The sequence below is a fragment of the Kineosporia mesophila genome, assembly GCF_021129235.1.
GTDB classification, from domain to species: domain Bacteria; phylum Actinomycetota; class Actinomycetes; order Actinomycetales; family Kineosporiaceae; genus Kineosporia; species Kineosporia mesophila.
Genome location: NZ_JAJOMA010000005.1, coordinates 56,776 through 287,461, shown reverse-complemented (window position 1 = coordinate 287,461; position 230,686 = coordinate 56,776). Strand labels below are relative to the sequence as shown.

General features: G+C 69.0%; 201 protein-coding genes, 3 tRNA genes and 3 pseudogenes (1 of these 207 cut by a window edge). 111 read left to right on the top strand and 96 right to left on the bottom strand.

All coding sequences use genetic code 11. The features are described 5' to 3' along the window. Positions 1–207: 207 nt before the first annotated feature. Entirely contained in the window at positions 208–753 is a 546-nt protein-coding gene (locus LR393_RS09665; protein ID WP_231483238.1) for a type 1 glutamine amidotransferase domain-containing protein, read from the bottom strand. 117 nt (positions 754–870) lie between these two features. Between LR393_RS09665 and LR393_RS09660 the strand changes: the two genes are divergently transcribed. Next, positions 871–2,034 (top strand): NAD(P)/FAD-dependent oxidoreductase, encoded by a 1,164-nt coding sequence (locus LR393_RS09660; protein WP_231483237.1) that lies wholly within the window; start codon positions 871–873, stop codon positions 2,032–2,034. Positions 2,035–2,094: 60 nt separating this feature from the next. Here LR393_RS09660 and LR393_RS09655 read toward each other — a convergent pair whose 3' ends face one another. Beyond that, positions 2,095–3,459, bottom strand: a complete 1,365-nt coding sequence (locus LR393_RS09655) for an FAD-dependent oxidoreductase (protein ID WP_231483236.1) — start codon at positions 3,457–3,459, stop codon at positions 2,095–2,097. A gap of 365 nt (positions 3,460–3,824) precedes the next feature. Here LR393_RS09655 and LR393_RS09650 point away from each other — a divergent pair, with 365 nt between their 5' ends. From LR393_RS09650 to LR393_RS09625, 6 genes are all read left to right on the top strand, one after another. Next, the gene (locus tag LR393_RS09650; protein ID WP_231483235.1) at positions 3,825–4,874 is read left to right on the top strand and encodes an ABC transporter substrate-binding protein; all 1,050 of its coding nucleotides are present in this window, start codon (positions 3,825–3,827) and stop codon (positions 4,872–4,874) included. A gap of 282 nt (positions 4,875–5,156) precedes the next feature. After that, the gene (locus tag LR393_RS09645; RefSeq protein ID WP_231483234.1) at positions 5,157–5,927 is read left to right on the top strand and encodes an aspartate/glutamate racemase family protein; all 771 of its coding nucleotides are present in this window, start codon (positions 5,157–5,159) and stop codon (positions 5,925–5,927) included. A gap of 145 nt (positions 5,928–6,072) precedes the next feature. Next, the gene (locus LR393_RS09640; protein ID WP_231483233.1) at positions 6,073–6,840 is read left to right on the top strand and encodes an SDR family oxidoreductase; all 768 of its coding nucleotides are present in this window, start codon (positions 6,073–6,075) and stop codon (positions 6,838–6,840) included. Positions 6,841–6,910: 70 nt separating this feature from the next. Next, positions 6,911–7,660, top strand: a complete 750-nt coding sequence (locus LR393_RS09635) for an alpha/beta fold hydrolase (RefSeq protein ID WP_231483232.1) — start codon at positions 6,911–6,913, stop codon at positions 7,658–7,660. A 116-nt stretch (positions 7,661–7,776) separates the two neighbouring features. Beyond that, positions 7,777–8,397 (top strand): DUF47 domain-containing protein, encoded by a 621-nt coding sequence (locus tag LR393_RS09630; protein WP_231483231.1) that lies wholly within the window; start codon positions 7,777–7,779, stop codon positions 8,395–8,397. A 9-nt stretch (positions 8,398–8,406) separates the two neighbouring features. After that, positions 8,407–9,402 (top strand): inorganic phosphate transporter, encoded by a 996-nt coding sequence (locus LR393_RS09625; RefSeq protein ID WP_269326975.1) that lies wholly within the window; start codon positions 8,407–8,409, stop codon positions 9,400–9,402. On the opposite strand, the gene LR393_RS09620 is transcribed toward LR393_RS09625, so the two are convergent. Both LR393_RS09620 and LR393_RS09615 read right to left on the bottom strand, forming a co-directional pair. Next, positions 9,374–9,838: a DUF1810 domain-containing protein gene (locus LR393_RS09620; protein ID WP_231483229.1), complete on the bottom strand. Its 465-nt coding sequence runs from the start codon at positions 9,836–9,838 to the stop codon at positions 9,374–9,376. The two genes, LR393_RS09625 and LR393_RS09620, sit on opposite strands and share 29 nt — an antisense overlap. A gap of 8 nt (positions 9,839–9,846) precedes the next feature. After that, positions 9,847–10,416, bottom strand: coding sequence for a helix-turn-helix domain-containing protein (locus tag LR393_RS09615; protein WP_231483228.1), 570 nt, complete (start codon positions 10,414–10,416; stop codon positions 9,847–9,849). 68 nt (positions 10,417–10,484) lie between these two features. On the opposite strand from LR393_RS09615, the gene LR393_RS09610 reads away from it, so the two are divergent. Both LR393_RS09610 and LR393_RS09605 read left to right on the top strand, forming a co-directional pair. Further along, positions 10,485–11,528, top strand: coding sequence for an AzlC family ABC transporter permease (locus tag LR393_RS09610; protein ID WP_231483227.1), 1,044 nt, complete (start codon positions 10,485–10,487; stop codon positions 11,526–11,528). A 1,063-nt stretch (positions 11,529–12,591) separates the two neighbouring features. Beyond that, on the top strand, positions 12,592–14,202 hold the full coding sequence (locus tag LR393_RS09605; RefSeq protein ID WP_231483226.1) for an acyltransferase family protein: 1,611 nt from the start codon (positions 12,592–12,594) through the stop codon (positions 14,200–14,202). Positions 14,203–14,250: 48 nt separating this feature from the next. Here the strand turns inward: LR393_RS09605 and LR393_RS09600 are convergent, their stop codons facing one another. Continuing rightward, positions 14,251–14,892, bottom strand: coding sequence for a response regulator (locus LR393_RS09600; RefSeq protein ID WP_231483225.1), 642 nt, complete (start codon positions 14,890–14,892; stop codon positions 14,251–14,253). Positions 14,893–15,120: 228 nt separating this feature from the next. Between LR393_RS09600 and LR393_RS09595 the strand changes: the two genes are divergently transcribed. Then, the gene (locus tag LR393_RS09595) at positions 15,121–15,963 is read left to right on the top strand and encodes a universal stress protein (RefSeq protein ID WP_231483224.1); all 843 of its coding nucleotides are present in this window, start codon (positions 15,121–15,123) and stop codon (positions 15,961–15,963) included. A 68-nt stretch (positions 15,964–16,031) separates the two neighbouring features. Here the strand turns inward: LR393_RS09595 and LR393_RS09590 are convergent, their stop codons facing one another. Both LR393_RS09590 and LR393_RS09585 read right to left on the bottom strand, forming a co-directional pair. After that, entirely contained in the window at positions 16,032–16,244 is a 213-nt protein-coding gene (locus tag LR393_RS09590) for an EAL domain-containing protein (protein ID WP_231483223.1), read from the bottom strand. Continuing rightward, on the bottom strand, positions 16,205–16,876 hold the full coding sequence (locus tag LR393_RS09585) for a hypothetical protein (RefSeq protein WP_231483222.1): 672 nt from the start codon (positions 16,874–16,876) through the stop codon (positions 16,205–16,207). The genes LR393_RS09590 and LR393_RS09585 overlap by 40 nt, the downstream gene beginning before the upstream one ends. Before the next feature lie 60 nt (positions 16,877–16,936). On the opposite strand from LR393_RS09585, the gene LR393_RS09580 reads away from it, so the two are divergent. Beyond that, the gene (locus LR393_RS09580; protein WP_231483221.1) at positions 16,937–18,844 is read left to right on the top strand and encodes a metallophosphoesterase; all 1,908 of its coding nucleotides are present in this window, start codon (positions 16,937–16,939) and stop codon (positions 18,842–18,844) included. Between the two features lie 104 nt (positions 18,845–18,948). Beyond that, entirely contained in the window at positions 18,949–19,437 is a 489-nt protein-coding gene (locus LR393_RS09575; RefSeq protein ID WP_231483220.1) for a GNAT family N-acetyltransferase, read from the top strand. Here LR393_RS09575 and LR393_RS09570 read toward each other — a convergent pair. The 6 genes from LR393_RS09570 to kdgD all read right to left on the bottom strand — a co-directional run bounded on the left by LR393_RS09570 (position 19,434) and on the right by kdgD (position 25,555). Then, positions 19,434–20,117: a phosphate-starvation-inducible PsiE family protein gene (locus tag LR393_RS09570; RefSeq protein WP_231483219.1), complete on the bottom strand. Its 684-nt coding sequence runs from the start codon at positions 20,115–20,117 to the stop codon at positions 19,434–19,436. The genes LR393_RS09575 and LR393_RS09570 overlap by 4 nt on opposite strands. A 43-nt stretch (positions 20,118–20,160) precedes the next feature. Next, entirely contained in the window at positions 20,161–20,535 is a 375-nt protein-coding gene (locus LR393_RS09565; RefSeq protein ID WP_231483218.1) for a universal stress protein, read from the bottom strand. 23 nt (positions 20,536–20,558) lie between these two features. Further along, on the bottom strand, positions 20,559–21,491 hold the full coding sequence (locus LR393_RS09560; protein WP_231483217.1) for a 2-hydroxyacid dehydrogenase: 933 nt from the start codon (positions 21,489–21,491) through the stop codon (positions 20,559–20,561). 19 nt (positions 21,492–21,510) lie between these two features. Continuing rightward, a complete protein-coding gene (locus tag LR393_RS09555; protein WP_231483216.1) occupies positions 21,511–22,878 on the bottom strand; it encodes an enolase C-terminal domain-like protein in 1,368 nt (455 codons plus the stop codon). 171 nt (positions 22,879–23,049) lie between these two features. Next, the gene (locus LR393_RS09550; RefSeq protein WP_231483215.1) at positions 23,050–24,642 is read right to left on the bottom strand and encodes an aldehyde dehydrogenase (NADP(+)); all 1,593 of its coding nucleotides are present in this window, start codon (positions 24,640–24,642) and stop codon (positions 23,050–23,052) included. Between the two features lies 1 nt (position 24,643). Beyond that, on the bottom strand, positions 24,644–25,555 hold the full coding sequence (kdgD, locus tag LR393_RS09545) for a 5-dehydro-4-deoxyglucarate dehydratase (protein ID WP_231483214.1): 912 nt from the start codon (positions 25,553–25,555) through the stop codon (positions 24,644–24,646). Between the two features lie 193 nt (positions 25,556–25,748). On the opposite strand from kdgD, the gene LR393_RS09540 reads away from it, so the two are divergent. Genes LR393_RS09540 through LR393_RS09520 form a run of 5 tightly spaced genes read left to right on the top strand, consistent with a single transcriptional unit; the run spans position 25,749 to position 31,164 of the window. Then, on the top strand, positions 25,749–27,299 hold the full coding sequence (locus tag LR393_RS09540; RefSeq protein WP_231483213.1) for an ABC transporter substrate-binding protein: 1,551 nt from the start codon (positions 25,749–25,751) through the stop codon (positions 27,297–27,299). Further along, a complete protein-coding gene (locus tag LR393_RS09535; RefSeq protein ID WP_231483212.1) occupies positions 27,296–28,225 on the top strand; it encodes an ABC transporter permease in 930 nt (309 codons plus the stop codon). Before LR393_RS09540 ends, LR393_RS09535 begins: the two co-directional genes overlap by 4 nt. Continuing rightward, complete coding sequence (locus tag LR393_RS09530; RefSeq protein ID WP_231483211.1) at positions 28,222–29,193, top strand: ABC transporter permease; 972 nt, start codon at positions 28,222–28,224, stop codon at positions 29,191–29,193. Before LR393_RS09535 ends, LR393_RS09530 begins: the two co-directional genes overlap by 4 nt. A gap of 1 nt (position 29,194) precedes the next feature. Further along, positions 29,195–30,172, top strand: coding sequence for an ABC transporter ATP-binding protein (locus LR393_RS09525; RefSeq protein ID WP_231483210.1), 978 nt, complete (start codon positions 29,195–29,197; stop codon positions 30,170–30,172). Next, positions 30,169–31,164: an ABC transporter ATP-binding protein gene (locus LR393_RS09520; RefSeq protein ID WP_231483209.1), complete on the top strand. Its 996-nt coding sequence runs from the start codon at positions 30,169–30,171 to the stop codon at positions 31,162–31,164. The genes LR393_RS09525 and LR393_RS09520 overlap by 4 nt, the downstream gene beginning before the upstream one ends. A 46-nt stretch (positions 31,165–31,210) precedes the next feature. Here the strand turns inward: LR393_RS09520 and LR393_RS09515 are convergent, their stop codons facing one another. The 10 genes from LR393_RS09515 to LR393_RS09470 form a co-directional block, all read right to left on the bottom strand. Beyond that, positions 31,211–32,032: a hypothetical protein gene (locus LR393_RS09515; protein WP_231483208.1), complete on the bottom strand. Its 822-nt coding sequence runs from the start codon at positions 32,030–32,032 to the stop codon at positions 31,211–31,213. Positions 32,033–32,056: 24 nt separating this feature from the next. After that, positions 32,057–33,025, bottom strand: coding sequence for a 2-hydroxyacid dehydrogenase (locus LR393_RS09510; RefSeq protein WP_231483207.1), 969 nt, complete (start codon positions 33,023–33,025; stop codon positions 32,057–32,059). Further along, the gene (locus LR393_RS09505) at positions 33,022–34,284 is read right to left on the bottom strand and encodes a glucarate dehydratase family protein (RefSeq protein WP_231483206.1); all 1,263 of its coding nucleotides are present in this window, start codon (positions 34,282–34,284) and stop codon (positions 33,022–33,024) included. The genes LR393_RS09510 and LR393_RS09505 overlap by 4 nt, the downstream gene beginning before the upstream one ends. A gap of 79 nt (positions 34,285–34,363) precedes the next feature. After that, complete coding sequence (locus LR393_RS09500) at positions 34,364–34,768, bottom strand: allophanate hydrolase-related protein (protein WP_231483205.1); 405 nt, start codon at positions 34,766–34,768, stop codon at positions 34,364–34,366. A 40-nt stretch (positions 34,769–34,808) separates the two neighbouring features. Next, the gene (locus LR393_RS09495; RefSeq protein WP_231483204.1) at positions 34,809–35,600 is read right to left on the bottom strand and encodes an IclR family transcriptional regulator; all 792 of its coding nucleotides are present in this window, start codon (positions 35,598–35,600) and stop codon (positions 34,809–34,811) included. A gap of 364 nt (positions 35,601–35,964) precedes the next feature. Further along, a complete protein-coding gene (locus LR393_RS09490) occupies positions 35,965–37,005 on the bottom strand; it encodes a TerC/Alx family metal homeostasis membrane protein (protein WP_231483203.1) in 1,041 nt (346 codons plus the stop codon). A gap of 371 nt (positions 37,006–37,376) precedes the next feature. Further along, positions 37,377–38,897 carry a nitronate monooxygenase gene (locus LR393_RS36280; RefSeq protein WP_231483202.1) on the bottom strand — a complete coding sequence of 507 codons (1,521 nt, stop codon included), beginning with the start codon at positions 38,895–38,897 and terminating at the stop codon, positions 37,377–37,379. Positions 38,898–39,188: 291 nt separating this feature from the next. Next, positions 39,189–39,872 (bottom strand): MadR family response regulator transcription factor, encoded by a 684-nt coding sequence (locus LR393_RS09480; protein WP_231483201.1) that lies wholly within the window; start codon positions 39,870–39,872, stop codon positions 39,189–39,191. A 383-nt stretch (positions 39,873–40,255) separates the two neighbouring features. Next, positions 40,256–41,851 (bottom strand): phytoene desaturase family protein, encoded by a 1,596-nt coding sequence (locus LR393_RS09475; protein ID WP_231483200.1) that lies wholly within the window; start codon positions 41,849–41,851, stop codon positions 40,256–40,258. 495 nt (positions 41,852–42,346) lie between these two features. Further along, positions 42,347–43,240, bottom strand: a complete 894-nt coding sequence (locus tag LR393_RS09470) for an SDR family oxidoreductase (protein ID WP_231483199.1) — start codon at positions 43,238–43,240, stop codon at positions 42,347–42,349. Between the two features lie 149 nt (positions 43,241–43,389). Between LR393_RS09470 and LR393_RS09465 the strand changes: the two genes are divergently transcribed. Then, positions 43,390–43,980: a TetR/AcrR family transcriptional regulator gene (locus LR393_RS09465; protein WP_231483198.1), complete on the top strand. Its 591-nt coding sequence runs from the start codon at positions 43,390–43,392 to the stop codon at positions 43,978–43,980. Here the strand turns inward: LR393_RS09465 and LR393_RS09460 are convergent. Then, entirely contained in the window at positions 43,977–45,131 is a 1,155-nt protein-coding gene (locus LR393_RS09460) for a LysR family transcriptional regulator (RefSeq protein ID WP_231483197.1), read from the bottom strand. The genes LR393_RS09465 and LR393_RS09460 overlap by 4 nt on opposite strands. Positions 45,132–45,271: 140 nt before the next feature. Here LR393_RS09460 and LR393_RS09455 point away from each other — a divergent pair, with 140 nt between their 5' ends. From LR393_RS09455 to LR393_RS09445, 3 genes are all read left to right on the top strand, one after another. Next, complete coding sequence (locus tag LR393_RS09455) at positions 45,272–45,979, top strand: aspartate/glutamate racemase family protein (RefSeq protein WP_231483196.1); 708 nt, start codon at positions 45,272–45,274, stop codon at positions 45,977–45,979. A gap of 54 nt (positions 45,980–46,033) precedes the next feature. Continuing rightward, positions 46,034–46,744 carry an ArsR/SmtB family transcription factor gene (locus tag LR393_RS09450; protein ID WP_231483195.1) on the top strand — a complete coding sequence of 237 codons (711 nt, stop codon included), beginning with the start codon at positions 46,034–46,036 and terminating at the stop codon, positions 46,742–46,744. A 144-nt stretch (positions 46,745–46,888) separates the two neighbouring features. Further along, positions 46,889–47,266: a MerR family transcriptional regulator gene (locus tag LR393_RS09445; protein WP_231483194.1), complete on the top strand. Its 378-nt coding sequence runs from the start codon at positions 46,889–46,891 to the stop codon at positions 47,264–47,266. Here LR393_RS09445 and LR393_RS09440 read toward each other — a convergent pair. Continuing rightward, complete coding sequence (locus tag LR393_RS09440; RefSeq protein ID WP_231483193.1) at positions 47,249–48,082, bottom strand: alpha/beta hydrolase family esterase; 834 nt, start codon at positions 48,080–48,082, stop codon at positions 47,249–47,251. The two genes, LR393_RS09445 and LR393_RS09440, sit on opposite strands and share 18 nt — an antisense overlap. A 47-nt stretch (positions 48,083–48,129) precedes the next feature. Here LR393_RS09440 and LR393_RS09435 point away from each other — a divergent pair, with 47 nt between their 5' ends. Beyond that, positions 48,130–48,513: a MerR family transcriptional regulator gene (locus LR393_RS09435; RefSeq protein ID WP_231483192.1), complete on the top strand. Its 384-nt coding sequence runs from the start codon at positions 48,130–48,132 to the stop codon at positions 48,511–48,513. Positions 48,514–48,563: 50 nt separating this feature from the next. Here LR393_RS09435 and LR393_RS09430 read toward each other — a convergent pair whose 3' ends face one another. The 5 genes from LR393_RS09430 to LR393_RS09410 all read right to left on the bottom strand — a co-directional run bounded on the left by LR393_RS09430 (position 48,564) and on the right by LR393_RS09410 (position 52,456). Beyond that, positions 48,564–48,755: a hypothetical protein gene (locus LR393_RS09430; protein WP_231483191.1), complete on the bottom strand. Its 192-nt coding sequence runs from the start codon at positions 48,753–48,755 to the stop codon at positions 48,564–48,566. Between the two features lie 47 nt (positions 48,756–48,802). Then, positions 48,803–50,557 (bottom strand): GAF domain-containing sensor histidine kinase, encoded by a 1,755-nt coding sequence (locus LR393_RS09425; RefSeq protein ID WP_231483190.1) that lies wholly within the window; start codon positions 50,555–50,557, stop codon positions 48,803–48,805. 43 nt (positions 50,558–50,600) lie between these two features. Next, positions 50,601–51,074, bottom strand: a complete 474-nt coding sequence (locus tag LR393_RS09420; protein ID WP_231483189.1) for a pyridoxamine 5'-phosphate oxidase family protein — start codon at positions 51,072–51,074, stop codon at positions 50,601–50,603. Positions 51,075–51,287: 213 nt separating this feature from the next. Then, on the bottom strand, positions 51,288–51,764 hold the full coding sequence (locus LR393_RS09415) for a universal stress protein (RefSeq protein WP_231483188.1): 477 nt from the start codon (positions 51,762–51,764) through the stop codon (positions 51,288–51,290). 95 nt (positions 51,765–51,859) lie between these two features. Beyond that, positions 51,860–52,456, bottom strand: a complete 597-nt coding sequence (locus LR393_RS09410) for a hypothetical protein (protein WP_231483187.1) — start codon at positions 52,454–52,456, stop codon at positions 51,860–51,862. Positions 52,457–52,735: 279 nt separating this feature from the next. Here LR393_RS09410 and LR393_RS09405 point away from each other — a divergent pair, with 279 nt between their 5' ends. Continuing rightward, a complete protein-coding gene (locus LR393_RS09405; RefSeq protein WP_231483186.1) occupies positions 52,736–52,933 on the top strand; it encodes a DUF4926 domain-containing protein in 198 nt (65 codons plus the stop codon). A 53-nt stretch (positions 52,934–52,986) separates the two neighbouring features. On the opposite strand, the gene LR393_RS09400 is transcribed toward LR393_RS09405, so the two are convergent. Beyond that, complete coding sequence (locus LR393_RS09400; RefSeq protein ID WP_231483185.1) at positions 52,987–53,853, bottom strand: aldo/keto reductase; 867 nt, start codon at positions 53,851–53,853, stop codon at positions 52,987–52,989. A gap of 310 nt (positions 53,854–54,163) precedes the next feature. Between LR393_RS09400 and LR393_RS09395 the strand changes: the two genes are divergently transcribed. The 5 genes from LR393_RS09395 (at position 54,164) to LR393_RS09375 (ending at position 55,918) form a co-directional block, all read left to right on the top strand. After that, positions 54,164–54,236 (top strand) — tRNA-Glu (locus tag LR393_RS09395). Between the two features lie 40 nt (positions 54,237–54,276). After that, positions 54,277–54,350, top strand: a tRNA-Asp gene (locus LR393_RS09390). Between the two features lie 33 nt (positions 54,351–54,383). Further along, positions 54,384–54,457: transfer RNA gene (locus LR393_RS09385), tRNA-Phe, on the top strand. A gap of 330 nt (positions 54,458–54,787) precedes the next feature. Further along, entirely contained in the window at positions 54,788–55,012 is a 225-nt protein-coding gene (locus LR393_RS09380; protein ID WP_231483184.1) for a hypothetical protein, read from the top strand. Positions 55,013–55,357: 345 nt separating this feature from the next. Then, positions 55,358–55,918 (top strand): hypothetical protein, encoded by a 561-nt coding sequence (locus tag LR393_RS09375; RefSeq protein WP_231483183.1) that lies wholly within the window; start codon positions 55,358–55,360, stop codon positions 55,916–55,918. Between the two features lie 8 nt (positions 55,919–55,926). Here the strand turns inward: LR393_RS09375 and LR393_RS09370 are convergent, their stop codons facing one another. Next, the gene (locus LR393_RS09370) at positions 55,927–56,310 is read right to left on the bottom strand and encodes a hypothetical protein (RefSeq protein ID WP_231483182.1); all 384 of its coding nucleotides are present in this window, start codon (positions 56,308–56,310) and stop codon (positions 55,927–55,929) included. A gap of 157 nt (positions 56,311–56,467) precedes the next feature. Between LR393_RS09370 and LR393_RS09365 the strand changes: the two genes are divergently transcribed. Together LR393_RS09365 and LR393_RS09360 are read left to right on the top strand one after the other, a co-directional pair. After that, complete coding sequence (locus LR393_RS09365; RefSeq protein WP_231483181.1) at positions 56,468–57,991, top strand: molybdopterin-dependent oxidoreductase; 1,524 nt, start codon at positions 56,468–56,470, stop codon at positions 57,989–57,991. A gap of 107 nt (positions 57,992–58,098) precedes the next feature. After that, on the top strand, positions 58,099–58,764 hold the full coding sequence (locus tag LR393_RS09360) for a fasciclin domain-containing protein (RefSeq protein ID WP_231483180.1): 666 nt from the start codon (positions 58,099–58,101) through the stop codon (positions 58,762–58,764). A 67-nt stretch (positions 58,765–58,831) separates the two neighbouring features. Here the strand turns inward: LR393_RS09360 and LR393_RS09355 are convergent, their stop codons facing one another. The 6 genes from LR393_RS09355 to LR393_RS09330 form a co-directional block, all read right to left on the bottom strand. Next, a complete protein-coding gene (locus LR393_RS09355; RefSeq protein ID WP_231483179.1) occupies positions 58,832–59,836 on the bottom strand; it encodes a hypothetical protein in 1,005 nt (334 codons plus the stop codon). A 544-nt stretch (positions 59,837–60,380) separates the two neighbouring features. Further along, complete coding sequence (locus tag LR393_RS09350) at positions 60,381–61,103, bottom strand: hypothetical protein (RefSeq protein WP_231483178.1); 723 nt, start codon at positions 61,101–61,103, stop codon at positions 60,381–60,383. Between the two features lie 295 nt (positions 61,104–61,398). Beyond that, the gene (locus LR393_RS09345) at positions 61,399–62,031 is read right to left on the bottom strand and encodes a hypothetical protein (RefSeq protein ID WP_231483177.1); all 633 of its coding nucleotides are present in this window, start codon (positions 62,029–62,031) and stop codon (positions 61,399–61,401) included. A gap of 104 nt (positions 62,032–62,135) precedes the next feature. Next, entirely contained in the window at positions 62,136–62,600 is a 465-nt protein-coding gene (locus tag LR393_RS09340; RefSeq protein WP_231483176.1) for a hypothetical protein, read from the bottom strand. A gap of 67 nt (positions 62,601–62,667) precedes the next feature. Continuing rightward, positions 62,668–63,051, bottom strand: a complete 384-nt coding sequence (locus LR393_RS09335; RefSeq protein WP_231483175.1) for a hypothetical protein — start codon at positions 63,049–63,051, stop codon at positions 62,668–62,670. Between the two features lie 119 nt (positions 63,052–63,170). Further along, positions 63,171–64,079 (bottom strand): LysR family transcriptional regulator, encoded by a 909-nt coding sequence (locus LR393_RS09330; RefSeq protein WP_231483174.1) that lies wholly within the window; start codon positions 64,077–64,079, stop codon positions 63,171–63,173. Positions 64,080–64,153: 74 nt separating this feature from the next. Between LR393_RS09330 and dapA the strand changes: the two genes are divergently transcribed. Then, a complete protein-coding gene (dapA, locus tag LR393_RS09325) occupies positions 64,154–65,065 on the top strand; it encodes a 4-hydroxy-tetrahydrodipicolinate synthase (protein WP_231483173.1) in 912 nt (303 codons plus the stop codon). A 20-nt stretch (positions 65,066–65,085) separates the two neighbouring features. On the opposite strand, the gene LR393_RS09320 is transcribed toward dapA, so the two are convergent. The 3 genes from LR393_RS09320 to LR393_RS09310 form a co-directional block, all read right to left on the bottom strand. After that, positions 65,086–65,463, bottom strand: a complete 378-nt coding sequence (locus LR393_RS09320; protein WP_231483172.1) for a PH domain-containing protein — start codon at positions 65,461–65,463, stop codon at positions 65,086–65,088. 9 nt (positions 65,464–65,472) lie between these two features. Then, positions 65,473–66,768 carry a family 43 glycosylhydrolase gene (locus tag LR393_RS09315; RefSeq protein WP_231483171.1) on the bottom strand — a complete coding sequence of 432 codons (1,296 nt, stop codon included), beginning with the start codon at positions 66,766–66,768 and terminating at the stop codon, positions 65,473–65,475. Between the two features lie 142 nt (positions 66,769–66,910). After that, a complete protein-coding gene (locus LR393_RS09310) occupies positions 66,911–67,777 on the bottom strand; it encodes a DODA-type extradiol aromatic ring-opening family dioxygenase (RefSeq protein ID WP_231483170.1) in 867 nt (288 codons plus the stop codon). A gap of 173 nt (positions 67,778–67,950) precedes the next feature. Between LR393_RS09310 and LR393_RS09305 the strand changes: the two genes are divergently transcribed. Further along, entirely contained in the window at positions 67,951–68,145 is a 195-nt protein-coding gene (locus LR393_RS09305) for a hypothetical protein (RefSeq protein ID WP_231483169.1), read from the top strand. An 8-nt stretch (positions 68,146–68,153) separates the two neighbouring features. Here LR393_RS09305 and LR393_RS09300 read toward each other — a convergent pair whose 3' ends face one another. From LR393_RS09300 to LR393_RS09290, 3 genes are all read right to left on the bottom strand, one after another. Beyond that, positions 68,154–68,345: a hypothetical protein gene (locus LR393_RS09300; protein ID WP_231483168.1), complete on the bottom strand. Its 192-nt coding sequence runs from the start codon at positions 68,343–68,345 to the stop codon at positions 68,154–68,156. 394 nt (positions 68,346–68,739) lie between these two features. After that, positions 68,740–69,723 carry a hypothetical protein gene (locus LR393_RS09295; RefSeq protein ID WP_231483167.1) on the bottom strand — a complete coding sequence of 328 codons (984 nt, stop codon included), beginning with the start codon at positions 69,721–69,723 and terminating at the stop codon, positions 68,740–68,742. Between the two features lie 3 nt (positions 69,724–69,726). Then, entirely contained in the window at positions 69,727–70,317 is a 591-nt protein-coding gene (locus LR393_RS09290) for a SigE family RNA polymerase sigma factor (protein ID WP_231483166.1), read from the bottom strand. 217 nt (positions 70,318–70,534) lie between these two features. Here LR393_RS09290 and LR393_RS09285 point away from each other — a divergent pair, with 217 nt between their 5' ends. Further along, positions 70,535–72,304, top strand: a complete 1,770-nt coding sequence (locus tag LR393_RS09285) for a tetratricopeptide repeat protein (RefSeq protein WP_231483165.1) — start codon at positions 70,535–70,537, stop codon at positions 72,302–72,304. Positions 72,305–72,366: 62 nt separating this feature from the next. On the opposite strand, the gene LR393_RS09280 is transcribed toward LR393_RS09285, so the two are convergent. The 5 genes and pseudogenes from LR393_RS09280 to LR393_RS36960 form a co-directional block, all read right to left on the bottom strand. Further along, positions 72,367–73,269, bottom strand: a complete 903-nt coding sequence (locus LR393_RS09280) for a hypothetical protein (RefSeq protein WP_231483164.1) — start codon at positions 73,267–73,269, stop codon at positions 72,367–72,369. A gap of 236 nt (positions 73,270–73,505) precedes the next feature. After that, positions 73,506–74,708: a Dyp-type peroxidase gene (locus LR393_RS09275; RefSeq protein ID WP_231483163.1), complete on the bottom strand. Its 1,203-nt coding sequence runs from the start codon at positions 74,706–74,708 to the stop codon at positions 73,506–73,508. An 11-nt stretch (positions 74,709–74,719) separates the two neighbouring features. Beyond that, the gene (locus tag LR393_RS09270) at positions 74,720–75,292 is read right to left on the bottom strand and encodes a copper chaperone PCu(A)C (RefSeq protein ID WP_231483162.1); all 573 of its coding nucleotides are present in this window, start codon (positions 75,290–75,292) and stop codon (positions 74,720–74,722) included. A gap of 105 nt (positions 75,293–75,397) precedes the next feature. Next, a complete protein-coding gene (locus LR393_RS09265; protein WP_231483161.1) occupies positions 75,398–76,030 on the bottom strand; it encodes a hypothetical protein in 633 nt (210 codons plus the stop codon). A 22-nt stretch (positions 76,031–76,052) separates the two neighbouring features. Continuing rightward, a pseudogene (locus tag LR393_RS36960) lies at positions 76,053–76,399 on the bottom strand (DUF1330 domain-containing protein). Positions 76,400–76,775: 376 nt separating this feature from the next. Here LR393_RS36960 and LR393_RS09250 point away from each other — a divergent pair. The 7 genes from LR393_RS09250 to LR393_RS09220 all read left to right on the top strand — a co-directional run bounded on the left by LR393_RS09250 (position 76,776) and on the right by LR393_RS09220 (position 88,846). After that, positions 76,776–77,075 (top strand): DUF1540 domain-containing protein, encoded by a 300-nt coding sequence (locus tag LR393_RS09250; protein WP_345718672.1) that lies wholly within the window; start codon positions 76,776–76,778, stop codon positions 77,073–77,075. 176 nt (positions 77,076–77,251) lie between these two features. Next, a complete protein-coding gene (locus LR393_RS09245; protein ID WP_231483157.1) occupies positions 77,252–77,773 on the top strand; it encodes a hypothetical protein in 522 nt (173 codons plus the stop codon). Between the two features lie 71 nt (positions 77,774–77,844). Then, complete coding sequence (locus LR393_RS09240; RefSeq protein WP_231483156.1) at positions 77,845–78,699, top strand: DUF4097 family beta strand repeat-containing protein; 855 nt, start codon at positions 77,845–77,847, stop codon at positions 78,697–78,699. A gap of 34 nt (positions 78,700–78,733) precedes the next feature. Next, on the top strand, positions 78,734–79,729 hold the full coding sequence (locus LR393_RS09235) for an ATP-binding cassette domain-containing protein (RefSeq protein WP_231483155.1): 996 nt from the start codon (positions 78,734–78,736) through the stop codon (positions 79,727–79,729). After that, the gene (locus LR393_RS09230; RefSeq protein WP_231483154.1) at positions 79,726–80,514 is read left to right on the top strand and encodes an ABC transporter permease; all 789 of its coding nucleotides are present in this window, start codon (positions 79,726–79,728) and stop codon (positions 80,512–80,514) included. The genes LR393_RS09235 and LR393_RS09230 overlap by 4 nt, the downstream gene beginning before the upstream one ends. 1,845 nt (positions 80,515–82,359) lie before the next feature. Continuing rightward, positions 82,360–86,583 carry an EAL domain-containing protein gene (locus tag LR393_RS09225; RefSeq protein WP_231483153.1) on the top strand — a complete coding sequence of 1,408 codons (4,224 nt, stop codon included), beginning with the start codon at positions 82,360–82,362 and terminating at the stop codon, positions 86,581–86,583. 142 nt (positions 86,584–86,725) lie between these two features. Continuing rightward, complete coding sequence (locus LR393_RS09220; protein ID WP_231483152.1) at positions 86,726–88,846, top strand: histidine kinase N-terminal 7TM domain-containing protein; 2,121 nt, start codon at positions 86,726–86,728, stop codon at positions 88,844–88,846. Here the strand turns inward: LR393_RS09220 and LR393_RS09215 are convergent. Continuing rightward, positions 88,843–90,507 (bottom strand): sensor histidine kinase, encoded by a 1,665-nt coding sequence (locus LR393_RS09215; protein WP_231483151.1) that lies wholly within the window; start codon positions 90,505–90,507, stop codon positions 88,843–88,845. The two genes, LR393_RS09220 and LR393_RS09215, sit on opposite strands and share 4 nt — an antisense overlap. A gap of 15 nt (positions 90,508–90,522) precedes the next feature. After that, positions 90,523–91,245 (bottom strand): response regulator transcription factor, encoded by a 723-nt coding sequence (locus LR393_RS09210; RefSeq protein ID WP_231483150.1) that lies wholly within the window; start codon positions 91,243–91,245, stop codon positions 90,523–90,525. A gap of 288 nt (positions 91,246–91,533) precedes the next feature. On the opposite strand from LR393_RS09210, the gene LR393_RS09205 reads away from it, so the two are divergent. The 5 genes from LR393_RS09205 to LR393_RS09185 are packed head-to-tail and all read left to right on the top strand — an operon-like array spanning position 91,534 to position 96,244. After that, positions 91,534–92,994, top strand: coding sequence for an efflux RND transporter periplasmic adaptor subunit (locus LR393_RS09205; protein WP_231483149.1), 1,461 nt, complete (start codon positions 91,534–91,536; stop codon positions 92,992–92,994). A 20-nt stretch (positions 92,995–93,014) separates the two neighbouring features. Further along, positions 93,015–93,752 carry an ABC transporter ATP-binding protein gene (locus LR393_RS09200; protein WP_231483148.1) on the top strand — a complete coding sequence of 246 codons (738 nt, stop codon included), beginning with the start codon at positions 93,015–93,017 and terminating at the stop codon, positions 93,750–93,752. Then, positions 93,749–95,035, top strand: a complete 1,287-nt coding sequence (locus tag LR393_RS09195; protein ID WP_231483147.1) for an ABC transporter permease — start codon at positions 93,749–93,751, stop codon at positions 95,033–95,035. Before LR393_RS09200 ends, LR393_RS09195 begins: the two co-directional genes overlap by 4 nt. Positions 95,036–95,088: 53 nt before the next feature. Continuing rightward, positions 95,089–95,739, top strand: a complete 651-nt coding sequence (locus LR393_RS09190) for a hypothetical protein (RefSeq protein ID WP_231483146.1) — start codon at positions 95,089–95,091, stop codon at positions 95,737–95,739. A 40-nt stretch (positions 95,740–95,779) separates the two neighbouring features. After that, entirely contained in the window at positions 95,780–96,244 is a 465-nt protein-coding gene (locus tag LR393_RS09185; protein WP_231483145.1) for a hypothetical protein, read from the top strand. Between the two features lie 121 nt (positions 96,245–96,365). On the opposite strand, the gene LR393_RS09180 is transcribed toward LR393_RS09185, so the two are convergent. Continuing rightward, positions 96,366–96,950: a hypothetical protein gene (locus LR393_RS09180; RefSeq protein WP_231483144.1), complete on the bottom strand. Its 585-nt coding sequence runs from the start codon at positions 96,948–96,950 to the stop codon at positions 96,366–96,368. A gap of 247 nt (positions 96,951–97,197) precedes the next feature. Between LR393_RS09180 and serA the strand changes: the two genes are divergently transcribed. Continuing rightward, on the top strand, positions 97,198–98,427 hold the full coding sequence (gene serA / locus LR393_RS09175; protein WP_231483143.1) for a phosphoglycerate dehydrogenase: 1,230 nt from the start codon (positions 97,198–97,200) through the stop codon (positions 98,425–98,427). A gap of 72 nt (positions 98,428–98,499) precedes the next feature. Here serA and LR393_RS09170 read toward each other — a convergent pair whose 3' ends face one another. After that, entirely contained in the window at positions 98,500–99,870 is a 1,371-nt protein-coding gene (locus LR393_RS09170) for a cryptochrome/photolyase family protein (protein ID WP_231483142.1), read from the bottom strand. Positions 99,871–100,119: 249 nt separating this feature from the next. Between LR393_RS09170 and LR393_RS09165 the strand changes: the two genes are divergently transcribed. Next, positions 100,120–101,427, top strand: a complete 1,308-nt coding sequence (locus tag LR393_RS09165; protein WP_231483141.1) for a mechanosensitive ion channel family protein — start codon at positions 100,120–100,122, stop codon at positions 101,425–101,427. Here the strand turns inward: LR393_RS09165 and LR393_RS09160 are convergent. Then, positions 101,395–103,023, bottom strand: coding sequence for an MFS transporter (locus LR393_RS09160; RefSeq protein WP_231483140.1), 1,629 nt, complete (start codon positions 103,021–103,023; stop codon positions 101,395–101,397). The genes LR393_RS09165 and LR393_RS09160 overlap by 33 nt on opposite strands. 517 nt (positions 103,024–103,540) lie before the next feature. Here LR393_RS09160 and LR393_RS36955 point away from each other — a divergent pair. Further along, a pseudogene (locus LR393_RS36955) lies at positions 103,541–104,287 on the top strand (AfsR/SARP family transcriptional regulator); the annotation flags it as partial. Between the two features lie 810 nt (positions 104,288–105,097). Further along, on the top strand, positions 105,098–107,635 hold the full coding sequence (locus LR393_RS09155; protein ID WP_231483139.1) for an ATP-binding protein: 2,538 nt from the start codon (positions 105,098–105,100) through the stop codon (positions 107,633–107,635). On the opposite strand, the gene LR393_RS09150 is transcribed toward LR393_RS09155, so the two are convergent. Next, positions 107,636–109,117 (bottom strand): ATP-binding protein, encoded by a 1,482-nt coding sequence (locus LR393_RS09150; RefSeq protein WP_231483138.1) that lies wholly within the window; start codon positions 109,115–109,117, stop codon positions 107,636–107,638. It abuts the gene before it with no gap. A 93-nt stretch (positions 109,118–109,210) separates the two neighbouring features. Continuing rightward, the gene (locus LR393_RS09145; RefSeq protein WP_231483137.1) at positions 109,211–110,869 is read right to left on the bottom strand and encodes an FAD-dependent oxidoreductase; all 1,659 of its coding nucleotides are present in this window, start codon (positions 110,867–110,869) and stop codon (positions 109,211–109,213) included. Between the two features lie 262 nt (positions 110,870–111,131). Between LR393_RS09145 and LR393_RS09140 the strand changes: the two genes are divergently transcribed. Next, positions 111,132–113,003 (top strand): hypothetical protein, encoded by a 1,872-nt coding sequence (locus LR393_RS09140; protein ID WP_231483136.1) that lies wholly within the window; start codon positions 111,132–111,134, stop codon positions 113,001–113,003. Between the two features lie 181 nt (positions 113,004–113,184). On the opposite strand, the gene LR393_RS35125 is transcribed toward LR393_RS09140, so the two are convergent. Continuing rightward, positions 113,185–115,368 carry an acyltransferase family protein gene (locus LR393_RS35125; protein ID WP_331282930.1) on the bottom strand — a complete coding sequence of 728 codons (2,184 nt, stop codon included), beginning with the start codon at positions 115,366–115,368 and terminating at the stop codon, positions 113,185–113,187. A 139-nt stretch (positions 115,369–115,507) separates the two neighbouring features. On the opposite strand from LR393_RS35125, the gene LR393_RS09125 reads away from it, so the two are divergent. The 5 genes from LR393_RS09125 to LR393_RS09105 are packed head-to-tail and all read left to right on the top strand — an operon-like array spanning position 115,508 to position 118,818. Next, positions 115,508–115,774, top strand: coding sequence for a hypothetical protein (locus LR393_RS09125; RefSeq protein ID WP_231483135.1), 267 nt, complete (start codon positions 115,508–115,510; stop codon positions 115,772–115,774). Next, a complete protein-coding gene (locus tag LR393_RS09120) occupies positions 115,774–116,790 on the top strand; it encodes an FAD:protein FMN transferase (protein ID WP_231483134.1) in 1,017 nt (338 codons plus the stop codon). The genes LR393_RS09125 and LR393_RS09120 overlap by 1 nt, the downstream gene beginning before the upstream one ends. Then, a complete protein-coding gene (locus LR393_RS09115; protein ID WP_231483133.1) occupies positions 116,787–117,356 on the top strand; it encodes a ferric reductase-like transmembrane domain-containing protein in 570 nt (189 codons plus the stop codon). Before LR393_RS09120 ends, LR393_RS09115 begins: the two co-directional genes overlap by 4 nt. Positions 117,357–117,358: 2 nt before the next feature. Then, the gene (locus LR393_RS09110) at positions 117,359–118,612 is read left to right on the top strand and encodes an NADH-ubiquinone oxidoreductase-F iron-sulfur binding region domain-containing protein (RefSeq protein WP_231483132.1); all 1,254 of its coding nucleotides are present in this window, start codon (positions 117,359–117,361) and stop codon (positions 118,610–118,612) included. After that, a complete protein-coding gene (locus tag LR393_RS09105) occupies positions 118,609–118,818 on the top strand; it encodes a ferredoxin (RefSeq protein ID WP_231483131.1) in 210 nt (69 codons plus the stop codon). The genes LR393_RS09110 and LR393_RS09105 overlap by 4 nt, the downstream gene beginning before the upstream one ends. A gap of 48 nt (positions 118,819–118,866) precedes the next feature. On the opposite strand, the gene LR393_RS09100 is transcribed toward LR393_RS09105, so the two are convergent. Continuing rightward, complete coding sequence (locus LR393_RS09100) at positions 118,867–119,949, bottom strand: hypothetical protein (protein WP_231483130.1); 1,083 nt, start codon at positions 119,947–119,949, stop codon at positions 118,867–118,869. 251 nt (positions 119,950–120,200) lie between these two features. Between LR393_RS09100 and LR393_RS09095 the strand changes: the two genes are divergently transcribed. The 4 genes from LR393_RS09095 (at position 120,201) to LR393_RS09080 (ending at position 124,127) form a co-directional block, all read left to right on the top strand. Beyond that, a complete protein-coding gene (locus LR393_RS09095) occupies positions 120,201–121,094 on the top strand; it encodes a sulfurtransferase (RefSeq protein ID WP_231483303.1) in 894 nt (297 codons plus the stop codon). 78 nt (positions 121,095–121,172) lie between these two features. Further along, positions 121,173–122,156, top strand: coding sequence for an ADP-ribosylglycohydrolase family protein (locus LR393_RS09090; RefSeq protein WP_331282932.1), 984 nt, complete (start codon positions 121,173–121,175; stop codon positions 122,154–122,156). Positions 122,157–122,252: 96 nt separating this feature from the next. Beyond that, positions 122,253–123,599 carry a DUF6745 domain-containing protein gene (locus LR393_RS09085; protein WP_231483128.1) on the top strand — a complete coding sequence of 449 codons (1,347 nt, stop codon included), beginning with the start codon at positions 122,253–122,255 and terminating at the stop codon, positions 123,597–123,599. A 39-nt stretch (positions 123,600–123,638) separates the two neighbouring features. Next, positions 123,639–124,127, top strand: a complete 489-nt coding sequence (locus tag LR393_RS09080; RefSeq protein ID WP_231483127.1) for a hypothetical protein — start codon at positions 123,639–123,641, stop codon at positions 124,125–124,127. A gap of 67 nt (positions 124,128–124,194) precedes the next feature. Here LR393_RS09080 and LR393_RS09075 read toward each other — a convergent pair whose 3' ends face one another. From LR393_RS09075 to LR393_RS09045, 7 genes are all read right to left on the bottom strand, one after another. After that, entirely contained in the window at positions 124,195–126,723 is a 2,529-nt protein-coding gene (locus LR393_RS09075; protein WP_231483126.1) for a DEAD/DEAH box helicase, read from the bottom strand. 21 nt (positions 126,724–126,744) lie between these two features. Then, a complete protein-coding gene (locus LR393_RS09070; RefSeq protein WP_231483125.1) occupies positions 126,745–127,533 on the bottom strand; it encodes an SDR family NAD(P)-dependent oxidoreductase in 789 nt (262 codons plus the stop codon). 120 nt (positions 127,534–127,653) lie between these two features. Then, complete coding sequence (locus tag LR393_RS09065; protein ID WP_231483124.1) at positions 127,654–130,197, bottom strand: ABC transporter permease; 2,544 nt, start codon at positions 130,195–130,197, stop codon at positions 127,654–127,656. A gap of 2 nt (positions 130,198–130,199) precedes the next feature. Next, positions 130,200–130,976: an ABC transporter ATP-binding protein gene (locus tag LR393_RS09060; protein WP_231483123.1), complete on the bottom strand. Its 777-nt coding sequence runs from the start codon at positions 130,974–130,976 to the stop codon at positions 130,200–130,202. 133 nt (positions 130,977–131,109) lie between these two features. Then, entirely contained in the window at positions 131,110–131,844 is a 735-nt protein-coding gene (locus LR393_RS09055; RefSeq protein WP_407937303.1) for a response regulator, read from the bottom strand. 65 nt (positions 131,845–131,909) lie between these two features. Beyond that, positions 131,910–133,085 carry a sensor histidine kinase gene (locus LR393_RS36275; protein WP_231483121.1) on the bottom strand — a complete coding sequence of 392 codons (1,176 nt, stop codon included), beginning with the start codon at positions 133,083–133,085 and terminating at the stop codon, positions 131,910–131,912. A gap of 151 nt (positions 133,086–133,236) precedes the next feature. After that, positions 133,237–134,031 carry a class I SAM-dependent methyltransferase gene (locus tag LR393_RS09045; protein WP_231483120.1) on the bottom strand — a complete coding sequence of 265 codons (795 nt, stop codon included), beginning with the start codon at positions 134,029–134,031 and terminating at the stop codon, positions 133,237–133,239. Positions 134,032–134,034: 3 nt separating this feature from the next. On the opposite strand from LR393_RS09045, the gene LR393_RS09040 reads away from it, so the two are divergent. From LR393_RS09040 to LR393_RS08985, 13 genes are all read left to right on the top strand, one after another. Then, entirely contained in the window at positions 134,035–135,474 is a 1,440-nt protein-coding gene (locus LR393_RS09040) for a DUF6716 putative glycosyltransferase (protein ID WP_331282929.1), read from the top strand. A 184-nt stretch (positions 135,475–135,658) separates the two neighbouring features. Then, entirely contained in the window at positions 135,659–136,555 is an 897-nt protein-coding gene (locus LR393_RS09035; protein WP_231483118.1) for an N-acetylneuraminate synthase family protein, read from the top strand. 28 nt (positions 136,556–136,583) lie between these two features. Continuing rightward, positions 136,584–137,594, top strand: coding sequence for a hypothetical protein (locus tag LR393_RS09030; protein ID WP_231483117.1), 1,011 nt, complete (start codon positions 136,584–136,586; stop codon positions 137,592–137,594). 128 nt (positions 137,595–137,722) lie between these two features. Next, the gene (locus tag LR393_RS36270; protein ID WP_231483116.1) at positions 137,723–138,940 is read left to right on the top strand and encodes an acylneuraminate cytidylyltransferase; all 1,218 of its coding nucleotides are present in this window, start codon (positions 137,723–137,725) and stop codon (positions 138,938–138,940) included. 419 nt (positions 138,941–139,359) lie between these two features. Next, positions 139,360–141,096, top strand: coding sequence for an ABC transporter ATP-binding protein (locus tag LR393_RS09020; RefSeq protein ID WP_345718670.1), 1,737 nt, complete (start codon positions 139,360–139,362; stop codon positions 141,094–141,096). A gap of 104 nt (positions 141,097–141,200) precedes the next feature. Then, on the top strand, positions 141,201–142,997 hold the full coding sequence (locus LR393_RS09015; RefSeq protein ID WP_231483302.1) for an ABC transporter ATP-binding protein: 1,797 nt from the start codon (positions 141,201–141,203) through the stop codon (positions 142,995–142,997). Between the two features lie 98 nt (positions 142,998–143,095). Next, positions 143,096–144,229 (top strand): aldose epimerase family protein, encoded by a 1,134-nt coding sequence (locus LR393_RS09010; protein WP_231483114.1) that lies wholly within the window; start codon positions 143,096–143,098, stop codon positions 144,227–144,229. A 67-nt stretch (positions 144,230–144,296) separates the two neighbouring features. Next, on the top strand, positions 144,297–144,425 hold the full coding sequence (locus tag LR393_RS35105; protein WP_269326916.1) for a hypothetical protein: 129 nt from the start codon (positions 144,297–144,299) through the stop codon (positions 144,423–144,425). 193 nt (positions 144,426–144,618) lie between these two features. Then, positions 144,619–145,620 carry a Gfo/Idh/MocA family protein gene (locus LR393_RS09005; RefSeq protein WP_231483113.1) on the top strand — a complete coding sequence of 334 codons (1,002 nt, stop codon included), beginning with the start codon at positions 144,619–144,621 and terminating at the stop codon, positions 145,618–145,620. Between the two features lie 63 nt (positions 145,621–145,683). Further along, on the top strand, positions 145,684–146,484 hold the full coding sequence (gene pgeF, locus LR393_RS09000; RefSeq protein WP_231483112.1) for a peptidoglycan editing factor PgeF: 801 nt from the start codon (positions 145,684–145,686) through the stop codon (positions 146,482–146,484). Beyond that, the gene (locus tag LR393_RS08995; protein ID WP_231483111.1) at positions 146,481–147,869 is read left to right on the top strand and encodes a hypothetical protein; all 1,389 of its coding nucleotides are present in this window, start codon (positions 146,481–146,483) and stop codon (positions 147,867–147,869) included. Before pgeF ends, LR393_RS08995 begins: the two co-directional genes overlap by 4 nt. Beyond that, the gene (gene murD / locus LR393_RS08990) at positions 147,862–149,205 is read left to right on the top strand and encodes a UDP-N-acetylmuramoyl-L-alanine--D-glutamate ligase (protein WP_231483110.1); all 1,344 of its coding nucleotides are present in this window, start codon (positions 147,862–147,864) and stop codon (positions 149,203–149,205) included. The genes LR393_RS08995 and murD overlap by 8 nt, the downstream gene beginning before the upstream one ends. Positions 149,206–149,316: 111 nt before the next feature. Then, a complete protein-coding gene (locus LR393_RS08985; RefSeq protein ID WP_231483109.1) occupies positions 149,317–150,258 on the top strand; it encodes an exopolyphosphatase in 942 nt (313 codons plus the stop codon). Between the two features lie 55 nt (positions 150,259–150,313). On the opposite strand, the gene LR393_RS08980 is transcribed toward LR393_RS08985, so the two are convergent. Beyond that, positions 150,314–151,225: an alpha/beta fold hydrolase gene (locus LR393_RS08980; RefSeq protein WP_231483108.1), complete on the bottom strand. Its 912-nt coding sequence runs from the start codon at positions 151,223–151,225 to the stop codon at positions 150,314–150,316. A 73-nt stretch (positions 151,226–151,298) separates the two neighbouring features. Here LR393_RS08980 and LR393_RS08975 point away from each other — a divergent pair, with 73 nt between their 5' ends. After that, positions 151,299–153,371 (top strand): M3 family metallopeptidase, encoded by a 2,073-nt coding sequence (locus LR393_RS08975; RefSeq protein ID WP_231483107.1) that lies wholly within the window; start codon positions 151,299–151,301, stop codon positions 153,369–153,371. Between the two features lie 105 nt (positions 153,372–153,476). Here the strand turns inward: LR393_RS08975 and LR393_RS08970 are convergent, their stop codons facing one another. Beyond that, entirely contained in the window at positions 153,477–153,911 is a 435-nt protein-coding gene (locus LR393_RS08970) for an organic hydroperoxide resistance protein (protein ID WP_231483106.1), read from the bottom strand. Positions 153,912–154,134: 223 nt separating this feature from the next. Here LR393_RS08970 and LR393_RS08965 point away from each other — a divergent pair, with 223 nt between their 5' ends. From LR393_RS08965 to LR393_RS08955, 3 genes are all read left to right on the top strand, one after another. Then, positions 154,135–156,588, top strand: coding sequence for a LuxR C-terminal-related transcriptional regulator (locus LR393_RS08965; RefSeq protein WP_231483105.1), 2,454 nt, complete (start codon positions 154,135–154,137; stop codon positions 156,586–156,588). Between the two features lie 90 nt (positions 156,589–156,678). Then, complete coding sequence (locus tag LR393_RS08960) at positions 156,679–157,242, top strand: response regulator (protein WP_231483104.1); 564 nt, start codon at positions 156,679–156,681, stop codon at positions 157,240–157,242. Beyond that, a complete protein-coding gene (locus tag LR393_RS08955; RefSeq protein ID WP_231483103.1) occupies positions 157,211–158,695 on the top strand; it encodes an ATP-binding response regulator in 1,485 nt (494 codons plus the stop codon). Before LR393_RS08960 ends, LR393_RS08955 begins: the two co-directional genes overlap by 32 nt. Before the next feature lie 49 nt (positions 158,696–158,744). Here LR393_RS08955 and LR393_RS08950 read toward each other — a convergent pair whose 3' ends face one another. From LR393_RS08950 to LR393_RS08930, 5 genes are all read right to left on the bottom strand, one after another. Further along, on the bottom strand, positions 158,745–160,181 hold the full coding sequence (locus LR393_RS08950) for a glycosyltransferase family 2 protein (RefSeq protein ID WP_231483102.1): 1,437 nt from the start codon (positions 160,179–160,181) through the stop codon (positions 158,745–158,747). Positions 160,182–160,192: 11 nt separating this feature from the next. Further along, positions 160,193–161,290 carry a HEAT repeat domain-containing protein gene (locus LR393_RS08945; RefSeq protein WP_231483101.1) on the bottom strand — a complete coding sequence of 366 codons (1,098 nt, stop codon included), beginning with the start codon at positions 161,288–161,290 and terminating at the stop codon, positions 160,193–160,195. Then, entirely contained in the window at positions 161,287–161,661 is a 375-nt protein-coding gene (locus tag LR393_RS08940) for a response regulator transcription factor (protein WP_231483100.1), read from the bottom strand. Before LR393_RS08940 ends, LR393_RS08945 begins: the two co-directional genes overlap by 4 nt. Positions 161,662–161,897: 236 nt before the next feature. Next, positions 161,898–162,935 (bottom strand): S-adenosylmethionine:tRNA ribosyltransferase-isomerase, encoded by a 1,038-nt coding sequence (locus LR393_RS08935; protein WP_231483099.1) that lies wholly within the window; start codon positions 162,933–162,935, stop codon positions 161,898–161,900. Then, positions 162,932–163,627 (bottom strand): SDR family NAD(P)-dependent oxidoreductase, encoded by a 696-nt coding sequence (locus LR393_RS08930; protein WP_231483098.1) that lies wholly within the window; start codon positions 163,625–163,627, stop codon positions 162,932–162,934. The genes LR393_RS08935 and LR393_RS08930 overlap by 4 nt, the downstream gene beginning before the upstream one ends. 82 nt (positions 163,628–163,709) lie before the next feature. Here LR393_RS08930 and soxR point away from each other — a divergent pair, with 82 nt between their 5' ends. Then, complete coding sequence (gene soxR, locus LR393_RS08925) at positions 163,710–164,189, top strand: redox-sensitive transcriptional activator SoxR (RefSeq protein ID WP_231483097.1); 480 nt, start codon at positions 163,710–163,712, stop codon at positions 164,187–164,189. A gap of 209 nt (positions 164,190–164,398) precedes the next feature. Next, the gene (locus LR393_RS08920; RefSeq protein WP_231483096.1) at positions 164,399–165,976 is read left to right on the top strand and encodes a sensor histidine kinase; all 1,578 of its coding nucleotides are present in this window, start codon (positions 164,399–164,401) and stop codon (positions 165,974–165,976) included. A 4-nt stretch (positions 165,977–165,980) separates the two neighbouring features. Here the strand turns inward: LR393_RS08920 and LR393_RS08915 are convergent, their stop codons facing one another. After that, positions 165,981–167,675 carry a Na+/H+ antiporter gene (locus LR393_RS08915; RefSeq protein ID WP_231483095.1) on the bottom strand — a complete coding sequence of 565 codons (1,695 nt, stop codon included), beginning with the start codon at positions 167,673–167,675 and terminating at the stop codon, positions 165,981–165,983. Between the two features lie 189 nt (positions 167,676–167,864). Then, positions 167,865–168,554, bottom strand: a complete 690-nt coding sequence (locus tag LR393_RS08910) for a TetR/AcrR family transcriptional regulator (protein WP_231483094.1) — start codon at positions 168,552–168,554, stop codon at positions 167,865–167,867. Between the two features lie 106 nt (positions 168,555–168,660). Here LR393_RS08910 and LR393_RS08905 point away from each other — a divergent pair, with 106 nt between their 5' ends. After that, on the top strand, positions 168,661–170,106 hold the full coding sequence (locus tag LR393_RS08905; protein WP_231483093.1) for an MDR family MFS transporter: 1,446 nt from the start codon (positions 168,661–168,663) through the stop codon (positions 170,104–170,106). A gap of 9 nt (positions 170,107–170,115) precedes the next feature. On the opposite strand, the gene LR393_RS08900 is transcribed toward LR393_RS08905, so the two are convergent. Next, positions 170,116–170,739, bottom strand: coding sequence for a TetR/AcrR family transcriptional regulator (locus LR393_RS08900; protein WP_231483092.1), 624 nt, complete (start codon positions 170,737–170,739; stop codon positions 170,116–170,118). 383 nt (positions 170,740–171,122) lie between these two features. Between LR393_RS08900 and LR393_RS08895 the strand changes: the two genes are divergently transcribed. Beyond that, positions 171,123–171,446, top strand: a complete 324-nt coding sequence (locus tag LR393_RS08895; RefSeq protein WP_231483091.1) for a histone-like nucleoid-structuring protein Lsr2 — start codon at positions 171,123–171,125, stop codon at positions 171,444–171,446. A 227-nt stretch (positions 171,447–171,673) separates the two neighbouring features. Then, a complete protein-coding gene (locus LR393_RS08890; protein WP_231483090.1) occupies positions 171,674–172,927 on the top strand; it encodes a serine/threonine-protein kinase in 1,254 nt (417 codons plus the stop codon). A 51-nt stretch (positions 172,928–172,978) separates the two neighbouring features. Here LR393_RS08890 and LR393_RS08885 read toward each other — a convergent pair whose 3' ends face one another. After that, a complete protein-coding gene (locus LR393_RS08885; RefSeq protein WP_231483089.1) occupies positions 172,979–173,626 on the bottom strand; it encodes an FMN-dependent NADH-azoreductase in 648 nt (215 codons plus the stop codon). A gap of 264 nt (positions 173,627–173,890) precedes the next feature. Here LR393_RS08885 and LR393_RS08880 point away from each other — a divergent pair, with 264 nt between their 5' ends. From LR393_RS08880 to LR393_RS08860, 5 genes are all read left to right on the top strand, one after another. After that, the gene (locus LR393_RS08880) at positions 173,891–179,077 is read left to right on the top strand and encodes a hypothetical protein (protein ID WP_231483088.1); all 5,187 of its coding nucleotides are present in this window, start codon (positions 173,891–173,893) and stop codon (positions 179,075–179,077) included. Positions 179,078–179,314: 237 nt separating this feature from the next. Beyond that, positions 179,315–180,232, top strand: a complete 918-nt coding sequence (locus LR393_RS08875) for a glycoside hydrolase family 16 protein (RefSeq protein WP_231483087.1) — start codon at positions 179,315–179,317, stop codon at positions 180,230–180,232. Positions 180,233–180,430: 198 nt separating this feature from the next. After that, positions 180,431–183,664 carry a fused isobutyryl-CoA mutase/GTPase IcmF gene (gene icmF / locus LR393_RS08870; RefSeq protein WP_345718695.1) on the top strand — a complete coding sequence of 1,078 codons (3,234 nt, stop codon included), beginning with the start codon at positions 180,431–180,433 and terminating at the stop codon, positions 183,662–183,664. A gap of 7 nt (positions 183,665–183,671) precedes the next feature. Next, positions 183,672–184,172 (top strand): MarR family winged helix-turn-helix transcriptional regulator, encoded by a 501-nt coding sequence (locus tag LR393_RS08865; RefSeq protein ID WP_231483085.1) that lies wholly within the window; start codon positions 183,672–183,674, stop codon positions 184,170–184,172. Between the two features lie 13 nt (positions 184,173–184,185). Continuing rightward, positions 184,186–184,935, top strand: a complete 750-nt coding sequence (locus LR393_RS08860; RefSeq protein WP_269326936.1) for a helical backbone metal receptor — start codon at positions 184,186–184,188, stop codon at positions 184,933–184,935. A 48-nt stretch (positions 184,936–184,983) separates the two neighbouring features. Here LR393_RS08860 and LR393_RS08855 read toward each other — a convergent pair whose 3' ends face one another. From LR393_RS08855 to LR393_RS08845, 3 genes are read right to left on the bottom strand one after another with little or no spacing between them, the layout of a single operon-like run. Continuing rightward, positions 184,984–185,397, bottom strand: a complete 414-nt coding sequence (locus LR393_RS08855) for a PPOX class F420-dependent oxidoreductase (protein ID WP_231483083.1) — start codon at positions 185,395–185,397, stop codon at positions 184,984–184,986. 42 nt (positions 185,398–185,439) lie between these two features. After that, positions 185,440–185,718 (bottom strand): hypothetical protein, encoded by a 279-nt coding sequence (locus LR393_RS08850; RefSeq protein ID WP_231483082.1) that lies wholly within the window; start codon positions 185,716–185,718, stop codon positions 185,440–185,442. A gap of 12 nt (positions 185,719–185,730) precedes the next feature. Beyond that, on the bottom strand, positions 185,731–187,410 hold the full coding sequence (locus LR393_RS08845) for a sodium:solute symporter family protein (protein WP_231483081.1): 1,680 nt from the start codon (positions 187,408–187,410) through the stop codon (positions 185,731–185,733). 499 nt (positions 187,411–187,909) lie between these two features. Here LR393_RS08845 and LR393_RS08840 point away from each other — a divergent pair, with 499 nt between their 5' ends. The 3 genes from LR393_RS08840 to LR393_RS36950 all read left to right on the top strand — a co-directional run bounded on the left by LR393_RS08840 (position 187,910) and on the right by LR393_RS36950 (position 189,985). Then, positions 187,910–188,842, top strand: coding sequence for a helix-turn-helix domain-containing protein (locus LR393_RS08840; protein WP_331282927.1), 933 nt, complete (start codon positions 187,910–187,912; stop codon positions 188,840–188,842). A gap of 93 nt (positions 188,843–188,935) precedes the next feature. Beyond that, positions 188,936–189,265 (top strand): hypothetical protein, encoded by a 330-nt coding sequence (locus LR393_RS08835; protein WP_231483079.1) that lies wholly within the window; start codon positions 188,936–188,938, stop codon positions 189,263–189,265. Positions 189,266–189,748: 483 nt separating this feature from the next. Then, on the top strand, positions 189,749–189,985 hold the full coding sequence (locus LR393_RS36950; RefSeq protein WP_345718668.1) for a DUF397 domain-containing protein: 237 nt from the start codon (positions 189,749–189,751) through the stop codon (positions 189,983–189,985). Between the two features lie 4 nt (positions 189,986–189,989). Here LR393_RS36950 and LR393_RS08830 read toward each other — a convergent pair whose 3' ends face one another. From LR393_RS08830 to LR393_RS08800, 7 genes are all read right to left on the bottom strand, one after another. Further along, positions 189,990–190,784: a putative protein N(5)-glutamine methyltransferase gene (locus LR393_RS08830; protein ID WP_231483078.1), complete on the bottom strand. Its 795-nt coding sequence runs from the start codon at positions 190,782–190,784 to the stop codon at positions 189,990–189,992. After that, positions 190,781–191,329 carry a GNAT family N-acetyltransferase gene (locus LR393_RS08825; protein WP_231483077.1) on the bottom strand — a complete coding sequence of 183 codons (549 nt, stop codon included), beginning with the start codon at positions 191,327–191,329 and terminating at the stop codon, positions 190,781–190,783. The genes LR393_RS08830 and LR393_RS08825 overlap by 4 nt, the downstream gene beginning before the upstream one ends. A gap of 41 nt (positions 191,330–191,370) precedes the next feature. Continuing rightward, positions 191,371–192,501 carry an SLC13 family permease gene (locus LR393_RS08820; RefSeq protein WP_231483076.1) on the bottom strand — a complete coding sequence of 377 codons (1,131 nt, stop codon included), beginning with the start codon at positions 192,499–192,501 and terminating at the stop codon, positions 191,371–191,373. Positions 192,502–192,664: 163 nt separating this feature from the next. After that, positions 192,665–193,774, bottom strand: a complete 1,110-nt coding sequence (locus tag LR393_RS08815) for a CapA family protein (RefSeq protein ID WP_231483075.1) — start codon at positions 193,772–193,774, stop codon at positions 192,665–192,667. 141 nt (positions 193,775–193,915) lie between these two features. Then, a complete protein-coding gene (locus LR393_RS08810) occupies positions 193,916–195,433 on the bottom strand; it encodes a sialidase family protein (protein ID WP_231483074.1) in 1,518 nt (505 codons plus the stop codon). A 312-nt stretch (positions 195,434–195,745) separates the two neighbouring features. After that, entirely contained in the window at positions 195,746–197,299 is a 1,554-nt protein-coding gene (locus LR393_RS08805; RefSeq protein WP_231483073.1) for a glycosyltransferase family 2 protein, read from the bottom strand. After that, complete coding sequence (locus LR393_RS08800; protein ID WP_231483072.1) at positions 197,296–197,922, bottom strand: hypothetical protein; 627 nt, start codon at positions 197,920–197,922, stop codon at positions 197,296–197,298. Before LR393_RS08800 ends, LR393_RS08805 begins: the two co-directional genes overlap by 4 nt. Before the next feature lie 472 nt (positions 197,923–198,394). Between LR393_RS08800 and LR393_RS08795 the strand changes: the two genes are divergently transcribed. Further along, the gene (locus LR393_RS08795) at positions 198,395–199,420 is read left to right on the top strand and encodes an NAD(P)-dependent alcohol dehydrogenase (RefSeq protein WP_231483071.1); all 1,026 of its coding nucleotides are present in this window, start codon (positions 198,395–198,397) and stop codon (positions 199,418–199,420) included. 117 nt (positions 199,421–199,537) lie between these two features. On the opposite strand, the gene pta is transcribed toward LR393_RS08795, so the two are convergent. Both pta and recQ read right to left on the bottom strand, forming a co-directional pair. Continuing rightward, positions 199,538–201,616 carry a phosphate acetyltransferase gene (gene pta / locus LR393_RS08790; RefSeq protein WP_231483070.1) on the bottom strand — a complete coding sequence of 693 codons (2,079 nt, stop codon included), beginning with the start codon at positions 201,614–201,616 and terminating at the stop codon, positions 199,538–199,540. A gap of 220 nt (positions 201,617–201,836) precedes the next feature. Beyond that, positions 201,837–203,687 carry a DNA helicase RecQ gene (gene recQ, locus LR393_RS08785; protein ID WP_345718694.1) on the bottom strand — a complete coding sequence of 617 codons (1,851 nt, stop codon included), beginning with the start codon at positions 203,685–203,687 and terminating at the stop codon, positions 201,837–201,839. 183 nt (positions 203,688–203,870) lie between these two features. On the opposite strand from recQ, the gene LR393_RS08780 reads away from it, so the two are divergent. The 11 genes from LR393_RS08780 to LR393_RS08730 all read left to right on the top strand — a co-directional run bounded on the left by LR393_RS08780 (position 203,871) and on the right by LR393_RS08730 (position 217,274). Beyond that, on the top strand, positions 203,871–204,368 hold the full coding sequence (locus LR393_RS08780; RefSeq protein ID WP_231483068.1) for a DnaJ family domain-containing protein: 498 nt from the start codon (positions 203,871–203,873) through the stop codon (positions 204,366–204,368). A gap of 506 nt (positions 204,369–204,874) precedes the next feature. After that, positions 204,875–205,969 carry an ABC transporter substrate-binding protein gene (locus LR393_RS08775; protein ID WP_231483067.1) on the top strand — a complete coding sequence of 365 codons (1,095 nt, stop codon included), beginning with the start codon at positions 204,875–204,877 and terminating at the stop codon, positions 205,967–205,969. After that, the gene (locus LR393_RS08770; protein ID WP_231483066.1) at positions 205,969–207,018 is read left to right on the top strand and encodes an ABC transporter ATP-binding protein; all 1,050 of its coding nucleotides are present in this window, start codon (positions 205,969–205,971) and stop codon (positions 207,016–207,018) included. Before LR393_RS08775 ends, LR393_RS08770 begins: the two co-directional genes overlap by 1 nt. Before the next feature lie 26 nt (positions 207,019–207,044). Beyond that, positions 207,045–207,869 (top strand): ABC transporter permease, encoded by an 825-nt coding sequence (locus tag LR393_RS08765; protein WP_231483065.1) that lies wholly within the window; start codon positions 207,045–207,047, stop codon positions 207,867–207,869. Next, positions 207,866–208,696: an ABC transporter permease gene (locus tag LR393_RS08760; RefSeq protein WP_231483064.1), complete on the top strand. Its 831-nt coding sequence runs from the start codon at positions 207,866–207,868 to the stop codon at positions 208,694–208,696. The genes LR393_RS08765 and LR393_RS08760 overlap by 4 nt, the downstream gene beginning before the upstream one ends. Beyond that, a complete protein-coding gene (locus LR393_RS08755; RefSeq protein WP_231483063.1) occupies positions 208,693–210,741 on the top strand; it encodes a hydantoinase/oxoprolinase family protein in 2,049 nt (682 codons plus the stop codon). The genes LR393_RS08760 and LR393_RS08755 overlap by 4 nt, the downstream gene beginning before the upstream one ends. Continuing rightward, positions 210,734–212,713: a hydantoinase B/oxoprolinase family protein gene (locus tag LR393_RS08750; RefSeq protein ID WP_231483062.1), complete on the top strand. Its 1,980-nt coding sequence runs from the start codon at positions 210,734–210,736 to the stop codon at positions 212,711–212,713. Before LR393_RS08755 ends, LR393_RS08750 begins: the two co-directional genes overlap by 8 nt. Further along, positions 212,710–213,627: an LLM class flavin-dependent oxidoreductase gene (locus tag LR393_RS08745; RefSeq protein ID WP_231483061.1), complete on the top strand. Its 918-nt coding sequence runs from the start codon at positions 212,710–212,712 to the stop codon at positions 213,625–213,627. Before LR393_RS08750 ends, LR393_RS08745 begins: the two co-directional genes overlap by 4 nt. Before the next feature lie 73 nt (positions 213,628–213,700). Continuing rightward, entirely contained in the window at positions 213,701–214,891 is a 1,191-nt protein-coding gene (locus LR393_RS08740) for a M20 metallopeptidase family protein (RefSeq protein ID WP_231483060.1), read from the top strand. A 9-nt stretch (positions 214,892–214,900) separates the two neighbouring features. Further along, entirely contained in the window at positions 214,901–216,619 is a 1,719-nt protein-coding gene (locus tag LR393_RS08735; protein ID WP_231483059.1) for a thiamine pyrophosphate-binding protein, read from the top strand. Positions 216,620–216,623: 4 nt separating this feature from the next. Next, entirely contained in the window at positions 216,624–217,274 is a 651-nt protein-coding gene (locus LR393_RS08730; protein WP_231483058.1) for a GntR family transcriptional regulator, read from the top strand. A 15-nt stretch (positions 217,275–217,289) separates the two neighbouring features. Here the strand turns inward: LR393_RS08730 and LR393_RS08725 are convergent, their stop codons facing one another. After that, positions 217,290–217,451, bottom strand: a complete 162-nt coding sequence (locus tag LR393_RS08725; protein WP_231483057.1) for a hypothetical protein — start codon at positions 217,449–217,451, stop codon at positions 217,290–217,292. 163 nt (positions 217,452–217,614) lie between these two features. On the opposite strand from LR393_RS08725, the gene LR393_RS08720 reads away from it, so the two are divergent. Both LR393_RS08720 and LR393_RS36945 read left to right on the top strand, forming a co-directional pair. Continuing rightward, positions 217,615–218,571 carry an ATP-binding cassette domain-containing protein gene (locus LR393_RS08720; RefSeq protein WP_231483056.1) on the top strand — a complete coding sequence of 319 codons (957 nt, stop codon included), beginning with the start codon at positions 217,615–217,617 and terminating at the stop codon, positions 218,569–218,571. Next, positions 218,568–219,391 (top strand): annotated as a pseudogene (locus tag LR393_RS36945) (ABC transporter permease). The gene LR393_RS08720 and the pseudogene LR393_RS36945 overlap by 4 nt, the downstream one beginning before the upstream one ends. 3 nt (positions 219,392–219,394) lie before the next feature. Here the strand turns inward: LR393_RS36945 and LR393_RS08710 are convergent. Beyond that, a complete protein-coding gene (locus LR393_RS08710; RefSeq protein ID WP_231483055.1) occupies positions 219,395–219,628 on the bottom strand; it encodes a hypothetical protein in 234 nt (77 codons plus the stop codon). Between the two features lie 24 nt (positions 219,629–219,652). Between LR393_RS08710 and LR393_RS08705 the strand changes: the two genes are divergently transcribed. Further along, entirely contained in the window at positions 219,653–220,093 is a 441-nt protein-coding gene (locus tag LR393_RS08705; RefSeq protein ID WP_231483054.1) for a DUF3817 domain-containing protein, read from the top strand. 8 nt (positions 220,094–220,101) lie between these two features. Here LR393_RS08705 and LR393_RS08700 read toward each other — a convergent pair whose 3' ends face one another. Beyond that, positions 220,102–220,824, bottom strand: a complete 723-nt coding sequence (locus LR393_RS08700) for an SDR family oxidoreductase (protein WP_231483045.1) — start codon at positions 220,822–220,824, stop codon at positions 220,102–220,104. A 99-nt stretch (positions 220,825–220,923) separates the two neighbouring features. On the opposite strand from LR393_RS08700, the gene LR393_RS08695 reads away from it, so the two are divergent. Genes LR393_RS08695 through LR393_RS08685 form a run of 3 tightly spaced genes read left to right on the top strand, consistent with a single transcriptional unit; the run spans position 220,924 to position 222,342 of the window. Further along, positions 220,924–221,304, top strand: a complete 381-nt coding sequence (locus LR393_RS08695) for a MerR family transcriptional regulator (protein ID WP_231483043.1) — start codon at positions 220,924–220,926, stop codon at positions 221,302–221,304. Positions 221,305–221,335: 31 nt separating this feature from the next. After that, a complete protein-coding gene (gene gvpU / locus LR393_RS08690) occupies positions 221,336–221,803 on the top strand; it encodes a gas vesicle accessory protein GvpU (RefSeq protein WP_231483041.1) in 468 nt (155 codons plus the stop codon). A gap of 53 nt (positions 221,804–221,856) precedes the next feature. Further along, a complete protein-coding gene (locus tag LR393_RS08685) occupies positions 221,857–222,342 on the top strand; it encodes a MarR family winged helix-turn-helix transcriptional regulator (protein WP_231483040.1) in 486 nt (161 codons plus the stop codon). A gap of 62 nt (positions 222,343–222,404) precedes the next feature. Here the strand turns inward: LR393_RS08685 and LR393_RS08680 are convergent, their stop codons facing one another. The 3 genes from LR393_RS08680 to LR393_RS08670 all read right to left on the bottom strand — a co-directional run bounded on the left by LR393_RS08680 (position 222,405) and on the right by LR393_RS08670 (position 224,397). Then, positions 222,405–223,067, bottom strand: a complete 663-nt coding sequence (locus LR393_RS08680; protein ID WP_231483038.1) for a calcium-binding protein — start codon at positions 223,065–223,067, stop codon at positions 222,405–222,407. 168 nt (positions 223,068–223,235) lie between these two features. Further along, positions 223,236–223,844: a calcium-binding protein gene (locus LR393_RS08675; RefSeq protein ID WP_231483036.1), complete on the bottom strand. Its 609-nt coding sequence runs from the start codon at positions 223,842–223,844 to the stop codon at positions 223,236–223,238. A 43-nt stretch (positions 223,845–223,887) separates the two neighbouring features. Then, a complete protein-coding gene (locus LR393_RS08670; protein WP_231483035.1) occupies positions 223,888–224,397 on the bottom strand; it encodes an RrF2 family transcriptional regulator in 510 nt (169 codons plus the stop codon). Between the two features lie 90 nt (positions 224,398–224,487). Here LR393_RS08670 and LR393_RS08665 point away from each other — a divergent pair, with 90 nt between their 5' ends. From LR393_RS08665 to LR393_RS08650, 4 genes are all read left to right on the top strand, one after another. Beyond that, on the top strand, positions 224,488–225,219 hold the full coding sequence (locus LR393_RS08665) for an SDR family oxidoreductase (RefSeq protein WP_231483029.1): 732 nt from the start codon (positions 224,488–224,490) through the stop codon (positions 225,217–225,219). Further along, positions 225,216–225,968 carry an SDR family oxidoreductase gene (locus LR393_RS08660; protein WP_231483024.1) on the top strand — a complete coding sequence of 251 codons (753 nt, stop codon included), beginning with the start codon at positions 225,216–225,218 and terminating at the stop codon, positions 225,966–225,968. Before LR393_RS08665 ends, LR393_RS08660 begins: the two co-directional genes overlap by 4 nt. Before the next feature lie 97 nt (positions 225,969–226,065). Continuing rightward, positions 226,066–227,022 (top strand): zinc-dependent alcohol dehydrogenase, encoded by a 957-nt coding sequence (locus LR393_RS08655; protein ID WP_269326909.1) that lies wholly within the window; start codon positions 226,066–226,068, stop codon positions 227,020–227,022. A 341-nt stretch (positions 227,023–227,363) separates the two neighbouring features. Next, positions 227,364–228,602, top strand: coding sequence for a glycosyl hydrolase family 18 protein (locus LR393_RS08650; RefSeq protein ID WP_231483018.1), 1,239 nt, complete (start codon positions 227,364–227,366; stop codon positions 228,600–228,602). A gap of 181 nt (positions 228,603–228,783) precedes the next feature. On the opposite strand, the gene LR393_RS08645 is transcribed toward LR393_RS08650, so the two are convergent. Both LR393_RS08645 and LR393_RS08640 read right to left on the bottom strand, forming a co-directional pair. Beyond that, positions 228,784–229,986 (bottom strand): glycoside hydrolase family 16 protein, encoded by a 1,203-nt coding sequence (locus tag LR393_RS08645; RefSeq protein ID WP_231483016.1) that lies wholly within the window; start codon positions 229,984–229,986, stop codon positions 228,784–228,786. Positions 229,987–230,166: 180 nt separating this feature from the next. Further along, positions 230,167–230,686, bottom strand: the 3' portion of a protein-coding gene (locus tag LR393_RS08640; RefSeq protein WP_231483014.1) for a formylglycine-generating enzyme family protein. The gene runs 446 nt beyond the window's last position; only the last 520 of its 966 coding nucleotides appear in the window; its start codon lies beyond the right edge, outside the window; it ends in the stop codon at positions 230,167–230,169.

The window sequence follows — 230,686 nt, the reverse complement described above, 5'->3', positions numbered from 1 at the left end:
GGGCCATTCTGCCCTATACGGGTCAGAACGATGCCGCGAAACCACGCATCGTGCAGGCTGGGCGGCGGACCGTCGCGGCCGGAACGGAAAGATTTCTGAAGTTACTCAAGGTAGTTCTGGTCTCGGAGGGTGAGCGAAACCCGATATGTCGTGATCATGCAAAACCTCCCCGGGAAGGTTCGCATGATCACGACGTCAAGGGTGGGGTCAGAAGGCCGAGGCCAGCGCTTTCGCGAAGGCCGGGAGGTCGTCCGGCTTGCGGCTCGTGATCAGGGGTCCGGGGCCCTTCAGGTCCACCACGACCTCCTGGTCGACCCACTCCGCACCGGCGTTGCGCAGGTCGGTCTTCAGGCTCGGCCACGACGTGAGCGTGCGACCGCTCACCGCCCCGGTCTCCACGAGCGTCCACGGGGCGTGGCAGATGGCGGCGACCGGCTTACCGGCGTCGAGGAAGGACTTCACGAAGGCCACGGCCTCCGGAACGGTCCGGAGGGCGTCGGGGTTCGCCACGCCGCCGGGCAGGACCAGACCGTCGTAGTCCTGCGCGACGGCCTCGCTGACCGGGAGGTCGGCGTCGAAGGTGTCGCCCTTGTCGAGGTGGTTGAAGCCCTGAACGGTCTTGCTGTCACTTCCGACGATGAGGACGGGCTGCCCGCCCGCCTTCTTCACCGCCTCCCAGGGGTCGGTGAGCTCGACCTGCTCGACCCCCTCGTCCGCAACCAGGAAGGCAATCTTCTTTCCGCTGAGGGGCACGGTGAAACTCCTTACGTCGTTCGGTACAACGGGGGCCCGCGGATGTCGGGCCACCTCTGAGGAGCCTGGTCCGGGAGCGAGGGTTGCGCAGGCCGAGATGCGCGCGAGGATGGCCGCATGACTGACGAGGTGGTGGATCTGCTCGTGATCGGTGGCGGCCCGGCGGGCCTGTCGGCGGTGCGTGCCTACCGGGAGGAAGGCGGCAAGGGCCGGGTGGTCGTGGTCTCCGCCGATCCGGACGCGCCCTACGACCGGCCGCCCCTGTCCAAAGACTTCCTGCGCGGCGACTCCGCCGAAGCGGACCTGGGTCTGCTCGAGTCCGGCGAACTGTCGCGGCTGGAGGTGACCTGGGCCCGCGACCGGGTGACGGGCGTCGATGTCGGGGCCCGGCGCGCCGACACCCGCGACGGAGCCGGTTTCACCTACCGGTCGTGCATTTTCGCCACCGGATCGAATCCGGCCGACCTGCCGGTACCCGGAGGGGACGACAGCTCGGTCCTGCGGCTGCGCACCCTGGAGGACTCACGTCGGCTGAAGCGGGCCGCGAACGGGGCCAGGACGGCCGCGGTGATCGGCTCGGGGTTCATCGGCTGCGAGGCGGCGGCGTCGCTGCGCCGGCTCGGCCTCGATGTCGTCCTGATCACCGACGAGAGTTCGCCCCAGGCACAGCGTCTCGGTGACGAGGCCGGTGCCCGCATCACCGGCTGGCTGCGGGACGCAGGTATTCGGCTGATGGTGGACGCGGGTGTCACGGCGATCGAGCCGGCCGGCCCGGGCGTCCGGGTCGTCCTGGAAGGCCAGGACGACGTCACCGCCGACCTGGTGCTCACCGCCGTCGGTGTGCGCCCGGCGTCCGACCTGGCCGCCGCGGCGGGGCTCGACCTGCACGAGGGACGCATCGTCGTCGACTCCCACATGCGCACATCGGCGCCGGGCGTGCTGGCCGCCGGCGACGTGGCCTACGCGTTCAACACCGCGGCCGGGCGTGCGCTCGCGGTCGAGCACTGGTTCGACGCCGAGACGATGGGCAAGGTCGCGGGGAAGACCGCAGCGGGCTCACCGGACGCGCAATGGTCCGACCCGCCGGGCTTCTGGAGCCAGATCGGCGACCACTGGCTGAAGTACGCGGCCTGGGGCGACGGATACCAGGAGGCGCTGTTCGAGGACGGCGGCGACGGTGCCTTCACCGTCTGGTACCAGGACGAGAACGGCACGTGCGTGGGCGTTCTCACCCACCAGGCCGACGCGAACTATGAGAAGGCGTTCGGCCTTCTGAGCTAGCGGGCAAAGCAGAGGCCCCGGCGATGGTCCGCCGGGGCCTCTGCGTGGTTCCGGGGCCGATCAGCCCAGCAGCTCGCGGCTGATCCGGACCATGTCGTCGCGCTCGACGACCTTGACCCGGGCGCGGCTCTCGGGCTCGCCGAGGCTGACCTCGTGCGCGTCCAGAAGGTCCCAGCCCGCCCAGGTGGTGTAGTTGACACCCTTCAGCTCGAGCTGGGTCGTGATGTCCACGGCGCTCGGTGCCGGGTGGTCGGGCGAGACTTCCTTCAGGATGTGCGAGACCGTCTCGCTGGCGTCGCTCTTGGTGTGGCCGATCAGGCCGATCGGGCCGCGCTTGATCCAGCCCGTGCAGTAGAGGCCCTCGACCTGGTTGCCGTCGGCGTCGAGCACCCGGCCGCCGTCGTTGCTGACCACGTGGCGGGTGGAGTCGAACGGGATGCCGGGCAGTGACGAGCTGCGGTAACCGACGGCGCGGTAGACGGCCTGCACCGGCCAGTCGGTGAACTCGCCCGTGCCGCGGACGCTTCCGTCGCCGGTGAGCTCCATGTGCTCGGTGCGCAGGTTCTCCACCTGGCCGTCGCCGCTGATCTCCACCGGCGCTTCCAGGAAGTGGATGTGCAGGCGGTGCGGCTTGCCCGTCGGGTCTTTACCCACCCAGGCGTTGAGCGTCTTCATGACCTGCTTGACGTGCTTGTCCTCGTTGGCCGCGCGCATGCTGGCCTCGTCGAACTCGAAGCCCTCGGGGTGCACGACCACGTCGACGTTGGGGGAGTGGGCCAGCTCGCGCAGCTCCAGCGGCGAGAACTTGACCTGCACCGGGCCGCGGCGGGCGAACACATGCACGTCGGTGGCCTGGTTGAGCTTCAGACCGGCGTAGACGTTCGGCGGGATCTCGGTGACCAGCATCTCGTCGGCGGTCTTCGAGAGCACCCGGGCCACGTCGAGCGCCACGTTGCCGGCGCCGAGCACGGCCACGCTCGTGGCGGTCAGCGGCCAGTCGCGCGGCACGTCGGGGTGACCGTCGTACCAGGAGACGAAGTCCGCGGCGCCGAAGCTGCCGGGCAGGTCGGCACCCGGGATTGCGAGGTCCCGGTCGGCGATGGCACCGGTGGCGAAGATGACGGCGTCGTAGTGGGCGCGCAGGTCTTCGAGGGTGAGGTCGGTGCCGTAGTTGACGTTGCCGATGAAGCGGATGTTCTCGTGGTCGAGCACCCGGCGCAGGGCCTTGATGATCTCCTTGATCCGCGGGTGGTCGGGCGCCACCCCGTACCGGACCAGACCGTACGGAGCGGGGAGCCGCTCGATGACGTCGATCTCGACCGGGACCTCGGACTTGGTCAGGATGTCTGCGGCATAGATGCCAGCGGGGCCCGCGCCGATCACCCCGATGCGCAGAGGACGGGGGGCGGTAGTCGATTCAGTCATGGTTAGGTCAGCCTAACCTTGATCCTATATGAAATGGCAACATGAATCTGGTCACGTCTTCCCGGTCGGGCGCGTAATGCCCTCTCCTGGTTGCGTTTTGTTGCCGTTCAAATACGGAGCGCCCGGATCGCCGATTCGTATATCCGACAGGTGACGGAAAGTTATCGAACTGGAACAGCTTGCCGACAACACGGGCGAATCGTCCGCTATTCTCGGGTGCCCCAGGAGCCCCAGGGCCCTCTTGAGCGCGGTCGTCCCCTGCCCGGGCCGGACCGCTCCCGAGCTCCGTCAGCGCGGCGCCCCTCTGCGCGCCGATGCTGTGCGCCCGGACTCCGCCCTCCGCCGAACAGCTGGAGAACACGGACATGACAAAGACCGTCCTCGTCCGCCGGACCATCCGGGTGACCCTCACCGCGACCGTCGCCGTCGGCGTCCTCACCTCCGCGGCCGCCTGTGGCGGGGGTGGCGCGGATGCGGCCGGCTCCGCGCAGGTGGCCGGGGTGACCAAGGTGCGCTGGATCTACGACTGGACCCCCACGTCCGCTGATCTGCCCGTTCTGAAGGGTCTGGAGGAGGGCTGGTTCAAGCAGGCCGAGCTGGACGTCGTGACCACCCCCGGCGGTGAGATCAGTCAGTTGCAGTCGGTCGGCGCGGGAGAGCACGACATGACGGTCGGCGGTGGGGTGGAGCTGCTGATCAACCAGGCGCAGGGGCTACCGGTGCAGGCGGTCGGGGTGGTGCAGCCGCTGGCGCTGACCGGCCTGATCTGCAACCCGAACTCGAACATCACGGCCGACGACCCGAACACGCTGCTGGGCAAGAAGCTCGCCACGGCGAGCACCGACGCGGACGATGTGGTCTGGCAGGCCTGGCGTAACCACAAGGGGCTGAACGGCAAGGTCACCGAGGTGTCGCAGGACGCCGGACTGCCGCTGCTGTTCCAGGGGGTCGTCGACTGTTACCCCGAGTTCCTCACCCGGGCTCCGCTGGAGGCCGAGCAGGAGTTCGGCCGCAAGCCGGTGAAGATCTGGTACTCCAAGGACGAGAACGTGATCGGCCAGGTGCTCGACGTCAACACCGACTTCGCCGAGAAGAACCCGGCCGCGGTCAAGGGTTTCGTCGACGTCTACGCGCGGGGCATGCAATGGGCCGCGCGGAACCAGGCCGAGGCGGTGGAACTGATGACGAAGGTCTACCCGGACTCCGACCCGGCGGTCACGGCGCAGGAGCTGAAGACCCTCGCCACGTTCTGGGCCGGCTCCTACCAGGACAAGCACGGCTACCTGGCGATGAACGACGCCTCCTGGAAGCCGACCGCGCAGATGCTGAAGCAGGCCGGGCAGATCAGGGAACTGCCGGAGATGGCGAGCATTTACACCACGAAGTACCTGCCGGGCACCCCCTACCTGCCCTGAGGATGGGACGGTGGCGTAACGAAATGCGGATCTGGCGCGGTTCTCGGCGGGGCGGCAACCCTGAGTCTCGAGTTTGTTGTGAGTTTCCACCGAAGACGGCCGATCTGCCGGATTGACGGTTTCGGAAGCCCGTCGACTCCTGGTATCAGTCCTGGTTGTGTCGTAAGAGCAACTGGCGGCATGAGTGCCCACTGAGACTTTTGCGTGCTTTGACCCGCTCACGCGTACCGTGTGAGCAGGCGCAGGAGGCGCGTCGTGCCGAGTCAGGGAACGGACTTCCGTATGCCACATGTCGTCGTCATCAACCCGACCAGCTCGGCCGAGATCACCGCGGGCATCCAGGAGACGCTGGACCAGGCGGCCCGGCGCTGGGGTGTCACCGCTACCGCCGTCACGTCCTACGGTGGCCCGAGAACGATCGAGTCGGACGACGACGGCCGGGCCGCGGTCAGTCCGTTGCTGGCCACGGCGGGGCAGCACCGGGCCGACGCCTACGTGCTGGCCACCTTCTCGGAGGCCGGTCTTGACGAGCTGCGCGCGGCCGCGCCGGTACCGGTGATCGGGATCGCCGAGGCCGCGCTCACCTCGGCGATGGCCCACAGCCGCCGCCTCGGGGTGATCAGCACCGTGCCGATGGCCACGTTCCGGCACGAGCTCTACTGGGCCAAGCTCGGTGTGAGTGGCCGGGTGGTGGCCGATCTGGCCATCGGGCGCAGCGAGTTCGACCTGGGCTCGCGCGACGCGGCGAACGCCGTGCTGGTCGCCGGCCGGGAACTGGTCGACCGCCGGGGGGCCGAGGCGGTGATCCTGGGCTGTGTCGGTCTGGGGCACCTGCGGGGTCCACTGGCCGACGAGCTGGGTGTGCCGGTGATCGAGCCGTGCGCGGCCGGGGTGGCGATGGCCGCGATGGCTCTGGCCGACTTCCCGCCGGACGTGATGCCCCCACGCACCCAGCCCGCGCCGCCCCCCGCCTCCTACACACCGGAACCGGCCTACGACCCGGGTCCCGGCCGGGGATATGCACCCGAACCGCAGTACGGCCGGTACTCCTAGGGCAGCGGCGAGAACGTTCGCCACATCGGGGCCGCTCTTCGCCACGGCGGTGATTCCGGGACGGGCCCTGACGGCCGGGGTCGGGGTACTACCGTCAGGGGTCGGACCTCGGCCACCGCCCGGTCGGGCGGGTTAAGGAGAACTGATGAGTGGGTACCTGGTGGCCGCGGCGACGTCCGGCCTGGGCCACGCGATCGCCCGGCAGCTCGTGCTGGCCGGTCATGACGTCTCGATCTGCGGGCGCACCGCCGACCGGGTCCAGACCGCGGTGACCGCGCTGAACGAGGGCGCCGTCAACGGCACCGCGACCGGCCGTCCCGTCGACCTGACCGACGGGGACGCGCTGAACGCCTGGGTGCAGGACGCGGCCACCCGCTTCGGCGGCCTGAACGGTGTCGTGGTGAACACCGGGGGCCCACCCGCCAAGGGCTTCGACGACACGGTGGACGAGGACTGGCAGCTCGGGTTCGAGCTGCTGCTGCGCCCGGCCGTGCGCCTGGTGCGCGCCGCCCGGCCGCATCTGGTGAAGGGCGACAGCAGCGTCCTGTTCTGTACCTCGAGCCAGGTGCGGGAGCCCTCCGACGACCTGATCCTCTCCAGCGTGTTCCGGTCGGGTGTGGCCGCCCTGGCCAAGTCGCTGAGCCGCAGCTGGGCTCCGGACATCCGGGTCAACCAGCTGATTCCCGGCCGGATCGCCACCGATCGGGTCGCCCAGCTCGACGAGGGCCGTTCTCTGCGGTCGGGTCTCAGTGTGGACGAGATCCAGGAGCAGTGGAGCGGGAAGATCCCGGCGGGCCGCTACGGCGACCCGGACGAGTTCGCCGCCGCCGCGGTGTTCCTGCTCTCACCCGCAGCCTCGTACGTCACAGGCGTCAGCCTTCAGGTGGACGGCGGTCTGATGACGGGAATCTGAACACCGCCGGGTTGCCGGGTTCGCGACGTATGGTGGACGCGGGTTCTCTGACGGAACGAGCAGGGTGGCGATGATCAACTACGTGGTGGACGGCGATCCACAGGCACCCGTGCTCGTGCTCGGTTCCTCGATCGGCACCTCGCACCACCTCTGGGACCCGCAGTTGCCCGGGCTGGTGCAGGACTTTCGGGTTGTCCGCTTCGACCTGCCCGGTCACGACGGCAAACCCGCTCCGGTGGGCCCGTACACCGTCCGGGCCCTGGCCGAGGAGGTGCTCCGGGTCGCCGACGCGGTGGGTGTCGAAACCTTCGTCTACTGCGGCCTTTCGATGAGCGGGGCGATCGGGCAGCAACTCGCGCTCGATCACCCCGACCGGGTCACGAAACTCGTCCTGGTCTGCACCTCGGCGACCTTCGGCGACGACCCGGCGCCCTGGCTCGACCGGGCCGCGCGGGTGCGGGCCGAGGGCACCGGTTTTCTGGTCGACCTCGCCCGGGGCCGCTGGTTCGTGACGGACGCGCCGGTGCCGCCGCACGGCCGGGAACTGCTCGAGGCCCAGACCGGCATCGACGCGGAGGGCTACGCCGCCTGCTGCGAGGCCCTGGCGACCTTCGACTCCCGCGACGCGCTGGGCGGGTTGCGGGTACCGACCCGGGTGATCGCCGGTGCCCGTGACATCGCCACGCCGCCGGCCATGGCGCAGGAGCTGACCGACTCGATCCCCGGCGCCGACCTCGTGGTGGTGCCGCAGGCGGCGCACCTGGCCAACGTCGAGCAGCCCGCGGCGGTGCTGCAGGCCATGCGGGGGCATCTGCGGTGACTGTGTGAACACCGCCTGAACCGCACCTGAACCACGGGGGATCCGAACGTGTACCCCAATTGGGAGTGCGGGCCGGTCCTGGCTACAGTCGGGCGCCGACACACGGAGGTGCACGGATGCGGCTCAGACTGACGCCGAGGGACACGACCATCATCGACCTGATCGTCCAGGCGGGAAACGCGCTGGTCGAGGGGGCCGATCTGCTGCAGGCCGTGATCCGGGCCCAGGCCGGTGACCGCCCCGACCTGCTGCTGAAGGTCCGCGACGCCGAGCACGCCAGCGACGAGATCGTGCACGCCACGATGCGGAAGCTGAACACCACCTTCGTCACGCCTTTCGACCGTGAGGACATCTACGCCCTGTCCTCGGCGCTGGACGACTGCATGGACAACATGGAGGCGGCGGCCGACATGGTCGTGCTCGCCAATCCGGCGAAGCTGCCCGACGGGGTCGAGATTCAGCTGTCCGTGCTCCAGCAGCAGGCCGCCGTCACCGCCGCCGCCCTGCCGGGCCTGCACACGATGAAGGGCCTGGAGGAGTACTGGGTCGAGATCAACCGGCTGGAGAACGACGCGGACGAGGCCTACCGCGACATGCTCGCGGAGCTCTTCTCCGGTGCCTACCAGCCGCTCGAGCTGCTCAAGGTGCGCGAGGTCATCGACGCCCTGGAAGACGCCGCCGACGCCTTCGAACTGGTGTCGCACCATGTCGAGACCATCGCGGTCAAGGAGTCCTGACCCGTGTCCCTGACCCTGACCCTCGTGGTCCTGGTCGTGGCCGTCGCGCTGGTCTTCGACTACACCAACGGTTTTCACGACGCGGCCAACGCCATCGCGACAGCGGTCTCGACGCGCGCCCTGTCCCCGCGGGCCGCCCTGGCCATGGCCGCCGTCTTCAACGTGATCGGTGCCCTGCTGGGCCACGGCGTGGCCGAGACCGTGGGCAGCGGCATCATCAGCCCACCGAGCGGGCACGAGGGTCTGCTCATCGTGTTCTCCGGCCTGGCCGGTGCCATCACCTGGAACCTGGTGACCTGGGCGCTCGGACTGCCCTCCTCCTCGTCCCACGCCCTGATCGGTGGCCTGGCCGGCGCCGCGGTCGTGGTCTCATCGCCCGTGCACTGGTCGGTGATCCTGGACAAGGTGGTGATCCCGATGGTGCTCTCACCGCTGGTCGGGTTCGGTCTCGCCTTCCTGGCCATGGTGGGTGTGCTCTGGCTCTTCCGCCGGGCCCGGCCCGGGCCGGTGACCCGCGGGTTCCGCACCGCCCAGATCGTCTCCGCCGCGGCGATGTCGCTCGGGCACGGTCTGCAGGACGCCCAGAAGACGATGGGTGTCATGACCCTCGCCCTGATCGCCGGCGGCTATCACAGCAGTGGCGCCGGGATTCCCCTCTGGGTGACGCTTTCCGCCGCGGCGGCGATCAGCCTGGGCACCGCCTCCGGCGGCTGGCGGATCATGCGCACCCTGGGCCGGGGCGTCATCGAGCTGGACCCGGCGCGGGGTTTCGTGGCCGAGACGGTCGCCTCGTCCGTGCTCTACACGACCGCCTACGCCTTCCACGCCCCGATCTCGACCACCCACACCATCACTGCGGCGATCATGGGAGTGGGCGCGACCAAGCGCCGCACCGCCGTTCGCTGGGGCGTCGCCGGTGACATCCTCACCGCGTGGGTGCTGACGCTGCCGGCCGCGGCGCTGGTCGCCGGGCTGCTCAGTCTTCTTCTTCACCCGCTGGCGTAGGTTCCTCGCCGAGACGGGCCGTGGTGGCGTCGTCTTCCTGCCCGTCGAAGTACTTCTCCAGCACCTCGCGGAACACCGGGCGTTCCGGCGCGGCGTAGGCGAAAAGCGTCATCGAGGAGCGCAGCTTCGCGGCGTCCACCGAGCCCAGCACGGCGGGCGCGGTGGTGTCGCGCAGGCCCAGCAGGATCGACGCGCACTCCTGAAGGCGCGGTCCGAGGACGGGGTGGGCCAGGTAGGCCCGGGCCTCGGGCAGGCCGTTGATCGCGTACCGCACCGAGGTCGCGCTCAGGCCCAGGCCGGCGACCTGCGGCAGGACGAACCACATCCAGTGGGTGGTCTTGGCCCCGGCGCGGAGCTCGGCCACGGCCCGCTCGTAGGTACCGCCGGAGTTCTGGGCCTCGACGAAACGCCCGAGGCCGAAAGGGTCGTCATTCATGTCGGCCATCATCGGTTCTCACTGATCAGTGTGGCCAGTACGCCGGGCGTCAGGGCCTGGAACATGTGCTCCACGTCGCCCGGATAGACCATGTAGTCGCCCGGCCCCAGCTCGATCGGGTTGCTCGTCGGCCCGACCAGGGCCCGCCCCGAACCGAGCACCACGTGCTCGATCGTGCCCACCCGGTGCGGCTCGGAGATCCGGCCCGGCCCGATCTCGACGTTCAGCCGGTACAGGTCGCGCGTGACACCGGCCGGGCCGGCCGACATCAGATACGCCGCATAGTCACCCTGTCCCGACACCAGCGGCGTGCCCTGACCGTTGCGCACCACACCGATCTTCGGCCGGGGCGGGTCGATCAGCCGGCTCACCGGCAGGTCGAGCGCTGTGGCCAGGGCCCACAGGGTCTCGACGTTCGGGTTGCCGGCCCCCGACTCCAGCTGGGAAAGCGTCGACTTGGCCAGCCGGGCCTGCTTGGCCAGCTCGCTCAGCGACATGCCGCTGCGCTCGCGCTCGCTGCGCAGGGCGGCGGCCAGCACGGCCTTGGGGTCGAGCGGGGAATCATCATCGGGAAGCATGGGCGTTCGCCGTACCGATCACTCGTTTCGTTTGACGAACGCAGGATGCCACGTTCATCCTTACGGGCATGCGGTCAGTATGGCGAACGGTGGGTCCGGAACGGGCCCGGGCCATTGCTCTTGTCTGTGCGGCCGACACCCTGGTGGCCGTGTCGTTCGGCGCGATCGCCGTCGGCGGAGGCCTGGACCGCTGGGTGCCGGTGGTGCTCAGCCTTCTGGTGTTCGCCGGTGGGGCGCAGTTCGCCGCGGTCGGCACGGTGCTCGCCGGTGGGTCCGCGACCGCCGCCGTCGTCACCGGCCTGCTGCTCAACGCCCGGCTCCTGCCCTTCAGCTTCAGCGTCTCCGACATGATCCGGGGTGGCCCCCTGCGCCGGGCGCTCGGCGCGCAGATCGTCACCGACGAGACGGTGGCCCTGGCCCTGGCCGAACGTGATCCGGCACGTCGCGCCGCCGTGTTCTGGGCCTGCGGGGTGGCGCTGTTCGTCTGCTGGAACATCGGCGTGGTGGCCGGGGCGGTGGCCGGCACCTGGATCGGCGACACCGACGCGCTCGGCCTGGACGCCGCGTTCCCCGCCGTGCTGGTCGCGATCGTGCTGCCGGCCCTGAACACCCGCCGCATCCGGGCCAGTGCCGGAATCGGTAGCCTGGTAGCGGTTGTCAGTACACCCCTGCTGCCCGCGGGGCTGCCGGTGCTGGCCTCGCTGGCGGGCCTGGTCGCGCTCGTCCGGCGCCCGGACCGAGCCCACCCGGACCGAGCACCCGGACCGAGCCCGCTCCGCCGAGCGCGCCGATGGGCGTCCCTGATGCCCATTCTGGCCGTCCTCGTCCTTGCCGCAGGCACTTTCGCCTTCCGGATCGCAGGCCCGGCACTGGCCGGCCGCTACGAGTTCTCGGAAAGGGCACAGGCCTGGATGGCCTCGGCCGCCACCACCCTCCTGGCCGCCCTGATCGCCACGAGCACCCTGATCCAGGACGGCTCCTTCGCCGGCTGGGCCCGGTTCACCGGGGTGTCGCTGGCCGTGGTGCTGGTGCTGTTCCGGGCCCCGTTCCCACTGGTGGTGATCGCAGCCGCGGTGACGACGGCAGCCCTGCGCCAACTAGGCGTGGCCTGACCCCTCCCAAAAAAACCTTTCCGTGATCATGCAAAACCTCCCCAGAGTTCTAGAACTCTGCATGATCGCAAACAAGGGTCAGGGGATCTTGTATCTATCTGCAGATGGCGGGGCCGATCCGCGAGCGCGACGTCGACGGGCACGAATCCGCCCTGCGGGCACATTTTCCGCCACCCATCGGGGGGCGGGCAGTGGCTGGCGGGGCCGCGCTGACGCGCACCGGCCGGCCGTCGCCGCCCTGGTGGCCACGATCGGCGGGGGCGGCAACGAATTCACGCCTCTGGTGGTCATGTACCGGGCTCACGGCTACTCCACCGTGGGGGTGGACACGTTGCCGGTCGCCTACGTGGCCGGTCTGGTTCCGGGGCTCCTGGTGGCCTCGGCGCTTTCCGACCGGCACGGGCGCCGTCCGGTGACGATCGTCGGGGGATCGCCTCGGTGGTGGGTAGCCTGCTTATCGCGCTGGGGCCGTGGGGTGCCGGATGGGTCGCGGCGGGGCGGCTGGACCGGTGCCTACTACGCGCTGGCCTATGTCAGGTTCACCCGGCCCTTGATCCTCGCCGGCCTGGCGCGCTGGTTCGGATATCCCCGGATGCGGCTGGCGGTCTGTGGACTGGCTGCGCTCCGTACTGCACGGATTACCTTGGCCTGGGCCCGGCATTTGCCGGAACCCAGGGTAGGAAAGTCATTCCGGAGAGTTCCGGTACTGAATACGGCTTAACCGGGAAATGTGAGCATGCTCGCGGCAACCCTGGATGCGACCTGTACGTAGCGAATCCCTAGCCCGGGTTCTGACCTGCGGATCACCGCTCTGTGCAGCACAGATGCAACTGGCGGTCATGGTTCACCGGGTACCGAATCGGGTTTTTCGGGTTGGGCGCCTGTTTATGACCCCTTGATTTCCTCCTATCTCCCGGCGCAGCACCATTCCGGCGGGTCGCCCGTACCGGGTGCCCAGGATTTTTTCGGGACAGGCGTGTGATTCGCCGGGGGAATGACGGATTTCTCCCGGTCGGCGCGCCCGCATGTGTACGGCCTCAGGCAGGCCGGAGGGAGAGGAACTTTGGTTTCCCAGGAGCCAACCCCGCTCCCCGTACGTCCCCGGCGGGACTTCGACGCCGGTCCCGTCACGGGAGCGTCCCTGGCGACCGGGCAGATCCCGGTGATCAAGGAGGCCGTCAAGACGGCCCGGCCCGCGCCCGGCGACTCCGGTGCGGTCATGGTGGACGAGGCGGTCGAGGGCACCACCGACGACCCGGACACCGAGAAACGCCCGGCCGGGAATCTGCAGGAGGCCGGCTGGGGCTACCCGCAGATTTTCGGCCCGGCCGACCCACCGTCCCCGATCACCGGTATCGGCTCCCTGCCGAGCCCTCTGCCGAGCCCTCTGCCGAGCCCTCTGCCGAGCTCACCTCGGAAGGGTCCGGTCCTGGGCCCGCCCACGGCGCCCACCACCCAGCTCCCGCTGCGCCGCGAACTGCGCGAGCAGCACTCCGAGCCGGCGCCGCGCCGGTCCCGCCGCGCCGCCGCCCTGCACCTGACCCGAGGGGCCCTGCGTCGTCGTGACCCGCGTCCTCACCGCCGCGGTGCCGACCCCAAGACCCTCGGGACCCGCTTCAGCCCGCGCCACAACCACCTCGGCCTGCTGCGCCTGGTCCTGGCCCTGACGGTCGGCGTCACCCACGCCACCGAGATCGGCTACGGCTGGCAGCCGCAGTTCGCCGGCACGCAGCTCGGCGAGCTGTGCGTGGACGCGTTCTTCGTGCTGAGCGGCTTCCTGCTGGTCGGCAGCTACCTGCGGCTGGACTCGGTGCGCCGTTACACCTGGCACCGGTTCCTGCGGATCATGCCCGGTTTCTGGGTCTGCCTCGTGGTCACCGCCACGCTGATCGCCCCGTTGATCGCCTGGCTGCAGGGCGTGCCGATGAGAACGCTGATCAACGGCCAGGACTCGGCGTTCGACTACGTGATCCGCAACGCCGCGCTGCTGATGCGGCAGTGGGGCGTCTCCGGGCTGCCGAGCGACGTCGAGATGACCGGTGTGCTTAACGGTTCGCTCTGGACGTTGTTCTACGAGGCCACCTGCTACGCGTCGATCATCGCGCTGGGCGTGTTCGGTGGGCTGCGGCGCCGGCCGGTCATGACTCTCGGCGCCGTGGGGGCCCTGTGGGTGGTCACGGTGCTGAACGACTACCAGATCGTGTATCTCGGCCAGGAGCGCATCCTGCGGCTGTCGTTCATGTTCCTGATCGGCTCGGTGCTGTACCTGTACGCCCATCAGGTGCCGATGAGCCGCCGGCTCACCCTGGCCAGTGTCGGCGTGGTCGTCGCCGGGGTCGCGTTCTTCGACGACTACCGCGTGCTGGCCGGCCCGGCGTTCGGCTATCTCTGCCTGGCGCTGGCCGTTTCGCGGCTGAGGATTCCGGACCCGCGCACCGACATCTCGTACGGGCTGTATGTGTACCACTGGCCCCTGCTGCAGGTGTTCAACCTGCTGGGCCTGGCCACCTACGGCGTCTGGGTCTTCGTCCCGGCCGGTCTGGCCGCGGCCGCCGTGGTCGCCCTGCTGAGCTGGAAACTCGTGGAGAAACCAGCCCTGGGATTCAAGGACGCCGGTTGGGTCACCTTCCGGCTGCCGATGGCCCGGCCCGCGTCGGCTCCTTCGAAGGCATAGGAAAGGGCCCGGAAACCAAGCGGTTTCCGGGCCCTTGCAGAAGATCGGTCAGTTGCCCTTGATCAGCTTGGTGGCCAGGATGGCGGCCTGGGTGCGGCGCTCCACACCGAGCTTGGCCAGCAGCGACGACACGTAGTTCTTCACCGTCTTCTCGGCCAGGAACAGCGTTTCGCCGATCTGCCGGTTGGTCATGCCCTGGGCGATCAGCTCGAGGATGCGGCGTTCCTGCGCGGTGAGGGCGGCCAGCTGGTCGGGCTCGGAAGGCTTCTCGCCGTTGCGGATCCGTTCGAGCACCTTCAGGGTGACGGCCGGGTCGAGCAGGCTCTGGCCCGCGGCCACGGTGCGCACCGCGTCGAGGAGATCGGTGCCGCGCACCTGCTTGAGCACGTACCCCGCGGCACCCGCCATGATCGCGCTGAACAGGGCCTCGTCGTCCTGGTAGGACGTGAGGATCAAGGCCTTGATGTTGGGGTCGGCCGAGCGCACCTCGCGGCAGACGTCGATGCCGCTGCCGTCGGGAAGCCGCGCGTCGAGGATGGCGACATCGGGGCGGAGCGCGGGAATCCGTCGCTGCGCCTCCTGGGCGGAGCCGGACTCACCGACCACCTCGATGTCCCCGGCCGCCTCCAGAAGGGCGACCAGCCCGCGCCGGACGACCTCGTGATCGTCGAGCAGGAAGACCCTGATCACAGCCCTCTCCTTGCCTTCGTGGTGATGCCTTCCGCCGGTTGCGGAAACCTCATGGCTCCACCGTATCCGCGTGCCCCGGGATGGTCGAAAGTCATTCGGCCCCCAAATACGCCGAGTGACGGGACCTTGGTCCTGAACCCCCGATGCCCAGCGCCTCTGATCAGCTGTGGTAGTGCGGCGGATTCTGGAATCGCGGTTCATATCGGTTCGACACGACGGGAGAGGGCCATGAACGGTGAACACACGCCACGGATCGTTGCCGGGTTCGACGGCCGCTGGCAGCACACCCGGCTGCTCGACCGCGCCGCCCAGGAAGCCGAACGACGTCATCTGCCGCTGACGCTCATCACCGACCTGCGCCGGCGCTCGTCCACCGGGCACGATCCGCGGGGACCCCACCAGGACGATGCTCCCGGAGTGGTCGCGGCCTGGCGCCAGCTGACGGACGCGGTCGAGGCCCTGCGCCTGCGGTACCCCCTGCCCAGTATCAGCGGGTACTGCCTGGACGACGAGGACATCAAGCCCGACGCCTTCCCGATCAGCGCGGCCCGGCTGCTGGTCATCGGGTCGGCGGGGCGGTACCAGGCCCCGGCCTGCGAACCCGGTTCGGTCAGCGCCGGGCTGGTGCGGGCGGCGAAGTGCCCGGTACTGGTGGTTCCGGAAGACGCCTCGCCCCGCCCGGTCGGCGCCCACCCCTTCATCCTGGCGGCGGTGGGCTCGCACGAGTCCGACGCCCAGGTGGTGAAGGCGGCCGCCGAGGAGGCCCGGCGTCGCGGTTACGAACTCCAGGTGCTGCACGTCGAGCCCAGCCACAGCAACGCCGGCTGGGGTGTCCACGACGCTGTGGGCAGCCTGCGTGACGTGCAGTTCAACGTGGTCCGCACCACCGGCGACCCGGGTGCGGCACTGGCCGAACTCGGGCGCGGCGCGGAACTTCTGGTGGTCGGCAGCCGGCCGGGCGAGCTCTACCGGCCGATCCGGGAGTCGGTCAGCCGCGACGTACTGATGCAGCCGCCCTGCCCGGTGCTCGCCGTGCCCCGCGAACTGCCGGTCTCGTCCGCCATGTCCTGAAAGACATGTCCTGAAAGCTGATGTCCTGAAAGCTCATGTCCGGCGACAGCAAATAAGGTGCCAGGGGGCTAATCCGGGAGGAAGAACGTGCGGGGCAGGGGCCCTGCCCCCACCCCGAACTGCTGGGCGGTCAGCACCGCCTCGACGACCGGGGCGGGAGCCGGTGGGGCCACGAAATACCCCTGCACGTGGTCGACCCCGAGCTCCCGCAGCTGCTCTGCGGCCTCTACCCCTTCGGCAGTCACCGTGATGGACAGACCCCGCGCCAGGCCGGCCAGCATCTCCGCCACCGTCCGGGCCCGGGCAGCCCCCGGCTGAGCTCGTGCAGGTGCTCGAAGAACGCGCCCCGGTTCAGCAGCCCGGTCAGCTCGTCCGGGCTCGCCCGCCGGGCCATGCTCGCGGCCAGCGCCTCCAGCACCGCCCCGGCCGGCAGCAGACGCCAGGCCCCGGTCCCACCCTGCGGGCCGTGCAGCAGCAGGTCGTCGTAGCGGTTCTCCTCCCGCCGCGACAGCACCGCCTCCACCGCGGCCGCGAGGGTCACGGACGAGGGCAGCACCGGTATCGACCAGTCGGAGATCCGCCCCACCGGCGTCCGGGCCCGCACCCGCCCGAGCAGGCCGTGGGGGCGCTGCTCCAGGCGGCGGCGCGACAGGAAACCGGCCCGCTGCGCCTCCTCGTCCACGACCGCCAGGCCGGGCGCCGCACCCAGCAGGTCGTCGGCCTCCGCACAGCGGTGGTGCGCCCGGACGGCCTGCACCGGCGCGGCGAGCTCCCACATCGGCCGTTCCTCGGCGAGTGCCAGCGCGAACAACCGCACGCTGCCGGGACCGTTCACGCTCGGGTGATCGGCGATACACGCTCCGGAGCTGAGGAACTGGGCCTGCATCACCCGTACGGTCCGCAGCGTCCCCACGAACGGTGACCCCGGGTTTTCGGCGCGACGATCTTCGCGACCCCGGCTAGCCTCGAGTCGATGTCCGAGCCCGACGCGCCTGCCGAGTCCACCCAGCCCACCAACTCCACCGAACCGGCCCGGCCGATCTCCGCCCCGGCCCGGGCCCGCCGGTATGCCTCCACCGTGCGCCGGTGGACCGTGCGGCAGATGTTCCGCCGCACGGAGCATCCGGTTCGCGCCGCGTCGCGCTTCACCGCGTCCCTGCTGGCCGCGCTCGCCGTGGCCGCCATCGCCGTCTCGGTCTACCCCTACCGCTCCACGGTCGCGAACGTCGACGTGGTGGTGAGCGGCTCGGTCACCCCGGCCCACCGCGGCATCACCGTCGACTCCAGCCTCGGATCGCTGCAGTTCCGCGACGTCACCGCCGTGCCGATCGGTCTGCACGTGACCCCCCGGATCGACCTGGACGCGGTGCGCGAGGCCACCAGCGGGGGTGCCGCCTTCACCGCCGAGTTCCGGTCCCAGCTGGAGGACGAGGTGCCGGCGATGCTGCTGCACTTCGTCCTTGCCGCGATCGTGGGCCTGATCGTGGGGGCGCTGATCGGCGACCTGATCGTGGACGGCGCGATCTCGGTGCTGGCGAACAACGACCCGGTGCGGGCCGGTACGCGCCGTCATCGCCTGGCCGCCACCGGCACGCTGGTCGGCACCTCGACCCTGGTGGCGGTGGTGGCCCTGAGCGGGACCATCGGTGCCACCTACCGCTCGGACTGGTGGCAGCGGTATGCCGTGACCGGTCTGCTGGCCGACATTGCCGCCACGCCGGACAAACTCGCCGCCCTGGACGCCCGGGACGCCGGCGCCGCCGACAAGGTGCGCGCGGTGCTGCGCCTGCAGGACGCGCTGACTCAGCCGCCGGCCACCTCGCAGGAGAGCCCGGCCACCGCCTACAACGTCATGTTCATCTCCGACGTGCACCGCCGCGACATCTACAACTACCTCCAGGAGTACATCGACGCGAACGACGTGAAGCTGCTGGTCAACAACGGGGACGAGACGCTCGTCGGCAATACCCGGGAACTGACCGACAGTTATGTCGCCTCGATCCGGCGGATCACCGAGAAGACCCCGATGATCTGGATCAAGGGCAACCACGACTCGGGCCCGGTGGCCCGGAGGATGGCCGAGATCCCCGGTGTCACGGTGCTCGACCAGGAGGTCGTCAACGCGATGGGCCTGCAGGTCTACGGGGTCGGTGACCCCCGCACCTACGGCGCGAGCGGTGACGCGGGCTCCGACAATGTGGACATCGTCACCAAGCTGGAGACCGCGGCCGCCACCACGGCGGTGCAGAACCTCAACCGGGACACGTATTTCGACCTGCTGCTGGCCCACGAGCCGGTGATGGCCGACGCCATGGCCACCACCCTCGGGCAGTCGGTGCGGGCCACCTCCTCGGGCCACGTGCATCACCAGAACGACACCGACGACCTGCAGCGCAGCGACCGGGGCCACATCCGGCTGGTCGAGGGCACCACCGGCCTGGGCGGTCTGCTGGCCGATGCCGGTGACCCGATGGAGTTCTCGATCCTCTCGGTGGGCACGAACTGCCAGTACACCCGGATCATCCGCTACCAGCTGGCCGACCCGGCCCTGCCCGACCAGACCCGGGCCGACACCTACGGCAACAACTCGGCTTTCGACGTCCACTACTTCGAGCCGCAGCCGATCAAAGACGACCGCACCTGCTCCGCCGACGCCGGCGTGGGCGACCCGGTCCCGGCCGGCGCCACGAATTTCGCCACGGTGCAGGACTGGTCGACCGCCAAGCTGACCCAGGAATCGCTGGCCACGCCGGACGAGATCACCCCTGATCCGGTGAGCACGGCCGACGAGGCGGGTGACGCGTCGATCGCGGCCACGGCCGGGGGTACGACCCCGAGCGAGGCGACCAATCCCACCCCCAGCGAGTCGGCCACCCCCTGAGTAGCCGAAATTGAGGACGCGGGCGGGCACCATGGGTGCCCACCCGCTCGGGGCGCCTCCCGGCCCGCTAGGGCTGGGGGACCTCCATTTTGTAGTTTGGGCCGATGAGGATCCGCGCTTTCGAGGACGCCGACTGGCCGGCTGTGTACACGATCATCCGTGAGGTGATCGACGGCGGTGAGACCTACGCCTACGACCCGGACTGGACCGAGCAGGAATGCCGCCAGGTGTGGGTCGGGCCCGCGCCGTCGATCACTGTGGTGGCGGTCGGCGACGACGGCACGATCCTCGGTACGGCCCATTCCGGGCCGAACCGCCCGGCCCGCGGATCACACGTATCCACGGCCAGTTTCATGGTCTCGTCGAAGGCCCGGGGTCAGGGGGTGGGCCGGGCCCTGGGGTTGTACGTGCTCGACTGGGCCCGTTCGGCCGGCTACCACGGCATGCAGTTCAACGCCGTGGTCGACACCAACACCGTGGCCGTGAAGCTCTGGCACTCACTCGGGTTCGAGACGATCGGCATCGTGCCGGAGGCCTTCGACAGCTTGGCGCACGGTCTGGTCGGCCTGCACGTCATGTACCAGAAGTTCTAGCGGGACCCGGCGTTCTCGCCGGCCTCGTGGGTCTTGCCGTCGCGGTTCTCGTCGCGAGCGTTCTCCGGCACCGGGCCGACGCCTGCCGACTGCTGGTCGAACTGCTGGTTGCGCTCGCCCTCGACCGGCTCGCGCTCTTTCATGCGCAGCAGCAGCACGCTGACGGCCAGCACGATCACGAGCAGCCCGAGCAGAGCGATCTGCAGGGCGAACGCGGTCGGGTCCTTGGTGCCCTCGGTGGTCGGTTTGCCCTCCAGCACGTTCGCCACCTCGACCGAGAGCAGGATGATCTCCTTGATCGAGACGATCATGCCGACGATCAGGAACGGCTCGGCCACGATCTCCCGGCGCGACAGCGTCATCCGCACCGCGAAGATCAGCTCGACCAGGATGAAGACCAGCAGCAGGCGGTCGAGCAGCGACAGCACCGCGGTGTCGGCCCCGTCGCCGATAGTGCCGAGTGCGGTGGCGGCATCGAAGAGCAGCACCACCGCCCCGACCACGAGCAGTCCGGCCACCGCCACGTAGACCGCGTCCTCGGCCAGGCGCAGGGTACGCTCACCGATGTTCGCGATCCGGTGGCTGGAGCCGTCGACGCCGTTCATGGCGCCGTTCACGGCCTTGTCCACCTGCTGCGTGGCGTTGCGGTCGTGCCGTCCTGGCTGTCCTGTGCTGGGCATGTCCTGAGTGTCGGCGGTGGAGTCGATCTTCGCTACCTGACAGTCACCCAACTGCGCTGACGTGTGGTTTGACGGCCACGACCGGGCACTGGGCGTCGAGGAGGACCTGCTGGGAGATGCTGCCGAGCAGCAGCTTGCCCACCGGCGAGCGGCGGCGCAGCCCCATCACCAGCAGGGTCACACCCTCCACGTACGAGGCGTCGATGAGCTCGGCGGCCATCCCCGCGTCCGAGGCGTTCCGCGTGGTCACGGTGACCCCGGACACCTCGGCGGCCTTCGCGTCCCGGTCGCGCTCCGGCGCATCACCCGGGTCGCTGATGACCAGAAGGTCGGTCTGGTGGTGCAGGGCCTCGTCCACGCCGTGCCGCAGCGCGGCGCGTCCTTCGGCGGTGGGCCAGTACCCGACGACGATGCTCATCGACGACTTCCTTTCGGGAGACTTCAGGGGACGGGATTCAGCACGGTTCCGGAGTGCAGGAAGCTGTCCAGGTTGGCGAGGGTGAGGTCTTCCATGGCCCCGCGGGTCTCGACCGTGCCGCTGCCCAGGTGCGGCAGCAGCACCACGTTGTCGAGACCGAACAGGGCCGGCGGCACCTTCGGCTCGTGCTCGAACACGTCGAGCCCGGCGCCGGCCAGCTTCCCCTCCAGCAGCAGCTCGACCAGGGCCTCCTCGTCGATGACGCTGCCGCGGGCGATGTTGACCAGATATCCCTGGGGGCCCAGCGCGGTGAGTACCTCGCGGCTGACCAGACCGGACGTGCTCTGGCCACCGGCCGCCGCGACCACCAGAACGTCCACCTCGCGGGCCATCTCGACCAGGTCGGCGCGGTAGGTGTGTGGGCTGCCCTCCACCGGGCGGCGGTTGTGATAGCTGATCGTGCAGCCGAAAGCGGTCAGCCGGTGGGCGATCGCGCTGCCGATGCGGCCCAGCCCGAGAATGCCGACCCGGCGGTTGCCGGCCTGGTGGGTGAGCGGGAAGTTACCCTCGGCGGGCCAGCTCCCGGCGCGCACGAACCGGTCGGCGGCGGAGAATCCCCGTATCACGTCCAGGAACAGGCCCACGGCGGTGTCGGCCACGCAGTCGGTGAGCACGTCGGGCGTGTTGCTGACCAGGATGCCCCGCTCCCGGGCGGCGTCGACGTCGGTGGTGTCGTACCCGACGCCGAAGTTCACGATCGCGCCCAGGTTCGGCAGCTTCGCCATCAGGTCGGCCGACACCCCGAACCGGCCGGAGGTGACGATCGCGGTGACAGCCTCACCGTGTTCGGCCAGGAAGTCGTCACGGTCGGTGTCGGGCAGCCCGATCGCCCGGTGGCGACGCTCCAGGGTCTGCGTGAGTGACGGCTTGAGTGTTCCGACCTGCAACACGGTCATTCTGAAACTCCTTATCGGTTCAACGGTCCAGCGCCGGTCGCTTCGGATCGAACGACCAGCCCGGGATCAGATACTGCATGGCAATCGCATCGTCGCGCGCGCCGAGACCGTTGCGCCGGTACAGCTCGTGGGCCTCCGCCAGCCGGTCCTCGTCCAGCTCCAGACCCAGTCCGGGTGCGGCGGGGACCTTGACCAGGCCGTTCTCGATCACCGGGGGCTGCCGGGTGAGACGCTGACCGTCCTGCCAGATCCAGTGCGTGTCGAGTGCAGTGATCTCACCCGGTGCCGCCGCCCCGACCTGGGTGAACATGGCCAGCGAGATGTCGAAGTGGTTGTTCGAGTGCGAGCCCCAGGTCAGTCCCCAGGCCTCGCAGAGCTGAGCCACCCGCACCGAGCCGGCCATCGTCCAGAAGTGTGGATCAGCCAGTGGGATGTCGACGGCACCCGCGCTGATCGCGTGACCGAGCTGACGCCAGTCGGTGGCGATCATGTTCGTGGCGGTGGGAAGCCCGGTGGCCCGGCGGAACTCGGCCATCACCTCGCGCCCGGAGTACTCCGCCTCGGCACCGCACGGATCCTCGGCGTACGCGATCGCCCCCCGCATCCGGCGGCCGTACCCGATCGCGTCGCGCAGCGGCCAGACGCCGTTCGGGTCGAGCGTGATGCGGGCGTCGGGAAACCGCTCGTGCAGGGCGATGACGGCGTCGACCTCGTCCGGGCCCGGCAGCACACCGCCCTTGAGCTTGAAGTCGGAGAACCCGTAGCGCTGCTGGGCGGCCTCGGCCAGGGCCACCACGGCTTCGGGGGTCAGGGCCTCCCGGTCGCGCAGCCGTTCCCAGTCGTCGCCCCGGTCGGCCTTCCGGTACGGCAGATCGGTCTTGGCGCTGTCGCCGACGAAGAACAGGTACCCGAGCATGAGCACGGCGTCGCGCTGCTGCCCCTCTCCGAGCAGGTCGGCCACCGGCACCCCGAGGTGCTGGCCGAACAGGTCGAGCATCGCCGACTCCAGGGCTGTCAGCACGTGCACGGTGGTGCGCAGGTCGAAGGTCTGCCGGCCCCGCCCACCGGAGTCCCGGCCGGCGAACGCCGCGCGCACCTGCCGCAGCACCGCGTGGTACCGGCTGATCGGCTGCCCGACCACGAACGGGGTGCTGTCGGCGAGCGTGGCCCGGATCGCCTCACCCCCCGGCACCTCCCCGAGCCCGGTGTTCCCCGCCGAGTCGGTCAGGATCACCACGTTGCGCGTGAAATACGGCCCGTGCGCGCCACTGAGGTTCAGCAACATGCTGTCCCGCCCGGCCACCGGCACCACCCGCATCCCGGTGACCACGGGAACCCCCGCGGTAGAACCCTTCCCGGAATGCCGGACGCCCTCGTCCACACTCATCTCCACCCTTTTCGCCGATGCTGGAATCCGTCGATACCGCGCCCTGCATCTCGTTCATGCCCCCTCACTTCGTCCGTGATCATGCAAAACCTCCCCGGAGTTCTAGAACTCTCACGGCCACAGTTCTAGAACGCTGGGGAGGTTCTGCATGATCACGGCAGGGGGTGTTCTTCAGGCGCGGCCGTACGTGCCGTCGAGCTGGCGGAAGATGCCCAGCTCGTTGGCGTCGTCCAGGCCCGCCGGGCACAGGGGCTCGGGGAGGTCCTGGTAGGCGACCGGCCGCAGGAACCGCTCGATCGCCAGCGTGCCGACCGAGGTGCTGCGCCCGTCGTACGTGCTCGGGTAGGGGCCGCCGTGCACCATCGCCTGGCCCACGTCCACACCCGTCGGCCAGCCGTTGAAGATGATCCGCCCGACCTTGAGCTCGAGTTCGGGCAGCAACTGCCCGGCCAGGTGCAGGTCGGCGGCGCCCGCATGGATCGTGGCGGTGAGCTGCCCCTCCAGCGCCTCTACGATCAACGGGAGCGCAGAGGCGTCCTCAATTCTGACCACCAGTGAGGCTGCCCCGAAAACCTCTTCGTGCAGGGATTTGTCGGCCAGGAAGGCCGAACCGGTGGTGGTGAAGAGATGAGTGACGCCCGCGGCGTCGATGCTCTCGCCGGGACCACCGGCAGCGACCGGCTGCACCGCGGGATGTGCGGCGTACCGTTGTACACCTTCCGAGAAGGCCGAGCAGATGCTCTGACTCAGCATCGGGGCGGCCGGGGTGGCGCTGACCGAAGCTGCGGCCGACTCCAGAAAGATCTCCAGTGCGGGGGAATCGACGGCGAACACCAGCCCGGGGTTGGTGCACAGCTGCCCGGTGCCGGTGGTCAGGGAGGTGACGAAGGCGGCGCCGAGGTCTTCCGGTGCGTCCGAAAGAGCACCCGGCAGAAGAAATACCGGGTTGACGCTCGACATCTCCGCGTAGACGGGAATGGGTACTGGACGCGCGGCGGCGGTGGCGGCGAGGGCGAGGCCCCCGCCGCGGGAACCGGTGAAACCGACCGCCCGGACGCGGGGGTCGGCCACCAGCGCGGTGCCCAGTTTCGAGCCGCGGCCGTAGAGAAGGGAGAAGACGCCCTCCGGCAGGCCGGACTCGGCGACGGCGGCCCGGATCGCCCGGCCGACGATCTCCGAGGTGCCCGGGTGCGAGCTGTGCGCCTTGACGATGACCGGGCAGCCGGCGGCCAGGGCGGACGCGGTGTCGCCACCGGCCACCGAGAACGCCAGCGGGAAGTTCGAGGCCCCGAAGACGGCGACCGGGCCCAGCGGGATCTTGCGCTGCCGGAGATCCGGACGGGGCAACGGTTTGCGGTCGGGCAGCGGCGGCTCGATCCGGGCGCCGATCCAGCTGCCCTCCCGCAGGACCCGGCCGAACAGCCGCAGCTGGCTGACGGTTCGCGCCAGCTCACCGCGCACCCGGGGTTCGGCGATGCCGGTCTCGGTGACCACCCGTGTCACCAGTTCCCCGGTCACGGCCTCGAGATTCGCCGCAATGCGATCGAGGAAGGCGGCCCGGGTCTCGCCGTCGGTCTGGCGGTAGCTACGGAAGGCGTCCCAGGCAAGCCCGGCCGCCTGCTCCACCTCGGTCCGGTCGCCGAGACCGTAGACCGGCTTGAGATCTTCGCCCGTGCGGGGGTCGCGGCCGGTGAAGGTGCCGGAGCTGCCGAAGACGTCCGAGGCGCCGATCAGCATCTCGCCGGTGAGTTCCACGGGGGACATCTCAGACCACCTTCTTGACCAGGTCGGTGAGTTCGGACAGTTCCTCGGCGGTGAGGTCGACCAACGGGGGACGAACCGAGCCGGCCGGGCGGCCGACCGCCTGCAGACCCGCCTTCACGATGGAGACCGCGTAACCGGCTTGGCGATTGCGGATCTCCAGGTAGGGGAAGACGAACTCGCGCAGACGGCGGTACACGTCGTCGCGGTCGCGGGCCCGCACGGACCGGTAGAACTCACCGGCCCACTGCGGGGCGAAGTTGTAGATGGCCGAGGAGTACGTGGTGGCGCCCAGCTCGAGGTAGGGCAGCGCGTAGGTCTCGGCCGTGGGCAGCCCGCCGACGTAGACCAGCCGTTCGCCGTGGGTGGCGTACAGGTTGGCCATCAGGTCGATGTCGCCGATGCCGTCCTTGAAGCCGATGAAGTTGGGGAACTGCGCGACGAGCCGGTTCACCGTGCTCGCGACGAACTTGGCGTTGGCGCGGTGGTAGACCACGACCCCGAGATCGGTCGCCGAGCAGACCCGGGCCACGTGCTGGTACAGGCCCTCCTGCGTCATCTCGGTCAGGTAGGGCGGCAGCAGGAAGATGCCGTCGGCGCCGGAGCGGTCGGCGGCCTGCACCATCTCGACGGCGATTCCCGTGCCGTAGCCGGCCGGACCCACCACCGGCACCTCGGTCACCTCCTCGGTGCTGATCTTCACCACCCGCTCGACCTCGGCCGGGGTGAGGGCGAAGAACTCACCCGTGCCGCCCGCCGCGAACAGACCCGTGGCGTCGTACTCCCGCAGGTAGCGCAGGTGTTCCCGCAACCCCTTCTCGTCCAGGGCCAGGTCGGCGTCGGTGTGCGTGACCGGGAACGACAGCAGGCCCGACCCGAGGGCATCACGCAGTTCGGTGGGCGAATAACGAGACATCGACGGCTCCAGAAAGTCGTGGGTTCCGTCCACGCTAGGCAGCCTTTTCGATACCTGTCCAAGCCACGTTGGGCATGGGTCGATACCCGAAGGGTATTGCTGATCAGTGGTTGACGTCACAAAGGAGCACACCTACGGTACGTCTACGAATCCAGATCGTGTTCACATCCGTGGACGGCTGGGAAGGAACTCAATGTTGAGCCCACCATCTCCCCGAAAGCCCCTGCTGATCGCCGCTGTTCTGGGGGCGGCCCTGATCGTCAGCGGCTGCACCGTCGCCAACTCCGAGTACGTCACCGGCGGGGGTGCGGGTGGCCTGCGGATCGTGTTGCCGGAGGAGCCCCCGACGCTGGAGGCCTGTCAGAGCTCGCTGACCTCGACCGGGGTCGTGCTCCGGTCGAACATCACCGAGCCGCTCGTCGAACGGGACGCCGATACCGGTGAACTGGCGCCGAAACTCGCCACCGCGTGGGAGCAGACCAGCGACGACACCTGGACGTTCACCTTGCGCAAGGGCGTCACGTTCACCGACGGAACCCCTTTCGACGCGGATGCGGCCGCCTTCACGATCGACCGGGCGGTCAACTCCGACCTCGGGTGTGAGGTCGAGGGTTACGTTTTCGGTGACACCGACCTCGACGTGAAGGCCGTGGACGCCACCACGCTGACCGTCACCACCCCCGAGCCCGACCCGATCCTCCCGCTGCGCCTCTCGTTCGTCGAGATGGTCTCCACGAAGACCAGTACGACCGAGAAGGTGCGCGTCCCGATCGGGACCGGCCCCTACGAGGTGGCCGACTGGCAGAGCGGGCAGAGGCTTTCGCTGGAGGCCAACCCGAACTACTGGGGCGGCCGGCCGGGGTACCAGAGCGTCAACTACGTCTGGCGGGCCGAGGGCAGTGTGCGGGCGGCCATGGTGACCAACGGTGAGGCGGACATCGCCACCAGTCTGGCGCCCGAGGACGGCGCCGGCGAACTCGCCGTGGCCTACCGCAACAACGAGACCACCGCCCTGCGCATCCAGGCCGACCAGCCGCCACTCGACGACATCCGCGTTCGCCAGGCGATCAACTACGTAGTCGACCGGAACACCCTGGTGAAGACCCTTTTCGAGAATCTCGCCACACCCGCCGGTGAGCTGATTCCCGAGGGCATCGTCGGCTACAACCCGGACGAGAAGGTCTGGCCCTACGATCCCGCCAAGGCCAGGGAGCTGGTTGCCCAGGCGAAGGCGGACGGGGTCCCGGTCGACACCCAGATCCGGCTGATCGCCCGCACCGGGCAGTTCCCGCGCATCGCGGAGACCATCGAGGTGATCCAGAGCGAGCTGGCCAAGGCCGGTCTCAACGTCAAGATCCAGATGATGGACACGAACACCCAGCTGACCTATCAGATCCGGCCCTTCCCCGAGGACACCGGGCCGTACCTGCTGATGATCATGCACGGTAACCAGGCCGGTGACGCGGCCTTCACGCTGGACCAGTACATGCTTCGGGAGGGTTACCAGAGTTCCTGGGGCACGGAGGAGTTCGACGCGTCGATCCGGGACGCCGAGGAGCTGAAGGGTGACGAACGGCAGGCGGCCTTCGAGAAACTCTGGCCGTACGAACAGGAGAAGGTCGTCCAGTACGCCTACATCGCGCACATGAGCGCGATCCTGGCCCGGTCCGCGAGCGTCTCGTACCAGCCGGACTCGGCAACCGGTGACGAGATGCGGCTCGCAGAGATGAGTCCCGTGTCATGACCGGATTCCTGCGCCGCCGGGCGATCACCAGTCTGCTGCCGCTCGTCGCCGTTCTGCTCGGCGTGTTCTTCCTGGCCCGGCTGACCGGTGACCCGGCCAACCTCTACCTGCCGGTCTCCGCCACTCCCGAGCAACGGCAGCAGTTCATCGAGCAGAACGGCCTGGACGACTCGGTCTGGGCCCAGATGGGCGACTACCTCTGGGGCATCCTGCATCTGGACTTCGGCGAGTCGCTGCGCACCGGGGAGTCGGCGGCCACCATGGCCCTGCGGGCCTTCCCGGCCACGCTCCAGCTGGCCTTCTCGACCATGCTGATCGCGGTGGTCGGGGCCGTGATCATCGGCAGCTGGGCCGCCTACCGGCCGAACTCGATCGCCGACCGGATCTCCAGCTTCCTGTCCATGACCGCGGCCAGCGTGCCGGACTTCTGGTTCGCCATCATCGGCGTCTGGATCTTCGCCGTCGGGCTGGGCTGGCTGCCCACCTCGGGGGTGACCGGGGGAATGGCCTCGTGGGTGCTGCCGGTGGCGACACTGGTGATCCGTCCGCTGGGCGTGCTCACGCAGGTGGTGCGGGGCGCGATGGTGAGTGCATTGTCGGCGCCCTACGTGCGGTTGGCCCGCTCGAAGGGGGCAGGCGATCTGCGCGTCGTCACTCACCACGCACTGCGCAACGCCGCGGCACCCGCCCTGACCGTGGCCGGTGACCTGATGGTGGGCCTCGTCAACGGTGCCGTGGTGGTCGAGACCATTTTCGGCTGGCCGGGTATCGGCAAGCTGATGATCGACTCGATCCTCGGTCGCGACTTTGCCGTGCTGCAGGCGTGCGTCCTGCTGACCGCGGTGTCCATCTTCGTTCTCAACATCCTCATCGACATCGGCTACGCACTGCTCGATGCCCGGGTCCGGGAGAAGGTGTCGGCATGACCGCAGTTCTGGAAGCACCCAGTGAATCCAGGGTTTCCAGCCAGGTCGCGCTCTGGCGGCTGCTGCTGCGAGACTGGGTGGCGACGGGCGCCGCGCTCGTCCTGGCCTTCGTCGCCCTGGTGGCCGCCTTCGGCCCGATGTTCGTGGGGGACGAGGCGGCGCAGCAGAACCTGCTCGACGCCAACGCCGAACCGTTCCGCCTCTCCGACGGCTGGCTGAACGTGCTCGGCACCGACGCCCTCGGGCGCAGCGTGCTGGCCCGGCTGATCGTGGCCAGCCGCACCACGCTCTCGGTGGCCGTGCCGGCGGTACTGCTCTCGCTGGTGATCGGCTCGCTGATCGGGATGTGGGCCGGCTACCACCGGGGCCGGCGGGAGACCGTGGTGATGCGGATCGCCGACATCATCCTGAGCTTCCCGTCGCTGCTCATGGCCGTCGTGGTGCTCTACATCTTCTCGCCCAGCTCCGCGAACCTGATTCTGGTGCTGGCCATCACCCGGATCCCGATCTATCTGCGCACCGCCCGGGCCGAGTCCGCCGAGCTGCAGAGCCGGCTTTTCGTGGACGCCGCCCGCACGTTCGGCACCCGCAGTTCCGCGATCATCTTCCGGCACGTGCTGCCGATCGTCCTGCCCACACTGCTGACCGTGGCCACGCTCGACTTCTGCTTCGTGATGCTGTCGGAGTCGTCGCTGAGCTTCCTCGGGATCGGCATCCAGCCGCCGTCGGTGAGCTGGGGCCTGATGGTGGCGCAGGGTCGCACCTATCTCCAGACCGCCTGGTGGCTCTCGTTCTTCCCCGGCCTGGCGATCGTGGTCACCACCGTCTCGGCGACGATCCTGGCCTCCTGGGCCCGGCTGGCCACCGACCCGGCCCAGCGCTGGCGCCTGACCCTGCCCCGGGGCCGGCGCGGTCGCCGAGCGATCAGAAGGGCCGCCGAGAAGGCTCTCACCCCGGAGGTGCAGTGAGATGTCCACCGCTGTCATGAGTGTCCATGACCTGACCGTCGACATCGAGACCCCCAACGGTCGGCTCCGGGCCGTGGACGGGGTCGGTTTCGACGCCGTGCAGGGCGAGACCCTGGCGCTGCTGGGCGAATCCGGCTGCGGGAAGTCGATGACGGCCCAGGCCATCGTCGGTCTGCTGGACCCGGTCGCGTCGGTGAGCAGCGGCTCGGTGGTGCTCAACGGCACCGACCTGGTCACGGCCTCGCGACGCAAGCGCCGGGCGATGGCGGGGCCCGAGCTGGCGATCGTGTTCCAGGACGCGCTGACCGCTCTCAACCCGGTCTACACGGTGGGAACCCAGCTGGCCGAACCGTTCCGGATCCATCGCCGGATGTCTTCGAGAGCGGCCCGGGCCGAGGCCGTCGAACTGATGCGCCGCGTCGGCATACCCCACCCCGAATCACGGGTGGACGCCTATCCGCACCAGTTCTCGGGGGGTATGCGGCAACGTCTGCTCATCGCCATGGCCGTGGCGCTCAACCCCACGGTGCTGCTGGCCGACGAGCCCACCACCGCGCTCGACGTCACCGTGCAGGCGCAGATCATGGCTCTGCTCAAAGAGCTTCGGAACGAGCGGGAGATGGCCGTGGTGCTCATCACCCATGACCTGGCCCTGGTCGCCGAGGAGGCCGACAAGGTGGCGGTGATGTACGCCGGGCACGTGGTCGAGACCGGTGCCGTCGCCGAGGTCTTCTCCGACCCGCAACATCCTTACACCAAGGGCCTTCTCGAATCGGTGCCGGTACACGTGGCCCGGGGGTCGGACCTGGCCTCGATCGGGGGTACGCCGCCCGACCTGGCCTCGATCCCCTCCGGCTGTGTCTATCAGGCCCGGTGCCCGCTGGCGCGGGACCGGTGCGTCGCCGAGCGACCGGTGCTGCACCAGGTGGCGAAGGGCCGGGCTGCTGCCTGTCACTACTCCGAGGAGGTGTCCCGATGAGCAACCTGCTCGAGGTGGACGGCCTGACCAAGACCTTCGACGTGAAGGACGGTGTCCGCCGGGGCCGGCTGAAGGCCCTGGACGGTATCTCGTTACAGCTCGGCAAGGGCGAGACCCTCGGTCTGGTGGGGGAGTCCGGGTGCGGCAAGTCGACTCTGGCCCGCACACTGCTCATGCTGGAGAAGCCGGACGGCGGCACCGTGCGGTTCGACGGTACCGATCCGTTCGGGCTGCGGGGCAAGGAACTGCTGGCCTGGCGGCGCCGGGTGCAGATGGTGTTCCAGGACCCGTACGGCTCACTGAACTCCCGGATGACGGCCGGTCACATCATCGCCGAGCCGTGGAAGACCCACCGGCACATGTACGCCAACGCCCGCGACCGGGCCGCCCGGGCGCGGGAGTTGCTGCACCTGGTGGGACTTCGTCCCTCCGACGCCGACCGGTACCCGCAGGAGTTCTCCGGTGGCCAGCGGCAGCGGCTCGGCATCGCCCGGGCCCTGGCCCTGCAGCCCGACGTGATCATCTGTGACGAGCCGGTCTCCGCGCTCGACCTGTCGGTGCAGGCCCAGGTGCTGAACCTGCTCAACGACCTGCAACGTCAGCTCGGCGTGGCCTACGTGTTCATCTCGCACGACCTCTCGGTGGTGCGGCACGTCGCCGACCGGGTGGCCGTGATGTACCTCGGGCGCATCGTCGAGCAGGGGCCGACGGAGGCGGTGTTCGACCGGCCCCGGCACCCGTACACGGCTGCCCTGATGTCGGCCGCGCCGAAACTGCACGAGGCCGACCGCGGGGAGCGGATCCTGCTCCAGGGCGAGATTCCCTCGCCGCTGAACCCGCCATCGGGCTGCCGGTTCCGCACCCGCTGCTGGAAGGCGACCGAGATCTGCGCCTCGACGGCTCCGCCCCTGGTCAAGGATCCGGAATCGGCCGATCACGGGGCCGAGTGTCACCACCCGATGCAGACACCGCAGCAGTTGGCTCTGGCGTGAAAATGGTGGACGACGACACTGGCGGTCTCGTTGTCGTCCACCACTCTCAATAGGCCTCGCTCCTGAGGTCAGGGTCCTCCACGATCAGGACATCCACGGGTACGTAGCCGGTGGGAGCGGCTTTCGCCCCGGCTCTCAGGGCCTTCTTCCTCAGCCGGGAAGCATCCACGTGGGCACCCGGTTCGAGCCGGTAGCTGACTTCGATACGGCTGTCCGGGTTGATGAAGCTGGCGGCTTCCGCGACGCCCGGGTAATCAGCCACCGCGCCGAAGATCACCTGGGACACCGTCTCCAGCGCCTTACCGGTCAGCGGCGCGCCCCATTGCACCTCGACCCGCATGGAGAGCTCGTTCTCGATCCGCCGTAGCAGGGTCTCATCGGGTCGGCCGGTGAACCGGATCCAGGGGTCGGTGGTAGGGCTCATTCGCCAGGCGGCCTGGGAGTATCCGGATCCGGGATCGGCCTCGATCTCGTTGACCAGCTCTGCGAACTTGTCCTGACCACGGAATCTCTGGATCACGCTGTCCAGCGACTCGCCGTGCTGCTCGGCGTACGTGCCGAGGTCGTGCAGCACCGCCTCATCCATGGTGGGAACCGGTGCCCGGCCCCGAATCAGGACGGACTGCCACGGGGAAGAACCCGCCGACGTGGGGCCGACCGCGGTCACCGTGGCGACAGCAGTGGTGGCTGCCTCAGGTGTGGTGACCGCAGCGGGTGTGGCGGACAAGACAGGGGTGGTGGGCACGGTAGAGCCCGCCGAGGTGTCCTGCGTCTCGGCGTTCCGGCCGTTCACGGAAGACACCGCGGCCACCGCGACAACGACCGCAGCTACGGCTGCCGCCGACAGCAGACCCACCCTTCCGACCATGTGCTTACTGTGACTGCTTATTGCTCACTGTGACAAGCGTGACCCGATCACGATGTTCCGCAAAGGTCGTCCCGCCGCCAGCGCCTCGACATTCGCCACCACATCCAGAACCCGGCCGCGGAAGGTCTCCTCGGTGTGCCCGGACTGGTGCGGGGTCAGCACCACGTTGTCGAAATGGGTGAAATCCAGGTGGGAGGGAGGGGGAGCGTCCGGATCGCGGGGATTGCGCCACCAGACGTCAATGGCCGCCCCGCCGATCGTGCCCTGCGCGAGCGCGTCGTGCAGGGCCTGCTCATCCACCACCGCCCCTCGCGCGACGTTCACGAGGATGGCGTCCTGCTTCATGTTCTTGAGGGCGGGGGCGCCGATCAGGCCTCGTGTGGCCTCGCTCAGGGGCACCGTCACCACGACGATGTCGGAAGAACTCAGCAACTCGGGCAACTGACCGGAGGTGCCCATCCAGTCGACGGCTGGTGACGGGCGTCCCGAATGTCGCACCGCCCTCACGTGCATACCCAGGGCCCGCGCAAGAACTGCCACCTGCGAGCCGATCTCGCCGAACCCCACGATGCCCATGGTGCGGCCGGCCAGAACACCCCCGAACGGCACCGCGGGATCGGTCATCACCGTGCGCCACCGGCCCTCGGCGAGTTCCTGGCCGGCTCTCGGCACGTGGCGCAGCAGCATCATCGAGACCATGACCACATGCTCGGCGATCGACCGGCCATGATGGAAAGTGTTGGCCAGGAGAACGTGCGGGGGTAGTGCGGCGATCTTGTCGATACCGGCCCCGGTGACCTGGACCAGCCGCAGTTCCGGACCACAGGCCCGGATCAGCTCGGCGGATGCGGAGGCCCCGACGAGTACGCCGGTCCCGGGGGCAGACTTCAGGCCCTGCGGTTGACCCTGGACGAACACCCAATCGTGGGAAGAGTTCCGGGTCAGTACCTCGCGGAACCGTTGCAGGATCGGCTCGGTCACCAGAACCTTCACCAGAGCGGAGCCTTCCACTCCGGATTCACGCTGCGCATGTAGCCGGTGTCGTCACGGTTACGGATTCCGGAGTCCAGGTACTGCTGATGCATGCGGGCCAGTGCGTCGCGGTCGAGTTCGACGCCCAGACCGGGTTCTGTCGGTACTTTCACCGCACCGTTCTCGAAACCCAGTGCACCGGGCACCACCACATCGTCTTCTGGCCTCTTCCACGGCCAGTGCGTGTCGCAGGTGTAGTCGAGATTCGGTGTGGCGGAGGCCAGATGCACCATCGCGGCGAGGCTGATGCCCAGATGCGAGTTCGAGTGCATCGACAGGCCGAGGTCGAAGGTGTCGCAGATGGCGGCGAGCGACTGCGACCGTCGCAGCCCGCCCCAGAAGTGGTGGTCCGACAGCACCACGCCCACGGCGCCCTGCTGAACAGCCGGTTTCAGGTGGTCGAACGCCACCACGCACATGTTCGTGGCCAACGGCATCGGCACCTCGCGGGCCACCTCGCCCATCCCCGGGATGCCCGCGGTCGGGTCTTCGAGATACTCCAGGACGCCCTCGAGGTCCTGCCCGACCTTGATCGAGGTGGGCACGGTCCAGACGGCATTCGGGTCCAGGCGCAGCGGAGTGCTGGGAAAAGCCTTCCGCAGCTCCCTGATCGCAGCCACCTCCTGGTCCGGAGGGAACACGCCGCCCTTCAGCTTGATCGACGAGAAACCGTACTCGTCGATCATTTTCCGGGCCTGCCGGACCAGTCCGTCGGGGTCGAGTGCGGCACCCCACGCGTCGTCCTCCTGGCCCGGATGCCCGGCCCACTTGTAGAAGAGATAACCCGTGAAACTCACCCGGTCGCGAACCGCGCCGCCGAGCAGATCGCTCACCGGGCGTCCCGTAATTTTGCCCTGAAGATCGAGTGCCGCGACCTCGAACGGCGACAGCACCCGGTCACCGGTGGACGACGTGGTCACCATGCCGGCCATGCCGTGCCCGCCGACCTGGCGGTCGTCGGCCAGGGAAACGATCACCCGGCGCTGCATTTCGTGAAGGTCGAACACGTCGGTACCGACCAGCGCGGCGGCGGCCTTCTCGATGCGCCGCAGATGGGGCTCGTCACCGTAGGTCTCACCGAGCCCGTACTGCCCTCCCGCCGTGACCACCTCGACGATCGTGCGCAGTGCGAACGGCTCGTGCACCCCAACGCTGTTGAGCAGCGGAAGGTCTCGGAAGGCCACCGGCGTCACACGGACGGCACAGATCAGCTCGGACATGGCAACCCTTCATTGGGAGACGTCCCGAGCATCCTGACACGGTTCACATGTGTGGACAAGGGTCACGCTGGTAGACGGCTCAGGGCTGGCCGAAGGGAAGGTTCTGGCTCTTCAGATAGGCGCGCCAGCCACCGGCATCGCTGATGTCCACCACACCCGGTGCTTCGAGGGCGGTTTCACGCATCCGCATCGACAGTGAGCCGGTTCCGTCGGCCAGCTCGATGATGCCGAGCTCGAGCTCTTCCGGTTCCCGCGGCAGGAGCTCGTGGGCGAGCATCAGGTAGGGCAGCTCGTAGAGCTCGCCCGGAACCGCCCGGCCACCCTCGGCGACGGGGTGCAGGCCGGGAAAGACGTCACGGACCGAGAAGAACCGGTACTGCGGGGCGGTGTCGACCTCGCCCAGGAAGGTGGCGCCGGCAAACGCGTCGTTGAACTCCCCGCCCTGCATGCCCTGCCCGTTCACGAACATTCTGACCAGGTTCATCGTCATCCCTACGCTCGGCTGAAAAGCTGAGCGTAGGGGTTCATACCCAGGCGTTGTTGACGGAGACCGGGGTGACGACGCGGCTGATCCGGTCGCCGGCGTTGCGCAGGGCCTGGATCACCTCGGCCTCACGCTGCGGGTTCAGCCGGGCGATCGGGACGGAGGCGCTGATGGCGTCCACCGCGGGTTCGGCATAGCGCAGGGGTACGGCGAAACACTTGAGCCCGAGGCTGTTCTCCTGGTTGTCCACGGCGTAGCCGCGCTGCCGGGTCTCCTCGAGGTCTTTCTCCAGCGCCGAACGGTCGGCGATGGTGTGTGGGGTCAGGGCTTCCAGGGACGCCGGAAGGTGCTCGTCCAGCTCGGAACCGGTGCGGGCACTCAGCAGCGACTTGCCCAGGGACGTGCTGTAGGCCGGGAGCCGGCGCCCGACCCGGCTGTACGGGCGCAGGTACTGACTGGACTCGCGGGTGGCCAGATACACCACGTCGGGCCCGTCCAGACGTCCGAAATGGAAGGTCTCGTCGAGCTGTTCGCGCAGTTCGTCGAGCACCGGAAGCACCAGCGGCAGATACGGATCGGTGTCCAGATAGCTGGTACCGGCCAGCAGGGCCCGGATGCCGATGCCGTACAGCGTCCCGGTCGAGTCCGCGCGAACCCATCCGTGCTTGGCCAAGGTTCGCAGCAGGGCATGCAAACTGCTGCGCGGCACCCCGAGCGCCTCGCTGAGTTCCCTCAGCCGGGCGGGCCGGTTCTGCCGCGCGGCCAGATGCTCGAGCAGCTCGACGGTGCGCGCGGCCGACTTGACCTCACGAACACCCGCGGGCTCGGACATCTCTTCAGGGCTTCCCGAGCTCGACAACGCTGTTGACACGGGCGCTCCTCTCGATGAGAGGCGAAACGATAACAGAGCGCTGTCCACATATGCGGACGCAGATCCATGAGGCTGACGCGGTCAGAGTTCCGGGCCGCTGAACCGAGTCAGGCGGGGGAACCGAAGAGGGCGCAAGGGATGTGTGCCGGCCATATCGGTCTAAGCCTCCCCTCTCTCGTCCAGCTGCAGGGAGAAAGTCAGCCACATCTGTCCGTGACCGTCCGATGATCCGGGGTGCAGTACCGGGGCCGGTCAGCCCTTCCGGCACACCTGGGCAAAGGAAACTCCCCCGGCTCGGTGAGCGAGGGGAGTTCCGCAGTGGTGGTCAGGCGGCCCGGGTGGGCTCGTCCTTCGTGGCGAACTGGTTCTCCGCGATCGCGGCGTTGCGGGCGTCGCGGCGGTTGGCCATCGTGCTGGTGACCGTGACGACCGCCAGCACGGCGACGATGAAGCCCAGCGACATCCAGGTCGGCACCACGGGTACCGAGTGGATCGGCTCGCCGTCGTTCAGGAACGGCAGGTTGTTGTCGTGGAACGCCTCCATCACGAGCTTCACCCCGATGAACGCCAGGATGATCGAGAGGCCGGTGTCCAGGTGGCGCAGACGGTCGAGCAGGTCGCGCACCACGAAGAAGAGCTGGCGCAGGCCCATCAGGGCGAAGGCGTTGGCGGTGACGACGAGGAAGGGTTCCTTCGTCAGGCCGAAGATGGCCGGGATCGAGTCGAGGGCGAAGAGCACGTCGGTGACGCCGATGGCGATCATCGTGACGAGCATCGGCGTGGCGATCCAGCGGTGGCTCTGCTTCACGAACGGGCGTCCGCCGTGCCAGACCGGCGTGCTGGGGATGACCCGGCCGATGAAACCGGCCACCGCGGGCGGGGCTTCTTCCTCCACGTCGGAGTCCTCGCCCCCGTGACCGGAACGCAGCAGGTTCCAGGCGGTGTAGAGCAGGAAGGCGGCGAAGATGAAGAAGACCCAGGAGAACTGGTGGATGGCGGCCGCGCCAACGGCGATCAGGCCGGCCCGGAGCACCAGGGCGATCAGGATGCCGATGGTCAGTACCCGCAGTTGCAGGTACTCGGGCACCGAGAACCTGGTCATGAGCACCAGGAAGACGAAGAGATTGTCGGCGCTCAGGCTGTATTCGGTGAGCCAGCCGGCGATGAACTGCCCGCCGTAGCCGGGACCGAACCCGACGATGATCGCGCCGCCGAACCCGAGGGCCACGACGACGTAGAACAGCACCCACCGAACGGCGTGCTGAATGGTGATGTGCGTCTGACCCCGGTTGAGGAAGAGGTCGATGGCCGTGATCCCGAGGACCAGGGCGATGGTGGCGATCCACCAAGCCGCGCTGACGTGCATTAAAAGGCCTCCGGTCTCTTCCCATGCGAAAGAACCGGAGGTCTCCTCCGCCCGGCAGACCGTGAGGCGCGTGTACGGGTGCGCCTGATCTGGTGGTCCGAGCCGATGACGCCGGGCATGATCGGTCTTCGCTGACCGACCTGGTATCGAGATGCCGTGCTGACGACGTCACCGTTCTAGGGAGTACTCCCCTCCACTGGTGCTCAGTGTGCTCCGCCCTACGGGCCGAGTCCACTTACGGTGAACTACGACACATGCAGTGAGCGAACCTTTACAGTTCGCTTACTTTCGTGCGTCATTTCCACCGTTTGAAGGGTTTTGTCGCGGAGCCGGCACGAGCACGAGGTTCGTGCTCATGCCGGATCTATCGGTCAGCGGACGGCGAGCGCCAGTTCCTCGGCCCGGGTGGCGTGGGTGGTGCGAGCGGCCGGGACCTCGCCGAGCAGGTAGCCCAGGGCCTGCTGGGCGTCCCAGCCGTCCGGGTGAAGGGCCAGCAGCTGCTTGGCGGCGGTGAGGTCGGAGCCGAGGGTGAGCAGCGGGCCCTCCTCGACACCGGAACGCACCTGGGGCATGCCCACGGTGGCCATCAGGCCGTTGCACAGGCACTTGCGGCCGACGGTGTTGCTCAGCTCGCCGCCCTTGCGCAGGTAGTCGTCCTCGGGCTCGGACGGGCAGCGGTAGCCCAGCTGGCCGGGCTTCTTCTCGTAGGCCGTGCGCAGGTAGGCCAGGTCGCAGATGCGGGTGCGCTCGGCGTAGACCTCTTCGGCGCCCAGGGTGCCGGCCATCGGCACTACCTTGAACGGGAAGCCGGTGGGGGAGGCCAGGGCGTCGGTGCGAACCTCGAGGCGGTCGCCGGCCAGGGCGTCGAGCAACTGGCCACGCATCTGCGGGGTGGTGCCGGAGTCGCTGCACAGCGCGAAGATCGTGCCGACCTGCACACCGACGGCGCCGAGGGCCTTGGCCTCCTGCACCAGCTCGGGAGTGGCGTAGGCGCCGGCCAGCCAGAACGGCAGGCCGAACTTGGCGATCTTGGCCACGTCGGCCTCGTCCCGGGTGCCGTAGACCGGCTCGCCGTTCTCGATCGTCATGCGGCCCCGCGGCGGGGCGTTGTGCCCACCGGCGATGTGCCCCTCGACGACGAAACCGTCGGGTGTGGTGGCCTCTTCCTTGGTCAGGTAGGCGGCCAGGGGGTGCGAGGCGATGATGGCGAGGAACTTGGGACGCTTCAGAGGGGGGAAGTCCTCGGGCACCACGTCGCGGGGGTTGAGTTCGGTGGCGTACGTCTGGGTCCCGCCGTCGACGTGGATGTCCATCGCCGCGAGCTCGTGGCGGGCCAGCTTGTCGAGCAGGCGCGGGATCTTCGAGGGAATGCCCGCACCGACGAGCACGTAGTCGACGCCGGCCAGCATCGCGCCGTAGGCGGCGGGGACGATCGCCAGCTGGATCTTCTCCAGCAGGTTGATGCCGACGGGGCCGGAGTGGCCCTCCTTGGCCAGCCAGACCTCGACGAAGGCACTGGCGACCATCAGGTCACGGCTGCGGCTGACCGGCTTCAGGGTCAGGTTGGGCACCGGCAGGTAGGCCTGGCCCTCCTCGCGCCCCTCGGGACGGAAGTAGCGCTCCAGGATGCGGTCGGCCACGGCCGGCACCGGGAAGTGAGCCAGCGCGCGGCGCATGTGGCCGCCCGGGTCGCCGTCCTGAAGACGTCGGGCCACCACGGTGTCGAGCGCGGTGCCGGACACCACGCCCAGGTTGCCGGTCTGGGCGACCTGGTTGGCCAGGTTCCAGTCGGAGACCGCGGCCCCCATCCCACCCTGGATGACGACGGGCAGAGCCGGCTCACTGCCGGGCTGCGCCAGGTCGAGACCGGGCGCTGACTCTTCGTTCCTCACAGCAGCAGGCCTTCCCGTCGAAGATGATCAACTTACGATTTCGTAAGTTACGCCTACGGAAACGTAAGTTACGCCCTCGAAGGTTCCCGACGCCAGACGGCATGCAGGTAAAAGCCGGAGGTCACAGCCGGGGCGGGCTCAACGGCCCAGGTCAGAGCGATTCACCGAGCGGGGCCCCGAAGCCCAAGATTTTGTTGGTGATCATGCAAGGTGCCGCCGGGCGCTCCAGAACTGTCAGGACGAGAGTTCCAGAACGCCGGGGACGCTTCGCCTGATCACGGAAGGGGTTGGTCAGAGGTAGCCGAGCTTGCTCGCCGCGTAGACGGCCTCCGCGCGCCGGGACGCGTCGAGCTTGCGCATCAGGTTGCTGACGTGGAACTTCACCGTGGTCTCGGAGATGAAGAGACGGTTGCCGATCGCCCGGTTGGAGCAGCCCCGGGCCAGCAGGCGCAGTACCTCGGTCTCGCGCTCGGTCAGGCGGGGGCGGCCCTGGTCGGCTCCCGGGCTGAGGCTGCGCACCATGGCGGCTGCGCTGCGGGCGTCCAGGGCGCTGTCGCCCCGTCCGACGGCCCGGACGGCGCGCATCAGCTCGGAGGTGTCCACGTCCTTCACCACGTAGCCGCGGGCGCCGTGCTGAATGGCAGCCAGCACCAGCCGGTCGTCGAGGAGGGTGGTGAGCACGAGCACCCCGAGTCCGGGGAAACGGGTGGTGAGCGCCGCGCAGACGGCCAGGCCTTCGGTGTCGGAGGAGGCGGAGAGCTTGAGGTCCAGCAGCACCACGTCGGGTCGCGACTGCTCCACCACCGCGAGAACCCCGGCCGCCGAGGCCGACTCACCCACGACGCGCAGATCGTCCTCACGCTCGAGAACCGCACGCAGCCCCTGGCGCACGCTCGCGTGGCCATCGACCAGCACGATGCCGATCCCCCTCGTCCGCGGTGAGGGGGCGATCATGGGCGCTGACGTCGTTGTCATCGGAGTCCCTCCAGATGCTCGATCGGTACCTTCGCCTGAGAGCGCACGCCGCTGCGACATGCCCTCCCGTGCGACGGTCGACCCCGGCCCGCATCTCCCCAGGACGGTAAGCGGGCCGGGCCCCTACGTAAAGGGCTTGCCGCAGAGGGTGAGATCGTGCCCGATCCGGTTCTCGGGGGTCCCCGGTGACCTACTCCCCGAGCTGAACGTGTTGTGGGACTTCGAGGCCGAGCGCGGGTTCGAGTCCTGTGCGCAGGGGCGTCCGTGCTTTCGTGCCCAGGGACGAGGTCGCCCCGCTCGTCAAGGCCGCTCAGGAACGGCACGGCCAGGCGTTCGGCACCTGGCTCGGGCAGTTCCAGCTCGGCGACCAGCGGTCTGGGGGGCTAGCGGTACAGCACCTTCATCGCCTGACGCCGCACGGCCTTCACCGGCCGGCCCAGGCGACCCTCGGCCGCCAGCGCCGACCGGGCCGCGATCCAGCCGCAGGCCCCGTGCACGCCACCACCGGGATGGGTCGCGGCGCCGGCCAGGTAGAGGCCGTCGACCACGGTCTCGGGGCGGCCCAGGCCGGTGGCCGGGCGGAACACCAGCTGCTGGTGCAACTGGGCCGTTCCGCCGTTGATCGCACCGTGATGCAGGTTCCCGTCGGCCGCCTCCAGATCGGAGGGACGCTGGAGCGTGCGGTGCCGCACCCGGTCACGGAATCCCGGCGCGGCGAGCTCCAGGGTCTCCTCCATCGTGTCGGCCACCCGGTCCGCGTGCGCGTTGCTGTGCTGGTCACGCGGTAGATGCGTGTAGGCCCAGACGCTTTCGGTGCCGGAGGGGGAGCGCGTGGGGTCGGCGGTGGTCATCTGGCCGAGCAGGGCGAACACCTCGTCCGGCGCCCGGCCCGCCGCCAGGTCGGACGACCAGCGCGACAGCCCGGGCATCCCCGTTCCGTAGTGCACGGTCCCGGCCGATCGCGCGGCCTCCGCCTTCCACGGAATACCGCCTTCCACCAGCCAGTTCATCTTCACCGTGGGCAGGTCCCACTCGAACCGGCGCAGGTCGTCCTGCAGCTTCTGGGGAAGGTGCTGCAGCCCGACGATGTCGGTGAACAGGCGCGGCGCGTCGACGTCCGCGAGCACCGCTTTCCGGACCCGGACCTCACGCCCGCTCGCCGTACGCACCGCAACCGCTCGTCCGTCATTGACCACGACCTGGGTGACGTTCTCGCCGGTGTCGATGCGTGCACCGGCCGCCCGCGCCCGCCGGGCCATGGCCTGCGAGAGCATGCCCGCACCGCCCTGCGGCACCGGAAAACCCACGTCCTGGGCCAGCATCACCAGCAGCCAGCCGAACAGGCCGCTGCCGGTCGCGTCCATCGGGACGTCGGCGTGCATGGCGTTCCCGGCGACCAGCAGCCGGCCGTGCTCACCCCGGAACCATTCCTGGCCCAGGCGGGTCACCGGCGATGCGGCGATCCGGGCCAGTTCGAGCGTGTCGCGGGCTCCGGCCTTCCACAGCAATTTTCCCCCCGAACGCACCGGCGGGAAGGGCGTGAACAAGGCCTCCAGCAGCGGCTCACGCAGGCGCTTCCACTGCTCGAACAGCTTCAGCCAGGCCTCGCCGTCACCGGGGGCGTCGCGGTCGAGCGCGGCGGCGGTCTGGTCCGGGTCGCGGTGGATGACGGCGCACTCCTCCTCGTCCGGCCCGGAGACGTGGGCGATCACGTTCGGCGCCTGGACCCAGGTCAGGCCGTGCTGCTCCAGGCCCAGCCGCCGGATCACCGGGGAGGCGGCCGCGAGCGGGTAGAAGGCGCTGAACAGGTCGGACGTGGCCTCGGGCGTCTGCGGCCAGAGCGATGCCGAGCGCACCGCCCCACCGACGTCGTCCTGTGCCTCCAGCACCAGCACGTCCCAGCCGGCATCGGCCAGGGCGCAGGCCCCGACCAGCCCGTTCGGTCCTGCGCCGATGACCACGGCGTCGACGGTCTCCACCCTTACCCTCCGTTTCGCGGGCATGCGCCCGTCGGCCCCATCCCAGCAGCCGGGGCCCTGGATCGCCAGCCGGAGGGGCCGCCGCCGTCACTCATGGTGGACGCGGGTACGCACGGGGGTGCGGGCGGTCCCGGGCGTCGTGGTTGCCCGGTTCTGACCGATCGTCGACTACGTCTTGCAGTCGGGCGTATCCGCAGGGAAAGCTTAGGGGCACCCAACGACGGGCGAGCACGGAGGACCGATGGCCTACCGCCGGAGAGCCGGGCACCGACCCCTGGTCGGCCCCAGAGCCCCCAGAGTCCAGCACCAGTTCCAGGTTTCGCTCGTTCCCCCGGGCAGACCGTTCGCCGCCGCCTGACGCAACTGAGCCGCCTGACGCAGCCGAGCCGCCTGACGGCCGCAGGGCCCTCGACCAGGACCGATACCGTTCCGGATTCCGCGACAGTCGCCTGATCCGAACCGGCCGATCCTCGACCCGTAGGGCCCGACCGGCTCTCAGTCGGCCAGATATGCGCCAATACCCATGTCGTCCGCCACGATTCGCGCTGCCTTCAGGGCCTGCGGGTTCAGTTCCCGCAGGGCCTCGTACTGGACCGCGGGAGCGACCACCGTCTGCACCGGCCGTTTTCCTTGCGGCGTCTCGACCAGGGCCACCACGGCGTCACTGACCTGATCGGCCGAGCCGATGTTCTCGGCGTTCTCGGTAGTACGCCGGGTCAGGTCACCGATGAAGCTGGTGAGCCTCTCGCCGTAGAGGCCCATCCGGGCCTGGTCCTGGGGCAGGGACGCGTTGGGGCCGATGTTCGTGGGGTACGCCGCCGCGTCGACGACCACGGATTCGATGCCATAGGGCGCCAGTTCGTGCTGCCAGGCCTCGGTCAGGCTGCGCTGGGCGGCCTTGCTGGCGGCGTACAGACCGTTGAACGGCGGGGTCAGCCAGCTCGACAGGGAGCCGATCTGGATCAGGGCGCCGTGTCCCTGCTCGCGCATGGAGGGGATGACGGCATTGTTGACCCGCAGCGCGCCGAGCGTGTTCACGTCGAACTGCCGGTGGGCCTCCTGCGCGGTGTAGGCCTCGAGCGGTCCGGCGAAGTTCATCCCGGCGTTGTTCACCACCACGTCGATCCGGCCTGCCGTCTGCAGGACGGTGCCGACGGCCCGCTCGACCGAGGCCTCGTCGGTCACGTCGATCTCGACCACGTGCAGGTCGAGGCGTTCGGCGGAGGCGAGGGCGGTCAGCTCGGCGGAGGCCTGGGCGTTGCGGCCGGCCACGTCGCGCAGACCGGCGAAGACCTGGTGCCCGCGCCGGGCCAGAGCCTCGACGGTGAGTCGGCCGAAGCCGCTGCTGGTGCCGGTGACCAGCACGATCCGGGGGTCAGGGGTGCTCATCGATACTCTCCTCGGCCAGTGAAGTGGGGCGAGCCCCCGCTTCTGTGGACGACGATATGGAGGGCCACCCCACTTGTCAACGGTAAGTGGGGTGACGCCCCGGTTATGGCTCAGTACGATGGTCGGCAGACCAGGACGATGGAGGTGCCGTGCCCGAGGGTGCTACTGCGCAGACCCGGTCCGGCCGTCCCCGCCGGGCCGATGCGCGCCGTAACTACGACCAGATCCTGCGGGCGGCCGAGGCCGAGATCGCCCGGGCCGGGGCGGATGCCTCCCTGGAAGAGATCGCCCGCCGGGCCGGCGTCGGATCAGCCACCCTGCACCGGCACTTTCCGTCCCGATACACCTTGCTGGAAGCCGTCTTCCACGACCGGGTGGCGAGTTTCTGCGAGCAGGCGCGCCAACTCGCGCAGGTGAGCGACCCGGGGCCGGCGCTGATCGACTGGTTGCGCGCCGTCGCGGTCTTCAGCGCCAGTACCCGGGGGCTGGCCGCCTCCCTGCTGGCCGCGGCCCAGGAGCAGGAACGGATGATCGACCGCTCCTGCGAGGGCATGCTGCTCGCGGCCGGCGACGAACTGCTGACGGCCGCCCAGGCCGCCGGCTCGGTGCGGGCCGAGGTGGCCGCCATCGACCTGCTCACCCTGGTCAACGCGGTGGCGCTGGCCACCGAAGGGGCCCCGGACCCGGCCGGTCAGGCCGGCCGTCTGCTCTCCCTGGCCCTGGCGGGCATCAAACCCTAAGCGGGCATCCGGGCAACCAGGCGCAACTGCTCCAGCACCGCCTCGACCGCCGGCACGCCATGACTGCTGGGCGCCAGCACGGCCGACACCGTACGTGACGGGTACCCCTCCAGCGGAAGCACCTTCACCGCCGGATTGAGGCTGGCCCGGAGCGTCATACCGGGCAGGGCCGCCACCGCGATCCCGGCCGCCACCAGCGCCTGCACCACCACGTAGTCGTCGGTGCTGTGCCGGATGTCCGGGGTGAAGCCGCTCTTCACCGCCTCGCGCACCAGATGCTTGCGGCAGGAGACGCATCCGGCGATCCAGCGCTGCCCGGCCAGATCTTTCAGCGTCACCGATTCACGGTCGGCCAGCGGATGGTTGTGGCCCATCACCGCGCGCAGCGGATCGCGCAGCAGCTTCACGGCCTCCAGCGGCCCGCGCTCGAAATCCTCACCTGGGTAGTCGAACACGATGGCCAGGTCGCACTGCCCCTCGGCCAGCAGCACCAGCGCCTCGGGCGGTTCCACCTGGGTCAGGCGGACGTCCAGGCCCGGGTGCTCGGCGCTCAGATTCATCAGCGCGGTCGCGACCAGGGTGGCGCTCGCCGAGGGGAAGGCTGCGATCCGGACCCGCCCGGTACGCCGCCGGGCCAGGTCGGCGAGGGCCTCACCGGCGGCCTCGAGCCGGGCGTCGATGGCGTCGGCGTGGCGCAGCAGCAGCTGGCCGGGATCGGTCAGCGCGATACCGCGCCCGACCCGGGTGATCAGGGCCAGGCCGAGATCCTTCTCCAGCTTGCGGATGTGCTGGCTGACCGCCGGCTGCGTCCAGCCCAGCGTGCGGGCGGCGGCCGCCATCGAACCGGAGTGGGCGACCTCACGGAACACCAGCAGGCGCCGCGGGTCGAGGCGGGCGGTCGCCGAGCTCTCGGCCAGCACCGGCCGGTCGGGATCGTTCAGTCCATCGGAAACGGGACTGTTACGAACGGTTCCGCTCACGTCCGGCTGGACCCGGCTCGTCACCGATGGTGAGGTCGCCTCCTGGGCCGCCAGGGCGTGACCGGTGTGGCGCCGTACCTGGTCCGGCGGGTCGAGGACCTCTTCCGCCAGCAGATCCGGCACGGCGTGGGTGTGAACTACGGGCTGTTCGTCGTCGCCGATCGGTGCCATGGGCCTATTCAGCCACACAATCCGGCGAAACCAAAGCAGAGCTTGGGTATCACTCAGACCAAGTCGTTCTTGCGGCACCTTCCAACGTTGCGGGACGGTGAAAGCGGGTAGAGGCGGACAGCGGGAAGATGGAGAAGACAATGCTGACGATCGGTTTGCTCGGTGGAATGAGCTGGCAGTCCACGGCGGAGTACTACCGGATCGCGAACGAGATGGTCGCGATGCGTCTCGGCGGCCTGCACTCGGCGCGGGTCGTGATGGCCTCGGTCGACTTCGCGGAGATCGGCAAGCTGCAGCGGGCCGGGCAGTGGGACGAGGCCGGCCGGGTGCTGGCGCAGGAGGCCCGCGGGCTCGTGGCGGCCGGGGCCGACATGGTGCTGATCTGCACGAACACCATGCACAAGGTCGCCGACGAGGTGGCGGCCGCGATCACCGTGCCGCTGGTGCACCTGGCCGACACCTCCGCCGAGGCGGTGAGGGCGGCCGGTGTGCGCAAGGTTGCCCTGCTCGGCACCGCCTTCACGATGGAGCAGGATTTCTACCGCGACCGTCTGGCCTCGCACGGCCTGGAGGTGCTCGTGCCGACCGGGCCCGAGCGCGCCCTCGTGCACCGGGTGATCTTCGAGGAGCTGTGCGTCGGGATCATCCGCGAGGAGTCCCGTCAGGCCTACCGCGACATCATCGCCGGGTTGGTGGCCCAGGGGGCCGAAGGCGTGATTCTTGGTTGCACCGAGATCGAGCTGCTGATTTCCCAGGCGGACAGCTCGATTCCGGTCTTCCCGACCACCCGCCTGCACATCGAGGCAGCGGTGAACCGGGCGATGGCGTCCGAAATGACGGCCGTCTGAGGCGGGCACGGTTCGCTACCGGGCGAACCGTGCCCGCGCGTTACGGTCGACGACATGCGGATCGCCGATGTGGACGTGGCGGCGGCCGCCCGATTGCCGGCCGACCCGTCGCGCTCGGCGATGCTGGCGTTGCTGCTGGACGGCCGGGCGCACCCGGCCGGGGCGCTGGCGCAGGCCGCGGGCATCGGTCGCCCGGCGGCCAGTGCCCACCTGAAGCAGCTGGTCGGGGCCGGGTACCTCGAAGTGGTGCGGCAGGGCCGGCCCCGCTACTGCCGCATCGCCCGGCCGGAGGTCGCAACCGCGCTGGAGTCGCTGGCCGCGATCGCGCCCTCCCTTCCGGTGCGCAGCCTGCGGCAGAGCTCCGCCGCGCGTCTCCGGGCCACGGCCCGCACCTGCTACGACCATCTCGCCGGGCCGGCCGGGGTGCTCCTGCACGACGCCCTGCGTGATCACGGCCAGGTGGCCGAGGATGCCGTGACCCCTACCGGTGTTTCGTGCTTCGACGCTCTGGGAATCGACGTGGACCGGCTGCGCCGGGGACGTCGTCCATTGCTCAAAACCTGTCTGGACTGGACCGAACGCCGCCCCCACCTCGCCGGGGCCCTCCCGGCCGCGTTGCTCGTCGCCTTCACCGACCGGGGCTGGACGGTGCGCCGAACGGGGCTGGATGGTGCGCCGAACGGGCGTCAGGTCGAGATCGACCCGGCCGGGTGGGAGCAACTGCGGGACTGGCTGGGTTGTTCCGCGGGCTGTCACCGGCGATAGGGCCTCTCGGCCCTGCTCCAGGTCAAAGGTCAGGCCACAACTGGGTATTTCGATGTCGAGATCGCTCAGGCCCTCGTTCGCGGGGCGCCGCCCCGGTATCTTGGGAGTCGTCTCGATGTAGAGCGCGCGTGGAAGGCGGCCCCGGTGAGAATCAGCCAGCTGAGCGAAAAAACCGGAGTCAGCGCGCGCTCCTTGCGTTATTACGAGCAGCAGGGCCTGATCTCCGCCGTGCGTCGTCCGAACGGATATCGCGACTACGACGACGAGGCGGTGACGACCGTCCTGATGATCCGCTCACTGATCGATCGCGGTTGCCCGACCGAACTGATCCGCAGTCTGCTGCCCAGTAATACGACCGCCGACCTCGACCGGGCCGTCGGGCAGAGTGTGATCGAGTGCGTCACCAGCGTTCGTGACGAGGTGGCCGAGAAGGTCACACACCTGTCGCGGACGAGAGACTCCCTGACGCACTTTCTTGAGCAGACCCACAGTCTCGAGGCGCCGTCACTCGTGGCCCAGTAGGAGTTCCGCGACCAGATCGGCCACCCGGATGTCCCGGTTGGTCTTCCCGAGGATGCCCGGCGCCCGTTTCGGCCCGGGAACGGTGTGCCCGCCGCCGTGAATCGTGAAGAGCACTACGGGTGGACGTCCTTCGGCGCGGAAGTCGGTGCGCTCGACGGACGATGTGGTCTCGCTGGCGGGAAGCGTCGTGGTCGTGGGTGGTTGCGTGATCCCGTTGCGCGCGGCGTAGTACCCGGCCGAGCGCGGCATCGACAGCGCCTGCCCGCCCACCTTGAAAGCCTTGCGTGCCCACCACTTCAGACCGCCACCCGAATAAGCCACGATCGGGTCCTTGGTGCCGGCGATCAGTACCACCGGCATCGGGACCGGTGCCGGGGCGGGGTCGGGCATCAGGAAGCTCTCCGGTGTGGGCATGGTCGCCCCGATCACCACCGCCCCCGAGATCAGGTCGGGGGCATCGTGCATCAGGCGCATCACCATCTGCCCACCGTTGGAGTAACCCACGGCGAATACCTTCTTCGCTCCGAGTCGGTCCGCCACGGCCCGGGCGAAGGCGACGTCGTCGATGTTCTCCGTGCGGGCCGGGAAGAAGCTCTCGCGCCGGGCATCGTTCCAATTGCCCCGGTATCCGTCCAGGTAGGCCACCGTGGCGCCTTGGGCCGTCAGGGTGTCGTACTGCCGGCCGGTGAATTCTCGGTGCTTGCGGCCGTTCTGCTTGGAGCCGTGAAAGACCAGCACCAATACGGAAGAGGGCTGCGCCGGCGATACCACGGTGAAGGTCCGCGTGCGGCTGTTCACTTCGACGTTGTCCAGCATGAGGCTGACGCTAAACTCTGACATCGTGTCAAGGTCAAGCATGGGCGGTGGCAGAAGTGAAGATCAGTGATCTCAGCACGAAGACCGGTGTGAGCGCCCGTTCGCTGCGTTACTACGAGCAGCAGGGTCTGATCACGGCCGGGCGCCGGGCGAACGGCTACCGCGACTACGACGACGAGGCCGTGGCGACGGTGCTGACCATCCGCTCGCTGCTCGACCTGGGCTTTCCCAGCGAGCTGATCCGCACGGTCATGCCCTGTACGAAGGGCGACACCGACCAGGCCGTCTGTGAGGGAGTGGTCGAGCGGGTCACCGCCATCCGCGACGAGATGGCGCAGCGGGTGGTGCAGATGGAACAGACCCGCGACACCCTGACCCGTTACCTGGGCGAGCAGGCTGCCGGTCTACGGCCTGTCACTCCCGCAAAATGATGAAGCCGGAGGGCATGACCTCCGGCTTCTGTGCGGTGTTCGATGCGGTGTCAGTCGTCATGGCGGTCCACCCTCCGGCGGGCGGCCCGGCGGCTGTCTTCGGCCCGGCGGTTGCGGCGTGAACCGTCACCGTTCGTGGCCGAGGCGATCTGGTTGAGCATCAGCCGGTGCTGGAGTTCGGCGGGACTGAGGGCGCGCCGGGCGATGAGCTGCTCGTCCGTCCAGGTCTTCACGAGTTTCATGGCTCTACTGAATACGGCTTGCGGGCACCCGGTGTCACCTGGTTTTCTCAGCCCTCGTCGATCGGGACCTGCCAGGCCATCACCGTGCCGCTCGCGCCGCCGGTGCGGGGTTTGAGGGTGCAGGTGCCCTCGTGCCGCTCGGCACGGGTGCGCATGGTCGTGGTTCCCGTCCCGATCTTGGCGTCTGCGGAGATGCCGCTGCCGTTGTCCTCGACCTCGAGCGTCACCTGACCGTCGCCGACGCCGAGCCGCACCTCGACGTGGGTGGCGCGGGCGTGGCGGGCGGCGTTGGAGAGGGCCTCGCGGAGCACGGCGAGCAGATCGTTGTAGACCGACGCCGGAACCAGGGTGTCGACCGGCCCGCGGAAGGTGAGGACAGGCTCGAAACCCAGGGCGCCGGTGGATTCCGAGACCACGCCGAGGGCCTCGGAACGCAGGCTGGTGGGCTCGTCGTCGGGCTGCTGCAGGCTGAAGATCGACGTACGGATGGCATGGATCGTCGTGTCCAGGTCGTCGATCAGGCCGGACAGCTTGCCGGCCTGGGCCTGGTTCCCGATGTTCATGCTGATGCTCTGCAGGCCCAGGCCCACGGCGAAGATCCGCTGGATCACCAGGTCGTGCAGGTCGCGGGCGATGCGGTCGCGGTCCTCGAGCACGGCGAGCCGCTGCCGGTCGGAGGCCTGGCGGCTGAACTGCACGGCGAGAGCGGCCTGACCGGCGAAGCTTTCGACCATATGCATGTCGGCCTCGGAGTACGGCTCGTCACCGGGGCCGCGGGCGACCGACAGTACCCCGATCACGCTGTCGCCCACCACGAGCGGTACCAGCACGGCCGGGCCGCTGTAGCAGTCGGAAATGCCCGTCCCGGTCACGAATCCCTCGGTCAGGAATGCGCGAGCTTGTGAAAGACGGGATTCGGAAAGGTGATAGCTGGTGCCGAGGGTGTCGCCGGTGTTCTCGCCGTAGGCGGCGCGCACGCTGAGGCCACCGTCGGAATCGTTCAGCAGCAGGAAGCTCGCCCCGCCGCCGGCCACGGTGGAGGCCCGCTCGACCACGAGCCGCATGGTCTCCTCGGTCTCGGCGCCGGCCAGCAGCGACTTGGTGACATCGCCGGCGGCGGTCAGCCAGGCCTCGCGCCGGCGGGTGACGTCGAACAGGCGGGAGTTCTCGATCGCGATCCCGGCGGCCGCGGCCAGGGCCACGATGAGCTGCTCGTCGCGTTCGGTGAAGGCTCCGCCGCCGCGCTTCTCGGTCAGATAGAGGTTTCCGAAGACCTCGCCGCGCACCCGCAGGGGTACCCCGAGGAAGCTGCCCATCGGCGGGTGGTTCGGCGGGAAACCGGTGGACGCGGGATGGTCGGCCAGGTTGTCCAGGCGCAGCGGTACCGGCAGGTCGATGAGGACCCCGAGAATGCCCTTGCCGCGAGGCGGTTCGCCGATCCGCAGGCGCTCGTGGGTGGGGATACCGACAGTGATGAAATCGATCAGGTCGACACCGTCGGGGCCGAGTAGACCCAGGGCGGCGTACTTGGCCTCGGCCAGGTCGGCGGCGAGCTCGGTGATCCGCCGCAGGGTGTCGGGCAGACTGAGATCACTGGCAACCGCGACCACCGCGTCGAGCAACCGGTGAAGCTGTTTCTCGGTGTCGATGATTTCGTGGGAGCGGCCGATCAGCTCCTGCAGAAGCCGCTCCAGGCCCAGCTTGGGCAGGGGCGTAGGCTGACCGGCGCTCCAGAACCGGTGGGCCTCCATAGCGTTCCGGTTGTGGCCGTAGCGCTCGATGTCGTCAGTATTGTCGTTCACCACTGCTGGATCCTCGTTGCCGCCGATAGGTGCCAGGCGGGAATCATTTCACAACAGGGTCTAGGTAACGTCCCGTCACCCGTTCCAGGGCCACCGCGAGGGTGCGGTCATGGCGGCCGGGCATCCAGGCCCGGGGCCGGTTCACCTGGCGCCCGGCCAGGGAGTCGCCTTCGTGCAGTTCGAAGGAGCGGCCGACCACGTTGACGCTCCACCCCAGGTGGGTGACCTCATCAATCTTGTCGACATGGAAGGCGACCACGGTGTTGCGGGCGGCGCGCTCGATGATGGAGCCGTCGGCGAAAGGGATGAGGAGGACGTCGTCGGCCAGCGTGACATTGACCGGAAGGACATCGGGCATCGCCCGGTAGGTGAAGACAAGCTGCCCGATCTGTGCGGTGGCCAGGAGGGCCAGGCATTCCGCGCGGTCGAGAACACGCACGTTCAGCTCCGGAAGCCCCTCGTCGTCACCGGACGTCGAGGGCGTGGCGACATCGGGCTGCTGGTCGGTGGTGGGCACGAGAGGTCTGGGCCTTCCGGGTTCCGGCGGACGTGCGGATCTCGTGAGTCTGCGTTGTGCGGTCCGTCGGTCGGCAGGGTCGAAGGTCCTGAGGCTGGACACCGGTGGGTCCTCCTGGGTGGTCGGCGGAGGGGGTGCTCGTCCCCGGGACAGGCACCGAGGCCAGGGAGGGAGATCCTGGCCTCGGGAGGGTGGAGCGAGATTTTCGGGGATTCAGCCGGCGATGAGGTTTTCCTCCTTCCCGTCGGGGGCTTCGGGAACTTCGGGGGGAAGTGTGTCGCCGTGAACGACCAGGACGGGGCAGGAGGCGTACTCGGCGACCCTGGCGCTGATCGAGCCGAGCAGGACTCCGGCGACTCCCCCGTGGCCGCGGCTTCCGACGACGACCAGGGTGGCGAACCGGGCTTCTTCGATGAGGATCTTCGCCGCGTTGCCCTCGCGGACCACCAGGTCGATCTCGACCGGTTCCTCGAAGGTTTCGGCGATGGTTTCGGTGAGCAGGCGGCGCGAGTCCCGCGGCGGGTCCCAGTCGCTGGGCCAGGTGGCCCATCCGTAGGTGGCGGGAAACTCCCAGGCGGTGACGGCGCGGAGGGTGGCTCCGGTGGTCGTCGCGAGCCGGGAGGCCCAGCGCAGGGCTTGCCGGGACTGGATCGAGCCGTCCACCCCTACGACGATTCGGTTGGTGGTCATGGCCAGATCTCCTTCCCTTTCAGAGTGTTTCGGTAACGGTGAGCCGGGCCGCCCGCCGATGGAGGGGGCCCGGCGGCTTTCAGCTGATCAGTTGATCAGTGCATCCACTTCTGGTCCTTGACGATCGGGAGCTTCTCCCAGACGTTGCCCAGGCCCCAGGTCTTGCCGGCTGCGACGGCGACCAGGACGAACAGGACCAGGGCGTAGATGACGTGGTAGTCGATCAGGGGGTTGGTGCTCCCGGTGGGCTCGCCGACTCCGGTGGTCTGGGCCAGCGGCCATTCGGCCAGCCACATCATGGCCATGATGATCGCGCCGCTGACGGCCGAGATCTTCATCGCCACACCGGCGATCACGGCGATCCCGACGGCGAGCATGCCCAGGATGAAGAGCACATCGACCACGACGTTGCCCGCCATGTTGTTGAACATCGAGGCGAACGGGCCCTGGTCGATGCTTCCCAGGAATCCCTTGGCGGGGGAACCGCCGTTGACCCAGGCCTTCTCACTCACGGTCGAGTAGTGAAGGCCGAACGTCTTGTCGATTGCCGCCCAGAGGAAGATGAAGCCGGTCACCACCCGAAGGACTGCGAACAGCTTTGCGGTGCTGCCCTTTACGACGGTTGGAGTGGCTTCCACGTCACCGGTGGCGACGTTTTCGGTGAGGCCGCTTGCCGACGACTCGATCGACATGACCAGTTCCTCTCTGAGGTTCTTTCATCTTCGGTTGATGACTTGAGTCTGCTCCGTCGCGCACGCAGTGGGAGCGGCCAAAAGCACGTCGTCATCACGTCAAAGGTCCCGCCAAAGGTCCTGCGCGTCAGGAATGTCGATCAAGGTCGGCCATCAGGGCTCTGACCTGGCCATTCGCCTTTTTGCGCGGCTTGTTGCAAGCTTGCGCGCACCAAGGGCGGCGAGGCTCCTATCGGCGTCCTTTTTAACGGCGGATGCTGATCGGTGTGAGGTGCGCTCGTGCTGCACAATTTCGACCTCGTTGCCCTGGCTGTGACACTGCCCGAGTACGACCTGCTCCCGGGTGCCCTGGGAACGGTCCTCGAGGTCTACACAGAGCCGAGAATCGCGTACAACGTGGAATTCGGTGCCTCTGACGGCGGCACCATGCCGCTGGTGGTGCTTGATCCCGAACAGGTGCACAAGCTCGGGCGATGAGTTCTTGCGGGTCCGGCCGGCAGGGGCCCTGTCCAGAGCCCCTGCCGGGTACGTCAGAAGACGCTGTCGAGCTTCTTCACCTCGTCGTCGGTCAGGGTGAGGCCGGCGGCCTGGGCCGAGGCCGTGGCCGTCTCGGGCCGTGAGGAACCCGGGATCGGGATGACGACCGGGGACGTCTGCAGCATCCAGGCCAGGCAGATCTGCTGAGGGCTCACACCCCGGGCGTCGGCCACCTCCTGGAACGGCGTGTGTCCCGAACCCAGGCCGCTCGCGTTCTTGATCCCGCCCAGCGGGCTCCAGGGCAGGAAGGCGATGCCCAGCTCGGAGCAGAGGTCGAGCTCGGGCCGGGAGGACAGGTAGGCCGGCGAGTACTGGTTCTGCACGCCGGCCAGTCGTCCGCCGAGTACCTCCTGCGCCTCACGGATCTGGGCCGGGTTCGCGTTCGAGATCCCGGCGAGGCGGATCTTGCCCTCGTCGAGGAGTTCGCCCAGGGTGCCCACGGACTCCGCGTAGGGCACGCCGTGGGGGTCGGGGCGGTGAAGTTGGTACAACCCGATGGCTTCGACGCCCAGGCGGCTCAGGGAGCCCTCAACGGCTTCCCGGAGGTGGGCCGGGCTGCTGTCGATGGTCCAGGAGCCGTCACCGGGGCGCAGGTGCCCGCCCTTGGTGGCGACAAGGACGTCATCGGTGTTCTGCCCGTAACTGCTGAGGGCCTCCGCGATCAGCGACTCGTTGTGGCCGACCTCGTCGGCGTGCAGGTGATAGGCGTCCGCCGTGTCGATCAGGGTGACGCCCGCGTCCAGGGATGCGTGGATCGTCGCGATCGACCGCGCCCGGTCGGGCCGGCCTTCGATGGACATCGGCATACCGCCGAGCCCGATGGCCGAGACCTGGACGCTGCCGATGGTGCGCTGCTGCATGTGGCTCCTTCGTCTTCGCCGGTGCGGTGAGCTGGCCGATGCGGCGATCCTCTCCCCGCTCCTGGCGCGGCGCCCGTCGGCGCGGCTCCTCGTGTGTCATGGGTCTCCCCAAAACACTGATCGAGGATGTCGCCCCGCCTGCGCGCCTCGGCCCCCGGTTTCCTGGGTGGCTGGCGTCGATGCAGGTCAGAAGGGGTTTGACGAGATGCCTGGAGGGTCGCCGGTAAGTCGCTTTGGAGATTCGGCCACAACCCCCTAAGCTTCTACATGTCCGCAACGGAGACAAAGAAAGTCCGTCGTGAGTCTTAAGGCCCCCATCGTCTAGTGGCCTAGGACGCTGCCCTTTCAAGGCGGTAGCACGGGTTCGAATCCCGTTGGGGGTACGCTTCACCAGCAGTACGGTAGGTTGGTAAACACAAGCAAGGCCCTGTAGCGCAGTTGGTTAGCGCGCCGCCCTGTCAAGGCGGAGGTCGCGGGTTCAAGTCCCGTCAGGGTCGCTTCCCTGGGTCAGCAAGTTCGACTCAGGTTCGGGCCAGGTAGCTCAGTTGGTACGAGCGTCCGACTGAAAATCGGAAGGTCGACGGTTCGACCCCGTCCCTGGCCACTTTCTTAAGAGCTACGCCGCTGGTCGGAAGCCCTTTCGGGATCATCCCGAGATAGCTTCCAGGCTGGCGGCGTCTCTCGTTTGTTGCTGCGTATCGCACGTGGATCGCACGCCGGCTCGGTCCCCGCGAGCCGCAGAAGGCAGATGGGCGGTATCAGCCGTTCGTGTCGGTGGCCGCTGCGGGCCCCGGGCACCGCCCCCCAGCGTCCCCTCCGGTGGGCTTCCTCAAGGAGGACGGGGATTCGGTCGACGGGGCCGTGCACGGCCCGAGGCGCGACCGGGTGAGTCATCGGTACGAGGCAAGCCAACCCGATGCTGGTCATGGAGTTCATGGCTGATCTGGGCGGCGACCCGGAAGCGTACGGGGACCGCGATGTCCTGGGCTGGGCCCCGGCCCCGGACGAAGAACTGGGCGGGGCGTTCGTCGAGCCGCTGCGACAGCTCAGTCCGGAGCTACTTCCTGAACTGGCCGATGTGGATCTCGGTGGCCTTGATTTCGGGGCGATCGGTCGGGAGGTCAGGCGATCGGCGGCGGACCCGAAGTCTTGGGTGTAGTGGGCCGCCCTGAATGGGCAGTGAAGATCGGCCGATGACCGTTCGGGAAGATGACCGGGGTTCCCGAACGACCGGCCGGGCGGGGGTCCAGCCCTTCTGGGCGAACCGTCTGATAATTGAAACCTTTGCAGTGGAGCGGTATAGCTTCTGGCGGAGGCGCTTGTCGGCGCTGCCGCACCCGGTCATGTCGCGGCCGTGCGACGTCTGGTGATCGGCGATCAGGTCAGGACCCTGCGGCAGGTCGGCCACCAGATGGCGGACCTCGTCGACGCCCCTGACGGCAAGGCCTGAGAGCGGTGCGGGCCTCGAACGGCGATGCGCCGGGAATGCCCTATCGTCGCCGTCGTGGATCAGGATGACGGCGTCACTCAGTGGACGCCCGCGGCGCGGGACCGGTACGCGGCTGCCACGGCAGCGCTCCTGGAGACGCTGAACGCTCACACCGCCCTGGTGGCGGCCCGGGTCGGGCGACAGGTGGAGATACCGGACTACATCGACTCGGCGCAGCGGTTGCAGCAGGCCCTGGATGCGTTGACCGAGGCGGAGTTCGATGTCTGCGGCTCGTTCCCGTTCTCCCTCCGGGAAGATGACGAGGACGATTTCGAGCCAGAGGACGATGTGGCTGCCGGTGCGATCCTGACGGTCGAACACCGGGCCGACTTCGAGATTCTCGACGAGGCCGCGCTGGTCGAGGCCGGCCGGGCGGCCTACCTCACCTCGTGGCCCGACGACGTGGAGGAAGATGCCCGCCTGACGGTCAGCAGTCCCGCCCAGGCCGTTGGTCAGCTCATCCACACACACGGCTGGCAGTTCTTCGAGAACGGCACCGATGCTCTGGCACCCCGCAGCAGCGAGACTGTGATCGAACAGGATCCCGCCGAGCCGGAACTCGACGGGAATCGCTGACCCTCCGGTCAGAGATTCCCGAAAGTCTTGATCCCGGCCTTCTTCAGAGCCTGTGCGAGCACGTCGGGGCAACCCCGGGTGAGCGCCTCGTCGAGCACGTAACCGTCGGCGTGCTCCAGGCCGCCGTGCTCCTCGAAAAAGGTGGACAGGCCGAGGGTCAGCTGGGTCATGGCGCCGATCTCGGTGTCCGGGAGATCGCCCAGGTTCTGCTTCAGCCAGGCACAGGCCTCGGCATCCGTGTAGCCCGCCGTGGCCTCGGCCGGTGTGGTGGCCGCAGAAGTGGCCGCCGTGGCTGCTGAGGGTGTGCCGGCTGAAGAGGAACTGCCACACCCCGCCAAGCTGAGTGCGCCAAGGGCTGCGCCGGCTGCCCAGAAAGTCACTTTTCGCTGCATGCCAGGACTATGGCAGGCGGTGAACCGGGCGAGTCGGCCAAGACCTGATCGCTGCACCAAGGGGACCTGCCGGCCTTGAGGAAGCCCGGACCAATCCAGTGACACCACTCGCGCCGAACCTCCGCCGATTCCAATCATCGGCAGGAGGCGACAGACCATGACGGCGACCGGTACGTCGCGAAAGAGCGGTCTGGTGCGGGGTGCTGTGTCCGGACTCGTCGCGGCCGGGCTCGCGCTCGGGGTCGCAGAGCTGGTCGCGGGAGCGATCGGCCGGTCCGTAGCACCCGCCATCGTTGTCGGTGGCGCCGCGATCGACCGAACTCCTCGATGGCTCAAGGAGTTCGCCATCGAGCAGTTCGGGGAGAACGACAAGAGGGTGCTGCTGGCGGGCATCTTCGTCACTGTTGCCCTGCTCGCGGCCGTGGTCGGTGCCGTGGCGACGCGTTTTCGGCGGATCGGTCTCGCCGGTGCCGCCCTGCTCGGGCTGGTCGCGGCGGCGGCTGCCCTCACCCGGCCGCAGGCTCGACCGATCGACGTCGTGCCCTCGCTGGTGGCGGCCCTCGTCGCGGTCGCCGGACTGGCATTTCTACTGAAGGACCCGACGGGTCAACCGGATCGGTCCCGACGGGCCGTACTGGTGACAGCGGTTCTGGCGGCTGCGGCCGTGGCCTCCGGGGTGGCCGGCCGGTCTCTGCAGAATCTGCGCACCAACGTCGCGGCCTCCCGCAAGGCCCTGAAACTGCCGGTCCCCGTCCGCCCGGCCGAGGCACTCCCGGACGGGGCGATGCTGAAGGTCGAGGGCGTCAGCAGTTTCTACACCGCGCCCGCCGACTTCTACCGGGTCGACACCGCTCTCTCGGTGCCGCGGCTGACCACCGACGACTGGCAGCTGAAGATCCACGGAATGGTCGGTAAGGAGATCACTCTCGACTTCGGCGACCTGCTCGCGCGGCCGATCGTGGAGCACGACATCACGATGACCTGCGTGTCCAACGAGGTCGGGGGCAATCTGCTCGGCACCGCTCGCTGGCTCGGCGTCGAACTGGCTCCGCTGCTGCGGGAGGCGGGCGTGGATCCGCAGTCCGATCAGCTGGTGGGTACCTCGGTGGACGGGATGACGATCGGGACCCCGGTCTCGGCCGTCATGGACGGCCGGGCGGCCATGCTGGCGATCGCGATGAACGGTGAGCCGTTGCTGCCCGAGCACGGATTTCCGTGCCGGATGGTTGTCCCCGGCCTGTACGGCTACGTCAGCGCCACCAAATGGCTCGTCGATCTGGAGCTCTCGCGGTTCGACGCGTTCGACCCGTACTGGGTCCGGCGGGGCTGGGACCAGCAGGCGCCGATCAAGACCAGTTCGCGCATCGACACGCCGCGTCCGCTGGCTCGGGTCAAGCCCGGCAAGGTGGCCGTCGCCGGGGTGGCCTGGGCTCAGCAGCGGGGTATTTCGCAGGTCGAGGTGCGTGTCGACGGCGGTTCCTGGCAGAAGACCAGGCTCTCTACGGCCGTGAACGACGACCTGTGGCGGCAGTGGGTCTGGGAGTGGGATGCGCCGTCCGGTTCGCACACGCTTCAGGTGCGGGCGGTGGACGGTGAGGGCGACATCCAGATCGAGGACCGGGCGGAGCCCTTCCCCAATGGTTCGTCGGGCTGGCAGTCGATTGTCGTCACGGTGGCCTGAGCCGTCGCCGGCTCCAGGAAAAAGATTTTCAGAAAAACCAATCCGTCCGCGGTAGGGCCCCGAACCACCCGCAGACAGTTGAACATCCTCTGCTGGAAGGCAATATCATGAACGCTTCGATGCGCAAGTTCTTCATCGCCGGGATCGCTCTCACCGCCACCGCGGGCCTGGCGGCCTGTGGCAGCGACAGTGACGGCAGCACCGACGCCGGGTCGACCGGTATGAGCTCGACGAGCGCCTCGAGCCCGTCGATGACCACCGGTTCAGCCATGGACACCGAGATGGTCGGCTCCGGTTGCGCGGCCTACGCCGAGCAGGTCCCGGACGGTGCCGGCTCCGTGTCCGGCATGGCAGCCGACCCGGTGGCCACGGCCGCCAGCAACAACCCGCTGCTCAAGACCCTGACCGCGGCGGTCTCGGGCAAGCTGAACCCGGACGTCGACCTGGTGGACACCCTGAATGGTGGCGAGTTCACAGTTTTCGCACCGGTTGACGATGCCTTCGCGAAGGTGCCGGCCAAGACGCTGGACTCTTTGAAGACCGACAGCAAGACCCTGACCGACATTCTGACGTACCACGTCGTGGCGGGGCAGCTCTCGCCGAGCGACGTGGCGGGTGAGCAGAAGACCGTCGAGGGCAAGAACGTCGACGTCACCGGATCCGGCGACGACCTCAAGGTGAACGGGGCCAGCGTGATCTGCGGCGGCGTGAAGACCGCCAACGCCACCGTCTACCTGATCGACCAGGTGCTCAGCCCGGCTGACGCCAAGTAACGCGCACCAAGGCCGGGGCCCCGAGCAGCACGCTGCTCGGGGCCCCGGCCTTTTTTCGGGTGGACGATCAGGAGCAGGTCCAGGTGGCCGGCGCCGGGTCGTATCCGATGTCGTCCACCGAGGACTGGCTGTACCCGATCACCGTGCCGTTCTCGGTCACGTCGCTGACGCTGCTGTAGCCGCCCTCGACGTAGTTCGGCAGCCGGGTGACCGTTCCGGCGTTCCACACCGCGGCCTGCCCGAGGTAGCCGCCCGTGGGGGAGCCGGCCACCAGCCCGCTCCCATTGACCACGTGCCCACTGAAGGTGGCCGGCAGAACGGTGCTCGACGCGTCTTTCATCAGCACCGTGACCTGATCGGTCGCACCCGACGGGGTGCTCCCGGCCAGGACGTACGTGTCGGCGGCGCTGCGGGCGGAGGAGTCCTGGAACGCCTTCAGCCCGTCGACCGCCGAAAGACCGCCCTTGATCGTGCCCTTCACCGCACGGGGGACGCCGTACTCCGGGTCGTCGGTCGTGGTGCCGATGAGCGTGCCCGAGTCGGTGATGTCGGTCAGAACCAGGCTGCCGTCACCGGCACCGAGGTCGTGGTACTTCTTCGGGGAGTCGGCCGACCAGACGACGGCGTGGTTGTTCCCGTCGAAGTCGGCATAGCCCGCGATGACCCCCTTGTCGTTGATCGACCGCGCGGTGGTGGAGGACGCCCCCTTCGGCACGGCGAGTTCGACGACCTTGCCCTTCATCACGAGGTACGGGCGATCATCGGTCAGATCGTTGGCGAGGATCACGCCGTCGGCATTGATATCTACACTCTGAGCGCGCTTTCCGCTCGGTGAGTCGAGCACGGTGACCTTGTCGTCCTGCCAGAGCAGGGCGCGGGTGCCGTGGCCGTTGTCGCCGGAGCCGACGAAGGCGTCGTCGTTGCCCGCGCTCGGCCAGACGTCGGTGAAGCCCTTGGGCGTCTCGTGGATCTTGACGCTCCAGGTGCAGTCGGCGGTAGGGCTGCCGGCTTCGGGAGTGGTCGCGAAGGCGGATGCGGTGGCAGAGGCGGCGATCAGGCCGGCCGCCGCCAAAACGACTGCAATACGGGTGGGAACGCGAGAGAAGGCAAAACGCATGGTGATCCCCAGGGAAGTGCTGGAAGCAAGTGCCCGACCGGGCATTGCCCACCCTAACCGGGTGGTTCGCGACTTTCCCGGATTTTGCCGTTCCGTGACCTGGCGGCGTGTCATGTGCCGAAGACGATGAACGGAAGCGGTTTTTCGAGCTCACCGGAACTATCGGCCGCCCACCGAACCGCGATGAACGTCCTTCCTGATTCGGCGACCGACAGTGCTCCGGCACCCACAATGCACGGATGACCTGGGGATCCGAACGGATGCGGAAGCGCTTGCAGTGGAGCGGCGTCGCTGCCGGTCTGGTCCCGGCCATCAGCGGGTGCGGCGTACCCGACGGCGGTGGGCACGGGCGAGAACGGGAATCCGGTCGCCTAAGTCGTCCTGTGCGAGGGGCACATCGACAGCCTGATTCTTCACTTCGACGAGGGTGAAAGGGCCGTCGATGCGGCCAGGACGTCGGCGGGCCGGCCGGTGGCGGCGAACGCAGCATAGGACCGGATCAGCAGGGCCGACCGGTGACGATCGCGGGAATGGGCGACCGGTCGGCCACCCAGGCCGAGCAGGCCGGGGAGATCCAGGAGGTCACTCTCACGGCGGCATCGTGGTCGTCCATGAGGTTCCGGCGGTGGATCGGCTCGTGGTGGGCGGCGCGATTGCGCAGGTACTGCAGTTTTTGAAGAGAACGGTCAACCTCGATCCGACGGACGGTCAGGTTGCTGGGGCTGAGCGGGAAAGCATGGCCGATGGCGGGTGTCCACAGGGCCGTGAGGTAGCGCGAAGCGGAAAGGTAACGCCAGAATCCGAGGGTGAGTTCGGCGATGACCTTGCCGTGAAGTTCACGGTCACGGCGGTAGCGGGTGGCGCGTGCTCTGGCCTGGGCGATGTCGTTCCGGCCCTGCTGGTCCAGTGGCGCCACGTCGAACCAGGACTGTCCGTGATGCCGCTGATCGGCCCATCTACGCAATTGCTGGTCCATCGCATTCCGCACGATGACCTCCACCATCGCCGCTGTCGTCATTGCGGCTGCCGAGGCCCGGATGTTCCATTCGTAGAGGGCGAAGGCAAGTTCCGGATCGCCGTGAGCGGCCAGCTCGTAGGACTCCATGCGCTCCGTGGTCAGGTGCTGGCGAATGATCCGGTGATCCCACTGCGCCGCCGCCGTACCGATTGACATCGTCTTGCCCTTCTGCGAATCTTCTTGGGAAGACCCCGGAACGATCACTGGCCTCGGCTATATCGCCGGGGTTACGCCTTTTGCGGGTTGTTCTGGGCATCGGCCCGGTAGAACGATCGCGTACGGCCAACCACGTCCATGACCACGATGTGTAGACCCTAGGATCCGGACCGAGTCCGCCTCGGTCATCCCACCTTCAGCCTGAACAGGCGATTCGCGTCTTAGGGGAGAGCTCTTCATCCCGGCGCGTCGGTGAGGTCGATGCACTCTCGGTGCAGTCGTTCGGGGCGGGTAGGCCTACGCCTGCCGCAGGAGGTCGAGGGCTCCTGCGGCAGTTCGGGAATCAGCCGGCCGTGACCGCGGAGGTGCGCGTGGCGGTGGTCGAAGTGCCGCCGAACACCGCCCGCCACTGCCGCTTGGCGCTCTTCTTCGTCAGCTTGAACGTGCCGTTTTTCGCCGTCGTGACGGTGCCGGCGCCGGCCCACTTGCCGGTGGCCGTCTTGTACTCGATGCGGACCTTCTGGCCGGAGACGGCCGAGTAGGTGCCGTAGCCGAAGTCGGCCCGCTTCAGCGTGCCGGTCACGGTGCGCTTGCCGCTGCCGATGTTCGTCGCCTTGGCGCTGATCACCGAGCCCCGCAGAAGCCGGAAACTGGTGCTGCACTCGCTGGTTGCGCGGGTCACCTTGACGGCGTGCAGGCCGGCGTCGGAGTTCAGGTAGAACTTGGGGCTCATCTGGACGATGGTCGAGCTGAAATCGGGGTCCTTGACCGCGAAGACGAAGAGGTCGCTGATCTCGACCGTCCACTCGGTGCTACCCGCGACGCCGAACTTCACGTTCTTGGCCTTGGTGAACAGCGTGGCCGACGTCGGGGTGATGGTGCAGGAGGAGGCCGCCTGGGCCGGGGCGATGGGACCCAGCAGGGCCAGGGCGGCGCCGGCGACGACAGTGCCGGCAAGGAAACGAAGGCTTTTCACAGAAAGCAGCGTAGGGACTGGTAGTTCAAGTTTCAGGCTTCTTGTCGCGAACGTGATCTTGGACCCTGAAAGCTTAGGGATAAGTGCGGTTCAGTCCCGGGCCCTCATTCTTCCCCGAGTGCCGTCTCCAGCACCTGGAGCACCTCGTCGAGGTAGTCGGTCCAGTCCTTGTCGTCGGGCAGGAAGGCGGACAGCAGCCAGCCGCCCAGGGCGAAGCCGGTGATCGCGACGTCGCCGGGACTCATCACGTCGAGCACGGCCTGCTCGCCCAGCGCCGCGCTCATATAGGTGCGCACCAGCTCGGCCGAGACCAGTGACCAGTCCTCCTGAGTCTCCGCGAAGTCGTCGGCGAGGTCATCGATCTGCTCCGGATCGGGCACGTCACCGTCGTGCATGTCCTGCAGGATCACGGCGGTGACATTGATGGCGAGCTGGAACGCGCCGATGGTGAAGTCGTCCCCACGATCCAGAATGGCCTCGATCGCCGCGTCGAAGTCGTCCGGCTCTTCCGCCACCGAGGCTGCGAAGCCCTCGCGGACGGCGGCCTCCAGGGTGCTGTCGATCGTCACGGGAGGTCTCCTGCGTTCGTCTGGACTACTGGACCTGAGCGCGGCCCACGGTAGTACCCGTCCGTTCTCAGGGCGCCGGGGAGGTGACGGAGAGCGTCTCGACCGCCTGGGCGTGCCGGCCCCACCGCACCTCGATGTCGGTGGAGACGTCCGGCCGGGGGAGTTTCGTCAGGCCGCCGTAGGTCTTCTGTCCGGCGTCGAAGGCGCTCGCCCCGACGTCGCGGTAGAGGTTCTCGCTGTAGAACCGCCAGGTCGCGTCCGGATGGCCACCCAGGCAGTACTCGTCGGTGAGGATGGTCAGGGTCGTCGGGTCCTGGCAGACGGCGACGAAGTCCAGGCTGAGTGTCGCCGCGGGGTCGGGCGGTGCCCCCTGAGCGGTCGCGCAGCCGAACAGCACCATGGTGGACGCGGTGGCCAGCAGCGCGTACAGGCTGCGTCGAGCGGCGGTCATGGAAATCCTCCGGGCCCTGCCGGGTGATCCCTGCGTCCCGGTCCGGACCACGTTCGCACAGGGACATTAGGTACGTCTCGGGCCAGGAGTGAATTATGTGACCGGTTGAGTGGTGTCGGTCACAGACCGGCTCCGGCCGAGGTGCCCAGCTCGGCCAGCACCGCCCGGATCGCCGGGCTGGCGTTCGCGCTGCGCCGCCAGGCCGCGAAGACCTCGCGCTTGGGAACGCGTTTCAGCGGCAGGGCGACCAGGTCCGCGCGCAACGGCGGGCGGCCCAGCCGCGGGATCAGCGCGATCACCGAACCGGAGGCCACCAGCGACAACTGCGTACTGAAGTCGTCGATCAGGTGCCGCACGTCCGGATCCCCGTCGGCCCCGGCGAACAGCCGCCGGAACCACTGGTGGCACACCGTCCCGGGTGGGCTCGTCACCCAGGGGTGCCCGGACAGGTCCGCGACCGTCAGCGGACGGTCGAGAGCGACGAGCGGATGAGAACGATGAAGGACGACGTCACCGACGTCGGTGTGGATGTGCCGCTGGATCACGGACGGGGGAAGAGCGACCGGCACTCCATCGGCGTCGTGGATCAGCGCCAGGTCGGCGGTCCCGGCCTCCACGCTGTGCAGGGCCTGGTCCGGGTCCTGCTCGCTGATGTGCAGGAAAAGCTCCGGACAGCGGACGGCCAGGTCGGCGACCGCAGGGGCGAGCAGGCCGCGCACACCCGTCGAGAAGGCGACCACGCGCAGGGTGCCCTGCGGGGCGCCGTCGGCCACCGACCGGGCCGCCTCGGCACAGTGCTCCAGCGCCTGGAAGACCTCGGGGGCCGAATCGACCACCGCCTGACCGGCCGGAGTGAGCACGACACCGCGCCCCGCCGGGGCCAGAACCGGCACGCCGACCTCCCGCTCCAGGCGCTTGATCTGCTGCGACACCGCCGAGGCGGTGAAACCCAGCTCCTCCGCGGCCTTCGCCAGGGTGCCCAGGGTGGCCACCGAACGCAGCGCCCGCAGGGCGCTCACATCGATCATCAAGTCAGATTACGCAATAGTGCCAAGAAACCTTCGCTGGACCGCAAGCATGACGGAAAGCGAGGATCGACACCATGGCAACCGACCGCGTTCCCGCTGATCTGCTCTTCGGCTCCAACATCGTCGCCATGGTGACCCCGATGAAGCCGGACAACTCCATCGACGACGCCGCGGTCGCGAACCTGGTCGACCACCTGCTCAGCACCGGCTGCGACGGCATCGTGGTCGGCGGCACCACCGGCGAGGCCCCCACCCTGAGCGACTACGAGGCCAACGAACTCGTGCGCCTGGTGAAGTCCCTGGTGCAGGGGCAGGCCCCGGTCATCGCCGGCGTCGGCACCTACGACACCGCCGCCACCGTGCGCCGCGCCCAGGAGGCCGAGGCCGCCGGCGCCGACGCCCTGCTGCTCGTGACGCCGTACTACAACCGTCCCACCCAGGCCGGCGTGGTGGCCCACTGCACGACGGTGGCCGACGCCACCGCCCTCCCCGTGATGCTCTACGACATCCCCGGCCGGACCGGCCTGGCGCTCACCTCGTCCACCATTGTCGAACTGGCCGCCCACCCGCGGATCCAGGCGATCAAGGACGCGAAGGGCGACCTCTTCGAGGCCATGACGATCATGACGCAGACCGGCCTGGCCTACTACTGCGGCATCGACGAACTGAACCTGCCCTACCTCGCCAGCGGCGCCACCGGAGTGGTCAGCGTCGTCGGCAACGTGGCGGCCGGCCGCAACGCGGAACTGATCCGCGCCGTGCGCAAGAGCGACCTCGACCGGGCCCAGGACGTCATGCGCGACCTGATCCCCCTGACCGACGCCCTGATGCGCACCTCGTCGGGAGCCATCATGGCCAAGGCCGCACTCGCCGAACAGGGCGTGATCCCCCACGCCACCGTGCGTCTCCCGCTGATGGAGTCCCCGGCGGAAGACCTGACGAAGCTGCGCAACGCCCTGCGCACGGTGGTCGTGCCGGTCGCCTGATCCGGCGATCGGAAGGAAGATCAGCCCAGCACGTAGGTGGCGATCAGCTGGCTGATCGCGCGGATGTCGACGCGGCCCTTGAACTCGAACCGGATGTTGCCGACCGTGCTGAACCACAGGTCGAGCTCGGCGTCGAGGTCGAAGGTGCCGGCGGTCTCGATCGAGAACACCTGAATCTTGTTGTAGGGCAGCGTGGTGAAGTCTTTCTTCTTGCCGCTCAGGCCCTGCACGTTCACCGCGACGATGCGCTTGTCGGTGAACGCGACGAAGTCACGCACGGTCTTGAAGGTCCACAGCAGCTGCTCGCCCGGAATCAGGATGGGCCCGACGTGCTTCTCCACGTCGCCGGGCGAGCACTCGCTGAGCCGAAACACCGAATCTGTCGCGAAATCGATCATTCGGGCATTTTAGGGCCGTTTCACGTAGAGCCGGTCACCGGTGTACTCCAGCTTGACCACGCCGGACACGGCCGCGTCGTCCACCCGGGCCGCGTTCGAGTAGTACCCACCGGCCGGGTTCAGGAAGAACGTGCCCCACAGCTGCCCGGTGTGGTCGACGAAGAAGTTGTTGTGCCCGATACCCACGCCGGCGGTGTAGCGCTCGGAGTACGGGCCCTCGAGCTTGTCCGAGACGGCCACCACCGTGTCGTACTGGTACTGCTTGCGGCCGTCCTGGTCGGGCTCGTAGGAGTAGCGCGGGCTGCCGTCGGCGTCGAGCGAGGTCCAGTCCCAGGCGGCCAGCAACAGGTGGTACTTCTTGCCGTACTTGAAGACGTACGCGCCCTCCAGGTAAGGCTCCACGCCCCAGGGGGTTTCCTTGAACTCCGCGATGGTCTCGATGTTCTCCAGGTCGTCCGTGTACCGCGCGTAGAGATGGTTGTGCAGGATCAGCCAGGCCTTCTTGCCCTCGGTGTACATGCCGCCGTCGATGTGGAAGTAGACGGCCGGGTCGATCCAGTCCGGGCCGCCGACGTTCTCACCGTAGGGCTTCTCCAGGTTGCCCTGGGCCACCCGGTACGGGCCCTCGACGCCACCCTCGCTGATCAGCGTGAAGGTGCCGACCTTCTTCGAATGATCGCCCATGCACGCCACGATGTACCACTTTCCCTGGAAGTAATGCACTTCCGGGGCCCAGACGTTGCCGCGCCGGCCGAACTGGCCGTCGTCCTCCCACCACTCCTGCCAGGGGGCGACCACCGTGCGGCCGGCGGTGTTCTCGGTGACGAACTCCGGTGACCAGACCTTCCCCTTATCTGCCTTGGGGCGAATCTTTTTGGTGTCGGCCAGCTTCCAGGGTCCTTTGAGCGACCGGGCGGTCCAGACGAAGATGCCGTCGTTGTAAGGACCCGGGCCGGGCAGGCCTTCGGCGTTCGTGGTGCCGGTGGCGACGTAGAGCGGCCGGCCGTCGACGACGAAACAGTTGACGTACGTGTCCCGCATCCAGACCCGTCCGAGTTCCTCGTCGCGGGGCCGGAGTTCGAGATCGAGGACGAAGGAGTTGTCTTTCCGGGGCCACAACTGCGGTCTCGGGTCGGCCCGGCCGTACGGCTGCGGGTCCGGCCAGTTCGCGGAGCCTCGCGCGGCCGTGGTAGGGACCGCTGCTGATGCTGAAGTTGCTGGTAGAGCGGCAATTCCCAGGGCTCCGGTGGCTCCGGCGAGAAGGGAGCGCCGCCCCAGGGGCAGCTGGTCACCGAGTCGGGTCATAGGTCCACGGCCTCCTTCGTGAGTGCCGACGACGTTGCCGGGCACGATGAAGACGCTATGTCAGACCAAAGCGTTTTGCAACGATGGAAAACGAAAAGTGCCGACCCGCTCGAGACGAGCGGGCCGGCGTCCTCAATGAAAGTCAGGCCATCTGGACCGACCGGATCGAGTTGCCCATCACCATTCTGCCGAAGGCACTTTCAATGCTCTGACCAGGGTCAGAGGCCGCGCCGAGGGTGAGCAGGAGGGGGACGAAGTGGTCGGCTGTGGGGTGGGCCACGCGAACACCAGGGGCTTTGGTCCGGTAGTCGACCAGTGAGTCCACGTCACCGCGGGCCATCGCGTCGACCGCCCACTCGTCGAAGGCCTGGGTGTGGCCGACCAGCGCGGGGTCCCGGAACACCGCGAAGCTGTGGGTCATGAAGCCCGAGCCGATGACCAGGTAGCCTTCCTCGCGCAGGGAGCGCAGCCGCACGCCCAGGTCGAGCAGGGCCGAGGGGTTGAGACTCGGCATGCTGAGCTGGATCACGGGAACATCGGCGGCCGGATACATGGCCATCATCGGGATGAACGCGCCGTGGTCGAGGCCCCGGTTGACGAACTGGTGCAGCGGCGTGGTGTCGGCCAGGCTGCCCGCGACCTGGTGGGCGAGCGCGGTGGCGTCGGGGGAGCGGTACTTCAGCGTGTAGTAGCGCGGGTGGAAACCGCCGAAGTCGTAGTAGAGCTCGGTGCCCTCGGCCGATCCGGAGATGGCCAGCGGGGCGTTCTCCCAGTGCGCCGACACGATCACGATGCCGCGCGGCTTGGGCATCTTCTGGCCCCAGTCGAACAGGTCACGCAGCCAGGCCGGGTCGTCGAGGGTGGGCGGTGCGCCGTGGCTGACGAAGAGGGAGGGGAGGGGACCGTCGGAGGGCTGCCAGGTGCGCTGGGCCCGGGCCTGGGGGAGCACGTCGGCCAGCAGCTGGTCGTACGCGCCGGCCGGGACGGCGGGGTTGAACGGATCGGACACGGCGGCTACTCCAGCGACGCGGGGGCAGGGACCCGTCCAGCATAACTTTAATATTCAACTATATGCGAGGGGCCAGACGGTGCCCACGCAAAGTCACCTACGGTCACGCTTCCAGGACCCGTGCACCCCTGCCTCCGGGCAGCATTCAGCTGACTGCTCTACGCTTTCCGGGCATGAGCGAGTCGTCACCGAGCACAGAGCAGATCGAGCAGGCCATGGAGGTTCTGGCGGCCGCGAAGCCGGAGGACCTGCCGTTCGACTTCGTGTACCGCCTTCGCGCGTGGCACGAACAAGAGGTGCTGAGACTCGACGTGAAACAGGATCCCGCCAAGGGTTACGACTGGTTCGCCGGGATGAACCAGGGTTAGAACCAGGGCTAGAAGCGCACGTCCTCGGGTACCAGCGGGACGGCGATGGGCCAGTAGCCGTCCCAGTCCCAGCTCCGGTGCCCGCATCTCCAGCCGTATTCGAGCCGTCGCGGCCAGAGATACTCGGCACAGATCGCGAAGCCGCAGATCGCGAAGGTGCCTGTCGCCAGGAGAACGCACGTCAGAAATGCTGCCGCCACGGTGTCCGCTCCCTTCGGAAAGCGGTGGAGGCGGACATGGAAACAGCGGGCCGGGCATCCTCGGGGGATGTCCGGCCCGCTGCGTGTCTCCCGAACTGCGTGCTTGAGGACGACTCGTCCCCGGCCTCAGCTGGGGTCGGTCGGGGGCAAAAGAGGCTCGCCCCGGCTCCGACCAGCCGGGGCGAGCGAACAGGGCGGCCCCGCCCTGGGAGGGGTCACGGCGGGACCGGCTGCTCAGGGCATCGTCATGGAGGTAGCGACACCCTGAGCAGGAAGCGATGCGGCTTCGTGGCCGACGGAACTGCATCTCCTCAGGGCCACAGTCGTTCCGGACCGGTCAAAGGTTGCCCGCAATCTTGAGAAAGATTTTGCGGACGACGCGGAGACCTTCGGATCAGCTCGAGGAAGCGGTTGCGGCGAGGAAATGCACCGGTCCACGTCCACTGGACAGGTTGATCGTCGTCTCCCCGGAGTGCGACGGGATCGTGATGTTGACGACGTACCCAGCGTCCGAGCCCAGCTCGACGCGCTGCTGCTTGAGGTTCTGCCCGGTCACCGCCACGTTCATCAGGTTGCCGGTGTAGAGCGTCACCGTGCGGGCCGCCTCGGAGGCCGTGACCGTCACCACCGCGCCGTCGGTCTGCAGCCAGCGGGTGGTGCCGTCGCGATCCTGCTCCGGTACGCCACCGGTCCACGACAGCTTGAACGGACCGTCCACGCTCGCGGCCGAGGCCGGCGCGGTGAAGTTCAGCAGAGGGCTGGACACCGCGGACTTCTTCCGGATCGTTCGCAGGTCGTTGCGGGTGCCGATGGCCAGCCAGTCCTCGTCGGCGGCGCTCAGCATCAGTTGCTGCCCGTTCGCCATCGTGGTGACCTCGATCGTCGCCTGAGTCAGGCCCGAGGCGTTGCCGCTGGTGCCGCCCGTCGAGGAGCTGGTCGAGGAACGGGGTGAACTGGAGGACGGGGTGCCCTGGCCGGTCTTGCCACCCGAGTCCGGGGTACCGGCGTCCTTCGAGGTCGAGACGCCGTCCGGCGTCTGCTTCTTCCCGGACTCCTGCGTCACGGTCGGGCTCGGGGCCGACGACGTCGCCGGGTCGCTCGGTGACTGGAAGGTCGGCACGTTCACCGGAATGGTGGACGGGGTCTGGTTGGACGCCGGCGCCATCTGCGAGACCGCAGCGGTGACACCCCCGCCGACCAGCAGGGCGGCCGCCGCGGACAGCAGCACGGGCCGCTTGCGGGGGGCTTCCTCCACGCGCCGGCGCAGAGGCACGACCTTGGGACGGCGGTCTTCCATCCGGCGCCGGATCGCCACCACGTCCGGCTCGTGATCCGCACCTAGTCCCCTGAGAGCTTCGAGCAGTTCATCCTCGGGCACGGATCACGCCTCCTTCCTGGTAGTCCTGGTCGAGGTCGCCGAAGTGGCCACTCGACCTGGATCCAGCTGACTACGCAGCTGGGCAAGACCTTTCGATGTCTGGCTCTTGACCGTACCCAGACTGATACCGAGTGTTCGGGCGACCTCTTCCTCCGGCAGGTCGAGCACGTGGCGCATCACCACGCAGGCTCGCCGCCCAGGGGGCAGCGCGAGCACAGCGGCCTGCAGATCCACCGCTCCACCGATGTCCGGCGGGTGGTAGAACCATTTGGTCAGCGGGGTCATCAGGCGATGTCGCTGACGGTCCCGCACAGCTGTACGCACACGTTCCACTGAAAGGTTCACCACGATCTTGCGTACGTAGGCGAGCGGACTGTCCGCCCCCTGCACGCGATCCCAGTGTTCCCATGCCGAAGCCAGGGCCTCCCCGACCACGTCGTCCGACTCGGCCCGGTTGCCGGTCATGCTGTAGGCCAGCCGGGCCAGCTCACGGTGATGACGACGGAAGAAGTCCTCGAACTCGGCTTTGGCACTGGCGTTACCAGCCACGTTGCCGAGCCGGGTCGGACTTCCGGCCGCCCAGGGTTTGCTCATCCGTGGAGCCGTCTCCTTGTCCTGGTCAGAGCCGTGCGAGAGGCTCCCGAATGCCCGCGGGCGCCTCCCGTACGTGCTGTCAGTCGGGCTGGGGCAACCAAAGGTTGCCCTGTCTGCAGCGAAATTATGTTTTGCCGGTGATAAGCCCGTGTGACGGGGGTGCCGGGGGAGCGGAACGGCCCCGCCCGGAGGGGGTGGCTCTGGCAGGATCGGGCCCGTGGGGGATTCGGGGGCGATGACACCGGGTGACGGGTTCGCAGAGGGATTCGTGCTCGCCCGTCAGGCGGCGCGGGAGCGGGCGGGCAGTGAGCCGGTCGATGCCTTCCTCGGGGTGCTCTCCTACCTCCATCCCATCGGCCTGGGCCCGGAGCTGCTCGTCCACCTCCCGGACCTGGGTGCGGCGGCCGAGGCGCTCATCGCCTCCGGGGCCCTGCTCCGGGACGGGACCACGGGAGCGGTGCGCATACCCCCGGCCGCGGCCCGGGTGCTGCGTGACCTCGACCTGATGTCGAACACCGCCCACGGACGCCTCGACGGGCTCGCCGGGGTGGTCTCCACCCTGGTGGCGAAGGCGCCGGGCGATCCCGAAACGGCGCTGGAACTGATGCGGCACGCACTGACGCTGTGGAAGAGGTCACTCGAGGCCGTCGCCGCCGGGCACGACGGTGCTGTCGAGCGGGTCAGCCGGGCCACCACCCAGGCGGTCACCCACCTGCAGTCGGCCGGCGAACCGGCCCGGGCCGTCGAGGCCGGCCGTGAGGTGCTCACCGGGTGCCGGTCGGTGCTGGGCGACGACCATCCGGTCACCCTGGCTGCCGCCAGTCGCCTCGGCAGTCTGTTGCTGTCCATGGGGGACGCGGGTCAGGCCGCTGACCTCCTGGCTCCCGTTCTCGCGGCGCGGCCCGACTCTCAGGACATCGCGCAGCCCGAGCTCATCACCATGACCCACAACCTGGCCTTCGCCCGGGGCGCGGCCGGTCGCACGGACGAGGCCATCCCGCTGTACGAGAAGGCCTTCGCCGCCAGCAGCGCGGTGTACGGCGGCGAGCACCCGATCAGCCTGACCATTCTCGGCAACCTGGCCGAGAGCTACCGGGCGATCGGCGACTACGGCCGGGCGATCCCGCTGCTGCGACAGGTGCTGGAAGAGCGGCAGGCGGCGCTCGGCGGGGACCACCCGGACACCCTCACCGCGGCGAACAACCTGGTCGGGGCGTACAGCGATCTGGACGGGACGGCCGTGCCGGTCAGCGTGTTCCAGAAGATCTACACCGACCGGGCCCGGGTACTCGGGGAGGACCATCCGAACACGCTGATCTCGCAGAGCAACCTGGCCAGTGCCCATCAGCGGGCCGGTGACCTGCCCACGGCGATCACGCTGATGAAACAGGTGCTCCGGATCCGCCGCACGAAACTCGGCCCGGCCCATCCGGACACGCTCACGGTGATGAGCAACCTCAGCGCGGCCTACGCCGACTCCGGGAAGGTCTTCCGCGGGTACCGGCTCTGCCGCCGGGTGGTGGCCGGGCGCAGTGCCGCGCTGGGCGAGAAACATCCGGACACCCTGCTCGCCATGAACAACCTGGCGCAGGCCCACCTGGCCGTGGGCCGGACGAAGGCCGCGCTCAACCTGCACGCCAGCGTGCTCAGCGACCGGCACGCCCTGCTCGGCGGTGACCACCTCGACACCCTGGCCTCGATGAACAACCTGGCCTCGGCCCTGAACCGGGCCGGTCACCCGGCCGACGCGCGTCCCCTGCACGAACGTGCCCTGAAGGGCCGACGGCGCGTGCTCGGACCTACCCACGTGGACACGCTGGCGTCGCTGAACAACCTGGCGTTCTCCCATCAGGGTCTGGGCGAGATGCCACGGGCACTAGAACTTTTCGAGGAAGCACTGACGGGGGCCCGGCAGACGCTGGGTGAGCAGCACCCGGTGACGAAGAAGTTCGAGGCGAACCTGCGCCGGGCCCGGACCACGGCCTGAGCCGGGCCGGGACGGACGACGGGAGAGCCGCTCTCCCGCCGTCCGCCGGTCTGTCCGGGAGGTCAGCGGGTCACGGTGACCCTGGCGGAGTTCGAGGTGCTCGGTGCGCTCTTACCGTCGCCGGGGTAGAAGAACCGGAAACTGCCCGAGCGTCTGGCGTTGATCGTGACGGAGATCTGCTCCGCCCCCGGCACTATGGTGCGCACCGAGCGGAACTTCGTCTCGCTTTTTGCCTTGAACTGGAGTTTCACCGTGGGGGAGTAGTTTTCGTACGCCCCGGTGTCCCAGTCGGCCCGGCTCAGATCGCCGGCCAGCGTGAGCTCCCCACCCTGCTCGACCTCGGTTGCCGAGGCCGTGAAGGTCGAGTTCCAGTCGGTCTCGCGCAGCAGGGCGAAGCCGGTGGTGACGTTGTCACGGCCGCTCGACGTCGACGTGCAGTTGCCGTCGTCGTCACAGTCGAACGAGGTGTCGTCGTCGCGGTCGTTGCCGTTGGCGTCGTCGAACGCGTACACGTAGGCGTTCTGCGTGCCGGCCATCTGGTTGCCCTGGAACTGCCCGGTGCCGACCAGGTCGAACGAGGTCGAGCCGTCGGGGCAGGTGAGCGAGGCCGGGCCGGTGTACTTGTAGGTGCAGGCGCCGAACCAGCCGACGTGACTGCCCCGGTACAACTCACCGGTCACGGCCCACTTCATGGCGTGAGCGGAGTCGTCGCAGTCGGTGGCGACGTCGAACTGTACGGTCGCGGGTTTCACGCCGGCCGTCACCGTGGTCGGGGCGACGTCGGTGATCGAGCAGTCATCACCGGTCGCAACCGCCTGGTGCATTGATTTAGCGATTTCTTCCAAGGGTTTCGGCGATCTCGGCGTCTGTTCCACCGGTGCGGCCTGGGCCGTGGCCGGCGCGATCAGGCCGATCGTGAGCGCTGTGGCAGCGCCGAGCGTGATGAGTAACGGACGAGTCTGCATGCGTAGTCCCAGTCGGAAGACGACGTCTGGCTGGCCCATCATGGCTCACATCGACTGCATGATGCGCGCACGCGGCGCGTTCGGTGCGGACTTGATGAAACTTAAGTTTTCTTTGGGGAATTGGTTAACTGTTGAGGTGGCCGGATCTGGCCGACATGGATCGCTGCAAAACTGGTGGGGGACGCCGCTGAGCTGCTGCCGACAGCGGCGGTCTCAACGGCGTCCTCCATTTTCGGTCAGCCGACCAGGGCCTCGCCGATGTACTCGCCCTCGGTGCAGCCTGGGGGCACCGCGAATGCGGCCGAGCCCACGTGCGTGGTCCAGGTGTTCATCGCGTCGGACTCGGCCAGCCGCTTCTGGACCGGTACGAACGAGGCCACCGCGTCTTTCTGGTAGGCGGCAAAAAGCAGACCGCAGTCGGGCTTTCCGTCGGGGTCGGGGCCGTCGTCGTAACTGAACCCGCGCCGCAGCATGCGCTCGGTGGGAGTGCGGGCGGTGGCCCGCACCACGTGGGCCTCGGCCGCGACGACGGGAAATCCCTGGCCGTCGACGGCAGCGGTGTCCGGATCATCCTTCTCCGCACCGCCGGTCACCGGGCTACCATCGGAAAGCTTTCGGGCAGTTGCCATTTCCTTGGCCGGACGACCGAGATCGTCCCAGGTGTCGACATCCATGCGGATACGCCGGAACACCAGCATACTGCCGCCCCTCAGCCAGCCCGGCTCGTCCGACCACACCGTGGCGCCGAAATCTTCGGTGTCGGAGGCCGGATTGGCCGTACCGTCGCGCTGCCCCATCAGGTTCCGGGGCGTGGTGCCGGCCGGTTCGCTGTCCCGCGCGGGATTGAAGCCCGTCTGGCACCAGCGCACCGAGGCCAGGTCACGAGAATCACGCACCAGGCGGCGCAGGGCGTACGACAGGGGAACGGCATCGTCACTGCACACCTGGAGCAGCACGTCGCCGCCCGACCAGCGGTCCTCGAGCCGGTCGGTGGCGAACGCCGGCAGGTTGCGGATGACATCGGGGCAGTGGTCGCCCCGCCCGATCGCGTCGAACAGGCCGGGGCCGAATCCGAACGTCACGGTCAGCCGGGAGGGCAACGCCGGGATCTCCGGGTCGTTCCCGGCCAGGGGTGCCCGCCCGGCCGTGAGTTTCGCGGCGTCGTCGGTGAGAAGCCGCAGCAGACGCTGCACATGTGAACGGTCGGCGCCGGGCTTCAGGTCCAGCGCCAGAAATCGCGCATGGGCCTGGGCCCCGGTGGCGATCCCGGCCTGGTGGTTTCCGTAAAAGGGGACGACCTGCGCACCTTTTGCTTCCGCCGTCACCACCGATGCGGTGTCGGGCCCGGGTTCGGACAGGGCCAGGGTGGCCGCGGCGCCGGCCAGACTCCCGCCCGCCAGCGTGGCGCCGCCCCCGAGCAGGAGGCGGCGCCGGCTCATAGAAGGCCGGATCACTCCATGCCGTCCGTGTCGTCGTACTTCTCCTCGCCGGCCGAGGTGGTCTTGGCCAGTGCGGTGAAGTCCTCGGTCGAGCCGTCGTCCAGGGTCAGGCGCACCGTGACCTGGTCGCCGGCCTCGATCGGTTTCGTCAGGTCGAGCACCATCACGTGGTCGCCACCGGGCGCGAGCTCGTGCTTCTCCCCGGCCTTGACCACGAAACCGCCCTCCTTCTTCTGCATCACCATCGAGCCGTCGACCATGACCATCTCGTGCAGTTCGGTGGTGCTGGAGGCGGAGGTCTTCGCGGACTGCACCGTGACGTCGGTGGTGCCGGTGTTCTCGAGCGCGCCGAAGACCGCGGTCATCCCGGCCTTCGTGTCGGCCGCCTTCACCCACGGGTCGACGACGGTCAGGCTGTCCGCGCCGGTGCTGGTGATCTCGCCTCCGACCGCCTTCACATCGGAGGCGGCGGAGGTGGCGGCGGTGGACGAGCCACCGGCACAGGCGGACAGGGCGGTCACCATGGCCAGGGCGGACAGGGTGGTGGCTGCGAGGACAAGGCGCTTGCTCTGGTACTGGGGCATGACGAAGGAACTCCTCGGGTGCTGAAGGAACGCCGATGCCGCGCCCTGGGCAGGGGGCATCGGCGAGCGGTGAACGTTCCGGCTGTGGGCAGCCGGCCCTGTGGATCAGGCGAAAATCGCCGAAGGGCAGGGTGGTCCACGGCGCCCGACAGCACCGATGAGGGGTTCGGGCCGCAGCGGCACGGTACGGCGCGAGGCAGTACGGCGTAGCCGGGTCGGCACCGGGAGGGGCCGGAAGCGGCCGGGCAGCTTCGGGAAGATCCACGAAAGCATGCGCCACAGAGCGGTTTCACCCTTGCTGAGCAGCAGGCCGAGCAGGGCGGCGGCGCTCAGGTGGGCGAGAAGCATCAGGGGTGAGGAGGTGCCCATGGTCATCGCCGGGTGGTCCTGGCAGACCATCGATCCGGCCTGGGTCATACCGGGATGGCCCAGATGGGACGACATCTGCACGCAGTCGGCCGCCGGGCCGAACTGCCCGAACAGCCAGTGCAGCCCGGTCTGGACCGCGATCATCGCCGTGCCGACAGTGGTCGGTCGGCGCAGCTTTCCGGCGCTGAGCACGGCTATCGGGGCGAGGATCAGGGCCAGCGCGGCCAGCAGGACGGGGGAGGGTGCGATGCCGCCGGCGAGGAGGTGGGCCACGGCGGCGAGGGAGACGGCGCACGCCGAGAAGGCCCCGGCCCGCAGCACGCGGAGCTTGCCCTCGACGAGCTGTCGCTCGGCAGCCCGCGTACTCACGCGTTCAGGATAGCCAGAGTCTTCAGGCCCCGGCGGCCGGGCGGGTGGCCGGGCTCAGGATGTCGGTGGCGGCGTGGGGCCGGGTGACGCCGTCGACCAGGATCACCGAGCCCGAGCTGTTCCGGGTGCGCAACGGCAGGATGGATCGGTAGGCGGGCGAGTCGTACCGGTCCTGGGCCGCCGGCAGACTCGGGAACGAGATCACCACGACGTCTCCCGGCCGGGTCTCTTCCAGTTCGTGCACCTGTGCGCCGTGCACCAGGAACTGGCCCCGAACGGTTCGAGCGTGCTGTCGATGCGGCGCAGATATTCGATCACCTCGTCGTTCACGATGACGTGGGTGAGATGGGCGATGGCGTAAGCGGTCATGCGGACGACGCCAGGTGTCCGCAGGGCCGCCCGGCGATGACCTCACAGGTCATGTGACCGGTGCCAATGATCAGGTAAGGCTGGCCTTTCTCTTTCACCGGGAGGTTGTCGGATCGCCGCGCCGAAGGATACGAATTTCCGGTTCTTTCGGCCCGGCAATGGTCGGTAATGCCCGGATTGAATAATGGACGTGGGTGCTTGTGTATATCTTTTAGGCCAGCTGACCTGCGGTGATGGATTTATCTGGAATGTAGGCGAACCTTGCCTAACTCGACTGAGGCAAGGTTTGCCTGGGTAATTCCTGGATTGCGGGGCGGAGAATTATCTGGTCATCTTCGGTTAAGCAGTGTCCGGGAGAACGCCTGAACGAAAGAAGTTGGTCATGACCACCATGCCCGCAGTGAGTGAGTGCTCGGTCGACGGTTGCGGCTACAACCACGACGGTTGTCACGCCTTCGCCATCACGGTGGCCGGGAGCGACGGCAGTGCCGACTGCGGCACGTTCATCCCGCTGGCGCGCAAGGGTGGCCTCGACAAGGTGGTCGCTCAGGTGGGGGCCTGCCAGCGCGCCGACTGCTCGTTCAACAACAACCTGGAGTGCTCGGCCACCGGCGTGCGCATCGGCGCGGGTACCGGCAGCGCCGGCGCCAACTGCCTCACCTATCAGCCCGCCTGACGTCACTGCCGCGCCTCCGGGCGCGCTCGTATTGGGGTGACCCCGGCGCCGTCTCGGCGCCCACGGGGTTACCCCAATTGCGTTTTGCCTGGTCAAGTGCAGTGACGCCAAGATGTTGCCACCCATGGCGCCAATTCGCTGGACAGTGACGTCATTGTGGCGTCATCATGATGCACATGGACGTCACCGCATACACCGCTCGCCTCCACCGGGATCTGTACGCCGCCGGAGAGGTGGGCGGCGAAGAGGCCCTGGCCGTCGCCGAGCACATGGCCAATGCGCTCGACTCCTCGATCCGGCTCGTGTTGCTCGACGCGCTGGTCGAGGCGGCCGGGGAGATCACCGAGAACCTGAGCCCCGGCTCGGTCGAGGTTCGCCTGCTCGGCCGGGAGGTGCAGTTCGCCGTCACACCCCCGGCCGTTCAGCCGGCGGCTCAGCCGATCGCGCCGGCTCCGCAGAACGTGACGGACGAGCCGGAGGACGACGGTGGTACCGCCCGGCTCAGCCTGCGCCTGCCCGAACGTCTGAAGTCCCGCGTCGAGGAGGCCGCCTCGGCGTCCGGGCTCTCCGTGAACGCCTGGCTGGTGCGCTCGATCGCGTCGCTGGTCGATGCCCCACCGGTCCCGCCGGCCGCCCCGCCGGCTGCGACCCCGCCCGTGGCCGTCCTGGGTCAGCGGCGCTCCGGCTGGGTCCGCTGACCTCTTCTTCACGGCCGTAACGGCCGTCCCGCACCACTTTTACTCCCGCACCGCCCTCACCTGGAGTTGTCATGCCCGCATTCAGCACTCCCGAGCCCATTCACGCCCTGATCGACATCGGCGGCATCTCCCTCAGGGTGCACGCCGTCGAGGGCGGGACCAGCACCACGGTCGAGGTGAGCCCGCACAACCCCAGCCGTTCGGTCGACGTCGAGCATGCCCGCAACACCAGCGTCGCGCTGGTCGGGGGCCGGCTCACCCTCCGCTCCCCGCGCAGCACCAAGGCCCGTCTGAAGAACCTTTTCGGCTCTTCGGAACGGGTCGACGTGGTGCTCACCCTGCCGGCCGGATCGAAGCTGGAGATGCGGGGATGGGGTGACGTCAACTCGGAAGGACTGCTCGGCGACGTCGACCTCAGCACCGGGATGGGTGACGTCGACCTGGAGGCCGTCGCCGACATCCGGGCGAAGACCGGGATGGGCGATGTCCGGGTGACCTCGGTGCGGGGAACCGCCGACCTGCGGACCTCGGCCGGATCGGTCGCGGTCGGCCAGGTTCAGGGCGAGTTGACGGCCAAGACCTCGGCCGGTGACGTCAAGGTCGAGGAAAGCCAGGGATTGGCCAGGCTTTCCACCTCGGCCGGGGATGTCAGGGTGCAGCGGGCCCGGGCCGGTGTCGAGGCCCGGACCTCGGCCGGCGACGTGCGGCTGGGCTCGGTGAGCAGCGGCCGGATCACCGCCAGCACCTCGTACGGGCAGCTGGAGATCGGCATCGCCCACGGTACGGCCGCCTGGCTCGACGTCAACGCCCGTCAGGGAGTGGTACGTAGCACTCTTGAAGACGCCGACGGACCGGGCGATTCCGAGCTCACCGTCGAGATCCACGCGAGCACCGGGTACGGCGACATCGTGTTGCGCCGGGCCTGAACACCCACTGGAACCAGCGAACGAGGAGCGCACCATGACCGTTCCACCCGTTCCCTCCGCCCCGAGAACCGGACGTCCCGGCGAACTCGCGATCGACGTCCGCAATCTGTGCAAGAAGTTCGGCGATCACACGGTGCTCGACGGCATCGACCTCGCCGTGCCGAGGGGCACCGTCTTCGCCCTGCTCGGCCCGAACGGCGCCGGCAAGACCACCACCGTGAACATCCTTTCCACCCTGCTGGCCCCCGACTCCGGTACCGTCCGGATCGCCGGGCACGATCTGGCCGCCGAACCGGCGCGGGTGCGTGCGGCGATCGGCGTCACCGGTCAGTTCGCCGCGATCGACGACCTGCTCACCGGCTCCGAGAACCTCGTGCTGATGGGGCGTCTGCATCATCTGGACCGGGCCGAGACCCGGCGCCGCAGCGAGACCCTGCTGGCGCAGTTCGGTCTCACCGAGGTCGGCGGCAAACTTCCCACCACCTACTCCGGTGGCATGCGGCGCCGGCTCGACCTGGCGATGGGTCTCATGGGCCGGCCCGACGTGGTCTTCCTCGACGAACCCACCACCGGGCTGGATCCCCGCAGCCGACGGGAGATGTGGGACGTCGTCCGCGAGTTGGTCGCGGGCGGGGTCACGGTGCTGCTCACCACCCAGTACCTGGAGGAGGCCGATCAGCTCGCCGACCGGATCGCCCTGCTCGACGGCGGGCGGATCGTGGCGCAGGGTACCGAGGCCGAGCTCAAGCGGCTCATCCCGGGCGGGCGCATCACCCTGCGGTTCGCCGACGCCCAGGCGCTGGGGCGGGCCGAGCTCCTCCTGGACCACACGGCCGCCCGGCCCGAAGAGCTGAGCCTCGACGTGGTCGGGCCCGCGGACGTCCCCCAGGTTCGGAGTCTCCTGAATCTTCTCGACTCCGAACGGATTCCGGTGGACGACATCGTGCTGCACACCCCCGATCTGGATGACGTGTTCCTCGCCCTCACCGGGCGTCCACAGAACGACCGGAAGCAGGAGGCATCGAGATGAGTACCGCGATCACCGACTCCGTCACCATGTTCACCCGGCAGACCCGGCGTCTGTCGCGATACCCCGAGCTGACGGTGATCGTGCTCGCGGTTCCGCTCGTCTTCCTGCTGCTGTTCGTGTTCGTCTTCGGTGGCACGCTCGGCGCAGGGCTGAGTGCGGGGGCCACCGGCGATCGGAGCGACTACACCAACTACGTCATGCCCGGGATCCTGCTCATGACCATCAGCCTGGTCGCGGCCGGCACCTCGACCGGCGTCACCCAGGACATGACCACCGGCATCATGGCCCGGTTCCGCACCCTGTCGATCTCGCCCGGTTCCGTGCTCACCGGTCACGCCCTGGCCTCCGTCCTGCAGAGCCTGATCTCGCTGGCCGTCGTGATCGTGGTCGGCCTGATCATCGGGTTCCGGCCGGAGGCAGGTCTTCTCGGCTGGCTCGGCACGCTGGCCCTGCTGCTCGGCCTGTCGCTGGCCATTGCCTGGCTGGCTGTCGCCGGTGGCCTGATCGCACGCTCGGTGGAGACCGCGAGCAACTTCTCCGCCCCGTTGACCGTTCTTCCCTTCCTGGGCAGCGGTTTCGTGCCCACCGACTCGATGCCCGGCCCGCTGGCCGGGTTCGCCGAGAATCAGCCGTTCACGCCGATCATGGACACTCTGCGCGCTCTGATGCTCGGCACCGACCTCGGGGCGGGGACCGCCGCGGTCGCGGCGGGTTGGTGCGTCGTGCTGACAGCGATCGGATACGCCTGGTCCCGGCGTGTCTACGCCCGTCCTCGTCGTGCCTGACGCATCCTTGTCAGGTCTTTCGGCGCACGGATCCGATGTGCGCAAGGTCCGAACCGGCGGTGTGCCTGCCGCCGAGTGCCCGATGGCTTGAGTGAGACGTTCGGCCGACCCACCTCGCATTACCCCTTCAGCAACGTTCCGTAAACAGCATCGCCCCGTGTTCCCGTCCCGGCCGGTAGTGCCGGACGGCCGGAACGCGGGGTTCGGTGCGTTTTGCCCAGGGTGCTATCCGCTGGCCTGCCGGATTTGTCGCCCAACGGAAACTGTTGTGCTCGAACCTCTTACCGGTCGTCCCAGAGGAGGGGGACAAGTGGTCGTTGGGTCGTGTGGGGCGGTCGCGGGGTGCTTGCACAGGGTCCTGATCAGGTGCGCCGAGAAGGGGATACCGACTACTCTCCACACTTGAAAGAACACGATCCGTGTTTGAGGTCGGATCGCGGGATGCGGGAAGGAGGGGGCATGACGCTCCTGCATGGCGGTGGTGCCAAGGGCGCCGGAAGGCAACGCGGCAACCGGCAACGTTCTGTCGATGCCGATCCTGGCCCTGCCCTGCGCTCTCTCCTTCCGAGGACCGTCGAGCCGGACGGGTCTGCCGATGAAGGCGTGACGACCGAGGCCGATCTCGTCACCCGGGCCGCACGGACCGCAGGGGAAGCCGAGGTGGAGGCTGGACGTGAGCACACCGAACAGCCCGCTGAGGGCTCGTCCGGTGCCGGTCGTGACGCTGCTCCGGGTTCCGGTGATCTGTCCTGGGCCGAGATGGTGAGCGGACGGTCCGGGGGCCGGCGGAGCGCTCGGTCTGCTCCACGTCTGGAGATGGGAAGCAAGTATCGCCTCCAGTTCGGCCCCTCGGGGCAGGCCCGGTCCGAGGCCGACCCGGCTGTCGGAGCTCCTGCGAATGTGCTTGCTGACGAGGGTGATCGGGATGGTTCAGCCATCACATCCGATCCGGCGGAGAGCTATGTCGATTCGCCCGGGGGCTCTGCTGCTGACGTGATGGATGTGGCTGGTGAGTTCGACCATCGCGCGGGGGTCCGGGGCGGTTCTCGGGGTGGGGATCCGGCGCGCGGGGGATCGGGGCAGGTGGGGCAGTCGTTGGCTGGGTCATCGGCTGGAGGCCCGTCCGACGCCGAAGTCGGTACGGAGGGGAACGATCACCTCAGGACGACCGGCTCGGCGGCGGAGGTCGGTCGCCCTGGGCGGGGTGCTGGGGACGTGGATGGTCGGGGCGCCGCTGATGCGGGCCCGGAGACGGTCGGCAACGGCGTCATCGGTGGCAGTGGCAGCGGTGGCAGCGCGACCGGGGCCGGTGCGGCTGGAACTTCCTCGTTCGGGCTTTCTTCCGTCCCCATCGAGGATCGGATGACGTCCGCGCGCCCTGACCCCGCACCAGTTGTCCAGTCCGGGCTCGGAGCATTCCCGGCGAACGGAGAGGGCCACCGCCCCGGCGAACTGTCTGCTGCTGCGCGGTCAGGTGCGACCGGCGCGATGACTGCGAATCTTGACCAGATTCTCGATCGTGATCAGGCAGAAGTCCCCCGGGAGGCCGGGGGGCCGTCTGATCACGAACAGGGGGACGGGGCGCCGTCGCCGAGCGGAGGTGGTCGCCGCAGCCGAGGGTCGGAGATGGGTGACGAGCCGCTCGCCGGCCCCGGAGCTGATCTCCCCGGACTGGGCTCCGGGCTGCCGGGTGTGGACCGGCCACACGCCACGACTGGATCGGGTCCGGCCGGCCGGACCTTCCCTGCTGCTGAATGGTCTTCTGACATCGAAGCTTCCAGAGTCGACGGGTTCGCTGACCCGGAGCCGTCCAGTGCTGACGAGCTGCCCGTGGTGGAAGACGCGGTGACCCTGGACGCTGCGCTCCACCGGATCGCGGATGCCGGGCCGACCTCGGCCGAGGTGCTCGAGGAACTGGTGCGTGACGCCGGTCTGCTGATGGACGCCCCGACGCGGATCGCGAGCGTGGTGGACGACCGGCTGATCTGGACGGCGGCCTACGGTGACGACTCGGTCGAGCTGGGGTCTGAGGTTCTGCTGGAGAACACCGCTTGCGGGGCGGCGTGGGGGACGGCGCTGATCCAGCACGTGGCCGCCATCGATCCGGAGAGTGATTCTGCGACCGGTGGTTCCGAGCTGAACACCGGGTGCTGCGGTTCGGCGGCGGCGGTGCTGGCGGTTCCATTGCTACGTGCGGCGCCGGCGGGATCGGGGCGGCACGCGAGCGTCACCCGCGAGGTGCTGGCCGTGCTGGCCTTCACCGCGGACCGGCCGGGCTGGTTCACCGACGAGGATATCGAGGCCACGGCCGACCTGGCCGAGGTGGCCGGCGAGCGGATCGCCACGCTCGAGGAAGAAGACGAGAGCCCGGTTGCCCGCAGGGCGGCCGAGTCGGAGACGGCGGGGCCACGGACGCGGCTGGAATCATGGCTGGCCGACCGGCAGCAGGCCGGTGCTGCCGTGGGGAGGCCGTCTGGTGCGGCGGTGCCCGAGCCGGCCGACGAGGGTTTTGACCGATGGTTCACGCCGAACGTGCCGGTAGCCTCCTACGAAACGGAAAACCCAGCAGCATCAGCGGTTTTTGTTGCTCTGGCGGCGGCCGAGGAACCCGCTCCGGAGCGGCCTGTCCCGTCGCCCGACGGCCGGCCGGAGTATCAGCACGATCCGTTCGGCCTGTTCACCCCGCAACCGCGGGAGTACCAGGCCGAGTTCACCAGTGATCCGGTCGCGGATCAGAACGCTGAGCGGGACCAGGTCTCCGCACTCGACCAGTTCTTCGGCCCGACCGCTTTCGAGAGGGAAGACGCCCCCGGCCGGTCGGTTCCGACCGCGGGCACCTTCGACTGGAGCGACGGTCAGTCGCTCGACGAGGCACTGAACCCGGAGGACGAGGACGAGGCCCCGGCCGGTTCGACGCTCGGTGAGTCGGCCGGGAGCGCGACGGAGATAACACCTTCCGGGGCGCTCGAGGTGATGTCCGGGCCGATGGGTGAGCGTCGCGCCCGCCGGGAGCGCGATCGTGCCGCCCGGGTGGACGATGAGGAGTTCATCGGACAGTCCGAGGCGGGGTGCCCGGTCGGAGCGGCTTGGCCGGCGGAAGGCGCAGACCGTCGGGTGGCCGAATCCGTTCAGCCGGTGGACGTGGGTCGGCACGACGCACCAGAAGCAGAGCGGCCGGTCGTGTCCGAGTCGCAGAGCGAGTCCCAGGAGCAGAGTTCGATAGGCCAATGGGTCGAGGCCCCGCGTCGTTCCATGGCGAGGCGCGCGGCCGAAGGCCGACAGCAGCGAGAGTCCCAGCAGTCGTCCGGGACCGGACAGCAGTCGGACACCGGTTCGTGGATGAGTGCCGACGGGCAGTCGGAGGCCGGGCAGCAGGTCGAGCCGGACGCAGCGGCAACGGGTTCGGTGTCCCGGGTCGGGCAGACCGGGTCGTTCTCGCCGGTGGCTCAGGCATCGTCGTCCGACTACCTGACGTCGACCGGGACGGGCCAGTTCGAGGCGGTCGGGATCGACACCGGAAGCCTTGTCGCCGAAACCACCGAAACCACCGAATTCACCGAAACCGGCACGGAGGCGCTGGAGGCCGAGGACGACGAGGCCCCGGACGAGATCTGGGTGCGGGACCAGGCGCTCGACCTGGACACCGGGACCGCGGGAAACGGGGAACCAGGCTGGGCCGGCCAGAACACCGGCCGGAACATCGCCCCCACCGCCATGCACGCGCGTCTGGCCGAGATGCGCGGAACCCCGCGAGTCGTCAACCGGGTCAACGGTTCACCGGAACTGCGCCAGGACCTCGGTCTTGAGCTGCTCACACCTCCCCACGGAAGCCAGATCCCCGCAACCACGGGAGGCCGGGCGAACGGCCCGGCGTTCTTCGGGGGCTCCCTTCCCGTCGACGACCGGCGGGTGCCGGGCGCGCGCAACCGTGGTGAACGTCCACCATCCGGTTCTGCTCTGTCGATCTCGATGCCCTCGGCCGACAGCATGGGGTTGTGGCAGTGGGATGCCGTGACCAACGCCGTGGCCTGGTCGTCACCGGTGGCCCGTCTGCTGGGGATGCCCGCCGATGTGGAGCTGGATCTGGGCACGATCCGGTCGGTGCTGGCGGGTGCCGATCGCGGCCGGTTCGATGTGGCCGTGCAGGCGATCGTCAGTGGTCGCGGGGTGGCCGGGGCGCTGCGCCTGCGCACCCGGGACGGGCAGGCCAAGCACGCCTACGCCTGGAGCGAGGTGCGGCGCGACGACGAGGGCAACCTGCTGGGGGCCTGGGGCGGCGTCGTCGACATCACCGCGTTCGAGCGGGATGCCGATGTGCTGCGGTCGGGTCTGGCCGGGTTGCGGGCGGCGCAGGAACTGGCGGGTCTGGCCACCTGGGAATGGCGGCCGGAGACGGCGGAGCTCATCTGGTCGGACGAGATGTACCGGCTGGTCGGTGTTCCCGCGGAGAACTTCGATCCCGACCTGGATCGCTGGCAGGCCTTCGTACATCCGGACGACCTGGACCGGGCCCGCCGGGTGGACGTGGACCTCGACCCGCAGGGCTCCGAGGACGAGTGCGTCGAGACGTTCCGGCTGATCGGGACCGGCGGCGAGATCCGGCACGTGCAGTCGTGGGCGACGCCGGGGCGGGCGCCCGACGGCACGATCACCGCGGTCTACGGCGCCACGATCGACGTGACCCGTCAGGTGCGCGACCGGATCGAGCTGGAGCGGGTCGCGGCCACCGACCCGGTGACGGGCCTGGGTAACCGGGCCTCCTACGAGCGGCGTCTGCAACTGCTGCTGCGGGCCACCGGACCGACTCCGGGTGCCGCCGAGAATGCGCTCAGTGTGGTTCTTCTCGACCTCGACCGGTTCAAGGTGGTGAACGACAGCCTGGGCCACGAGACCGGTGACCGACTGCTGATCGAGGTGGCCCGCCGCCTGGTCGCGGTGGTGCCGGACGGTTCGCTGATCGCCCGGATGAGCGGCGACGAGTTCGTGGTCGTGGTCCCGGCGGGCTGGTCACAGGCCCGGGTGGTGGGTCTGGCCCAGACGATGCTGGAGGCCCTGCGGGCTCCCTACGTGCTGCCGGGATCGGGCGAGGTGCTGATCTGCCCGGGCAGCGCGGGAATCGCGAGCAACCGGGGGCGTCCGGGCTCGACCGGGGCCGACCTGCTGCGGGAGGCCGACATCGCCCTGCACCAGGCGAAGGACGCGGGTCGCGACGGTTACGCGGTGTTCGACGAAGCCCTGCGGGAAGGTGTGCGCGAGCGCCGCCGCACCGAGCAGCGGTTGCGGATGGCGCTGGCCGACCGGGGTCTGATGCTGGAGTACCAGCCGATCATCAACCTGAGCACGAACCGGATCATCGGGGCCGAGGCCCTGGTGCGGCTCCAGGACCCGCAGGGTGGTGAGCAGCTGCTGGAACCCGGCAAGTTCCTCGACATCGCCGAGAAGACCGGCTTGATCGTGGATGTCGACACCTGGGTGATCAACGAGGTGATCGCGCAACTCCGGTCGTGGTCGGAGAACGCGGAGGATCTGCGGGCGGCCGATGCCCGGATCGGCGACCAGACGGGTCGTGGGCAGGTCACGCCGCCGTGGCTGGCGATCAACCTGTCGGCCCGTTCCACCGAGCACCCGGGCCTGGCGTTCCACCTGATCGACGCGGTGCGCCGGGGCGACTTCGGCCCCGAGAAGCTGAAGGTCGAGCTGACCGAGCAGGCGTTCGCCAACGTCGACCCGGCCGTGGACAGCGCGCTGAAGGAGCTGATCTCGGCGGGGATCGGGGTCGGGATCGACGACTTCGGTTCCGGCCGGTCGGGTCTGGCCGGGTTGCAGCGCTACAGCTTCGACTTCATGAAGATCGACCGCTCGTTCGTCACCCCGGTCGGCGAGGACTCCCGCGCCGACGCGGTGGTGACGGCCATCGTCGACCTCGCCCACGCGCACGGGATGCGGGTGATCGCCGAGGGCGTGGAGTCGGGCCGGCAGGCGCGGCGTCTGCGGGAGATTGGCTGTGACTACGCGCAGGGCTATCACTTCGGCCGACCCGGTGACGTTTCACGCATCATCCGCGGATAACCTCATCACCCTGCGCCCCGGGTTCACTCCGCATACCCTGTTCACCTGGGCAATCAAGGAGCAGCCGGGCGGTGCTCGCACTGTGGGCTTCCGTCGGTGCTGAACTGACGGGTGACGTGGTCGCGGGGAGGTATCAAGCGCGGTGTCGTGGTCGGCCTGGTTGGTCTGCGCTCTGGTGGCCGGTGGTGTCGGTTACCTGTCGCTGGCCGGGTTCGTCTGGGCCAATCGCCAGGGCATCGGCAGCCGCCCGCTGGTGGTCATGCTGCTCGCGGTCAAGGTCTGGTCGATCTGTTATGCCCTGGAGCTGAGCAGTACCTCTCCCGAGGTCGCCCAGTGGTGGTCGGCGCTGAAGTATTTCGGCGTGGTGGCCCTGCCCCCGGCGCTGTGGAGTTTCGTCTTCGCCTACACCGGTCGCGGGCGGATGACGCGAAGATCCACGATCCTGCTCACGATCCACCCGGTCGTGATGATGACCCTCATCCTGGTGCCCGCGACGCGTCCTCTGATCCAGGACTATTCGCACACCAGCCAGGTGCTCGGTGCCCAGGTGCCCGGAGCCGGACCGCTCTTCTGGCCGCACGCCGTCTACGTCTACGTGCTGATGCTGGGCGCCGACTTCGTCCTGATGGCCCGCCTGACCAAGATCGCCCCGCCCTACCGCCGCCAGGGCGCCCTGCTGATCGCCGCGTCCCTGCTGCCCTGCTTCGGCAACGTGCTCTGGAACGCCGGTCTGTTCCGCGCCGGGATGATCGACCCCACGCCGTTCCTCTTCGGCATCACCGCGGTGGTGCTGGTCTGGGGCTTCTTCCGGCTGCGCCTGCTCGACCTCACGCCGGTCGCCCGCGGCATCGTGATCGAGCAGATGAACGACGGCGTGCTGGTGCTCGACGTGTACGGCCGGGTGGTCGACGCGAACGCCGCCGGGGCCTCGATCATCAGCTTCCCGCGCCGGGCCATGATCGGCCGCTACGTGGTGGACGTGGTGCCCGGCCTGGCCACGGTGCTGGAGAAGCAGGAGGTCGGCTCGGCCGTCGACGCGGTCGAGGACGAGGTGCTGATCTACCCGGTTCCCGGCGCCGACACCGCCGACGAGATGCTGCCCGGCTTCTGGGGCGGGCTCTTCGCCCGGCCCGATCTGACCGGCCCGGAGAAACCGCTGCGCCTCACCGGGCGTCCGCTGAGTGTCGCGGCTCTCGAGATCGACCACCGCACGGACCCTTCGGGGCTCCCGGGGCCCACCGGAAAGGACCGGCCCCGGGAGCGCACAGGGGAGCAACTCGTCCTCGGGCCGCCACGCGACGTAGCCGTCTCGATGACCTGGGTGACCGATCCGGTCGGCCGGCAGATCGCGCGGCTCGTGGTCCTGCGCGACGTGACCGAGCGCAACCGCACCGAGAGGCAGCTGCGAGAGCTGCTGAACGAGCAGACCCGCCTGTCCGAGACCCTGCGCCAGAGCCTGCGTCCCGCCTCGTTACCGCAGTTGCCCGCCCTGCGGTTCGCCGCCCGGTCGGTGCCCTCGGCGCGCGGTGAGGGCGTGGGCGGCGACTTCTACGACGTGCACCCGGCGGGCGGTGGTGAGTCCGCGTTCGTGCTCGGGGACGTCTCCGGCAAGGGGGTTCACGCGGCCGTGGTCACCTCGATGGCCCGCTACACCGTTCGCACCCTGAGCGCCCAGGGCTGGACCCCGAGCGAGGTGCTGCGGCAGCTCAACCGGGCCCTGCAGACTCCGGACGACCTGGAGCGGTTCTGCACGGTGGTCTACGGGCTGGTCAGCGATCCCGGGCCGGACGAGCGGCGGATCCGCGTGACGCTGAGCCTGGGTGGTCACCCGCCGCCGCTGCTGCGCCGGCACCGCGACGGGTCGGTGCACACGGTCGGGCGGCCCGGTACGGCCCTGGGCCTGCTGCCGTCGGTGGACGTTCACGAGGTGGTGGTCGATCTCGAAGCAGGGGACGTCCTGCTCGCCTACACGGACGGGGTCACCGAGGCACGGGTCGGCGACGAGCAGTTCGGCGAGAAACGTCTGGCCGAGGTGCTGGCGGCCGTGCCCCGCGGTATCGGCCCGGCCTGGCCGTCACCGGCCTGGAGGCTGGAACACCCCGAGTACGAGCGCAATCCGTGGACCGACCAGAGCGAGCAGAGTGGGCCCGGCCATCCGGCGACCCAGCTGGCCGACGCGGTGGCGGATTCCGTGCTGGCGGCGGTGCGGTCGTTCGCACCGGAACGGGACGACGTGGCGCTCCTGGTCCTGGCCGCTACCTAGGGCCGGATGACCGGGATTCCCTGGGGCTGGGTGACCGCGTCCACCGGGATGTCCCTCGGGGGCAGCGCCGTCGGGGGCAGCGCCGCGTCGGGCTCCTCGACCTCGTCCATCGGCTCGTAGAGGTCTTCGGGCGGCTCGGCCGGCAACCGCACCGAGAAACAGGTGCGACCGGGCTGACTGGTCACGTCGACCTGACCCTCGTGGGCGAGCACCACGGCCGACACGATGGACAGCCCCAGACCGGTGCTGCCCGCCGTCCGCGATCGTGAATTGTCGCCGCGGGCGAACCGGTTGAACACCTCAGGCAGGAGATCGGGAGCGATGCCCGGGCCATTGTCGGTGATCGTGAGCAGGGCCTCGGGAGTGCCCTGTTCGCTGATCACCAGCCGCAGCGCGGCCTCCACGACGGTGCCGGGCGGGGTGTGCACCCGGGCGTTGGCCATCAGGTTCACCACCACCTGGTGCAGCTGCGGCTCGTCACCGGTCACCACGACCGGGACGTTCGGCAGATTCAGCTGCCAGCGGTGGGTGGGACCGGCCGCGTGCGCGTCGCTGACGGTGTTGACCAGCAGATCGGTGAGGTCGACCGGGTCCTTGGCGGTGGGCCGGCCCTCGTCCAGCCGGGCCAGCAGCAGCAGTTCCTCCACCAGCCCGCTCATCCGGATCGCCTCGGACTCCACCCGGCTCAGCGAATGCGCGACCTCGGGCGGCACGTGCTGCCCGGTGCGGCGGGTGAGTTCGGCGTAACCGCGGATCGAGGCCAGTGGGGTGCGCAGCTCGTGACTGGCGTCGGCCACGAACCGGCGCATCCGGGCCTCGCTGGCGTTGCGGGCCTGAAGTGCGTTGTCGACGTGGCCCAGCAGCGTGTTCAGGGCCGACCCGACCTGTCCGACCTCGGTGGCCGGATCGGTGTCCTGCTCCGGAACCCGGGTGGGCAGTGCGGTCTTGCCCTCGTGCAGGGGCAGTTCCTTGACGCCGGTGGCCACTTCGGCCAGCCGGTTGAGTGGTCGCAGGGTGCGTCGCACGATCAGCCCACCGACGAAGGCCACCGTGAGCAGCCCGAAGATGCTCACCGCGAGGACCGCGGCGGTCAGGCGCCACACCGCGGCCTGCACCGAGCTCAACGGCAGACCGGTGACCAGGGTGAGGTCGGTGCCGTCGCGCTGGATGACCAGAGCGATCACCCGGTACCGGCCCAGGTCGCCGCCCAGGTCCACGGTGTGCGGCTCCCGGTCGACGGGAACCTCGGCGACCGTCTTCTTCTGGTCGGTGGTCAGGGCCACCGTCTCCCCGGCCGGGCTTAGTACCGCTGCGGTGCTGACCGTTCCGTCGGCCTCGATCTCCACGCCGAGGGTGTCCTCGCCCTGGCCCGGGGCGTTCAGGAAGTTCGGGCCCGGTCCGTTCTGGTTGCCCGGCCGGTTCTCGGACGGAGGCCGGCCGGCGAAGTCCCGCGAACGCCGCACCGCCGAGGTGAGCTGATTGTCCAGGCGCTCCTCCAGGAACACCTGGAGCGAGAACACGGCTACCAGCCCGATGACGATGCTGATCGTCGCGGTGAGGGCGATCGACAGCAGGACCAGACGCCGGCGCAGCGTGGTGCGCCCCCTGCGCAGCGGCTTCACGCCGGCGTGCCGGGACCTGCGGGAGCTGATCGACCTCATCCGTAGGGCATCGGGTCAGGCGGCGGCGGGTTTGAGCACGTAGCCCGCGCCCCGCACCGTGTGGATCATCGGGGTACGACCCGCGTCGATCTTCTTGCGCAGGTAGGAGATGTACAGCTCGACCACATTGGCCTGGCCGCCGAAGTCGTAGTTCCACACCCGGTCGAGGATCTGGGCCTTGCTCAGCACCCGCCGCGGGTTGCGCATCAGGTACCGCAGCAGCTCGAACTCGGTGGCCGTCAGCTTCACCGTGGCCCCGTCGCGGGAGACCTCGTGGCTGTCCTCGTCGAGGATCAGGTCACCGACCGTCAGCTGCGCGTCCGGCGGCTGGGCGGCCAGGCTGGTGCGGCGGATCAGCCCACGCAGCCGGGCCACCACCTCTTCCAGACTGAAGGGCTTGGTCACGTAGTCATCGCCACCGGCGGTGATACCGGCGATGCGGTCCTCCACCGAGTCGCGGGCGGTGAGGAAAAGAACCGGGATGTCCCGGTCGTCCTCGCGGAGACGACGAAGCACGTTCAGACCGTCGATGTCGGGCAGCATCACATCGAGCACGACGGCGTCGGGGCGCCAGTCGCGAGCCTCCTTGACGGCGGTGTTGCCGTCCGGAGCGGAACGGACCTGCCAGCCCTCGTAACGCAGGGCCATGGTCAGCAGGTCGGTGAGGGTGCGTTCGTCGTCCACCACAAGCACGCGAACGGGCGCGCCGTTGGGGTGGCGTAGGGGGGCGGTCGTCACAGGAATCAAGCTGGTCGTCAAAGCTGAACGACAGCCGCCGTATATCTGTGAAAAGCCTGTGAGCGTGTCCGGAGCGCGGACGTATGTCCAGGTCAAGGGCATTTGCCCAGTGGTCATGGCTGATTCATAGCGTCACCACAGCCCTGGTGCAGCGGTCTCCGCGACGGTGTGGCGTCCGCTGAACCGCCAGTGCGCCCAAAAGGCCACCGGATAAGGAGATACGAGCTTGAATCTGGGTTTTGGGCTGTACGTCCCACGGGCCGTACGGACAACGGGGACGGCAGCGCGGTGAGTGAAGCTACCTCACCCTCCCCCGGTCGCAAGGGCAAGGCTCTTCTGCGCAACCACTGGCTGAACCTCGGTCTCCTCGTCGTGCTGGTAGCGATCGTCGTGATCGCCTACCTCACCGTCGGCACCTCCGATGCCAGCACCGCCACCACCAGCCGCACGGCGACCGTCTCCACGGGTAACGTCACGGCCTCCGTCAGTGGTTCCGGCAACCTGGCGAGCTCGCGCAGCTCCTCCCTCTCCTTCGGTGCCTCCGGCACCGTCACCGCCGTCAAGGTCAAGGTCGGTGACAAGGTCAGGAAGAACCAGATCCTGGCCACCGTCGACACGGCCGCAGCACAGCGGGAACTCGCCTCCGCCAAGGCCTCCCTGGCCTCCGCGCAGGCCTCCTACGACGACCTCACCGAAGGTCAGACCACCGCCGAGAAGGAGGTGGACTCGCTGGCCCTGGAGACCGCCCAGGACTCGGTCGACTCCGCCCAGGACTCGGTGGACTCCGCGACCACCGGGCTGGCCTCGGACAAGGCGGCCGGCGCCCCCTCCGCCACCCTCAAGAAGGACAAGGAGACGCTCGCCCAGGCGCGCTCGCAGCTCACCTCGGCCAGGTCGCAGCTGGCGCAGAAGAAGGTGGACATCGAGAAGAACCAGGAAGGTGCCACCGACGCCCAGCTCGCCGAGGCGAAGGTCAATATCGCCTCCGCGCAGGTCAGCGTGGAGGACGCCAAGGACGCCCTGGCCGACACCCGGCTGCGGGCACCGTTCGCCGGCACCATCCTCACGGTCGGCGGTGAGGTCGGCGACAGCGTGAGCTCCGGGTCGTCCTCTTCCTCGTCCTCCTCCGGGAGCGGATCGAGCAGCGAGACGGGCACCGACTCGTCCTCCAGCACCAGCAGCTCTTCCGGCAGCGCCTTCATCAGTCTGGCGGCCACCAGCAAGATGACGGTCACGGCGAGCATCGCCGAGGCCGACATCGGCTCGGTGAAGACCGGCCAGGACGCCGAGATCACGCTCTCCGCCAGTGACGAGACGATGAGCGGCACCGTCAGCCAGATCTCGCCGGAGGGCGCCACCAGCAGCAACGTGGTGCAGTACGAGGTGACGATCACGGTCACCGACCCGGTCTCCACCGCCCGGCTCGGCGCCTCGGTCAGCGTGGTCATCACCACCGGTTCCGCACAAGACGTTCTGGTGCTGCAGACCTCGGCGATCACCACGACCGGCGACACCAGCACGGTCAGCCTGCTGAAGAACGGCGTGGCCACCACCACCGAGGTCGAGATCGGCCTGGAGGGTTCCAGCACCACCGAGATCAAGAGCGGTCTTTCCGCCGGCGACGAGGTGCAGATCCCCACCACGACCGACGACTCCTCCTCCAGCAGTGGCGTTCCCGGCTTCGGGAGCAGCGGCGGGTTCGGTGGCGGCGGTGGCGGGATGCCCGGTGGAGGCGGTGGCCGGCAGTGACCGAGACGGTACCTCCGCCGGTGGCTTCAAAGACCGCGAGCCGTCCGGTCATCGAGGTGCGTTCGCTGCGTAAGACCTACGGCCTGGGCGACACCGAGGTGCACGCCCTGGCCGGGGTCGACCTGGTGGTCCAGACCGGTGACTACGTGGCGATCATGGGAGCCTCCGGCTCGGGAAAGTCCACGCTGATGAACATCATCGGCTGCCTGGACATCCCCACCCAGGGCCGATACCTGCTCGACGGCGTCGACACCCGGCGGCTCAACGAGCGCAGCCAGGCCCTGGTGCGTAACCGCAAGATCGGCTTCATCTTCCAGTCGTTCAACCTGATCGCCCGGACCTCGGCGACGGCCAATGTCGAACTGCCGATGGCCTACGGCGGGGTGAAGGCCGCCGAGCGCCGCTTGCGCGCCCGGGCGGCCCTGGAACGGGTCGGTCTGGGAGACCGGCTGGATCACATCCCCTCCCAGCTCTCCGGTGGTCAGCAGCAGCGGGTGGCGGTGGCCCGGGCCCTCGTGACCAACCCGGTGCTGCTGCTCGCCGACGAGCCCACCGGCGCGCTCGACAGTCGTAGCACGGCCGACATTCTCGACCTGTTCGACGATCTCAGCAGGGCCGGGCGCACCCTCTGCGTGATCACCCACGAGGACGAGGTGGCCGCCCGGGCCAAGCGCGTGATCCGGTTGCGGGACGGGCAGATCGTGATGGACGAGAGGGTCGCGGGCATCACCGACCCACCTCCGGGGGTCTCCCGATGAGCCGGTTCGCCGAGGCCGCACGGTTCGCCGTCCGCGGTGTGCTGGGCAACAAGATGCGTTCCGCACTGACCACTCTCGGCATCCTCATCGGGGTCGCCTCGGTGATCATCCTGGTCTCGGTGGGTACCGGGTCCAGCGCCGCGGTGGCCGACCAGATCTCGTCCCTGGGCAGCAACACCCTGACGGTCTCGAGCAGTCAGGGCGGCACGGGTGGACGAGGTGGCGGCGGAGGCGGTGGTTTCCCCGGCGGTGGTGGCGGCGGTGGCAGTTCGGTCGACTCCGGCACCCAGACCCGGATCGCGGAACTGACCGAGGACGACGCCGGTTCGCTGCTCGACGACGAGCTGGCGCCCGATGTGAAGGCGGTCGCCCCGACCGTCGCGGCCAGCTCGGTGACGGCCACCTACACCGGTGCCAGCCACGACGTCACCACTTTCACCGGGACCACCCCGAGCTACCTGGCCATCAGCGACTGGACGGTGTCGAAGGGATCGGCGTTCACCGACTCCGACTACACCGACCGCAAGCGGGTGGCCCTGGTCGGGGTCAGCGTGGCCGAGGACCTGGCCGGCGGTGACGGCAGCGGCGTGCTCGACCGGACCGTGCAGTTCAACGGGGTCGAGTTCAGCGTGGTCGGGATCCTGGCCGAGAAGGGCACCAGCGGCAACACCGACCAGGACGACGTGGTGATCGCACCGCTCACGGCGGTGCAGGACACCCTGACCGGTTACGGCTCGGTGGACTCGATCACCGTGCAGGCCACCTCGGCCGAGACGGTGGAGGTGGCGCAGTCGGAGGTCGAGGACATCCTCAACTCCCGGCACAAGACCACTTCGGACGACGCCGATTTCAGCGTCTCGAACGCCTCGAGCTTCCTCGAGGCGGCGACCAGCACCACCGACACCCTGACCGTGCTGCTCGCCGCGGTGGCCGCGATCTCGTTGCTGGTCGGCGGGATCGGCGTCATGAACATCATGCTGGTCACGGTGACCGAGCGGACCCGGGAGATCGGTATCCGCAAGGCCATCGGGGCGCAGAAGTTCGACATCGTCAGTCAGTTCCTGGTCGAGGCCGTGCTGCTGTCGGTCTTCGGCGGTCTGATGGGCGTGCTGATCGGGGTCGTCGGCAGCCAGTTCACGATCGTCGGCGTGAAGCCGGTGATCGAGCCGTACTCGGTCGTGCTGTCGTTCGGTGTCTCCGTGCTCATCGGGCTGTTCTTCGGCCTCTACCCGGCGAACAGGGCGGCGTCGCTGCGCCCGATCGACGCCCTCCGATACGAGTGAACCGCCACCAGCCGGTCCGCGGGATCGGCCGAGCCCAACAGGAGCAGACCGCTGTGACCGCTGATTCGACGTCACCCACCGGGATCGACCGGACCGCTCTGCAGCCCGGAGTTCCCTCGTACGAACCGGTTCCGCAGGGCCGGAACGGGGACCAGGCCCCGATCCAGCCGGCCGACGACGACCTGGACCTGCTGGCCGAGAGCAACCGCCGGATGGGAAAGGTGACGATCGCCCTGATGGCCGCCGTGCTCGCGGGCCTGGCCTTCATCGGCGGCGTGGCGGTGCAGAAGCAGTTCGGCAACTCCTCGGGCGGGGCGCCCGGCGGTGGGATGTCGGCGATGGGTGGTGGCCAGTCGCGGGGCGGCTACGGCCAGTCCGGCGCACTGCCCGGTGGTGGGGGTGGTTACGGTGGCGGCGGTTTCGGTGGCCAGAGCGGTTCCGCCGGTGGTTCGGCGGGCGCCTCGGGTAACCAGGCGTCCACCAGTCCGGTGGTCGTGGGCACCGTGACCAAGGTGTCGGGCCGCACGCTCATCGTGAAGAACTTCTCGGGTACGGCCGTGACCGTGAAGGTGCCCCAGGGAACCACGGTCACCGACTCGTCCGCCACGGCGCTCTCCGGCCTGGTCAAGGGCGTCTCGGTGTCGGTGGTGGGTACGAAGGCGGGCGACGGTGTCGTCACAGCGACGAGTATCTCAGCGTCATAAAAGTTTTCGTTCTCGGATGACAGAAGAAGGAGCACTACTGATGGTTCGCAACCGCAGAACCCTGACCGCGGTGGCAATCGCCCCGATGATCGCGCTGACACTGGCCGCCTGCGGGGGAGGCTCGTCGTCGGGTTCCACCTCGGCCGCGGCGTCCACGACGGCCGCCGGACCCGGCGGAGGTGGTGGGAACAACGGCCAGTTCCAGCAGATTCAGGAGTGCCTGACGGCGGCCGGCATCGACCTGCCGACCCCGGGCGGCACGCAGAACGGCACGCCCGGCGCCATGCCGACCGACCGGCCGACGGACCTGCCCAGCGCGGGCTCGTCCGGCCGCCCGACCGACATGCCCAGCGCCGGTGCGAGCGGCGGCCCGGGCGGGGGTGGCGGCGGTATGGGTGGCGGCATGGGCGAGATCCTGCAGGACGCGGACGCCCAGGCCGCGCTCAAGGCCTGCGGTATCGAGCTCTCCACCGCAGCCCCGGCGGCGACCGCCTCCGCGAGCTGAACTCCGCTCCAGACCCTTGGGTGATCAGGCAAAACCTTCCCGGCGTTCCAGAGCTCTCGGAGTCAGAGTTCTAGAACGCCGGGGAGGTTTTGCATGATCACGGCAATTTTTGTGGGGGTGTTCAGGCCCGGGTGTCGAACAGCAGGCCGTCCTGCAGCACCGAGGCCAGGGTTGAAGTGTTGATACCGGCGTTGCTGATCAGGTCGGAGAGGCTGGTGCCACTCTGGAGGCTGCTGAGCAGCGAGTCGGAGTCGGTGTCCAGCAGCGAGCTCAGGGTGTCCAGGGTGCTCTGCTGATCACTGGTCAGGGTGCCACTGAGCAGACCGGTCGTGCTGTTGGAGGAGGTCGGCGGCGGAGGGGGCGGGGGTCCCTGAGGGGCGCTGCCGCCGCTGGGGCCACTGATTCCGCCGACCTTGTCGATGATCGAGTCGACGATGCTGTCGGCGTCCGACCGCGAGGCCGCGTCGGAGGGCAGCCCGGCCTTCAGGGCCGCGGCGAGATCGTCGCGGGAGACGCCCTGGGTCTTCGCGACGTCGGCGAGGGTCTTGCCCTCCTGCAACTGACCGGACAGGTCGCTGGTGCTCAGGCCCAGGGCCTGGGCGGCCACGCCGAGCGCACCGCCGCTCTGGTTCGAGGCGCTGCGCTGGCTCACCAGCAACTGGGCGGCCCGGGTCGAGGAGGAACTACTGATCGAGCTGATGGACATGGCGGTGCAGCTCCCTTCGCGACGACCGAGTCTCGGTGCGTACCGATGCAGTCGTCGGGGCAAGGTGATTCTTCAGGGATTACGGGTGGCTCACAGCGCCTTCACACCTCGGAAGCGGCGATTTACTCAGAGGTGGGACGGAATCGCCGCGGGGTAGAGTTCTAGATCTCACGTAACACGCCGGAAGCATGAGCCGCCGGCTCAGAGCCCACATCGTGCCGACCTACAGCTTGTGAGTGTGACTGCAGTGAGCAACAAGAAGCTTCCCGCCGCCGGCGTCAAGGTCCTGCTGCTGGAGAACATCCACCCGGACGCCGTCGCGTCCTTCGAAGCGGTCGGCGCCGAGGTGGTCTCGATCGATCGGGCGCTGGACGCGGACGAGCTGATCGAGCAGGCAGCGGGCGTGCACCTGCTCGGCATCCGCTCCAAGACCAATGTCACCGACCGGGTGCTGGCGGAGCTTCCCGACCTGCTCGCGATCGGCGCGTTCTGCATCGGCACCAACCAGATCGACGTGGCGGCGGCCCAGGGCCGGGGCGTGGCCGTGTTCAACGCGCCGTTCTCCAACACCCGCAGCGTGGTCGAGCTGGCTCTGGCCGAGATCATCGCGATGACGCGGCGCCTGACCGAGAAAGACCGCGGCATGCACGCGGGCGTCTGGGACAAGAGCGCCACCGGTCTGCACGAGGTGCGGGGCCGCAAGCTCGGCATCGTCGGTTACGGCAACATCGGCACCCAGCTCTCCGTGCTCGCCGAGAACCTAGGTATGGAGGTGCTGTTCTACGACACCGCCGACCGCCTGCCGCTGGGCAACGCCCGGCAGATCCACACCCTCGAAGAGCTGCTGGCCAAGGTCGACGTGGTCACGCTGCACGTCGACGGCCGCAAGGGCAACGCCGACTTCTTCGGTGACGAGCAGTTCGCCCTGATGAAGCCCGGCGCGATCTTCCTGAACCTGAGCCGTGGCTTCGTGGTCGACCAGGAGGCGCTGCGCCGCCGCCTGGAGTCGGGCCAGCTGTCCGGTGCCGCGATCGACGTGTTCCCCGAAGAGCCCAAGGGCCGCGGCGACAAGTTCGTCTCCCCGTTGCAGGGCATGCCGAACGTGATCCTCACGCCGCACATCGGTGGCTCCACCGAAGAGGCGCAGCAGGACATCGGCCGGTTCGTCGCGGGCAAGCTGCGTGACTACACCATTCACGGCAGCACGGCCCTGAGCATCAACTTCCCGCCGCTGGCCACCCCGGAGCACGAGGCCACGCGCCTGGTGCACATCCACCGCAACACCCCGGGCGTGCTGGCCGCGATCAACGGCGTGCTGGCCGAGGAGAAGGTCAACATCGACGGCCAGGCCCTGGGCACCCGCGGTGACATCGGCTACGTGATCACCGACATCGGCGCCGAGCCCACCGAGCAGGCCGTTGAGGCCCTGCGGCGCCTGCCCGACACGATCCGGGTGCGTCAGCTCCGCCTCGGCTGAACCCGTCTTTCAGTTCGTGATCATGCTGAGGTTCCCCGGGGAACCTCAGCATGATCACGAACAGGGCTGGTTCTACTTCTTCCCCCGGGCGGCGAGGAAACGATCGTTGCCCTCCCGCACGTCCACCATCGGCTCGGGGTAGTCGAGATGCTTGCGGACGTCGGCGGGCAGCTTCCAGGGGGTGTGCACCTTGGGTCCACCCACCTCGGAGAGCTCCGGCACGTACCGCCGCACGTAGTTGCCCTGGGAGTCGTAGCGCAGGGCCTGCGTGGTCACGTCGAGCACCCGGTTGAACCGGGAGTCGGTGCCGGTGCCGGCCACCCACTGCCAGTTCATGGTGTTGTTCGCGGTGTCGCCGTCGAGCAGGTGGTCGATGAAGTGCTGGGCACCCCATCGCCAGTCCAGGTACAGCGTCTTGGTGAGGAAGTGCCCGACCACCAGGCGGGCCCGGTTGTGCATCCACCCCTCGTCGAGCAGCTGACGCATGGCGGCGTCCACCAGAGGCCACCCCGTGCGTCCGTCCTTCCACTTCTCGAACTCGCGCTGCGCGTCCGCCCCCGTGCGCCAGCGGTCGTGCCGGGTGCGGAAGTCCTGCCGCGTCGACGACGGGTGCGCCGCCAGCACCTGATGGTGGAAGTCGCGCCAGGCCACCTGCCGCACGAAGCCCTCGGCGGGCGCGGCCTGCGTCACCACCTCGAGCGGTGAGAGACAACCGAAGTGCAGGTAGGGGGAGATGCGACTGGTGCGGTCACCGGCCAGGTCGTCATGGCCGTCCTCGTAGTCCTCGGCGTGCCGGTCGAGCCAGTCCGAGAACAGTTTCCGGCCCGCGCTCTCCCCGCCCCGGGCGAGCGAGGGGGCGGTCGGTCCCTGGCTGATGGAGGACGAGGTGGGCACCTTTCCCATCGGCAGTTCCGGCATCGACAGCTTGCGTGGGGGAGCCAGGGGAGCGCGCCGCGGCTCCTTCGACCACTTGCGGTGGTACGGCGTGAACACGGCCATGTGGTTCTTGCCGACCGCCGTCACCTGTCCCGGCGGCACCACGAACAGCGAGTCGTCGTGCACGTGGAGATCGCAGTCCAGCGGTTCGAGGGCCTCGCGCAGGGCGTCCTCGCGGCGATGGGCGAAGGCGCTCGCGTCGCCGGCCATGTGCACGGCCCGCGCCTTCACCGACTTCGCCACCTTCGCGACCTCGGAGGCCACCTCACCCCGGCGGATCACCAGTCCGGCACCCCGCTTCTCCAGCGAGGAGGCCAGGTCGGCCAGGCTCTCGGCGAGGAACCGGCCGCGGTTGGGACGGTTGTAGGAACCGTCGAGGATCTTGGGGTCGAGCACGAAGAGCGGCACCACGGGGCCGTCCCCGGCCGCCGCGTGCAGGGCCGGGTTGTCGTGCACCCGCAGGTCCCGGGTGAACAGGACGATGGACGGCGCAGTCTGATCACTCACGGCGCCTTTCTATCGCTCCCCGGAGTGACTCGCCTCTCAGAACTGGCGCACGACCTGGGATTTTGTGCCCAAAGGCGACGAGGTGCGTGAATGTCGAGCAGCAGGGTGCGGGAGTGCTGGATACCGTCGTCGTTCGATGTGTTCAGCCTGGGATCCGCCGTGACGAAGACGCCGGCGGTCGGCTGACGAGCACCTGACACCTACCCGACCCGCTGCGGTTCTCCGTGGGCGGAAACGGGAAGGAGATACGTGGACCTCGATTTCTGGACCCAACTGCTCCTGGTCGCGGTGGCGGCCGTCGCGGCCGGTGTGATCGCCTGGGGTCTCACCTGGGTCGCCGCCCGGATCGGCCGTCGGCGGAACGCCGGTGGCCTGATCGCCATCCACCGGCTTTGCCGCCACCCGTTCGTGCTGGCCGTGGTGGCGATCGCGGTCGAGGTCGCCCTGCAGGCCATCAACGGCATCCACCCCGGCTGGACCCGCACGGCCGGGATCGCGGTGATCCTGGCCGCCTGCTGGCTCATCGTCCGGTCGCTACAGGTGGGTGAGGAGATTCTCTTCTGGCGGCTGCGGATGGACGTGGCCGACAACCGCCGGATCCGCCGGCTGCGGACCCAGATCACCCTGGTCCGCCGGGTGCTCGGGGTCGTGGTGGTTCTGGTCGGGATCGCCGCCGTGCTGATGTCGATCCCGCAGATGCGCACGTTCGGGGCCTCGCTGCTGGCCTCGGCCGGTATCGCGGGAATCCTGGCCGGTCTCGCCGCGCAGACCACGCTGGGCAACATGTTCGCCGGGCTCCAGCTGGCCTTCACCGACGCCGTGCGGATCGACGACGTGGTGGTGATCGAGGACGAGTGGGGCTGGATCGAGGAGATCACCCTCACCTACGTGGTGGTGCACCTCTGGGACGAACGTCGCCTGGTGCTGCCGACCAGCTGGTTCACCACGAACCCGTTCCAGAACTGGACCCGTAACGAGGCCCGGGTGCTGGGGTCGGTGATCCTTCACCTGGACTACGCCACCCCGCTGACCGAGCTGCGGCACTACGCGCAGTCCGTCATCGACGCCAACCCGCTGTGGGACCGCCAGGCCTGGGTGCTACAGGTCGCCGACACCACCGAGACCACGATGGTGGTGCGGGTACTGGCCTCCGCCCACGACGGCCCGGCCGCCTGGGACCTGCGGTGCGACATCCGTGAGGCCCTGCTGACCTGGCTGCAGAAGAACCACCCGCAGTCGCTGCCGGTGCAGCGCAACATCGGTGGTGCCGAGCAGACCTACGCGGACGGCGTGGTCACGTCGAAGGCAGCCGGTCCGGACGGAGCCCGCCGCCGGCGGCGTGAAGAGCCGCACCTGCCCGATCCGCAGACTGCCCACCTCGATCTCCAGACACCCGATCACTCGGGCGAGGACGAGCGGGACGAGCGCCTGCGGGACGACCGGCCGTTGGGTGAGGCCACCTTCGGCGCACCGGCTTCGGAGCGGCCCGCGGAGACGGTGAGCCCGGACAGCTCTCTGGAGGACTCACTGGTGGGAGTGCCGTCCGCGCGGTCGTAGGACGCTGGGGCGAAGTCGCGGCAGCAGGAGTAGCCCGGCCGCCCCGATCAGGCCGGAGGCGGCGATCACGGTGCTGGGTGCCAGCCACTGGGCCGCCGCCCCGGCCAGCAGGATGGCCAGGCTCTGCCCGCCGTAGAGCCCGGCGATCGCGATGCCGAAGGCCCGGGTGCGCACGGCGGGCGGGATGCTCGAGGCGAACTGGGTGTTGGCCACCACCTGGAACGCCTGCCCCAGCCCGCAGAGCACGAACATGGCCAGGCTCACCGTCAGACCCGGGCGCAGCGCGATGACCAGCAACGGAACCGTTCCGACGAGGGCCAGCGGGTACATCAGGCGGGAGGCGGTGCGGGGCGCCGCGAACCGGCCGATCGCCAGGCCGCCCACCACGCTGCCCGCCGCCGCGGCGGCCATGATCAGCCCGACCACGCTGGAGCCGTGGCCCAGCTCGGCGGCGTAGGCGGTCGCGATGGCCTCCGGCACGATCGCGTAGGCCGCGCCGACGATCCCCAGCATCAGGGGGAACCAGATCTGCGCGTCACCGCGCACCACTTTCAGCCCCGCGATCATGTCGCCCCACACCGAGTTCGAGGACACGCTCGAGCTCGCCCGGCGCTGGACGCGGCGGGCCTGCGCGGCCCGCCGGCCCCGGAGCCGGGAACGGGTCCCGTTCGTGGACGAGCGGTCCTGGGTGCGGCTGCGGGGGCCCGGTACCTGGGTGGAGACGCTGGTGCGGGCGACGCGCTGCATGACCGGCACGGTCTGCCGGCCGCGCTGGTGCGGAACACCGGGGGCCCGGGCCGGTGGCGGGGGTTGTTCCCCCGCGAGGGGTGCCGGTGCCTCGTCCTCTGCTGGTGCTTCTGGCTCTGCCCCTGGTGTCTCGGCCGTTTCGGATGCGGGGGCGGGCCGGGCGACCAGGCCCGCGCGCAGCAGGGCCGCCGAGGCCAGGAAGGTGAGGCAGTTCAGCGCGAGCACGCCGGGCGCGCTGAGGGCGAGCACCAGGGCCCCGCCCAGCGCGAAGCCGGCGAGCTGGGCGATCTGGTGCACGGCCTGACGCAGGGACATACCGACCGGGTACTTGTTGCCGGTCAGGATCTGCGCGAGCAGGGCCGAGCGGGCCGCGTCGAACGGGGGCGCGAACATCGCGGCCAGGAACACCAGCCCGGCGACCCCCAGCGACGGCATGCCCGGTAGCGCGGCGATCGCGATGAGCAAGGCCCGGCCCAGGTCGCAGGCCACCATCACCGACCGGCCCGCGAAGCGCTCGGCCCAGGCCGCCAGCAGCGGACCCCCGAGCAGCCAGGGCACGTAGGCGGTGGCGTAGCCGGCGGCGGCGAGCAGGGGCGAGCCGCTGTCCTGGTAGAGCAGTACGGCCACCGCGACGGCGGCGATCTGGTCGCCGATCAGGGAGAACAGGTCCGCGGCGAAGACCGCGCGGAACTCCCGGACCCCGAACACGTCCCGGTAACCGGCCGGTCGCCCGTCATCCGCCGAAGCCGATTCGGTTGCGGCCGCCTCGGCCGCCTCGGCCGAGGCGAGGGCCTGCGCGGCGGGCCCTTCCAGCGTGTCCGGGTGGTTCCCCGGCTCTGCGGGGCTCACCGGACTTGCGTCACGGTCGTCTTCCCTGCCTCCAGGGCCCAGCCGGCCCTCGATCTCGATCGGTGGATCTGCCACTTTCGTCGACACGCCTTGTCGTCTCCCCCGTCATGCCCGCCGTTCTTGCCCGTGACACCGCCCTCACAGCGTCCAGGCCCTCTCGTCATGTTTCTGGTGTTACTGGTGAAACTATTGGTACGAGTGCCAAAACCGCGACCGGCCCCCATGCCGTGAGGCTGGGGGCAGTGCGCGTTATTCGTTGCCGTATCTACTGGCACGCTGTCGGTGCCGAGTTCGACACGGAACGGCTTGCTCGTGGGCTCAGCCCCAGGTCTGACCGCGCATCGTGGTGCACCTCCCCTGAAATCATCCGGCCCCGGTGCTGTCCCGGTGCCTCGATGACGACAAATCTGCTGGGAAGGTCCGACAAGCCACTTAATGACTACTGAACGCCCTGGTAGAACGCATGAACACTGTGAATGACCAGGCATTGACCCCAGGTAGCGAATAGGTTCTTTCCGTGGCGCACGCATCGCGATCGGACTCCTCCGACCGGATCCGGGTCCTGGGACCCGTGGAGATCGTGCGGGCAGGTCGCCCGGTATCGGCCGGCAGCCCCCGCCAGCGTGCCCTGCTCGCATTACTCGCCCTCTCGGTGGGAGTGGCCGTTCCGGCCTCGCGGCTGATCGACCTGCTCTGGGGTGACGCCCCGCCCCCCTCGGCGGGTAATACCGTGCAGGTGTACGTTTCGCGGCTGCGACGCCTGCTCGCCGCTCCTGGCGAAGTGCCTCCATTACGTACGGTATCCGGAATGTATCTCCTTGACCTCCCTCCGGAGGCGATCGACTCGCGTCGGTTCGAGGAGGCCAGCGAGTCGGGCCGATCCCGTCTCGCCGCAGGTGATCCGGTGGGTGCGGCCCACGAATTACGTTCTGCGTTGCAGTTGTGGCGGGGGACCACTCTGCCCGATCTGGCGGGGGTGCCGGGCGCAGTGGCGTCGGTGGCCCGGCTGGAGTCCCTGCGGCAATCCACCATCGCCGACCGCATCGACGCGGAATCCCTTCTGGGGCGCCATTCCCGGCTCATCCCGGAACTTCAGGACCTGGTCCGGCGACACGCCCTGAACGAGCGTTTCGTCGGCCAGCTGATGACCTCGCTGTACTGGGAGGGCCGGCAGGCCGAGGCGCTCGCGGCCTATGCTGCCGCGGCCGGGCGGCTGGGCGACGAACTGGGCATCGACCCAGGTCCAGCGCTTCGGGAGTTGCACGGGCGGTTATTGCGACAGGAGCTCGGTCCGGTCACTCCCGCGCGCGAGACCGATTCTGAATCGCCCAGTTTTGTCGACGGCTGGCCCCTGCGCCCGGCCCCGGTGTCGCGGGCCGTCCAGGCCTCCTTGCTGACCCAGGGCAGTGACTCCGTGCGACTGGAAACAGAGTTCAATTCGCGGATGGTGAACCGGCTTTTCCCGGGCCGGATCCCGGGACCACGCTCGGGCGGTGCACCGATGCCGATGAGCACGATCCCGCTCCAGCCCCGGGTCGCGCCGGCGGCGTTCCGGCCCGACCCGGCGGACGCCGCTCCCGAGTTCTCGGTGGATCAGTCCGGGTTTTCGGCGGATTCGCCCGTTTCTTCGGTGGATTCGCCGGGGTTTCGCTTGGCGTCTTCGGCGAATCCGGTCGGGCCTCCGGTGGTTCCGGGCGGTCTTGGTGCAGCCGGTGCGGGTGAGTTTCGTGCCCGGGTCGAATCGCGTTTCACCCCGGAAAGCCGTGGGGCCGGGGGCGGAAGGGGAGAAGAGGGTTCTGGTTCCGCAACCGGAGAGGCGTCAGCATCTGGAAGTGAAGTCAGGACCGGAAGTTCATTCGGAACCGGGATTTCGCTCGCGAACGGGGCGGGCGTCAGGAACCGGCCCGGGGTCGGGAGCGGCACCGGGGCCGGGGGTTCGTCCGGGGTTGGACGGGCGTTCGGGGCGGGTAACACGCCTAGCGCCGGCGCGCACCGTCCTGGCCGTGATCATGCGCGGTTCGGCCAGCTAGTTCCGGGACGGCCGGAGGCTGAACCCGTCGGTCCGGTAAACCTGGTGTCCCGTCCACCGACACTTTCGACCGGGCCGGGCGCTCCGGTGCTGCCGGGTATGCCCGGGGTACCGGACGGGGACGGCCTGGCCGACACCGGCGGAATCCCCGTGATCGGGACCAAGCGCACCGCCTTCGGGACCGCGTTCGGCGCCGGGACCATCGGCCGCAGCGTCGAACTCGGCACGGCGCTGGAGTTACTTCGGCGTCCGGACGTCCGGCTGGTCACCATCGCCGGACCCGGCGGGGCGGGCAAGACCCGGCTGGCGGCGCAGGTGGTGGCCCGGCGCCTGGCCGACCGGGCTCGCGACGTGATGTCCGGGCCCCGGGTGCTCGTGGTGCCCCTGGGCGGACTCGGAAACGGCGTCAGCAACAGGGGTGTCAGAAATACGGGTGTCAGCGGCACTGGTGAGAGCGGCACTGGTGAGAGCGGCGCAGGTGACGGCAACACCGGCAGCAACAGCGCCGGGCTGGCCGAACGCCTGCGGCGGGTGCTGGGCGTGGTGCCGGACTTCCCCGGCGAGGCACCGCTGGACACGGTCTGCCGCGCACTCGCCGCCACCCCCTGCCTGCTGGTGCTGGACGACCTGGATCTCGTCGGAGCAGTCGAGGCCGGCCGGACCTCCCACCCACCGAGGGCAACACGCGGGACCCCCCTTCCGGTTGGGTCCCTGGTCGACACCGTCACCGCACTCATCACCCGGGTCGGGGGCCTGCGCGTGCTCGCCACCTCCCGGCGCCCGCTCGGCGTGCCGGGCGAGCAGGTGGTCGGCCTGGGTCCGCTGTCGCTGCCGTGGGCCTGGTCCGGGGCCGACGACGTGGACACGGTGCGCTCGTCCGACGCCGTGCGGCTGTTCCGCGACCGGGCCCGGGCGGTACTGCCGGCTTTCGAGGTGACCGCTGAGAACGCCGCCCCGGTCAGCGAACTCTGCCGCGCCCTGGACGGTCTGCCGCTGGCCCTGGAACTGGCCGCCGCGCGCTCGCGGGGCCGGTCCCCGGACGTGATCAGCGCCGAACTGGACCAGGCCCGCCGGCAGCCGGGCGGGATGCTCGGCTCGGTCCTGAGCTGGACCGTGAACCTGCTCGACGACACCGAGCGCCTGGTGCTGAGTCAGCTCTCGGTGTTCGTCGGGGGCGCCACGCTGGACGCCGCCGAGTGGGTCTGCGGGCCGGTGCCCGGTCCGGGCCAGGTGATCGACGTGATCGGCCGGCTGGCCGACAAGAATCTGCTGCTGATCGACGAGACCGGCCGGCTGGGCATGCTCTCGCCGGTGCGGGAGTACGCCCGCGGTCTGCTGGCGGCCGACCCCGGGCAGGAGGCCGCCTGCTCCGACCGGCACGCCGCCTGGTTCGCCGAGTTCGCCGACACCCTGCCGCCGGTCACCGACCGCTGGCTCGACCCGGCCCAGGCACCCGCCGGGGCCGGTCCGGGCCGGGCGATCGAGTTCGACAACCTGACCTCGGCCGCCGCCCACGCGCAGGGTCGCGACGGCGAGGTCTTCGCCCGGCTCGTGGTGGCGCTGCTCGATCAGGGAGCGGGCACCGGACGCTGGGACCTCGGTGACGCGTCCGGGTGGCTCGACCGGGCCCGGGCCGGGAAACCGCACGACCGCACCACGTCCCGGCTGCTGATCGCCGGGGGAGGTCTGGCCCTGTTCGGCGGGAGTCCACGCCGGGCCCTGGAGATCCTGACGGACGTGCCGACCTCCGGTGACCCGGTGAACGCGGTCCGGGTGGCACTCATGCGGGCCGTGACCGCGCGCAGCCTGGGCCGGAACGAAGAGGCCCTGACCGAGCTGGAGGGGGCCCTGGAGCAGATGCGGGCCGTGCGGCGTCTGCCGGGCACGCTCTGGCACGCGGTCGTCAACACCCTCGCCGACGTGCTCGACGAACTGGGCCGCACCGCCGCGGCGATCGGTCACTGGCAGCGCAGCCGGCACCGGGCCGCGGCGGAGGGCGACCCCGCGCGCCTGGCCTACCCGCTGGCCATGCTGGCGCAGGCCGCGCAGGAGCGCGGCGAGGATCGGCTCTCGCAGGTCCTCATCACCCAGGCCCGCACCGCGGCCGAGAGCGGTGGGCCGGCCGTCCGGGCCGCGGTGGCCGTGACCGGTGGCGTGCTGGAGCTACGCGGTGGCGACGCCCGGCAGGCCGTGCGGTCGTTGCGCACAGGGCTCCGCGAGGCTCATCGCGGCGGTCGGTTCTTCACCCTGCCGCGCATCGCCGGGCTGCTCGGGGCGGCCCGTGCGGAGAGCGATCCGGAGCGCGCCGCAACGCTTCTCGGGGCCAGTGCGGCCTGGTGCGCCGAGCGCTCGCTGGTGGTCACCGGCCGCCGCGAACGCGAGATCATCGAGCGGGCCGAGAGCGGCCTGACCCGGGCGGCGCGGCCCTCGGACACGGTGCGGCGGGCCGCCGCCCGCGGGGCGGCCGTACCCTTCGGGTCGCTGACCGGACTGCTGCGGCTGGACCCGGCCGAGCGGCCCGACGAGGCCACCGCTCCCCGGTTCATCGACCTGACCGGGGAGGCCCCCCGCGTCCGTACGTGATCAGCCGGCCCGAGGTGCCGTCAGGGGCAGGCGTACCTCGAAAGTCGTTCCCACGCCGGGAACGCTCGTCACCTTGATGTCGCCGCCGTGCCGGTTCACCACGATGCGCCAGACGATGTCGAGGCCCAGGCCGGTGCCCTCACCGATCGGCTTGGTGGTGAAGAACGGCTCGAAGATGCGCCGCTGGATCTCCGGGCTCATGCCGGGGCCGGTGTCGGAGATCGTGACCAGGGCGAAGTCGCCCGCCGAGCCGGTGGTAATCGAGAGTTTGCGCTCGGGGCGGTCGTTCATCGCATGGATCGCGTTGTCGATCAGGTTGGTCCAGACCTGGTTGAGCTCGGCCGGGAAGGCCGGGATCGCGGGAAGCGACTTGTCGTAGGTCTTCTCCAGCTTGATCCCGGCGCGCACCTTGCCCCCGAGCATGATCAGCGTGCTGTTCAGGCCCTCGTGCACGTCGATCTGCTGGTACTCGGCGCGGTCCATCTGCGAGTACTGCTTGGCCGCGTTGATCAGGGTGGCGATGCGATCGGTCGCGTCCTCGATCTCGGCCATCAGCTGTTCGCTCTCGAGCGCGTAAGTGATCCACTTCAGGCCGGCCTCGAGGTGAGTCTTCGGGATGGAATCCGAAAGCCCTTCCAGCCATTCCAGATCCAGACCGGCGGCGACCCAGACCGGCGCGAGCTGCCAGGCCGAGGAGACGCCGTGGTCTTCGCACCAGTCGCTGAACTCGTCTTCCAGGTCGTTCGCCTGCATCGGGGTGAGGTGCTTGGTCTTGCCCGACTTGGCCTTGGCCGACTGCTCGATCGCGTCTTCCTGCAGCCCGGTCAGTTTCACCAGGGTGTCGGGGTCGACCTTGCCCGAGGCCAGGTGCTTGAGCTTGCCGCGCATGGCCGCGACCCGCTCGCGCAGGGTGGCGGTGGCCCGCACCGCGGCGGAGGCGGGATTGTTCAGCTCGTGGGTCAGGCCCGCGGTGAGACGGCCCAGCGCGGTGAGCCGTTCACGCTGACCGATCACCGCGTCGGACGTGCGCATGCCGGTGAACAGGCCGTCGAGGAGATGGATCGCCATCGGGAACCACTCCTTGAGCACCTCCGCCAGTTCCTCGCCCGGGATCCGGAAGAAGACCGACTCGTCGAGGGTGCGCAGGGAGCCGCCGTAGGACGGATTCTGGGCGGCCTCCCGGGCCGAGGTGAGCCAGGCCCAGGTGGCGCCGGTGTAGACGCCCGGGGAGTCGGAGCGGGAGACCTCGACCTCGTGGTCGCCGACCTGCTTGAGCAGGGCCTGACGGCCCGAGACGAGCATGAAGAAGCAGGTGGCGGGCTCCTGCGCGCTGTACACGGTGGCCCCGGCCGGATACCGCACGACCTCGCCGTGCTCGGACATCCAGCGCAGCTGCTCGGCGTTCAGCTTCTCGAACAGAAAGAAGCGCGACAGCTCGGCCGGGGTGAGCCGCTCCATGGGTTGTTCCGCGGTGGTCACCATTTCTCCAACGTCTCGCGAGCCGGATACATGCCCAGTACATGCCCAGAACCGAAGTGAGGACGCCCGCCCGAGGCGGGTGGGCGTCCTTCATTTCTAGGGGTGGGCCAGATACTGATGGACGAGGGACACAGCCATCGCGCCCTCGCCGACGGCCGAGGCCACCCGCTTGACCGAGGTGGACCGCACATCCCCGGCCACGAACACGCCCGGGATGCTCGTCTCCAGCGGGAACGGGTCGCGGGTGGGCGCCCAGCCGGCCGGGCGGTTCCCGGCGTTCAGCAGATCGGTGCCGGTGAGCAGGAACCCGGCCTCGTCACGCTCCAGCTCGTCGGGCAGCCAGTCGGTCAGCGGGGCGGCCCCGATGAAGACGAACAGGTGCCCGCAGTCGACATCCTCGGTGGTGCCGGAGACGTTGTCGCGCAGCACGATCTTCTGCAGGTGCCCGTCACCGTGCACCGACGACACCTCGGTGCAGGTGCGCACCTCGATGCGGTCATTGCCGCGGATCTGCTGGATCAGGTAGTGCGACATCGAGCGTTCCAGGTCGGGCCCGCGCACGGCGAGCGTGACCTTGGCGGCCTGCCGGGAGAAGAACATCGCGGCCTGACCGGCCGAGTTCGCCCCGCCGATGATCACCACGTGCTGGTCGGCGCAGGCCTGCGCCTCGGTCGCCGCCGAGCCGTAGAACACGCCCTTGCCCACCATGTCGTCGGCACCGTCGGCCCGCAGCCGCCGGTAGGAGACACCGGTGGCCAGCAGCACGGCGTGGGCGGCCACCCGGCGCCCGTCGTCCAGCTCGACGACGCGCTTGGGGCCGTGCGTCTCGAGGCCGACCACCCGGCGGGCGGTGAGCAGCTCGGCGCCCAGCCGGCTGGCCTGGCGCCGGGCCCGGTCGGTGAGCTGGCCCCCGCTCACCCCCTCGGGGAAGCCCAGGTAGTTCTCGATGCGCGAGCTCTGCCCGGCCTGGCCACCGGTGACCCGGCCCTCGACCAGCACGGTGCGCAGGCCCTCGGAGGCGCCGTACACCGCGGCGCCCAGCCCGGCCGGCCCGCCGCCGACGATGATCAGGTCGTAGAAGTCCTCGGCCGGCGTGGTGGACAGCCCGATCTTGTCGGCCACCTCGCTGAGCGAGGGGTTGAGCAGCACGTCACCGCCGGCCGTGAGCAGCACCGGCACGTCGGCCTCGCCTGCGCCGGCCGCCGCCAGCAGCTTGCGGCCCTCCTCGTCCTCCACCGTGTACCAGTGGTAGGGCATGCCGCTGCGGGCCAGGAAGTCACGCACCTCGTAGGCCTGCGCCGACCAGCGGTGACCGATGATCCGGGTGGACTCGATCTCCGGATCGCCCGCTGCCGCCCAGGTCTCGAGCATCGAGTCGACCACCGGGTAGAGCTTCTCCTCCGGCGGTTCCCACGGTTTGAGCAGGTAGTGGTCGACATCGACGACGTTGATCGCCTCGATCGCGGCGTCGGTGTCGGCGTAGGCGGTCAGCAGGGCCCGGCGGGCACGGGGGAACAGGTCCATCGCGCGCTCGAGGAACTCGATGCCGTTCATCTCCGGCATCCGGTAGTCGGCCAGCAGGACCGCCACGCGGTCACCGCGCAACCGGATCTCCTGCAGGGTTTCCAGGGCCTGCGGGCCGGAGTCGGCCCGGACCACACGGTACTGTTCGGCGTAGCGACGGCGCAGGTCACGGGCCACCGCCCGGGACACCGAAGGGTCGTCGTCGACCGTGAGAAGGATCGGCTTGCTCACCGGCTGAAGCTCCTCATGGGTGGGGGATTCGAGCCTAGTTCGCGCATCGGCACCGGACCAGGCTTTACGCCCGTGGCGCAGATCCCCCGAACGTCGCGCAGAGTGGGAATTGCTCACTCGCGGTTCGTTACGTGATTCGTTACGTGATGTGACCCGCTTTGCCCTCCTGGCCGCGCGCGTGCTCGACTAGTCTCTAGCGCTTGTATAGCCCGGTCCGTTCTGGCGCGTTCCGGGCCATTGCCTGAACCGACAGGAGTACCGCGTGACCGACTGGGACCCTTCTGCCGTGGCCGCCGCGCTACGTACGGAGAACCGGTTCTCCGGGGGCTCGGTGGTCGGGGTGCTGGCAATCGGTCACTCCCAGACCCGCATGTGGGTGCTGGAGTCCGCGTCACTGATGGAAGACGCGTCTGTCCACGGTGGCGGCCGGGTGTCCGGCAACCCCGTCATCCTCGCCGAGAGCCGGCTCGACAACATCGGCGGCGAGCTGTTCGACCGGATGCTGTTCGAGCGTGCCACCGAGCGGATCACCGGGGTCCCGGGGGCGGACGACGCCCTGGCCGGCCGGCTGCGCGAACCCGTGGGCGAGCCCTGGCGCGGGTTGCAGCAGCGGCTGTTCCTCCAGGTGCGCCGCGCCCGTGAGGAACTCACCGCCTGGCACAGCGCCACGGTCGAGATCGACGGCATCCCCGGCCTCACCCCGGACGGCCCGCTGCGTCTCGACCGCATCGAGCTCGACAACGCCCTGCGCCGGCAGGTGCTGCAGATGGCGCGCACCCTGCAGTCCACGATCGAGTCGTCGGGTCATCGGCCGGCCACGCTCGACGGCATCTACCTGCTCGGCGACGCCCGCATGCCACTGATCGTGCGCTCGGTCTACGACGTGCTCGGGGTCAGCCCGACGATGCTGGGCCAGGACCCGTCCGCCGCCCCCGGCCTCTCCAAGGCCGCGACGCGCACCGCGGCGGGGCGCATCGCCACGGGCGGCCCGGGTCAGCCGGCGTCACCGGCCGAGGGGCTGAGCCTGCGGCCCACCCCGAACGCGAAGGGCAAGAACGGCAAGGTCGTCGCCGGCTTGACGACGCCGCCCGCACCCGTCGAGGTCGGGTCGCCGCCGTCGTCCTCGACCCCCGAGCACTACCTGACGCCGGGCAAGAACGTCGAGGCGGCCCGGCCGGATCCGGAGCTCACCGACACCGGGTCACTGCGTCTGCTCGGTCACCCGGGCGACGGGTTCGACGTCGAGGCGGCGAGCGCGAGCGCGGCGCAGAAGAACCGCCGTCGCCTGCTGGTGCCGGCGGCCGGGGGCGCAGTCGTGATGGTGGCCGCCTCGCTGATCGTTGCCGGGCTGGTGCACAACAACACGCTGCCGAGCCCGACGAAGACCGACCGGGTGCAGGCGGCCTCGGCAACCATCACGCCCACCACACCCCCGGCCACGCCGACGCCGTCCCTCCTGCCTCCGGTGGAGAGCCTGCAGGCACGCACCGTCGGCATCTCGATCGCCCTGAACTGGGCCGAGGTGCCCGGGGCGGAGCAGTACTCGGTGTACCGCGACCAGGGCACCCAGGCCGAGGAAGTACGCACCGCGACCACCCCGAAGCTGGCCGACCGGCCCGGCGACGGCCGCGTCCACACCTACACGGTGGTGGCGCTGGACGCCGACGAGGTCGAGGGTGAGCCCGGTGAGGCGGTCGCGGCCAAGGCCCCCACGCCGTACGGCAAGCTCCAGAACATCGCCAGTACGTGGACCGGCATCGTGCCCGTCCGCCCTGGGGTCAAAGGCAGCTCCGGCCAGGTCTGCCGGGCGAATCCGGGCAAGGCGGCGGGCGCGACCGGGAGCATCGTCTGCCGGTATCCGGGCAAGCTCACGCTCACGGTGTTCGACTACAGCTCCGAGGCCGCGACCGGCCGCCGGTACAAGGCCCTGCGTGCGATGAAGGGCGTCGCCGCCGGCGGCTGGAAGGCGGAGGGTGACACCGGGCGCCTGCTCGTCGGGGGCCGCCGGAACGCCCCGTGGCGCTGGTGGACCTACGAGTCCGCCCCGACCACCGTGGTGCAGGCGAACTGGCCGGGTCACACCTCCACCCAGCTGGCCGCCTGGGCGAAGAAGCGGATGCCCTTCCATAACTGAGGCGGTCGGCCACCCGCGCCCCTGGAGGCCACCCGCGTCCCCTTGCCCGCGTCCGTGACCCCCTCTTTTCTCCGTGATCATGCAAAACCTCCCCGGTGTTCTAGAACTGTGAGACCGAGAGTTCTAGAACTCTGGGGAGGTTTTGCATGATCACGGACGGGGTGTTGGGGGTGTCGGCGCTTCAGTTCTTCAGTTCTTCCAGGAGGAGTGGGGCGAGGGCCTTGGCGTAGGGGCCGGTGATGTGGTTGTCGTCGCGGTAGACCAGCGTGTTGCCGACCACCACCGGGCAGCTGATGGCGGTGCAGAACCAGGGGGTGGGGTCGACCACCCGGGCGCTCGCCGACCGTACGGCCCGGGCGATGGCGGTGCGCTGGGGTGTGCCGGTCGCCCGGTCGGACGACTGGGCGCAGGCCTGGATGCTCTTCGGGTTCAGCGAGAGGCACTCGGGCACATCGGTCTTCGCCCTCGGGGTATCGGCCAGGTAGACCACGTCGGTGCCCCCGGTGCGCAGCATCGAGACGGTTGACGCCCAGCCGGTGGCCCAGGTGCCGTCCACGTCGGAGGGGGATCCGATCAGGTCGAGGTGGTCGGCGATCGAGGTCGTCACCACCAGGTCCGGTTTCAGCGCGCGGATGCGGTCGATGCTGTCCGTCCGCCAGGTGTTGCAGGTGCGGTAGTCGCCCCGGAACGTCTCGGCGTAGGTGTGCACCTGCGCGGGGGTGCACATCACCTTGGTGAAGACGGCCAGGCGCCAGTGAGCCTTCTGGGCCAGGGCATTCATCGCCGGGTACCACTGGGCGGCGTGGGAGTCGCCGAAGAGCACCACGGTCTTCCTCCCTGGCCGTGGGTTGCCCAGTGATTCACAGCGTTTCGGCGTGCGCAGGGCCTCCACGGCGACGAAGCAGCCGTTGTTCGAGATCGCGGGCTCGTCGCCGGAGGCCTTGCGGAGCGGGGGTTCCAGGTTGCGGGGGAGCACCGTGGTGCGGGTGGCGATTTCCAGTCGGCGGGACAGCTGCTGGTGGCGTTTGGAGGGAGGGCCCTGCAGGTTCAGGCCCGCGGCCAGCCCTTCCCCCTGGGTCTGCCGGGCGGGCAGGGCCGGGGCCAGCACGGCGAGGGCGATGGTGACGGCGGTCAGCGCGGCGGCGAGAACCCCGGCCTGCCCCGGCTGAGCCCGGAGCTGCTCGTGGTGCCGCAGCGGCTGCTCGACCAGGGCGTACCCGGCGCAGGCCAGGCCCAGCGCCGCCAGGGCGACGAGAAGCTTTTCGTAGGTCGTAGTCTCGCGCTCCAGGAGATAGGGCGCGATGACCAGGGCGGGCCAGTGCCAGAGGTAGATCGAGTACGACCGGGCCCCGATGAACTGCAACAGGGGCAGCGACAGCACCCGCCCGGATCCGGTCCGCCCGGCGACGATCACGGCCATGGTGCCCAGCACCGGAATCGCCGCGTGCCATCCCGGGAACGGTGTGGAGCTATCGAAAGTAACCCCGGCATAGGCAATAGCGCCCAGTCCGCCCCAGCGCAGAGCGGCCGTGACCGGGGCCCCCTGAGGTGTGCCCCTCGTCCCCTGTTCGTGACCAGGCGAACCGGCCCCGTCGACCGTTCTGGAACTCCGGGGAAACCTTGCCTGATCACGAAATATCTGGGGGGCGATCAGGGCCAGGAGGGCTCCGGACCCCAGTTCCCAGGCGCGGGTCGGGGCTCCGAAATAGGCTGCTACCGAGTCGGTCCGGCTGGTTGTCAGGGAGGCGGCGAAGGAGAGGGCGACCAGTGTTGTCAGGAGGGCCACGAAGGCCGCCCGGCGCCGCAGCAGCACCAGGCAGATCAGGGCGAGCAGGGGGATGGTGAGGTAGAACTGCTCCTCCACCGCCAGTGACCAGAAGTGCTGCAACGGGGAGGGGGAGGCCCCGGCCGAGCGGTAGTCGTTGCCGACCTGGATCAGTCGCACGTTGAGCACGTACCCGGCCGAGGTCACGGCGTCCCAGGCGATGGCCCGCAGGCGCAGCGGTGGCAGCCAGATCCAGGCGGCGACCAGGGTGCACACCAGCACGAGGTTCGCGGCCGGCAGCAGGCGCAGGGCCCGTAGTGCGTAGAAGCGGCCGATCCGTAGCCGCCCGGTGTCCGCGACCTCGCGCGCCAGGTGCGAGGTGATGAGAAACCCGGAGATCACGAAGAAGACGTCCACCCCGACGTAGCCACCGGTGAAAGTCGTCACACCGCAGTGGTAAAGCACCACCAGCAGGACAGCCAGGGCGCGCAGGCCCTCGATGTCCGTACGGAAGCCCGGTCGGGGCACGGGTCTCGGGTCGTCCGTCGTGGTGATCCGCAACCCCCGCGCCGGGACCGCTTCGATCTTGACATTACTCACCCGGTTCGGATCGGCACCGGAAGGTGCCCACTGGCGTCCGCCGTTCGGCCCAGATCGCTTACAGCTGATCCTCAGACAGCGCGCCGAACCCTCCCAGCCAGGCGGCCCAGAGTTGAGCCAACGACCTGGAGGAGATCCGATGAACGCTCGCGACACCGCCCGCCGCACCACGGCGGCCGTGACCTCGGGCCTGGCCGTGGCCGCCCTTGCCACCACCGCCACGGTGGCTCTGGTGGTGGCCCGCGCCGACGGCGCCGACGCCACCACGACGACCACGACCACGTCCTCGGGTGATTCCTCCAGTACCGACACCAATGACCAAAGTCAGTCAGACACCGGCAGCTCCGGCAGTTCGGGCATCAGCCCCGGCAGCGGTTCCGCCGACGCCACTTCTGGAGGTTCGTGATGCCCCTGCTGGAGACCCTTCCCGTGCGTGACACCGTGCGTCAGTGGCCGGTCTGGAGCACCACGGCCCGTGTCGTCGTCACCGATGCCGCGGTCGCCGACGAGGCCGAGGAGATCGTGCGGGAGCAGCTGAACGAGGTCGACGAGGCCTGCAGCCGGTTCCGTGACGACAGTGAGATCGCCCGGATCCAGCACCTTTCCACCGGTCACCGGCCGGTCACCGTCTCCCCGCTGCTGGCCGTGCTGCTGGGGGTGGCCCTGGACGCCGCCCGGAACACCGACGGCGACGTCGACCCGACCCTGGCCGACGACCTGGCCGCGCTGGGCTACACCGAGGACTACTCGCTGATCCAGGCCCGGGCCGGCCGGCTGAACATCCCCATCACCCTGAGCCGCCGCGTGCGGCACAGCTGGAAAGACCTCGACCTGACCGGCCGCCGGCTGCGGATGCCCGCGGGGGTGCGTCTCGACCTCGGTGCCACCGCCAAGGCCTGGGCCGCCGACCGCGCGGCCCGCAGCCTCGCCGACCGGTTCGGTGTGGGCGCCCTGGTCTCCCTCGGCGGTGACATCGCGACGGCCGGACCGGCCCCGCAGGACGGCTGGCAGGTGCTCGTGCAGGACGGTGTGAACGAGCCGGCCGCCCGGGTGGGCCTGGACGGCGGTACGGCCGGCCTGGCCACCTCCAGCACCGTGAGCCGGAACTGGCGCAACGGCACCCGCGCCGTGCACCACATCCTGAACCCGGCCAGCGGCCTGCCCGCCGAGCCGGTCTGGCGCACCGTCTCGGTCGCCGCCGGCACCTGCCTGGAGGCGAACACCCTCTCCACCGCGGCGATCGTTCGTGGTGAGGACGCCCTGCACTGGTTGCGCGGGCAGAGTCACCCGGCGCGGCTGGTCGCGGCGGACGGTTCCGTGACCACCCTGAACGGCTGGCCGACCGAGGACGTCGTCCGGATCGATGCCGAGCAGGTGCACGAGATCCACCTCCCGCACGAACATCTGACGAGCGCGGCATGAGCACGGATGCCCTGTGGTACCTGGCCCGGGGCAGCGGCGTGGTGAGCCTGATCCTCTTCACCGTCGTCGTGGCCCTGGGCATCGGTACCCGGTCCGGTCGCCCCTTTGCCGGGATGAACCGGCTCGTGGTGGCGTCGGTGCATCGCAGCGCGGCCCTGCTCGCCCTCGTCTTCCTGGTGATCCACGTGGTCACCCTGCTCTTCGACCCGTACGCCCAGCTGAACCTCGTCGACGTGCTGCTGCCCTTCGGCTCCGGCTACCGCCCCTTCTGGGTCGGCCTCGGCACCCTGGCGCTCGACCTGGCCCTGGCCGTCACGATCACCAGCCTGCTGCGCGACCGCATCGGCCTGCGCGCCTGGAAGGCCGTGCACTGGCTCGCCTACGCGATGTGGCCGATCGCCCTGGTGCACGGCATCGGCTCCGGCACCGACCGCAGCACCCTCTGGCTGCTCGCCATCGACGCGGTCTGCGTGGTCAGCGTGATCGCGGTCGCCGTCAGTTCTCACCCGGCTCTGAAAGCCACCAGCGCCCCGGCCGCCCCGAAGACCCTTGCTTGGAGGGAGTAACGATGACCATGACCGCCATGACACCGGCCCCGGGGCTGAAGATGCCTCCCGAGGGAGCACGACTCTTCGCGGCTCCCGACCCGAGTCAGGCCACCCACCTGGCCACCTACGGCGTCATCCCCGACGTCACCCCCGCCCAGCTGCTGGAGCAGGTCCGGATGTCCGGGCTGACGGGGCGTGGCGGCGCGGGTTTCCCCACGGCCCGCAAACTCGAGGCCGTGACCGGCCGGGCGGTCGTCGTGGCCAACGGCGCCGAGGGCGAGCCGGCCAGCCGCAAGGACGCCGAACTCCTGCGCCGCGCACCACACCTGGTGATCGACGGGATCGAGGTCGCGGCCCGCATCACCGGCGCCCAGGAGGCCTACGCCTACGTGCGCGCCGAGGTCGTGCCCAACCTGCGGCAGGCCCTGGCCGAACGCCGGCCCACCGTGAAGATCACCGTCGTGGCCGCCACCGACGCCTTCGTCAGTGGCCAGGAGACCGCGGTGGTCAGCCGCCTCAACGAGGGCCCCGCACTGCCCCGGTTCAGCCGCCACCGCATCTTCCAGCGCGGCATCGGCGACCGTCCCACGCTGGTGCAGAACGTGGAGACCCTGGCCCACCTCGGCCTGATCGCCCGGTACGGCGGCGTCTGGTTCGCCAGCACCGGAACCCCCGATTCCACCGGTACTTTCCTCACCACCGTGCACCCGGTGACCGAACCCCTCACCACCGCGCCCACGGTCTGGGAGGCCGCCCACGGCCTGTCGCTGCGGCAGATCCTCACTCCCGCCGCCGGTCGGCCGGTGCAAGAACTGCAGGCCGTCCTGATCGGCGGCTACCACGGCACCTGGGTCCCGCTGCCCGTCGCGCTCGACGCCCCCCTGTCCACCGCCGGGCTGGAGCAGTACGGCGCCGGTCTCGGGGCCGGGGTGCTGATCCCGCTCGCGAGCACGGCCTGCGGCCTGGAACTCACCGCCTCGATCGTGGCCTACCTGGCCCGGCAGTCTGCCCAGCAGTGCGGCCCGTGCCAGTTCGGCCTGCCCGAGCTGGCGCAGAACTTCACCGCGCTCGCCGCCGGCCGGGTCGGTCGCGGCGGCGTGGACGCCGTCCGGCAGTCCGCCGGTCTGGTCGAGAACCGCGGCGCCTGCAAGCATCCGGACGGCACGACCCGTCTGGTGCGCAGCGCTCTGCGGGTTTTCGAGAAAGACGTGACGCTGCACGAGTACGGCCGCTGCCTGGCCCGGATCGGCGAGCCCTACGGAGGTGCGCGGTGACGCGTGCTCTGATCGTCGACTGGACGGCCTGCGAGGGCCGTGGCCTGTGCGCCGGCCTGCTGCCCGAGGTGCTCACCCAGGACAAGTGGGGTTATCCCCAGAACCTCACCCCCGGGCCGATTCTGGTGCCGGACGAACTTCGGGGGCCGGCCCGGCAGGCGGTGCGGATGTGTCCCCGCCTGGCTCTGAGACTGGAGTCGGAATGAACGAATGGGGGACGCCGCCGGCGTCCCCCATTCGTTCGTGCCCAGGAATCAGGTGAGGCGCTTGAACGTGGCCGAGCCGACCGCGCCGCCCTGCGGGTCCACCACGAGGCGGTAAGCCCCGTCGGCCGGCGGGTAGAACGGGCACTGGACGGCGCTGTTGGTGAGGGCGCAGAAACCGATCAGCGTGTCGCCGGCGGCCGGGAAGAGGAACAGGTAGGCCGAGCCGTTCGTGCCCCAGTTCGCCGCCGAGACCGAGATCGGCAGCTCGTCACCGGCCTCGCCGTACACGCCGTAGATCGCTCGCGATCCCTTCGCCGTGATCGACGCCGTGACAGCGGTGTTCGTCTGGAGCTGGCCCTTGTTCTGGTCGGCCGCCACGGCCAGGGTCAGGCCACCGACCGCGCCGGCGTCCGGGTCGACCACGAACTTCCAGTAGCCGTCGGCGTTCGGGGTGAAGTCGAAGTACGTGGGCGCGCCGGCCAGGGGCACCGTGTCGACCAGTACTCCGGTCGGCGTGTAGATGTACCCGTTCGCGGTTCCGCCCGTACCCCAGCCCGAGGCCGTGACGTCGAGGCTGATGTGGGCCTTCTCGGCCGCGACGGCCTTGAAGTAGTAGACGATGTTCTGGCCCGGCACGGTGGTGGCGGCCGGGGTCGCGGTGTTCACCGCCAGGGTGCCCTTGTCCACGTCGTTGGCGAACGTGAAGGTCGTGCTGCCAGTGGTTGTCGGGGTCCCCGGCGACACCTGGAGCTTCCAGATGCCGGTTGTGTTCGGGGTGAAGTCGTAGAGCGCCGTCCTGCCCGAGGCCGCCACCCAGGAATCGGCGAGCACGTACGTGGTCTTGCCGTTGGTCGTCACCGGTACGTAGAGGAACAGACCGGCGCTGCCGTTCGCGCTCCAGGTCGAGGTGCTCGTGGAGAAGGTGACGTGCTTACCCTTCTCGGCCGCGAAGGTGTACGAGACCTGGCGGTTCGGCACGGTGATCGACGTGGTCACGGCAGTGCCGCTGACCAGGGCCCCGCCGTTGACGACGTCGGCCGCGGCGGTGTCGGCCAGGGCCAGCCCGCCGAGTGTCAGTGCGCCGGTGGCGGCTGCGATCACGACCCGGCGCAGCAGTCCGTTCTTGTTCATGGTTCCCCCCATGCAATGTGGCCCCGCGCGGTCCGACCGCGACGTGGCGAGAGCGCTCAGCCCGCAAGGCTTCACACCTGCCGGACCCCCATCCGGCAGATTCGTCACAATAGTGGTACGACGAGTCAGCTCTCCGTGATTGACGCCGCGCCACGCCGATCTTGGGAATGTTCACCGGCCCGATCGAGATTGTCCCTGCTGGCGGTGGGGATAGTCTCGCTGTCAGTGACCAACCGAAGACGGAGAGCATGATGACCTTGCCTCACGACACTGACCCGAAGCTGGCCGAGTACGCCCACCCGGAACGGCTCGTGACCACCGGCTGGCTGGAGAAGCATCTCGGGGAACCGGGCCTGGTCGTGGTGGAGAGCGACGAGGACGTGCTGCTGTACGAGACCGGTCACATCCCCGGTTCGGTGAAGGTCGACTGGCACACCGAGCTGAACGACCAGGTCACCCGCGACTATGTGAACGGTGAGCAGTTCGCCGCGCTGCTGTCGGCCAAGGGCATCGCCCGCGACACCACGGTCGTCGTCTACGGGGACCGCAACAACTGGTGGGCCGCCTACGCCCTCTGGGTGTTCACCCTGTTCGGTCACGAGGACGTGCGTCTGCTCGACGGTGGCCGCGCCGCCTGGATCGCCGAGGGCCGCGACATCACCGACGTGAAGCCCCCGGTCACCGCCACCGACTACCCCGTGGTCGAGCGCGACGACACGAGCATCCGGGCCTTCAAGGACGACGTGCTGGCGCACCTTCATCAGGAAGGGCGGCCTCTCGTCGACGTGCGGTCGCCGGGGGAGTACTCCGGCGAGGTCACCCACATGCCCGACTACCCCCAGGAGGGTGTGCTGCGCGGGGGCCACATCCCGGGCGCGGCCGGCGTGCCGTGGGCGCGGGCCGCGGCCGACGACGGCCGGTTCCGTCCGCGCTCCGAGCTCGCCGCGATCTACGAGCAGGAGCAAGGGCTCTCGAAGGGCGACGACGTGATCGCCTACTGCCGGATCGGCGAGCGCTCCAGCCACACCTGGTTCGTGCTCACGCACCTGCTCGGGTTCGAGAAGGTCCGCAACTACGACGGCTCGTGGACCGAATGGGGCAACTCGGTGCGGGTTCCCGTGGTGCGGGGCAGCGAGCGCGGCTGACGTCTCACACTTAGTTCGTGATCACGCACAGGAGGCCGGGTTGTCATGATGGGTGCCCGACCCCTGTGAGGAGCCGTCCTGAACACGTTCGAGAACCGCATCGCCGGAGCCCTGCTCGGCGTCCACGCCGGTGATTCCCTCGGTGCCAGCCTGGAATTCATGACCTTCGAGGCCGTGCGGGCCGCCTACCCCGACGGTCTGCGCGAGATCGTCGGCGGTGGTCCGTTCGACTGGCCGGCCGGGCACGCCACCGACGACACCGACCTCACCCGCGCTGTGCTGCTCGCCTACCTGGAGCCGGGCGACGACCTGGTCCGCACCGCCGGTGAGCACATGCTCGACTGGTTCGACGGCAACTGGCCCGGCCGCACCCCCGGCAGCCGCCCGTTCGACATCGGCGGGGCCACCACGACCGGCCTGACCCGGTTCCGCGAGACCCGCGACTGGCGCCGCGCCGGGTCCGGGGCCGGCAGCGCGGGTAACGGTTCACTGATGCGCTGCATCCCGACCGCTCTGGCCCGGCCCACCGCCGATCCGGCGCTGCGGGCGGGGGAGGCCACGGCGATCTCGGCGATCACCCACGACGACCCGCGGTGTGTGCACGCCTGCGTCGCTTACACCGAGATCGTGGTGGCGCTGCTGGCCGGGGAGAGCCCCCGCGAGGCCGCCGGGGCCGGGCTGCTGGCCATGCAGGCGCTGCGCGGCATCGATCCGGAAGACGGTGCCGCGGCGGTGGAACTGGCCATCGGTCAAGGGCTGGACATCGACCTGGAACAGGCCGTGGACCAGGGTGACGCGGGGCTGGCCCACGGCGGCACCGGCTACGTGCTCGACTCTCTCGCCCTGGCCGTCGCCGCCCTCGTCGACCCGCGCCCGGCCGTGGACTCACTCGTCGACGTCACGCGCCTCGGTGGTGACACCGACACCAACGGCGCGATCGCCGGAGGCCTGCTGGGAGCCCGCGACGGTGTCTCCGCATGGCCCGCGTCGTGGCTTTCGCAGTTGCAGTTCGCTCCCGAGTTCAGGGCCGCGGCCAGCACCTTTGCCACTTCCGGCGGATAGCGACCGGAACGCTGGGTGCCCTCGGGGTACCCAGCGTGGGCAACGGCGGCGATACTCGTGACAGACGCCAGCTCGCCCTGAGGGGGAGGGTCACGGATGCCGGACAGGACTCCCGAGGTGGACGACGCGGCCTTCGTGTCCGCGTTCGTCGAGCGCTGGGTTGCCGGAAGTCTCGACGTCACCCCGCTGACCGAGGCCGGCCGTCGCCAGGTCGAGGCGTCACTGGCCGCGCTGCACGAGGGGCTCGGGCGGCGCTGGCACGGCAACGTGGTCTGGGCACGCTCCCCTCAGGAACTGCGGCGGGCCCTGGAGCGGGCCCCGGCCCTGATGCGCCGGCCCTACCTGGCGTCGCGGACCGAGCGTCTCGCCCGGCTCACCCGCATCGGCACCGGGCTCAGCCAGGGCACGATCGTGCTCGGCTACGCCGTCATCGCCACGATGATCACGTTTCTCCCCTCGTACTACATCGGTTCCCTGATCAACTCGCTCGGCGGCCGCCCGCTCGGCCCCGGCGGCCTGGTGACCGTCGTCGCGATCGCCTCCGGGTTGGCCGGGCTGTTCTCCGCCCTGGTGCTGAGCCGGGCCGCGCTCAACTCCGCCCGCCAGGTGTTCGCGCCGATCGGTGACGATCTCGACCAGCGGCTGCGGCCTTTCCTCGCCCGGGGGCGCACCGGCCTCCTCGACATCGGGGATCCCGTGCGCCGCGCCGTGGCCGGGCTCTGGGACGAGCGACTGCTGGAGGGGGCCTGGACCGAGGGCACCCCGGTGCGGGGCTTCCACCGCGACGGGGTGCTCCACGACCGCGGGGCCGTCGGCGCCGCGCACCAGGCCGCGCAGCTCGAGGCCGGCCACAGCGACACCGATCCGCGGGCCCGGGCTGTCCTGGCCGGTCTCGTCGGCGTGCGCCGGGCCCTGGTCTGGGTGCCCTACGCCTGGCTGACCGTGGTGCTGGAACCCCCGGTGCAGATCCACACCGAGAAGGCCGGCGACGGCGTGCGGCTGCACCGCGACGACGGCCCGGCGCTGGTCTGGGCCGACGGCCAGGCCGAGTTCTGCCTGCACGGCGTGCGGATCCCGGCCGCGCTCGCAGCCCGTGAGCCCACCGTGCGAGAGCTGCACACCGAGCGGAACTCCGAGGTCCGGCGGGTGCTGATCGAGAGGGAGGGCTGGGAGCACTACGTCACCCGGGCCGGGCTGCACCTGGTCAGCAGCTCACCCGATCCCGGCAACCCCGGCCGCGATCTGCGGCTGTACCGCACCCCACCCCGGGTGTTCGACTCCGACCGGCTGCTGCTCATGACCAACGGCAGCCCGGACCGCACCGGCACCCTCCGGCACTACGCGGAACTGGTGCCCGGCACCCTTGACGACCCGGTCGAGGCGGCCGCCTGGCAGTACGGCGTACCGGCCGAGGTGTACCGCGAACTGGCCCGCAGAACCTGACCGTCATCGGCCCCCGAGAAACCCGAGAAGGAGCACGACATGCACACATACGGCTCGGCGCTCGCGCTGATCGGCGTCAGCGTGCCCGACCACCTCCAGGCGGGGGCCGGCGTGCCGGTGCTCCAGGCGCCCCAGGCCCAGGGCGATCTCCTCATCGTTCCGGTGGCCGATCCGGAAGGCCTGGACCGGTGGAAAGACGTCACGGACGAGGGGGAGCAGGTGGTGCACGGCGAGGCCACCGGCAACACCCATTGGCTGCACCGCGGTTTCGGCTCACCGGGGGTGCGTTACGCCCGGCCCGGCGCCGACGAGCCGCTGGTGGCTTGCTACGTGCGGGTACCGCCGGGGCAGAGCGCGCTGCTCGTGCACACCGACGAGCACGGCGCCAACGGCATCGGCGCCGGTACCTACGAGATCCGCCGCAAGCGCCAGTTCGTGCGAACGGAGGCGGAACTCAACACCAACCCGATCACCCGGGGCCTGACCGGCCGCCCCGATGCCAGCGCCTGGGACCTGGTCTGGGACTAAACCCCTTCGTGATCATGCAGAACCTCCCCGGGGAGGTTCTGCATGATCACGAACAGAGGGTCTGTGTCTACTGGTCGCTCAGTGGCCCGACGTCGGTGATCGTGATCACCGCGGTCCCCGCCTCGTTACTGGCCGCCAGGTCGATGTCGGCACTGATCGCCCAGTCCCGGTCGCCCGCCGGGTCGTCGAGGATCTGGCGTACTTCCCACTTGTTCGAGAGCTCTTCGATCTGCAGCATTTTCGGCCCGCGGGCATCCGGCCCGGTGCCGATCGAGTCGTACTCGTCGAAGTAGTCCTCGATCGCGTCCTGCCACTCGTCGGCGTCCCAGCCGGCCTCGGCGTCGAGCTCTCCCAGCGGGAACCAGGCCCGCTTGGCGAACAGCTCCACGCGGCGGAACATCGCGTTGCGCACGAGAACCATGAAGGCCCGGCGGTTCGCGGTGACGGGCGGCGGTCCGGTGGGGACCGGTGGACGCGTCGGGTCGAGTTCGTCTTCCGGGTTGCGCAGTGATTCCCACTCGTCGAGCAGGCTGGAGTCGGTCTGGCGCACCAGCTCGCCCAGCCACTCGGTGAGGTCGGTGATCTCCTCGGTGCGGGCGGCCTCGGGCACGGTCTGCCGCATCGCCTTGAACGCGTCGGACAGGTAGCGCAGCAGCGTGCCCTCGGACCGGGCCAGCTGGTAGAAGTTGATGTACTCGCCGAACGTCATGGCCCGCTCGAACATGTCCCGCGCCACGGATTTCGGCGAGAGCTCGTGGTCGGCGACCCACGGGTGACCGGCCCGGTAGATCTCGAAGGCTCCGTCCAGCAGCTCTTCCAGCGGCTTGGGCCAGGTCACCTCCTCGAGCAGCTCCATGCGCTCCTCGTACTCGATGCCCTCGGCCTTCATCTCGGCCACCGCCTCGCCGCGGGCCTTGTGCTGCTGTGCCGACAGCACCTGGCGCGGGTCGTCGATGGTCGCCTCGATCACCGAGAGCACGTCGAGCGCGTAGGTCGGCGCGTCGCGGTCGAGCACCTCGAACGCGGCCAGCGCGAACGGCGACAGCGGCTGGTTCAGCGCGAAGTTCGCGGGCAGGTCGACGGTGAGACGCACGGTGCGGCCGAGCTCGTCGGGGGTCTCCAGCTTCTCCACCACGCCCGAGGTGAGCAGGGCCTCCCAGATCGCCTCGGCCTGATCGAGGTGACGCTGGCGCGAGGCCGGGTCCTCGTCGCTCTCTTCCAGCAGCTTCTGCATGGCCGAGTAGGCGTCGGCCGGGCGGGCCAGCACGTTCAGCACCATCGAGTGAGTCACACCGAAGCTCGAGGTCAGCGGCTCGGGTGGGCTGGTGCTCAGCCGGTCGAACGTGGATCGGCTCCAGGAGACCGAGCCCTCCGGCGGCTTCTTGCGCACGATGCGCTTTTTCTTCTTCTCGTCGTCACCGGCCCGGGCCAGCAGCCGCTCGTTCTCCACCTCGTGGTCGGGCGCCTGGATGATCACGGTGCCCGCGGTGTCGAACCCGGCCCGGCCCGCGCGCCCGGCGATCTGCATGAACTCGCGCACCTTCAGGTGCCGCTGGCGCACGCCGTCGTACTTGGACAGGCCGGTGAACACCACCGTGCGGATCGGCACGTTGATGCCCACGCCGAGCGTGTCGGTGCCGCAGACCACCTTCAGCAGACCGGCCTGGGTGAGCTGCTCGACCAGACGCCGGTAGCGGGGCAGCATGCCGGCGTGGTGCACGCCGATGCCGTGCCGCACCAGCCGCGACAGCGTCTTGCCGAAGCCCGCGTTGAAGCGGAAGTCGCCCAGAGCCTCGGCGATCTTCTCCTTCTCGGTCTTGGACGCCATGTTGACGCTCATCAGCGCCTGAGCCCGCTCCATCGCCGCGGCCTGGGTGAAGTGCACGACGTAGACCGGGGACTGCTTGGTGCTCAGCAGCTCGGTCAGCGTCTCGTGCATCGGAGTGGTGACGTAGGAGAAGAACAGCGGCACCGGGCGCTGCTCCGAGCTGACCGTGGCGGACGTGCGCCCGGTGCGCTCGGTCAGCGCCTTCTCGAACCGGCTGACGTCACCCAGAGTGGCCGACATCAGCAGAAACTGCGCCTTCGGCAGTTCCAGCAGCGGCACCTGCCAGGCCCATCCCCGGTCCGGGTCGGCGTAGAAGTGAAACTCGTCCATGACGACCTGGGCGATCGGCGCGTCGGCCCCCTGCCGCAGGGCCAGGTTCGCCAGCACCTCGGCCGTGCAGCAGATGATCGGGGCGTCGGCGTTCACGGCGGCGTCGCCGGTCATCATGCCGACGTTGGCCGCCCCGAACGTCTCGATCAGGCTGAAGAACTTCTCCGACACCAGAGCCTTGATCGGGGCGGTGTAGTAGGTGCGCTCACCGCGGGCCAGTGCGCTGAAGTGCGCACCCATCGCGACCAGGCTCTTTCCCGAGCCGGTCGGCGTGGCCAGAATGACGTTCGAGCCGGAGACGATCTCGATCAGCGCCTCCTGCTGCGCCGGATAGAGCGTGAGCCCCCGCTCGTCCGTCCACTCGGTGAACGCCTCGAAGATCTCGTCCGGGTCGGCGTCGGGGCCAGGATTCTTGGGCAGTCGGTCCAGGAGCGTCATGATCCGGTCATTCTTTCACTGTCAGACCGTCTGCACAGATCCGGAGTCGACGCGGTAGTTGCTGCCGTTGACGAAGCTCGCCCGCTCGGAGCACAGGAACGTGATCACCGAGGCCACCTCGTCCGCCTCACCGCGGCGCTTGAGGGCCATGCCCGGGCGCTCCTCGTCGAGGAAACTCTTCACCGCCTCATCGAAACTCGTACCGTTCTCGTCCGCCCGCTTCTTCATCATCTTGTCGGTCATCGGGGTGTGGATGAAGGCCGGCGACACGGTGTTCACCAGCACCCCCTCCGGCCCGTAGGTCTTCGACAGGCCCTTGGCCAGCGTCACCACGGCCGCCTTGGCCGCGCAGTAGGGCAGCTCGTCCACGTACGGCTGCACGGCGTCCTCGGAGGCCAGCAGGATGATCCGGCCCCAGCCGGCATCACGCATCGGCTGCACGAACGCCTTCACCACCCGCACCGAGCTGAAGAAGTCGATGTCGAAGGTCTGCTGCCAGCCGTTCTCGTCGATCTCGTGGAAAAGCCCCTGGGCGCCGGTGATCCCGGCCGCGTGCACGAGGATGTCGGGTGAGCCCAGCTCCGAGTTCACCCGGTCGCGTAGACGCGCGACGTCATCGGGCCGGGTCAGGTCGGCGGGAACGGCGATGACGTCGCCCAGTTCGGCTGCCGCCTTCTTCAGGCTGTCCGGGTCGACGTCGGTGATCGCGACCCGCACCCCCTCGTCCAGGAGCTGCCGGGCGACCGCGCGGCCGATGCCCGAGTCCGCGCCGGTAATCAGGGCCTTGCGTGCAGAAATCTTCAGATCCATGCCAGCGACGCTAAAACGCATCCAGTCGCTGCACCTTTCGAGAAGGCCGCACCACCGAATTGAGGACGAAGGTGAGCTTCCGGCCGGAAGCTCACCTTCGTCCTTCATCAAGTTTTCGGATCAGGCGGCCGCGATCGCCGCCACCGGGGAGATCCGCGCCGCGCGCCGCGACGGGAGCACCGAGGCCAGCGCACCGGCCACCGTGGCGACCAGCAGGATGGCCAGGACCTGCATCACCGGGACGGCCATGTGCACGCCACCGGAGTTGCCGAGCGCCGCCCTGACCGCCAGCACGCCGTAGACCGAACCCAGCACCACCCCGATCGCCGCCGCCACGCCGGCGATGAGCATCGCCTCCCAGAGCAGCATCCAGCGCAACTGGGCCCGGGTCAGGCCGAGAGCCCGCAGCACCCCCGACTCCCGGCGCCTCTCCAGCACCGACAGGGCCATCGTGTTGCCGACCCCGATGATCGCGATCACCACGGCCACCGCCAGCAGCCCCAGCACGATCAGCAACAGGATGTCGATGAGCTGGTCGAAACTCGCCCGCTCGTCCGCCGAACCGCTCAGCACACTGTCGGGGGCGACGTCGGCCGCCGCGTTCGAGACCGCGTCGAGGGCCTCACCCCGCTCGTCGTTGTCCAGGTCGTCGGCCAGACGCGCCCAGACCTGCTGAAGTCCGGCCGTCGCATCCAGTTTCGCCAGGTCGGGGGTCGAGATCCAGGGACCGTCCATGGCCGAGCCGACCAGGTGGGCCTTCAGCGTGAGGGTGCGGCGGCCCGCCGAGATCTCGACCGGCCCGCCCTCCTTGATCCCGTAACCGTCCTCGTACCAGGTCGGCAGGCTGATCGTGCCGTTCGCCGGCACCCGGCCGTTCTCGTCGGCCCGCAGCACCTTGCCGGCCCGGGCCGGGTCGATGCCCAGGACGGAGCTCTCCTCACCGTTGATCTTCACGGTGCTGCCCGGCACCCCCATCGTCGAGGTCACGTCGCGGACGCCGGAGAGCGTGCCGATCAGCACGGCGGGCAGGTCCTGACCGCCGCCGTCGCTGACGATGACATCGGTGGGGTAGTTGTCGTCGATGGCGGCGGACGCGGAGGCCCGGGTGGTCGCGGCCCCCACCACCATCGTGGTGGTCAGGGTGACGCCGATGATCAGGGCGGTGGCGGTGGCCGCGGTGCGCTGCGGGTTCCGCGTGGCGTTCAGTGCGGCCAGCTTGCCGGGCACCTGCCCGAGCGGGCCGACCACCCGTCCCACCAGGGCGACCGCCAGGGGCACCAGCCAGCGGGCCAGCAGCAGCACGGCCAGGAACGTGATCATGCCGCCGGCCGTGGCCAGGAGCAGGTCGCTCTCCTTGCCGCCGTACCAGGCGATCGCGATCCCGGGCACGGCCAGCAGCACACCCGAGATCCGGCGGAACAGCCCGCCCCGCGTGGTGATCGGGGCCATGTCCATCGGGCGCATGGCGGCCAGTGGGGCCACCTTCGTCGCCTTCCGGGCCGGGGTGAACGCCGCGATCATGGTGACCACGATGCCGACCGCCATCCCGATCAGCACCGGCATCAGCTTCACGGTGACGCCGGCCAGTGGCACCGGCGAGTTCTCGTAACTCGACCCGATGGCGGAAACAGCCGCTGCGAGACCGATTCCGGCCACCACCCCGAGCAGCGAGGCGATCACACCGATCACGAACGACTCCACCAGCACGCCACGCCGCAGCTGCTTGCCGCCGGCGCCGATGGCCCGCAGCAGCGCCAGTTCACGCACCCGCTGGGCCAGCAGCACGGCGAAGGTGTTGGCGATCACCAGGGCGCAGACGAACACCGCGATCGCGCCGAACACCAGCAGCACGGTGGCCAGTTCGGCGTTGTCCGAGGTGAGGTCGTTGGCGATCGACTCGGACTGCTCCTGGCCGGTGCGCACGCTCAGGGCCTGCGCGGCCCTGTCGTCCCGCAGGGCGTCGCGGATCTGCTGGGTGAGCTGGTCGGAGCCCACTCCGGGGGCCGCCTCCACCCGGATCGCGTCGACCTCCTGCGCGCCCCAGGCGGTGGCCTGCGGCGTGGTGGCCCAGAACTGCTGGCTGCCGATCGAGGTGATGCCCGACGAACGGTCGGTGATGCCGGTGATCGTGGCGGTCACGGTCTTCGTGTCGCCCTGACCGTTGCCCGACCCGTCGTCGTCCGTGGGCTGGAGCTGTAGTTCGACCGTGGATCCGACCTCCAGGTTGCGGCCCGGGGCCGCCACCACCTGGTTCGGTCCGTCCGGCCAGGTGCCCGATTTCAGCTTCTGCCAGCGCAGTTCGCCGTCGCCCAGGCTCTGCACCTGGGCGTAGCGGTAGCCCTGGCTGCCGGGCAGGCGGGCATTGACGTAGGCACTGAGGTCGAGGGCGACCCCGGCGACACCGGGCAGCTTCTCGATCTCCTGGCTGATCCCGGTCATGGCGTCGGCGTCGGGCATCTCGCCGGTACTCGTCTGCCAGTCGTAGGCCACGACCGCGTCGGTGTTCACGAACTGGCTCGAAAGGGCCCCGAAAACGGTGTTCCTCGAGGTGTCGTTGAGAACGAGGGTGGCCACGACGAACCCGACCGCGATGACGATCGCGAGCACGGTGGCGACCAGACGGTGGGCCTGGGTGCGCAGCTGCGCGAGGCTCAGTGAGAGCATCGTCAGTCTCCCAGGTGACGCAGCGCGTCGAGCACGCTGTCGGTGGTCGGGGCCACTAGTTCGCCGGCGATCGACCCGTCGGCCAGCATCACCACGCGGTCGGCGTAGGAGGCGGCGACCGGGTCGTGCGTCACCATCACCACGGTCTGCCCGGTCTCGCGAACGCTCGAGCGGAGCATGCTCAGCACCTCGGCGCCGGCGGTGGAGTCGAGATTACCGGTCGGCTCGTCGGCGAAAATCACGTCGGGGCGCGGCAGCAGGGCCCGGGCGATGGCCACGCGCTGCTGCTGGCCGCCGGAGAGCTCGCTCGGGCGGTGGGTCATCCGCTGCCCCAGACCCAGGCGATCGACGATCGAGTCGTACCACTGCGGGTCGGGCTTGCGGCGCGCCAGCGTCATCGGCAGTTCGATGTTCGCCTGGGCGTTGAGCGCCGGGATCAGGTTGAACGCCTGGAAGACGAAACCGATGCGGTCACGCCGCACCCGGGTGAGTTTCGTGTCGTTCATACCGGTCAGCTCGGTGTCGCCGAGCCACACCTGCCCGGCGCTCACCGAGTCCAGGCCGGCGAGAACGTGCATGAGAGTGGATTTCCCGGAACCGGACGGTCCCATGATCGCCGTGAAGGCCCCCTTGTCGAAGCTCACGTCGACCCCGCGCAGGGCGGGCACCGCGGACTCCCCGCGGCCGTAGACCTTACGCACACCCTGGGCTCGCACCGCAGACTCGCGGGGCCGCACGGGCTGGGTCTGGGATGCAGGCTGGGCTGCTGTCCAGGACATCGCTTCTCCTCCTCAGGCATGGTGTTTCGACTGAGGAAGACGCTATGGGGGCAGGTGGTACCGGCACATCGCGCGGCGGGATGATCCGGGGGTATCAGACCTTGGTCTGACACCCTTCCTCCGCGAGGAGGGTTCAGGGGCGCACGACACCCAGCTGGTAGGCCAGCACCACGATCTGGACCCGGTCGCGGGCAGCGGTCTTCGTCAGTACCCGGCCGACGTGGGTCTTCACGGTGGCTTCGGAGACCACGAAGTACCCGGCGATCTCGGCGTTGCTCAGGCCGTTGGCCATCAGCACGAACACCTCGTACTCGCGGGGCGTCAGGTCGGCCAGCACGCGGGGCAGCGGGTGCTCGGGGTCACCGGAGGGCGGGGCCTGGAGCAGGGCCGTGCGGGGGTCGGGGGCCGTGGGCGTCCAGTGCGGGTTCACCACCGGTGGTGGTGTGGGCAGGCCGGGCTGCGGGGCGACGCCGAACACCTCCTGGCTCCGGCCCTGGGCCAGGATCGGGCCGATGTGGTGCAGCAACTGCCGGGTCGAGCTGGCCCCGATCACGGCGTCACCGGCGAACACGGTGCGCAGCGCGCCCAGCATCTCCTCGGGCGGCGCGTCCTTCAGCAGGAAGCCGCTGGCCCCCGCGCCGATCGCGCTCATCACGTACTCGTCCAGGTCGAAGGTGGTCAGCACGACCACCTTCGGCGCGTGCGGCAGTTCGACGATGCGCCGGGTGGCCTCGATGCCGTCCATCTTCGGCATGCGCACGTCCATCAGCACCACGTCGACCTCGGTACCGGCCAGCCGGGTCACGGCCTCTTCCCCGTTGGCCGCCTCGACCACCACCTGGAGGTCGGGCTGGGAGTCGATCACCATCCGGAATCCGGCACGAACGAGCTGCTGGTCGTCGACCAGGGCGATCCGGATCGGGGTGGTTTCGCTCACGGACGATGACCGTAGGGGAGATACGCCCGAACTCCGAACCCACCGCCCTGACGGGGGCCGGCCTCCAACTGCCCGCCGTAGAGCGTGGCCCGCTCGCGCATCCCGATCAGGCCCTGACTACCGGGAGTGGCGGGGGTGGCACCGGCCCCGCGCCCGTCGTCCTCGATCCGGATCTCCAGGGCCTCGGTCAGCCAGACCAGGCGGATCCAGGCCGTGGCCCCCGGGCCGGCGTGCTTGAGGACGTTGGTGAGCGACTCCTGGACGATCCGGTAGGCGGCGAGTCCCGGGCCGGCCGGGAGCAGGACGGACTCGCCCAGCACCTCCAGCTCGACCGTGAGCCCGCTGCCGCGCACCTGCTCCACCAGATCGCTGATCGCCTCGGTGTCCGGCTGCGGGGTGAGCTGTTGTGTGCTGTCGTCCCGCAGCACACCCAGCAGCGCCCGCATGTCGGCCAGGGCCTGCCGCCCGGTGGCCGCGATGGTCTCAAGTGCGGTGATGGCCGCGGCCGGATTGTGTTGTGCGGCATACCGGCCGCCGTCGGCCTGGGAGATGGTGACGGACAGCGAGTGGGCCACGACGTCGTGCATCTCCCGGGCGATCCGGGCGCGCTCGGCGGTGGCCGCCAGCTGGGCCTGCTGCTCGGCCTCGAACTCCAGCAACTGGGCCCGTTCGTGCAGGCGCTGCTCGTCGCGCAGCCGCAGGTGACGCATGCGTCCCAGCGCCCAGGTGCCGAACAGGACGGCGGAGAGGAACCCGAGCCCGAGCGCGGCGTCGGAACCGAGCAGATCCTGCATGAACAGCACCAGGCTGCCGGCGAACCAGGCCACGACCATGCCCGCCCAGCCGGCCCAGGTGGGTCCGTAGGCGCTGATCGAGTAGAGCGAGACGAACACCACGGCGGTGGCGGGCGTGAGGGCGCTGCTCTCACCCGTGATCATCAGCAGGAGCCCCAGGCCGGCCACACCCAGGCCCGAGCGCAGGGGGCGGCTACGACGCCAGGCCAGGGCCCCGGCCATCAGGGTGGCGAACAGCCAGGTCCCGCTGCTCCCGGAGACGAGGGTGAGGAAGAGCAGGAACAGCACCAGGGCGCCGGCCGTGGCCACATCGACCTGCTGGGGATGCGTGCGCAGCCAGTTGTAGGCCGACTCCAGCCGGTAGGTGTCCTCGCTCACCGTGCCACCGTACGTTCGCGAGCCCTGGCCACACGTCAGACCGTCGGGGGATCCGGGAGATCAGACCCTGGTCTGACAGTGGCCTCACCGGTGCGGGGAGACCTGGTGCCGCTCCGGGCCGGATCTCCCCGCTCCTGTGAGGCTCTGTGAATCAGCTGTCGGTGTGGGTGCCGAACGGGTTGTCGCGGGCCGCCTGCTGGTCGGCCTCGGCCTGCTGGAGGGCGGCCAGGGCGGACACACCACGCTGGGCGTCGGGGTCGTTCTTGACGCCGGCATAGAAGACCCGCCAGTTCTCCCGCCAGCCCCCGAACGCGTCGGAGTCCAGCTTGTGCTTGCCCTTGCCCAGGAGGCTGCGGCGCCGTTCAACCGTGTCGAACTGCGACTGCATCATGCGCAGATCCTTGAACAGGAACGTCATCGCCTCGGGCGTGAAGCGCCAGTAGTCGACCGGGGTCGGGTGATAGCGCCAGCTGAAGAGAGTCGAGTGGTAGGTGAAGCCGCCCGGGCGCAGCAGCCGGACGATCTCGGGGGCGGCCAGCCAGGGCTCGCGGATGTGCTCGAACACGTCGACGCTGATGATGGCGTCGAAGCTGCCGGACTCGATCTCCGGGCAGTTGGTGATATCGCCCTGAATCACCCCGGGTTCGGTTATCTCAAGATCAAGACAACTATATTCAAAACCCGGGAACCAGTCTTTGTACGGATTGGCCCGTCCCCCGATTTCAAGAATTCGTCCTCCCTTTACCCCAGATTTACCCAGCATCGTCTTGATGTGTTGCCCGATGCGTTCGGTCCGGTGCGGGAATCCCTCGAAATTCTGTTCGAGGCGCTGCCGGGCACGGGCCTGTTCGAGAAGCTTGACATCCTCGGGGGAAAGGGCTGTCTCACCGGCCGGAACCTCGGTCTGACCTCGGCGTCTCGCCAGGCGGCGCAACTGCTCGGTCACCACGTGAAGCCTCCGCGGGGTTGGTGCAGGAGTGTCATAACTGTCCTGTGTGAATTTGCTGTGAGTGCACAAGGGGACGGCCAAAAACCTTACACTCCGCAGGTGCCCCATCATGTGATCGCTGTTGCGGAATCGGACTCATTCCTGAAATGGGCTGTCAGTCTCCTCGGGCAACTACCGGAGGGGACGCGGACCGAGGTCGTGGTGGCCTGCTCTCCGGCCAGACCTTCGGCTTCGCAACGGATTGCGGCCCTGAGTGGCACTGCGTACGCAGGCCATGACCCTGAGGTGCTGTCGCCCGGCCAGCTGATGAAGCGCGTCGAGCGGGACCGGCCCGACGCCGTGCTGCTGGCTCTGACCGGGCCGAGCGTGCACGCCTACCAGGAGGCGCTGAGCAAGTCCTCGCACCGTCCGGTGCTGCTGACCGGCATCCCCGGTATCGCGATCCCGGCCCGCCGCCGGGCCTGGGGCTACCGCGGCGCCGTCGACCTCTTCGTGGTGCACAGCCACCGCGAGGTGGAGGACTACGACCAGATCCGCCGGCAGATGGGCATGCAGGCCAAGGTGGGGCTCGCCACCATCCCGTTCCTCGCCAGGCCCGCCGACATCCTTCCCGCGCGCGAGATGACGCAGGAGATGGCCATTGGGACAACAGCTTTCGAAGCATCGCCGAACGACGCGGGAACCAGCGTGGAGCCGCTGAACCCGGTGGCGGCCCCGGAGCGCAACCGGGTGCTCTTCGCCACCCAGGGCAAGGTGCCGCGGGTCAAGAAAGACCGGGTCGAGATCCTCCTGAGCCTGGCCCGGCTCGCGGCGAACCGGCCCGACCTGGAGGTCGTGGTCAAGACGCGCGGGGCCGTCGGTGAGTTCCACACCCACCACGAGCCGCACCACTACCAGTCGCTCTGGGACGAGCTGGTGGCGGCGGGTGAGGTGCACGCGCCCGACGCCCTGACCTTCGCGGCCGGGTCGATGGCCGAGCAGCTGGCCAACGCCGTGGCGCTGGTCACGGTGAGTTCGACGGCCGTACTCGAAGCGATGGCGCTGGACATCCCGGTGCTGCTCATCGACGAGTTCGGCGTTTCGGAGAACCTGATCAACCAGGTGTTCGTTGGGAGTGGGGTGATGGGTGGACTGGACGAACTCGAGCGCGGTGACTTCCGTCATCCCGAAACCTGGTGGCTGGCAGACAATTACTTCCATCCCCGCAGTGACAACTCGTGGATCGGTATGCTCGGCGAACTGATCGTGCTGAACGCCGCGGGAGAACTTCCCACCATCGCCTCCGGCCTGAACAAGGGCCGTTCGGCCAAGCGGCGGCGGCTCGACCGGATGAGGCTGACCCCGGCTGGAAGTGCGATCGTGCGGGCGCGCGTCAGAATGCGTCAGCGCGTTCGGGAGTCATCACAGACGCTGACTCGTATCTCGGCGCAGAGTTCCTGATCGCGTCGATGACTGGACGCCGTCCGTTCACACAGGTTGTTGATGGGATCCGTAACCTAAACTCGCTCTCCGGGATCGAGGCCGACGAGGGGCTGTCCGAATCCTGCCGGTGACCCACACACTTGGGATCACTCCGGGGCAATCCGCCGGAGACTAGAGGGCCCTCAGGCTTGAAGGAGCAACAATGACTGCTGGACCCAGTAAGACGATCGCGCCGGTCGAGATCGGCGGAAAGCTGGTCGGACCCGACCAGCCGGTTTACGTCATCGCCGAGATCGGCCTGAACCATAACGGTGACGTGGCGATCGCCAAGCAGCTGATCGACATCGCCCACGAGGCGGGTTGTGACGCGGTGAAGTTCCAGAAGCGTACGCCGGAGATCTCGACGCCGGCCGACATGCGTGACGTCCAGCGGGAGACCCCCTGGGGCACCATGAGCTACCTCGACTACCGCTACCGCGTGGAGTTCGAGGAGGAGCAGTACACCGAGATCGACAACTACTGCTCGAAGCTGGGCATGCACTGGTTCGCCTCGCCGTGGGACGTGCCCTCGGTCGAGTTCCTCGCGAACCGGTTCGACGTCGTCACGTTCAAGGTGGCCTCGGCCTCGGTGACCGACCTCGAGCTGCTCACCGCGATGAAGAACACCGGCAAGCCGGTCATCCTCTCGACGGGTATGTCCACCCTCGAGGAGATCGACAAGGCGGTGGAGACCCTCGGTACCGAGAAGCTCGTGATGATGCACGCGACCTCGACGTACCCGATGCCCGCCCACGAGGCCAACCTGCGCACGATCAACACGCTGCGCGAGCGCTACGGTGTGCCCATCGGTTACTCCGGCCACGAGCGGGGCCTGCAGATCAGCCTCGCGGCCGTCGCCCTCGGTGCGGTCACGGTCGAGCGTCACATCACCCTCGACCGCACCATGTGGGGCTCGGACCACTCCGCCTCGCTGGAGCCCGAAGGCCTTCGCCACCTGGTTCGCGACATCCGGATCATCGAAGAAGCCCTGGGTGACGGCGTGAAGCGCGTCTTCGAGGGTGAGCTCAAGCCGAAGGCTCGCCTGCGCCGGGTCGGCTGACCCCGCTGAACAACGGATAATCATCACCGTGACCGACGTCGCCGGAACCGGCACCGTGCAGGCCTGGGTGGAGTCGCCCTTCCAGCTCCTCGGAGCGTTGGAGGCGCACGCCGCGGGCCGGCTCGGCCGGTGGCTCGTCGTCCTTCCCCGTAAGGACGTCGAGCCACTGGTGACGGCGGTCGCCGAGGTCACCCGGCTGGGGCTCCCCGCCGGTGTGACCATTCAGCTTCCCTCCGGACCGCCGCGGCACGGCGGCGGCGACCTCGCCGTCGGCGACGCGTTCTCCGGAGAGGTGCACCGACTGCTGGTGCAGCACCCACCCCGCCGCCTCGTCCTGCTGGACGACGGCCGTTCCACCCGCCGCGTCATGGACGCGCTGATCGACCCCGACGTGCCCCTGGTGCGCCCGCACGTGCCGCAGGCCCCGCACCGCGCCGTCCTGGCCCGCCTGGCCAAGATGCGCCTGCGCCGGATGATCGCCCAGGGCCGGGTCCGGGTCATCACCGCGCTGCCGCTGCCCGAGCGGGTGCTGCGGGTCTCCGCCGCGATCGGGCTGCCGGTCGAGCCCCACAACTTCACCTGGCTGCGGTCGCTGCCGGGAGGCGAGGCCGGTGCCTCCGGCGAGGAGAAGACGATCGTGCTCGGCACCTCGATGGTGGCGAACCGGCTGATCAAGGCCCAGCCGTACCTGTCCTGGATCCGCAGCCTGGCCGACCAGGGCCCTGTCGTCTACCGCGCGCACCGCCGCGAGAACGCGTCCACCCTGAGCCCCCTGACGGACTACCCGGGCATCACCATGGTCCGCGGAGAGGTGCCGGCCGAGATCAGCCTGCGGGGCCTGAGCGATCGACACCGAGTGGTGTCACTTCCCAGCACGGCCGTCTCCACGCTGCGACTTATCGTGCCGGAGGCGGAGATTCAGGAGTTCGCGGTTCCGGAGGAGTGGTGGATGCCCGGTACCCCGGACGTCGCCCGGCACCACCTGGTTCCTGACGGGGAGTCGGATTCCTTTGAGATTCCCCAGCATTCATCTCGTTGAAGGTACGAAACCAGTACTGCTGGCAGTATTCTGATCAGTAGGGCCCGCTGGGCCCGGCCGGTGCGGTAAGGCTGCAGTAGCCGGTCATACCGCTGGGCCTCCATTCGAGCTAGTTCCGAGGACACCTCGTGAGTGACGCACCACCCGCCAAGCCCCGTCCCCGAGTCGTCGCCGTCATCCCCGCCCGAGGCGGTTCGCAGGGGGTGCCGCTCAAGAACCTCGAACCCGTGGGTGGCCGAAGCCTTCTCATGCGTGCCGTGACGGCCTGCCGTAAGTCGGAACTCATCGACGAGGTGGTGGTCAGCTCTGACCACGCCGGCATCCAGGAAGAGGCGCGCCGCGCCGGTGCGACCGTGGTGGTGCGCCCCGCCACCCTCTCCGGTAACACGGCTTCATCGGAATCTGCTGTGCTGCATGCGATTACCGAGATTCAGGGTGACGGCGAGGCTCCTGAGGTAACCGTGCTGGTGCAGTGCACCAGCCCGTTCATGGATCCGGAAGACCTCGACGCCGCCGTCGGCCGGGTGTTGGCGGGAGAGGCCGACTGCGCGTTCTCCGCGGTCGAAAGTCACGCTTTTCTGTGGAAATACGGCCCGGACGGCCTGATCGGTATCAACCACGACCCCAGCTTCCGTCCCCGCCGGCAAGACCGAGACACCGAATTCCGAGAGACCGGTGCATTTTACGCGATGCGTACCGATGGTCTGCGGCGTCACGGCCGGCGCTTCTTCGGCACCCTGGTGGCCCAGCGCGTCAGCGACGACCACGCGATGGAGATCGACACCCCTGACGACCTGCACATCGCCCGGCTGCGGGCGGCGGTGCTCGAGGAGCAGGAGCGCATCGACGGGCTGCCGGTGATCGACGTCGACACCCTGGTGATGGACTTCGACGGCGTGCACACCGACGACCGGCTGTTCCTCACCGAGGAGGGCACCGAGAGCGTGCGGGTCAGCCGGGAAGACGGCATGGGCATCAAGCTCGCCCGGCAGGCCGGGCTGAAGATGCTCATCCTCTCCACCGAAGTGAACCCGGTGGTCGCCGCGCGCGGCCGCAAGCTGCAGATCCCGGTGATCCACGGCCAGTCCGACAAGGCCCAGGCCCTGAAGGAATGGATCGCGGCCGAGGGTCTCGACCCCGAGCGCATCGCCTACGTCGGCAACGACGTGAACGACCTGGGCTGCCTGCGCATGGTCGGCTGGCCGATCGCCGTGGCCAACGCCCACCAGGAGGTCATGGACCTGGCGCGCCTCACCCTCACCAAGGCCGGTGGGTCGGGTGCGGTGCGTGAGGTGTGCGAGCTGGTCATCTCCGCGATCAGCGCCCGCGAGGCCGGCAAGGCGTAGAGAGGCTGCTGCGAGGAGAGGCCCGCGCCCCCATGGCGCGCCGCCCTCTCCTCTTCCTCTCCTCGCCCTCTCTTCGTTCGTGATCATGCAAAGTCTCCCCGGAGTTCTAGAACTGTGACAGTGAGAGTTCTAGAACACTGGGGAGACTTTGCATGATCACGAAGGGTGGAGGGGCAACCACTCACGTTGGGGGGGTGACCACTCACCTTGGGGGGTGACCACTCACGTTGGGGGGTGACCACTCACGTTGGGGGGTGACCACTCGGGTTAGGGATGGCCACTCACCAAGGGGTCCATGGGCACCGTGGTGCCACATCGTCCTCAATCGGGCAGTATCTCGCCGCCGGGGCGAATCTGCTTGTAGCTATTGACGATTTAATTATGGTGCTGCGAAGATCCTCGGGCAGTAATGTGTCCGCGTGCTCGTCAAATTACTTCGCGCACGTCTGCGCCCCTATGCCCCTGCCATCGGCTGGGTGGTTCTGTTCCAGCTGGTGCAGACCGTAGCCACCCTTTATCTCCCCACGCTCAATGCCGACATCATCGATCAAGGCGTGATCGCGGGCGACACTCACTACATCCTGCGGGTCGGCGCCCTGATGCTCGGCATCAGCCTGATCCAGATCGCCGCACTCGCGGTGGCGGTCTACTTCGGTGCCCGCACCGCCGCGTCCCTCGGGCGTGACGTGCGGGCCGCTCTCTTCCATCGCGTGCAGTCGTTCTCGACCCGCGAGGTCGGGCACTTCGGCACCCCGACACTCATCACGCGCACCACGAACGACGTGCAGCAGGTCCAGATGCTGGTCCTGATGACGCTGACCTTCATGGTGTCGGCGCCGATCATGTGTATCGGTGGCATCATCCTGGCGGTGCGCCTCGACGTGCCGTTGTCCGGCATCGTCGCGGTCGCCGTGCCGGTGCTCGGTGTCCTGGTCGGCCTGATCATCGCCCGCATGCGGCCGCTGTTCCGGCTCACCCAGCAACGGCTGGACCGCATCAACCAGGTGCTGCGCGAGCAGATCGCGGGGATCCGGGTGATCCGGGCCTTCGTGCGGGACGACCGCGAGCGTCTGCGCTTCGAGCGGGCCAGCACCGATCTGTACGACGTCTCACTGTCGATCGGCCGGCTGCTGGCCCTGATGTTCCCCACCGTGATGCTGGTGCTGAACCTCTCCAGCGTGGCCGTGCTCTGGTGGGGCGGTCACCGCATCGACGCCGGTCAGCTGGAGGTCGGGGAACTCACCGCGTTCCTCAGCTACCTGATGCAGATCCTGATGTCGGTGATGATGGCGACCTTCATGTTCATGATGGTGCCGCGCGCCGAGGTCTCCGCCGAGCGCATCGAGGAGGTGCTCGACACCGAGACCAGCGTGGTGCCGCCGGCGCAGCCGCGTGAGACCGGCCTGCTGCACGGGCGTCTGGAACTGCGTGACGTGGCCTTCCGCTACCCCGGCGCCGAGCGTTCGGTGGTGGAGCAGCTGAACCTGAGCGCGCTGCCGGGTCAGACCACGGCGATCATCGGCAGCACCGGCAGCGGCAAGACCACGCTGCTGAACCTGGTGCCGCGGTTGTTCGACACGACCGAGGGTGAGGTGCTGGTCGACGGTGTGAGCGTGCGTGACCTCGACCCGAAGCGGCTGTCCGAGGCCGTGGCCCTGGTGCCGCAGAAGCCGTACCTGTTCACCGGCACGGTGGCCACGAACCTGCGCTACGGCCGGCCCGAGGCCACCGACGAGGAGCTCTGGCACGCGCTGGAGATCGCCCAGGCCAAGGACTTCGTCAGCAAGATGCCCGAAGGACTCGACACGCCCATTGCGCAGGGCGGTACGAACGTGTCCGGCGGTCAGCGGCAACGTCTTTCGATCGCCCGGGCGCTGGTGCGGCGGCCGGAGATCTACCTGTTCGACGACTCGTTCTCGGCGCTCGACTACGCCACCGACGCGGCCCTGCGGGCAGCTCTTCAGGCCGAGACCCGTCAGGCCACCGTGGTGATCGTGGCCCAGCGGGTCAGCACCATCCGGGGCGCCGACCAGATCATCGTGCTCGACGCGGGGCGCGTGGTGGGCACCGGTAAGCACCGTGACCTGATGGCGCGCAACGAGACCTACCGAGAGATCGTGCTCTCGCAGCTGACCGAGAAGGAGGCGGTGGCGTGAGCTCCGAGATCCAGGAAGAGAGTCCGGCGGGGGTCCAGGAGAAGGCTCCGGCCCGCGGTCCCGGCCCGACCGGTCCCCGGCCGGGTGGTGGTCCGGGTGCGTTCATGGCCGGTGCCTCCACCGAGAAGGCGCTCGACTTCACCGGTTCCGCCCGGCGTCTGCTGGGCCGGCTGGCCCCGCAGAAGCACCTGCTGATCGGCGCGATGCTGCTCGGCATCGGCTCGGTGACGTGCAGCGTGATCGGGCCGAAGCTGCTCGGCGACGCCACCGACGCGATCGTCGACGGCGTCCTTCCTCCGGCGACCGGCATCGACTTCGGCCGCGTCGGCGACCTGGTGATGCAGGTGCTCGCGGTGTATCTGGCCGCGTTCGTGCTCAGCCTGGCGCAGGGCCGGTTCGTCGCGGCGATGGTGCAGAAGGTGATCTTCGCGCTGCGGGCCGACACCCAGTCCAAGCTGGCCCGGCTGCCGCTCAGCTACTTCGACCAGCAGCCGCGCGGTGAGGTGCTGAGCCGCGTCACCAACGACATCGACAACCTTCAGCAGTCGATCCAGCAGACCTTCAGCCAGATCGTCACCTCCCTGCTGACGATCATCGGTGTGCTGGCGATGATGTTCTGGATCTCCCCGCTGCTGGCCCTCATCGCGCTGGTCACCGTGCCGGTGTCGGTGCTGGTCACCGGCCTGATCGGCAAGCAGGCCCAGCCGCAGTTCGTGAAACAGTGGGGCACTACCGGCCGGCTCAACGGCCACATCGAGGAGATGTACACCGGGCACGCCCTGGTCAGCGTGTTCGGTCGTCAGGACGAGGCCCGCCGCACCTTCGACGAGCACAACGAGGCGCTGTTCCAGGCCACCTTCCGCTCGCAGTTCATCTCCGGCCTGATCCAGCCCTCGATGATGTTCATCAGCAACATCAACTACGTGCTGGTCGCCGTGGTCGGGGGCATCCGGGTGGCCAACGGTCACCTGTCGATCGGTGAGGTGACGGCGTTCATCACCTACAGCCGGCAGTTCAGTCAGCCGCTGGCCCAGGTGGCGAGCATGGCCAACCTGCTGCAGTCGGCGATCGCCTCGGCCGAGCGGATCTTCGCGCTGCTCGACGCCCAGGAGCAGGACCCCGACCCGGTCCCGGCCGATCACCCCGAAAAGGTGAGCGGACTGGTCGAGTTCGACAACGTCTCGTTTCGCTACGTGGACGACCGGCCGCTGATCGAGGGGCTCTCGCTGCGGGTCGAGCCGGGGCAGACGGTCGCCATCGTCGGCCCCACCGGCGCCGGCAAGACCACCCTGGTGAACCTGCTCATGCGGTTCTACGAGCTGAACAGCGGGCACATCCGCCTGGACGGTGTCGACACGGCCCGGATGACCCGCGACGACCTGCGCGAACAGTTTGGCATGGTGCTGCAGGACGCCTGGTTGTTCGGGGGCACCATCGCCGACAACATCGCCTACGGGGCCGACGAGGCCACGCACGACGAGATCGTCGCGGCGGCGCAGGCCACTCACGTGGACACGTTCGTGCGCACACTGCCGGCCGGCTACGACACGGTGCTCGACGACGAGGGCTCCGACGTGAGTGCCGGTGAGCGGCAGCTGATCACGATCGCCCGGGCGTTCCTGGCCCGGCCCCAGATCCTGATTCTGGACGAGGCCACCAGTTCGGTGGACACCCGCACCGAGGTGCTCATCCAGCAGGCGATGGGCTCGCTGCGCCGGGGGCGCACGAGTTTCGTGATCGCGCACCGCCTCTCGACCATTCGCGACGCCGACGTGATCCTGGTGATGGAGTCGGGCAGCATCGTCGAGCAGGGCAACCACGAGACGCTGCTGGAGCAGCAGGGCGCCTACGCGAGGCTCTACGCGGCGCAGTTCGCCCAGCCGGTCGACGCGATCGAATAACTCTGTTCGTGATCATGCCGACCTTCCCCGGGGAAGGTCGGCATGATCACGCGCGAAGCCTGTGCTGCTCGCTTTCGTCCGCTGTCTAGAGTTGCCCCGTGACCTCAACTGACATCTCCGCGGGTACCCCTGACAACTCCGACGCCTCCGGCGGGATCGTGTACGAACGGTCCGCCTTCGGGGTCACCTCCGCCGGGGAGCCCGTGGAGCGGTGGACGCTGGACGACGGCACCCTGCGGGTGAGCGTGCTGACCTACGGCGGCAACATCCAGAAGCTCGAGGTTCCCGCCGGTCCGGACGGGCAGGAGCGGGTGGACGTGGTGCTCGGCTTCGACGACATCGCCGGCTACGAGGGCACGAAGGCCTACATCAGTGCGCTGATCGGCCGCGTGGCCAACCGCCTGACCAACTCGGCGTTCACGCTGGACGGCACCGAGTACAAGATCACCGCGAACGAGGCCCCGAACTCGCTGCACGGCGGCGTGGACGGCTTCAACCGGCGGATCTGGGCCGCGAGCCCGATCGAGGGCGGCCTGCGGCTGAGTCTGACCAGCCCGGACGGTGACCAGGGCTACCCGGGCGAGCTGACCGTGACGGTCGACTACCTGCTGCTGCCCGGAGGCACGTTCCGCATCCGCTACGACGCCACGACGAGCGCCCCGACCCTGATCAACCTGACCCAGCACGCCTACTTCAACCTGGGCGGGGTGACCGGTACGCCGAGCATCGACGGCCAGACCCTGCAGGTGGCCTCCGGTCACTACACCCCGGTCGACCCGGCCCTGCTGCCCTCCGGCGAGATCGCCCACGTGGTCGGCACGCCGATGGACCTGCGCACGGCCCAGCCCCTCGACTTCCTCAGCCTCGACCACAACCTGGTGCTGGACGAGCAGGAAGAGACCGAGGCCGGTCACGGTCATGGCCACGGCCACACTGCCGCGCAGAGCCCCGACGACCTGCCCACCCAGCACTTCGCGGCCCAGCTCAGGCACGAGGCCAGCGGCCGCACCCTGACCGTCACCACCAGCGAGCCCGCGATCCAGGTCTACACCGGCAGCAAGCTCGACGGCTCGGACACCGGCAAGGGCGGTGTGGTCTACGGCGCCTCGGCGGGCGTCTGCCTGGAGACCCAGAACTTCCCCGACGCCCCGAACCACGAGGACTTCCCCTCGATCGTGCTGCGTCCCGGTGAGCAGTACCTGACCGTGACCGACTGGGCGTTCAGCGTCTGAGTCACCAGCTGAGAGATCCCTGTCCGGCCGCCGTCACATCCCGACGGCGGCCGGACAGGTCTGTCGGGTGGGGACCTCGGAGGACGACGCCTTCCGGCATCTGCACGCCGACAGCTTTCCCGCGATCCTGAGTTATGCCCTGCGCCGGGTGGGAAGCCTGGACGACGCCGGATGGCTGCGGTGGACGAGGCGCTGAGTGGGGTCCCGGACCGGAAGTTCCTCAAGGAAACGGCGAAGGACTTCCCCCGGGGGACCGACGAGATCTGGCGGGCTGCCGGCCACCAGACCGGCCGGGAGTCGGTGGCCGCACAGATGCCGCGTCGTGCTGACCGAGTGATCCCGTCGCCCCGGCCCAACATCCTCCGGTGTTACCTCTATGGTGAATGACCATGACCGAAGTGCTTCGCTGGGGGATCATCGGTACCGGGGGAATCGCCTCGAGGTTCGCGGCTGATACGGCGTTCCTGGACGAGGCGGTCGTCGCGGCGGTGGGGTCGCGCACGGCGGAACGGGCCGTTGAGTTCGCCTCCACCTGGAACGTGCCGACCAGCCACGACAGCTACGAGGGCCTGGTGTCCGACCCGGAGGTGGACGCGGTCTACGTGGCCAGTCCGCATCCGTTCCACGCCGAGCACGCCCTGCTGGCGATCGGTGCGGGCAAGCACGTGCTGGTGGAGAAGCCTTTCACGATGAACGCCGTGGAGGCCCGCACCGTGGCCGAGGCCGCGCGCAAGGCCGGGGTGTTCTGCATGGAGGCGATGTGGACCCGCTTCCTGCCGCACATGGCGCACGTGCGCGAGCTGCTGGCCGCCGGCGCGATCGGCGAGGTGATGGCGCTCGGGGTCGATCAGGGCATGCGGTTCGAGCAGAATCCCGACCACCGGCTGTTCTCCTTCGAGCTGGGCGGCGGGGCCCTGCTCGACCTGGGCATCTACCCCTTCTCCTTCGCCTCGATGGTGTTCGGCACCCCCCAGACCGTGCGGGCCTCGGCCAGCCCGGCCTTCACCGGGGTCGACGGCACCACCTCGGCCGTGCTCACGTACGGCAACGGGGCGCACGCCACGATCCTGTGCAGCGCGATGGTCGCCACCCCGATGAAGGCGTGGATCGCGGGTACCCAGGGGCGCATCGAGCTGGACCGGCAGTGGTACACCGCCGGCAGTGCGGTGACCCTGACGAAAGCTGATGGTTCGACCGAGCGGTTCGAGCCCCGCCCCGAGCTGATCCAGGGTCGGGCCAAGGGCATGAAGTTCATGGTGGCCGAGGCGACCCGGTGCATCCAGGCTGGTCAGGCCGAGAGTCCGGTCATGCCGCTGGACGAGACGATCATGATCATGGGCATTCTGGACGAGGTGCGCGACCAGATCGGCCTGGTGTATCCCCCGGCCTGAGGGGCCCCTTTGCTGCGCAGTCCTCAGAAACTGGCGCGGCATCGTTAGTAGAGTGGCGGCATCATGATTGCCGGAACCGCGACGGACGTCCCCCTGCTGAAGTGGTCAATCTTCGACGGTCACGGTGTGCACGCGGCGGTAACCACTCGTAACGGCGGCGTGAGTTCCGGGCGGTACGAATCGCTTAATCTCGGCCTGCACGTCGACGACGACCCGGAGGCCGTGCGGGTCAACCGCGAGCGCGTCGCCAAGGCCTTCGGTGCCACTGCCGACGACCTGGTGTTCGCCAGGCAGGTGCACGGGGCCGAAGTGGCCACGGTCACCTCGTGCGACCAGGTGATCGAAGCCGACGCCATGATCACCACCGAGCCCGGCCCGGTGCTGGTGATCATGGTGGCCGACTGCGTGCCCCTGGTGCTGTTCGACCCGGTGCGCCGGGTGGCCGCCGCAGTGCACGCGGGCTGGCCCGGCACCGTCGCCGGCATCAGCACGGCGACGGTCCAGGAGCTCCAGGCCGGCGGCTCCGACCCGGCCGACCTGCTCGTGGGCATCGGCCCCTCCATCTCGCCCGACCGCTACCAGGTCGGGGCGGATGTCGAGGCGAAGGCCCGGCAGCGGTTCGGTGACCGCGCGCACGAGGTGATCCGGCCCGACGGCACCGGCAAGTGGCTCTTCGATCTGTGGCGCGCCAACATCATTCAGCTCACCGAGGCCGGTGTGAGGCCAGAGGCGATCGAACTCGCCGCCCTGGACACCGGCCCGGGCACCCCGTTCTTCAGTCATCGATCGCAGGGCCCGACCGGCCGTTTCGCAGCGCTAGTCCAGCTGTCCCCTCAAGACCAGTCCGAAGAGGATCCCCGATGAGCACATCCCCGGCGGCGAACGCCGACGAGCGCAAGGAGCCCCGGCGCGCCGAGCGTTTCACCTACACCGGCTTCGACATCGAGCCCGAGGCGAACCGTGTGGTCTGCCGTTACCGGCTCGATGATCTCGAGTTCGCCGAGGTGGTGAGCTTCCCCAGCGGCGGGGACTGGACGAGCCCGGCCGTCACCGAGGCCGCCCGCATCCTGTTCCTGCTCACCGGCGTCTCGTACTACAAGGCCGGCGCCCCGCCGGTGGTCGACCTCGGCGAAATTGCGCTGACCAAGACCGAACTCACCTTCCTGACCAGCTTCTACCGGGACGGCCTGGGCGAGTTCGCCTATCGCAACGGCATCGACCTGAGTGATCTGCGATTCGAGGGGCCCACGCTCGAACGAACCAGCACGGCCAACTACACCCCCCGCCGTAACAGCCCGCTGGTCCCGTTCGGTGGTGGCGTCGACTCGATCGTCAGCGTCGAGCAGATCCGGCCTTTCGTCGAGGACACGCAAGACGCGGCGCTGTTCGTGGTGACCCGCCCCGGCGACCGTTTCGACGCGATCGAGGAGCCGGCGAAGGTCACCGGCTGGCCGATGGTGCGGGCCGAGCGCTCGATCGACCCGACCGTGCTGCGCTCGCGCGAGCTCGGTTTCCTGAACGGCCACGTGCCGGTCACCGGCATCATCTCCGCGATCACCGTCCTCGCGGCGGTGCTGGAGGGCCGCGACGCGGTCGTGCTGTCGAACGAGTGGTCGGCCTCGTCGGCCACGCTGTACGACAAGGGCCGCCCGGTGAACCACCAGTTCTCCAAGAGCGAGACGTTCGAGGCCGGCTTCCGCGAGGTGCTGTCCGACGCGCTGGGCGACGGCCTGCAGTACTTCTCCCTGCTGCGCGCGCTGAGCGAGGTCTGGATCGCCGAGCGGTTCGCCGAGCAGCCCCGGTACTTCGACCATTTCCGTAGCTGCAACAAGGCTTTCCTGATCGACACGACCAAGCGGTTCGACCACTGGTGCGGTGTCTGCGACAAGTGCGCGTTCATCGACCTGGTGCTGGCGCCGTTCGTCAGCAAGGAAGACCTGCAGAAGATCTTCGCCGTGGCCGGTGAGCCGCTGCAGAAGCCCGAGCTGCTCGACACCTTCCGCCGTCTACTGGGTTTCGTGCCCGACTCCAAGCCCTGGGAGTGCGTGGGCGACGTCAGCGAGAGCCGGGTGGCAGCCCGTCTGGCCGCGGCCCGGCCCGACCGCGCCGACGACCAGATCCTGCAGACGCTGGTCGCGGCCGCCGCGGGCTACAAAGACCCGGCCCCCGAAGAACTGCTGAAACCGCTCAGCCGGCACTTCGTGCCCGAGCGCTACCAGCCCGAGATCCTCAGAACCGCTCATGAGTGACGCGCTGTCCTGGGACGACCTCGCCGGGGCCCGGATCGGCATCTACGGCCTGGGCCGGGAGGGCGAGGCGTCGCTGCGCGCCTGCCAGGCCCGGGGCATCGAGCCGTTGCTGGTCGACGACAACCCGCCGGCCGGTGACATCGAGGGCCGCAAGGTGCTCAGCACGGCCGAGGGCGGTGCGCAGGCGCTGGCCGTCTGCGAGATCGTCATCAAGTCACCGGGTATCAGCCGGTACTCGGAGAACGTGACCAGCCTGGTCGACCAGGGTGTGCAGGTCGTCGGCGGGCTCGGGCTGTGGGTCCAGGGCGCCGACCCGGAGAAGGTCGTGCTGATCACCGGCACCAAGGGCAAGAGCACCACGGCCTCGATCACCGGTCACCTGCTCAAGGGCCTGGGCTACCGCACCCTGGTCGGCGGCAACATCGGCGTGCCGCCCTTCGACCCGGCGCTCGACCCGGCCGTGGGCGGTCCCGACCAGGACTTCTGGGTGATCGAGGTGTCCAGCTACCAGGCCACCGACATCCTCACCGTCCCGCACGTGGTGGGGGTGACCTCGCTGAACCCCGACCACCTGCCCTGGCACGGGAACGACCTGGAGACCTACTACCGCGACAAGCTGAGCCTGGCCGGTCGTCCCGGGGCCCGGTGGACCGTGGCGAACGGTGACAGTGCGGAGATCCGGGAGCGCAGCGGTCTGCTCGGTCCGCAGGTCGAGTGGGTCACGGCGGAAGACGCCGCCCAGTCGTGGATCGACGAGCTCGGTCTGCTCGGTGTGCACAACCGCCGCAATGCCGCCATCGCCCGCGTCCTTCTGCAGAAACTCGGGGTGCCGGCGGCGGACGACGAGGCCGCGTTGCGCCGGGCCGCCACCGGTTTCGCCGGGCTGGAGAGCCGGTTGCAGCAGGTCGGCATGATCGACCAGGTGGGCTTCGTCGACGACGGGCTGTCCACCAACGTGCTGCCGACGCTGGCCGCGGTGGAGGCGTTCGACGGCCGCCGGGTCGCCCTGATCGTCGGTGGGCAGGACCGGGGCATCGACTACCGGCCGCTGGCCGATGGTCTGCGGGGCCGTGACACCGAGGTGCTGGTGCTCACCACCCCGGACAACGGCCCCCGCATCGCCGCCGAGCTCAACCAGACCGGCTGCGGGCCCAACGTCACTGTGAAGGAGACCGCCGACCTGGACGAGGCGGTGGAGGAGGGCTACGCCTGGGCGCGTCCCAACGGTGTCGTCCTGCTCTCCCCGGCCGCGCCCAGTTTCGGCCGCTTCCGCGACTACCGGCACCGCGGTGAGGCCTTCGTCGAGGCGATGAACCGGATCTCCCGCCGGAGCTGACCTGACCTGGACGCCCGGCTCACCCGATCGGGGGGTTGGCCGGGCGCCCGCCGGGGTCGAGTCACCTGGAAGGGCTGATCAGGTCCTCAGCGAATCCGGGAGGACAGCGACATGTCGGCAGGTAAGTTTCGGCTGGTCACGCGCAGCGACTTCGACGGCCTGGTCTGTGCGGTGCTGCTGCGGGCGCTCGACATGATCGACGAGATCACGTTCGTACACCCGAAGGACGTGCAGGACGGTGAGGTCGAGGTGACCGGCAACGACATCCTGACCAACCTGCCGTACGCCCCCGAGGCGCACCTGGTGTTCGACCACCACCACAGCGAGACTCTGCGCATCGGCGGCACCCCGGACAACCACATCATCAGCGAGGAAGCGCCCTCGGCGGCCCGGGTGGTCTACGACCACTTCGGCGGGGCGACGGCCTTCCCGATGGTCTCGGACGAGCTGATGCGGGCCGTCGACCAGGCGGACTCCGCCGACTACGCGCTCCACGACATCCTTGAGCCCAAGGACTGGACGCTGCTGAACTTCCTGATGGACAGCCGCACCGGCCTGGGCCGGTTCCGCGACTTCCGGATCTCCAACTACCAGCTGATGATGCAGCTCATCGACAGTGTGCTGAACGAGGCGACGGTGCAGGACATCCTGGCCGAGCCGGACGTGGCCGAGCGGGTGAAGCTGTTCGCCGAGCAGACCGAGCTTTTCGTGGCCCAGCTCCAGCGGGTCTGCACGGTGCGCGGTGACCTGGTCGTTGTCGACCTGCGCGACGAGGAGATCATCCATGCGGGCAACCGGTTCATGGTCTACGCCCTGTTCCCGCAGTGCCGCGTCTCCGCGCACATCATCACCGGCCGGCAGGGCAAGAACACCGTTTTCGCCGTGGGTAAGTCGATCCTCGACCGCACCTCGCCGGTCGACATCGGCTCACTGATGCTGAAGTACGGCGGTGGCGGTCACCACGCCGCGGGCACCTGTCAGGTGGCCCACGAGGATGCTGAGCGGGTACTGAACGAGATCGCGGCCGCGGTGAATGAGCCGGTCCACGTCTGAAAAACCCTGAATTGAGGACGCGTGCCCGCCCCCTTGGGGGAGCGGGTACGCGTTCTCAACGGGTTGATAGCCACTCCAGAATGCGCTCGGACGTCCAGGACGGGGCCTCGAGCATCGGCACGTGCCCGATGTTGGTGGCGGGGAAGAACGACCAGTGCGGGTTCGCCGCCGCGGCCACCCGCGCCACCCGGAAGGGCACGAGCCGGTCACGGGTGCCGTGGATCAGCAGCACCGGCTGCTCGATGGCGTGCAGGAGCTTCGCGTAGGTGCGCCAGCGGGCGAAGGTGAAGACCATGGAGCGCCCGGCCATCGCGAAGTCGCGCGCCGTCTCCTCCACGAAGCCGCGCCGCTCGGCCAGGGCCAGGTGCACGTCGATGACGTCTTCGGTGACCCGGTCCGGATCGTCGCAGCACAATGTGACCAGCTGCATGGCCGCGCGCTCGCGCGGGATCGAGCCGCGCCGGTCGGCCAGGGCCATCCGGACCCGCAGCGGCAGCGCTCCCTGCAGCACATTCGCGGTGACCAGCCGGTCGGGCAGGGCGGCCGTGAGGGGCAGCACCGGATCGAGCAGCACCAGACCCCGCACCGCCTCGGGGTGGGCAGCGGTCAGCAGCGCGCTGATCATGCCGCCCATCGAGTTGCCGATCAGCACCACCGGGTCGGGCGACAGTGCGGTGGCGAAGCGGTACAGCAGATCGGCGTTACCCGACACGCTGGAAGGACGCGGGCCGGCCGGGGTGAGACCGAACCCGGCCAGGTCGACGGCCACCACCCGCAGGTCAGCGGTGAGGAGCGGCGCCAGGGCGGCCCAGTTGGCGTGCGACCCGCCGAGACCGTGCACGAGCACCGCCAGCGGGGCGCCGTCCGGTCCGCCATGATCGACGTAGTGCACCCGGCCGTCAGCGAGGTCGGCCCATTTCGACTCCCCGGCGGGCCGGGCGTCTGGGCCCACGGAGATCTGGGTCATCAGATGTTTGTACCTCCGGACCCACTGATCAGCAAGATGGCGTTCTCCTGGAATTCCGAAAGAGGCAACGCACGTGACACCGAAAAGTTCCCTCGACCCGTCGAACCCCTTCGCTCGTCCCAGTGATTTCCCTTACGGGCTACCACCGTTCGACGCCGTCCGGGAGGAACACTACCTGCCCGCGTTCCGCGCCGGGGTGGAGGAGCACCGGCGCGAGGTGGAGGCGATCGCCGCCGACGGGAGCCCCGTCTCACCCGCCACCGTGCTCGATCCGCTGGAGGCCTCCGGCGCTTTGCTGACCCGGGTGTCGGCGGTGTTCTTCAACCTGATCAGCTCCTCGATGACCGACGGCCTGCGCGAGATCGAGGCCGAGGTGAACCCGTTGCTGGCCGCTCACCGCGACAGCATCGTGATGGACCCGGCCCTGTTCGCGCGGATCAGCGCCCTGCACGCGCAGCGCGACGAGATTCCCGACGAGGAGACCCGGCGTCTGCTGCGGCGTCAGTACGACGACATGGTGCGGGCCGGGGCGGCGCTGTCGTCCGCCGACCAGGAACGACTGAGGGCGATCAACCAGGAACTCACGCAGCTCGCCTCGACCTTCCGCGAAGACCTGCGCTCGGACACCAACGAACTGGCCCTGCACCTCGACGACGAGGCCCGGCTGGAGGGACTGCCCGCCGACGCGATCGCCGCCGCGAAGGCCGCGGCCCAGGGCCGCGGGCTGGGCGGATACCTGCTCACCCTGCGCCTGCCCAGCGGCCAGCCGGCCCTGGCCACCCTGACCGACCGCGAGGTGCGCAAGAGCCTGTACCTGGCCTCGACCTCCCGCGGCCGCCGCGACAACGCCTACGACACCCGCCCCACGCTGACCCGCGCGGTGGCCCTGCGCGCCGAGCGGGCGGCGCTGCTGGGGTTCGTGAGCCACGCCGCGTACGTCGCCGCCGACCAGACCGCGCAGACCGTCGACTCGGTGATGCAGTTGCTCACCGGTCTGGTCGGCCCGGCCGTGGAGAACGCGCAGCAGGAGCGGGCCGAGCTGACGCAGCGCCTGCACGCCGACGGGGTGGAGGGCGACCTGGAGCCCTGGGACTGGTCCTACTACGCGGAGCTAATTGCCCAGGAACGGTTCTCGCGTGACTCGGCGGCCCTGAGGCCGTACTTCGAGCTGGATTCCGTGCTGCACCGGGGCATCTTCGCCGCCGCCACCGGCCTTTACGGCCTGCGGTTCACGCACCGCGAGGACCTGCCCGGCTACGCCGAAGACGTCGACGTGTACGAGGTGTTCGACGAGTCCGGCCGGGGCCTCGGCCTGGTGCTGACCGACTGGTACTCGCGCGACGCGAAACGCGGCGGGGCCTGGATGAACTCGTTCGCCACCCAGTCGCACCTGCTCGACCGCGCCCCCGTGATCGTCATCAATCTGAACCTCGGCCGCCCCCCGGCCGGCTCCCCGACGCTGCTCACGCTGGACGAGGTGGGCACCGCGTTCCACGAGTTCGGGCACGTGCTGCACGGACTGCTGTCGGACGTCCGCTATCCGCGCCTGTCGGGCACCCGGGTGCCCCGCGACTTCGTCGAGTTCCCCTCGCAGGTCAACGAGATGTGGGCGTGGCAGCCCGAACTGCTGCGCAGCTACGCCCGGCACCACGAGACCGGGGAGCCCCTGCCCGCGAACGCCCTGGACGCGGTGATCTCCGCCCAGTCGTACGGGCAGGGCTTCCTGATGGTCGAGATGCTCGCCGCCGCCCTGCTCGACCAGGCCTGGCACCAGCGCGGCGCCGGCGACCCGGTGATCACGCCGGAGCAGGTGAACGCGTTCGAGCGCCAGGTGCTGGCCGCGCACGGCCTCGACCTCGCCACCGTCCCGCCGCGCTACGGCAGCACGTACTTCGAGCACATCTTCGGCGGTGACTACAGTGCCGGCTACTACTCCTACCTCTGGAGCGAGGTGCTCGACGCCGACACGGTCGAGTGGTTCCTGGGGCACGGTGGCCTGGACCGCGCGGCCGGGGCGAAGTTCCGCGACCACCTGCTCTCGCGGGGTGGTGCGGTCGACCCGATGGCCGCGCTGGAAAAGGTGCTGGGCCGCCCGCCCCGTCCGGAGCCGCTGCTGGAGAGGCGCGGGCTGCTCCCGGGGACATAAAAAACTTCGTTCGTGATCATGCAAAACCTCCCCGAAGTTCTAGAACTGTCCCCTTCGGAGTTCTAGAACACGGGGGAGGTTTTGCATGATCACGGAAAGGGTTTCTCAGTTGCTCTCGGACCCCAGCAGCAGCACTTCCTGGCTGATGTTGCCCCGGGTGGCGCGGGAGTACGGGCACTTTCCGTGGGCCAGTTGCAGCAGGTGCTGCGCGGTCGCGGTGTCCACCCCGCCGATCTGGGCCTCGATCCGGGCGGCCAGGTCGAGACCGGTCTCCCGGCTGCCGACCAGGCTGATCGTCACCGACACCGCGGAGTCGCTGATGTCGACCTTCTCCGCCCGCGCGGCACTCTTCAGTGCGCTGTGGAAGCAGGCCGCGTAGCCGGTGGCGAAGAGCTGCTCGGGATTGGTGCCCGGACCGTCGTCCCCACCCAGTCCGGCGGGCATCGACAGGGGGACGTCTATGCGCCCGTCGGACGACGCGGCCCGTCCCTCGCGGCCTCCCCAGGCCGTCGATGTCGCGCTGTAAAGAGCTTCCGCCATCAGTGTTTCCTCGTTCCACAGGCTGGTCCCGGATGGTGCACCCGCCATCCTCCCGGACCGGGGCGGCACCGGCACGTCCTGAGGTCCGATAACTCTATGTCGTCATCCTGCTACGTTTTGTGGTGTGGGGGAGCAGGGGTCAAGGGTCTGGCGTCACGACGAACCCGCCGGTTGGATTGTTCCTGGTGGGGCGGACGATAGCTGGTGGTTCCGGGATGCCGTGTTGCGCCTGCCGCAGACGCACTCCGGTCGCGACGTGCTCGTCGTCGGTGCCCCACCCGGTTCCGGCCGTACGCGGCTGGTGCGGCGCTGGTTGGAGACGGCCGGGGCGGCCTGGAGCTGGGTCGCGCTGTCGGGTGCGGTTCCGTCGCCGATGATGGACGTCGTCACTCGCGCGGTCGGTGGTCACCTCGACCGGGACGGCCCGGGCGGTTTCCTGGTGGTGGAGGCCGTCGAGGCGCTGAGCCCGGCCGAGCTGGAAGATCTGATCCCGATGGCGGCCGGGCTGCGCCTGGTGCTGGTGGGGCGGGGGGACGTGCTGCCGTCCGGTCTGGCGGTGCGGCTCGCCGGGCGCGTCGCGCGGGTCCTGGGAGAAGACCTGTGGTGGCCGGCCGAGCGCGTGCAGTCGCAGGTGGCGACGCTGACCGGGGCTCATGTCGACAGCGCCCGGGCCGACCGGATCCATCGCCTCACCGCCGGGTGGCCCGCCGGCGTGCTCGCGCTCGGCGCCCGTCCCGTACTCCCCGGTGATGCCGATCCGGTCGCGCAGGAAGGGGTGGTGGACGACCTGGTGCTGCGAGGCATTCCCGGGCCGCTCCTGGAGTTCGTGCTCGCCACCAGTCTGCTGCCCGGACAGGTGCCCGACCCGGAACTGTGTGCGGCCCTCGTGCCGGGCACCAACCCCGCCCGCCTGCTCGACGAGGCCCGGCGCTGGGGGCTGACGGCCGACCGCTGGCCCTTCACGGCGTCGGACATCCTGCCCGACAACGCTTATCACCCTCTGGTTGCCGCCGCGGCCCGGCGGATGCGGGCCCGTCGGGGTGCGGGTGACGCCGAAAACCTGAATCGCGCAGGCGTTCTAGCCTCCGCCCGGGCGCGTGGGCCGCTGGCGGTCGACCTCTTCCGGGCGGCCGGGGCGTGGCCGCACGTCCTGGCCGAACTGGAACGGGCCGCAGTGCAGGGGTTCCGGGGCTGGGAGACGCCGCATCTGCACGAGATCATCAAGGCCCTTCCCGAACCGGTGTGGGCCTCGGACGCCCAGGGCCGGGCGTGCGTCGCCTTCGCCGCCGCGATCTGTGGTGACCACCTGCTGGCGGCCGAGGTGCTCGCCCCCGCCCCACCGGTGGAATGGTGGCCGGCCGTGACCGGCCTGATCGGCGCCCTGGGGGGGTCCACCAATTCCTGGGATCCGGAGAATGCCTTTCCGCTGGACATCTTTGGTATCCGTGACGCCGGCGCCCTGAACGCCACGATCGAGGTCCTGGCCGCCCGGACCGCCGCGTTCGCCGGTGACCAGGGTGCAGCCACCCGGCACCTCGCGTCCGCCTGGGAGACCGGCTCCGACCGGCTGCCCCGTTACGTGCTGCTCGCCGGCCTCGGCGTGGACGCCCTGGTCGCGGCCTGGGCGGGCGATCTCTCCGCCGCCGGCCGGCTGGCCGGCCGGGCGTTCCGGCTCGCGTCCCAGGCCGGCCTGGACGGGCATCCGCTGCTCGCGACGGCCGGGCTGGCCCAGGCCGAGGTCCTGCGCTCCCGGGGCGATGCCGCGGGAGCCTTGGACCGCCTCGACGAGTCCGCCGCAACTCTCAGCACCGGAGCCGAATTCGTGGTCACCCCGGCCGGGGGAGCGCCCCCCACCCAGGCCCATCGGGTGCTGCGGGCCCGGCTGCTGCTTGATCTCGGCGAACGCACAGCGGCCCGGGACGTGCTCTCCGCCCTGCACGCCGACGGCGACGAGCAGCTGCCGCCCGCGCTCGCCGTACGACTGGCCCTGGCCCACGCCCGGCTCGCCGAACTCGACGGCGACCTGGCCGCCGCCCAGTCCCGGCTGGAGGCCGCGCCCGGCGTCCCCGCGATCACCTCGGCCCTGCTGTTCGTCACCCTCCAGCGCCAGGACCAGCACGAGACCGCCGCCGTGATGGCCCGGTTCCCCGCCGACGCCGGTCCCGAAGACCGCCTGCGCCGGATGCTGTCCCAGGCCGCGCAGGCGCTCGCGGAGGGTCGTCGCGGCCCGGCGAACGATCTGGTCAACGAGGCTCTGGTGGCGGCCGAGCCGGACGGGCACCTGCGGGTCTTCCTGGACGTCCCGGCCGTGCTGCGCATGCTGATCTCGACCACGCTGCGCCGGGCTCCGGACGCTTCGAACTGGCGCCGCTCCCTGGCCTCCCGGCTCGACGACGCCGGGGCCGACGACGACACCGTCGGCGTGACCCGGCGCGAGCTGGTGGTGCTGGAACAGCTCACGACCGACCTGACGCACGCTCAGATCGCGGCCGGGCTGTTCGTCTCCGAGAACACCCTCAAGTCGCACTGCCGCAACCTCTACCGAAAACTCGGCGTGCACAGCCGGGAAGAAGCGGTCCGGATCGCCCGGGTCAAGGGCTGGCTGAGTTCCTCGCCCCGGGGTGACGCGGTGATCGATGTCAATATCACCCCGACGCCTGAGGTCATCGAACTGTGATCATCTGGGAGCATTCTCGCCGGACAGCGCAACGCATCGTGCTGTTCGGACAGTGCCGACAGGGGAATCGGCCGGCCCCGGCTTCGTGCTGTGAGGAAGACCATTGGGGAGCGGGCGGCACATGAGAACTCCTTGCGCGACAACGGTGACGGTCTGGCCGGGGGCACCACGGTGAACCAGGGGCACCAGGACTGGATCCTGCTCGTCGACGACTCGGCCGAAGACCGTGAGCTGCTTCAGCACGCGCTGCGGCGCAACAAGTTCCACGGCCGGGTGGAAGAGGCCCGGGACGGTCCGGAAGCGATCGACCGGCTCTGCTGCCGCGGCCGCTGGTCCGACGCCGACCCGAACGACCTGCCCCGGGCCATATTTCTCGATGTGAAGATGCCGCGGATGTCCGGTGTCGAGGTGCTGCGTGAGCTGCGCTCGGTACCCCAGCTGGCCGTCGTGCCGGTGGTGATGCTGACGTCTTCCGCCGAGGAGAGGGACATCCTCGACAGTTATGCCCTCGGCGCCAACAGCTACGTCGTCAAGCCGGTCGACATGGACGAGTACTTCCGGTCCATCGCGGACGTCGGACGTTACTGGGTCGCCCTGAACCGAACACCGACGGAGTACCCACGTGCCAACACCACTGCGCCTGCTGGTCGCTGAGGATTTCCCGCCGGACGCCGAGCTCATTCTCTCGGAGGTCCGGAGGGCCGGATACGACCCGGTGGCGACCGTCGTCGACACGGCGGGCAAGTTCCTGCGCGCCCTCGACGACGAGCCCGAGGTCGTGATCTGCGACTACACGCTGCCCACGATGACGGCGCCCGACGCGCTGGCGATCCTCCAGGCCAAGTCGCCCGAACTGCCGCTGATCGTCGTCTCCGGCACGATGGACGAGGCGACCTGCGTGAACTCGCTGCGCCTGGGGGCCGCCGACTATCTGCTGAAAGACCGGCTGAGCCGGCTCGGCCCGGCGATCGACCATGCGCTGGCCCGGCGTGAGCTCGACCGGGTGGCCCGGCTGGCCGAGCAGCGTCGCGACGAGACGATGAACATCCTGCTCGGCCTGGTCGAGAACTCGGTCGCCGCGATCAGCGTGCAGAACCTCAGCGGCAACACGATGGTCAGCAACGACCTGTACAACCAGCTCTCCACCGACCATCCGCCGCTGGCCGGCGCCGCCCCGATCCGCACGTCCGGGGTCGAGGTGCTGCAACGGCAGGAAATGTTCACGGTCGACGGCGAGCAGCGCACGTTCCACGCCGTGCGGTATCCCGTGCGCGACGGCACCGACACGGTGTTCGCGGTCGGCTCGATCCTTGTCGACATCACCGAGCAGAAGCGCATCGAGGCCGATCTGCGCCAGGCCCGCACCGAGCTGGAGGGCCGTAACGAGCAGCTCGACGTGGCGAACGCCGAGCTGCGTGAGGTCGACCGGCTGAAGACCGAATTCGTCGCGTCGGTCAGCCACGAGCTACGTACCCCGCTGACCAGCATCCGCGGCTACGCCGAACTGCTGCTCGACGAGGTGGACGGCGCCGACATCCAGACGGCGAAGATGCTCGACATCATCGACCGCAACGCGCGCCGGCTGCTGAACCTGGTCGAAGACCTGCTGCTGCTCTCGAAGATCGACTCGCGTACGCTCACGCACGAGTTCGTCGAGGTCGACCTGACCGATCTGGCCGAGGGTGCCCTGCTCGTGCTGAAGCCCAGCGCGGAGACCGCGGGCGTCGGGCTGTTCCTCGAGACCCCGGGCGCGCTGCCCGTACTCGGCGACCGCTCGCAGCTGGAACGGGTGCTGCTGAACCTCCTGAGCAATGCGGTCAAGTTCTCCCAGTCGGGTGGAGACGTCGTGGTCCGGGGCGAGGCCAGCGGGAGCGAGGTGGTGATCAAGGTGGTCGACTCCGGTCTCGGGGTCTCCGCCGAGGAACTGCCGAAGCTCTTCAACCGCTTCTTCCGCTCGGCCAGCGATGCCGCGCACAAGATTCCGGGTACCGGTCTCGGACTGGCCGTGGTCCGCGAGATCGTCGAGAACCACGGCGGCTCGGTGGACATGGATTCGGTTCTGGGAGAGGGAAGCACCGTTACCGTGCGGCTGCCCCGACGGAAGTGACGCCCAGCGACCCGGACACGACGTCGTCCGTCGTGCCCGGGTCTGGTGCTCAACTGGCCGATGCCCCGCTCGTCTCCTTGAATCCGACCCGGGGCATTTCACCCCAGGCCGCGTTCGAGCCGCGGATACCTGACCACAGGCCCCGCAGACGCCAGAAGGCGTGCAGCTGACGGAACCCGAAGTTCTCCAGGAAGGCGGCGACCAGCAGGATGCCGAGATCCTTCCAGCGCCGGTAGGTCTGGTACGACAGGTCGTCCACCACGATCGCCACGACCGAGAGCAGGATGCCGTAGCCGATGGCCACCAGTGCGTAAAGCACGGCTGCCTGCCAGTTCAGGATGCCGAAGGCCATCCCGAGGGGGAGGCAGATCAGGCCGAGGATCTCCACGACCGGGGTGAGCAGCTCGAAGACCACGTAGTAGGGCAGCACCAGCAGGCCCATCCGGCCGTAGCGGGGGTTGGCGATCATCCCGCGGAAGCGCCACAGCACCTCGAGCAGGCCGTGCGACCACCGGCGACGCTGCCGGGCGAGGATCTTCAGATTCTCCGGCACCTCGGTCCAGCACACCGGGTGCGGTACGAAAACAATCCGGTAGTCCTGCTTCTCGTGACGCAGGCGGTGGTGCAGGCTGTTCACCAGGTCGGCGTCCTCGGCCAGCGAGTCGGCCGTCAGGCCACCGATCTGCTGCACCAGGTCACGACGGAACAGGCCGAACGCGCCGGAGATGATCATCAGGCCGTTGAAGGCCGACCAGCCGACCCGGCCGAGCAGGAACGAGCGCAGGTACTCGACCACCTGGATGCGGGGTGCCCAGGCCTTCGGGAGGCGCTTCTCGAGAATCATTCCGCGTTCGGTGGGGCAGCCGTTGATCGGGCGAATGGCGCCGCCGGTGGCGGCCACTCGTTCCGGGTCGTCGACGAAGGGCCGCACCACGTGCATCAGTGCGTCCTTCTCCAGCACCGAGTCGGCGTCGATCATGCAGACCAGCGGATAGCGGGAGTACTCCAGCGCCACGTTCAGGGCGTCACCGCGGCGACGGGCGTTCTCCTTGCGGATGACCACGATCTGGCCGTCCCGGGAGATGTGCACGGAGTTCACCGTGCCCACGGTCTCCACCACGCCGGCTGCGACCCGGGTGCTGGGCTGGAGCTCGAACTCCTGCTGGAGGACATCGAAAGTGCCGTCGGTGGAGCCGTCGTCGATGATCACCACCTCGAGCTGGGGGTAACGCAGGTCGAGGATCGAGTGCACGCTCGACACGATGCTCGGTTCCTCGTTGTAGGCGGGGACGAGGACCGAGACACCGGGTGTCAGTGGATTGGCGAACAGGTCTTCCAGGGCCGTCTCCGACGACATCCGCTGGGCGCGCCGCTGCGCCCGGGACGCGATCAGCACGATCACCAGGTAGAGCGAGTTCAGCGCCAGGAAATAGATGATGACGAACGAGTTGAACCCGATGACGACGGATTCCAGGAAATCTCTCATGAGTGGCCCCTCTACAGCGAGATCAGCGGCGTGGTGTTCGTGGCGATCGAGTTCCTCGCAAGGACCTCCCGTGCCGCGTCACCACCCGCGGCGTCCCGCTGCGCAATCTCGCGGAGCCGGTCGAGACCGGTCTCCCCGAACGGCACCAGAGCCATGGCGGCAGCCACCCGGACGGTGGGGTGCGGGTGTGCGACCGCCTGTTCCAGCTCGGGCATGGAGGCCGGATCGATGATCCGGCCGAGTGCGTTACAAGCCGCGGCGAGGACCTCGACGTCCTCCTCCGTGCGCAGCATCGCGGTCAGGTCGTCGACCGAGCTGGGCATGCTGAGACGCCCGAGGGCGTGGGTGGCGCCGAGCCGCACCGAGACACTGGGATCGACCCGCATCCGGATCTGCAGCTCGGACACCGCGGGGTAGACACCCAGCACACCGAGCACCTCGGCGGCGATGGTGCGGACCTCGACCTGTTCCGCATCCAGCGCCCGGGTCAGCGCCTGGGTGGCGTCGGCCCCGATGCGCAGCAGCGCCATGGTCACCGGGTGGGGCGGAAGCGGGTACTTCTGCCCCTCCTCGGAGTCCAGGTGCTCCAGCAGGGCGGCGCCGGCCTCACCGGTGCCGATCCGGCCCAGCGCCCGCACGGCGGCGAGCCGCACGTCGGTGCTGTGGTCGGCCAGTAACTTCGCCGCCTCCGGGATCCCTTCACTGACCCCGGCCGCGCCCAGCAGCTCGACGGCGCGGTACCGCCGCACGGCGACCCGCGAAGAGGTGTTCAGCCGGGCCTCGTCGATGGTGCCGCGTCGCCGCAGGATGTCGACCAGAACACTCCGGTCAGCACCCCGCAGCTTCGGCAGCAGCCCCGCCACCAGCTCCTCGAACGAGGTGGTGACGCCGCGGTACCCGATGAGCATGTCGGCGAGGTCGTGCGCGTCGCCGTCCTCCCAGGTGGCCAGGTACCGCATCATCACCGGCCGGAGCAGGGCCAGCTCCTCCTCGTGCCGCTTGGCCCGGCGCTCCCGCCGGGCCTTCAGCAGGGCGGTGCTCAGCGAGAGCCCGATGATCAGGACCAGGTTGAGGGTCGCGGCGATCAGGAGGATCGCCTCGGTGCTCACCTCGGTGTCCGGGCCAGCAGCGCGTCGATCCGGCTGGACAGCTCGCGCGGACTGAAAGGTTTGATCACGTAGTCGTTGCCGCCGGCGGCGAAGCCCCGCTGGACGTCCGACTCCTGGGCCTTCGCGGTGAGGAAGAGTACCGGGATGTCGGCCATCGAAGGGTCTTTGCGCAGTTCCAGGCAGACCTCGATGCCGCTCATGCGCGGCATCATCCAGTCCAGCACCACGACGTCCGGGTGGACGTCCATGATGGCGGCCAGTCCGGCCTCCCCGTCGGCCTCGGCGGTCACCGTGTGACCGGCCGCAGACAGCTTGAATTCCAGCAGACCCCGGATGTCGGAGTCGTCGTCCACAACGACGATGCTGCTCATGTCGGTCTCCTCGGTCGTACGACGGTTTGCCGCCGGAGGGCAACCTGCCTCCCGACTCCCCACCGCATCGACGTAAGCCCGAATGGGCTACAGGGTGAACTAGCAACAACCCTCTTCTCACCCAAGTGCTAGCCCACTCCCCTTGCCGTGATCATGCAAAACCTCCCCGGCGTTCTAGAACTGTGAGGCTTGGAGTTATAGAACTCCGGGGAGGTTTTGCATGATCACGAGGGCTTTCAGGGGAGGAGCAGGCAGCTGTCGCCGAACTCGTGCCAGCGGTATCCGCTGCTCGCGGCCCGGTGGTAGGCCGCCTGCACCAGCTCCGTCCCGCCCACGGCCTCGAGCATGAGCAGGTGCGACGCCTCCGGGTCGTGCCAGCCGGTGATCAGCCCGTCCACCGTGCGCACCGGGTTCGCGGGCGAGATGACCAGGTCTGTCCAGCCTCGCGTCGGTCGTACTCGGCCGTCCGGCCCGGTGGCCGCCTCCAGCGCACGGGTGACGGTGGTACCCACAGCGACGACGCGTCCACCCGTCCGGCGGGTCCAGTTCACCAGGGCCGCGGTCGATTCCGGCACCCGGTAGGGCTCGGCCGGGGGTGCCTCACCGGTCTCCAGCGACGAGACCCCGGCGTGCAGGGTGATCGGGGCCAGACGAATTCCTCTGGTTACCAGCCGGGTCACTAGTTCGGTGGTGAACGGACGCCCGGCACTGGGCATCTCGGCACTCGCGCCCCGATCGCGCGGGTCGGCGAACACCGTCTGGTAATTTTCCAGCGGCCAGGGTCGTTTCAGGTAGCCGTAGCGGATCGGGCGGGCATCGGGGAACAAGGGGACGTCGGTGAGCGGCTCGGTGCGCCAGAGCCGGGTTCCGTGGCGGTGGTCGGAGCGGCCGTGCGGGGCGGTCAGCCGGACCCTCGGCCCACCGGCCAGCTGGATCCGGTCGCCGGGCACGCATGTGCGTACCCGTTCGGCGCCGTCCGGGGCGCTGCGCACCTCCACCACCCAGGCGCCGTCGGGCAGTTCGGTGGACAGGTGCACGACCACCGGCCCGAGGCGGTGGTGCTCACCGTCGAGTGCCGCCGCCCGGGTCGCGGAGGTGTTCACCACGAGCAGGTCACCGGGACGCAGGTGATCGCCGATCTGGTGGAACGTGATGTCGTGCAGTTGGTCGCGGTGGGCGACGAGAAGACGGACGTGGTCGCGGGCCAGGCCCCGGGCCTCCGGCGGCTCGGTCGCCCCGGCGTCGTGCGGAAGGGCGAAGGTGATGGCGCTCATGCCGTAGCCCCCAGGCGTCCCCCGGTGGACGCCTGGTAGCGCCCGTTCGGCGGGCGCTGCGCGATCAGCTGCCGGAAGGCCGGGGCCACGGTCTCCGGCAGTGGCCGGTCGGATATGTCATCGTCCGGAAAAGCAGCCTGGTGCATCGGGGTTCGCAGGTCGCCGGGGTCGAACGCGTAGACCCGGACGCTGCCGGTGCACTCCGCGCCGAGCACCGCGCTGATCTGCTCGAGCGCGGCCTTGGTGGATCCGTAGCCGCCCCAGCCCGGGTAGACCGCGCCGGCCGCGTCCGAGGTGATGTTGACGATCGTGCCGTGGCGCTCGGCCAGCACCGGCAGCGCGAGCTGGATCAGGCCCAGTGGCGCGATCACGTTGACCCGGAACAGGTCTTCCAGCGAGCTGAGCGGGAACTCGCCCAGCGACGGCAGCGGACTCGGGCCGAGACCGCCGGCATTGTTGACGAGCAGGTCGAGGCCACCGAGTTCGGTGCAGGCGGAGACCAGTTCGCGGCGGTGGCGGGCGTCGGTCACGTCACCCGGATGCGGGTGGACGCGGGGCAGGTCGCCGACCGCGTGCGTCAGCCGGGAGGCGCCCCGGGCATCGACGACGACCTCCCACCCCTCCTGGGACAGGGTGCTGGTCAGGGCTAGTCCGAGACCGCTGGAGGCACCGGTGATGAGTGCGACGGGCATGTCTTCTCCCGAGTTCGAGTGGTTTTCGCTTCATCAGCATCTTGCTAGTTGAATTCAACTTCAGGTCTAGTACCCTGACCGCATGACTTCCGACGAGAAGCCACGGGCCGATCAGCTGCTCACGATCGGCGAGCTGACCCAGCGCAGTGGCCTGGCCGCCTCGGCGCTGCGCTTCTACGAGCGAGAGGGCCTGATCTGCGCCACCCGCACCTCCGGGGGGCAGCGGCGCTACGAGCGCGCGGTGCTGCGCCGGCTGGCGTTCATCCGGGCGGCCCGCAGTGTCGGCCTCTCGCTGGACGAGGTGCGTGACGCGATGGATCGTCTGCCCGCCGCCCGCACCCCGACCAAGGCCGACTGGACCGGCATCTCGCGGTCCTGGTCGCGGCGCCTGGACGAGCAGATCGATGCACTCACCGCCCTGCGCGACAAGCTCGACTCGTGCATCGGGTGCGGCTGTCTCTCCCTGGCCCGCTGCCGCATCTCCAACGCCGAAGACCGGGCGGCCCAGGCCGGGCCGGGCGCGGCCTACCTCCCCCCGGCCCTACGCCGCCCCGCGCAGTAAACCCGCCGGGCTCGGCGATTCGGCCCGGCCGATCCGGCGACCGGGTGTTTACTGGTCACCGCGTCCGCCAGCGGTCGGTCCCACGACCTGGCCTGCACCGACGACGCCGTCGCAACGTACGGACGAGGGGTTCGCCGTGCTTGCACAGGTGGTCGCGGGTGTGGTCGGGTTGCTGCGGCCGGATCAGATCAAACGGGGGAAAGCATTTCGTGAGTAGGAGTTTTCGGCTGCTCATCATTGAGGACCAGCCGGCCGACGCGGAGTTGATGGTGGCGGAGCTGGTCCGCGCCGGCTTCGGCCCGGACTGGACCCGGGTGGACAGCATGGACACGATGCTGGCCGCCCTCGACCCGCCGCCCGGCGTGATCCTCTGCGACTACTCGCTCCCCGGTCTCGACGCGCCGACCGTGCTGGCCACCCTGAACGAGCTGCACCTCGAGGTGCCGGTGATCGTGGTCAGCGGGGCGATGGACGAGGAGACCTGCGTGAAGTCGCTGCGCCTGGGCGCTGTCGACTATCTGCTGAAAGACCGTCTTGCCCGGCTCGGGCCGGCCATCGATCATGCGCTGGAGACCCGCCGCCTCACCGCTGAGAAGCGGGAGGCGCAGCGCCGCGAGCGGGAGATCTCCGCGATCCTGGCCGGGCTGGTGAAGAACTCCCCGGCGGCGATCAGCGTGAAGGCGGTGGACGGGCGCTACCTGCTGGCCAACCGGCAGTTCGAGATGCTCTGCGACATGGCCCCGCTGAGCCTGCTCGGCAAGATCGACGCGGAGATCTTCCCGGCCGAGAAGGCCCGCGAGATGACCGAACTCGATGCTCGCTGCCTGCACACGTCGATCGTGGTGGAGCGCGAGGAGGAGTTCCGGGGGCCCGACGGGGCGCGCAGCCTGCTCTGTGTGCGCTACCCGATCAGCGACGACGACGGGGACATCTTCGGCATCGGTGCCATCTACACCGAGATCACGAAGCAGAAGCGGGTGGAGTACGACCTGCGGGCGGCCCGGGCCGACATCATGTCGCGCGCCGAGAAGCTGGCGGCCGGCAACAACCAGCTGCGTGAGATGGACCGGATGAAGACCGATTTCGTCGCCGCCGTGAGTCACGAACTGCGCAGCCCGCTGGCCTCGGTGCGGGGCTACGTGGAGATGCTGCGCGAGGGCGGGCCGGGAATGGATCCCGAACTCAGCCACAAGTTTCTGGACATCATCGACCGGAACAGTGTGAACGTCCTCAATTTGCTCGAAGATCTTCTGGTGCTCTCCCGGACCGAGGCGGGGCCCGCGGGATCCGGTCAGTTCCAGGCCATCTCGTTTCCTGACCTGGTGGAGTCGTCGGTCGCCACGGTGGAGCCGGCGGCCCGTCAGGCCGGCCTGACGATCCAGGTGCGGCTGGCCGATCGGCTGCCGGTCGTGGCGGGTGACGCCTCGCAACTGGAGCGCGTGCTGGTGAACCTGCTGGACAACGCCGTGAAGTTCTCGCCGCGGCCCGAGCGGGCCGGCTCCCGTCCGCTCGGGCGCCGCCCGGACGTCGTGGTGCTGGAGGTGTCCGCGATCCCGTCGGGAGTGCGGCTGGAGGTGCGTGACCAGGGCATCGGCATCTCGCAGGCGGAACAGGCCAAGCTCTTCACCCGGTTCTTCCGGGCCCGGTCGGCGACGGAGCGCGGCATTCCCGGCACCGGGCTGGGCCTGGCCGTGGTGAAGGGCGTGGTCGACGCGCACCGCGGTGCGATCCGCGTCGACTCCGCCCCGGGCCGCGGCACCACGGTGGCCGTGGACCTGCCCGCCTGACGAGCTACATGCGCGCCGCGAAGCTCGTGGCGGTGGCGGCCTCTTCGTAGTCGAGCTGTTCCAGCAGGTCCCGCAGCACCTCGTCGTCGAGGTTGCCGGCGTCACGCTCGGCGATCAGCGCCTGGCGCTGGGCCGTGAGCATGCGCTGACGCAGCAGGCGCACGCCCCGGGTCAGGTCCTTGCGGGCCAGTTCCCGCAGGGCGGGGTCGTCCTCGTCGTCCGGCAGCAGGTCCTCGCGAGTCTCCTGGGCGTGCCGGAACCGCTCGGCGATCCCCTCCAGCAGGGCCGGGTCACACCCGTCCGGCGGATCGGCCAGCGTGTCCTTCACCGCCTGCCGCGAGGCGGCACGGGACACCTCCCGGGCGTAGGTGCGTTCCTGCATCTCCTTGGCGTGCTCGACCTCGCTGGAGATGTCCAGCCTCTTCACCAGGATCGGCAGGGTCAGGCCCTGGATCAGCAGGGTGCCGACGGCCACCACGAACGCGGTGAACTGGATGACCGAGCGACCCGGGAACGGTTCGCCGGCCTCGGTCAGCACCGGCACACCGGCCGCGGCGGCCAGGGTGACCACGCCCCGCATGCCGGTCCAGGAGAGCAGTGCGTTGGTCTGCCAGGTCGCACCGCGGGTGCCGGCCTTGGCGGTGGCCGGCCGGAGCCCGGAGTCGACGCGCTGGTTCTCCGGTGCGGGAGCGGTTCGCAGACCCTGGCGGATCAGCTTCTTCCCACTGGCGAAGGCGAAGATCCACACCGGGCGGATGACCATCACCGTGAGCAGGACCAGCAGCGAGGCGCTGAGCACCAGGCCGACCGGCTCGTGGTGGGTCCCGAACACATCGTCGATGATGAACTTCATCTGCAGGCCCATGTAGGCGAAGACGAAGGCCTCGAGCAGGGCGTCGATGCTGCTCCAGAGCTGACGTTCTTGCAGCCGGGTGGCGAAGCCCGCGGTGGTGGAGTTGTGCCCCACCCAGAAGCCGGCCATCACCACGGCGAGCACGCCGGACCCGTGCAGTTCTTCGGCCAGCAGGTAGGCCGAGAAGGGCACGACCAGGCCGAGCACGGTCTCCAGGCCCGGGTCGTGCAGGCGCTTGCGGATCCAGAGCACCACTACGGCCAGGACCAGGCCGACCAGGGTGCCGACCACCGAGGTGTAGACGAAGAACAGCGCCGGGTTGTCGACCACGGTGTGGCTGCCGGTGACCGCGGCGACCCCCACGCTGAACAGCGTCAGGGCGGCGGCGTCGTTGATCAGGCTCTCACCGGTGAGGATCGTCATCACCCGGTTGGGCACACCCAGGGAGCGGCCGATCGCCACCGCGGTGACGGCGTCGGGCGGCCCGACCACCGCCCCGAGCACCAGGGCCGCGCCGAAGGTCATCTCCGGTACGGCCTTCCAGGCCACCCCGGCCACCACGAACGCCGTGACGAGGACCAGCACCACACCGAGCCGCAGGATCGGCTGGATGTTCTGCACAAACTTGGGCACCGAGAAGTCCAGCGCCGTGGAGTAGAGCAGCGGGGGCAGGACGATGCCGAGGATGATGTGCGGTTCGAGCTCGAGCTGCGGCATGCCGGGGATGAACGAGGCCGCGAGCCCCACGACGAGCACCACCAACGGAGGCTGTAGCCCTTTTCGGTGGGCCAGCCCGGTCACCGCGATGGCCGCGATCACCACCAGCAGTAGCTGAACGCCGTTCATTGTTCTCGTCCTCCCGAGGGCCGTGACGGGTCATCGAAGTCCGAGCAGGACCCAAGCCATCTCCGGGAAGTGGGAGAGAGGTCCGCCGGGCCGGGGACGGATCACCCGGACGCCGACGCTTCAGATGGGCCTCTGACCAGGCTCGTAGCCTATCGGTAGAGGAGAGGCGGGACTCCACCGGGGTCCTCGTCAGCTGCCGGTGGCGGCGAGGACGCCGCTGATCAGCGTGTCCACCATCCACCGTCGCCGCTCCTCGCGGTTCTCCTCACCCAGGGTGGTGAACTCCTCGGCCACGTCGTGGAGGTGCGGGTACATCTGCGGATCCAGCGCCCGGAAGTGCTGCATCGTGCGGTCGTCCTGCTCCGGGTTCTTCGCGGTGGCGCGGACGGCCTCCTCCGAGGCGGTCGAGGCGATGTACAGCGCGATCAGGTCTCCGGCCCAGACCCGCGTACGCCGCGAAAGACCGCCTTCCGCGAGGAGTCCCAGCATCGCCTCGGACAGGCGCAGGGAGTTCGGCCCGAGGGGCGACTGCGTGATCATCGGGCTGGCCGAGGCCAGGTCGCGGTGCCGGGACAGCGTCTCGATGGAGGTCAGGGCGAGCTGGCTCAACCGCTGACGCCAGTCGCCGGAATCGGGTGCGGGCAGCACGATGTCGCCGGCCACCCGGTCCCAGAGCAGCTCGATCAGTTCCTCGCGGTTACGCACGTAGACGTAGAGCGAGGCGGCGCCGGTGTCGAGTTTCTGGGCCACCCGGCGCATGCTCACGCCGTCCAGGCCCTCCGCGTCGAGCAGTTCCAGCGCGGCATCCACGATCGCGCCCTGACTGAGAGCCGGTTTCGCCGGACGTTCCCGACGGCTCACCGGTGCTCGTTCTGCCATCCCCGCAGCATATGGCCTCAGCGTTGAGCGAACGGTGTTCGTGCCGTACGGTGTTTGTAGCGAACATCGTTCGTCTCACGTTGGTGCAGGTCATGGAGGTAGAGCGATGAGCAAAATGGTGGACGTCGATGAGGCCCGGGCGGTCGGGTCCGGGTCGGTCACGGACAGACGGCTGACGCTGATCAGCGCCGTTCTCGCCCTCGGCGCGTTCGTCACCCTGCTCGACACCACGATCGTCAACATCGCCCTCGATCACCTGCGCCTGACCTTCGGCGCCTCGGTGTCGCAGGCGCAATGGGTCTCGACCGGCTACTTACTGGCCTTCGTCTCGGTGATCCCGCTCAGTGGCTGGCTGTCGGAGCGCTTCGGTGCGCGCAACGCCTGGCTGCTGGCGATCGGGGTGTTCCTGGCCGGCTCGCTGCTGTGCGGTCTGGCCGGGTCGCTCGACCAGCTGGTCGTGGCCCGGGTGCTGCAGGGGATCGGTGGCGGCATGGTCATGCCGGTCACCATGTCGATCGCCACCCGGGCGGCCGGGCCGAAGCGTCTGGGCAGGGCCACGGCCGTGGTCGCGCTGCCCGGTCTGCTCGGCCCGATGCTGGGCAACGTGCTGGGCGGCGCCATCGTCGAGTCGCTGAGCTGGCACTGGCTGTTCTTCGTGAACGTGCCGGTCGGCCTGGTCGCCCTGGTGGTGGGCCCGAGGCTGCTGCCCGCCGAGCCCGGCCACCGGGGTCACCGCTTCGACCTGCCCGGTTTCCTGCTCCTCACGCCCGGCGTGGTGGCCGTGGCCCTGGGCATCAGCCAGGCCACGGGTGATGAGGGCTTCGCTGCGAACAGCGCCTGGGGCCCACTCGTCGCGGGTGTCGCCCTGCTGGCCGCCTTCACCGCCTCCTCACTGCGCGCCCCCGGGACCGCCCTCGTCGATGTGCGTCTCTTCGCGCGTCCCAGCTTCGGGATCGGCAGCGTCATCACCTTCGCCGGCGGGTTCTCCACCTATGCCCTGTCGTTCCTGCTGCCGCTCTACTACCAGCAGGTGCGGGGCGAATCGGTGATGCACACCGGCGTCCTGCTCATCACCCAGGGCCTCGGCACGATCTTCTTCGTCCTCGTCGTCCGGGTTCCCGCCCAGCGTCTGGACGGCCGGGTCGTGGTGGCCGGCGGGGTGTTGCTGACCGCGCTCGGTGCCGTGCCGTTCGCCCTGGCCGCTTCGACCCCGTGGTTGCTGGCGGCGCAGTTCGCCCAGGGTCTGGGGTTCGCCGCCACCACCTTCCCGGTGATGGAGCTGGCCTTCTCGAACCTGAACCACGCCGAGATCCCGCGTGGCAGTGCCGCATTCAGTGTGGTGCAGCGAGTTGGGGCGCCGTTCGGCGTGGCCGTGGTAGCCGTGATCCTGCAGCGCCTGCTGAACGACGCCACCGCGCCCACCGATGCCTTCGCCACGACGTTCCGGTGGATCGTCGGCCTGAGCGCCGTACCGCTGGTGCTGTCCTTCTTCATCCCGTCCGGGCGGGACGGGGAGCCGGAGCCGGTCGTGAGCCCGCCGGCCGCACGGTGACCGGTGGCGTCAGTGCGCCATGGTGGTGAGCAGGCGGGCGACGTCGCTGAGTCTTCGCAGGGCGGCCTCGGAGTCCTTGTCCACCAGCCATCTCAGGGTGGCGCCGTCGATGGCCATCACGGCCAGGCTCGAGACCTCTTCCACGTCGCGGTCCCAGGTGGCGCCGACCAGGTCGGCCACGTGTTGCAGCACCCCGCCGCACGAGCGCACCGCGGTGTCGTACTGGAGCTGGGCCACATCGTTCAGCCGGGGCTCGCGCAGGGCCCGGGTGGTGATCTCGTACGTCAGGAGCTGGCGCCCCGGAGCGGCTTCGTGCAGGTCCCACAGTCGTTTCAGGGCCGCGTTCAGGGCGCGCTCCAGTTCGCTGGAACGCTCGTGCGCCACGGAGTCGCGCGGGGCGAGCTCCAGTGGTTCGTCCGCCACCTCGGCCGTGTCCTCGGCGATGCGCTGGGCCATGGCGACGGTCAGATCGTCCTTGGTGGCGAAGCAGTAGGAGACGAGGCCCAGGGAGACACCGGCCTCCGAGGCGACCCGGCGTGCGGTCACCGCCGCCACGCCTTCCCTCTCGCCGATGGCCAGACCGGTGTCGATGAGTTGCCGACGCCGGTCAGCGATCGGTCGGTATGCCCGCATGGCGTCAGTCAAGACTTGAACGTCCGGGCAAGTCAATGATGGTTTTACCCCGTCTATGGTCGTCCGCTTGCCGGTCAAACCGGCCCGTCATGGCCGGATGTGACAATCGCGTCGCGGAAAGTGATGGCCCGAACCGGCGGACTTCTCTGCTTCCGTACTGTCCGGAGCTCAGGAAATCGGCCGGGTCGACCGCCTGAGTTTCTCCTGGTTCCCCGTTTCCTGGTCGCCGGCCAGATGCGGACCCGGAAAAATATCGTGACGACGTGGGCCTGCCGCCGAATCGTGAATCCGAGGCCCGGCGGATAATTCGGGGGCCCGAAAAGAGGGGGAACCGAAATGTGTCGGGCTTTGACGGGACCGTCAGAAAGAGAAAATATATAGCCATGGCGACCAGGACAGTAACCGAGCTGCTCGACGACATGACCGGGCAGCAGGCCGACGAAACCGTGGCTTTCAGCATCGACGGGGTCGAGTACGAGATCGATATGACCAAGAAGAATGCAGCAGCCCTGCGTAAGGCCTTCGCCCCGTGGCAGGATGCCGCGCGCCGGGTCGGGGGGCGTAAACAGTCAGCCCTGAAGCAGGTCTCGACCGGTGTCGACAACCGCGCCGTGCGGGCCTGGGCGGCGAGCAACGGATACGAACTCTCCGAGCGGGGCCGTATTCCGGCTCACGTGATCGAGCAGTACCAGGCCGCCGGGAACTGACGGGCCTTTCCCTTACCAGTCCACCACCAGGTCGCCGGAGCCCCATCGACCGATGCTGTTCGTGCCTCCCGATGCGCCCGCACCGGGAGGCACGTCCAGGTCCGGTTCCGCCGGGCCGACGCCGGCGCGGGCGGACTCCCGGTGGGGCGGCGGGAACCTCCCGAAGTGCCGTCCCCACCGATCACCGGCACAGTGACACCCGCGGACGGACTCGCGGAGGAGGCAGCGTGCAGGACACCCTTGAGCCTGAGCCCCCCTTGCTCGCCGGCCGGTACACGCTCGGGGACGTGATCGGTAAAGGTGGCATGGGCCTGGTCTACCGGGCCAGGGACTGTGAACGTGAGCGTGATGTGGCGCTGAAGGTGCTGCATCAGATGGCACTGGAAGACGAGGTCAACCGGGCCCGGTTCACCTCGGAGGCTGCCACGCTGGCCGGTCTGGACCACCCGGGTCTGGTGTCGCTCTACGACGCCGCGACCCTCGGCGACGAGCCGTACATCGCGATGGAACTGGTCGAGGGCGAGACGCTGAGCCGTCGATGCCGCCCGAAGCCGATGTCCGCGCACGATGTGAGCCTGGTCGGCGCCAGTCTGGGCGAGGCCCTCGACTACGTGCACTCCCAGCGCATCGTGCACCGCGACCTGAAGCCCAGCAACGTTCTTCTCGGCAACGACGGCACGATCAAGCTCGGTGACTTCGGCGTGGCCCGGGCCCTGGACTGTGCCGAGCGGCTCACCGGTACCGGTCTGACCATGGGCACGGCCGGATATCTCTCCCCGGAACAGGTGCGGGGTGAGGAGATCCGCGAGTCCAGCGACATCTACTCGCTCGGGCTGGTGCTCATCGAGGCGCTCAGCGGCCGGCCGGCCTTCGACGGGGACCCGGTGGTCGTGGCGGTCGCGCGACTGCACAACCCGCCGCGTATCGACGTCGACATCCCTGCCGGACTGGCCGGGCTGCTCACGGCCATGACCGACAGCGATCCCGAACTGCGGCCGGACGCCGGTGAGGTGGCCGGTCATCTGCGTCAGTTCCACGAACTGGGTGAAGACGCCACCGGCTACCACGTCACCCAGGTGAACCTGCCCGCGCCCCTGCGCACGGCGCCCGAGTCGCCCGACATCGGCGTGCCCGCGCCGTCGCGGCACCGGCACGTGCTTCAGGCGGCGGGTGCTCCCGGCGCGCTGGAGGAACTGGCCGCGGACTTCGGGATCCCGTCCCTGCTCGACCCGACCGTGGAGCCGATGCCGGCTCCCTTGGGGAGACACGCGGGGGGCACATCCCGGTCCTCCTGGGGCTGGGGGACCTCAAGCCGTCGTCAGCGATCGGTGCCCAGCACCGATCCGCACGGGTTACCTCACCGTCGTGACCTGCGAGGTCGCCGTCGTTCTCGTCAGCGCCGGGCCGTGGTCGGCGTGGCGGCGCTCAGTGCGGCCACGTTCGGCTCGGTACTGGCGGCCGCGCTGCCGTTCATCCACTGAATTGTTTCCTGGTGCCGGGACCCGGCGTCAGGGGCCGGGTTCCAGGTGGCTCTAGCGGCTGCCCAGGCTCTGGGCCAGGTCGGTCATCGCGGCGGCGGCCTTCTCCATCTCGTCCGCGGCCTGACCGGCGAACTCGTGCAGGGCCGGCAGACGCGTGGCCAGGGTCAGCTGGGTGGTGACCACGGTGACGTCCATACCCATCGAGGTCCCCAGGGACTGGATGATGCTCGGGATCTCGTGGTCGATCGGCTCGCCCGGTGCACCCGCCCCGTACGCGGCCCCGCGGGTGGAGACCACGACCAGAGGCTTGCCCGCCAGCGGCTGGGCCGGCTTGTCGATGGACGAGGTGATGCCGCCGACGTGCACGTAGTCGATCCACGCCTTGAGCGTGGACGGCATGCTCCAGTTGTACATCGGGGCGCCGATCAGCACGACGTCCGCGTTGAGCAGCTCGCTGATGAGGACCTGCTGAAGCTGCTCGGCGCCGGCGGGCACGACCTCCTCGGGGGCCCGCAGCCGGGGCGCCCAGTGCAGTGCGCTGGTCGGCAGGTGCGGCAGCGGGTCGAGGTGGAGGTCGCGGCGCACGACCAGGTGATCGGTGCTGTTCTCGGTCCAGGCGGTGGCGAAGCGCGCGGTCAGGGCGCGGCTGACGGAGTTCTTCAGATCGGCGGAGGAGTCGAGATGCAGCAGGGTCGGCACGGATGCGGTCCTAACTCGTGGGCGGAATTGCCGCTGACTTTGCCACGAATTTGTGCCAACTTCGCGCCGGTCAGGTGTGGACGAGCGGGCCCCTGATCAGGTTCTCTGGATCTCGACCACGCCGATAGATCCATATCGTCTGATTGATGGAGCTACGGCACCGTTACGCTAGGCTAGCGACCGTTCCATTCGTGCTTGTGAGGATGGGGTTCAAGCCATCCGTGTCATTGTGCTGCGTTCTGTCGAGCAGGCCGGGAGGGCTCGATGAACCTCGTCGGCTATGCAGTGGGTTTGCTGGTCGCGATTGCGCTCGCGATTCAGGCCATCCGGGCGATCGGGCATGCGCTCGGTGGGTTGTTCGGGGCCATCGGCGACGCGTTGCTCCTCGTGGTGCAGGTGGGGGCCACGTTCTGCGCCATCCTTGCCCTGCTCCTGATCTGGCGTCGTCTGCTGCCCTACTTCCGCGGTAGCTACAACGGGCTGCGCACCAACCCGGCCTCACGGGTCGCCCTCGGGCGGGACGAGCAGTTGAGCCGGGCGGCCGAGGACGGGTCGCTCTCGGGGCTCCTGCCCGTGCGCATCACGTTGCAGCCCGAAGACCGGGTGGTGGAGCACGAAGAAAAACTTGCGGACGCGTCCCGCCTCCCTCGGTTGCGTCGCGGGCCGGGGAACTCGTGGCGGCACAAGGGCGATTGGGCGCCGTCCGGGGAAGAGCCCGAACCCCGGCGTGGGGTTGTGCCCGGTGAGCGGTCCCGAGTATCGGAACGTCCTGGTCAGGACGACGAAGCCGACGCTCGTGGGCCAGTGGTCGATCGGTCGGGCTCCGGTGGAACAGAAGACGACGAGCGCACCGGATCGGTGCGCGACGGTGCGTCCGGGAACCGTTCGGCGGGAGCACCCGCACCGGGTGCCGCCGGTGCGGGTCCAGCAGACCCGGTGGGCACGGGAGCCGGCGGTCCGGCTACCGGTGCGATCAGCATCGGCCCGGGAGCCATAGCCCGGCAGCGGACCCCCGAGCCCGGCGACCCCACTGACCCGGCTGATTCTTCCGGCCCTGAGCCGGCGACACATCCGAAGCCGCTGGAGCCGGCCGCCCGGGAGACCAGCACCCCAGATCCCTCGGCGGCGCCCGAGTCGGACCGCACCGGCAAGGCCGGATTCGCCGGTCTGATGGCCGGAGCCGCCGCAGCGTTCTCACGCTTCAGGTCGTCCGACCCGGAAGAGTCGTCCGACCCGGAAGAGCAGCCACCAGCAAGACCGGCTGGTCGCGAGTCCGTGCGACCGGAACCGTCCGAAGATCGTGAACCCCGGCGCCCTGAGCTCACGGGTCGCAAACCCGAGATCCCCGCCACGAAAACAGGCCCAGATCCGGCCGGGACACCCGCACCCAGCACCGACAAGCCCGCCGAGCAGCCCAGCGTCGAGAGAACCAGCGTCGAGCCGTCCGTGGCCCCGGCCGAGTCGGCCCCTCACGACACCTCTCAGCCCGACATCGTCGTCGACATCACCCATGCCCAGCCGCTGCCCCAGCGCCGTGCGGGGAAATCGGGGGCAGCCGAGGCGTCCGAACCTCTGCGTGATCGAGAGGCCCGGTCCCGGGCCGGCGAGACGGCCCGGCGCCCCGAACCACCAGCTCAGCCCACCGCCCAGCGCAGCGAAGAGCCCAGCGACAGCTCAGACCGTTCCGGCCGGACCGGCCTGATCGCCGGTGCAGCGGCAGGTATCGGTGCCGTGGCCGGGGCTCTGGCCGGCCGCCGCAGTGCTGAACCAGATGAACCTTCCCCCGAGAAACCGGAAGAGCGCCGCCCCGCTGATTCGGTGAAGGAACGCGCAGCCGAGCCGGAGAGCGGTTCCCCGTCCGAGTCGGGGGAGAGCCGCGGAGCCGAGCCGGGCGAGAACCGAAGGGCCGCGTCGGACGGTCCTCGTTCGTCCGCGCCGGTGGAGAGCCGAAGGCCCGAACCGGTCCGGCGGCGTTGGGCCGAACTGGAAGACCAGCGCAGGGCCGACCTGGAAGCGCGACGCAAGGCAGAGCTGGAAGAGAGCCGCCGAGACGAGTCGGAACGGGTTCGCGGGGCTGAGTCGGAACGGGTTCGTGCAGCTGAACCGGATCGAGACGGGGCGGGGCCGATGTCCGGCCGTTCGTCCGGCTCGGTTCCGGGCGCTTCGGTCGAGTCCGGGGCCGGGAGTGAGGCCCGGCCGTTGCCGGGCCGGACCCTCGATCCCGCGCTAGCCCGCGCGACCGAGCCGGAGTCGGCGGACTCCGTCGAGTCGGGGTCGGACCGTAGTGCTGAGTCAGGGCCGGAACGTGCGATCGAGCCAAAGCCGGATCGTGGCGCTCCGTCCCGCTCCGACGACAACCGTGAGGCGCCACCGGAGCGAGGGGTAGCGCCTGAAGCTGGTCTCGGGGCCGACAGTGCTACTGAGGCGAAGAGTGCTGAGGAGTCGGCTGCTGCCGGGCGCCCTACTGAATCGGCACGGGGGCGAACAGACGGTCTGAGCGGGGCCGGGTCCCGCCAGGTTGGTCAAGGGTCCGGAACGACGTCCTCCTCAGAATCGCCGCCGATGGGCGTGAGAACTGGGCCGGTCATCGTTCCGCAGATGCTTCCGACGCCGGCGAAGCCGAAGGCCGGGGGGCGTCCGGAGTCCGGTGTGATTCCGGTGCTCGGGGCCGCGGATCACGACGACCGCCGGGTCGACCAGGAACTGGACCAGGAACTGGACCAGGAACTGGACCAGGAACTGGACCAGGAACTGGACCAGGAAGACGAGCAGGCGGCCGAGGCCTCTACCGGCCGGGGCCCCGCACCGTCGCCCGCACCGATCAGCGCGATGCGTCGCCGGCCGGGATCGCTCCCGGCCCGGCGCACCCAGGAGCCGTACGACCCGTCGAAACATCCCTACCAGGACTCCGACAGCCCCGACGACGACCTTCCGGTGCCGCGCCTCTCGCAACTCCTGTCGCAGTCCAAGCGCCGGGTGATGGACCGTGCCCGCAAGGTCCTGCCGGGGCAGGACAACGCCGAGGGAAACGAGACCTCGAAGTCGGCACCGGGTGCCGCTCCGGGAGCGACACGGGCCCGGAGGAACGAGAGTGCGGAGCCGGGCGCATCCACGGGGGCGACACGGGCCCGGATGAACGAAAGCACCGATCCGACAACGGATGCCTCCCCCGGAGCAACCCGGGCCCGGATGGACGAGACCCCGAAGTTCACACCGGGCCCGACCCCCGACCCGCGAACGGCCGCCGCTGATAAGGCATCTGGAAGAACGGAAAACCTCGGCCCGGCAGCGGCACTCAGTGCGGCCGCGGCGGAGGGCACTGCGATCGGCGCCGATCACCAGGACGCCGAAGAGTCGAAGACCGAACCTCCCCACACATCCCAGCCAGACGCCCGCAAGGCCCGGCCCCACCGCCCCAGCCTGCGTGAGGCCATGGGGCGCTCGCGGTCCAAGACCCCTGAGACGCCATCCACGAAGCCTGGCCAGAGTGAGATCAGTCCGGCCCCGGGTGTGCAGAAGGACCCGGAAGGCGTTGCCGAAGAGGGAAAACCGGGTGCGGCGCGCATCGGGTCGGCGGCGGATCCGACAAGGGATCAAACGCCGGGTGGGAATCCGGAATCGGGTGCCGGGCTGCGCTCGGGCTCGAACTCGGGGGCGGGTGAGGTCCGCAGTTCCGGCGAGGGCCGGGATTCGCGGGCGAGCCGAGTTGGCCAGGAGGGGGGTCCGGGCGAAACCGCTTCTGCGGCTGGACGCCCGGTTGTTCCTGGTGCCATATCGGTACCGGCCACACCGGAAAGCCCGGCCGCACCGGAGCGTGAGGCCGCGGCGCAGAACCCGATCACGTCGGGGCGTCCGGCTGCGGACACCAATACCGATCAGCCTGCTGATTCCACCCAGGCGTCCGACGAAAGCGCTGCTGCCCCGTTGCCGGTCCGTGTTAAAGGCTCGGCGCGCAAGCCCGGGTCGGCATCGCCGGCCCCGGGAACATCGCCGAGTCGTTCAGAACCTTCCGGGCAGGACGCGCCGGAACGCTCGGGCGCCGGGCACGACACCCCGGCCAGCTGGGCGGAGAAGCCGTACTCGTTCTTCGGGCTCGGGGACGAGGTGGGCCCCGACGACGAGGGCGTGCTGAACCATGCCCTGGCTGATCGGGACGACGACCAGTCCTCTCGTTCGGGGGGAGAGGGGAGTGAGGGGCCCGACGAGTCCCTCGAGACCGCCGCCGAGATCGCTGCCGCTGCTGACCTGGCCGAGTCCGACGTGGCCCGGGGAACCACCCCGGACGACGACAACAGCAGCGATACCCGGCACCGGCCCGATGCCTCTGGGGCCGCTGCTGCTCCGGGCCCGGCCGCTCCGGGCCCGGCCGCTCCGGGCCCGGCCGCTTCGGGTTCGGCTACTTCGGGTTCGGCTACTTCGGGTTCGGCCGCTTCGGGTTCGGCCGCTTCGGGCTCGGCTACTTCGGGCTCGACCGCTCCCGTCTCGGCTACTCCCTCCTCTGCCGCTCCCACCGCCCCCGAGGCCCTGGACGGATCGATCACCTCGGCCGGCACGGCCGAGAGCTCGTCCTCCGAAGACACGCTTCAGGGTGACGAGGTGAGCCCGTCCGACGAGGACGAGTCACTGGCCGCGGGTATCCCGACGCCACCGCGGTCGATCCCGGGGCAGCGGGAGCGCGTGCTGCTGAGCCCGGCCAACGAACTTCCGGAGCGGGCACCGCGCCGGTCACCGGCCCGGGAGGAACAGCCGCACCAGCTGAGCCGGAACACCCATCGCATCAAGCTGCTGCACATCGACCTCGAAGACCGGCTCGCCGACGAGGCCGTCTGCCAGGCGGTACTGGAACTGGCCGGGGCCCCGGACGACGAGGTCGTGCGCCAGATCCTGCTCGACGCCCTGCGTGACGCCCTCACCAGCGACGGCAGCGCCGTCACCGAGTCGGGCTCGCAGCTCCAGGTGACCACGCTGCGCGGGTCCGGTGGCGAAGTGGCCAAGATCCTGGACGGCCTGGTGCTGATGCGCGACCTCAGCCCGCGCCCCGCGGGCCCCCGCGCCGGCGTGCCCGGGGTGACCACATCGTCCTCAAGCACCGATCGGCAAGTGCACGAAGACCTCGTCTACGCCGTCGCCCCGACCCGCCTGACCCGTCACCTGCTCTCGACCGACCAGGGCTTCACCCGGGCACTCGCCAGCTGGGCGCTGCCCCGCGACGGCTCCGACCGGGCCGAACACGAGGCCGCCTTCCAGCACGCGGTCGCACGGATTCCGGCCGACCTGATCGAGACCATGAAAGACGCGGCCCGGCTGGCCCCACCCCTGTTCGGGGTACCGCTGCGGATCGACCGCTCGAACGGCATCGTGGTCACCCTGCCCGAAGACCAGGCGCACGAGGTGCCCGGCGAGGGTTTCCCGCCGGAGTGGCGCAGCTCCGAACGTCGCTTCCATAACTAGAGCTTCGAAAGCTCAAGATCCGCGCTGTTCTCTGTGTGGGTTCAGGGTCGCCCGGCGGAAGTTTCCGCACTCGGACAGGCTCGATCGCCTGTTCGAGTGCATCCGCGCGCCCCACTACTGCGGGCGGGCGACCGTCTACTTGGATACACATCTCCGCTGACGACTCGGGTACCTGGCTCTACTGCACAGTCCATATAGACCACGCCTCCCGAGCCAGGGGCGAGCCAGGGAGGGCGAGTGTTCCGCGCAGGACGCGTTCGTACGATCGGTGGGGCGGCGCTCGCCCTGGTTTCATCGGCTCTGGTGACGGTGCTGGTGTCCCAGCCCGCGATGGCAGCCTCGTCCGCGACCCGGACGATCGGCTGGACCGACCTGGCGCCGACCCTGATCCGCCCGAACACGGACTACACGCAGCTCGCCACGGCCACCAAGGTTCCGGGCACGACCGACGGCAAGGCCCTCAAGCTGACCCTGCCGGCGAACCCGGAGGCCGGCCCGATGGGTGGCGTCGGCTTCGAGACGACGAAGGCTTACCAGTACGGCACTTTCGGCACCCGGATGAAGACGGCCGACTGCACCGGCCAGAACGCGCCCGGTGTGGTCTCGGCGGCGTTCACCTACTCCCGCGACCACAACGACACCAACGGCAACGGCGTCACGGACAACAACGAGATCGACTTCGAGATTCTCTGCTCGCAGCCCGACGTGGTCTGGATGACCATCTGGACCGACTACAGCGAGACCTCGAACAACCTGCGCTCGATCTCACGGGTGGTGAATGTGCGCACCGGACAGGTGCTCTACAACTGCTACATCGTGTCGTACGGCACCGGCTGCCAGACCCCGCAGGCGGGCGAGAACGTGCCGGCGAAGACCCAGCCGATTCCGGGCTTCGACGCCTCGAAGCAGTTCCGCACCTACAAGTTCGACTGGCAGCCCGACCACATCACCTTCTACACGTTCGACAACCAGAACCGGAAGGTCGTGCTCTGGGACTACCGCGGCCCGGCCGACCGCATCCCCCACACCCCGTCGCTGTTCATGCAGAACGTCTGGCACAGTGCCCACTGGGACCCGTTCGGCGGCGGCTCCGCCCACAACCGTCCGACGGCCGCCAGCACCGCATTCATCGACAGCACGTTCCTCCCGCAGTAACGTTTCCTTGGGCGTCAAATAGTTGGACGTCCAAGTGTCTCAGCGGGGAGGCGCACGGTGGCGGTTCCGGACGAAGTGGGCAACAGCGACAGCAACGGCTTGAGGACGACGAAGAGCCCCGATCTCTCGGCCCACCCGGGCGGGGGTAGGGGTTTCGGGGAACGGCCGGGCTCGATCCACGGCAGCGATCACGGCGCGGTGCCTGACTCGACGGTGGAAAGGCGCCCGGTCCGGTTCGTCACCGCGGCCAGCCTGTTCGACGGTCACGACGCCTCGATCAACATCATGCGGCGCATCCTGCAGGCCCAGGGGTGCGAGGTGATTCATCTGGGCCACGACCGCTCCGTGGACGCCGTGGTCGCGGCCGCGATCCAGGAAGACGTTCACGGCATCGCGATCAGCTCCTACCAGGGTGGTCACGTCGAGTACTTCGGCTACCTGATGGATCTCCTGGCCGAGCGGGGTGCCCCGGACGTGCGGGTGTTCGGTGGGGGCGGCGGGGTGATCGTTCCCGGCGAGATCGCCCTGCTGAAGGCCAGGGGGGTGCTGATCTTCTCGCCGGACGACGGACAGCGCCTGGGCCTGGCGGGCATGATCAGCTCGGTGGTGCAGACGTCGGACCGCGATCTCACGAGCACGGCACCGGACCTCGACGAGCTCCGCGCCGGATCGGATCCGGCACTGGCCCGGGCAATCTCGGTGATCGAGGCGGCCAGCGCCGACGCGGCCTGGATCGCGGCACTACGGGAGAGCGCGGGATCGGCCCCGGTGCTCGGCATCACCGGCACCGGCGGCTCGGGCAAGTCGTCGCTCACCGACGAGCTGATCCGCCGTCTGCGCACCGACCAGCAGGACAAGCTCCGCGTGGCCGTGATCGCCGTCGACCCCACCCGGCGCCGGGGCGGAGGCGCGCTGCTGGGCGACCGGATCCGGATGAACGCTCTGCAGCCCGGCCGCACCTTCTTCCGTTCCCTGGCCACCCGCGGCGCCGGCGGTCAGGTGCCCGAGCACCTGCCCGACGTGATCAATGCATGCCGCGCAGCGGGTTACGACCTGGTCATCGTCGAGACCCCGGGTATCGGCCAGGGTGACACCGGCATCGTCGACCTGGCCGACGTGTCGCTGTACGTGATGACGCCCGAGTTCGGGGCCGCGTCGCAGCTCGAGAAGATCGACATGCTCGACTTCGCCGACGCGGTGGCGATCAACAAGTTCGAGCGGCGCGGTGCGCTCGATGCCCTGCGCGACGTGAGCAAGCAGGTCGCCCGTAACCGCGAGGCGTTCGGCGTGCCCTGGGACCAGATGCCCGTCTTCGGCACCAGCGCGGCTCAGTTCAACGACGACGGCGTGACGGCCCTCTATCAGCACCTGCGCAGTCTGCTCGTGGCCAAGGGGCTGCCTGTGGCCGACGGCGTGCTGCCGGAGGTGACGGCCAGGACATCGACCCAGTCCGCCGCGGTCGTGCCCCCCGAGCGGGTGCGCTACCTGGCCGAGATCGCCGACACGGTCAGGGGATACCGCCGGGAATCCGTAGAGGTGGCAGAGGCGGCGAGAAAGGCCCAACACCTCCGGACGGCTCTGAGCGAACTGGATTCCTCCGTGATCAGGCAGAACCTCCCCGGGGAAGTTTCGCCTGATCACGAACAAAGTGTGCTCGCGGCGAAAGCCGACGCGTTCGAACGATTGGTGCCCACCGACGTCCGCCATCAGTTGACCGAATGGCCCGACACCGTGCGCCAGTACGCGGGGGAGGAGTTCGCGGTCGATGTCCGGGGCCGCACACAGAGCACGAAGCTGCGCCGCCTGACGCTCTCGGGTTCGTCGATCCCGCGGGTCGCCCTGCCCCGCACCACCGACCACGGCGATCTGGTGCGGTACCTGCGCGAGGAGAATCTGCCCGGAGTATTTCCTTTCACTGCGGGGGTTTTCCGGTTCAAGCGGGATGCCGAGTCGCCGGCCCGGATGTTCGCCGGCGAGGGCGACGCGCAGCGCACCAACCGCCGCTTCCATCTGCTGGCGCAGGGTCAGCCCGCGACCCGGCTGAGCACGGCCTTCGACTCGGTGACCCTGTACGGCCGCGACCCCGACCTGCGGCCCGACATCTACGGCAAGGTCGGCACTTCCGGGGTCTCCATCGCCACGCTCGACGACATGCGCCAGCTGTACCAGGGTTTCGACCTCTGTGACTCCACTACCTCGGTCTCGATGACGATCAACGGCCCGGCCCCGGCGATCCTGGCGATGTTCCTGAACACGGCCATCGATCAGCAGCTGGAAGCGCATCCGGGCGAGGACCCGGCCGCCGTCCGGCAGAGGGTCCTGAGTACGGTTCGCGGCACCGTGCAGGCTGACATCCTCAAGGAAGACCAGGGCCAGAACACCTGCATCTTCAGCACCGAATTCTCGCTGCGGGCCATGGCGGATGTTCAGGAGTGGTTCATCGCCAACGGTGTTCGCAATTTCTACTCGGTCTCGATCAGCGGCTATCATATCGCCGAGGCCGGGGCCAACCCGATCAGCCAGCTGGCTTTCACCCTGGCCAACGGATTCACCTACGTGGAGAGCTATCTCGCGCGGGGTATGGCGATCGACGACTTCGCGCCGAACCTGTCGTTCTTCTTCAGCAACGGTATGGACGCCGAGTACACGGTGCTCGGACGGGTCGCCCGGCGGATCTGGGCGGTGGCGATGCGGGAGCGTTACGGCGCGGGTGAGCGCAGCCAGAAGCTCAAGTACCACGTGCAGACCTCGGGCCGGTCGCTGCACGCGCAGGAGATGAACTTCAACGACATCCGCACCACGCTGCAGGCCCTCTGCGCGCTCTATGACAACGCGAACTCGTTGCACACCAACGCCTACGACGAGGCGGTGACCACCCCGACCGAGGCCTCGGTGCGCCGGGCGCTGGCGATCCAGCTGATCATCGACGCTGAATGGGGCCTGTCGATGAACGAGAATCCTCTCCAGGGCTCCTACATCGTCACCGAACTCACCGATCTGGTCGAAGAGGCCGTGCTGGCGGAGTTCGAGCGCATCAGTGAACGTGGCGGGGTGCTGGGGGCGATGGAGACCGGGTATCAGCGGGGCCGGATCCAGGACGAGTCGATGCTGTACGAGCAGCGCAAGCACGACGGGTCGCTGCCGCTGATCGGGGTGAACACGTTCCTGGGGCCGGACGAAGCGACGAGCGTGGGGCACCAGGGCCTGATCCGGGCCACCGAGCGGGAGAAACAGTCGCAGCTGGACCGGTTGCACCGGTTCCACGACGCGCATCGCCACGAGGCGCCCGCGGCCCTGGCTGCCCTCAAGCAGTCGGCGGCGGCCGGGGGCAACGTGTTCGCCGAGTTGATGAACGCCGTACGCTGCTGCTCCCTGGGCCAGATCACCGAGGCGTTCTTCGAGGTCGGCGGCCAGTACCGTCGCAACGTGTGAGGTTTCCGTGAGCAAGCTGCCTTTCGACCCGATCGACGAGGCTCAACGCCAGTGGGTCGCGCACGGCTGGGAAGACGCCGCGCCCGGCATGGCCGCCGTGACCTCGATCGTGCGGGCCCATCAGATCCTCATGGCGAGGGTGGAGGAGTCGCTGCGGCCGCACGACCTGACCTTCTCCCGCTACGAACTGCTCCAGCTGCTGGCCTTCACCAGGACCGGGGCGCTGCCACTCTCGCGGATCGGCGCCCGGCTGCAGGTGCATCCGGCCAGCGTCACCAACGCGGTCGACCGGTGTGAGCAGCGGGGTCTGGTGAAGCGGGTGCCGCACGCCACCGACCGGCGCACCACCCTGGCCGAGATCACCGATCCTGGGCGGGAACTGGTGTCCAAGGCCACCGAGAGCCTGAACCGTGAGGTCTTCACCGCGCTGGGCCTGGACGAAGAGGCGATTGGCGAGCTGACCGGCGTCCTCAAGCATTTTCGTCAGGCGCACGGTGACTTCTCGTGAACAGCGGCCAATGATGGACGACGACCTCGGGGCACCCGTTCGGGTGCCGGTCACGGTGGGGCGGGTCGTCTCGATCGTTCCGTCGCTCACCGAGAGCCTGGCCGCGACCCGGCCGGGTCTGCTGGTGGGGGCGACCGACTGGTGCACCCATCCCGGCGATCTGGGCGTCGTCCGGGTGGGTGGTACCAAGAATCCCGATCTTGAGGGGATTCAACGGCTCGCGCCGGATCTCGTGGTCGCGAACGAGGAGGAGAACCGGCCGGACGACCTGAGGGCGCTGCGCGAGGCCGGGCTGAACGTCTGGGTGACGCGGGTGCGTACGGTGCCCGAGGCGTTCACCAGTCTGCGGCGGATGCTGGCGGTGGCCTGCGGGCCGGAGGTTCCCGGCTGGTTGCTCGACGCCGAAAAGGCTTGGTCGTCGGTTTCTCCCGGGCCGGCGCAGCGGGTGATCGTCCCGATCTGGCGGCGTCCGTGGATGGTGGTGGGCCGCGACACGTTCACGGGCGATGTGCTGGCCCGGCTCGGGCAGTTCAACGTCTTCGGGGATCACGCCGAGCGGTACCCGAAGATCCCGCTGGACGAGTTGCGCTCGGTGGAGGCCGATCTGGTGGTGCTACCGGACGAGCCCTACGCGTTCACCCGCGGCGACGGCCCGGAGGCTTTCGAGCCCGTGCCCGCGGCGCTCGTCAGCGGCCGGCATCTGACCTGGTACGGGCCGAGTCTGGCGCAGGCTCCGGAGATCCTGCGGCGGCAACTGAGCTGAACCGAGGTCCGGGGCACCCCCCGTGGGAGATGCCCCGGACCACGTGGATCAGTTGACGACAGACCCGCCGACGACCGCGATGAACTGCTCCGGGCGGAAGGTCAGAACCACCCGGACGTCAGCATCGTTGATCGGGTAGACGTTGCCGTAGCGGATCTGGAGCGAGTGGTAGAAGGACGCGTCCGCGTCGTCGTCTTCCACCGACTCCAGCTTCGCCCGGACCTCGACGAACCGGTAAGGGTTTTCCGGGTCCAGCACCGACAGCGCCACGCGGGGCTCGTTCTGCAGGTTCGCGAACTTCTGCCGGTTCTTCGTGTGCGTCAGCTTCAGCACCTCGCCGTCCCAGGCGAACCACATCACGCTGCTCTGGGGTGACCCGTCGGGACGGATCGTGGCCAGGTGGGCGAAATTGGCTCTTTCGAGCAGGTCCTTGTGACTTTCCGGAAGGGCCCTGGTTGCCATGCTCTCACTCCTGCGTTCGAGGCCGGACGGTGTTGCCCAACGCTACTCCGGGCGTTCGGAATCGTCCTGTTCCACCGGCACGCGCAGCGGCCGGAGAAAGACCCAGGCCAGCATGACGGCCGCGAACACCAGCAGGCCGATGCTCACCCGGGTGTTCAGGTTGACGCCGTCGGCGCGGTCGATCTCACTGGCGTCGGTGAACCACAGGCCCATGACCAGGAGGATCACACCGTAGATCCCCATCAGCCCGCCGATGATGGTGCGGATGTCGAAGGCGCCCGCCGTGGTGGTTTTCTCTGTCGGTTCCGGTGTCTCTGCCATGACGGTGGCTCCTTAGAAGAAGATGATGTTCAGGGCCACCACGAGCACGCCGGCCACGCCCACCAGCATCGGGGTGGAGCGGTACCAGACCGCCTCGTCGCCCGTGCGGTTCTCGCTCAGGTCGGCCTTCGGCGTCAGGGAGTAGACCAGCCCCCGCAGCTCGGACTCGGGCTTCGGCTTGGTCACCATCGTCACCAGCACGCTGATCACGATGTCGGCCACGAAGGCCACGCCCGCCGCCAGGAAGCTCGCGCCCTGGCCCTGCAGGCTGATCACGTCGGTTTCGGAGAGGATGAAGATGAAGATGGCAGAGCTGGTTCCGACCACCAGGCCGACCCAGCCGGCCGTGGCCGTCATGCGCTTCCAGAACATCCCGAGGATGAACGTGGCGAACAGCGGGGCGTTGAAGAACGAGAACAGCTGCTGCAGATAGTCCATCAGGTTCGAGTAGCCCGACGCGATCACCGCGGTGAAGATCGCGGCGATGGTGGCAACGATGGTGATGACCCGGCCGACCTTGAGGTAGTACTCGTCGGGGCGGTCCTTCACCACGTAGGTCTGCCAGATGTCGTAGCTGAACACCGTGTTGAAAGCGCTGATGTTCGCGGCCATACCGGCCATGAACGAGGCCAGTAGACCGGTGATGGCCAGGCCCAGCAGGCCGTTCGGCAGCAGGTCACGCATGAGCAGCAGCAGCGCGTCGTTGTAGGTGACGTTGCCGCCGGTGCCGCCGTTCGCCTTGTACTGCACCATCTCCTGCACCGAGACCGCGGCGATCATGCCGGGGATCACGACGATGAAGGGGATGAACAGCTTCGGGAAGGCGCCGATCACCGGGGTGCGGCGGGCGGCCGACATGCTCTTGGAAGCCATCGCGCGCTGGACCTCGACGAAGTTCGTCGTCCAGTAACCGAACGAGAGCACGAAGCCGAGGCCGAAGATGATGCCGAAGACCGAGAGGAAGTCGTTGTCGAAGCCGGAGAGCTCGTTACCGGGCCAGGCCGAGAGCTGTTCCGCGCCACCCGGGCTCGCCGTGATCTGGTCTTTCAGGCCTTCCCAGCCGCCGACCTTGTGCAGGCCCGCCAGGGTGAGCGGCAGCAGGGCGGCCACGATCACGAAGAACTGGAGCACCTCGTTGTAGATCGCGGCGGACAGCCCGCCGAGCGTGGTGTAGACCAGCACGATGGCCGCGGCCGCGATCAGCGAGACCCAGAGCGGCCAGCCCAGGAGAACATTCACGATGGTGCCGAGCAGGTACAGGTTCACGCCGGCGATCAGCACCTGGGCGAGCGCGAAGCTCAGCGCGTTCACCAGGTGGGCGGTCGGGCCGAACCGGCGCAGCATGAACTCTGGCACCGAGCGCACTTTCGAGCCGTAGTAGAACGGCATCATCACCACGGCGAGGAACAGCATCGCCGGAACGGCGCCGATCCAGAAGTAGTGCATGGTCGGCAGGCCGTACTGCGCGCCGTTGGCCGACATGCCCATGATCTCGATGGCGCCGAGGTTCGCGGAGACGAACGCGAGGCCGGTGACCCAGGCGGGCAGCGATCGGCCGGACAGGAAGAAGTCGATACTGCTCGACACCTGCCGACGGGCCAGCACACCGATACCGAGCACCACGGCGAAATACGACGCCAGGATCACGTAGTCAATGGCAGACGCATCCAGGCGGAGGACGTCCGAGTCCACAGGAACTCCCTTGTACTGACCGGGTTCCATATGGCCGAAACCCGGTTCGGGTACACCATGTATAAACCCGGTTCAAGGAGATCGCAATTCGGGCTAACCCATTAGTAACGCTTGGGGATTGGCTTCGGTTCCCGGATGTCGCGAGCCCGTGTTTGGCTCTGGACGCCGTGAGGTTCGGGCTTCGGACTCTGACCAGCGACGATTGACTCCCGCGGTGGCTTCTCGGCTGATCGCGCGGTCTGGCTCGCATCGCGAGGTGGTGTCCGTCACCAGGTGGATGGCGGTCGGGTAGCTGAACAGTTACTGCGGCGGTCGTGGTTACTCAAAGCGATGAAGGCTTGAACCGGAAGGTAATTTGGGAAAATCCCGTAAGCACAAAGCGCCTCACCAATCGGACAATTCGGCTAACTAGGAAACCCTACATGGAGCGGTGGTGTTACTCTCGGCAAGGTCGCTGGCCGCTACTAGGGGCGTCCGACTACGGAGAGAAGGGTGAGCGGTGGTGGAGTACCAGGAGGGCACTCCGAGTCCGGCTGCTCGCCGAGACGGTGGCGGGTCCGCGCGTGTCGCGCGGGAGAAGTCGCGGCTGCGCCGAAAGCTGAGCGCGGAGCTTCGTGGCATGAGGCCGGATGGCTGGACGCAGGCCCAGGTGGCGACGAAGCTGCACTGGTCCGAGTCCAAGCTGGGGCGTATCGAGTCCGGAATGGTGGCGGTGTCGGCGACTGATCTGATGGCGCTCCTGAAGGCTTATGGTCGTGATGACGAGGCGACCGTCGAGAGACTCGTCGCCATGGGCAAGATCGCCCGTCATCAGCACTGGAGCCGGTACCGAGACGTTCACTCGGCTGCCTTCATCCGGTATCTGGGTTTCGAGGCGGAAGCCGGCACCATTCAGAGCTTTCAGCCTCAGGTCATGCACGGGCTGCTGCAGACACCTGGGTACGCCTGGGCGCTGCTGACATCGTCCGGCGCGAATCTCGTGCCGGAAGCGCAGGCGAAACGGATGGTCGAAGGGCGTCTCGAGCGTTCGTCCATGCTCGAGCTCCCGGACGGCCCCCGATTCGACCTGATCATGGATGAGTCGGTGATCCGGCGCCGGGTGGGCGGCCGCAAGGTCATGCTCGAGCAGTTGCAGCATGTCCTGTCGATGAGTGAGCGCCCGGAGATCTCCATTCGGCTGTTGCCGCTCGAGACTGACATCTACACCGGTGCCTGGGAGGCCTTCACGGTCCTGGGGTTCGAGGACGGTGAGGTCGTTCTCTACCTGGAGGACGGCTCGTCGACCGTGTTCCCGGCCTCTGGCCGGGGTGGTCCTGCCGATCCGTACCTCACGGCGTTCGCGAGGATGCAGGAGGCTGCCGCATCGGTGGATCAAAGCCGCGTGATGGTTCAGGACGCCGTCCGGCGTCTGAGTGACTCCTCGAAGGAGTAGGCGATCGTGCGGGTCAGGTGGCCTGGGCGCTCGGGCCCGGATCGTTCGGCGGCCCGGGACTTCCGACCGGGGGAGAAGACCGAACGGGGCGACGTGAAGACGTTCTGGACGCGGTTCATCGAGGACGTGCTGGGCGACGAGAAGAAGACGGACGATCTGGTCCGCCTGCTTCGAGTCGTCAGAGGGCTGGTGCTCGGGGCACTCGCCATCGGTGCGGTCGTCGTGGTGACGGTGTCGGTGGCGGCCCTCTTCATCATGTCCAATGTGCCGGTGGAGGGCGTACCGAAGCAGACGCCCTATGTGATCGGAGGCGTCAGCGCTGTCAGCCTCATCGCGACTTTGGTTCAGACAGTGAGGCGTCGACGGAAAAGGGCTCCCGCAAAGCGGGAAGCCATCGAGCAGGAGCCCAAGGGCTCCGGCTGACGTGCTTACCGAGTCGCTCTCGGGGGATCGCGCCGATCAGAAATTCTGACCGTGCGGCCGATCTGGTGGCCCACGGCGGAGGCCAACCCGATAGACACGATCGAGGCCAAGCTCAGTCGGAGGTCCAGGGGGAGGGCCATGAGTTGTGTGAGCAGCAGGGCGAGGGAGGCGCAGACGGCGCCGACGCTGCCGGCCAGTGCAGCCAGTGCCAGAGTGGCTGGAAGTGGAAGGGCGGAGAAGGTTTTGGTTACCTCTGCGGCGCGTGAACCACGCACGAAAACCTCCCCTGCAGATGACTCGTCGTGACTTGAATGATCGAACTCGATCCTTTCACGTGCCGACGTGATCTGTGTTCATGTTCGCATAACAGGGCGGTAAAAGCCGCTGAAGGTGCCCTACAAATGTACTTTTGATGACGCCATGTCGTCCTATGGATACGATCATTGCGTTCTTGTGGCATCGGGTTGATGAGGGGCGCCTGTGATGACGAGTCGGGAACAGTGGCGATGGCGTAAGAGTTCCCTGTGCAGCAATCGAGACTGCGTCGAAGTGGCGGCCGGGGAGGGGGCTGTGCTGATCCGGCGCACGGTTGACGGGAATCCCGGTGCGGTTCTGGAATTCTCCGTCCCGGAGTGGCAGGTCTTCACGGACGCCCTGCGGCGCGGCGAATTCGATGATCTGGCCGCAGGCTCGGGTTCCGGTCCCACGGAGAGCCAATAACTCTTCAGCGGCGGTGAGAGCTGATCACCACGTTGGCCCCCAGATTGTTGTCCTGGTGAACGGTGGAGATGAATCCATGCTCGAAGGAGAGGTCCTGCGCCGGCGTCAGCTGCTGAAGGCTGGTCTCCGACATGATTTTCCCACCGGGGGAAAGCCAATGGGCAGCGTCCTGCATGAGACGGCGGTACAGGGCTAGACCGTCGACACCGCCGTCGAGGGTCCGGAGAGGCTCGTGATCGCGGGCTTCGGCCGGGAGGAAAGCGATGTCTGCCGTCGGTACGTAGGGAACGTTGGCCACCAGTACGTCGACCCGTCCGGCAAGCCGTCCGGGCAGGGCCAGATACATGTCGCCCTGGTGTACCTGCGGGTCAGGTCCAGTGCCGGTCTCTGGCGTCGCGAGGTTCGTCCGCGCCAGTTCTATTGCGATGTGATCGATGTCGGCAGCGTGGAGTTCGGCCGGGCGGGCCTCTTCCAGAATCGCCGCGCTGATTGCGCCGGCTCCGCAGCACAGTTCGACGACGACCGCGTTCTCCACCGCCCGGACCGCCGAGATTGCTTTTTCGGCAAGGAATTCTGTGCGTCGACGAGGTATGAACACACCCGGGGCGACTTTGATGCGCAGGCCCCGGAACTCGGCCCAGCCGACAATGAGTTCGAGGGGCTCCCCCTGCACCCGTCTCGCGACCCTCGTCCCGAGGTTCGCCGGTGCGTCGGTGCTGTTCATGAGGAGAGAGGCCTCTTCCTCGGCCCACACACACCCTGCGGCCCGCAGGGCGGTGACCACCTCGTCGTACGTCATACGCCCGGTTCCCGCAGTCCCACGCAATCGTTGTCCCAGAACTCCCGCGCGTAGACCAGCGTGCCGCTCATCCAGTCCTCGTGGGCGGGCAGTTTCACCACCTGGAACGCCGCGTCGGGGATGCGCAGCGACGGCTTGCGAAAGCCCAGCGGCCCGCCCGCGACGAAACCGGCCCGACGGTAGAAGGCCGGATCGCCCTCGAGGAACAGCAGCGGGACCGAGGTCTTCGACATCTTCTCGATCGCGGCCCGCACCAGGGCCGACCCGACGCCCTTCCCCTGATGCCCGGGTGCCACGGCCAGGGGACTGAGCACGGCCACGTCGACCAGCCGGCGCGGAGCATCGAGCAGGCTGCGGGTGCAGAGCACCGAACCGACGACGGCGCCGTCCTCCTCCGCCACCAGCGCCAGATCGCTCGCTGACGACGGCATGGCCCGAAGGGCCGTCAGCAGCCGGGCGATCACGGGCCCTTCGTCCCCGAAGCCGCGTCGGTGAACCTCGTCGGCGGCGACCCGGTCAGCCGCGGTCTCCCTGCGAATCTGCACGGACGGAGGTTAACCAGGCAGGGATGTTCCCGGCACCTTCTTTAACTCGTCACCAGCAGCGTCGCCCAGCCGGCCAGCAGGATCAGGGGCAGGCCGCCGAGGCCGACCAGGCCGAAGCGCAGGGCGCTGATCTCGACTCCTCGCTGCCGGCAGCGCTCGCGCCAGAGCAGGGTGGCCAGGGAGCCCCAGAGCAGGACCAGGGGGCCGGCGTTGGTGCCGATCAGGGCGCCGAGGAGCTGGGTGGTGTGGCCCGGCGGGACGGCCGACTCGACGGCCAGGTAGGCGGGGAGGTTGTTCACCAGGTTGCTCGCACCGGCCGCGGTGATCACGGTGGCCAGGGTCGACTGCCCGGCCAGGTGCTCGATCAGGTCTCGCCCGCCGTGCAGGGTCAGCGCGGTGACGACGAGGAACAGCCCCTCGGTCAGCAGCACGATTCTCCAGGGCAGGAGCCAGAATCCCAGCACCGAGGGCGTACGGACGGCGAACACCGTCACCGCGGCCAGGGCGCAGGGCACCGCCACGACCCACGGTTCGAGGCCGGCCACCACGCCGGGCGCGAGGGCCAGGCAGGCCAGGGCGCAGATGCGGAAGGTCCAGCGGTTCGGCGGGGGGACGTGCTCGGGCGGGTCGAAGCTCCCGCGCAGGTCACGGCGGTGGATCAGCCAGAGGTAGAACACCGTCACCAGCACGCAGGCCAGCTCGGGCAGGGCCATCCGGGCCAGGAACTGCGTGGGATGCATGTCGAGCCGGCTGATCGCGAGCAGGTTGGTCAGGTTGGAGACCGGCAGCAGGAGGCTCGCGGTGTTCGCCAGCCAGACCACGAGCAGCGCGAACGGCATCGGGCGCAGGCCGAGCTTGTCGGTGACCGTGAGCACCACCGGCGTGAGCAGCACCGCGGTGGTGTCCAGGCTCATCCCGACGGTGGTCAGCACACCCAGCGCGGCGATCAGCAGGAACAGACGCAGCGTCGAGCCCCGGGCCAGCCGCGCCGCGACCCGGGCCGCAGCGTCGAAAACCCCTGCCTTCTCGGCCAGGTCGGCCAGGATCGTGATGGCGACGAGGAACCCGAGCACCGGCAGGGCACGCTCGACCGCCACGTCGTAGGCCTGCGCCCGGGGAAGCCACCCGGTGAGAACGACGAGCACGCCACCGACCGCCAGCACGAGCCACATGGCTGAAAGCTAAGGGCTACGGGGAACGTCTGCATGATCACGAACAACCCCTCCCCCAAACCTTCCGTGATCATGCAAAACCTCCCCGGCGTTCTAGAACTCTCACGGCGACAGTTCTAGAACTCTGGGGAGGTTTTGCATGATCACGGGCGAAGGAGGGGGTTCAGGGGGCTGCTGGGGTCAGACCGTCTCTTGCCCCGCCCAGGCTCTCCACCACCCTCGTCGTGCGGCGCAGGGCCTGGAGCAGGCGGGGGCGCGTGGTTGAGCCGTAGTCCTTCGTGCGCAGGGCCTGGCGTACGTCGAGTACCCGGTGCGGTATCTGCTTGGTCATCAGGAGGGGCACGTACTCGGCCTTCGAGACCGTGAAGCGCCGGGCCCCGGGGGAGCGGGTGAAGGTGAAGCGGGTCAGCAGGCCCTCGGCGTTGGCCTTGCCCGGGGTGTCGTGGTCGGCCAGCAGGTTGCCCAGTCCGTAGACCACCCAGGTGCGGCCGATCTTCTGCACCGGCTCCACCACGTGGGCGTGATGGCTGATGATCAGGTCGATCTGGCCGGACCGGGCCAGCCGGGGCGCCAGGTAGGCCTGGTCGGCCGACGGGGTCTGCTGGTACTCCTGCCCCCAGTGCAGCGAGGTCACCACCACGTCGGCACCGGCCTTCCGGGCCCGGGTGGCGTCTTTCAGCACGGTCGACTCCTGGAGCAGGTTCGCCCGCCAGGTCTGCCCCTGCGGATAGTCGATCCCGTTGAAACCGTAGGTGTACGAGAGAAAAGCGACCTTCGCGCCGTTCACCCGCAGCATCGTGATGCGCCGCGACTCCTTCTGGGTGCGGGCCGAGCCGGTGTGCCGCAGGCCGGCCGCGTCGAGCCGGGCCAGGGTGCGGTCGATCCCGTCACCGCCCTGGTCGAAGGTGTGGTTGCTGGCGGTGCTGCACACGTCGTAACCGGTCGCGGCCAGCCCGGCGGCGATCTGAGGAGGACCGGAGAAACTCGGGTAGGACGAGTACGGGCCGCCGAGCGGAGCGAGGGGCGTCTCCAGGTGGCACAACCCGACGTCCGCGCCCTCCACATAGGTGCGCACTTCGTCCATCATCGGTGCGAAATCCAGGCGACCCCGCCCGGTGACCTTGGCGTCCCGCTTCGCCTGGAACCACAAAGGCTTGTGCAGCAAGACATCACCGGTGGCGACCAGAGTGAACTGATCGGCTGCCGGGGTGGTGGGCGACAGCGGGCTGACGGACGGCGTGGAAGCCGGCCGCCCAGGTTCGTCGTCCACCATCGGACTGCTCGAACAGGACGCCAGGACGACGCAGAGCCCGGCTCCCATCCAGGGGAGGAGCCGGGCTCTGAGACCATTAACTGTGTGGCTGCTGTGACGCACGTTCCGAGTATGTCGGGTTTCGGCGATCCGGCGGAGGGCCTACTTGACCACCTTGAGCGTGCCCGCGGACACCGAGGCGCCCTTGATCCGGCCGGTACCGGAGTAGGTCAGGGTCAGGTGGTACCGGCCGACCCCTAGCCTCGGCAGCACCACCCAGCGAGAACCCTTGTTGGAGTAGGTGAAGTCGATGGACGCGCTGCGCTTGGCCCCGGCGGTCGAGGTCGCGGTCAGCGTCACCCGGCCCGGCGGGCTGGCCGTGCCCGGCACCGTCACCTTGACCTGCGCCTTCGCGTTCTGCGACTTCGGCACCGGCTTGCTGTTGCGGTAGAAGGTCATCTTCGAGCTGACCTTCACCGGGTTGATCACCTGCGAGAGCGCCACACTCCGGAAAGCGATGCGCTCCTTCCAGGTCTGCTGACCGGTCTCGTAGAGCACCCCGACCCCGGCCCCGATCTGCACGATGTCCGAGTACGAGCCCGGAGTGCTGTGCAGCTCCAGCTGGTAGCGGCTGCGCCAGGTCTTCCCGCCGGTGGTGCTGACGAAGATCGACAGGTCCCGCCGGAGGTTGCGGGTGCGGTCGGCGGGAGCGGTGAACAGCAGCACGTTGTCGTACGTCCCGGACGGCGTCAGGGCAGCGCCCTGAACCGACACGATGGGCAGCTTCGAGGCAGCGAATCCCTTGCCTGCCAGCGTCTCTCCGCCGTCCTTGGACAGCGCCCACTCGCGGGCGGTACCCGCCGGGGCCTGGTCGATGCGCTCGCGATAACTGATGAACAGGTCGCCGTTCGCCATCTCGGCCGCGGTGCCCTCGATCCAGTCGTGCGTGCCGGCGGTGTCGAGCTGGTCGTAGCCGGTGTGCCAGGTCGCGCCGTGGTCGTCGCTGTAGATGCCGTAGGCGCCGTACAGACCGTCCTTGGTCTTGTACGCCACCGGGTAGAGCAGCCGGCCGGCATGGGTACGGGTCAGCTGGATGCCGTGCCCCGGACCCGCCAGACCACCCTTGAGGCCGTCCGCCTTCATCGGGCTGCTCAGCAGCGCCGAGAACGTCTTGCCGTCGTCCGTGCTGGTCTGCAGGTACAGACCCTTGCCCTGACCACCGGAGTTCTCCCGCACGCTCACGCTGGAGAGCACCAGCACGTTGCCGGTCTGAGCGTCGACCATGGCCGACGGGCTGGCCACCCGGTTCGCACCGTCGCTGGCGATCACCTTCGGCGCGCTCCAGGTGCAGCCGTTGTCGGTGGAACGCGCCGTCGCGATGTCGTAGTTGCCCGTGTCGCTGGCGTCGTTGTTGTCCCGCGCCTCGGCGAACGCGACCAGAGTGCCCTTCGGCGTGCGCACCAGCGAGGGGATGCGGTACCAGAGCGTCTTGGACGGCTTGCTGACGAACGGCGCGCTGGAGCAGGTCGCGGTTCGAGTGATGGAGGACGCGGGTGGGCTCGCGTCGATGGAGGACGCGGTTGCGCTCGCGGAGAGGGCGTTGCCGAGCGCGAGCCCGGCCACGGCCGTGGAGGCGATCAGTCCGCCGGACCACCGGCGGAAGGTGGACGTGCGGGTCATTCGGCGTTGTTCGCGTCGAGGGCCACGGGATCCCTATCGACACTGGTCGGTAGCACTTGAGCCTGGAAGCTTTTCAAGAATCCCCCCCGGGACGACAGGGACTCGACGTTAGGTGCCCGGAGGGAGCCCGCTCGAGGCCCGCTGCACCGAGCAGACCTCGACAACGACAAAAGACAGGAGCGGCCGGTGCGGAGAGGACGAGTCACGCACTCGTCTCTCACGCACCGGCCGCTGTGGTCCGGTCCTGCGGACCCGGGGCGGGTGTCCCTACCTACCGCCGGGGGCGGACCGGACGTCCGCGGGCGCCGGGGTTCAGACCGTGAAACCCCGCTGCCGGCGGAACACCTTGCGGGCCATGAAGAGCGTCTGCACCACGGTGAAGATGTAGAGCACCGGCCAGCCCAGCGACAGGATCGCGGCCTGCACGCCGATCGACTGCTGGCTCCAGGCCAGGATCAGCAGGCCGAACACCGCCGCGAAGACCACCAGCGGGAAGATGTACGCGGCGCCCCGGCCCTTCTCGGCCGCCGCCTGGGCCGCCCAGTTGTCCTTCTCCACCCGGGCGAAGAACTGGGTCCAGGCGGAGAGGAAGTGCCCGATCCGGATCCACATGTAGGCCTCGGCCGGCAGCAGGAAACAGAACAGGTAGTCCGAGGCCGACTTGTCGTGCATGGCCATGGCCAGGCGCAGGTTCAGGGCGATCGCGATCACCGGTGGCAGCAGCCAGATCGGGTTGAACACGAAGGCGTGGATCGACAGCGCCGCCGCCAGCAGCAGGAAGAAGGCCATCCGGCTGACGATGTTGGAGACCATCGAGAAGTTCTCGAACCAGCGCAGCCGTAGGTTCGGGTGCAGCGGCTGGCCCTTCGTGTCGCCCCGCTGGCCCGGCCACATCAGGTCGATGGCGCCGTAGTTCCACTTCACCTGCTGGCCGTGCAGTGCCCGCAGGTTCTCCATCGCGCCGACGTAGGCCCGGGCCCGGGCGCTGATCTTGGTGCTGAAGCCGGCGTCGCGGATCTGCAGGCTGAGCTTGGAGTCCTCGACCTCGGAGTCGCGCACCCAGGGGGTGTTCTGGTGGTCGCGGAGCATGACGGTCTGCAGGGCCCGCATCGAGAAGATGCTGAACTGGCCGCCGAGCACCGCCATGTTGCGGCCCCGCAGCAGGTTGTCCAGGTTGAAGCCGGCGAACTGGGCGCGCTGCCCGGCCACCAGGAACTTGGCCATGCCGCCCTCGATCTTGCTCTTGTCGATCGAGTAGATGGCCGAGATGCCGCCGATCCGGGGGTCGTCGACGATCTCCTTCTCCAGCCACTCCACCGCCTGGCGGTGGGCCGTGGTGTCACCGTCGACACCCAGCAGGTAGTCGTAGCCGCGGGCCAGGCGGAAGCCGAAGTTCAGCGCCCCGACCTTCTTGTCCGGGTTCACGCCCATGTCGTGCACGTGGATCGTGGTCTCGTAGGTCTGGCCCTTGACCGTGCGGCGGTGCCGGCCGACGTAGCGGTTCGCGATCTCGACGGTGTCGTCGTCGGTGTTGTTGACGACCACGTGGATGACGTCGGGCAGGCGGGTCTGCGACAGCAGCGACTCCAGCACGTCGGCGATGCTGTCCTGCTCGTTGTACGCCGGGATGACACAGGCGATCCGGGCGTGCCGGACGATCTCCAGGTCCGGGGTGCCGCTCTCCGGTGACGTGCCCTGAGCCGGCAGGTGCAGCGCCCGGGCCGCGGCCTGCTGGCCGGCATCGAGCATGCGCTGGTGGAAGGGCCGGGTGTCCGGCAGCTGCGGGTTGCGGCGGGCCGGCACCTGGGTGACGACGTGGACCTCGCCGGGCTCGCGGGCGATGAGGATCTCGTTGTTGCTGCTCACTGGGAAGCTCCTTCGCTGGCGGCCTCGCTGCTTGAACTCACGTTCAGCGCGACGGTGTCCAGAACGGTCTGGCGGTAGAAGGCACCCGAGCCGGGCTCGGTCTCGACGAGCAGGTCGAAACGGACGTCGATGGTCCGGTCGCCCGTGTCGGTAGCGGTGGGGATCGCCAGCGCGGAGGTGTAGGAGTACGGCGGGGTGAGCACGAACTCGCCCTGGTCGTCGGCCAGCGACACGGTGCTGCCGTCGCTGTTCTCGAGGGTGGCGGCGAACCGCGTCACCTTGACCGTGTGCAAGCTGTCGGCGCCCTTGAGCTCGGCCGAGAGGTGCACCTCGGTGTCGCTGCCGTCGGTCCAGTAGTTGACGACCAGCGAGTGGTCGCCGGCCGACTGCCTGTGCTTCGCCGATCCGTCAGCCAGTTCGCCGGTGGCGAAGGGGTTGACGGACGTGGTGGTCACCGCCGGGGAAGGCGTCGCGGTGGCGGTCGTCGCCGGGGTGTGGACGACGCTCGCTGCGGCCGGCTTCTTCACCGTGAGGGAGGGACTCATGGAGGCCCACTCGGTGGAGCACCCGGACAGGAACACCGGGAGGGTGAGGAACGAGGCCACGAGGGCGACGCGCTTCACCGGATTCTTGCCGAGGCGGCCGGGGACACGGCCGTTGCTCTGCGTAGGACTGTGATGGCGTGGCGTCTGGGACGGACGCCCACCGTGGGACATGGTGGTACTCGGTCTGAACATGGGACCCCATTGCGTGACGATGGGTGGTGACTTCTCGTCGGCTCTTCGTCGAGGCCGCCGTTTCCGTCGCTCTGTGTCACTTCAAGTTGGCCACACCGGCTTCCGGTTACGGAAGGTAGTCGCGGGACTTGCAGGCGATTGGCTCACTCCCCGTCACGAATTCGATAATCTGATCACGCTGAGTAGATATTCGACGTACGTCACACCAGCTCGGTGGCCACTATGGGAGGTTCGGGAACTACGTCCTCGATTTAAACGACACATGTAGGACTAACGTCGGCAGTGCTCGCGCCCGGACGTCTCACCTGCGATGACGGCGCCCGACCGACGCGACGACATCTCGTAGAAGAGGTAGGTCATGAAGGCCGTGCAGTACCGCACGATCGGTAAGGGTCCTGAGGTCGTCGAGATCGACAAGCCGGTCGCCGGGCCGGGGCAGGTCCTGCTGAAGATCACCGCCGCCGGCCTGTGTCACTCGGACGAGCTGGTCATGTCCGTGCCGGACGCGATGGGTTACGAACTGCCGATGACGCTGGGCCACGAGCCGGCCGGCATCGTCGAGGAGCTGGGCGCGGGCGCGACCGGCATCGAGGTGGGTACCCCGGTCATCGTGTACGGCTGCTGGGGCTGCGGCGTCTGCGAAATGTGCGCCGCCGGAAAGGAAAACCTCTGCCTGAAGGGCATGACCTCACCCGGTCTGGGCTCCGACGGCGCGATGGCCGATTACCTGGTCGTCGACACCCCGCGTCACCTGGTGCCGATCGGTGACCTCGACCCGGTGCGCGCCGCGTCCCTCACCGACGCCGCCCTGACCCCCTATCAGGCCATCCTCTCCGTGCTGCCGAAGCTCAAGGGCGGCTCCACCACGGTCGTGCTCGGCGTCGGCGGCCTCGGCCACGTGGCCGTGCAGCTGCTGCGCGAGCTCACGGGCACCCGGATCATCGCGATGGACGTCGCCCCGGAGAAGCTCGAGCTCGCGAAAGAATGCGGCGCGCAAGAGGTGCTGCCGTCCGGCCCGGAGGCCGCGGCCGAGGTGAAGAAGATGACCGGTGGCCGCGGCGCCGACGTCATCTTCGACTTCGTGGGTATCGACAAGACCAGCGAACTGGCCCTGGCCTGCGCCGGTTACGAGTCGCACATCGTCATCGTCGGCGCCGGTGGCGGCGGCGTGAAGATCGGATTCCTCAGCGCCCCGTACAACATCAACGTCTCGACCTCGCTGTGGGGCGGCCGGGCCGAACTCGGCCAGCTCGTCGGCATGGCCCAGCGCAACCAGATCCACATCAAGACCCGCACTTTCAGCCTGGACGAAGTACCGAAGGCCTACGAACTCCTGCACGAGGGCCAGATCGTCGGCCGGGCGGTCGGCGTCCCCTCGCCGTAACGAGGACAGGCCCCAGAACCTTTGTTCGTGATCATGCAAAACCTCCCCGGCGTTCTAGAACTCTCGCTGAGACAGTTCTAGAACGCCGGGGAGCTTTTGCATGATCACGGAGGTTGTTCAGTCGCGCTGGCCGGCCTGGATCGCGGTCAGGGCGATCGTGTAGACGATGTCGTCGACCAGGGCGCCACGGGACAGGTCGTTGACCGGCTTGGCCAGACCCTGCAGCATCGGGCCGACGCTGATGACGTCGGCGCTGCGCTGAACCGCCTTGTACGTGGTGTTTCCGGTGTTCAGGTCGGGGAACACGAACACCGTGGCCCGGCCCGCGACCGGGCTGTCGGGCGCCTTGCTCTTCGCCACCGAGGCGATGGCCGCCGCGTCGTACTGCAGTGGTCCGTCGGCGAGCAGTTCCGGGGCGCGCTCGTGCACGATCCTCGTCGCCTCGGTCACCGCGGCCACGTCGGTGCCGGAGCCCGAGCTGCCGGTGCTGAAGCTGATCATTGCCACGCGCGGCTCGATGCCGAAAGCTTCGGCCGAACGTGCACTCTGGATCGCGATGTCGGCCAGCTGCGACGGCGTCGGGTTCGGGTTCACCGCGCAGTCGCCGTAGATGACGACCTCGTCGGGCAGGCACATGAAGAACACCGACGAGACCAGCTCGGCCCCCGGCGCCGTGCCCAGCAGTTGCAGGGCCGGGCGCACCGTTGCGGCCGTGGTGTGCACGGCCCCCGCGACCAGGCCGTCCACCTCGTCCAGTCGCAGCATCATCGTGCCCAGCGTGATCGGGTCGGTGAGCTCGTCCGTGGCCCGCTCCGGGGTCATGCCCTTGTGCCGGCGGGCCTCGACCATCTTGTCGACGTACCGGTCGGCCACCCGCCGGGGGTCGATGATCTCCAGGCCGGCGGGCAGTTTCAGGCCCAGACCCTCGGCCTGGGCGCGCACCTCGTCCTCCGGCGCCAGCAGCACGCACTGGGCGATACCCCGCTGCTGGCAGGTCACCGCCGCGCGCAGGGTGCGGGGCTCACTGCCCTCCGGCAGCACGATGCGCTTGGACACAGCCCGGGCCCGGGTGGTCAGCCGGTGCCGGAAAGCCGGCGGGCTGACCCGGGCCAGATGAGTCGCCGTCGGAAGCTCGGCCAGCCAGCCCGGATCGAGCGAGGCGGCCACGCTCGAGGCTGCCATCCGCGCCCGCTCCTCGTCGTCGTAAGGAATGTCCGGGTCGAAAGAGTTCAGCGTCAGAGCGGTTTCGTAGCTGTACTCCTCGGTGAGCAGGATCGGCAGGCCGGTCGCCGCGGCCGGCCGGCACAGCGCCCAGACCCGCGGGTCCGGCTCGATCCCGACCGTGAGCAGCAGACCGGCCAGCCGCACCCCGTTCATCGCGGCCAGGCAGACCCCGAGGATGACGTCGGCGCGGTCACCGGGCACGACCACCAGCCGGCCCTCCCGCAGCAGGGGCAGCATGCCCTGCACCGACTGCGCGGCAATGATGACGTCCTTGACCCGGCGGCTCTCGTCACCCTCGCTGAGCACCTTCACGTCCAGCGCGGCGACCAGGTCCTTGGTGCGCGGCCAGCTCAGCTCCTCCTTCACCGGAACCGCCCCGGCCAGGCGCACCCCGACCCCCGCGAGCGCCTGGTGGAGCTCCGCCTTCTGCTCCGGTGACCGGCCGGCGACCTTGTTGACGATGCCGCCGATCACCCGGTCGTGCTCACCACCGCGATACGTCTGCGCCGTGATGGACATCGACTCGGCCGTGCGGGCCACGTCACCGTCCCCGTCGGCCGCACTGACCAGCACCACGTCCGCGTCGAACGCCTTGGCCAGGGCCAGGTTCACCCGGCCGGAGTAGACACCGCCCGGGCCGCTCGCCAGACCCTCCACGATCACCACGTCGTGCGCCGAGAGAATTGGCTCGGCCGTCTCCACCGCCTGCTGCATCAGGGTGTCGAGGCTGTTCTCACTCAGCAGCCGCTCGGCCTCCTTGGCCGGGATCGGCTCCGGTGGCTCCAGCGCGGAGATCAGCCGGATCAGCGCCGTCGACGTGTCAGCCACGTCGGTGCGTGTCCGGAACTGGGCCAGGGGTTTGAAGAAACCGACGTTCACCCCACGCTGCTGCAACGCGGCGACGACGCCGAGGCAGGTAGTCGTGAGGCCGGAACCGTGTCCGGTGGGAACCATCAGCAGGGTGCGGGTCATCGAGCACTCCAATTACAGGCCGGGGCACTGCTCGCGACCAGCCTGCCTTGTGGGTGACCAGCCTGCCCCGTGAAGAGCTCCCTCGCCCTTCGCGACGAGAACGAGCAGATGTCTGGACAGGACGTTACCCAGGGGCAAGACGTCCTGGATCGCCCGGGCCCTGTGTCTGGGCGACGGGTTTCGTGATCATCCGCACGGGCGTGGCGTTCGCCTCACCCCGTCACTCCGCGGAGAGCGTCTCCAGCACCTGCTCGCCGTACTTCTCCAGCTTTGCCTGACCCACCCCGTCGACCGTGCCGAGCTGCTGCAGGCTCGTGGGCACCAGCGTGGCGATCTGGCGCAACGTCTTGTCGTGGAAGATCACGTACGCGGGCAGACCCTGCTCCTTCGCCACCCCGGCCCGCCAGGCCCGCAGCTTCTCGAACACCACCGTCGCCTCGGGCGTCAGATCGATGGCCGGGCTCGCCTTACCGCCCGACGAGCGGCCCGAACCCGACGAGCGCGCCGGCTTCTCCGGCTCGGTACGCATCATCACCTCGCGCTCGCGGCGCAGCACGGCCGAGCTGCCCTCGGTCAGCGTGAGCGTGCTGTACTCGCCCTCGACCGCCAGCAGATTCTTGGCCAGCAGCTGCCGCACCACACCGCGCCACTGCGACTCGCTCAGCTCGGTGCCGATGCCGAACACGCTCAGCTCGTCGTGCCGGAACTTGGTGACCTTCTCGGTCTTCTTGCCCAGCAGGATGTCGATGGACTGACCGGCGCCGAACTTCTGGTTGCGTTCGCTCTGCAGCCGGTAGACGGTGCTGAGCAGCTTCTGCGCCGGCACGGTGCCGTCCCAGGTCTGCGGCGGGGCCAGACAGGTGTCGCAGTTGCCGCAGGGCTGGGCCTGCTCGCCGAAGTAGTTGAGCAGCTGCACGCGACGGCAGTCGACGGTCTCGCAGAGTGCCAGCATCGCGTCGAGGTGACCGGACAGCATGCGCCGGTGGGCCAGGTCACCCTCGGAGCTGTCGATCATGCGGCGCTGCTGCACCACGTCGGCCATGCCGTAGGCCATCCAGGCGGTGGACGGCAGGCCGTCACGACCCGCGCGGCCGGTCTCCTGGTAGTAGCCCTCGATCGACTTGGGCAGGTCGAGGTGCACCACGAACCGTACGTCGGGCTTGTCGATGCCCATGCCGAACGCCACGGTCGCCACCATCACCAGGCCGTCTTCCCGCAGGAAGCGCGACTGGTTCTGCGCGCGCACCCGCTGGTCGAGACCCGCGTGGTAGGGCAGCGCCGGGATGCCGCTGGCGCTCAGCGTCTCCGCCGTCTTCTCCACCGAGTTACGGGAGAGGCAGTAGACGATCCCGGCCTCTCCGTTGTGCTCGGTGCGCAGCAGGTCGAGCAGCTGCTTGGTCGGCGAGTTCTTCGGCACGATCCGGTACTGGATGTTGGGCCGGTCGAAGCTGGCGACGAAGTGCCTGGCCTCGGTCAGGTTGAGCCGCTGCGCGATCTCCTGGTGGGTGCGCGACGTGGCCGTGGCCGTCAGGGCGATGCGCGGCACAGTGGGCCAGCGCTCGTGCAGCATCGACAGCGCCAGGTAGTCGGGCCGGAAGTCGTGACCCCACTGAGCCACACAGTGCGCCTCGTCGATCGCGAACAGGGCGATGTTGCCCTGCTCCAGCAACCGCATGGTGGACGAGGTGCCTCCGCCCAGCGCCTCCGGCGCCAGGTAGAGCAGGTCGAGTTCGTCGGCCAGGAAAGCCTTCTCGACCTCGCGCCGGGTCTCGTAGTCCTGACTGGAGTTGAGGAACCCGGCCCGCACGCCGAGCGCCGTCAGCGCGTCGACCTGATCCTGCATCAGCGCGATCAGCGGCGAGATCACCACCCCGACGCCCCGCCGCACCAGCGACGGCACCTGATAGCACAGCGACTTGCCGCCACCGGTCGGCATCAGCACCAGCGCGTCGCCGCCACCGATGACCTGATCGACGATCTCCCGCTGGCTGCCCCGGAAGGAGTCGTACCCGAACACCCGGTGCAGCACCTCCAGCGCCGGATCCGGATCACCGGCCCCGCTGACGGTGATGCCGGGGTCATGGGCAGTCTCGGCGTCCGCAGTCACCCGCCCGAGTTTAGAGGCGGTGCGCGAGCGTCGTCGGCGCCCTGGGGACAAAGGTGATCTGTGGACAACGGCGCCGGGTGCGCGGGGCCGGGAAAATCGGGGGCCGCGCCGGCGTTGTCACCGGGAGACGAGTGCACAGGGGAGGCCATGACGGAGCGGAAGCCGGCGGGCATGCGTAGCGAGGACTGGGTCGAGCGGCAGATCCGCGAGGCCCGGGAGCGGGGTGCCTTCGACAACCTGGAGGGCGCGGGCAAGCCCCTGCGCGGCCTGAACCGCACGTTCACCTCGGAGGAATGGGCCCGGGACTGGGTGCAGCGCTCCGGCGGTGACCTGGAAGCACTGCTCCCGCCCCTGCTGATCCTGCGCAAGGAGCGAGCCGCCCTGCTCACGGCCCTGCCCACCTTCGCGTCCGAGAAGGTTCTGCGCGACACGATCGCCGACTTCAACCACCGCCTGCTCGACCAGTACCGCCGCCCCATGGACGGCCCCCTGATCGCCGTCGGCGTGCTCGATGCCGACGAGACGGTGGAGCAGTGGCGGGCGACGCGCCCGGAGATCCCTCAGAATCCGGACCCCGAGCCCACCCCGCTTCCTGCCTCAGGGCTGAGACACCGACTCCGCCGTCTGGTCCGTCGCACCGACTGACCGGTCCGACCCGGCCTGGGCGATCGGGGGCATTCGTCGCGGCCAGAGCGCAACGAATGCACACGATCAGCGCGGTCATTCCTTTCCCTCTCGGGATCACGGAAGAAAGGGGACGGGTCTCAAGGGGAAAGGGGCCGGGTGCCGAAGTCGCACTGTGACCTGCGCCTCAAAGGTGATGTCGTGAGACGCAGATCTCAAACTCTGGGTTTGTCACGACCAAACGCGGGCCTTCACCTCCTGATGTGAAGCAGGGGTGAAAGCCGGCGCCTGGCTGAACCCGTACAAGACCCACCAAAACCGACCATGAAGGTGGGCCGCCGCATCGACCTGCACTATTTCCCGGTAACCCAGGCGTCACGGAGGTGACCTGCGCGCAACCGACGGGCCCACGGGCGTCCTTCATTGAAGGCCTTTTCGTATGCGAAGTCGTATGCGAAAGTCGATCCATCGCCATCACCCCCGTCGGCCGAACCAGCGGCCGGGCTGCCTCAAAGGGATCGGACCTCATGAACAGCAACAACTTGACCCGCCGTGGTTTCTTCGGCGCGAGCGCGCTGGCCGGGCTGATGGGGATGGCCGCCTGCGGCTCGCCGGGCGGTTCCTCGTCGGGCGCAAGCGGCAGCACCAAGCTCACGATGTTCCACTGGGCCGGCGCCCAGGCGACCGTGCCGGAGAAGGTCGGCGACGCGTTCGCAGAAGCCAACAATGTCGACGTGGCCTACATCGAGGGCACGAACGCCGACACCTTCCCCAAGCTGGTCTCGTCGGTGCAGATCAACAAGAACTCCCCGCTGCTGAACCTGGGCTTCTTCAACGGCCAGAGCTTCGCGCAGGGCAACGCCTCGGACCTGTGGGAGCCGGTCCCCGCCTCGGTCACGAACATCGACGCGGTCAACAGCAAGTACCAGATTGCCGACCGCCGTGGCGCTTTCATGGTGATGGACGCGATGGGCCTGATCTACAGCAAGAAGGCGTTCAAGACCCCGCCGACCTCCTGGATGGACCTGTTCGACAGCGCCTACCGGGGCAAGGTCACCACCTGGGACGCACCGGCCTTCAGCGTCAACGCGCTGCCGGTGATCGCCAAGCTGAACGGCGGCTCGGAGAGCGACCTCCGGCCGGGCATCGACATCTTCTCGAAGGCGGCCAAGGCCGGGCAGTTCCACGGCTTCATCGCCTCGATCGACGCGCTGCGCCAGCAGCTGAACTCCGGCGAGGTCGTCATCGCCCCCGGGTTCCAGGGTGTGGCCCAGCCGTGGATCGACGCGGGCGACGACATCGGATTCGTGGCGCCGAAGGAGGGGCTGATGGCCTTCCCGGAGGGCTTCCAGCTGGTCGCCGGCTCCAGCGAGGCACAGCTCGAAGAGTCCGCGAAGCTGCTGAACGAGCTGTTCGCGCCGGAGAACGTGGCCGAGTACTGCAACCTCAACGGCCTGATCCCGCTGGTCGAGGGCGCGGAGCTGAAGGCCGAACTGGCCGACAAGGAGACCTTCCAGCTCGCCGCGGTCGAATCGGCCATCCAGATCGACTGGGCCACGCTGGTGGAGAACATCGAAGACGCCACCACCGCCTGGAACAAGGACGTCAAGGCGAACATCTGATGAGTGACTTCGGGGCCAGCTCGGTCGAGATATCGGACGTCACACGCACCTTCGGCAGTCAGCGGGTGCTCGGTTCGATCAGCCTGAGCATCCGGGCCAGCAGTTTCCACTGTCTGCTGGGGCCTTCCGGCTGCGGAAAGACCACCCTGCTGCGCATCATGGCCGGGCTGGACACCCCCGACACCGGTGTCGTCACCATCGGCGGCACCGATCACTCGCGCACCGCCGCCCACCGCCGGCCGACCAACCTGGTGTTCCAGTCCGGGGCCCTCTTCCCGCACCTGACGGTCGCCGACAACGTGGCTTTCGGGCTGAAGACCGACCGGCGGACGCCCCAGGGCGAGGCGCGCTCGCGGGTCGCCGAGATCCTCGACCTGGTGGCGATGGGTGAGTACGCCGACCGCCGCCCGGCCACGCTCTCCGGTGGTCAGCGGCAGCGGGTAGCGATCGCCCGGGCCCTGGTGCGCCGGCCCGATGTGCTGCTGCTCGACGAGCCGCTCTCCGCCCTGGATCTGGCGCTGCAGCTGCGTATGCGTCGTGAACTGCGGCGCTGGCAGCAGGAAACCGGCACCACCTTCGTCTGCGTGACCCACAATCAGTCCGAGGCGATGGAACTGGCCGACGAGATCGCCGTGATGAACGCCGGCGTGGTCGAGCAGAGCGGCAGCGCCCGGGACCTGTACGAACAGCCGGCCAGCCGGTTCGTGGCCTCGTTCATCGGCGAGAACAACATTTTCGAGAAGCTCACACCAATGGACGAGGGGCACACCGCAGACGGTCTGGTCTTCCCGGCCGGCCGGGCCGATTCCCTGGCGGTCCGTCCCGAGGCGATCCGGCTCGTCCCCGCCGACCACCCGGCCTCCCGGGGCCCCGGGCGGGTGCTCACCACGAGCTTCACCGGTAAGAGCGTGCGGGTGTCGCTGCGAACCTCGACCGGGCGCGAGGTGCTGGCCGAACTCGCGCCGGGTGCCACCACGGCGCAGGCCGGGGACACGGTCGGCATCGACTTCGACGACGCCGCCGTACGGCGTTTCGGGGCCGCGGCGTGACCGGCCCTACCGAACCGGGCAATACCGTGAAGCGTCGCCGGAACCCGGCGGCGCTGCTCGTGCTTCCCGGCGTGGTGTACCTGGTCATCGCCTTCGTCGCGGTGGTCGCGCTGCTGATCTCGTACAGCGTGCGGGTGGAGAGGACCAGCGTGCTGTTCGCGCCGGTCGACCTGACCACCTGGTCGACCGCGCTGGGCGACTCCTACCTGTGGAGCACGGTCGGCACGACGCTGCGGCTCGGCCTGATCGTCAGCCTGATCACGGTCGTCATCGCCTATCCGCTGGCCTGGTGCGTGCAGACGATGAAGCGGGGCTGGGCGGCGGCCGCGATGCTCTTCGTGGTCTTCTCGCCGATCCTGGTCAGCGTGGTCGTGCGTAGTTACGGCTGGCAGCTCCTGCTGCGCACCGGCGGTCCGTTCGGCGACACCTTCGACAGCTGGCTCTACCACGAGCCCGGCGTGATCCTGGCGCTGGTGCACGTGGAACTGCCCTTCGCGGTGTTCCCGATCCTCAGTTCCATCCGCACCATCCCGGCCGAGTACACCGAGGCCGCGGCCGATCTCGGAGCGAGCGCGGCGCAGCGCTTCCGGAAGGTGCTGCTGCCGCTCACCGCACCCGGCCTGCTGAGCGCCCTGCAGCTCGTGTTCACGCTCACCATCAGCGCTTTCGCCACCCCGGCCCTGCTCGGCGGGGGTCGCGTGACCGTGCTGGCCCAGACCATCTACCAGAACATCCAGCTGCTGGCCTGGCCCCTGGCCGCGGTGCAGGCGGTGATCCTGCTGGTGCTCACCCTGATCGTGCTGTCCCTGTTCGCAGCGGTCACCCGGCTGATCGGCGGAGGTGTGCGATGAGACGCTCACCCGCCCTCGAGGCCCTGCGCTTCGTCTTCCTCCTCCTGGTCACGATCTTCGTCCTGGCGCCGCTCGTGGTGGTGCTGCTGGCCTCGATCACGCCCGACGAGGTGCTCACCAGCCTGGTGCCGAAGGGCTTCACCACGCAGTGGATCAGCCAGGCGCTGGACTACGAGCCGTTCCGCGTCGGCATCGTCTACTCCGCCCAGGTCGCGGCGCTGGCCACGGTGATCGCCCTGCTGCTGGGCACTCCCGCGGCCTACGCCCTGGCCCGCACCCGGGTTCCCGGGGCGGGGCTGCTGCGCTCGGTCTTCGTGGCCCCGCTCAGCCTTCCCCGCGTGGTGGCCGGCTTCTGCTTCTTCGCGCTCTACGTGTCGCTCCTCCCGAGCGCGTACGGCACGGTCGGCGGGGTGGCCTTCGCGCACGTGCTGCTCCTGCTGCCGTTCGTGGTGGCACTGGTCGGAGCGGGTCTGGCCGGTTCCGACCCGGCGCTCGAAGAGGCCGCCCGCGACCTGGGAGCCTCTCCGCTGCAGGCGTTCTTCAAGGTCACGCTGCCGCAGATCCGGATGCCCCTGCTGATCGCGGGCGTGTTCTCGTTCCTCACCTCGTTCGACGAGGTCGACCTCTCGATCTTCCTGATGCCGGCGGACACCACCACGCTCCCCGTGGCGATCTTCCTCCGCCTCCAGCAGGACCAGGACCCGACCACCTCGGCCGTGTCCAGCCTGATGATCGTCGCCTCGCTGGTGATCGCGCTGCTGACCGGTCTCGCGGTACGGCGGGCCGGGCTGTGGCGAACGGGACGTACTGAAGGGACAGGCGAATGAGCGCGCGGTACCGACTCGGGGTCGATGTCGGTGGCACCTTCACCGACATCGTGCTGGCAGACGCCTCCACGGGCGAGTTGCGCACCGACAAGGTGCCTTCGGACGCCGGTCAGCCGGCTCGCGCGGTGATCGCCGGGGTCACGAAGATGCTGGCCGTCTCGGGTGTGGAACCGGGCCAGATCGAATACTTCTCGCACGGCCAGACCTTCGCCCTGAACACCCTGCTGCAACGCACCGGCGCCCGCGTCGGCCTGCTGGTGACGCGGGGCTTCCCCGATCTGCTCTCGATCGGGCGCCTGCGCCTGAGCGACCCGATCGACTACTTCACCGGGCCGCGTCGTCCTCTGGTAGACCCCACTGACGTCCGTGAGATCACCGAACGACTGCGCGCCGACGGATCTCTGGTGACGCCGATCGACCCGGACCAGGTGCGTGAGGCCGTCGCCGCGCTCGTGGCCGACGGGGTGGAGGCCGTGGCGGTCGCGTTCCTGCACTCGCACCGGTTCGGCCACCACGAGGCCCAGGTCGCCGACATCATCGCCGAGGCGCTCCCCGGCCTGCCGGTCGCCTGCTCGTCGCGACTGTGGCCGGAGGAGAAGGAGTACGAGCGGGCCACCGTCGCCGTGCTGGCCGCGCACGTCGGCCGGGCCCTGGGCGACTACCTGCAGTACCTCTCCTCGGAACTGCGGGCCCTGGGACTGGACTGCCCGATGCACATCACCAAGTCCAACGGCGGCGTGACCTCGATCGACAGCCACCCGCGGGAGTTTCTGCGCACAGCCGTCGAGACCCTGCTGTCCGGTCCGGCTTCCGGCGTCGCCGGCACCATGCGTGTGGCCGCCACCGCGGGCGTCGATCAGTTCATCACCATGGACATGGGCGGAACCAGCGTCGACTGCGCCATCGTCGACGGTCGCATCCCGTACTCCACCGAGAGCGAGATCGGTGAGTTCCCGCTGATCATCCCGTCGGTCGAGGTCTCCTCGATCGGGGCGGGCGGCGGCTCGGTCATCCGCGTCGACGAGACCGGGGTGCTGAAGGTCGGCCCGCGCAGCGCCGGGGCCCACCCGGGACCGTCGTGCTACGGCCGGGGCGGCACCGAACCCACGCTGACCGACGCCTACGTGGTGTGCGGCTACATCGACCCGGCCGACTTCGCCTCGGGTGCGGTGACGATCGACACCGACCGGGCCCGAACGGCTCTGGAACCTCTGGCGGTGAAACTCGGCCTGACCGTCGAGGCCCTGGCCGAGGCGGCCGTCGCCGTGGCCACCGCGATGATGCACTCCCAGCTGATCCCGCTGTGCGCGCAGCACGGTGTGGACCCGGCCGGGATGACACTGATCGCTTACGGCGGGGCCGGCCCGGTGCAGGCCGCGCTGCTGGCCGCCGCGCTGAAGATGCCCGAGGTGCTGATCCCGAACTCGCCCGGCACGCTGTGCGCCTACGGGGCCCTGGCCACGGACATGCGGGTCGACCTGGTGTCGCCCGTCGGCGGAACGGTGACCGACGCCGAACTGGCCGACGGCTGGGACGACCTCCAGCGGCGGGCCGAGCAGTGGTACGCGCAGCAGGATCACCGGTTGCACCCGGACGTGCGCATCACCCGCTGGGCCGATGTTCAGCTCAGCGGACAGTCGTTCACTCTGCCGATCACCCTCTCGGAGGACGACATCAGCGTGAAGGCGCTGCGGGAGGCCTTCACCGGGGCCTATCTGAAGGCCTACGCGGTGGATCCGGGCGATGCCGACCTGGACGTGCGCTGTCTGCGCCTGACCCTGGCGGCCTCGGCCTTCCTTCCCGAACCGGTCTTCGCCGGCGGCCGTTCGATCAGCGGCACGCCGCACCGGGTGGTGGAGGACGGAGAACCGGTCGCGGCGAGCATCTACCGGCGGCCGCTCCTGCCGATCGGGGCGGTCATGCAGGGCCCGGCGGTGATCCCGGCACCGGACACCAGCATCTTCGTGCCCTCGGGGTGCACAGCGCGGGTGGACCAGCACGGGAACCTGCGCATCACCGTCTCTCTGGGAGGATCGCATGCGTAGCTCACCGGTCGTGCTGGAGATCCTCGCCCATCGCTTCGCCGCGGTGGTGGAGGAGATGGCGGAGAACATCCGCCGCACCAGCTTCAGCATCTTCGTCAAGCAGACCGCCGACTTCGGCACCTGCCTGGTGACGCCCGACGGCGAGGTCTTCGCCGCGCCCCGCCGGATCTCGGGCAACCTGATGATCGGTGTGCCGGCGAAGGCCGTGATCGAGTCGCTCGCGCCCTATGCTCCCGGTGACATCGGCCTGAGCAACGACCCGGACGCGACCGGCGGGCTGGTGACCCACCTGCCCGACCTCTGGGCCTGGCAGCCACTCTTCATCGACGGCGAGATCATCGCCTATGCCCTGAGTTTCGTTCACTCGTCGGACATCGGCGGCAGCGTGCCCAGCTCCATCGACTGGGGCCACACCGACATGCACCAGGAGGGCCTGCTCATCCCGCCGGTGCGGATGCTGACCGCAGGAGAGCGCAACCAGGCCGTCTTCGACCTCGTCGCCCGAAACTCCCGCGTCCCCTCGCAGAATCTCGGTGACCTCGAGGCCCAGGTGGCGGGGCTGCGCACGGCCCAGCGCCGGCTGTCCGAGATCGCCGAGAGCTACGGGAAGAGCGCGGTCGAGGATGCGATCGCCGACCTGATCGACACCGCCTCGTTCAAGGCCTCGGCGTTGCTGGACACGCTGACGCCCGGCAGCTACGAGTTCGTCGACTACGTCGAGGGGATCGAGCGCCTGGAGGCGGACGGATCGCGGGTCACCGAGGTGCCGCCGACCCGACTGGCCCTGCGGCTGACGGTCGGTGAAGGTCGCGCCCACCTGGACTTCGACGGCACCTCGCCGCAGGTGCTGGAGGCCATCAACCTGCACACCGGTGGCGAGCCGGGCCACTACATGCTGGCCTTCGCGCTGGTGAACTGGTTCTACTCGCAGGACCAGCAGATTCCGTACAACTCCGGGCTGGTGCGGCCGCTGACCGCGAACCTGCCGGCGGGCTCGATCCTGAACCCACGCCCGGGAGCGCCCTGCGGCGTGCGGGCGGCGGTGTTCTTCCGGATCATGGACTGCGTGGTCGGCTGCCTGGCCCAGGCGTCGGACCGGGCCATGGCTCCGGGTGCGGGGCTCGTCGCCATCGCCTCGATCGCACACGTCGATCTCGCTTCGGGCGAGCGGAAAGTCTCGGTGGGGCAGCCGCTCACGGGTGGTTCGGGTGGACGTCCGGGGCAGCCGGGAATTTCCGGCACCAGTTACATGGGTGGCTGGCTGCGGAACGTGCCGAACGAAGTGCTCGAGTCGGATGTGCCGGTGCTGGTCGAGGAGTACAAGTATCGGCGGGGTTCGGGCGGTTCCGGTTCGCAGCCCGGTGGCGACGGTCTGGTGGTGCAGATCAGGAGCCTTGAGGACGACGTCACTTTCGTCGTGCGGGGTCTGGAACGGTTGTTCTACCAGCCGTTCGGGGTGGCCGGAGGAGGACCGGGCGCGCCGGGCATCGCGACGCTGAACCCGGGCACACCCGGGGAGCGGAACCTGGGCCGGGTCGGCTCGATCACTTTGAAGGCCGGGGACGTGCTGCGGGTGGAGACACCCGGCGGCGGTGGGCTGGGCTCCGGGGCGGGCGGGTTCGACTTCGGGGAGGCCCGGGAGTCTTACGACCGGCGCTTCCCGCAACCGCTGCAGAACCAGCTGGTGCACGCCGTGCTGGGGCAGGTGCCGTCGGCCAGGCAGGCGGCGGTCTACCGGGCGCTGTACCTACGCATCGATCGGGCGGCCGGGGACGGGGTGGTGACGCAGGCGGTGCTGGACGAGGCGCTGGAGGCGGCCGGTCTGGACGCAGCTCGTGTTTCGGGTGAGATGCCGGTGGCGGATCCGGCACCGGACAAAGCCCACCCACCCGGGGAGACGCGGGGAGAGGCGGCAAAAGTTGAGGCACCCGGCAGAACCGGCACTGCACCGTCGATAGGAGGAACCGCATGACCGCCTTGAGATTCGGCTTGATGACGCACGCGGCGGACGACTGGTCACGGCTCACCGAACGCTGGAAAGGTTTTGAGAAAGCCGGTTTCGATGCTCTCTGGGCCGGTGACCACCTGTGGAGTGCTCTCGGCGAGAACGGCTACACCCAGCCGCGCTTCGACGCCTGGATGCTGGCCGCCGGTATCGCGCAGGCCACGTCCCACGTCACCGTGGGCACCCTGGTCTCGGCGATCAACATGCGTAATCCAGCGGTGCTGGCCAAGCAGGCGCTGACGCTCGATCACCTGTCCGCCGGCCGCGCGGTGGCCGGGATCGGTGCGGGCGGTAACCCGAAGGACGGCGCCGTGGCGGGCGAGCAGCCGTGGGGTCCGCAGGAGAAGTCGGCCCGGCTGGACGAGTACCTGACCGTCGTGAACCGGGTCGCGGCCGGGGGTGAGTTGTCGTTCGAGGGTTCCTACTACCGCACGTCCGGGGTGGCCGGGCCGGCGCCGGTGTCGCCGAAGATACCGGTTCTCGTTGCCGCGCACCTAAAGTCGTCGCTGGCGGTGACCGCTCGGCACGCCGACGTCTGGAATTCCTACGGCACTCTGTTCAGCCAGCTCGCACGCGGTGTGAAGCTGACGCCGCAGGAGAGCCTGGCGGTCACTGCGCAGCGCTCGAAGTTCCTGGACGAGGAGTGCGAGCGGATCGGCCGGGACCCGAAAACCCTGCGTCGTTCGTTCCTGCTCGCCTTCACCCAGGACACGCCCTGGGTGAGCGTGCAGCAGTTCCGCGACACGATCGGCGGGTACGCCGAGGCCGGCATCACCGAGTTCATGTTCCCGTTCCCGTTGCAGGGCGAACACAGCATGGACGTCTTCCACGAGGTCGTCGAGACCGTGATCCCGAAACTGCAGGCCGGAGAAAGCGCGTGAACTGGACTTCCGCGGTGATCAGGCAGAGTTTCCCCGGGGAAACCCGGCCTGATCACGAACGGGGCTGGTCGGCATGAGCGCGGACGAAGCGCTGCCGGAAGGGCTGCCTGGGGGGTTGCTCGGGGAGCTCGTGGCCCTGCGCCGGGAGCTGCACGCCGATCCGGAGGTGGGGCTCGAGTTGCCTCGCACCCAGGCTCGCGTAGTCGATGCGCTGGACGGGCTCGGGCTGGAGATCACGCTGGGCGTGCGGTCGACTTCGGTCGTCGCCGTACTGCGCGGCGCCGAACCCGGCCCGACGGTGCTGCTGCGCGGCGACATGGACGGCCTCCCGATCGCCGAGGCCACCGGTCTGTCGTTCGCCTCCACCAACGGCGCCATGCACGCCTGCGGGCACGATCTGCACACGGCCGCGCTGGTCGGGGCGGCGCGGATCCTGTCCGCGCAGAAGGAAGACCTCACCGGGGACGTGGTCTTCATGTTCCAGCCCGGCGAGGAGGGGCACGGCGGCGCGAGGGCGATGCTGGCCGACGGTGTGCTCGACGCGTCCGGCACGAAACCCGTTGCTGCCTATGCCCTGCACGTGATCGCCGACCTTCCGCACGGGGTGTTCCACGGCCGGCCGGGTCCGGTCATGGCCGCCTACAGCACGATGCAGGTCGACGTGATCGGCCGGGGTGGGCACGGCGGACGGCCCCACGAGGCGCTCGACCCGATCCCGGTCGCGGCACAGGTGATCACGGCCGCGCAGACGTACGTGGCCCGGCGGTTCAGTGCCTTCGACCCCGTGGTGCTGACGTTCGGTGAGTTCCACGCCGGCACCGCGCCCAACGTCATTGCCGAGAAGGCCACGCTGCGAGCCGGTATCCGCACCTTCTCGGCCGAGCACACGGCCCGGGTGGCGTCCGAGCTCCCCGCCCTGGCCGAGCAGATCGCCGCGGCCTCCGGGTGCCGGGCCCAGGTCACGTTCACCCCCGTGATGGCCCCGACGATCAACGATCACCAGGCTGCAGCGGTCTTCGAACAGCAAGCCACGGCCATCGGGAGCTACGTGCAGCTCGAGAACCCCCGCACCGGCTCGGAAGACTTCTCCGAGGTGCTGAGCGAGGTTCCCGGCGCCTTCGGATATCTCGGCGCCGCCTTCCCCGGCAGCCCGAGCCCCGCGGGCAACCATTCACCACGAGCAGTTTTCGACGACTCCCGGCTCGAGGACGCCGCTCGCCTGCTGGCCGGCTGCGCCCGTCACCATCTCTGTACCGCAAGCTGAAAGGTCGCCATGTCCAGCGCTTCTCCCCGCCGTGGTGCGGATGTCCTCGTCGAGGCCCTGATCGCCAACGGCGTCGAGACCCTGTTCGGGGTGCCCGGCGACACCGGGGTGGTGTTCTACGACGCGCTGTTCCACCAGCGGGAGCGCATCGAGCACGTGCTGGCCCGCGACGAGCGGCACGCGGCCTACATGGCCGACGCCTTCGCCCGGGTGACGAACCGGGTGGGCGTGGTCGAGGTTTCCAGTGGTGGTGGAACGACCTACGTGGTGGGCGGTCTGGGCGACGCGTACGCCTCGGGTATCCCGGTGCTGCTGCTCACCTCGGACATCCACCGCAGCAGCCGGGGTACGGGGGCGCTCACCGAGATCGATCAGGTGGCATTGTTCAGCGCGGTGACGAAGTGGCAGGTCGTGGTGGAGAAGGCGGCCGACATGCCGGCCGCCGTGGCGCAGGCCCTGAAGGAAGCGGTCAGTGGACGTCCGGGTCCGGTCGCGCTGATCGTGCCGGAAGACGTGCTGGAAGAGATCACGGACGCACCGGTGGTCACCTCGGTCGCGTCGCTTCCGGGGGAGCGGGTAGCGGCTGCGGCCGAAGAGATTGCCCGGGCCGCACAGTTTCTGCAGGCTGCCCGCCGACCTGCGATCGTGGCCGGGGGCGGCGTGCATGCGTCCGGTGCCTACGCCGGACTCCAGCAGGTGGCTGCCACTCTCGGGGCGGGCGTCGCCACCAGCATTCACGGCCAGGGCTCGATCGCGACGACGGACGCGTGGTGGCTGGGGATCGTCGGCAACAACGGCGGTCAGCCCGGCACCAACCGCTACGTGGCCGACGCCGACGTGGTGCTGCTGGTCGGTACCCGGGGCAACGCCACCAACACCAACTCCTGGAAGGCCCCGGCCCGGTCGGGCACCACGGTGATCCAGATCGACATCCAGGAGGCCCGCGCGGGCCGCAACTTCGAGGGCTCGGTCGCTCTGGCCGGGGATGCGAAAACGGTTCTGGACCAACTGCTCCGCGAGCTGAGAGGCGTCCTCGATCCTGATCTTGAGAAGCGACGGGCAGCCGTGGCGGAGGCTCGTGCCGACGCCACACCGCGCACCCAGTCTCCTGAGCACGCACCGGGAGTCATCTACCCGCGCACGGTGATCGAGAGCATCCACGAGGTTCTCGGCGACGACGTGACGGTGATCGGTGACCCGGGCACCCCCACCCCGAACGTCGCCGTGTTCTGGCCGGTCACCGAGGCCGGCCGCCGCACCGTGATTCCCCGGGGCCACGGCCCGATGGGTTACGCGATCCCGGCGGCCGTGGGGGTGGCGAAGGCCCTTCCGGGCCGGCCGGTGGTGTCGGTGACCGCGGACGGCAGCTTCGCGATGGCCTGTGGCGAGCTCGAGACCGCGGCGCGCTTCCACCTGCCGATCCTGTTCGTGCAGCTGACGAACAACAGCATGGGCTGGATCAAGATGCTTCAGCACCTCTACTCGGGCGGGCGCTACTTCGGTGTCGACCCGGGTCCGGTGGACGCGGTGATGGTGGCCAGGGCCAACGGCGTGGACGGCGTGAAGGTGACGTCGGCCGACGAGCTGAAGGCGGCGCTGGTGTCGTTCGCGGGTGACCCGCGTCCGTTCTACATCGATGTCGACGTGCCGCACATGATCGACTACGCGCCGCCGGTACCGGCCTGGGACAAGGGGCTGGCCGGTGACACCGAACGCCCGGTTTACTGAGCGAATGACTGTTTCCGAGGGCGCGCGGCCGGCCCTGAGGTCGGAGGCTGTCTACAGCACCCTCCGGCAGGAGATCACCGACGGCGTGCTCGCCCCCGGCACGCCGCTCGTCGAGGACGACATCGCCGAGCGGCTCGGGGTGTCGCGTACACCCGTGCGGGAGAGTATCCAGCGGCTGGCGGCGGACGGTCTGGTCGACTCCCGCCGTCGGCGCTGGATCGTGCACGTGTACCAGCCCGAGGAGATCAGCGAGATCTACGGGGTGCGTGCGGCTCTGGAGTCGCATGCCGCCCGCCTGGCCGCGCTGCACGCCGACAGTGCCACGCTGGAGCGCATCGAGGCCCGTCGTGAGGTGATGACCAAGGAGAACCTGATCACGCTGCTGGAGCGGGGCGCTGCGAACGACGAGTTCCACGACCTGATCAGCGGTGCCTCCGGAAATCCCCGGCTGCTGCGCACGATCCGCGACCAGCGCCTGTTCCATTTCAACCGGCGGATCGGGGCGCTCTACGACGAGGCGTCGCTGCGCACCACGTCCCGCCAGCACGGTCAGCTGATCGATGCGGTCTGCGGCCGAGACGCCGACAGCGCGGGCGAGATCGCCCGGATCCACGTGGAGTACTCGCTCCAGCTCCTGCTGGACCGGCTCTTCTGACGTCGGTCCCGGGCCTCAGGTGAGGGGGAGCCGGCTGACCCCGGCGTCCACCTCGTCGTCCGTCGTGTCGTGGTCGTGATTGCGCCAGGCACCCCGCTCGCTCGGGCGCGTCGGTCGTGCGGCGTCGTCCGGGCCGATCTCCTGGTCGTCCAGCTCGTCGGGCGGTCCCAGTGACATCTTCGTCCTCCCTTACTCCGGGTCACACCAGACTACTTCTGGTAGATAATTCGTGAGCTCCGGGCCCCTCGTCCGGGCTACTGTGCGCCTCCGATGAGATTCGGCCGCCGGGCCGGTCCAAGTCATCGGAGTGGACGTCACCAACTCATGCTGGAGGGGTGCGATGACCGACCTGGCTATTGAAACGGCCGGTCTGGTGAAGATGTTCGGGCCGATGCGGGCCGTCGACGGGGTGGATCTGAAGATTCCCGTGGGCGGCGTGTACGCGGTGCTCGGGCCGAACGGGGCGGGGAAGACCACCACCATCCGGATGCTGGCCACCCTGCTGGTGCCGGACGGCGGTACGGCCACCGTGCTGGGCCACGACGTCGTGCGGGAGGCCGCGCAGGTGCGCGCCCGGGTGGCCATGACCGGGCAGTTCGCCTCGCTCGACGAAGACCTGACCGGCCTGGAGAACCTGCTCCTGCTCAGCCGGCTGTACGGTTACCCACGCCGCGCGGCTCAGGAGCGGGCCCACCAGCTGCTGACCGCCCTCGACCTCGACGATGCCGCGAACAAGCAGGTCAAGGCCTATTCGGGCGGTATGCGCCGACGCATCGACATTGCCGGCAGCATCGTCGTTCGGCCCGATCTGATGTTCCTCGACGAGCCGACCACCGGGCTCGACCCGCGCAGCCGCAACCAGGTCTGGGAGATCGTCCGGGCCCTGGTCGGGGCGGGCACCACGATCCTGCTCACCACGCAGTACCTGGAAGAGGCCGACCAGCTCGCCGACCGGATCGCGGTCATCGACCACGGCCGGGTCATCGCCGAGGGCACGAGCGGTCAGCTCAAGGCATCCGTGGGTACCGGCGCGGTGAAGGTGCGGGTGGCCGATCCCGCCGACCGTGACGAGGTGGCCCGGCTGCTGGGCGAATCCCTCGCCACCGAGCCGGTGCTCGAGTCCGATCCGGCGTCCGTCTCGCTGCGGGTGACGAATCCGGCCGCAGTGGCCGGGGCGCTGCACCGCGTGGGCGAGCACGGCCTGGTGATCAGTGAGTACTCGCTCGGCCAGCCCAGTCTCGACGAGGTGTTCCTGGCCCTGACCGGCAAGGCGACCGAACCGGAGGTCCCGGTATGACGACCGGTCCCGGAGTCGATGCGAAGGTCCTTGCCGCGCTGGGGTCTTCCGAACGGCCGGCTCCGGCCGGGCCGATCAGCTCGTCGCTCACCTTCGGCTGGCGCGCCCTGCTGAAGATCAAGCACGTGCCCGAGCAGCTCTTCGACGTGACCATGTTCCCGATCATGTTCACGCTGATGTTCACCTACGTGTTCGGCGGCGCGGTCTCCGGCTCGCCGAGGCAGTACCTGCAGTACGCGCTGCCCGGAATCATGGTGCAGACCATCATCTTCATCACGATGTACACGGCGATGACGATCAACGCGGACATCGAGAAGGGCGTGTTCGACCGGATCCGGTCGCTGCCGGTCTGGCGCCCGTCGCTGCTCGTCGGGGCCTGCTCGGTGACACCCTGCGCTACCTGATGGCCTCCACGGTCGTGCTGGTGGTCGGTCTGATCATCGGATACCGGCCGCCGGGTGGGGTTCTCGGGGTGATCGGGGCCGTGGCCCTGCTGCTGGCGTTCTGCTTCTCGCTCAGCTGGCTGTGGCTCATCCTCGGTCTGAAGGTACGCACGCCCAACGCCGTGATGGGCATGGCGATGATGATCCTGTTCCCGCTCACCTTCGTCAGCTCGGTGTTCGCCCCGCCGGAGACGATGCCGGGCTGGTTGCAGGCATTCGTCGACATCAACCCGGTGACCCTGCTCGTCGAGGCGGCCCGCGGCCTGCTGAACGACACGCCCGACAGCGGCGACATCCTCTTCGTGCTTGGTGCCTCGGTCGCCCTGACCCTGGTGTTCTCGCCGATCGCGCTGCGGATGTACAACCGCAAGACGTGAGTGTCAGACGACGCGGGGCGGTTCGCTCGCGGTGTACTCCCGGTCGGCGTCCACATACGCGTTGAGCCACCGGTTGGCGGGGTAGGCACCCACCACCACTCGGTTCTCGTGCCAGCCACAGCCGACGGTGAGCACGCCGGCCTCGCTGATGGAGATGTTCTCGGCGTCGTTGTAGACGTCGGCGCTGGAGATGGGGCCGGTCTCGTTGTGCCGGGCCAGGATCACGGTGACTGACATGGGGTGATCGTATGGTTGCGCATCGTGATCCAGGGGAGGGGTCGCCTGTTCGGCGCAGCGGTGACCGAACGGAAGTTCCGCACCTCCGGCGCGAGACCGGTCACACCGGTCGGCATGGCAGACTTCCAGGTCATGAGCTCCCGCGTGGTCACCGCGTTCCGCGTCGTCGCCTTCGCCGAAGCCGTCAGCTGGCTGGGTCTGCTGATCGGTATGTACCTGAAGCGGGTCGCCGAGACGACCGAGGTCGGCGTGCAGGTTTTCGGGCCGATCCACGGCGCCGTCTTCGTGACCTACGTGCTGCTCACCCTCTACCTGGCCCGGGTGCAGCGCTGGTCGATCGGAACCACCGTGCTCGGTCTGGCCGCCTCCATCCCGCCGTTCTTCACGGTGGTCTTCGAGATCTGGGCCAAGCGCACCGGGCGGCTGGAATCCCCGCAGGAGTCCAGCGCGCCGGTCGCCGCCTGATTGCCGGCTCAGGCCGGGAGTTCTCCCCGGATGAAAGCCGGGGTGTAGAACTCGTTCGGGTCACTGGCCAGTGACGCCTTCACGTACCGGGTCCAGTCGTCCACCAGGACCTCACCCAGTCCCGCCTCGACCCCGTCCAGGGCCGTGGTCGCGACCTGGGCCGGGCTGACCATCGGCCCCTCGTAACCGGCCATCATGTCGGTGTCGGCGGCGCCCAGGTGCACACCGGTGACCTGGGTGCCCTGCTCGGCCAGCTCGATCCGGAGGCTGTTGGTCATGGCCCAGGCCGCCGACTTGCCCACGGCGTAGCCGGTGCTGCCCGGGTAGCTGAACCAGCTCAGGGCGGAGAGCATGTTCACGATCGCTCCGCCCCCGTTCGCGGCCAGCGCCGGGGCGAAGGCCCGCACCATGTTCAGGTTCCCCCAGAAATGCACGTCCAGTTCCTGGCGAACCAGCTCGAGCCGCTCGTCCAGGAGCCCGCCTCCGGTCATGACGCCGGCGTTGTTCACCAGCAGGGTGACGTCGTGCGCCACCTTCGCGGCGGCTGCCACCGACTCCGGATCGGTGATGTCGAGCTGGAGCACCTCGACCCCGGGCAGGTCCACCGAGGACGCCGTCCGGGCCGTCGCGTAGACCTTGCTCGCCCCCCGTTCCACCAGGTGGGCGGCCAGTGCGCGGCCGAGACCGCGGTTCGCTCCGGTGACCAGGGCAACGGATCCGGCGATCTTCACAATGAGCTCCTCGGGGATTCGCCACCCTGGGTGGGCGGCGCCTGCGGGTACGCTAAAAGCTCACATCGGTGTCAGGGGCAAGTGCTTCCGGAGGGTTACATGCGAATCGGTGACGTGGCGGCCCGGTCGGGCGTCAGTGTGCGGTCCCTGCGGTACTACGAGGAGCAGGGGCTGCTGCAGTCCGCCCGCAGCGCGAGCGGCCAGCGGCTCTATGCCGAGGAGGCGGTCGATCGGGTGCAGCTGATCCAGATGCTCTACGCGGCCGGCCTGCCCAGCCGGAGGATCCAGGAGTTGCTGCCCTGTGTGGAAACTGGCGTCTCGACCGAGCACACCCGGACCCTGCTGCTGGCCGAGCGCGAGCGCATCGACCGGCAGATGAGCGAACTGGCGCTGGCCCGGGGCAAATTGGACGAGATCATCGGTATTGCGTTCGACTACAGCCAGCCCTGCGCCGCTTCCAGGATCGACCAGGTGGCTTAACTGCCCCGGTGTTCTGCCGATACCAAGCCGTATGACCGACGACACCCTGGCCATGGGCGCTGTGACCGTGGAGGCGTCCGTCTCCGGAGCCGGGGGCGACCCGATTCTGCGGCTTTTCGCGAGCATCGCCGAGCACGCGTCGTTCGAGGTCGGCATCACCGTGGCGGTCGACGGGGCGCTGGTCGCCGGGGTGCTGGTCGGGCAGGACGAGTGGCTGAAACTGCTGGGCCAGACGATGGACGGCGGTGACTCCATCGCCCAGTCGTTGCGCCGGTACCTGAACAAGGGCCTGCACGAGGCGGTCACGGCCGTGATCGAGCCGCTGAACGACGATCCGCAGCCCGAGGAGTACGAGTACCTGCACCTGAAGAACGCCCGCTACGTGATGGGCGAGGCGTTCGTGCCCACCCCGGCGGCCGATCCGGTGCTCTGGCGCGGGCGTATCGTGCATATCTCGGGCTGGAGCTGGGGGGCGCTCACGGCGCCCGGCGCACACTGAGACGTCGCGTTACGAATTCGAAGCAGGTGGCAGGGCGGGCTTAGACTCGTTCCGTGCCTGCCAGTGATCAGCCGCCCGGGATCGCGGCGTACTTCGCCCTGCTCGAGGTGAGTGCCCTGCTGCACCACGAGGTCGAGCGGCAGGTACGCGAGGAGGCGGGGCTGACGTTCGTGCAGTTCCAGATCCTCGCCTCACTCAGTGAGTCTCCCGACGGCTCCCGCAGGATGACGGACATCGCCGACCAGATCGTCCACAGTCGCAGTGGCCTGACCTACCAGGCGCAGAAGCTCGAGGAGGCGGGGTATCTCACCCGCGGACCGGCTCCCGGGGACGAGCGCAGCACCGTCGCGGCGCTGACCGCGGCCGGGCGCGACGTGCTGGAGTCGGTACTCCCGGGGCATCTGGGAGTGGTCGGCGAAGTCTTTCTCGACCCCCTCGCCCCCGACGACGCGACCGAGCTGACGCGCGTCCTCAATCTGGTGCGGGCCCACATGCGGAGCCGGCCCCCGCGGTCGGCGACCCGGCGCGCCCGTCGCTAATTTCTGTCGGCAAAACAAAGAACGCCCAGCCACTTTTGAAGGCTGGGCGTTCTGGCGGGAGATCAGCTGGGCAGGTATCCCTGGAAGACCTGGTTGCTACCGGTGCCGCCCGAGAGGTTGTCGGTGCCGCCCTCGCCGGCGATCACGTCGTTGCCGGCGTTGCCGTAGATCGTGTCATTACCGGAACCGCCGAGCAGGCCGTCGTTGCCGGTGCCACCAGAGATCCAGTCGGCGCCGGACTCGCCGCCCGCGATGTCGTTACCGGTGCCACCGTAGATCTTGTCGTTGCCCGTGCCACCGACCAGCTGGTCGGAGCCGGCGCCGCCGGAGATGTAGTCCTTGCCGGCGTCGCCGGATACGATGTCGGCGCCCGCGCCACCGTAGATCTTGTCGTTGCCGGAAGCCCCGCCGATGGTGTCGGAACCGTCCTGGCCGTAGATGGTGTCGTTGCCGGCATCGCCAATGATGATGTCGGCGCCGGTGCCCGCGCAGATGATGTCGTTGCCGCCAAGGCCCTCGATGTAGTCGGCGCCGGCGCCGGCGACGATCACGTCGTTGCCCCGGGTGCCGGTCAGGCTGTCCCGGCCGCTGGTGCCGACGATCGTGGCCCTCTTGCCGCCGCAGGTCGGTGTCGCCGCCTGGGCCGCGCCCGCCCCGCTCAGAGTTAGACCGCTCACCACGGCCGTAGCCGCACCGAAGATCGCCACGCGCTTGAACACGTTCACGAACTGCTCCCCTGATTTCGTCCGGGCCGTCGTGGCCCGGTCGCAGCTGTCACACCCGTCCGTGGATGCGAACCCGCGTACGTACCGCGGGAAATGTGACGCTACTGACGAGTTGGGGTGGCCGCCGGACAATGTCCTGTGACCTAGTACACAGTTTTCTCACAGGTTTCAGCGCGGGCCGTTTCCCTGGAACACCGCATCGACGCCACTGCCGCCGTCGAGCTTGTCGCGACCCGCTCCTCCGGCCAGGTAATCGGCCCCGGCGCCACCGAGAAGCGTGTCCTTGCCAGCGTTCCCGCGCAGGTCGTCTGCACCGTCGCCGCCCGAGACCCAGTCGTCGCCGGCCCCGCCCGCGAGGGCGTCGGCGCCGGAATTGCCGTAGATCCGGTCGTTCCCGCTGCCGCCGACGATCGTGTCGACGCCCGACCCCCCGGAGATCCAGTCGCTGCCGCTGTTTCCGGTGATCAGGTCGACGCCGCTGTCACCGTAGATGCGGTCGGCGCCCGTGCCGCCGGCGATCACGTCGTTACCCGTGCCGCCGCAGATCAGGTCTTTGCCGCCGTTGCCCTCGATGTAGTCGTTGCCCGAGCGGCCGACGATGACGTCGGCGCCCTCGGTGCCGATCAGATTGTCGTTCCCGGCGGTACCGATGATGGTGGCCCTCTTGCCGTGGCACGTCGGCACGGCCGCCTGGGCGGTGCCGGCCAGGCCGAGCACGGTGGTGCCGACCAGGCCGATCGCCATGCCGCCGAACGCGAATCGCCTACGCGAAGTCACAAACATCTCCCTCGTAAAGATCGATGACCCTGCGCAGGCTAGCTCACGAAACGGTAACGGCATCCCCGCCCGCGTCGGGATCGCCGTTGAGCCAGGCGGTCAGCCGGACCCCGGCCGCACTGTCCTGTTTCGTCGCGACCTCGGTGGCGAGATCGAGAACGGACACTCCACGGAGCGATTCGCGCCAGGCGAGGTCGGCCACGGCCATGGTGCGGGCGATGCCACAGGGTTCCTGACATTGCCCCGGCGGGTTACCCATCGGCCCGCGCTGCCGGATCTCGTTGCAGACGAACGCGGGTCGGCCCCCGTCCACCGCGCGCACGATGTCGTACACGGAGATCTCGCCCGGCGGGCGGTCGAGTACGTAACCGCCGTCCTTGCCCTGCACCGACCGGATGATCTTCGCGCGCGACAGAGCCTGTAGGTGCTTGGCCAGATAGCTGCTCGAGACGTCGTGGAACTGCGCGAGTCGTGCCGCGGGAACGGGGCGGTCGGCGGCGGTCAGTACCACACAGCAGTGCACCGCCCACTCGACGCCGTCGGACATCTTCATCGGCCCAGGGTAGTTGACTCGGACTCTCGGTGTCCGAGTATGGTTATTAACTCGGACAAGTAATGTCCGGGTTTAATCGGGAGGTGGATCGTGAAGATCGTCGTGATCGGTGGAAGTGGCCTGATCGGTGCGCAGGTGGTCCCGATCCTGAGTGGGCAGGGGCACGACGTGGTCGCGGCATCGCCCTCGACCGGCGTGAACACGCTGACCGGGGAAGGGCTCGTGCTGGAGGGAGCCGATGTCGTGGTTGACGTCTCGAACTCGCCGTCGTTCGCCGACGACGACGTGATGAGCTTCTTCACCACGTCCACCGGGGTGCTGCTGGAGGCCGGGAAGGCCGCCGGGGTGAGGCATCACGTGGTGCTCTCGATCGTCGGTACCGATCGGATCCCCGACAGCGGCTACATGCGGGCGAAGGTGGCGCAGGAGAAGCTGGTGCGCGACTCCGGTGTCGGCTACTCGATCGTGCGGGCCACCCAGTTCTTCGAGTTCGCGACGGGCATCGCGGGCATGTCCAGGGACGCGACCGGTGTGGTGCGGCTGCCCTCGGTCTTCATCCAGCCGATCGCCGCCTCCGAGGTGGCGCGGATCGTGGCCGGAACGGCTCTGGACGCGCCGGTGAACGGGCACATCGACATCGCCGGCCCGCGGCGCTACCGCCTGGACGAGTTCATCCGGCTGGCGGTTCCGGAGGCGCAGGTCGTGACGGACGAGGCCGCTACCTACTCGGGTGCGCGGTTGCAGCCGACGTCGCTGGTCCCCGTCGGCGAGGTGACCCGGCTCTCCGAGGTGGGCCCGTCGTGGGAAATGAGCGCCCGATGAGGATCGCGGTCGCGGGTGGTACCGGCACGGTCGGCCGGCACGTCGTCGATGTGGTGACCGAGCAGGGGCACGAGCCGGTGCTGCTGACCCGGTCGTCCGGGGTGGACCTGGTGAGCGGTCAGGGGCTGCCGCTCGAGGGCGTCGACGTCGTGATCGACGTGACGTCGGTGATGACCCAGAAGGCCGACCGGTCGCGGGCATTCTTCGGCGCTGTCACACGCAATCTGCTGGCGGCCGAGAAGGCCGCCGGGGTGGGGCATCACGTCGCACTCTCGATCGTGGGTATCGATGCCTCGCCGTACGGCTACTACGCGGGCAAAGTGCTGCAGGAGCAGCTGCTGGAGTCGGCCGACGTGCCCTGGACCGTTCTGCGCGCCACCCAGTTCCACGAGTTCGCGTCGCAGGTCCTGGGCGTGGCCCGGATCGGCCCGGTCAACCTGGTCCCGGTCATGCGCAACGAGCCGGTCGCGGCCCGCGAGGTGGCCGGTCACCTGGTCGACCTGGCCCTCGCACCGGCCGCCGGCCGCGTGCCTGACCTGGGCGGACCCCGCGAGGAGCGGATGGTCGACATGGCCCGGGCCTATCTCGCGCACACCGGTAGGCGCGGTTTCGTGCTCCCGGTGCCCATGCCCGGCGCAGGGGGAAAGGCCATGCGTAACGGTGCCCTGGTCACCGGGCCGGGGGCGGTGCACGGGCGTCAGACCTACGCGCAGTGGCTGGCCGCTCAACCGGCTCGTCCCACCGGCTGAAGCCGTTCACCGGCGCAGAGGACATCCGGGCCCTCCGGGCGCTTAGCCTGGCTGGACGGGTAACGGGTGTGTGTCACGTGCGGATGGGGTGAGTCGGATGTGGGCTTATCGGCTGGCGGGTCCGGGTCGGTTCGAGCGGTGTTCGGTACCGGCACCCGGGGAACCCTCGGCGGGACAGGTGGTTGTGCGCACGACGTCGGGTGGTCTCTGCGGCAGTGACCTGGGCTTCTTCCAGGGGGCAACGACGCCGGAGGGCACGCTGAAGGAAAGCATGTTCGGGGAGCCGGGTTTTCCGCTGCACGAGATCACCGGTCAGGTGGTCGCGTCGGCGCACCCGGCGCACGCGGTCGGTGACCAGGTGGTCGGGTGGGCGACGCGGGCGGACGGGGTGGCCGAGTTCGTGGTCACCAGTGGGGACGAGGTGGCCGGGTACCGCTCCGGGCTGAAGCCCGAGATCGCCGTGCTGCTACAGCCCCTGGCCTGCGTGCTGCACGCCGTCGGGACGATGGGTGACGTGCGCGGCAAGAACGTGGCCGTGCTCGGTCTGGGCCCGATCGGGCTGCTCTTCGCCCACGTGCTGCGGGCCCGCGGGGCCGGGCACATCGTCGGGGTCGACCGGGTGCGGCGCGACGGGATCGGGCCCCGGTTCGGTGTGGACGAGGTGGTCTGGGCCTCCACCGGCCGCTGGGCCCGCGACGCGATCCTCGGGCCCGATCTGGTGGTCGAGTGCATCGGGCACCAGGCGGGCACCCTGAACGACGCGATCCGCGTTGCCGCGTTCGGCGGTCAGATCTACTTCTTCGGCGTGGCCGACGAGGCCACGCAGAGCGTCAACCTGCGCCAGTTGCAGCGCAAGAACCTGACCCTGCGTACGGGTCTCACGCTGGACCGGCGCCGGATGCTCGCCGAGGCGGACGACTACCTCGCCGAGCACCCGGAACTCACCTCCGACTACGTCACCGACGTGCTGCACGTGGTCGAGATCGACGCCGCGTTCCGGCGGGCGCTCAACCCGGTCCCCGAGCAGGCCAAGGTGGTCGTCCGGATGCCCTGAGGCGTCATGGGACGCGCGGCCCCTGGCTCCGGCCGGGGGCCGCGATGCTTTGTTCTCCGGGCTGACAACGATGGCCGGGATTCCGGCTCTGTCAGTGGGGGCTTGTCGCACACCTAAATGAATGTGAAAAGGAAATTTCCTGACTGCCGGGGGTTCCGGGCACTGCTACCTTTGATTCAGTAATTAGTGAGGAAAGTTTACTAATTACGCGTATCAAGCCGACTGTCCCTGACTCAGCCGGACCTCTTCCCTGAATCGAGTTACTGATGAGCCGACGCCTCTCAGTCCGTCATCCGCAATCACCTGCCGCAGGCTGGAAATCACCCCGCACCCTGATCGGGATGGTCTCCCTCGCCGCCGTCGTGGTGATGCTCGCCGCCACCACGTTGTTCGGCTCGGGAGCGGCCAGCGCCGCGCCCTCGCTGCCGACGCACCTGCTCACCGGCTACTGGCAGAACTTCAACAACGGTGCCAAATCGCTGAAGCTGTCGGAGGTTCCGACCAGCTACGGGATCGTGGCGGTGGCCTTCGCCGACGCGGTGCCGAGCCGCACCGGCGCCATCGACTTCAACCTCGACACCTCGGTGGCCGGCGGCTACACCGAGACCCAGTTCAAGGCCGACGTGGCCACGCTGAAGTCCCGTGGCCAAAAGGTGGTCATCTCGGTCGGCGGTCAGAACGGCACGATCTCACTACCCGACGCCGCGGCGGCCACGGCCTTCGCCGACAGCACCTACAGCCTGATGCAGGAGTTCGGCTTCGACGGCGTCGACATCGACCTGGAGAATGCCCCGAACCTGGTCAACATGACCTCGGCGCTGAAGAAGATCGGGAGCAAGGCGGGCTCGGGCTTCGTGCTTACCATGGCCCCCGAGACGATCTACGTGCAGCCGGGCGGTTCCTACCTGCAGCTCATCGACCAGGTGAAAGACCTGATCACCGTGGTCAACACGCAGTACTACAACTCCGGCAGCATGCTCGGGCGGGACGGCAAGGCCTACAGCTCCGGCACGGTCGACTTCCAGACCGCCCTGGCCGACATCCTGCTCGACGGGCACCTGCGCGCCGACCAGGTCGGTCTCGGTCTGCCCGCCAGCACCAGCGGCGCCGGTAGCGGTTACGTCGCGCCGTCGGTGGTCAACAACGCCCTCGACTGCCTCACCCAGGGCACGAACTGTGGCTCGTACAAGCCGGCCGCCAAGTACCCGACCCTGCGTGGCGCCATGACCTGGTCGATCAACTGGGACGCGTCGAACGGCTACAACTGGGCCAGCACCGTGGGTGGTCACCTGGCGAGCCTGCCGGGCGGTACCGGCGGCGGCACCACGCCGACCAGCCCGACCACGCCCGTGCCGACCACCACGACGGTCGCCCCTACCGTGGCCCCCACGACCAAGCCGCCGACCACCCAGCCGAGCACCGGCTGCACCGGCCTCGCGGCGTGGAGCAAGACCACGGCGTACACCGGCGGCACGAAGGTCAAGTACAACAACCACTCCTGGGCCGCCAAGTGGTGGACCTACGGTGACACCCCGGGCGCCAACGCCCAGGACGTCTGGGTCGACGGCGGAGCCTGCTGAAACCCGTTCGTGATCATGCAAAGTGTCCCCGGAGTTCTAGAACTCCGGGGACACTTTGCATGATCACGGCAAGGGAGTCTGGCTGGGTGCGCCGAAGTCTCCCCGTGCGTCCTTCATCCCGCACAGCAGAGCGCCGCGCGTCCCGATCGGGGACGCGCGGCGCTTGCGGTTTCGGGGTGGGTTACCTCAGGGCCTGGGTGACGCTGGAGTCGACCGAGACGGTGAGCGGAGAAGTAGGGGACTGCACCGACTTCGGGCGGCCCTCGGCGGCCCAGTCGCTGGTGTGCCAGAAGTTCACCAGGTAGCTCGCCGGGCGGTTCGGGATGCGCTCGGCCGGGCCCTTGTAGTCCCAGAGCGTGAGCTCCTTACCGGAGGAGTCCGTGATGGTGAACGTGACGCCGTCGGCGGTCCAGTCGATCTTGTAGTCGTTGTACGACTTCGAGGAGTCGAAGCCCGAGATGGCGGGCACCGTGGCCGGGCTGGCCTGGGTGCCGCTCAGCACCTCTTTGCACTCACCCGAGAAGTCGGTGTAGTAGCAGGTCGAAATCACCTTTCCGGCAGCCAGATCCACCATGCGTGAGACCCGCTGCGACTTCGCGGTGCTGTCTTCGTAGTCGGTGTAGATGGTCAGGTTCAGCACGTCGGGCCGGGCGCAGAGCACCTCGATGTCGATCTCGCTGTTGTCGGTGAGACCGTCACCGTCCTTGTCGGTGCCGTCGTTGCCGTAGGTGAAGATGCCCGTCACCGCACCGGTGTTCGGCTGGGCGGAGCAGTCGGCGGTCTTCACCCGGCTGCTGAAACTGCCGTAGGTGAACTGTTCCTTGGAGGCCAGTTCGGCGGCGTTACCGGGTGAGGAACCCGCGCCCGCCGGGATGGTCAGGCTGACGGCCTTGCCGTCGGTGGCGCCGGAGTCGCTGACCCCGCCCTTGATCGTGCTGCCGCCGCGCTCGTACTTGGTGTACAGCTCCGAGACGTTGGACGTCCAGTTCTCGGTCTTCTTCGGGCCCGCGAAAACGCCGTTCGAGGAAGCCGGTTTCGTGGTGGCGGCCGTCGCGGTGGGCGCGGTGGGCGCGGTCGGTTCAGTGCTTGCGGACGAGGTGCTCGCCGACGGTTCGGCGGTCGCCGTCTGCGTCGGCGTGGTGGTGGGGCGCTTCTTGCGGTGCTTCTTCTGTACGCGCTGCGCGGCGCCGTCCGATGCGGGGTAGGCGCTGCGCTTGCCGTAGGCGACCGTGCTCGCATCGTCCGGCGTGGTGGTCTTGGTCTGCTGCACGGCCATCGCTGTGCCCCCGGCCGTGAGGACCAGGGCCGTGAGCGACGCTGAGACCAGGTACACGCGCCGTCGCCGGGAGTTCTTCACCGACCGGCGGTTGCGGACTTCGTTCATCGGGTTCAGGGCCTCCGAGCGGGATCGGGCCGCGGGACGCACTGCCGAACATCAGGGAATCGGCAGGGCGCCCGCGGCATTGCCCGGTGATCCTCGCGCTCCTGATCTCAAAGTCAGGTCAAGCGCCAGGTAACGCAGCCCTGTGAAACTCTCGCCAGAGCACGCAGGGTGAAGGTGGTATCACTGCGCAACCGTACGGAACCCGGTGTTTGCCATCGACGAGTCGGGTGTGTTGGACGAGCGGGCCGCGTTGCGGTAGCGGTTGCAGTAAGACGAGTGGCAGAGAAAAGACCCGCCCCGCATGGACTTCTGGATCCCGGAGGCTGGTCCCGACGGATCGGTGACGATGCCCGCGGCCAGGCCGGAGCGGTAGTAGGCCGGATGGGCCCAGTCCGAGCACCACTCCCAGACGTTGCCGACGACCTGCCACAGCCCGTACCCGTTGGGGGAGTAGCTGCGCACCGGCGCGGTGGTCAGATAGCCGTCTTCCAGGGTGTTCTCCTGGGGGAAAACACCCTGCCAGATGTTGCACGGCCAGGCGCCGTCCACCAGCTCGCCGTCGCCCCACGGGTATCGCCGGCCGGGGACCCCGCCGCGTGCGGCGACCTCCCACTCGGCCTCGGTGGGCAGTCTCCGCCCGGCCCAGGTGCAGTAGGCCGCGGCGTCGTTCCAGCTGATGTGGGTGACGGGATGATCGGGA

Coding starts and splice junctions, on each gene's coding strand:
- LR393_RS08735 (WP_231483059.1), top strand. CDS start 214,901: ATGTCCAGCGCTTCTCCCCGCCGTGGTGCGGATGTCCTCGTCGAGGCC.
- LR393_RS09495 (WP_231483204.1), bottom strand. CDS start 35,600: ATGTCCGAGCCCGCGGGTGTTCGTGAGGTCAAGTCGGCCGCGCGCACC.
- LR393_RS08795 (WP_231483071.1), top strand. CDS start 198,395: ATGAAGGCCGTGCAGTACCGCACGATCGGTAAGGGTCCTGAGGTCGTC.
- LR393_RS08980 (WP_231483108.1), bottom strand. CDS start 151,225: ATGACCCAGATCTCCGTGGGCCCAGACGCCCGGCCCGCCGGGGAGTCG.
- LR393_RS09450 (WP_231483195.1), top strand. CDS start 46,034: ATGCGGATCGCCGATGTGGACGTGGCGGCGGCCGCCCGATTGCCGGCC.
- LR393_RS09500 (WP_231483205.1), bottom strand. CDS start 34,768: ATGAACCTGGTCAGAATGTTCGTGAACGGGCAGGGCATGCAGGGCGGG.
- LR393_RS08950 (WP_231483102.1), bottom strand. CDS start 160,181: ATGAGAGATTTCCTGGAATCCGTCGTCATCGGGTTCAACTCGTTCGTC.
- LR393_RS08850 (WP_231483082.1), bottom strand. CDS start 185,718: ATGGCAGAGACACCGGAACCGACAGAGAAAACCACCACGGCGGGCGCC.
- LR393_RS08985 (WP_231483109.1), top strand. CDS start 149,317: ATGTCGGCAGGTAAGTTTCGGCTGGTCACGCGCAGCGACTTCGACGGC.
- LR393_RS09125 (WP_231483135.1), top strand. CDS start 115,508: ATGAACGCTCGCGACACCGCCCGCCGCACCACGGCGGCCGTGACCTCG.
- LR393_RS08760 (WP_231483064.1), top strand. CDS start 207,866: ATGAGACGCTCACCCGCCCTCGAGGCCCTGCGCTTCGTCTTCCTCCTC.
- LR393_RS09455 (WP_231483196.1), top strand. CDS start 45,272: ATGCTGACGATCGGTTTGCTCGGTGGAATGAGCTGGCAGTCCACGGCG.
- LR393_RS09120 (WP_231483134.1), top strand. CDS start 115,774: ATGCCCCTGCTGGAGACCCTTCCCGTGCGTGACACCGTGCGTCAGTGG.
- LR393_RS09540 (WP_231483213.1), top strand. CDS start 25,749: ATGTTGAGCCCACCATCTCCCCGAAAGCCCCTGCTGATCGCCGCTGTT.
- pgeF (WP_231483112.1), top strand. CDS start 145,684: ATGATTGCCGGAACCGCGACGGACGTCCCCCTGCTGAAGTGGTCAATC.
- gvpU (WP_231483041.1), top strand. CDS start 221,336: ATGACCGACGACACCCTGGCCATGGGCGCTGTGACCGTGGAGGCGTCC.
- LR393_RS09560 (WP_231483217.1), bottom strand. CDS start 21,491: ATGACCGTGTTGCAGGTCGGAACACTCAAGCCGTCACTCACGCAGACC.
- dapA (WP_231483173.1), top strand. CDS start 64,154: ATGGCAACCGACCGCGTTCCCGCTGATCTGCTCTTCGGCTCCAACATC.
- LR393_RS09370 (WP_231483182.1), bottom strand. CDS start 56,310: ATGCAGCGAAAAGTGACTTTCTGGGCAGCCGGCGCAGCCCTTGGCGCA.
- LR393_RS08820 (WP_231483076.1), bottom strand. CDS start 192,501: ATGTGGCTCGTGCTGGCGGTCGGTGGCGTGCTCGTCGTTCTCACCGGG.
- LR393_RS08815 (WP_231483075.1), bottom strand. CDS start 193,774: ATGGTGGACGACGAACCTGGGCGGCCGGCTTCCACGCCGTCCGTCAGC.
- soxR (WP_231483097.1), top strand. CDS start 163,710: ATGACTTCCGACGAGAAGCCACGGGCCGATCAGCTGCTCACGATCGGC.
- LR393_RS08695 (WP_231483043.1), top strand. CDS start 220,924: ATGCGAATCGGTGACGTGGCGGCCCGGTCGGGCGTCAGTGTGCGGTCC.
- LR393_RS09615 (WP_231483228.1), bottom strand. CDS start 10,416: ATGCTTCCCGATGATGATTCCCCGCTCGACCCCAAGGCCGTGCTGGCC.
- LR393_RS08970 (WP_231483106.1), bottom strand. CDS start 153,911: ATGGCGGAAGCTCTTTACAGCGCGACATCGACGGCCTGGGGAGGCCGC.
- LR393_RS09360 (WP_231483180.1), top strand. CDS start 58,099: ATGAACGCTTCGATGCGCAAGTTCTTCATCGCCGGGATCGCTCTCACC.
- LR393_RS09640 (WP_231483233.1), top strand. CDS start 6,073: ATGAGTGGGTACCTGGTGGCCGCGGCGACGTCCGGCCTGGGCCACGCG.
- LR393_RS09520 (WP_231483209.1), top strand. CDS start 30,169: ATGAGCAACCTGCTCGAGGTGGACGGCCTGACCAAGACCTTCGACGTG.
- LR393_RS09380 (WP_231483184.1), top strand. CDS start 54,788: ATGGCTGATCTGGGCGGCGACCCGGAAGCGTACGGGGACCGCGATGTC.
- LR393_RS08720 (WP_231483056.1), top strand. CDS start 217,615: ATGACCGACCTGGCTATTGAAACGGCCGGTCTGGTGAAGATGTTCGGG.
- LR393_RS09065 (WP_231483124.1), bottom strand. CDS start 130,197: ATGCTCTCACTGAGCCTCGCGCAGCTGCGCACCCAGGCCCACCGTCTG.
- LR393_RS08910 (WP_231483094.1), bottom strand. CDS start 168,554: ATGGCAGAACGAGCACCGGTGAGCCGTCGGGAACGTCCGGCGAAACCG.
- LR393_RS09555 (WP_231483216.1), bottom strand. CDS start 22,878: ATGAGTGTGGACGAGGGCGTCCGGCATTCCGGGAAGGGTTCTACCGCG.
- LR393_RS09215 (WP_231483151.1), bottom strand. CDS start 90,507: ATGAGGTCGATCAGCTCCCGCAGGTCCCGGCACGCCGGCGTGAAGCCG.
- LR393_RS09480 (WP_231483201.1), bottom strand. CDS start 39,872: ATGACAACGACGTCAGCGCCCATGATCGCCCCCTCACCGCGGACGAGG.
- LR393_RS09060 (WP_231483123.1), bottom strand. CDS start 130,976: ATGTCCTGGACAGCAGCCCAGCCTGCATCCCAGACCCAGCCCGTGCGG.
- LR393_RS09580 (WP_231483221.1), top strand. CDS start 16,937: ATGTCCGAGCCCGACGCGCCTGCCGAGTCCACCCAGCCCACCAACTCC.
- LR393_RS09110 (WP_231483132.1), top strand. CDS start 117,359: ATGACCATGACCGCCATGACACCGGCCCCGGGGCTGAAGATGCCTCCC.
- LR393_RS08830 (WP_231483078.1), bottom strand. CDS start 190,784: ATGACGTACGACGAGGTGGTCACCGCCCTGCGGGCCGCAGGGTGTGTG.
- LR393_RS08660 (WP_231483024.1), top strand. CDS start 225,216: ATGAGGATCGCGGTCGCGGGTGGTACCGGCACGGTCGGCCGGCACGTC.
- LR393_RS09515 (WP_231483208.1), bottom strand. CDS start 32,032: ATGGTCGGAAGGGTGGGTCTGCTGTCGGCGGCAGCCGTAGCTGCGGTC.
- LR393_RS09335 (WP_231483175.1), bottom strand. CDS start 63,051: ATGACCGCCGCTCGACGCAGCCTGTACGCGCTGCTGGCCACCGCGTCC.
- LR393_RS09650 (WP_231483235.1), top strand. CDS start 3,825: ATGACAAAGACCGTCCTCGTCCGCCGGACCATCCGGGTGACCCTCACC.
- LR393_RS09055 (WP_407937303.1), bottom strand. CDS start 131,844: ATGGTGATCGACTCCCAGCCCGACCTCCAGGTGGTGGTCGAGGCGGCC.
- LR393_RS09505 (WP_231483206.1), bottom strand. CDS start 34,284: ATGTCCGAGCTGATCTGTGCCGTCCGTGTGACGCCGGTGGCCTTCCGA.
- LR393_RS08940 (WP_231483100.1), bottom strand. CDS start 161,661: ATGAGCAGCATCGTCGTTGTGGACGACGACTCCGACATCCGGGGTCTG.
- LR393_RS08780 (WP_231483068.1), top strand. CDS start 203,871: ATGACGGAGCGGAAGCCGGCGGGCATGCGTAGCGAGGACTGGGTCGAG.
- LR393_RS08730 (WP_231483058.1), top strand. CDS start 216,624: ATGACTGTTTCCGAGGGCGCGCGGCCGGCCCTGAGGTCGGAGGCTGTC.
- LR393_RS09645 (WP_231483234.1), top strand. CDS start 5,157: ATGCCACATGTCGTCGTCATCAACCCGACCAGCTCGGCCGAGATCACC.
- LR393_RS09100 (WP_231483130.1), bottom strand. CDS start 119,949: ATGAACAAGAACGGACTGCTGCGCCGGGTCGTGATCGCAGCCGCCACC.
- LR393_RS09440 (WP_231483193.1), bottom strand. CDS start 48,082: ATGCTGGACAACGTCGAAGTGAACAGCCGCACGCGGACCTTCACCGTG.
- LR393_RS08905 (WP_231483093.1), top strand. CDS start 168,661: ATGAGCAAAATGGTGGACGTCGATGAGGCCCGGGCGGTCGGGTCCGGG.
- LR393_RS09270 (WP_231483162.1), bottom strand. CDS start 75,292: ATGCCCCAGTACCAGAGCAAGCGCCTTGTCCTCGCAGCCACCACCCTG.
- LR393_RS08670 (WP_231483035.1), bottom strand. CDS start 224,397: ATGAAGATGTCCGACGGCGTCGAGTGGGCGGTGCACTGCTGTGTGGTA.
- LR393_RS09575 (WP_231483220.1), top strand. CDS start 18,949: ATGAGGATCCGCGCTTTCGAGGACGCCGACTGGCCGGCTGTGTACACG.
- LR393_RS09620 (WP_231483229.1), bottom strand. CDS start 9,838: ATGAATGACGACCCTTTCGGCCTCGGGCGTTTCGTCGAGGCCCAGAAC.
- LR393_RS09655 (WP_231483236.1), bottom strand. CDS start 3,459: ATGACTGAATCGACTACCGCCCCCCGTCCTCTGCGCATCGGGGTGATC.
- LR393_RS08745 (WP_231483061.1), top strand. CDS start 212,710: ATGACCGCCTTGAGATTCGGCTTGATGACGCACGCGGCGGACGACTGG.
- LR393_RS09230 (WP_231483154.1), top strand. CDS start 79,726: ATGAGTACCGCGATCACCGACTCCGTCACCATGTTCACCCGGCAGACC.
- LR393_RS09330 (WP_231483174.1), bottom strand. CDS start 64,079: ATGATCGATGTGAGCGCCCTGCGGGCGCTGCGTTCGGTGGCCACCCTG.
- LR393_RS08995 (WP_231483111.1), top strand. CDS start 146,481: ATGAGCACATCCCCGGCGGCGAACGCCGACGAGCGCAAGGAGCCCCGG.
- LR393_RS09525 (WP_231483210.1), top strand. CDS start 29,195: ATGTCCACCGCTGTCATGAGTGTCCATGACCTGACCGTCGACATCGAG.
- LR393_RS09490 (WP_231483203.1), bottom strand. CDS start 37,005: ATGCACGTCAGCGCGGCTTGGTGGATCGCCACCATCGCCCTGGTCCTC.
- LR393_RS09630 (WP_231483231.1), top strand. CDS start 7,777: ATGCGGCTCAGACTGACGCCGAGGGACACGACCATCATCGACCTGATC.
- LR393_RS09570 (WP_231483219.1), bottom strand. CDS start 20,117: ATGCCCAGCACAGGACAGCCAGGACGGCACGACCGCAACGCCACGCAG.
- LR393_RS09235 (WP_231483155.1), top strand. CDS start 78,734: ATGACCGTTCCACCCGTTCCCTCCGCCCCGAGAACCGGACGTCCCGGC.
- LR393_RS09415 (WP_231483188.1), bottom strand. CDS start 51,764: ATGACCACCAACCGAATCGTCGTAGGGGTGGACGGCTCGATCCAGTCC.
- LR393_RS08900 (WP_231483092.1), bottom strand. CDS start 170,739: ATGCGGGCATACCGACCGATCGCTGACCGGCGTCGGCAACTCATCGAC.
- LR393_RS09095 (WP_231483303.1), top strand. CDS start 120,201: ATGACCTTGCCTCACGACACTGACCCGAAGCTGGCCGAGTACGCCCAC.
- LR393_RS08810 (WP_231483074.1), bottom strand. CDS start 195,433: ATGACCCGCACGTCCACCTTCCGCCGGTGGTCCGGCGGACTGATCGCC.
- LR393_RS09075 (WP_231483126.1), bottom strand. CDS start 126,723: ATGACGCTCCTGGACCGACTGCCCAAGAATCCTGGCCCCGACGCCGAC.
- LR393_RS08895 (WP_231483091.1), top strand. CDS start 171,123: ATGGCGACCAGGACAGTAACCGAGCTGCTCGACGACATGACCGGGCAG.
- LR393_RS09240 (WP_231483156.1), top strand. CDS start 77,845: ATGCCCGCATTCAGCACTCCCGAGCCCATTCACGCCCTGATCGACATC.
- LR393_RS09005 (WP_231483113.1), top strand. CDS start 144,619: ATGACCGAAGTGCTTCGCTGGGGGATCATCGGTACCGGGGGAATCGCC.
- LR393_RS09085 (WP_231483128.1), top strand. CDS start 122,253: ATGCCGGACAGGACTCCCGAGGTGGACGACGCGGCCTTCGTGTCCGCG.
- LR393_RS08930 (WP_231483098.1), bottom strand. CDS start 163,627: ATGCCCGTCGCACTCATCACCGGTGCCTCCAGCGGTCTCGGACTAGCC.
- LR393_RS09590 (WP_231483223.1), bottom strand. CDS start 16,244: ATGCTGGCCGGCCTGGCGCGGGGTCTGTCCATCACGGTGACTGCCGAA.
- LR393_RS09460 (WP_231483197.1), bottom strand. CDS start 45,131: ATGGCACCGATCGGCGACGACGAACAGCCCGTAGTTCACACCCACGCC.
- LR393_RS09635 (WP_231483232.1), top strand. CDS start 6,911: ATGATCAACTACGTGGTGGACGGCGATCCACAGGCACCCGTGCTCGTG.
- LR393_RS08710 (WP_231483055.1), bottom strand. CDS start 219,628: ATGTCAGTCACCGTGATCCTGGCCCGGCACAACGAGACCGGCCCCATC.
- LR393_RS08645 (WP_231483016.1), bottom strand. CDS start 229,986: ATGAACGAAGTCCGCAACCGCCGGTCGGTGAAGAACTCCCGGCGACGG.
- LR393_RS09185 (WP_231483145.1), top strand. CDS start 95,780: ATGGTTCGCAACCGCAGAACCCTGACCGCGGTGGCAATCGCCCCGATG.
- LR393_RS09565 (WP_231483218.1), bottom strand. CDS start 20,535: ATGAGCATCGTCGTCGGGTACTGGCCCACCGCCGAAGGACGCGCCGCG.
- LR393_RS09070 (WP_231483125.1), bottom strand. CDS start 127,533: ATGGATCTGAAGATTTCTGCACGCAAGGCCCTGATTACCGGCGCGGAC.
- LR393_RS09610 (WP_231483227.1), top strand. CDS start 10,485: ATGCGGTCAGTATGGCGAACGGTGGGTCCGGAACGGGCCCGGGCCATT.
- LR393_RS09320 (WP_231483172.1), bottom strand. CDS start 65,463: ATGATCGATTTCGCGACAGATTCGGTGTTTCGGCTCAGCGAGTGCTCG.
- LR393_RS09315 (WP_231483171.1), bottom strand. CDS start 66,768: ATGACCCGACTCGGTGACCAGCTGCCCCTGGGGCGGCGCTCCCTTCTC.
- LR393_RS09080 (WP_231483127.1), top strand. CDS start 123,639: ATGCACACATACGGCTCGGCGCTCGCGCTGATCGGCGTCAGCGTGCCC.
- LR393_RS09280 (WP_231483164.1), bottom strand. CDS start 73,269: ATGCAGACTCGTCCGTTACTCATCACGCTCGGCGCTGCCACAGCGCTC.
- murD (WP_231483110.1), top strand. CDS start 147,862: ATGAGTGACGCGCTGTCCTGGGACGACCTCGCCGGGGCCCGGATCGGC.
- LR393_RS09115 (WP_231483133.1), top strand. CDS start 116,787: ATGAGCACGGATGCCCTGTGGTACCTGGCCCGGGGCAGCGGCGTGGTG.
- pta (WP_231483070.1), bottom strand. CDS start 201,616: ATGACCCGCACCCTGCTGATGGTTCCCACCGGACACGGTTCCGGCCTC.
- LR393_RS09430 (WP_231483191.1), bottom strand. CDS start 48,755: ATGAAACTCGTGAAGACCTGGACGGACGAGCAGCTCATCGCCCGGCGC.
- LR393_RS09015 (WP_231483302.1), top strand. CDS start 141,201: ATGGCCGGTGCCTCCACCGAGAAGGCGCTCGACTTCACCGGTTCCGCC.
- LR393_RS09150 (WP_231483138.1), bottom strand. CDS start 109,117: ATGGTGACCACCGCGGAACAACCCATGGAGCGGCTCACCCCGGCCGAG.
- LR393_RS08770 (WP_231483066.1), top strand. CDS start 205,969: ATGAGTGACTTCGGGGCCAGCTCGGTCGAGATATCGGACGTCACACGC.
- LR393_RS09275 (WP_231483163.1), bottom strand. CDS start 74,708: ATGAGCCGGCGCCGCCTCCTGCTCGGGGGCGGCGCCACGCTGGCGGGC.
- LR393_RS09550 (WP_231483215.1), bottom strand. CDS start 24,642: ATGTCCCCCGTGGAACTCACCGGCGAGATGCTGATCGGCGCCTCGGAC.
- LR393_RS36950 (WP_345718668.1), top strand. CDS start 189,749: ATGACGAGTCGGGAACAGTGGCGATGGCGTAAGAGTTCCCTGTGCAGC.
- LR393_RS08880 (WP_231483088.1), top strand. CDS start 173,891: ATGAACCTCGTCGGCTATGCAGTGGGTTTGCTGGTCGCGATTGCGCTC.
- LR393_RS09535 (WP_231483212.1), top strand. CDS start 27,296: ATGACCGGATTCCTGCGCCGCCGGGCGATCACCAGTCTGCTGCCGCTC.
- LR393_RS09660 (WP_231483237.1), top strand. CDS start 871: ATGACTGACGAGGTGGTGGATCTGCTCGTGATCGGTGGCGGCCCGGCG.
- LR393_RS09410 (WP_231483187.1), bottom strand. CDS start 52,456: ATGTCGATCGAGTCGTCGGCAAGCGGCCTCACCGAAAACGTCGCCACC.
- LR393_RS08915 (WP_231483095.1), bottom strand. CDS start 167,675: ATGAACGGCGTTCAGCTACTGCTGGTGGTGATCGCGGCCATCGCGGTG.
- LR393_RS09245 (WP_231483157.1), top strand. CDS start 77,252: ATGGACGTCACCGCATACACCGCTCGCCTCCACCGGGATCTGTACGCC.
- LR393_RS08725 (WP_231483057.1), bottom strand. CDS start 217,451: ATGTCACTGGGACCGCCCGACGAGCTGGACGACCAGGAGATCGGCCCG.
- LR393_RS08655 (WP_269326909.1), top strand. CDS start 226,066: ATGTGGGCTTATCGGCTGGCGGGTCCGGGTCGGTTCGAGCGGTGTTCG.
- LR393_RS09180 (WP_231483144.1), bottom strand. CDS start 96,950: ATGTCCATCAGCTCGATCAGTAGTTCCTCCTCGACCCGGGCCGCCCAG.
- kdgD (WP_231483214.1), bottom strand. CDS start 25,555: ATGTCTCGTTATTCGCCCACCGAACTGCGTGATGCCCTCGGGTCGGGC.
- LR393_RS08740 (WP_231483060.1), top strand. CDS start 213,701: ATGAGCGCGGACGAAGCGCTGCCGGAAGGGCTGCCTGGGGGGTTGCTC.
- LR393_RS08755 (WP_231483063.1), top strand. CDS start 208,693: ATGAGCGCGCGGTACCGACTCGGGGTCGATGTCGGTGGCACCTTCACC.
- LR393_RS09365 (WP_231483181.1), top strand. CDS start 56,468: ATGACGGCGACCGGTACGTCGCGAAAGAGCGGTCTGGTGCGGGGTGCT.
- LR393_RS08855 (WP_231483083.1), bottom strand. CDS start 185,397: ATGGCAACCAGGGCCCTTCCGGAAAGTCACAAGGACCTGCTCGAAAGA.
- LR393_RS09530 (WP_231483211.1), top strand. CDS start 28,222: ATGACCGCAGTTCTGGAAGCACCCAGTGAATCCAGGGTTTCCAGCCAG.
- LR393_RS09305 (WP_231483169.1), top strand. CDS start 67,951: ATGAGCGAGTCGTCACCGAGCACAGAGCAGATCGAGCAGGCCATGGAG.
- LR393_RS08935 (WP_231483099.1), bottom strand. CDS start 162,935: ATGAGCGCCATCACCTTCGCCCTTCCGCACGACGCCGGGGCGACCGAG.
- LR393_RS08750 (WP_231483062.1), top strand. CDS start 210,734: ATGCGTAGCTCACCGGTCGTGCTGGAGATCCTCGCCCATCGCTTCGCC.
- LR393_RS09035 (WP_231483118.1), top strand. CDS start 135,659: ATGACTGCTGGACCCAGTAAGACGATCGCGCCGGTCGAGATCGGCGGA.
- LR393_RS09470 (WP_231483199.1), bottom strand. CDS start 43,240: ATGAGCACCCCTGACCCCCGGATCGTGCTGGTCACCGGCACCAGCAGC.
- LR393_RS09195 (WP_231483147.1), top strand. CDS start 93,749: ATGAGCCGGTTCGCCGAGGCCGCACGGTTCGCCGTCCGCGGTGTGCTG.
- LR393_RS09290 (WP_231483166.1), bottom strand. CDS start 70,317: ATGAGCAAACCCTGGGCGGCCGGAAGTCCGACCCGGCTCGGCAACGTG.
- LR393_RS08860 (WP_269326936.1), top strand. CDS start 184,186: ATGGACGACGACCTCGGGGCACCCGTTCGGGTGCCGGTCACGGTGGGG.
- LR393_RS09595 (WP_231483224.1), top strand. CDS start 15,121: ATGAACGGTGAACACACGCCACGGATCGTTGCCGGGTTCGACGGCCGC.
- LR393_RS09400 (WP_231483185.1), bottom strand. CDS start 53,853: ATGCAGCAGCGCACCATCGGCAGCGTCCAGGTCTCGGCCATCGGGCTC.
- LR393_RS08775 (WP_231483067.1), top strand. CDS start 204,875: ATGAACAGCAACAACTTGACCCGCCGTGGTTTCTTCGGCGCGAGCGCG.
- LR393_RS08650 (WP_231483018.1), top strand. CDS start 227,364: ATGGTCTCCCTCGCCGCCGTCGTGGTGATGCTCGCCGCCACCACGTTG.